Source organism: Hydrogenophilus hirschii (assembly GCF_054656675.1).
This window is the reverse complement of the sequence record NZ_BAAHXQ010000001.1, coordinates 62,521-285,461: the sequence shown is the minus strand read 5'-3', so window position 1 is coordinate 285,461 and position 222,941 is coordinate 62,521. Positions and strand designations below refer to the sequence as shown.

Annotated in this window: 233 protein-coding genes, 8 tRNA genes, 1 other RNA gene and 1 pseudogene (2 of these 243 only partly in view); 71 read left to right on the top strand and 172 right to left on the bottom strand. The window is 62.1% G+C overall.

Features of this window, described 5'->3' with window-relative positions; all coding sequences use genetic code 11:
• Together ACYQ4Z_RS01500 and rsgA are read left to right on the top strand one after the other, a co-directional pair.
• Nucleotides 1-142, top strand: the final stretch of a protein-coding gene (locus ACYQ4Z_RS01500) for a cytochrome c (protein WP_459859810.1). It extends 200 nt beyond the left edge of the window; 142 of the gene's 342 nt are visible here — the last part of the coding sequence; the start codon falls outside the window, past its left edge; the stop codon is at nt 140-142.
• Nucleotides 139-1,056: a ribosome small subunit-dependent GTPase A gene (gene rsgA / locus ACYQ4Z_RS01495; protein ID WP_219972232.1), complete on the top strand. Its 918-nt coding sequence runs from the start codon at nt 139-141 to the stop codon at nt 1,054-1,056. Before ACYQ4Z_RS01500 ends, rsgA begins: the two co-directional genes overlap by 4 nt.
• Here rsgA and ACYQ4Z_RS01490 read toward each other — a convergent pair.
• A complete protein-coding gene (locus tag ACYQ4Z_RS01490; RefSeq protein WP_119334567.1) occupies nt 1,031-2,212 on the bottom strand; it encodes an acetyl-CoA C-acyltransferase family protein in 1,182 nt (393 codons plus the stop codon). The two genes, rsgA and ACYQ4Z_RS01490, sit on opposite strands and share 26 nt — an antisense overlap.
• Before the next feature lie 33 nt (nt 2,213-2,245).
• Nucleotides 2,246-3,127 (bottom strand): IclR family transcriptional regulator, encoded by an 882-nt coding sequence (locus tag ACYQ4Z_RS01485; RefSeq protein WP_233467999.1) that lies wholly within the window; start codon nt 3,125-3,127, stop codon nt 2,246-2,248.
• A 109-nt stretch (nt 3,128-3,236) separates the two neighbouring features.
• Between ACYQ4Z_RS01485 and ACYQ4Z_RS01480 the strand changes: the two genes are divergently transcribed.
• The 6 genes from ACYQ4Z_RS01480 to maiA all read left to right on the top strand — a co-directional run bounded on the left by ACYQ4Z_RS01480 (nt 3,237) and on the right by maiA (nt 8,502).
• The gene (locus ACYQ4Z_RS01480; protein WP_219972234.1) at nt 3,237-4,205 is read left to right on the top strand and encodes an MBL fold metallo-hydrolase; all 969 of its coding nucleotides are present in this window, start codon (nt 3,237-3,239) and stop codon (nt 4,203-4,205) included.
• 76 nt (nt 4,206-4,281) lie between these two features.
• A complete protein-coding gene (locus ACYQ4Z_RS01475; protein WP_219972235.1) occupies nt 4,282-5,967 on the top strand; it encodes an FAD-dependent oxidoreductase in 1,686 nt (561 codons plus the stop codon).
• A gap of 30 nt (nt 5,968-5,997) precedes the next feature.
• A complete protein-coding gene (locus ACYQ4Z_RS01470; RefSeq protein WP_219972237.1) occupies nt 5,998-6,222 on the top strand; it encodes a DUF2783 domain-containing protein in 225 nt (74 codons plus the stop codon).
• A 28-nt stretch (nt 6,223-6,250) separates the two neighbouring features.
• Entirely contained in the window at nt 6,251-6,808 is a 558-nt protein-coding gene (locus ACYQ4Z_RS01465; RefSeq protein WP_219972238.1) for a VOC family protein, read from the top strand.
• A 15-nt stretch (nt 6,809-6,823) separates the two neighbouring features.
• The gene (locus ACYQ4Z_RS01460; protein WP_219972239.1) at nt 6,824-7,840 is read left to right on the top strand and encodes a fumarylacetoacetate hydrolase family protein; all 1,017 of its coding nucleotides are present in this window, start codon (nt 6,824-6,826) and stop codon (nt 7,838-7,840) included.
• A gap of 2 nt (nt 7,841-7,842) precedes the next feature.
• Complete coding sequence (gene maiA / locus ACYQ4Z_RS01455) at nt 7,843-8,502, top strand: maleylacetoacetate isomerase (protein WP_219972240.1); 660 nt, start codon at nt 7,843-7,845, stop codon at nt 8,500-8,502.
• Nucleotides 8,503-8,542: 40 nt separating this feature from the next.
• Here maiA and ACYQ4Z_RS01450 read toward each other — a convergent pair whose 3' ends face one another.
• From ACYQ4Z_RS01450 to paaN, 4 genes are all read right to left on the bottom strand, one after another.
• Complete coding sequence (locus ACYQ4Z_RS01450; RefSeq protein ID WP_459859809.1) at nt 8,543-9,466, bottom strand: cobalamin-binding protein; 924 nt, start codon at nt 9,464-9,466, stop codon at nt 8,543-8,545.
• Nucleotides 9,423-9,905 carry a c-type cytochrome gene (locus ACYQ4Z_RS01445; protein WP_459859808.1) on the bottom strand — a complete coding sequence of 161 codons (483 nt, stop codon included), beginning with the start codon at nt 9,903-9,905 and terminating at the stop codon, nt 9,423-9,425. The genes ACYQ4Z_RS01450 and ACYQ4Z_RS01445 overlap by 44 nt, the downstream gene beginning before the upstream one ends.
• Nucleotides 9,906-10,066: 161 nt before the next feature.
• Nucleotides 10,067-10,675: a phenylacetic acid degradation protein PaaY gene (paaY, locus tag ACYQ4Z_RS01440; protein ID WP_219972243.1), complete on the bottom strand. Its 609-nt coding sequence runs from the start codon at nt 10,673-10,675 to the stop codon at nt 10,067-10,069.
• Between the two features lie 4 nt (nt 10,676-10,679).
• Nucleotides 10,680-12,356 (bottom strand): phenylacetic acid degradation protein PaaN, encoded by a 1,677-nt coding sequence (gene paaN, locus ACYQ4Z_RS01435; RefSeq protein WP_459859807.1) that lies wholly within the window; start codon nt 12,354-12,356, stop codon nt 10,680-10,682.
• A gap of 165 nt (nt 12,357-12,521) precedes the next feature.
• Here paaN and paaG point away from each other — a divergent pair, with 165 nt between their 5' ends.
• From paaG to ACYQ4Z_RS01355, 16 genes are all read left to right on the top strand, one after another.
• Entirely contained in the window at nt 12,522-13,328 is an 807-nt protein-coding gene (gene paaG / locus ACYQ4Z_RS01430) for a 2-(1,2-epoxy-1,2-dihydrophenyl)acetyl-CoA isomerase PaaG (RefSeq protein ID WP_219972245.1), read from the top strand.
• Between the two features lie 24 nt (nt 13,329-13,352).
• Nucleotides 13,353-14,921 (top strand): 3-hydroxyacyl-CoA dehydrogenase, encoded by a 1,569-nt coding sequence (locus ACYQ4Z_RS01425; RefSeq protein ID WP_459859806.1) that lies wholly within the window; start codon nt 13,353-13,355, stop codon nt 14,919-14,921.
• A 6-nt stretch (nt 14,922-14,927) separates the two neighbouring features.
• Nucleotides 14,928-15,413 (top strand): hydroxyphenylacetyl-CoA thioesterase PaaI, encoded by a 486-nt coding sequence (paaI, locus tag ACYQ4Z_RS01420; RefSeq protein ID WP_217125786.1) that lies wholly within the window; start codon nt 14,928-14,930, stop codon nt 15,411-15,413.
• A gap of 13 nt (nt 15,414-15,426) precedes the next feature.
• The gene (paaK, locus tag ACYQ4Z_RS01415; protein WP_217125785.1) at nt 15,427-16,749 is read left to right on the top strand and encodes a phenylacetate--CoA ligase PaaK; all 1,323 of its coding nucleotides are present in this window, start codon (nt 15,427-15,429) and stop codon (nt 16,747-16,749) included.
• 70 nt (nt 16,750-16,819) lie between these two features.
• Nucleotides 16,820-17,836: a 1,2-phenylacetyl-CoA epoxidase subunit PaaA gene (paaA, locus tag ACYQ4Z_RS01410; protein ID WP_217125784.1), complete on the top strand. Its 1,017-nt coding sequence runs from the start codon at nt 16,820-16,822 to the stop codon at nt 17,834-17,836.
• A gap of 24 nt (nt 17,837-17,860) precedes the next feature.
• Nucleotides 17,861-18,172: a 1,2-phenylacetyl-CoA epoxidase subunit PaaB gene (gene paaB / locus ACYQ4Z_RS01405; RefSeq protein ID WP_119334552.1), complete on the top strand. Its 312-nt coding sequence runs from the start codon at nt 17,861-17,863 to the stop codon at nt 18,170-18,172.
• Nucleotides 18,173-18,182: 10 nt separating this feature from the next.
• A complete protein-coding gene (gene paaC / locus ACYQ4Z_RS01400; RefSeq protein WP_219972248.1) occupies nt 18,183-19,016 on the top strand; it encodes a 1,2-phenylacetyl-CoA epoxidase subunit PaaC in 834 nt (277 codons plus the stop codon).
• Nucleotides 19,010-19,519, top strand: a complete 510-nt coding sequence (paaD, locus tag ACYQ4Z_RS01395; protein ID WP_219972249.1) for a 1,2-phenylacetyl-CoA epoxidase subunit PaaD — start codon at nt 19,010-19,012, stop codon at nt 19,517-19,519. The genes paaC and paaD overlap by 7 nt, the downstream gene beginning before the upstream one ends.
• Nucleotides 19,520-19,526: 7 nt before the next feature.
• Nucleotides 19,527-20,594 carry a 1,2-phenylacetyl-CoA epoxidase subunit PaaE gene (gene paaE / locus ACYQ4Z_RS01390; protein ID WP_219972250.1) on the top strand — a complete coding sequence of 356 codons (1,068 nt, stop codon included), beginning with the start codon at nt 19,527-19,529 and terminating at the stop codon, nt 20,592-20,594.
• A 22-nt stretch (nt 20,595-20,616) separates the two neighbouring features.
• Nucleotides 20,617-21,321 carry a TetR/AcrR family transcriptional regulator gene (locus ACYQ4Z_RS01385; protein ID WP_219972251.1) on the top strand — a complete coding sequence of 235 codons (705 nt, stop codon included), beginning with the start codon at nt 20,617-20,619 and terminating at the stop codon, nt 21,319-21,321.
• Entirely contained in the window at nt 21,318-22,529 is a 1,212-nt protein-coding gene (gene pcaF, locus ACYQ4Z_RS01380; RefSeq protein WP_219972252.1) for a 3-oxoadipyl-CoA thiolase, read from the top strand. Before ACYQ4Z_RS01385 ends, pcaF begins: the two co-directional genes overlap by 4 nt.
• Before the next feature lie 99 nt (nt 22,530-22,628).
• The gene (locus ACYQ4Z_RS01375) at nt 22,629-23,783 is read left to right on the top strand and encodes an ABC transporter substrate-binding protein (protein WP_459859804.1); all 1,155 of its coding nucleotides are present in this window, start codon (nt 22,629-22,631) and stop codon (nt 23,781-23,783) included.
• A gap of 101 nt (nt 23,784-23,884) precedes the next feature.
• Nucleotides 23,885-24,916 carry a branched-chain amino acid ABC transporter permease gene (locus ACYQ4Z_RS01370; protein ID WP_459859803.1) on the top strand — a complete coding sequence of 344 codons (1,032 nt, stop codon included), beginning with the start codon at nt 23,885-23,887 and terminating at the stop codon, nt 24,914-24,916.
• Nucleotides 24,916-26,769: a branched-chain amino acid ABC transporter ATP-binding protein/permease gene (locus ACYQ4Z_RS01365; protein WP_119334544.1), complete on the top strand. Its 1,854-nt coding sequence runs from the start codon at nt 24,916-24,918 to the stop codon at nt 26,767-26,769. The genes ACYQ4Z_RS01370 and ACYQ4Z_RS01365 overlap by 1 nt, the downstream gene beginning before the upstream one ends.
• Before the next feature lie 12 nt (nt 26,770-26,781).
• Entirely contained in the window at nt 26,782-27,531 is a 750-nt protein-coding gene (locus tag ACYQ4Z_RS01360) for an ABC transporter ATP-binding protein (RefSeq protein ID WP_233467994.1), read from the top strand.
• A 16-nt stretch (nt 27,532-27,547) separates the two neighbouring features.
• A complete protein-coding gene (locus ACYQ4Z_RS01355; protein WP_459859802.1) occupies nt 27,548-28,201 on the top strand; it encodes a hemerythrin domain-containing protein in 654 nt (217 codons plus the stop codon).
• On the opposite strand, the gene ACYQ4Z_RS01350 is transcribed toward ACYQ4Z_RS01355, so the two are convergent.
• The gene (locus ACYQ4Z_RS01350) at nt 28,168-28,869 is read right to left on the bottom strand and encodes an NUDIX hydrolase (RefSeq protein WP_119334541.1); all 702 of its coding nucleotides are present in this window, start codon (nt 28,867-28,869) and stop codon (nt 28,168-28,170) included. The genes ACYQ4Z_RS01355 and ACYQ4Z_RS01350 overlap by 34 nt on opposite strands.
• Nucleotides 28,870-29,084: 215 nt before the next feature.
• On the opposite strand from ACYQ4Z_RS01350, the gene ACYQ4Z_RS01345 reads away from it, so the two are divergent.
• Together ACYQ4Z_RS01345 and ACYQ4Z_RS01340 are read left to right on the top strand one after the other, a co-directional pair.
• Nucleotides 29,085-30,110, top strand: coding sequence for a hypothetical protein (locus ACYQ4Z_RS01345; RefSeq protein WP_119334540.1), 1,026 nt, complete (start codon nt 29,085-29,087; stop codon nt 30,108-30,110).
• Between the two features lie 73 nt (nt 30,111-30,183).
• On the top strand, nt 30,184-31,239 hold the full coding sequence (locus ACYQ4Z_RS01340) for a 2Fe-2S iron-sulfur cluster-binding protein (RefSeq protein WP_219972255.1): 1,056 nt from the start codon (nt 30,184-30,186) through the stop codon (nt 31,237-31,239).
• A gap of 24 nt (nt 31,240-31,263) precedes the next feature.
• Here the strand turns inward: ACYQ4Z_RS01340 and ACYQ4Z_RS01335 are convergent, their stop codons facing one another.
• From ACYQ4Z_RS01335 to ACYQ4Z_RS01325, 3 genes are all read right to left on the bottom strand, one after another.
• Nucleotides 31,264-32,586: a diguanylate cyclase gene (locus ACYQ4Z_RS01335; RefSeq protein ID WP_459859800.1), complete on the bottom strand. Its 1,323-nt coding sequence runs from the start codon at nt 32,584-32,586 to the stop codon at nt 31,264-31,266.
• Nucleotides 32,568-32,792, bottom strand: a complete 225-nt coding sequence (locus ACYQ4Z_RS01330; RefSeq protein ID WP_119334537.1) for a DUF2788 domain-containing protein — start codon at nt 32,790-32,792, stop codon at nt 32,568-32,570. Before ACYQ4Z_RS01330 ends, ACYQ4Z_RS01335 begins: the two co-directional genes overlap by 19 nt.
• 63 nt (nt 32,793-32,855) lie before the next feature.
• On the bottom strand, nt 32,856-34,088 hold the full coding sequence (locus ACYQ4Z_RS01325; RefSeq protein WP_119334536.1) for an argininosuccinate synthase: 1,233 nt from the start codon (nt 34,086-34,088) through the stop codon (nt 32,856-32,858).
• A gap of 74 nt (nt 34,089-34,162) precedes the next feature.
• Between ACYQ4Z_RS01325 and ACYQ4Z_RS01320 the strand changes: the two genes are divergently transcribed.
• A complete protein-coding gene (locus tag ACYQ4Z_RS01320) occupies nt 34,163-34,552 on the top strand; it encodes a nucleotidyltransferase domain-containing protein (RefSeq protein WP_119334535.1) in 390 nt (129 codons plus the stop codon).
• Complete coding sequence (locus ACYQ4Z_RS01315) at nt 34,540-35,049, top strand: hypothetical protein (protein WP_459859798.1); 510 nt, start codon at nt 34,540-34,542, stop codon at nt 35,047-35,049. The genes ACYQ4Z_RS01320 and ACYQ4Z_RS01315 overlap by 13 nt, the downstream gene beginning before the upstream one ends.
• Before the next feature lie 2 nt (nt 35,050-35,051).
• On the opposite strand, the gene argF is transcribed toward ACYQ4Z_RS01315, so the two are convergent.
• The 7 genes from argF to purN form a co-directional block, all read right to left on the bottom strand.
• Complete coding sequence (argF, locus tag ACYQ4Z_RS01310) at nt 35,052-35,975, bottom strand: ornithine carbamoyltransferase (RefSeq protein WP_119334533.1); 924 nt, start codon at nt 35,973-35,975, stop codon at nt 35,052-35,054.
• A 3-nt stretch (nt 35,976-35,978) separates the two neighbouring features.
• Nucleotides 35,979-37,184 carry an aspartate aminotransferase family protein gene (locus ACYQ4Z_RS01305; RefSeq protein ID WP_459859797.1) on the bottom strand — a complete coding sequence of 402 codons (1,206 nt, stop codon included), beginning with the start codon at nt 37,182-37,184 and terminating at the stop codon, nt 35,979-35,981.
• A gap of 194 nt (nt 37,185-37,378) precedes the next feature.
• Nucleotides 37,379-39,274, bottom strand: coding sequence for a propionate--CoA ligase (locus ACYQ4Z_RS01300; protein WP_459859795.1), 1,896 nt, complete (start codon nt 39,272-39,274; stop codon nt 37,379-37,381).
• 46 nt (nt 39,275-39,320) lie between these two features.
• Nucleotides 39,321-40,322, bottom strand: coding sequence for an oxidoreductase (locus tag ACYQ4Z_RS01295; protein ID WP_459859793.1), 1,002 nt, complete (start codon nt 40,320-40,322; stop codon nt 39,321-39,323).
• Nucleotides 40,323-40,374: 52 nt separating this feature from the next.
• Entirely contained in the window at nt 40,375-41,688 is a 1,314-nt protein-coding gene (locus ACYQ4Z_RS01290) for an RsmB/NOP family class I SAM-dependent RNA methyltransferase (protein WP_219972260.1), read from the bottom strand.
• Nucleotides 41,672-42,403, bottom strand: coding sequence for a DUF3108 domain-containing protein (locus ACYQ4Z_RS01285; protein WP_219972261.1), 732 nt, complete (start codon nt 42,401-42,403; stop codon nt 41,672-41,674). Before ACYQ4Z_RS01285 ends, ACYQ4Z_RS01290 begins: the two co-directional genes overlap by 17 nt.
• On the bottom strand, nt 42,400-43,071 hold the full coding sequence (gene purN / locus ACYQ4Z_RS01280; protein ID WP_219972262.1) for a phosphoribosylglycinamide formyltransferase: 672 nt from the start codon (nt 43,069-43,071) through the stop codon (nt 42,400-42,402). Before purN ends, ACYQ4Z_RS01285 begins: the two co-directional genes overlap by 4 nt.
• 57 nt (nt 43,072-43,128) lie before the next feature.
• Between purN and mutL the strand changes: the two genes are divergently transcribed.
• Nucleotides 43,129-45,039 carry a DNA mismatch repair endonuclease MutL gene (gene mutL, locus ACYQ4Z_RS01275; RefSeq protein WP_219972263.1) on the top strand — a complete coding sequence of 637 codons (1,911 nt, stop codon included), beginning with the start codon at nt 43,129-43,131 and terminating at the stop codon, nt 45,037-45,039.
• Between the two features lie 85 nt (nt 45,040-45,124).
• Here mutL and ACYQ4Z_RS01270 read toward each other — a convergent pair whose 3' ends face one another.
• The 5 genes from ACYQ4Z_RS01270 to ACYQ4Z_RS01250 all read right to left on the bottom strand — a co-directional run bounded on the left by ACYQ4Z_RS01270 (nt 45,125) and on the right by ACYQ4Z_RS01250 (nt 47,611).
• Nucleotides 45,125-45,712: a YqaA family protein gene (locus tag ACYQ4Z_RS01270; protein WP_219972264.1), complete on the bottom strand. Its 588-nt coding sequence runs from the start codon at nt 45,710-45,712 to the stop codon at nt 45,125-45,127.
• Between the two features lie 44 nt (nt 45,713-45,756).
• The gene (locus ACYQ4Z_RS01265) at nt 45,757-45,957 is read right to left on the bottom strand and encodes a DUF2905 domain-containing protein (protein ID WP_119334524.1); all 201 of its coding nucleotides are present in this window, start codon (nt 45,955-45,957) and stop codon (nt 45,757-45,759) included.
• 29 nt (nt 45,958-45,986) lie between these two features.
• Nucleotides 45,987-46,079, bottom strand: a tRNA-Ser gene (locus ACYQ4Z_RS01260).
• Between the two features lie 20 nt (nt 46,080-46,099).
• A tRNA-Thr gene (locus ACYQ4Z_RS01255) sits at nt 46,100-46,175 on the bottom strand.
• Nucleotides 46,176-46,345: 170 nt separating this feature from the next.
• The gene (locus ACYQ4Z_RS01250; RefSeq protein ID WP_287683922.1) at nt 46,346-47,611 is read right to left on the bottom strand and encodes an IS256 family transposase; all 1,266 of its coding nucleotides are present in this window, start codon (nt 47,609-47,611) and stop codon (nt 46,346-46,348) included.
• A gap of 202 nt (nt 47,612-47,813) precedes the next feature.
• On the opposite strand from ACYQ4Z_RS01250, the gene ACYQ4Z_RS01245 reads away from it, so the two are divergent.
• Complete coding sequence (locus ACYQ4Z_RS01245; protein WP_219972265.1) at nt 47,814-49,766, top strand: aldehyde ferredoxin oxidoreductase C-terminal domain-containing protein; 1,953 nt, start codon at nt 47,814-47,816, stop codon at nt 49,764-49,766.
• A gap of 86 nt (nt 49,767-49,852) precedes the next feature.
• Here the strand turns inward: ACYQ4Z_RS01245 and ACYQ4Z_RS01240 are convergent, their stop codons facing one another.
• The 16 genes from ACYQ4Z_RS01240 to ACYQ4Z_RS01165 all read right to left on the bottom strand — a co-directional run bounded on the left by ACYQ4Z_RS01240 (nt 49,853) and on the right by ACYQ4Z_RS01165 (nt 65,917).
• Nucleotides 49,853-51,163, bottom strand: a complete 1,311-nt coding sequence (locus tag ACYQ4Z_RS01240) for an adenylosuccinate synthase (RefSeq protein WP_119334522.1) — start codon at nt 51,161-51,163, stop codon at nt 49,853-49,855.
• A gap of 29 nt (nt 51,164-51,192) precedes the next feature.
• Nucleotides 51,193-52,377 carry an ATP phosphoribosyltransferase regulatory subunit gene (locus ACYQ4Z_RS01235; RefSeq protein ID WP_438438643.1) on the bottom strand — a complete coding sequence of 395 codons (1,185 nt, stop codon included), beginning with the start codon at nt 52,375-52,377 and terminating at the stop codon, nt 51,193-51,195.
• Complete coding sequence (hflC, locus tag ACYQ4Z_RS01230) at nt 52,374-53,261, bottom strand: protease modulator HflC (RefSeq protein ID WP_459859789.1); 888 nt, start codon at nt 53,259-53,261, stop codon at nt 52,374-52,376. The genes ACYQ4Z_RS01235 and hflC overlap by 4 nt, the downstream gene beginning before the upstream one ends.
• Nucleotides 53,258-54,577, bottom strand: a complete 1,320-nt coding sequence (gene hflK, locus ACYQ4Z_RS01225; protein ID WP_119334519.1) for an FtsH protease activity modulator HflK — start codon at nt 54,575-54,577, stop codon at nt 53,258-53,260. The genes hflC and hflK overlap by 4 nt, the downstream gene beginning before the upstream one ends.
• Nucleotides 54,568-55,767: a GTPase HflX gene (hflX, locus tag ACYQ4Z_RS01220; RefSeq protein WP_459859788.1), complete on the bottom strand. Its 1,200-nt coding sequence runs from the start codon at nt 55,765-55,767 to the stop codon at nt 54,568-54,570. Before hflX ends, hflK begins: the two co-directional genes overlap by 10 nt.
• Nucleotides 55,767-56,012 (bottom strand): RNA chaperone Hfq, encoded by a 246-nt coding sequence (gene hfq / locus ACYQ4Z_RS01215; RefSeq protein WP_119334517.1) that lies wholly within the window; start codon nt 56,010-56,012, stop codon nt 55,767-55,769. Before hfq ends, hflX begins: the two co-directional genes overlap by 1 nt.
• 79 nt (nt 56,013-56,091) lie before the next feature.
• Nucleotides 56,092-57,456: a ribosome biogenesis GTPase Der gene (gene der / locus ACYQ4Z_RS01210; protein ID WP_232000004.1), complete on the bottom strand. Its 1,365-nt coding sequence runs from the start codon at nt 57,454-57,456 to the stop codon at nt 56,092-56,094.
• A complete protein-coding gene (bamB, locus tag ACYQ4Z_RS01205) occupies nt 57,453-58,619 on the bottom strand; it encodes an outer membrane protein assembly factor BamB (protein ID WP_459859786.1) in 1,167 nt (388 codons plus the stop codon). The genes der and bamB overlap by 4 nt, the downstream gene beginning before the upstream one ends.
• Nucleotides 58,616-59,287 carry a YfgM family protein gene (locus tag ACYQ4Z_RS01200; protein ID WP_219972271.1) on the bottom strand — a complete coding sequence of 224 codons (672 nt, stop codon included), beginning with the start codon at nt 59,285-59,287 and terminating at the stop codon, nt 58,616-58,618. The genes bamB and ACYQ4Z_RS01200 overlap by 4 nt, the downstream gene beginning before the upstream one ends.
• A complete protein-coding gene (hisS, locus tag ACYQ4Z_RS01195; protein WP_119334514.1) occupies nt 59,265-60,572 on the bottom strand; it encodes a histidine--tRNA ligase in 1,308 nt (435 codons plus the stop codon). Before hisS ends, ACYQ4Z_RS01200 begins: the two co-directional genes overlap by 23 nt.
• A gap of 1 nt (nt 60,573) precedes the next feature.
• Complete coding sequence (ispG, locus tag ACYQ4Z_RS01190) at nt 60,574-61,833, bottom strand: flavodoxin-dependent (E)-4-hydroxy-3-methylbut-2-enyl-diphosphate synthase (protein ID WP_459860454.1); 1,260 nt, start codon at nt 61,831-61,833, stop codon at nt 60,574-60,576.
• Nucleotides 61,834-61,841: 8 nt separating this feature from the next.
• Nucleotides 61,842-62,954 (bottom strand): helix-turn-helix domain-containing protein, encoded by a 1,113-nt coding sequence (locus ACYQ4Z_RS01185; protein WP_459859785.1) that lies wholly within the window; start codon nt 62,952-62,954, stop codon nt 61,842-61,844.
• Nucleotides 62,948-63,763, bottom strand: coding sequence for a tetratricopeptide repeat protein (locus ACYQ4Z_RS01180; protein ID WP_459859783.1), 816 nt, complete (start codon nt 63,761-63,763; stop codon nt 62,948-62,950). Before ACYQ4Z_RS01180 ends, ACYQ4Z_RS01185 begins: the two co-directional genes overlap by 7 nt.
• The gene (rlmN, locus tag ACYQ4Z_RS01175) at nt 63,764-64,912 is read right to left on the bottom strand and encodes a dual-specificity RNA methyltransferase RlmN (protein ID WP_119334510.1); all 1,149 of its coding nucleotides are present in this window, start codon (nt 64,910-64,912) and stop codon (nt 63,764-63,766) included.
• Between the two features lie 7 nt (nt 64,913-64,919).
• Entirely contained in the window at nt 64,920-65,345 is a 426-nt protein-coding gene (ndk, locus tag ACYQ4Z_RS01170; RefSeq protein WP_119334509.1) for a nucleoside-diphosphate kinase, read from the bottom strand.
• A gap of 119 nt (nt 65,346-65,464) precedes the next feature.
• The gene (locus ACYQ4Z_RS01165; RefSeq protein ID WP_219972277.1) at nt 65,465-65,917 is read right to left on the bottom strand and encodes a hypothetical protein; all 453 of its coding nucleotides are present in this window, start codon (nt 65,915-65,917) and stop codon (nt 65,465-65,467) included.
• Between the two features lie 78 nt (nt 65,918-65,995).
• Between ACYQ4Z_RS01165 and earP the strand changes: the two genes are divergently transcribed.
• Together earP and efp are read left to right on the top strand one after the other, a co-directional pair.
• Nucleotides 65,996-67,102, top strand: a complete 1,107-nt coding sequence (earP, locus tag ACYQ4Z_RS01160) for an elongation factor P maturation arginine rhamnosyltransferase EarP (protein ID WP_219972279.1) — start codon at nt 65,996-65,998, stop codon at nt 67,100-67,102.
• A gap of 41 nt (nt 67,103-67,143) precedes the next feature.
• Nucleotides 67,144-67,704 carry an elongation factor P gene (gene efp, locus ACYQ4Z_RS01155; RefSeq protein ID WP_119336031.1) on the top strand — a complete coding sequence of 187 codons (561 nt, stop codon included), beginning with the start codon at nt 67,144-67,146 and terminating at the stop codon, nt 67,702-67,704.
• Nucleotides 67,705-67,809: 105 nt separating this feature from the next.
• Here efp and ACYQ4Z_RS01150 read toward each other — a convergent pair.
• From ACYQ4Z_RS01150 to rpoE, 72 genes are all read right to left on the bottom strand, one after another.
• Nucleotides 67,810-67,886 (bottom strand) — tRNA-Pro (locus ACYQ4Z_RS01150).
• 4 nt (nt 67,887-67,890) lie between these two features.
• Nucleotides 67,891-68,862, bottom strand: a complete 972-nt coding sequence (locus ACYQ4Z_RS01145) for a polyprenyl synthetase family protein (protein ID WP_119334506.1) — start codon at nt 68,860-68,862, stop codon at nt 67,891-67,893.
• A gap of 9 nt (nt 68,863-68,871) precedes the next feature.
• Nucleotides 68,872-70,311 (bottom strand): FAD-binding oxidoreductase, encoded by a 1,440-nt coding sequence (locus tag ACYQ4Z_RS01140; protein ID WP_459859779.1) that lies wholly within the window; start codon nt 70,309-70,311, stop codon nt 68,872-68,874.
• The gene (gene rssA / locus ACYQ4Z_RS01135; RefSeq protein ID WP_119334504.1) at nt 70,301-71,218 is read right to left on the bottom strand and encodes a patatin-like phospholipase RssA; all 918 of its coding nucleotides are present in this window, start codon (nt 71,216-71,218) and stop codon (nt 70,301-70,303) included. Before rssA ends, ACYQ4Z_RS01140 begins: the two co-directional genes overlap by 11 nt.
• Before the next feature lie 91 nt (nt 71,219-71,309).
• Entirely contained in the window at nt 71,310-71,705 is a 396-nt protein-coding gene (gene rplQ / locus ACYQ4Z_RS01130; protein ID WP_119334503.1) for a 50S ribosomal protein L17, read from the bottom strand.
• A 2-nt stretch (nt 71,706-71,707) separates the two neighbouring features.
• Nucleotides 71,708-72,697 carry a DNA-directed RNA polymerase subunit alpha gene (locus ACYQ4Z_RS01125; RefSeq protein ID WP_119334502.1) on the bottom strand — a complete coding sequence of 330 codons (990 nt, stop codon included), beginning with the start codon at nt 72,695-72,697 and terminating at the stop codon, nt 71,708-71,710.
• 20 nt (nt 72,698-72,717) lie between these two features.
• A complete protein-coding gene (gene rpsD, locus ACYQ4Z_RS01120) occupies nt 72,718-73,347 on the bottom strand; it encodes a 30S ribosomal protein S4 (RefSeq protein ID WP_119334501.1) in 630 nt (209 codons plus the stop codon).
• 15 nt (nt 73,348-73,362) lie between these two features.
• Nucleotides 73,363-73,752, bottom strand: coding sequence for a 30S ribosomal protein S11 (rpsK, locus tag ACYQ4Z_RS01115; protein WP_119334500.1), 390 nt, complete (start codon nt 73,750-73,752; stop codon nt 73,363-73,365).
• Nucleotides 73,753-73,769: 17 nt separating this feature from the next.
• A complete protein-coding gene (gene rpsM, locus ACYQ4Z_RS01110; protein WP_119334499.1) occupies nt 73,770-74,135 on the bottom strand; it encodes a 30S ribosomal protein S13 in 366 nt (121 codons plus the stop codon).
• A gap of 53 nt (nt 74,136-74,188) precedes the next feature.
• Nucleotides 74,189-74,302: a 50S ribosomal protein L36 gene (rpmJ, locus tag ACYQ4Z_RS01105; RefSeq protein WP_119334498.1), complete on the bottom strand. Its 114-nt coding sequence runs from the start codon at nt 74,300-74,302 to the stop codon at nt 74,189-74,191.
• 15 nt (nt 74,303-74,317) lie between these two features.
• The gene (gene infA / locus ACYQ4Z_RS01100; protein ID WP_119334497.1) at nt 74,318-74,536 is read right to left on the bottom strand and encodes a translation initiation factor IF-1; all 219 of its coding nucleotides are present in this window, start codon (nt 74,534-74,536) and stop codon (nt 74,318-74,320) included.
• Between the two features lie 4 nt (nt 74,537-74,540).
• On the bottom strand, nt 74,541-75,854 hold the full coding sequence (secY, locus tag ACYQ4Z_RS01095; RefSeq protein WP_219972404.1) for a preprotein translocase subunit SecY: 1,314 nt from the start codon (nt 75,852-75,854) through the stop codon (nt 74,541-74,543).
• Between the two features lie 16 nt (nt 75,855-75,870).
• Nucleotides 75,871-76,308: a 50S ribosomal protein L15 gene (gene rplO, locus ACYQ4Z_RS01090; protein WP_219972283.1), complete on the bottom strand. Its 438-nt coding sequence runs from the start codon at nt 76,306-76,308 to the stop codon at nt 75,871-75,873.
• A gap of 3 nt (nt 76,309-76,311) precedes the next feature.
• Entirely contained in the window at nt 76,312-76,494 is a 183-nt protein-coding gene (gene rpmD / locus ACYQ4Z_RS01085; protein WP_119334495.1) for a 50S ribosomal protein L30, read from the bottom strand.
• 5 nt (nt 76,495-76,499) lie between these two features.
• Nucleotides 76,500-77,018, bottom strand: coding sequence for a 30S ribosomal protein S5 (gene rpsE / locus ACYQ4Z_RS01080; RefSeq protein WP_119334494.1), 519 nt, complete (start codon nt 77,016-77,018; stop codon nt 76,500-76,502).
• A gap of 12 nt (nt 77,019-77,030) precedes the next feature.
• Nucleotides 77,031-77,384: a 50S ribosomal protein L18 gene (gene rplR / locus ACYQ4Z_RS01075; protein WP_219972284.1), complete on the bottom strand. Its 354-nt coding sequence runs from the start codon at nt 77,382-77,384 to the stop codon at nt 77,031-77,033.
• A gap of 12 nt (nt 77,385-77,396) precedes the next feature.
• The gene (rplF, locus tag ACYQ4Z_RS01070) at nt 77,397-77,930 is read right to left on the bottom strand and encodes a 50S ribosomal protein L6 (RefSeq protein ID WP_219972285.1); all 534 of its coding nucleotides are present in this window, start codon (nt 77,928-77,930) and stop codon (nt 77,397-77,399) included.
• 14 nt (nt 77,931-77,944) lie between these two features.
• Nucleotides 77,945-78,340: a 30S ribosomal protein S8 gene (rpsH, locus tag ACYQ4Z_RS01065; protein ID WP_219972286.1), complete on the bottom strand. Its 396-nt coding sequence runs from the start codon at nt 78,338-78,340 to the stop codon at nt 77,945-77,947.
• A gap of 10 nt (nt 78,341-78,350) precedes the next feature.
• The gene (gene rpsN / locus ACYQ4Z_RS01060; RefSeq protein WP_119334490.1) at nt 78,351-78,656 is read right to left on the bottom strand and encodes a 30S ribosomal protein S14; all 306 of its coding nucleotides are present in this window, start codon (nt 78,654-78,656) and stop codon (nt 78,351-78,353) included.
• A gap of 10 nt (nt 78,657-78,666) precedes the next feature.
• Nucleotides 78,667-79,206 (bottom strand): 50S ribosomal protein L5, encoded by a 540-nt coding sequence (rplE, locus tag ACYQ4Z_RS01055; protein ID WP_119334489.1) that lies wholly within the window; start codon nt 79,204-79,206, stop codon nt 78,667-78,669.
• Between the two features lie 10 nt (nt 79,207-79,216).
• Nucleotides 79,217-79,534, bottom strand: a complete 318-nt coding sequence (gene rplX / locus ACYQ4Z_RS01050) for a 50S ribosomal protein L24 (RefSeq protein ID WP_119334488.1) — start codon at nt 79,532-79,534, stop codon at nt 79,217-79,219.
• An 8-nt stretch (nt 79,535-79,542) separates the two neighbouring features.
• Entirely contained in the window at nt 79,543-79,911 is a 369-nt protein-coding gene (rplN, locus tag ACYQ4Z_RS01045; protein WP_119334487.1) for a 50S ribosomal protein L14, read from the bottom strand.
• A gap of 122 nt (nt 79,912-80,033) precedes the next feature.
• Entirely contained in the window at nt 80,034-80,306 is a 273-nt protein-coding gene (rpsQ, locus tag ACYQ4Z_RS01040) for a 30S ribosomal protein S17 (protein WP_119334486.1), read from the bottom strand.
• Entirely contained in the window at nt 80,303-80,497 is a 195-nt protein-coding gene (gene rpmC, locus ACYQ4Z_RS01035; RefSeq protein WP_119334485.1) for a 50S ribosomal protein L29, read from the bottom strand. The genes rpsQ and rpmC overlap by 4 nt, the downstream gene beginning before the upstream one ends.
• 2 nt (nt 80,498-80,499) lie before the next feature.
• On the bottom strand, nt 80,500-80,916 hold the full coding sequence (gene rplP / locus ACYQ4Z_RS01030; RefSeq protein ID WP_119334484.1) for a 50S ribosomal protein L16: 417 nt from the start codon (nt 80,914-80,916) through the stop codon (nt 80,500-80,502).
• Nucleotides 80,894-81,661, bottom strand: a complete 768-nt coding sequence (rpsC, locus tag ACYQ4Z_RS01025; protein ID WP_119334483.1) for a 30S ribosomal protein S3 — start codon at nt 81,659-81,661, stop codon at nt 80,894-80,896. The genes rplP and rpsC overlap by 23 nt, the downstream gene beginning before the upstream one ends.
• Nucleotides 81,662-81,673: 12 nt before the next feature.
• A complete protein-coding gene (gene rplV, locus ACYQ4Z_RS01020; RefSeq protein ID WP_119334482.1) occupies nt 81,674-82,006 on the bottom strand; it encodes a 50S ribosomal protein L22 in 333 nt (110 codons plus the stop codon).
• Nucleotides 82,007-82,017: 11 nt separating this feature from the next.
• On the bottom strand, nt 82,018-82,293 hold the full coding sequence (rpsS, locus tag ACYQ4Z_RS01015) for a 30S ribosomal protein S19 (protein ID WP_217125723.1): 276 nt from the start codon (nt 82,291-82,293) through the stop codon (nt 82,018-82,020).
• Between the two features lie 10 nt (nt 82,294-82,303).
• Entirely contained in the window at nt 82,304-83,131 is an 828-nt protein-coding gene (gene rplB, locus ACYQ4Z_RS01010) for a 50S ribosomal protein L2 (protein WP_119334480.1), read from the bottom strand.
• Between the two features lie 2 nt (nt 83,132-83,133).
• Complete coding sequence (gene rplW, locus ACYQ4Z_RS01005) at nt 83,134-83,442, bottom strand: 50S ribosomal protein L23 (protein ID WP_119334479.1); 309 nt, start codon at nt 83,440-83,442, stop codon at nt 83,134-83,136.
• On the bottom strand, nt 83,439-84,065 hold the full coding sequence (gene rplD / locus ACYQ4Z_RS01000) for a 50S ribosomal protein L4 (protein ID WP_219972288.1): 627 nt from the start codon (nt 84,063-84,065) through the stop codon (nt 83,439-83,441). The genes rplW and rplD overlap by 4 nt, the downstream gene beginning before the upstream one ends.
• Nucleotides 84,066-84,076: 11 nt before the next feature.
• On the bottom strand, nt 84,077-84,721 hold the full coding sequence (gene rplC / locus ACYQ4Z_RS00995; RefSeq protein WP_119334477.1) for a 50S ribosomal protein L3: 645 nt from the start codon (nt 84,719-84,721) through the stop codon (nt 84,077-84,079).
• 97 nt (nt 84,722-84,818) lie between these two features.
• On the bottom strand, nt 84,819-85,130 hold the full coding sequence (gene rpsJ, locus ACYQ4Z_RS00990) for a 30S ribosomal protein S10 (RefSeq protein WP_119336029.1): 312 nt from the start codon (nt 85,128-85,130) through the stop codon (nt 84,819-84,821).
• Between the two features lie 69 nt (nt 85,131-85,199).
• Nucleotides 85,200-86,390, bottom strand: a complete 1,191-nt coding sequence (gene tuf / locus ACYQ4Z_RS00985) for an elongation factor Tu (protein ID WP_119334476.1) — start codon at nt 86,388-86,390, stop codon at nt 85,200-85,202.
• A gap of 35 nt (nt 86,391-86,425) precedes the next feature.
• Nucleotides 86,426-88,522, bottom strand: a complete 2,097-nt coding sequence (fusA, locus tag ACYQ4Z_RS00980) for an elongation factor G (protein WP_459859776.1) — start codon at nt 88,520-88,522, stop codon at nt 86,426-86,428.
• A gap of 67 nt (nt 88,523-88,589) precedes the next feature.
• Complete coding sequence (gene rpsG, locus ACYQ4Z_RS00975; RefSeq protein ID WP_219972293.1) at nt 88,590-89,060, bottom strand: 30S ribosomal protein S7; 471 nt, start codon at nt 89,058-89,060, stop codon at nt 88,590-88,592.
• Between the two features lie 22 nt (nt 89,061-89,082).
• Nucleotides 89,083-89,478 carry a 30S ribosomal protein S12 gene (gene rpsL, locus ACYQ4Z_RS00970; protein WP_119334473.1) on the bottom strand — a complete coding sequence of 132 codons (396 nt, stop codon included), beginning with the start codon at nt 89,476-89,478 and terminating at the stop codon, nt 89,083-89,085.
• Between the two features lie 103 nt (nt 89,479-89,581).
• Nucleotides 89,582-93,760, bottom strand: coding sequence for a DNA-directed RNA polymerase subunit beta' (gene rpoC, locus ACYQ4Z_RS00965; RefSeq protein ID WP_459859773.1), 4,179 nt, complete (start codon nt 93,758-93,760; stop codon nt 89,582-89,584).
• Between the two features lie 30 nt (nt 93,761-93,790).
• The gene (gene rpoB, locus ACYQ4Z_RS00960; RefSeq protein WP_459859771.1) at nt 93,791-97,930 is read right to left on the bottom strand and encodes a DNA-directed RNA polymerase subunit beta; all 4,140 of its coding nucleotides are present in this window, start codon (nt 97,928-97,930) and stop codon (nt 93,791-93,793) included.
• Between the two features lie 150 nt (nt 97,931-98,080).
• The gene (gene rplL / locus ACYQ4Z_RS00955) at nt 98,081-98,464 is read right to left on the bottom strand and encodes a 50S ribosomal protein L7/L12 (protein ID WP_119334470.1); all 384 of its coding nucleotides are present in this window, start codon (nt 98,462-98,464) and stop codon (nt 98,081-98,083) included.
• Nucleotides 98,465-98,503: 39 nt separating this feature from the next.
• Nucleotides 98,504-99,028, bottom strand: coding sequence for a 50S ribosomal protein L10 (rplJ, locus tag ACYQ4Z_RS00950; protein ID WP_219972296.1), 525 nt, complete (start codon nt 99,026-99,028; stop codon nt 98,504-98,506).
• 186 nt (nt 99,029-99,214) lie between these two features.
• Nucleotides 99,215-99,919, bottom strand: coding sequence for a 50S ribosomal protein L1 (rplA, locus tag ACYQ4Z_RS00945; protein WP_119334468.1), 705 nt, complete (start codon nt 99,917-99,919; stop codon nt 99,215-99,217).
• Between the two features lies 1 nt (nt 99,920).
• Nucleotides 99,921-100,352 carry a 50S ribosomal protein L11 gene (gene rplK, locus ACYQ4Z_RS00940; RefSeq protein WP_119334467.1) on the bottom strand — a complete coding sequence of 144 codons (432 nt, stop codon included), beginning with the start codon at nt 100,350-100,352 and terminating at the stop codon, nt 99,921-99,923.
• A 48-nt stretch (nt 100,353-100,400) separates the two neighbouring features.
• Nucleotides 100,401-100,934, bottom strand: a complete 534-nt coding sequence (gene nusG / locus ACYQ4Z_RS00935; RefSeq protein WP_119334466.1) for a transcription termination/antitermination protein NusG — start codon at nt 100,932-100,934, stop codon at nt 100,401-100,403.
• Nucleotides 100,934-101,278, bottom strand: a complete 345-nt coding sequence (gene secE / locus ACYQ4Z_RS00930) for a preprotein translocase subunit SecE (RefSeq protein ID WP_119334465.1) — start codon at nt 101,276-101,278, stop codon at nt 100,934-100,936. Before secE ends, nusG begins: the two co-directional genes overlap by 1 nt.
• A gap of 14 nt (nt 101,279-101,292) precedes the next feature.
• Nucleotides 101,293-101,368 (bottom strand) — tRNA-Trp (locus ACYQ4Z_RS00925).
• Nucleotides 101,369-101,416: 48 nt separating this feature from the next.
• Entirely contained in the window at nt 101,417-102,607 is a 1,191-nt protein-coding gene (tuf, locus tag ACYQ4Z_RS00920; RefSeq protein WP_119334476.1) for an elongation factor Tu, read from the bottom strand.
• A gap of 37 nt (nt 102,608-102,644) precedes the next feature.
• Nucleotides 102,645-102,719: transfer RNA gene (locus ACYQ4Z_RS00915), tRNA-Thr, on the bottom strand.
• Nucleotides 102,720-102,734: 15 nt separating this feature from the next.
• Nucleotides 102,735-102,808, bottom strand: a tRNA-Gly gene (locus ACYQ4Z_RS00910).
• Between the two features lie 30 nt (nt 102,809-102,838).
• Nucleotides 102,839-102,923, bottom strand: a tRNA-Tyr gene (locus ACYQ4Z_RS00905).
• Between the two features lie 107 nt (nt 102,924-103,030).
• Nucleotides 103,031-104,410 carry a replicative DNA helicase gene (dnaB, locus tag ACYQ4Z_RS00900; RefSeq protein ID WP_217126218.1) on the bottom strand — a complete coding sequence of 460 codons (1,380 nt, stop codon included), beginning with the start codon at nt 104,408-104,410 and terminating at the stop codon, nt 103,031-103,033.
• A 67-nt stretch (nt 104,411-104,477) separates the two neighbouring features.
• Nucleotides 104,478-104,924: a 50S ribosomal protein L9 gene (gene rplI / locus ACYQ4Z_RS00895; RefSeq protein ID WP_219972297.1), complete on the bottom strand. Its 447-nt coding sequence runs from the start codon at nt 104,922-104,924 to the stop codon at nt 104,478-104,480.
• A 14-nt stretch (nt 104,925-104,938) separates the two neighbouring features.
• Nucleotides 104,939-105,181 carry a 30S ribosomal protein S18 gene (gene rpsR, locus ACYQ4Z_RS00890; protein WP_119334461.1) on the bottom strand — a complete coding sequence of 81 codons (243 nt, stop codon included), beginning with the start codon at nt 105,179-105,181 and terminating at the stop codon, nt 104,939-104,941.
• Complete coding sequence (locus ACYQ4Z_RS00885; RefSeq protein ID WP_119334460.1) at nt 105,178-105,498, bottom strand: primosomal replication protein N; 321 nt, start codon at nt 105,496-105,498, stop codon at nt 105,178-105,180. The genes rpsR and ACYQ4Z_RS00885 overlap by 4 nt, the downstream gene beginning before the upstream one ends.
• 22 nt (nt 105,499-105,520) lie before the next feature.
• On the bottom strand, nt 105,521-105,946 hold the full coding sequence (gene rpsF / locus ACYQ4Z_RS00880) for a 30S ribosomal protein S6 (RefSeq protein WP_119334459.1): 426 nt from the start codon (nt 105,944-105,946) through the stop codon (nt 105,521-105,523).
• 74 nt (nt 105,947-106,020) lie between these two features.
• Nucleotides 106,021-106,587: a CDP-diacylglycerol--glycerol-3-phosphate 3-phosphatidyltransferase gene (gene pgsA / locus ACYQ4Z_RS00875; RefSeq protein WP_459859765.1), complete on the bottom strand. Its 567-nt coding sequence runs from the start codon at nt 106,585-106,587 to the stop codon at nt 106,021-106,023.
• 26 nt (nt 106,588-106,613) lie between these two features.
• Entirely contained in the window at nt 106,614-107,471 is an 858-nt protein-coding gene (locus ACYQ4Z_RS00870; protein WP_119334457.1) for an SPFH domain-containing protein, read from the bottom strand.
• A gap of 1 nt (nt 107,472) precedes the next feature.
• Nucleotides 107,473-107,949 (bottom strand): NfeD family protein, encoded by a 477-nt coding sequence (locus ACYQ4Z_RS00865; protein WP_119334456.1) that lies wholly within the window; start codon nt 107,947-107,949, stop codon nt 107,473-107,475.
• Entirely contained in the window at nt 107,946-109,820 is a 1,875-nt protein-coding gene (gene uvrC / locus ACYQ4Z_RS00860) for an excinuclease ABC subunit UvrC (RefSeq protein ID WP_233468002.1), read from the bottom strand. Before uvrC ends, ACYQ4Z_RS00865 begins: the two co-directional genes overlap by 4 nt.
• A gap of 2 nt (nt 109,821-109,822) precedes the next feature.
• Nucleotides 109,823-110,758, bottom strand: a complete 936-nt coding sequence (nagZ, locus tag ACYQ4Z_RS00855) for a beta-N-acetylhexosaminidase (RefSeq protein ID WP_219972301.1) — start codon at nt 110,756-110,758, stop codon at nt 109,823-109,825.
• Nucleotides 110,751-111,170: a holo-ACP synthase gene (acpS, locus tag ACYQ4Z_RS00850; protein WP_285614936.1), complete on the bottom strand. Its 420-nt coding sequence runs from the start codon at nt 111,168-111,170 to the stop codon at nt 110,751-110,753. The genes nagZ and acpS overlap by 8 nt, the downstream gene beginning before the upstream one ends.
• Before the next feature lie 25 nt (nt 111,171-111,195).
• Nucleotides 111,196-111,951, bottom strand: a complete 756-nt coding sequence (locus ACYQ4Z_RS00845; protein WP_219972303.1) for a pyridoxine 5'-phosphate synthase — start codon at nt 111,949-111,951, stop codon at nt 111,196-111,198.
• A 3-nt stretch (nt 111,952-111,954) separates the two neighbouring features.
• Nucleotides 111,955-112,605: a DNA repair protein RecO gene (gene recO / locus ACYQ4Z_RS00840; RefSeq protein ID WP_219972304.1), complete on the bottom strand. Its 651-nt coding sequence runs from the start codon at nt 112,603-112,605 to the stop codon at nt 111,955-111,957.
• A 15-nt stretch (nt 112,606-112,620) separates the two neighbouring features.
• Nucleotides 112,621-113,541 carry a GTPase Era gene (era, locus tag ACYQ4Z_RS00835; RefSeq protein ID WP_119334450.1) on the bottom strand — a complete coding sequence of 307 codons (921 nt, stop codon included), beginning with the start codon at nt 113,539-113,541 and terminating at the stop codon, nt 112,621-112,623.
• Nucleotides 113,541-114,248 carry a ribonuclease III gene (rnc, locus tag ACYQ4Z_RS00830; protein ID WP_119334449.1) on the bottom strand — a complete coding sequence of 236 codons (708 nt, stop codon included), beginning with the start codon at nt 114,246-114,248 and terminating at the stop codon, nt 113,541-113,543. The genes era and rnc overlap by 1 nt, the downstream gene beginning before the upstream one ends.
• Nucleotides 114,248-114,589 (bottom strand): DUF4845 domain-containing protein, encoded by a 342-nt coding sequence (locus tag ACYQ4Z_RS00825; RefSeq protein ID WP_197713739.1) that lies wholly within the window; start codon nt 114,587-114,589, stop codon nt 114,248-114,250. Before ACYQ4Z_RS00825 ends, rnc begins: the two co-directional genes overlap by 1 nt.
• A gap of 44 nt (nt 114,590-114,633) precedes the next feature.
• On the bottom strand, nt 114,634-115,422 hold the full coding sequence (gene lepB / locus ACYQ4Z_RS00820; protein WP_119334448.1) for a signal peptidase I: 789 nt from the start codon (nt 115,420-115,422) through the stop codon (nt 114,634-114,636).
• A 5-nt stretch (nt 115,423-115,427) separates the two neighbouring features.
• Entirely contained in the window at nt 115,428-117,221 is a 1,794-nt protein-coding gene (lepA, locus tag ACYQ4Z_RS00815) for a translation elongation factor 4 (RefSeq protein WP_219972405.1), read from the bottom strand.
• Nucleotides 117,222-117,289: 68 nt separating this feature from the next.
• Nucleotides 117,290-117,757: a SoxR reducing system RseC family protein gene (locus ACYQ4Z_RS00810; RefSeq protein ID WP_438438617.1), complete on the bottom strand. Its 468-nt coding sequence runs from the start codon at nt 117,755-117,757 to the stop codon at nt 117,290-117,292.
• On the bottom strand, nt 117,750-118,754 hold the full coding sequence (locus ACYQ4Z_RS00805) for a MucB/RseB C-terminal domain-containing protein (protein WP_219972307.1): 1,005 nt from the start codon (nt 118,752-118,754) through the stop codon (nt 117,750-117,752). Before ACYQ4Z_RS00805 ends, ACYQ4Z_RS00810 begins: the two co-directional genes overlap by 8 nt.
• Nucleotides 118,755-118,771: 17 nt before the next feature.
• Nucleotides 118,772-119,434: a sigma-E factor negative regulatory protein gene (locus ACYQ4Z_RS00800; protein ID WP_438438615.1), complete on the bottom strand. Its 663-nt coding sequence runs from the start codon at nt 119,432-119,434 to the stop codon at nt 118,772-118,774.
• 39 nt (nt 119,435-119,473) lie between these two features.
• Entirely contained in the window at nt 119,474-120,118 is a 645-nt protein-coding gene (rpoE, locus tag ACYQ4Z_RS00795) for an RNA polymerase sigma factor RpoE (protein WP_119334444.1), read from the bottom strand.
• A 106-nt stretch (nt 120,119-120,224) separates the two neighbouring features.
• Here rpoE and nadB point away from each other — a divergent pair, with 106 nt between their 5' ends.
• On the top strand, nt 120,225-121,808 hold the full coding sequence (gene nadB, locus ACYQ4Z_RS00790) for an L-aspartate oxidase (protein WP_219972308.1): 1,584 nt from the start codon (nt 120,225-120,227) through the stop codon (nt 121,806-121,808).
• A 38-nt stretch (nt 121,809-121,846) separates the two neighbouring features.
• Here nadB and ACYQ4Z_RS00785 read toward each other — a convergent pair whose 3' ends face one another.
• From ACYQ4Z_RS00785 to ACYQ4Z_RS00745, 9 genes are all read right to left on the bottom strand, one after another.
• A complete protein-coding gene (locus ACYQ4Z_RS00785) occupies nt 121,847-122,269 on the bottom strand; it encodes a hypothetical protein (protein ID WP_459859761.1) in 423 nt (140 codons plus the stop codon).
• A 100-nt stretch (nt 122,270-122,369) separates the two neighbouring features.
• A complete protein-coding gene (gene fabF, locus ACYQ4Z_RS00780) occupies nt 122,370-123,605 on the bottom strand; it encodes a beta-ketoacyl-ACP synthase II (RefSeq protein ID WP_219972311.1) in 1,236 nt (411 codons plus the stop codon).
• A 26-nt stretch (nt 123,606-123,631) separates the two neighbouring features.
• Nucleotides 123,632-123,871 (bottom strand): acyl carrier protein, encoded by a 240-nt coding sequence (gene acpP / locus ACYQ4Z_RS00775; RefSeq protein ID WP_119336026.1) that lies wholly within the window; start codon nt 123,869-123,871, stop codon nt 123,632-123,634.
• An 80-nt stretch (nt 123,872-123,951) separates the two neighbouring features.
• A complete protein-coding gene (gene fabG / locus ACYQ4Z_RS00770; protein WP_219972312.1) occupies nt 123,952-124,731 on the bottom strand; it encodes a 3-oxoacyl-ACP reductase FabG in 780 nt (259 codons plus the stop codon).
• A 1-nt stretch (nt 124,732) separates the two neighbouring features.
• Nucleotides 124,733-125,680 (bottom strand): ACP S-malonyltransferase, encoded by a 948-nt coding sequence (gene fabD / locus ACYQ4Z_RS00765; RefSeq protein ID WP_219972313.1) that lies wholly within the window; start codon nt 125,678-125,680, stop codon nt 124,733-124,735.
• Between the two features lie 25 nt (nt 125,681-125,705).
• Nucleotides 125,706-126,674 (bottom strand): beta-ketoacyl-ACP synthase III, encoded by a 969-nt coding sequence (locus tag ACYQ4Z_RS00760; protein ID WP_119334437.1) that lies wholly within the window; start codon nt 126,672-126,674, stop codon nt 125,706-125,708.
• A gap of 11 nt (nt 126,675-126,685) precedes the next feature.
• A complete protein-coding gene (plsX, locus tag ACYQ4Z_RS00755) occupies nt 126,686-127,732 on the bottom strand; it encodes a phosphate acyltransferase PlsX (protein ID WP_219972315.1) in 1,047 nt (348 codons plus the stop codon).
• On the bottom strand, nt 127,729-127,908 hold the full coding sequence (rpmF, locus tag ACYQ4Z_RS00750; protein ID WP_219972316.1) for a 50S ribosomal protein L32: 180 nt from the start codon (nt 127,906-127,908) through the stop codon (nt 127,729-127,731). The genes plsX and rpmF overlap by 4 nt, the downstream gene beginning before the upstream one ends.
• Nucleotides 127,909-127,911: 3 nt before the next feature.
• Nucleotides 127,912-128,412 (bottom strand): YceD family protein, encoded by a 501-nt coding sequence (locus ACYQ4Z_RS00745; protein ID WP_219972317.1) that lies wholly within the window; start codon nt 128,410-128,412, stop codon nt 127,912-127,914.
• Nucleotides 128,413-128,464: 52 nt separating this feature from the next.
• Here ACYQ4Z_RS00745 and ACYQ4Z_RS00740 point away from each other — a divergent pair, with 52 nt between their 5' ends.
• On the top strand, nt 128,465-129,064 hold the full coding sequence (locus ACYQ4Z_RS00740; protein WP_219972318.1) for a Maf family protein: 600 nt from the start codon (nt 128,465-128,467) through the stop codon (nt 129,062-129,064).
• On the opposite strand, the gene ACYQ4Z_RS00735 is transcribed toward ACYQ4Z_RS00740, so the two are convergent.
• Nucleotides 129,008-130,075, bottom strand: a complete 1,068-nt coding sequence (locus ACYQ4Z_RS00735; protein WP_219972319.1) for an RluA family pseudouridine synthase — start codon at nt 130,073-130,075, stop codon at nt 129,008-129,010. The two genes, ACYQ4Z_RS00740 and ACYQ4Z_RS00735, sit on opposite strands and share 57 nt — an antisense overlap.
• A gap of 394 nt (nt 130,076-130,469) precedes the next feature.
• On the opposite strand from ACYQ4Z_RS00735, the gene ACYQ4Z_RS00730 reads away from it, so the two are divergent.
• The gene (locus tag ACYQ4Z_RS00730; RefSeq protein ID WP_459859758.1) at nt 130,470-133,694 is read left to right on the top strand and encodes an Rne/Rng family ribonuclease; all 3,225 of its coding nucleotides are present in this window, start codon (nt 130,470-130,472) and stop codon (nt 133,692-133,694) included.
• On the opposite strand, the gene ACYQ4Z_RS00725 is transcribed toward ACYQ4Z_RS00730, so the two are convergent.
• Complete coding sequence (locus ACYQ4Z_RS00725; RefSeq protein WP_219972323.1) at nt 133,691-134,185, bottom strand: low molecular weight protein-tyrosine-phosphatase; 495 nt, start codon at nt 134,183-134,185, stop codon at nt 133,691-133,693. The two genes, ACYQ4Z_RS00730 and ACYQ4Z_RS00725, sit on opposite strands and share 4 nt — an antisense overlap.
• A gap of 30 nt (nt 134,186-134,215) precedes the next feature.
• Complete coding sequence (gene uvrB / locus ACYQ4Z_RS00720) at nt 134,216-136,315, bottom strand: excinuclease ABC subunit UvrB (protein WP_459860453.1); 2,100 nt, start codon at nt 136,313-136,315, stop codon at nt 134,216-134,218.
• Between the two features lie 83 nt (nt 136,316-136,398).
• Between uvrB and ACYQ4Z_RS00715 the strand changes: the two genes are divergently transcribed.
• From ACYQ4Z_RS00715 to ACYQ4Z_RS00680, 8 genes and pseudogenes are all read left to right on the top strand, one after another.
• Entirely contained in the window at nt 136,399-137,601 is a 1,203-nt protein-coding gene (locus ACYQ4Z_RS00715; RefSeq protein ID WP_459859756.1) for an amino acid aminotransferase, read from the top strand.
• Nucleotides 137,602-137,625: 24 nt separating this feature from the next.
• Nucleotides 137,626-137,934 (top strand): ATP-dependent Clp protease adapter ClpS, encoded by a 309-nt coding sequence (gene clpS, locus ACYQ4Z_RS00710; RefSeq protein WP_119334427.1) that lies wholly within the window; start codon nt 137,626-137,628, stop codon nt 137,932-137,934.
• A 2-nt stretch (nt 137,935-137,936) separates the two neighbouring features.
• Nucleotides 137,937-140,261, top strand: coding sequence for an ATP-dependent Clp protease ATP-binding subunit ClpA (gene clpA, locus ACYQ4Z_RS00705; protein ID WP_219972329.1), 2,325 nt, complete (start codon nt 137,937-137,939; stop codon nt 140,259-140,261).
• 7 nt (nt 140,262-140,268) lie between these two features.
• Nucleotides 140,269-140,748 carry a ribonuclease E activity regulator RraA gene (rraA, locus tag ACYQ4Z_RS00700; RefSeq protein WP_459859755.1) on the top strand — a complete coding sequence of 160 codons (480 nt, stop codon included), beginning with the start codon at nt 140,269-140,271 and terminating at the stop codon, nt 140,746-140,748.
• Nucleotides 140,749-140,775: 27 nt separating this feature from the next.
• Complete coding sequence (locus tag ACYQ4Z_RS00695; protein WP_459859754.1) at nt 140,776-142,395, top strand: Na/Pi cotransporter family protein; 1,620 nt, start codon at nt 140,776-140,778, stop codon at nt 142,393-142,395.
• A 135-nt stretch (nt 142,396-142,530) separates the two neighbouring features.
• Nucleotides 142,531-143,823 carry an isocitrate lyase gene (aceA, locus tag ACYQ4Z_RS00690; RefSeq protein ID WP_459859753.1) on the top strand — a complete coding sequence of 431 codons (1,293 nt, stop codon included), beginning with the start codon at nt 142,531-142,533 and terminating at the stop codon, nt 143,821-143,823.
• Between the two features lie 190 nt (nt 143,824-144,013).
• Entirely contained in the window at nt 144,014-144,379 is a 366-nt protein-coding gene (locus ACYQ4Z_RS00685) for a SpoIIAA family protein (RefSeq protein WP_285614968.1), read from the top strand.
• Between the two features lie 68 nt (nt 144,380-144,447).
• Nucleotides 144,448-144,579: pseudogene (locus ACYQ4Z_RS00680) on the top strand (sulfurtransferase); the annotation flags it as partial.
• Nucleotides 144,580-144,583: 4 nt separating this feature from the next.
• Here ACYQ4Z_RS00680 and murI read toward each other — a convergent pair.
• Complete coding sequence (gene murI / locus ACYQ4Z_RS00675) at nt 144,584-145,417, bottom strand: glutamate racemase (protein WP_217126259.1); 834 nt, start codon at nt 145,415-145,417, stop codon at nt 144,584-144,586.
• A gap of 12 nt (nt 145,418-145,429) precedes the next feature.
• A complete protein-coding gene (gene queG / locus ACYQ4Z_RS00670) occupies nt 145,430-146,521 on the bottom strand; it encodes a tRNA epoxyqueuosine(34) reductase QueG (protein WP_233468006.1) in 1,092 nt (363 codons plus the stop codon).
• 17 nt (nt 146,522-146,538) lie between these two features.
• On the opposite strand from queG, the gene tsaE reads away from it, so the two are divergent.
• From tsaE to folE2, 11 genes are all read left to right on the top strand, one after another.
• Nucleotides 146,539-147,018, top strand: a complete 480-nt coding sequence (tsaE, locus tag ACYQ4Z_RS00665; protein ID WP_119334421.1) for a tRNA (adenosine(37)-N6)-threonylcarbamoyltransferase complex ATPase subunit type 1 TsaE — start codon at nt 146,539-146,541, stop codon at nt 147,016-147,018.
• Nucleotides 147,000-148,373 carry an N-acetylmuramoyl-L-alanine amidase gene (locus ACYQ4Z_RS00660; RefSeq protein WP_170141218.1) on the top strand — a complete coding sequence of 458 codons (1,374 nt, stop codon included), beginning with the start codon at nt 147,000-147,002 and terminating at the stop codon, nt 148,371-148,373. The genes tsaE and ACYQ4Z_RS00660 overlap by 19 nt, the downstream gene beginning before the upstream one ends.
• Nucleotides 148,374-148,426: 53 nt before the next feature.
• Complete coding sequence (locus tag ACYQ4Z_RS00655) at nt 148,427-149,398, top strand: bifunctional riboflavin kinase/FAD synthetase (RefSeq protein ID WP_219972339.1); 972 nt, start codon at nt 148,427-148,429, stop codon at nt 149,396-149,398.
• A 10-nt stretch (nt 149,399-149,408) separates the two neighbouring features.
• Complete coding sequence (ileS, locus tag ACYQ4Z_RS00650) at nt 149,409-152,246, top strand: isoleucine--tRNA ligase (protein WP_219972406.1); 2,838 nt, start codon at nt 149,409-149,411, stop codon at nt 152,244-152,246.
• Complete coding sequence (lspA, locus tag ACYQ4Z_RS00645) at nt 152,243-152,752, top strand: signal peptidase II (protein WP_459860452.1); 510 nt, start codon at nt 152,243-152,245, stop codon at nt 152,750-152,752. The genes ileS and lspA overlap by 4 nt, the downstream gene beginning before the upstream one ends.
• Complete coding sequence (locus tag ACYQ4Z_RS00640) at nt 152,749-153,231, top strand: FKBP-type peptidyl-prolyl cis-trans isomerase (protein WP_219972341.1); 483 nt, start codon at nt 152,749-152,751, stop codon at nt 153,229-153,231. Before lspA ends, ACYQ4Z_RS00640 begins: the two co-directional genes overlap by 4 nt.
• A 1-nt stretch (nt 153,232) precedes the next feature.
• Entirely contained in the window at nt 153,233-154,180 is a 948-nt protein-coding gene (gene ispH, locus ACYQ4Z_RS00635; RefSeq protein WP_217126266.1) for a 4-hydroxy-3-methylbut-2-enyl diphosphate reductase, read from the top strand.
• The gene (gene xseB / locus ACYQ4Z_RS00630; protein ID WP_219972342.1) at nt 154,173-154,484 is read left to right on the top strand and encodes an exodeoxyribonuclease VII small subunit; all 312 of its coding nucleotides are present in this window, start codon (nt 154,173-154,175) and stop codon (nt 154,482-154,484) included. Before ispH ends, xseB begins: the two co-directional genes overlap by 8 nt.
• A complete protein-coding gene (locus ACYQ4Z_RS00625; protein ID WP_219972343.1) occupies nt 154,459-155,361 on the top strand; it encodes a polyprenyl synthetase family protein in 903 nt (300 codons plus the stop codon). The genes xseB and ACYQ4Z_RS00625 overlap by 26 nt, the downstream gene beginning before the upstream one ends.
• On the top strand, nt 155,358-157,265 hold the full coding sequence (dxs, locus tag ACYQ4Z_RS00620) for a 1-deoxy-D-xylulose-5-phosphate synthase (RefSeq protein WP_459859752.1): 1,908 nt from the start codon (nt 155,358-155,360) through the stop codon (nt 157,263-157,265). Before ACYQ4Z_RS00625 ends, dxs begins: the two co-directional genes overlap by 4 nt.
• Nucleotides 157,266-157,334: 69 nt before the next feature.
• Nucleotides 157,335-158,153: a GTP cyclohydrolase FolE2 gene (gene folE2 / locus ACYQ4Z_RS00615; protein ID WP_119334412.1), complete on the top strand. Its 819-nt coding sequence runs from the start codon at nt 157,335-157,337 to the stop codon at nt 158,151-158,153.
• A gap of 118 nt (nt 158,154-158,271) precedes the next feature.
• Here folE2 and ACYQ4Z_RS00610 read toward each other — a convergent pair whose 3' ends face one another.
• Nucleotides 158,272-159,036 (bottom strand): Bax inhibitor-1/YccA family protein, encoded by a 765-nt coding sequence (locus ACYQ4Z_RS00610; RefSeq protein WP_459859751.1) that lies wholly within the window; start codon nt 159,034-159,036, stop codon nt 158,272-158,274.
• 41 nt (nt 159,037-159,077) lie between these two features.
• Nucleotides 159,078-159,452, bottom strand: coding sequence for an HPF/RaiA family ribosome-associated protein (locus ACYQ4Z_RS00605; RefSeq protein ID WP_170141241.1), 375 nt, complete (start codon nt 159,450-159,452; stop codon nt 159,078-159,080).
• Between the two features lie 111 nt (nt 159,453-159,563).
• Here ACYQ4Z_RS00605 and ACYQ4Z_RS00600 point away from each other — a divergent pair, with 111 nt between their 5' ends.
• Both ACYQ4Z_RS00600 and ACYQ4Z_RS00595 read left to right on the top strand, forming a co-directional pair.
• Nucleotides 159,564-160,475, top strand: coding sequence for a LysR substrate-binding domain-containing protein (locus ACYQ4Z_RS00600; protein WP_219972348.1), 912 nt, complete (start codon nt 159,564-159,566; stop codon nt 160,473-160,475).
• Complete coding sequence (locus ACYQ4Z_RS00595; RefSeq protein WP_459859750.1) at nt 160,475-161,518, top strand: cation diffusion facilitator family transporter; 1,044 nt, start codon at nt 160,475-160,477, stop codon at nt 161,516-161,518. The genes ACYQ4Z_RS00600 and ACYQ4Z_RS00595 overlap by 1 nt, the downstream gene beginning before the upstream one ends.
• A gap of 72 nt (nt 161,519-161,590) precedes the next feature.
• Here the strand turns inward: ACYQ4Z_RS00595 and ACYQ4Z_RS00590 are convergent.
• A tRNA-Leu gene (locus ACYQ4Z_RS00590) sits at nt 161,591-161,677 on the bottom strand.
• Between the two features lie 26 nt (nt 161,678-161,703).
• Here ACYQ4Z_RS00590 and queA point away from each other — a divergent pair.
• Together queA and tgt are read left to right on the top strand one after the other, a co-directional pair.
• Complete coding sequence (gene queA, locus ACYQ4Z_RS00585; RefSeq protein WP_217126275.1) at nt 161,704-162,780, top strand: tRNA preQ1(34) S-adenosylmethionine ribosyltransferase-isomerase QueA; 1,077 nt, start codon at nt 161,704-161,706, stop codon at nt 162,778-162,780.
• A 75-nt stretch (nt 162,781-162,855) separates the two neighbouring features.
• The gene (gene tgt / locus ACYQ4Z_RS00580; RefSeq protein ID WP_219972351.1) at nt 162,856-164,118 is read left to right on the top strand and encodes a tRNA guanosine(34) transglycosylase Tgt; all 1,263 of its coding nucleotides are present in this window, start codon (nt 162,856-162,858) and stop codon (nt 164,116-164,118) included.
• Nucleotides 164,119-164,226: 108 nt separating this feature from the next.
• On the opposite strand, the gene ACYQ4Z_RS00575 is transcribed toward tgt, so the two are convergent.
• From ACYQ4Z_RS00575 to ACYQ4Z_RS00560, 4 genes are all read right to left on the bottom strand, one after another.
• The gene (locus ACYQ4Z_RS00575) at nt 164,227-164,415 is read right to left on the bottom strand and encodes a YjfB family protein (protein WP_219972352.1); all 189 of its coding nucleotides are present in this window, start codon (nt 164,413-164,415) and stop codon (nt 164,227-164,229) included.
• A gap of 159 nt (nt 164,416-164,574) precedes the next feature.
• Nucleotides 164,575-166,215 (bottom strand): chaperonin GroEL, encoded by a 1,641-nt coding sequence (gene groL, locus ACYQ4Z_RS00570; RefSeq protein WP_217126277.1) that lies wholly within the window; start codon nt 166,213-166,215, stop codon nt 164,575-164,577.
• Between the two features lie 57 nt (nt 166,216-166,272).
• A complete protein-coding gene (gene groES, locus ACYQ4Z_RS00565; protein WP_119334404.1) occupies nt 166,273-166,563 on the bottom strand; it encodes a co-chaperone GroES in 291 nt (96 codons plus the stop codon).
• 197 nt (nt 166,564-166,760) lie between these two features.
• On the bottom strand, nt 166,761-167,771 hold the full coding sequence (locus ACYQ4Z_RS00560; RefSeq protein ID WP_438438594.1) for a class 1 fructose-bisphosphatase: 1,011 nt from the start codon (nt 167,769-167,771) through the stop codon (nt 166,761-166,763).
• A gap of 51 nt (nt 167,772-167,822) precedes the next feature.
• Between ACYQ4Z_RS00560 and ACYQ4Z_RS00555 the strand changes: the two genes are divergently transcribed.
• Entirely contained in the window at nt 167,823-169,085 is a 1,263-nt protein-coding gene (locus tag ACYQ4Z_RS00555; RefSeq protein ID WP_459859749.1) for an FAD-dependent oxidoreductase, read from the top strand.
• Nucleotides 169,086-169,122: 37 nt separating this feature from the next.
• Here the strand turns inward: ACYQ4Z_RS00555 and ACYQ4Z_RS00550 are convergent, their stop codons facing one another.
• The 13 genes from ACYQ4Z_RS00550 to hemC all read right to left on the bottom strand — a co-directional run bounded on the left by ACYQ4Z_RS00550 (nt 169,123) and on the right by hemC (nt 180,249).
• Nucleotides 169,123-169,521 (bottom strand): stringent starvation protein B, encoded by a 399-nt coding sequence (locus ACYQ4Z_RS00550; RefSeq protein WP_219972360.1) that lies wholly within the window; start codon nt 169,519-169,521, stop codon nt 169,123-169,125.
• A gap of 4 nt (nt 169,522-169,525) precedes the next feature.
• Nucleotides 169,526-170,128 carry a glutathione S-transferase family protein gene (locus ACYQ4Z_RS00545; protein WP_119334400.1) on the bottom strand — a complete coding sequence of 201 codons (603 nt, stop codon included), beginning with the start codon at nt 170,126-170,128 and terminating at the stop codon, nt 169,526-169,528.
• A gap of 102 nt (nt 170,129-170,230) precedes the next feature.
• Complete coding sequence (locus ACYQ4Z_RS00540) at nt 170,231-170,986, bottom strand: cytochrome c1 (protein WP_219972362.1); 756 nt, start codon at nt 170,984-170,986, stop codon at nt 170,231-170,233.
• Nucleotides 170,983-172,248: a cytochrome b gene (locus tag ACYQ4Z_RS00535; RefSeq protein ID WP_119334398.1), complete on the bottom strand. Its 1,266-nt coding sequence runs from the start codon at nt 172,246-172,248 to the stop codon at nt 170,983-170,985. Before ACYQ4Z_RS00535 ends, ACYQ4Z_RS00540 begins: the two co-directional genes overlap by 4 nt.
• 14 nt (nt 172,249-172,262) lie before the next feature.
• Nucleotides 172,263-172,856 (bottom strand): ubiquinol-cytochrome c reductase iron-sulfur subunit, encoded by a 594-nt coding sequence (gene petA / locus ACYQ4Z_RS00530; protein WP_459859748.1) that lies wholly within the window; start codon nt 172,854-172,856, stop codon nt 172,263-172,265.
• Nucleotides 172,857-172,944: 88 nt separating this feature from the next.
• Nucleotides 172,945-173,556, bottom strand: coding sequence for a recombination mediator RecR (gene recR, locus ACYQ4Z_RS00525; protein WP_219972364.1), 612 nt, complete (start codon nt 173,554-173,556; stop codon nt 172,945-172,947).
• A gap of 29 nt (nt 173,557-173,585) precedes the next feature.
• The gene (locus ACYQ4Z_RS00520; RefSeq protein ID WP_459859747.1) at nt 173,586-173,912 is read right to left on the bottom strand and encodes a YbaB/EbfC family nucleoid-associated protein; all 327 of its coding nucleotides are present in this window, start codon (nt 173,910-173,912) and stop codon (nt 173,586-173,588) included.
• A gap of 30 nt (nt 173,913-173,942) precedes the next feature.
• Complete coding sequence (dnaX, locus tag ACYQ4Z_RS00515; protein WP_459859746.1) at nt 173,943-175,637, bottom strand: DNA polymerase III subunit gamma/tau; 1,695 nt, start codon at nt 175,635-175,637, stop codon at nt 173,943-173,945.
• A 17-nt stretch (nt 175,638-175,654) separates the two neighbouring features.
• Nucleotides 175,655-175,752, bottom strand: an RNA gene (gene ffs / locus ACYQ4Z_RS00510) — signal recognition particle sRNA small type.
• A gap of 15 nt (nt 175,753-175,767) precedes the next feature.
• Nucleotides 175,768-177,063 (bottom strand): heme biosynthesis protein HemY, encoded by a 1,296-nt coding sequence (locus ACYQ4Z_RS00505; RefSeq protein WP_219972366.1) that lies wholly within the window; start codon nt 177,061-177,063, stop codon nt 175,768-175,770.
• A gap of 5 nt (nt 177,064-177,068) precedes the next feature.
• Entirely contained in the window at nt 177,069-178,487 is a 1,419-nt protein-coding gene (locus tag ACYQ4Z_RS00500; RefSeq protein WP_459859745.1) for a uroporphyrinogen-III C-methyltransferase, read from the bottom strand.
• Nucleotides 178,484-179,290 carry a uroporphyrinogen-III synthase gene (locus ACYQ4Z_RS00495; protein WP_145981782.1) on the bottom strand — a complete coding sequence of 269 codons (807 nt, stop codon included), beginning with the start codon at nt 179,288-179,290 and terminating at the stop codon, nt 178,484-178,486. The genes ACYQ4Z_RS00500 and ACYQ4Z_RS00495 overlap by 4 nt, the downstream gene beginning before the upstream one ends.
• The gene (gene hemC / locus ACYQ4Z_RS00490) at nt 179,287-180,249 is read right to left on the bottom strand and encodes a hydroxymethylbilane synthase (protein ID WP_438438589.1); all 963 of its coding nucleotides are present in this window, start codon (nt 180,247-180,249) and stop codon (nt 179,287-179,289) included. The genes ACYQ4Z_RS00495 and hemC overlap by 4 nt, the downstream gene beginning before the upstream one ends.
• A 78-nt stretch (nt 180,250-180,327) precedes the next feature.
• Here hemC and ACYQ4Z_RS00485 point away from each other — a divergent pair, with 78 nt between their 5' ends.
• The 5 genes from ACYQ4Z_RS00485 (at nt 180,328) to ubiT (ending at nt 186,013) form a co-directional block, all read left to right on the top strand.
• Nucleotides 180,328-180,801: a thioredoxin fold domain-containing protein gene (locus ACYQ4Z_RS00485; protein WP_170141237.1), complete on the top strand. Its 474-nt coding sequence runs from the start codon at nt 180,328-180,330 to the stop codon at nt 180,799-180,801.
• Nucleotides 180,802-180,816: 15 nt separating this feature from the next.
• On the top strand, nt 180,817-183,564 hold the full coding sequence (gene ppc / locus ACYQ4Z_RS00480; RefSeq protein ID WP_459859744.1) for a phosphoenolpyruvate carboxylase: 2,748 nt from the start codon (nt 180,817-180,819) through the stop codon (nt 183,562-183,564).
• Between the two features lie 109 nt (nt 183,565-183,673).
• A complete protein-coding gene (gene ubiU / locus ACYQ4Z_RS00475; RefSeq protein WP_438438935.1) occupies nt 183,674-184,672 on the top strand; it encodes a ubiquinone anaerobic biosynthesis protein UbiU in 999 nt (332 codons plus the stop codon).
• The gene (locus tag ACYQ4Z_RS00470) at nt 184,669-185,559 is read left to right on the top strand and encodes a U32 family peptidase (RefSeq protein WP_219972372.1); all 891 of its coding nucleotides are present in this window, start codon (nt 184,669-184,671) and stop codon (nt 185,557-185,559) included. The genes ubiU and ACYQ4Z_RS00470 overlap by 4 nt, the downstream gene beginning before the upstream one ends.
• Nucleotides 185,552-186,013 carry a ubiquinone anaerobic biosynthesis accessory factor UbiT gene (gene ubiT / locus ACYQ4Z_RS00465; RefSeq protein WP_459859743.1) on the top strand — a complete coding sequence of 154 codons (462 nt, stop codon included), beginning with the start codon at nt 185,552-185,554 and terminating at the stop codon, nt 186,011-186,013. The genes ACYQ4Z_RS00470 and ubiT overlap by 8 nt, the downstream gene beginning before the upstream one ends.
• 4 nt (nt 186,014-186,017) lie before the next feature.
• On the opposite strand, the gene ACYQ4Z_RS00460 is transcribed toward ubiT, so the two are convergent.
• From ACYQ4Z_RS00460 to ACYQ4Z_RS00350, 23 genes are all read right to left on the bottom strand, one after another.
• Nucleotides 186,018-186,635 carry a nitrous oxide reductase accessory protein NosL gene (locus ACYQ4Z_RS00460; protein WP_119334384.1) on the bottom strand — a complete coding sequence of 206 codons (618 nt, stop codon included), beginning with the start codon at nt 186,633-186,635 and terminating at the stop codon, nt 186,018-186,020.
• A gap of 6 nt (nt 186,636-186,641) precedes the next feature.
• On the bottom strand, nt 186,642-187,286 hold the full coding sequence (locus ACYQ4Z_RS00455; RefSeq protein ID WP_119334383.1) for a hypothetical protein: 645 nt from the start codon (nt 187,284-187,286) through the stop codon (nt 186,642-186,644).
• Between the two features lie 9 nt (nt 187,287-187,295).
• Nucleotides 187,296-187,826, bottom strand: a complete 531-nt coding sequence (locus ACYQ4Z_RS00450) for a nitrous oxide reductase accessory protein NosL (protein ID WP_219972376.1) — start codon at nt 187,824-187,826, stop codon at nt 187,296-187,298.
• Nucleotides 187,826-188,656, bottom strand: coding sequence for an ABC transporter permease (locus ACYQ4Z_RS00445; RefSeq protein WP_219972377.1), 831 nt, complete (start codon nt 188,654-188,656; stop codon nt 187,826-187,828). Before ACYQ4Z_RS00445 ends, ACYQ4Z_RS00450 begins: the two co-directional genes overlap by 1 nt.
• Nucleotides 188,653-189,639: an ABC transporter ATP-binding protein gene (locus ACYQ4Z_RS00440; protein ID WP_219972378.1), complete on the bottom strand. Its 987-nt coding sequence runs from the start codon at nt 189,637-189,639 to the stop codon at nt 188,653-188,655. The genes ACYQ4Z_RS00445 and ACYQ4Z_RS00440 overlap by 4 nt, the downstream gene beginning before the upstream one ends.
• The gene (locus ACYQ4Z_RS00435) at nt 189,611-190,972 is read right to left on the bottom strand and encodes a nitrous oxide reductase family maturation protein NosD (RefSeq protein WP_219972379.1); all 1,362 of its coding nucleotides are present in this window, start codon (nt 190,970-190,972) and stop codon (nt 189,611-189,613) included. The genes ACYQ4Z_RS00440 and ACYQ4Z_RS00435 overlap by 29 nt, the downstream gene beginning before the upstream one ends.
• Complete coding sequence (locus ACYQ4Z_RS00430) at nt 190,969-191,412, bottom strand: hypothetical protein (protein ID WP_197713734.1); 444 nt, start codon at nt 191,410-191,412, stop codon at nt 190,969-190,971. Before ACYQ4Z_RS00430 ends, ACYQ4Z_RS00435 begins: the two co-directional genes overlap by 4 nt.
• A gap of 20 nt (nt 191,413-191,432) precedes the next feature.
• Nucleotides 191,433-193,676, bottom strand: a complete 2,244-nt coding sequence (locus tag ACYQ4Z_RS00425) for a 4Fe-4S binding protein (protein WP_459859742.1) — start codon at nt 193,674-193,676, stop codon at nt 191,433-191,435.
• Between the two features lie 69 nt (nt 193,677-193,745).
• Complete coding sequence (gene nosZ / locus ACYQ4Z_RS00420; RefSeq protein WP_459859741.1) at nt 193,746-195,662, bottom strand: TAT-dependent nitrous-oxide reductase; 1,917 nt, start codon at nt 195,660-195,662, stop codon at nt 193,746-193,748.
• A gap of 95 nt (nt 195,663-195,757) precedes the next feature.
• Nucleotides 195,758-197,080, bottom strand: coding sequence for a putative bifunctional diguanylate cyclase/phosphodiesterase (locus ACYQ4Z_RS00415; protein WP_459860451.1), 1,323 nt, complete (start codon nt 197,078-197,080; stop codon nt 195,758-195,760).
• A 509-nt stretch (nt 197,081-197,589) separates the two neighbouring features.
• Nucleotides 197,590-198,189: a hypothetical protein gene (locus tag ACYQ4Z_RS00410; protein WP_459859740.1), complete on the bottom strand. Its 600-nt coding sequence runs from the start codon at nt 198,187-198,189 to the stop codon at nt 197,590-197,592.
• A gap of 97 nt (nt 198,190-198,286) precedes the next feature.
• On the bottom strand, nt 198,287-199,330 hold the full coding sequence (locus ACYQ4Z_RS00405) for a substrate-binding domain-containing protein (RefSeq protein ID WP_119334377.1): 1,044 nt from the start codon (nt 199,328-199,330) through the stop codon (nt 198,287-198,289).
• Between the two features lie 68 nt (nt 199,331-199,398).
• Nucleotides 199,399-200,202, bottom strand: coding sequence for a hypothetical protein (locus ACYQ4Z_RS00400; protein WP_219972389.1), 804 nt, complete (start codon nt 200,200-200,202; stop codon nt 199,399-199,401).
• Between the two features lie 12 nt (nt 200,203-200,214).
• A complete protein-coding gene (locus ACYQ4Z_RS00395) occupies nt 200,215-201,171 on the bottom strand; it encodes a hydroxymethylglutaryl-CoA lyase (protein ID WP_219972391.1) in 957 nt (318 codons plus the stop codon).
• Nucleotides 201,168-203,237, bottom strand: coding sequence for an acetyl/propionyl/methylcrotonyl-CoA carboxylase subunit alpha (locus tag ACYQ4Z_RS00390; RefSeq protein ID WP_459859739.1), 2,070 nt, complete (start codon nt 203,235-203,237; stop codon nt 201,168-201,170). The genes ACYQ4Z_RS00395 and ACYQ4Z_RS00390 overlap by 4 nt, the downstream gene beginning before the upstream one ends.
• Nucleotides 203,238-203,256: 19 nt before the next feature.
• Nucleotides 203,257-204,060: an enoyl-CoA hydratase/isomerase family protein gene (locus ACYQ4Z_RS00385; protein ID WP_459859738.1), complete on the bottom strand. Its 804-nt coding sequence runs from the start codon at nt 204,058-204,060 to the stop codon at nt 203,257-203,259.
• Between the two features lie 15 nt (nt 204,061-204,075).
• On the bottom strand, nt 204,076-205,683 hold the full coding sequence (locus tag ACYQ4Z_RS00380) for a carboxyl transferase domain-containing protein (RefSeq protein ID WP_459859737.1): 1,608 nt from the start codon (nt 205,681-205,683) through the stop codon (nt 204,076-204,078).
• Nucleotides 205,684-205,706: 23 nt separating this feature from the next.
• The gene (locus ACYQ4Z_RS00375) at nt 205,707-206,303 is read right to left on the bottom strand and encodes a 2-hydroxychromene-2-carboxylate isomerase (RefSeq protein WP_219972397.1); all 597 of its coding nucleotides are present in this window, start codon (nt 206,301-206,303) and stop codon (nt 205,707-205,709) included.
• A gap of 34 nt (nt 206,304-206,337) precedes the next feature.
• Entirely contained in the window at nt 206,338-207,459 is a 1,122-nt protein-coding gene (locus tag ACYQ4Z_RS00370; RefSeq protein WP_459860450.1) for an acyl-CoA dehydrogenase family protein, read from the bottom strand.
• A 10-nt stretch (nt 207,460-207,469) separates the two neighbouring features.
• The gene (locus ACYQ4Z_RS00365) at nt 207,470-208,504 is read right to left on the bottom strand and encodes a DMT family transporter (protein WP_219972400.1); all 1,035 of its coding nucleotides are present in this window, start codon (nt 208,502-208,504) and stop codon (nt 207,470-207,472) included.
• Nucleotides 208,501-209,691 (bottom strand): acetyl-CoA C-acetyltransferase, encoded by a 1,191-nt coding sequence (locus ACYQ4Z_RS00360; protein WP_119334369.1) that lies wholly within the window; start codon nt 209,689-209,691, stop codon nt 208,501-208,503. The genes ACYQ4Z_RS00365 and ACYQ4Z_RS00360 overlap by 4 nt, the downstream gene beginning before the upstream one ends.
• 93 nt (nt 209,692-209,784) lie before the next feature.
• Nucleotides 209,785-210,957, bottom strand: coding sequence for an isovaleryl-CoA dehydrogenase (locus ACYQ4Z_RS00355; RefSeq protein ID WP_119334368.1), 1,173 nt, complete (start codon nt 210,955-210,957; stop codon nt 209,785-209,787).
• A gap of 88 nt (nt 210,958-211,045) precedes the next feature.
• Nucleotides 211,046-211,453: a MerR family transcriptional regulator gene (locus ACYQ4Z_RS00350; RefSeq protein ID WP_219972401.1), complete on the bottom strand. Its 408-nt coding sequence runs from the start codon at nt 211,451-211,453 to the stop codon at nt 211,046-211,048.
• A gap of 157 nt (nt 211,454-211,610) precedes the next feature.
• Between ACYQ4Z_RS00350 and ACYQ4Z_RS00345 the strand changes: the two genes are divergently transcribed.
• The 5 genes from ACYQ4Z_RS00345 to ACYQ4Z_RS00325 are packed head-to-tail and all read left to right on the top strand — an operon-like array spanning nt 211,611 to nt 215,530.
• Nucleotides 211,611-212,675: an MBL fold metallo-hydrolase gene (locus tag ACYQ4Z_RS00345; RefSeq protein WP_459859736.1), complete on the top strand. Its 1,065-nt coding sequence runs from the start codon at nt 211,611-211,613 to the stop codon at nt 212,673-212,675.
• Nucleotides 212,672-214,504: a PHA/PHB synthase family protein gene (locus tag ACYQ4Z_RS00340; RefSeq protein WP_459859735.1), complete on the top strand. Its 1,833-nt coding sequence runs from the start codon at nt 212,672-212,674 to the stop codon at nt 214,502-214,504. The genes ACYQ4Z_RS00345 and ACYQ4Z_RS00340 overlap by 4 nt, the downstream gene beginning before the upstream one ends.
• A 5-nt stretch (nt 214,505-214,509) precedes the next feature.
• Nucleotides 214,510-215,019, top strand: coding sequence for a PIN domain-containing protein (locus ACYQ4Z_RS00335; protein ID WP_119334365.1), 510 nt, complete (start codon nt 214,510-214,512; stop codon nt 215,017-215,019).
• 9 nt (nt 215,020-215,028) lie between these two features.
• Nucleotides 215,029-215,301 carry a BrnT family toxin gene (locus ACYQ4Z_RS00330; protein WP_285615078.1) on the top strand — a complete coding sequence of 91 codons (273 nt, stop codon included), beginning with the start codon at nt 215,029-215,031 and terminating at the stop codon, nt 215,299-215,301.
• The gene (locus ACYQ4Z_RS00325) at nt 215,261-215,530 is read left to right on the top strand and encodes a BrnA antitoxin family protein (protein WP_119334363.1); all 270 of its coding nucleotides are present in this window, start codon (nt 215,261-215,263) and stop codon (nt 215,528-215,530) included. The genes ACYQ4Z_RS00330 and ACYQ4Z_RS00325 overlap by 41 nt, the downstream gene beginning before the upstream one ends.
• 21 nt (nt 215,531-215,551) lie before the next feature.
• Here ACYQ4Z_RS00325 and galE read toward each other — a convergent pair whose 3' ends face one another.
• On the bottom strand, nt 215,552-216,586 hold the full coding sequence (gene galE, locus ACYQ4Z_RS00320) for a UDP-glucose 4-epimerase GalE (RefSeq protein WP_459859734.1): 1,035 nt from the start codon (nt 216,584-216,586) through the stop codon (nt 215,552-215,554).
• 137 nt (nt 216,587-216,723) lie between these two features.
• Between galE and ACYQ4Z_RS00315 the strand changes: the two genes are divergently transcribed.
• Complete coding sequence (locus tag ACYQ4Z_RS00315; protein WP_219973291.1) at nt 216,724-217,359, top strand: trimeric intracellular cation channel family protein; 636 nt, start codon at nt 216,724-216,726, stop codon at nt 217,357-217,359.
• A gap of 15 nt (nt 217,360-217,374) precedes the next feature.
• Nucleotides 217,375-217,602 carry a chemotaxis protein CheB gene (locus ACYQ4Z_RS00310; protein ID WP_219973290.1) on the top strand — a complete coding sequence of 76 codons (228 nt, stop codon included), beginning with the start codon at nt 217,375-217,377 and terminating at the stop codon, nt 217,600-217,602.
• On the opposite strand, the gene accC is transcribed toward ACYQ4Z_RS00310, so the two are convergent.
• The 4 genes in view from accC to scpA are tightly spaced (at most 19 nt apart) and all read right to left on the bottom strand, a layout consistent with a single transcriptional unit that may run on beyond the window.
• Nucleotides 217,583-219,691, bottom strand: coding sequence for an acetyl-CoA carboxylase biotin carboxylase subunit (gene accC / locus ACYQ4Z_RS00305; protein ID WP_459859733.1), 2,109 nt, complete (start codon nt 219,689-219,691; stop codon nt 217,583-217,585). The genes ACYQ4Z_RS00310 and accC overlap by 20 nt on opposite strands.
• A 19-nt stretch (nt 219,692-219,710) precedes the next feature.
• Nucleotides 219,711-221,243 carry an acyl-CoA carboxylase subunit beta gene (locus ACYQ4Z_RS00300; RefSeq protein ID WP_119334348.1) on the bottom strand — a complete coding sequence of 511 codons (1,533 nt, stop codon included), beginning with the start codon at nt 221,241-221,243 and terminating at the stop codon, nt 219,711-219,713.
• A gap of 6 nt (nt 221,244-221,249) precedes the next feature.
• A complete protein-coding gene (gene meaB, locus ACYQ4Z_RS00295; protein WP_459859732.1) occupies nt 221,250-222,308 on the bottom strand; it encodes a methylmalonyl Co-A mutase-associated GTPase MeaB in 1,059 nt (352 codons plus the stop codon).
• 5 nt (nt 222,309-222,313) lie between these two features.
• A protein-coding gene (gene scpA / locus ACYQ4Z_RS00290) for a methylmalonyl-CoA mutase (RefSeq protein WP_219973287.1) crosses the window boundary here: on the bottom strand, nt 222,314-222,941 show its final stretch. It continues 1,595 nt past the right edge of the window; only the last 628 of its 2,223 coding nucleotides appear in the window; the start codon falls outside the window, past its right edge; it ends in the stop codon at nt 222,314-222,316.

Sequence of the window (222,941 nt, the reverse complement as noted above, 5' to 3'; positions counted from 1 at the left end):
TCGCCGCGTGCATCGGCCAGAGGCGCTCACCCAAATGCTGACCGCCTGTACCACCAACCTGGGCCTTGATCTCTTTCCCGAGGACGAATACCACATCGCCGGGTACCTCAACCAACGTTTCTACCGTTTCGGTCTTGAATGACACCGCCCAAGCATCCAACGCCCCCGCTGGAATCGGGGCTCGTCGTGGCGGCGCACGGCCGCCATTTTTGCCTCCAAGAAACGCCCAATTTCACCGCGCCACTCATTCACGCGCTGACCCGAGGAAAACGCAACGACTACGCGTGCGGCGACCGCGTCGCGTTTCGCCGCATCGCTGCCGACGAGGCCGTGATCGAAGGACTCGAGCCGCGCACGACGCTCCTTTATCGCGCCGATACGGTACGGGAAAAGCTCATCGCCGCGAACGTCGATCTGACAGTGATCGTGACCGCACCCCAACCGCGCTTTTCTCCCGAAGTGCTCACCCGCTGTCTGGTGGCCGCCGAATCGCAAGGGATCGACGCCCTCATCGTACTCAACAAATGGGACCTGCCGGAGCGCGACGACGCCCTGGCGCGACTCATGCCGTTCGCGCGGGCCGGTTATCCGGTGATTACCTTGACCGCGCACGAATCGGTCGCTCCCCTTGCCGAACGTTTGACAGCACGCCATTCGGTGCTGGTTGGGCAATCGGGCATGGGCAAATCGACGATCGTGAACGCCCTGGTGCCCGAAGCGCAGGCGCGAACTGGGGCAATTTCCCGCGCTTTGAATTCCGGTCGCCACACCACCACCTTTACCCGCCTCTATCCGCTGCGCGACGGCTGGATCATCGACAGCCCAGGGTTACAGCGCTTTGGGTTGGCGCACGTTGCGGAAACGGCGCTCGCTACCTATTTCCCGGAATTTCGGCCCTTCCTGGGGCAATGCCGCTTTCGCGACTGCACGCACGACGAAAAAACGCCCGGCTGCGCGATCGCCGCGGCGGTAGCCGACGGAGCGATCGCTGCCGAGCGTTGGCAGCACTATCGAACGATCCGGTTGGAACTCAGAGCCGTTCGAAAATGGCGGTAATCCCTTGCCCACCACCGATACACATCGTCACCAGTCCATAGCGCCCCTGGATGCGATGGAGCTCATAGATGAGTTTGGTGGCGAGAATCGCGCCGGTCGCCCCCACCGGGTGACCCAACGCGATCGCGCCGCCATTCGGGTTGGTCTTCTCAGGGTCGAAGCCACACTGCTTGAGCACGGTCAGCGCCTGCACCGCGAACGCTTCGTTCGACTCGATCACGTCGATGTCGTCGAGCGTCAATCCCGCCTTCTTCAGCGCCACTTGGGTCGCCGGAATGGGGCCCTCCCCCATCACGTCGTTCGGCACCCCGGCCACCGCATAGGCGACAAGCCGAGCAAGCGGTTTGGCGCCCGCTTTCTCTGCCTGTTTGGCATCGGCCAACACCAGGAACGACGCCGCGTCGTTGATCCCAGAGGCGTTCCCAGCGGTCACCGTCCCGTCCTTCTTGAACACGGGCTTGAGTTTCGCCAAGCTTTCCATCGTCGTGTTCGGTTTGGGATGTTCGTCGGTATCGAAGACGATCTCCCCTTTGCGGCTCTTGATCGTCACCGGGACGATCTGATCCTTGAAGCGCCCTTCGGCGATCGCGCGGGCCGCGCGCCGTTGCGATTCGAGCGCAAACGCATCCTGCTCTTCGCGAGTGATGCCCCACTTCGCCGCAAGGTTTTCTGCGGTCACACCCATATGCCCCACGCCGAACGGGTCGGTGAGCACTGCCACCATCGCATCGATCGCTTGCGTGTCGCCCATCCGGGCGCCGTTCCGCAGCGCTGGCAACAGATACGCGCCGCGCGACATCACTTCGACCCCGCCGCCGATCGCCAGATCGACGTCACCCAGCAAGATCTGTTGCGCCGAGGTAACGATCGCTTGCAACCCGGAACCGCACAAACGGTTCACCTGCATCGCCACCGAATTCATCGAACAACCCGCTTGAATCGACGCAACCCGCGGCGTGTAGGCGTAGCGCGATTCGGTGGGAATGCAGTTGCCCACCGTGATGTACTCGATCGTCTGCGGATCGACCTGCGCGCGTTCGATCGCCGCTTTCATCACGATCCCGCCAAGGTCGGCTGGCTCCATCACCGAAAGCGTCCCACCGAACGTCCCAATCGCCGAACGTACCGCACTCAAAACCACGACTTCACGTGCCATTTTTCCCTCCCTGGGTCAAAAGATAGGGCCAATTTACCACGAAATGATCGGATCGGTCGACGACGGCTGCGCGCCGCCCTGCGTTGGCTCGAGCGCGTCAGGAACCGGATCCTTCTCTGCAGTGTCCGGCACGAGCTTCTTTGGGTCGCCCCCGACGCGCTCGGTGACCGTTTGCGCCGCACGACGCACCGCTTGCGCCATCGGTCCATCCCAATCCGGATCGAAACTGTCCTCCGGCCCCAGCACCGTGAGCGCCAAAGCCAAATGGCCGTTGTGGTCGAACACCGGAGCGGAAAAGGCGTTGATACCGGGAATCGGCTGCCCGACTACCCGCGCCATCGCGTGGCGCCGGACCTCTGATACCTGCTCCTCGACGAAACGGCGCGAAATGCGCAAACGCTGACTGCCCACCGCGAGCCGCTGCAACTCGCGTTCGATCAGCGGTTCGATGAGTCGTGGCGGCAAATACGCAGCGAATACCCGCCCCGTTGCGGTGGTCAAGAGCCCCATCACCGTACCGGGGCGCATATTGACGTGGATCGCGCGTTGGCACTCTTCGACATCGACGACCGTCGCTCCCAGGTTCCCCCACACCGCGATCGCGACGTTTTGCCCCACTTCGTCGGCAAGCTGCGCCGCCACTTCGTTGGCGACCCGTACCGGATTGAGCGCGTGCAACGCCGCTAGGCCCATGCGCAACGCAAACGCGCCCAACTTGTAGCGGCCGGTCAACGGGTCTTGCTCGACCAACCCCAACTTCCCAAAGCTGACCAGATAGGGGTGCGCTTTCGCCGGCGTCATTCCTGCTGCGGCCGCCAGCTCTTTCAACATCATCGGCACGCCCGCATCGGCAAGCGCTCGCAGCAGTTGCCCACCCACTTCAACCGATTGAATGCCCCGCCGTTCTCCTGACATGGTCACCTCGACGTTCGTTGCGGCGATAATTCGATAATAACAAATCTATTGACAATAGTTGAATCGCGCGCTAAGCTCTTTGCCATCATATGCGTGAAAGGAACGAATCATGACACAAAAAGCCTTTGCCTCCGTTGCCGATCTGGAAGAGAAAGCGGTCTCGTTCGTGCAACTCTCGGAACACGCCTGGGCCTTCACTGCGGAAGGGGACCCCAACACCGGCGTGGTGATCGGTGACGACGCCGTGATGATCATCGACGCCACCGCAACCCCCGTGATGGCGCAGCAGGTGATCGGCAAGGTGCGCGAAGTGACCAATAAGCCCATCAAATACGTCACCCTCACCCACTACCACGCCGTTCGGGTCCTTGGCGCGTCGGGCTACAAAGGGGAAGGACTCGAGCAGATCATCGCCAGCTACCCCACCTACGAATTGATCTGCGAACGTGGGGAAGCCGACATGAAATCGGAGATCGGCCGCTTTCCGCGTCTCTTTCGTGCGGTCGACAGCATTCCCGGTCTCACCTGGCCAACGCTGACCTTCAAAGAGGAGATCACCCTGTGGATGGGCGATCTCGAAGTCCGCATTTGGCACCCCGGACGCGGCCACACCAAAGGCGACACGGTGGTCTGGCTCCCGCAAGAAAAAGTGCTCTTTGCCGGTGACCTGCTCGAAGCCGAGGCGGCGTGCTATACCGGCGACGCCTACCTCAGCGACTGGCCGGAGACCCTCGCGCGACTCGAAGCGCTGGGCGCGGAGAAAGTGATTCCGGGGCGCGGACCGGCGCTGACCACACCGGAATCGATCCGCAACGCCTTTGCCTATACGCACGATTTCGTCACCACGCTGTTCGATTCGGCGAAAGCGGCGGTGGCGCAAGGGCTCGACCTCAAAGGGGCGATGCGCATCGCCCGCGAACGGATGGACCCGAAATTCGGTCACGTCTTCATCTACGAACACTGCTTGCCGTTCGACGTCACGCGCGCGTACGACGAAGCGAGCGGCATTCGCGATCCCCGCATCTGGACCGCGGAACGCGACCAGGAGATGTGGCACGCCCTCCAAGAAGAAGCATAACTAACGCAGAGAGCAGAAGACCCAACCGCCTCCGCGCGCGCTGCATATCCTGACCCACCCAGAGGAGGTAATTCGTATGCTCAAAACGTACCAATATCCGAAATATCCCTTCGTCCGACCTGCCGAACTCGACCACCCCGAGCAGACGCGCCACGTCCCGGTGGTCGTCGTCGGTGCCGGGCCCGTGGGGATGTGTGCCGCGCTCGACCTGGCGCAAAAGGGGAAACCCGTGTTGCTCCTCGACGACGACGACACGGTTTCGATCGGTTCGCGCGGCGTCTGCTACGCCAAACGGGCGCTCGAAATCCTCGACCGCTTGGGCGTAGGCGAACGGGTCGTCCAAAAAGGGGTATCCTGGAACGTCGGTCGAACCTTCTACCGCAACGACGAAGTCTTTTCGTTCAACCTCGTCCCCGAACCCGACCACCACCGCCCCGGCATGGTCAACCTACAGCAATACTACTTGGAAGAGTACCTGGTCGACGCGTGTCGCGCCACCCCAGGGCTCGAGATGCGCTGGAAAAACAAGGTGATCGCGGTCACCCCGGGTGAGACAGTAGTCGCGTTGCGGGTCGAAACGCCGGAAGGGGCCTATTCGCTCACCTGTGATTGGCTGATCGTCGCCGACGGCGCAAGGAGCCCCATCCGCCACATGCTTGGCCTCGACATCGAAGGCAAGATCTTCATGGACCGGTTTTTGATCGCCGACGTGGTGATGAAGGCCGATTTCCCTGCTGAGCGCTGGTTCTGGTTCGACCCACCGTTTCATCCGGGCCAATCGGTCTTGCTGCACAAACAGGCCGACAACGTCTGGCGGATCGACTTTCAGCTCGGATGGGACGCCGACCCGGAACTGGAAAAACGTCCGGAACGGGTCATCCCCCGCATCCAGGCGATGCTGGGGGACGATCGCGAATTCGAACTCGAATGGGTGAGCGTCTACACCTTCCAATGCCGCCGGATGAACCGCTTCAACCATGGGCGCGTCCTCTTCGTCGGTGACGCGGCGCACCAGGTCTCCCCGTTTGGTGCCCGTGGCGCGAACTCCGGAATCCAGGATACCGACAACCTCATCTGGAAACTCAACCTGGTGCTGGAAGGGAAAGCCCCGGCGACGCTGCTGGATACCTACAGCGAAGAGCGCTGCTACGCGGCGGACGAAAACATCATGAATTCGACGCGCAGCACCGACTTCATCACCCCAAAAGGCAACGCGAGCAAAACGCTGCGTAAAGCCGTTTTGACGCTTGCGCGGCACCACCCCTTTGCGCGCAAACTCGTGAACTCCGGCCGCCTCTCGGTCCCCAGCTTCTACGTCGACTCGTCGCTCAACACGCCGGACTGCGACGCGTTCAACGGCCGCATGGTGCCGGGCGCCCCGATGGACGATGCGCCCGTCACCACACCGGCCGGCACGCCGGGTTGGCTACTCAACCACATGGGCAACCGCTTCCAACTCCTCTATTACACCGAGGATGCCAGCACGATCGACCCCGCCACTGCAGCAACGCTCACCCGCTGGGCGATTGCGCCGGTGCCAATCGAACCCCTCGTGATCGCAACTCAGGGCACCGCGCCGGACAACATCGCAACCCTGCACGACGGCAAAGGGCGCGTTCGTGAGCGCTACGACCTCACCCCCGGCACGGTCTATCTGCTGCGCCCGGATCAACACGTCGCGGCACGCTGGCGTACGCTCGACCCAGACGCAATCGACGCCGCGCTTGCCCGTGCCACCTATCGCGACCGTTGGGCGGACTGAACCCAAGCGCCGTTCGGAAAGGAGCCGATCATGTCACTCAACACCCAACCCAACTTCCACAACCCGGAAAAACACACTTTCTACGACTATTCCCCCGGTGACGACTTCTACGCGATGTTGATCGAAGCGCACCGTGACCTGAGCGACGAGCAAAGTGCGCTCCTCAACGCGCGGCTGGTACTGCTCCTGGCAAACCACATCGGGGATCTGCGCATCCTCGAAGAAGCGATCACCGCAGCAAAAGCCGACCTGTGACCACCCACCACCAAAGAGGAGACCCATCATGAGCCTCATCAAAAAGATCCACCACGTTGCGTATCGGTGCCACGACGCCTATGAGACGGCCAAATGGTACGAAAAGCACCTGGGGATGAAATTGATCTTGTCGATCGCCGAAGACGAGGTCCCGTCGACCAAAGAGCCAGACCCCTACATGCACATCTTTCTCGACGCCGGGAACGGCAACATCCTGGCGTTCTTCGAACTCCCCACCCGTCCGCCGATGGGGCGCGACCCCAACACCCCGGCGTGGACGCAGCACATCGCGTTCGAAGTGGAATCGATGGACGTGCTTCTCGAAACCAAAGCGCGACTCGAAGCCGAAGGGATCGAAGTGGTCGGCCCCACCGACCACGCGCTCTTCCAGTCGATCTACTTTTTCGACCCCAACGGACACCGCATCGAACTCGCTGCAAACACCCTTCGTCCCGGCATGCTCGAAGCACTGGACAAAGTGAAATGGGAGATGCTCGAAGCGTGGCGGCAGACGAAGCGGGCACCGCAACACGCCCGTTGGATGCACGACGGCCGTTACATAACGATGTTCCCAGAAAGCCAATAAAGGAGAGAACCGCCGATGAAGTTGGCCACCCTCAAAGCGAGTGGCCGGGATGGCTCGCTGGTCGTCGTTTCTCGCGACCTGACCCGCTGCCAACCGGTCCCCGAAATCGCTTCCACCCTACAAAAAGCGTTGGACGACTGGGCGAACGTCGCCCCGCAACTCGCCGCGGTCTATGAGGCCCTCAACGCAGGCGCTGCCCGCCACGCCCAACCGTTCGACCCGCGTGCCTGCGCCTCACCCCTACCCCGAGCGTACCAATGGGCGGACGGTTCCGCGTACCTCAACCACGTCGAATTGGTGCGCAAAGCGCGCGGCGCCGAAATGCCCCCCGCTTTTTACGACGACCCCCTGATGTACCAGGGTGGCTCGGACAGCTTCATCGCTCCGTGCGACCCCATCCGCGCCAAAGTGTCGTGGGGCATCGACTTCGAAGCGGAGGTCACCGTCGTCACCACCGACGTGCCGATGGGCATCGACCCCGTTGCCGCGCGCAACCACATCGCGCTGGTGATGCTGGTCAATGACGTCAGTCTTCGGAACCTGATCCCAAACGAACTCGCGAAAGGATTTGGCTTTTTCCAATCGAAACCGGCAAGCAGCTTCTCACCGGTTGCGGTGACCCCGGACGAACTGGGTGACGCGTGGCGGGACGGCAAAGTCCATCTGCCGCTGCGGGTGAACCTCAACGGCAAGCCCTTCGGTTTTCCCAACGCCGGGGTCGACATGCAGTTCGATTTTGGCCGCCTGATCGCCCACGCGGCGACGACGCGCGAACTCGAAGCCGGTTCGATCATCGGTTCCGGCACCGTCTCGAACAAACAAGGGGGCCTCTACGGCTCGAAGGTCGAAAATGGCGGCGTCGGCTACTGCTGTATCGCCGAAGTACGCATGCTCGAAATCATCGAGACCGGTAAACCGCAAACCCCCTTCATGCAAGATGGCGACACCGTCACCATCTGGATGACCGACGACGCCGGAAACGACATCTTTGGCCGAATCGAAAACCGGGTCGAAGCGCTGCCGGAGGGGTGACGATGTACCGCCTCTACAGCTATTTTCGCAGCTCCGCCGCGTACCGTGTCCGCATCGCACTCGAACTCAAAGGGATTCCCTACGAAATCGTGCCGGTGAACCTCCTTCAGGGCGAACAAAAACGCGAAACCCACAAAGCGCGCCACCCTGCGGGGCTTGTCCCGGTACTGGAAGTGACCACAGCGGATGGCCATACGCAGCGGCTCACCCAATCGCTCGCGATCATCGAATACCTGGACGAAATTCATCCCACCCCTCCGCTGCTTCCCGCAGATCCGTTCGCACGCGCCCAGGTTCGCGCGCTGGCACAGCTCGTCGCGTGCGAAATCCACCCAGTCAACAACCTGCGGGTTCTCAACTACCTCACCGGAACGCTTGGGGTCGACGAAGCGAACAAATTGGCGTGGTATCGCCACTGGATCGCCGAAGGGCTCGCAGCGCTCGAAGCGATGGTCACCGCAGCCGAAAACCCGGGCGGCCCCTTTGCTTGGGGCGATTCTCCCACGCTGGCCGACTGTTGCATCGTGCCGCAACTCTTCAACGCGCGGCGGTTCGAATGCGATCTCACGCCCTATCCACGACTCACCGCAATCGAAGCGGCTTGCCAGAAACTCCCAGCGTTTCAGAAAGCAGCACCTGCGACGCAGCCCGACGCGCGATAATAAGAGATCCTTCGCGTTGCTGACCAAGCGCTCTACCGCGCTAAACGGTCCGGTCGCAACCGGGTCGAGATTGCGCAGCTGCCTGCGCCGCCCGTTCAATCGCCTTCGCTAGCGCTTGCAGCCCATCGGTGAGCGCCGCTGGTCCCGGTTGCAGGATGAGCGGCGATTTGATCTCGACGAGCTGCCCGCGCGCCACCGCGGGGATCGCGCCCCACCCCGGGCGCGCCGCCACCTGCTCCGGGCGAAACTTCTTGCCACACCACGAACCGATGATCAGGTCGGGCGCGGCACGCACCACCTCCGCCGGGTCGGCGATGATCCGGTCACGCGCCAACGGCGCCTGCGCACGCTCTGGAAAGAGTGGCTCGCCACCCGCCAATGCGATCAGCTCATGCACCCAGAGGATGCCGCTGATCATCGGCTCGTCCCACTCTTCGAAATAGACCTTGGGCCGCACGGGTAAGCGGTTCGCGGCCTCGGCCACAGTGTGCAACCCCGCAGTCAGTTGCGCGACGAGCGCCTCCGCTCGTTCCGACGCACCAACCCACGCCCCCAAGCGCCGAATGTAGGCGAGGATCCCCGCCACCGACCGGTGGTTGCTCACCCAGACCTCGACCCCGGCGCGAATCAGGGTCGCAGCGATCTCCGCTTGCATGTCGGAAAAGCCGATCACCAGATCGGGTTCGAGCTTCAGGATTTCGTCGATCTTGGCACTCGTGAACGCCGAGACCTTTGGCTTTTCCTTCCGTGCTTGCGGCGGCCGCACGGTAAAACCCGAAATCCCGACGATACGCCGCTCCTCGCCCAAAAGGTAGAGTGTTTCGACGCTCTCCTCGGTCAAGCAGACGATCCGCTGCGGCCACGGGTCATGCGCGATCCGCTGCGCCCATGCGGCACGTTCCGAATCGGTTCGCGCGGGATCACTTTTTGCGGTAGTCACGGTGGCAATCTTGGCAGGTGTCATAGACGCGGTCGTACGCCGCTTTGAGTGCCGCACGCGCCTGTGTTTCGGCTTTGGCGCTTCCTTGCGGTGCGAGCGTGCCCAACTCCTTTTTCACCGCGGTGTTGAGCCCAGCGACCGCTCCCAGGAAAGCCTCTTTTCGGCGTTCGATCCCGGCGAGATCGGTACACGTCTGCGGTTTGACCTTTGCGGGCGGGTAGCAGGTGTCCTCGCGGAAATAGGGCCAGGGCTTTTCGGCCAAATCGAGGAAGCGACGGAAATGGCCTTCGAAGCGCGCGGCGTCGAACGGCCCTTCGCGCAACATCACCCCCATCGGCTCGAATTCGCGCAGCATCGCTTTGAACAGCTTCTGCCGCGTCGCGACGGGTTGCCCCGGTTTGGTGTCTTGCGGCTCTGGCTGACAGGCGGAAAGGAGCAACGCCGCGACCGCAGCGCAAAACATCCCCAAAACACGAGAAGGCGGTTGTCGGTTCATCATGAAAAAATTATAGCGTACGCCAACCGATCACCTAACCAGACACACGTATGCTGACCAACGCAACACGGCTGAGGCGTACCATCTCCCACGCCATAGTGCCCCCATGCGTGGTACAAACCCGCGCTTCAGCTCCCTTCCCGCCGCTTCGCCACCAACGGAACCACCCCCGGCATCTCGAAGCGCTTCCGCCCCGGTTCGGCTTGGGTCAGAGGTGAACACGGGCGCAGCGTCGCGAGGGAACGGCGCGTCAAATCTTGGTAGGTGCGCGTCCCCTCCTGCTTCCACGCCAATTCTTCATCGGTGACCTGGCGCACGATCTTCGCTGGCGCCCCGACGACGAGCGAACGGGGCGGTGCGACGAACCCGGCTTTGACGAACGCGTGCGCAGCGACGATCGACCCCGCACCGATTTCGGCCTCGTCCATCACCACCGCGTTCATGCCCACCAGGGCGTCTTCACCGATTCGGCAGCCGTGCAGAATCGCGCCGTGCCCGATGTGGCCATTGACCCCGACCACCGTGTCGCAGCCGGGAAAGCCGTGCAGCACGCAGCAATCCTGGACGTTACTCCCGGCTTCGAGGATGATGCGGCCGAAATCACCACGCAAACTCGCGAGCGGCGCCACGTAACACCCTTCGCCGATAAACACGTCCCCGATCACCACCGCGTCCGGATGGACGAACGCGGTGGGATGGACCACGGGCTTGAGCCCATCGATCTCGTAAAAGGGCACAGCGTTACTCCTTCACATGCCAACGGCGCTGCACGACAGCGAAACGGCGCGCGACGAACGCTGCGTCACAGTAGCTGGCGTTCGCCGCCGGGTTGAGACCGGTACCGTGGTAGTCGGAAAACGCTGCCGACTGGTTCACGTAGACGCCGTCGGTCAAATTGAACGAAAGCGCGACACCGGCACGCAGGCTCGCATCGACCATCCGCTCCTGGTACGCGGGATCGATCGAGTAGCACCCCAACGTCAATGCGCCGTGTTCGCGTACGATCCGCTCGGCGCGCGCCAGCGCCGCGTCGCGGTCGGCGCAACGCACGACGAACGCGATCGGCCCGAAACGCTCCTCCAGATAGGCCGCTTCGTCGTTTTCGTCACAGGTGATGAGCACCGGCGTTTGCACGCGGGCATTGGGATACTCGGGGTGGGTGAGCGCTTTGCTCGCCAGTGCCACGGCACCGAAATCGCCCCGGTTCGCCGCATCGATGCGCGCCATCGTCTCGTCGGACTGCACCGCCCCCAGCACCGCGAACGCCACCCGCGGATCGGACAAGAACGCGTCGATTGCCGCGGCCAGGTCGGCAACCACGGTCTCGTACGGCTTCACGCCGTCGGGTGTCTGTACCCCTTGCGCGGGAACCAAAATCGCCTGCGTCGTGGTGCACATCTGACCGGAATAGAGGGACAGCGTAAACGCCAGGTTTTTCAACAGGCCAGCGTAGTCGTCCGTCGATTCGATCACGACGGTATTGACCCCGGCCAGTTCTGCATAGACCTGCGCCTGGCGGCAGTTGTCGATGAGCCATTGCCCGAACGCGCAGCCGCCGGTGAAATCGATCGACTTCACCGCCGGGTGCTGGACGAGCTGCTGGGTAGCCTGGCGATCGTCGAACACCGCCAATTGCACCACGTTCGGGTCGCACCCGGCCTCGGTCAATACGTCGCGCAGCACCCGTACCGTGATCGCCGCAGGCAACACTGCGTTGCTGTGGGGTTTGACGATCACCGGGTTGCCAGTTGCCAACGCCGCAAAGAGCCCCGGATAGGTATTCCACGTGGGGAAGGTTCCGCAACCGATCACCACGCCGACGCCGCGGCCGACGATCTCATAGCGCTTCTCCATCTTGATCGGGGGATTTTTGCCCTGGGGTTTTTCCCAGACCGCCGCTTTGGGGATCCGGCTCATCTCGTCCCACGCATACGCAACCGCCTCGAGCCCACGGTCCTGCGCGTGCGGCCCCCCCGCTTGGAACGCCATCATCCACCCTTGGCCGGTGGTGAACATCACTGCGTGGGCCATCTCCATACTGCGCCGGTTCAAACGGACCAACGCTTCGAGCAGCACGCCCACCCGCCCTTCGGGCCCGAGACGCTGCCACGCGGGCATCGCGTTTTCTGCCTGGCGGACCAGGGTTTCGACCGCAAAGACCGGGTACTTCGGCGTCAATTCCACTCCGTAAGGCGACCGCTCGGTTGCGACCCACCGCTCGGGCGTACCTTGATCCTGCAAAGGGAATTCGCGGTCGTGGTAGGCAAGCGCTGCCGCTTTGCCTTCGGCCATCGCGTTTTCCCCATAGATTTTCGGGCTGGGCATTTCGGGGAACGGAGTCCAATAGCCACGCATGTGAATCGCACGCACCGCCTCTTCGAGCAGCGCTTGATGGCGCGTAAACCATTCTTGAGACACGGTATCTCCTCCTTCAGGATATGTGGCAACAAACTTTAACATAGACAAACCGGTTAGAAAATATCGAAAAAAGCGGTTGACTTTGATGCAGGTCAAGTATAGTATTTATCGAACGGTCGGTCAAACAAGTGCACAACCCACACGAAAGGACGGAGGAGACCTCAGATGGAGACGGCCTGGCGCACGATTCTGTATCGTGAAGCAAACGGCGTGGCGTGGCTAACCCTCAACCGCCCAGAGCGCCTCAACAGTTTCACGACCGAAATGCACGCCGAAGTGCGCGAAGCTCTGGCGCGCGTTGCGACACAGCGGGAAACCGGTACGGTGCGCGCGCTGGTACTCACGGGTGCGGGGCGCGGCTTTTGCGCGGGTCAAGACCTCAACGATCGCGCCGTTGCGCCGGGCGAAGCCGCACCCGACCTGGGTGAATCGATCGAAAAGAATTACAAACCGCTCATCCTCACGTTGCGCCAGCTCGAATTGCCCGTGATCGCCGCGGTCAATGGCGTTGCTGCGGGAGCGGGGGCCAATCTGGCGCTGGCGTGTGACCTGGTCTTTGCGGCACGCTCGGCGCGCTTCATTCAGTCGTTCGCGAAACTCGGTCTCGTTCCCGATACCGGCGGGAGCTGGACGCTGCCGCGGCTGGTGGGTCCGGCGCGGGCGCTCGGGCTGGCGCTGCTGGGTGAGAACCTCTCGGCGGAAGCGGCCGAACAGTGGGGACTGATCTGGCAATGCGTGGACGACGACGCGCTCATCCCCACGGTCACAGCGGTTGCCGAACAGCTTGCCGCGGGCCCCACGTACGGCTACGCCCAAACCAAAAAACTCATCTGGAGCAGTTTCGAATACGCCCTGACGCAGCAGCTCGACCGCGAACGCGACGCGATGCGCGCCTGCGGGCAGACGCACGACTATCAAGAGGGCGTTCGCGCCTTCTTGGAAAAACGCCCACCCCGTTACCTTGGTCGCTGAACGCACCGCGCAGGGAGTTGCCCGATGACCCAAGCCACCGAAACCCCGTCCCAAGCCCTTCCGCCCAACGCGTTGTTACTGATCATCGGCGCAGGCGCGATGGGCCGCGGCATCGCCCAGGTTGCCGCCACGGCGGGCCATCCCGTCACCCTCTACGACCTCAACGCCGCGCAACTCGACGCCGCGAAAGCGGCGATCGAGCGGGACCTCGCCAGCGGCGTCGCGAAAGGCAAGATCCCCGCTGAAGCAGCCGGAGCAACGCAGGCGCGACTGACGTACACCCAAGACTTTCGCGAAACGGCACCGCTGGCTGCGCTGGTAATCGAAGCGATCGTCGAAAACCTGGAGGTCAAGCAGACCCTTTTTCGCGACCTCGAAGCGCTCGTTGCGCCGCACACGATCCTGGCCAGCAACACGTCGTCGCTTTCGATCACTGCGATCGCCGCACCGCTCACCCACCCCGAACGGGTGGTTGGGATGCACTTCTTCAACCCCGCCACCCACATGAAATTGGTCGAAGTGGTGAGCGGCCTCCAAACCGACCCTGCGGTTGCGGAAACCGTCCAAGCCACCGCGCGCGCGTGGGGCAAGATTGCGGTGCGCGCGAAATCGACACCTGGCTTCATCGTCAATCGCGTCGCCCGCCCCTTCTACGGCGAGGCGCTGCGGCTACTCCTCGAGCAGGCGAGCGACACTGCCACCATCGACGCGATCCTGCGCGACGCCGGCAACTTCCGTATGGGGCCGTTCGAATTGATGGACCTCATCGGCCACGACGTCAATGCCGCGGTAACCCGCTCGGTCTGGGAAGCCTACGGTTACGACCCCCGTTTCCAACCCAGTCTCATCCAAGAGGAATTGGTGCGTGCGGGACACTTGGGCCGCAAAAGCGGGCGGGGTTTTTACGACTACCGTGAAGGGGCGCACAACCCGGCACCACAAGAAGCCGAACCGCACCCGCTCGCCGACCCGAACGCTTCGCTCATCGGCGACCATCCCGCGCTCGACGCCATGGCTACCCGGTTACACAACGTCGGCGTTGCGGTCAAACGGGCAACCGTCCCGTCCGAACCCTGCATCGAAACCCACGGCGTGCGGATCGTCCTGACCGACGGTCGCCCTGCAACGCTTCGCGCGCTGGCAGAACAAAACCCGTCGCTCGCCGTTCTCGATTGGGTTCGCGACTGGAAGAGCGCAACCCGCATCGCGGTGGCGTTTGCCGAAACCACACCGGACGCGGCGCGTGCGCAGGCGATCGCCCTCCTGCAAGCAGCCGGGTTGCGGGTCGCGGTAATCGCCGACACCGCAGGGCTCGTTTTTGCCCGCACGCAGGCGATGCTCGCCAACGAAGCAGCGGACGCCGTCCATCAAGGCGTAGCCAGTGCCGAAGAGATCGATCTGGCGATGCGCTACGGCACCAACTACCCCGAAGGGCCTCTGGCGTGGGCGGAACGAGTGGGCGTCATCCAAGTCACCCAACTGCTGCGCCATCTCCACCAGTTCACCGGGGACGCGCGCTACCGCGTCTCCCCCTACCTCCAGCTGCGCGCAGCAGAGGCGGCCCTCAACCGTGCTCCGCGCCACTTGGGATGAGCCACGATGAACACGAACACGCCTCACAGCTCGACCCCGTCCGCGCCCGACCCACAAACCGTCGCCAATGCGGTCGGGGAAGCGATGTACGCGCGCGACTATTGCGCCCAGCACCTGGGCATCACACTCGAGGCGATCGCCCCCAACTACGCGCGCATGACGATGACCGTGCGCCGCGAGATGTTGAACGGTTTTGCGATCCTGCATGGCGGCATCCTCACCACGCTGGCCGACACCGCGTTTGCTTACGCCTGCAACAGCGGCAACGAAATGACCGTTGCGGCAGGCATCGCCACCGAATTCTTGGCGCCCGCGCACGAAGGCGATCAGCTCACCGCCGAATGTCGCGTCGTTGGCGAAGCGGGACGTACCGGCGTTTATGATGTCACGGTCACCAATCAGCACGGCAAACTGATCGCGGTGATGCGCGGCAAATCGTACCGCCGCAAAGGTCACCCGATCTGTCCCGTCGAATCGAAACCACACCCATGAGGAGGAAACCACCATGCCCGTGAAAAAACCGCAACCCGGTGATCTCGAACCGATCGAAACCGCGAGCATCGATGAGCTGCGCGCGCTCCAACTCGAACGCCTCAAATGGAGCGTTCGCCACGCGTATGAGAACGTCGCCCCCTACCGTGCGAAATGTGAAGCGCAGGGCGTGCACCCCGACGACCTCAAGACGCTCGAAGATCTGGCCAAATTCCCGTTCACCACGAAACAAGACCTGCGCGACCATTACCCGTTCGGACTCTTTGCGGTCCCACGGGAAAAAATCGTGCGGATCCACGCTTCGAGCGGCACCACCGGCAAACCCACCGTCGTCGGCTATACCGCCAAAGACATCGACACCTGGGCGAATCTGGTGGCCCGTTCGATCCGCGCCGCGGGCGGCCGTCCCGGTGACATGGTCCACGTCGCGTACGGCTATGGTCTCTTCACCGGCGGGCTGGGCGCCCATTACGGTGCCGAACGGCTCGGGTGCACGGTCGTCCCAATGTCGGGCGGGCAAACCGAGAAACAGATCCAACTGATTCTCGACTTCAAACCCGACATCATCATGGTCACCCCCTCCTACTTCCTCACCCTGCTCGACGAAATGGCGCGCCAGGGAATCGACACCCATTCGATCTCTCTAAAAGTCGGGATTTTCGGTGCCGAACCCTGGACTGAGGCGATTCGCCGGAACATCGAATCGCGCACCAATATGGACGCGGTCGATATCTACGGCCTTTCGGAAATCATGGGGCCTGGCGTCGCGAACGAATGCATCGAAACGAAAGACGGCCCGACGATCTGGGAAGACCACTTCTACCCCGAAATCATCGACCCGATCACCGGCCAACCCCTCCCAGACGGCGAAGAGGGCGAACTGGTCTTCACCACCCTCACCAAAGAGGGGCTGCCGATGATCCGCTACCGCACCCGTGACCTCACGCGCCTCCTGCCGCCTACCGCCCGCAGCATGCGCCGCATGGCGAAGATCACCGGCCGCACCGATGATATGTTGATCATCCGCGGCGTCAACGTCTTCCCTACCCAGATCGAAGAGCTCATCCTGCGGGTGCCGCAACTGGCGCCGCACTACGTGCTGGTGGTCGAAAAAGAGGGGCACCTCGACAAACTCACCGTCAAAGTCGAACTCAACCCCGAAGCGGGCGTCGGTCGCAAGGAGCACCTCCGCGAAGAGGCGGCCAAAGCGCTTGCCCACCTCATCAAGACTTTTGTTGGCATCTCAGCGAAGGTCGAAGTGGGCGATCCGTTTGCGATCGAACGGGTCACCGTCGGGAAAGCGCGCCGGGTGATCGACAAGCGACCCAAAGAATAAACACGAGGATTACCAACGCTGGAACAGGCGAATCTCTGTTCGCCTAACCTGCAGAGACAAGGAGCCCACGATGTACACCCAAGCGATGGACCTGATCGCGAAAGAGGCGGGAAATACGACTCCCGCCACGGCAGAGCCGGAAGCCTACCAACGTGAATTCGACGCGAAGATCGACCGCGGCGACTTCATCGAACCGAAAGACTGGATGCCGGAAGGCTACCGTAAGACGCTCATTCGCCAGATCAGCCAACACGCACACTCCGAAGTAGTCGGCATGCTCCCCGAAGGGAACTGGATCACCCGCGCTCCGACGCTCAAACGCAAAGCGATCCTGCTTGCGAAAGTCCAAGACGAAGGGGGGCACGGTCTCTACCTCTACGCAGCGGCAGAGACCTTGGGGGTCAGCCGCACCGAACTCATCGAAGCGCTCCTATCTGGGAAAGCGAAGTACTCCTCGATCTTCAACTACCCAACGCTCACCTGGGCCGACGTCGGCGTGATCGGCTGGCTGGTAGACGGCGCAGCGATCATGAACCAGATTCCGCTCTGCAAATGTAGCTACGGCCCCTACGCGCGCGCGATGGTACGCATCTGCAAAGAGGAGTCGTTCCACCAACGCCAGGGATACGAATCGCTCCTGGTGATGATGCGCGAAGGGACGCCGGAACAGAAAGCGATGGTCCAAGACGCGGTGAACCGCTGGTGGTGGCCCGCTCTGATGATGTTCGGCCCCCCCGACAGCGAAAGCGTGCACAGCCCCCAATCGATGCGCTGGGGCATCAAACGGGTCTCGAACGACGAATTGCGACAGAAATTCGTCGATGCCACCGTGCCACAAGCGGAAGTGCTGGGGGTGACGCTTCCCGACCCCCACCTCAAATGGAACCCGGAGCGTGGCCATTACGACTTTGGCCCGATCAACTGGAAAGCGTTCTGGGACGTGATCAACGGCCACGGACCGTGCAACCGCGACCGAATGGCCGCACGCCGCCGCGCTTGGGAAGAAGGCGCATGGGTGCGTGAAGCCGCCGAAGCGTATGCCGAAAAAGCAAAGCGGCGGGCTACCACCCACCCCACCGCTGCCTGAACGATACAAAAAGGAGTCGTTCCGATGACACAAACTCCAACCGACACCCCACGTCGCGACGAATGGCCGCTGTGGGAAGTCTTCGTCCGCGCCAAGAACGGGCTCGAACACAAACACTGCGGCAGCGTCCATGCGGTCGACGCCCGCATGGCGCTCGAACTCGCACGGGACCTCTACACCCGACGGCAAGAGGGCGTCTCGATCTGGGTGGTGCGCTCCGACCAGATCGTCGCCTCCGACCCGGACGCCAAACCCGAACTCTTCGACCCAAGCGCCGACAAGATCTATCGCCACCCCACCTTCTATCGGCTCCCAGCCGAAGTCGACCACATGTGAGGGGTTAGCGATGCTCGTCACCGAACTGCTGCAAACCACACCAGATCCTGCCGCGGAAACCGCGCTCACGCTTCCGGACTATGATCCCGAAACGCAAGCGGCGCTCTTTCGCTACCTCCTTCGGCTCGGCGACAGCGTGTTGATCCTGGGGCAACGCACCAGCGAATGGTGCGGCCACGCGCCGGTACTCGAAGAAGAGATGGCGCTTGCCAATTTCGGACTCGACCTGATCGGCCAAGCGCGGATGCTGCTGACCTACGCCGGTGCGCTTGAAGGAAAAGGGCGCGACGAAGATACGCTCGCGTTCCTGCGCTATGAGCACGAATACCGCAACGTCACCATGACCGAACTTCCCAACGGCGACTTTGCCCGAACCATGGTGCGCCATTTCCTCTTCGCCAGCTGGATGGTGCTCCTCTGGGCGCGGCTCCAATCGAGCGCCGACCCGCACCTCGCGGCGATCGCTGGCAAAGCGGTCAAAGAGGCGCGTTACCACCAGCGCCACGCCGGCGGGTGGGTCGTACGTTTGGGCGACGGCACCGCGCTTTCCCACGACAAAACCGAGGCGGCACTCGACGACCTCTGGCCGTACACCGCCGAGTGGTTCGAAAGCGACGAAGACGACGCCCGCTTGGCGCAAGCTGGCATCGCCCCTCATCCGGGCGAATTCGCCGCGCCTTGGCGCGAAACGGTGACTCCGACCCTTGCCGAAGCGCAACTGCGCATGCCGCCAGAGAGCCCCTTTCGCAGCCACGGCCGTTGGGGGCGGCACAGCGAACACATGGGCCACCTGCTACCTGAAATGCAATACCTGCAGCGCGCCTATCCTGGAGGCAAATGGTGACCGCACCAGACGCGATCCACGCGGTGCTCGCCACCGTCCCCGATCCGGAAATCCCGAACCTGTCGATCGTCGACCTCGGGATGGTGCATCGCGTCACCGTTGCCGAAAACGGCGCACCGCTCGTCGAGCTGCTCCCCACCTATTCGGGCTGCCCCGCAACCGAAGCGATCGCGGCAGCAACCCGCCGCGCCCTCGCCCAAGCGGGGTATCCCGACGCGGTGGTCCGCTTCGTGCTCACCCCCGCCTGGTCGAGCGACCGCATCACCGCCGAAGGCCGCGCCAAACTCGAAGCGGCGGGCATCGCGCCGCCTTCATGCGGTGGCGCGGGATCAGACGACAAGCGCGCAACCGCGGCACCACTCACCTACCACCCTACGATCCCGTGTCCCCGCTGCGGCAGCCGCAACACGGAACCACTGAGCGAATTCAGCAGCACTGCCTGCAAAGCACTCCTGCGCTGCCGCGCCTGTGGCGAACCCTTCGAATACTTCAAACCGATTTGAGCCCACCATGGAATCCTTCGTCCCCCTCACCGTCAAACAGATCGAACGCCTGGCTCCTGACGCAGTAGCGGTCGAATTCGACGTACCGGAACCCCTACGGTCCGCGTTTGCCTTCACCGCCGGGCAACACCTGATCCTGCGCCACACCTTCGACGGCGAAGAAGTGCGGCGAAGCTACTCGCTGGCGAGCACCCCGGGCAGCGGTCGCTGGATCGTCGGGATCCGCAAAATCCCCAATGGCCGCTTCTCCACCTGGGCGAATCAGCAACTTGCCCCCGGCATGACCGTGGAAGCGCTGCCGCCGCAAGGGCGATTCCAGTTTCGACCTGACCCGGACGCAAAACGCCACCTCGTCGCGTTTGCCGCGGGAAGCGGTATCACCCCGATCCTCTCCATCGTCGCGACGGTGCTCGCGGAAGAGCCGCAGAGCCGCGTCACACTTTTTTACGGCAACCGCACCCGCGCGAGCGCGATGTTCCTGGAAACGATCGAAGACCTGAAAAACCGCTACCCAGACCGCTTTCTGCTCATTCCGCTCTTCTCCCGCGAGCCGCAAGAGTTTCCCCTGTTCGAAGGTCGGCTCGACGAAGCCAAAACCCGCACGCTCCTTTCCGCCTTTTTCCCGGAGCCCGAAGCGATCGACATCGTCTATCTCTGCGGCCCCAATGCGATGATCGACGGCGTCGAAGCGGCGCTCCTCGCGCACGGGGTCGCGCGGGATCGCATCCACCACGAGCGTTTTGGCGCGCCCGAAAGTGCGCCCCCCACCCACGCCGAACCGCAAGACGCCACCGCTGCGACCATCCGCGTGATCGTCGATGGCATCACACGCGAATTCCCCTACCCCGGCGGTGCCACCCCGATCCTCGACGCCGCGTTGGCCGCAGGCATCGCGCTCCCCTATTCGTGCAAAAATGGAGTCTGCTGCGCCTGTCGCGCCAAGGTGGTGGCGGGACGGGTCCGCATGGACAAAAACTACTCGCTCGAAAGCGAAGACCTCGAAGCAGGGTTCGTCCTCACCTGCCAGGCACACCCGCTCACCGAGCAGGTGACACTCAGCTTCGACGAACGCTAAACGAAGGAGTCATGCCGACACCATGGCCCGCACGCGCAGCCCCAACTTCGAAGAGCAGCGAGAAGCGATCCTCGAAAAAGCCGCGATGCTCTTTGCCCGCATGGGCTTTCACGCGGCTTCGATGGCGACGCTCGCCAAAGCGTGCGGGGTTTCCAAGGCGCTCCTCTACCACTATTACCGGGACAAAGAGCACATCCTTTTCGACGTTGCCGACGCCCACGTCGAACGGCTCTGCACGCTCGTGCGTGAGACGCTGGCCAACCGGTCGCTCTCCACACCCCAAGAAGCCGAAGCGGCACTCGCTGCCCTCATCACCGCGTTTCTCGACGAGTACGCTCATGCGCAGCACCGCCACATCGTGCTGGTGCAGGACGTGAAACACCTCCCCACGGAGCTTGCCGAAGTCATCCGCACCAAACAGCGTCAGGTGGTGCACGGCTTCGAACGGGTGATCGCAGCGCTCGTCCCGCACGATACCTCCCCTACCACCGTCTCGGCACTCACCATGACCCTCTTCGGGATGATCAACTGGACCTTCACCTGGCTGCGACCGGACGGGCCGCTCACCCATCGTGACCTTGCCCCGCTCGTCATCGAGCTTTTTTTGCGCGGCGTCCCCGCAGCCGCGCACGCCCACACGGCCAATTCTGCCGTTTCCGCTGCGTTGTCTTCGCAACATCCCCTTTCCCCTGATCCCGTGACCCATTTGGTTGGAGATCCACGATGAAAGAACCTGTCTATCTCGTCGACGGCGTACGAACCCCTTTCGGGCGCTACGGGGGGGCGCTCGCGCATGTCCGCCCCGACGACATGGCCGCGCACGTCATCCGGGCACTCGTTGCCCGTCACCCCCAAATCGATTGGGCCACGCTTGACGACGTCTCTTTCGGTTGCGCGAACCAAGCAGGTGAAGACAACCGCAACGTCGCCCGCATGGCGGCGCTCCTAGCGGGGTTGCCCGTCGAAGTGCCGGGCAGCACGATCAACCGCCTCTGCGGCTCGGGGCTCGATGCGATCGGCACCGCGGCACGCGCGATCGTCGCGGGCGATGCCGAGCTCATGATCGCGGGTGGCGTCGAAAGCATGACCCGCGCACCGTTCGTGATGGGGAAAGCCACGAGCGCGTTTTCCCGCAGCGCGAAAATCGAGGACACCACCATCGGCTGGCGGTTCATCAATCCGTTGATGGCAGAGCGCTACGGCACCGACTCGATGCCCGAAACCGCCGAGAACGTCGCAGCCGAATTCGGCATTGCCCGCGCCGACCAAGACGCGTTCGCCTACCGTAGCCAACAACGAACCGCTGCGGCGCAACAAGCGGGCTATTTCGCGGGTGAAATCGTTCCGATCGACGCCCCGACCGGCAAGAAAGACGAAACGCAGACCGTTGCGATCGACGAACATCCCCGCCCCGATACGACATTGGAAACGCTTGCCAAACTCAAAGGGGTGGTACGCCCCGACGGTACGGTGACCGCCGGGAACGCCTCCGGCGTCAATGACGGCGCGGTCGCATGCCTGATTGCCAGCGCCACTGCGGTGGAACGTTACGGCCTCACACCGCTTGCCCGCATCCACGCGATGGCCACAGCAGGTGTGCCGCCGCGGATCATGGGCATCGGTCCCGCGCCGGCCACGCAAAAGCTCCTTGCGCGTACCGGTAAGCGACTGAGTGAAATCGACGTGATCGAACTCAACGAAGCGTTCGCGGCGCAGGCACTTGCGGTGTTGCGCCAACTGGGACTACCGGACGACGCCGAACACGTCAACCCCCACGGTGGCGCGATCGCGCTCGGTCACCCGCTTGGCGCCTCGGGCGCGCGCCTCGCGCTCACTGCGGCGCGCGCCCTTCACGCCCGCGACGGCCGTTGGGCGGTGGCGACGATGTGCATCGGCGTCGGGCAAGGGATCGCGATGTTGCTCGAAAAAGCCTGAATTAGATATTGTCAAATTTATTTGATATGTGGTAATTTAGAGCCACCCCATCCCCGCCGGGTCAGAGCGGGCAACTTGGAGGCAATGAGGAGACGTGTCATGAAAAAACCTTTTCTCAAATCGCTGACCGTTGCATTGGGCGTTGCGTTCGCCGCAGGTGCTGCCTGGGCCGAAGTCAAAGTGGGCGTGAACGTTTCGGCCACTGGGCCCGCCGCGTCGCTCGGCATCCCGGAAAAAAACACCATCGAACTGATGCCCAAAGAGATCGCGGGTGAGCAAATCACCTACATCGTGCTCGACGACGCGTCGGACACCACCACCGCGGTGAAGAACACCCGCAAATTCATCACCGAAGACAACGTCGACCTGGTGATGGGTTCGACCATCACCCCCAACTCGCTCGCGATGATCGACGTCGTTGCCGAAGCGAAAGTGCCGATGATTTCGTTTGCTGCGAGTAACCGGATCGTCGAACCGGTCGACGCCAAACGCTACTGGGTCTTCAAAACGCCGCAAAACGACCACCAGATGTCGACGGCAATCGTCGAACACATGGTCGATTCCGGCGTGAAAACCGTCGGGTTCATCGGTTTTGCCGACGCCTACGGCGAAGGGTGGTTCCAAAATTTCAGCGAAGTGGCAGAAGCCCGTCGGCTCAAGATCATTGCCAACGAGCGGTACAACCGTACCGACACCTCGGTAACCGGTCAGGTGCTCAAGCTCGTTCAAGCCAACCCCGACGCGATCCTGATCGCTGGCTCCGGCACCCCCGCGGCGCTGCCGCAAAAAACGCTCAAGGAGCGCGGCTATCGCGGTAAGATCTACCAAACCCACGGGGTTGCGAACAACGCGTTCCTCCGTGTCTGCGGCAAAGATTGTGAAGGCATCTTCTTGCCTGCCGGGCCGGTGCTCGTTGCCGAGCAACTGCCTGCAGACCACCCGGTGAAAACTTCAGCAATGGAGTACGTCCAAGCCTACGAATCGAAGTACGGCAAAGGGTCGGTTTCGACCTTTGGCGGGCACGCCTGGGACGCGGGGAAACTCCTGGCCGCGGCGTTGCCGGAAGCGCTCAAGAAGGCCAAGCCGGGTACGCCGGAATTCCGCGTCGCGCTGCGTGACGCGCTCGAAAACGTCAAGAACGTTGCCGGCGCACACGGAATCTTCAATATGAGCAAAGACGACCACCTCGGGCTCGATCAGCGCGCGCGCGTCATGGTCCAGATCCAGAACGGCACCTGGAAATACGTCAAATAAAAGCGCGCATCAGCCGATCGGTAAATTGAACTGCGATCGCCGCGTCGCCCCACTAGGGCAACGCGGTGGTTGTCTGCGCCCGCTCAAGGAGAACCGCTGCGATGGACTGGTCAATCGCGCTCATCCTCACGCAAGACGGCGTCGTGAATGCGGCGATCTACGCCCTTTTGGCACTCGCCCTGGTGCTGGTCTTCGCCGTCACGCGCATCATCTTCATCCCGCAAGGCGAATACGTCTCATACGGGGCTTTGACACTCGCGATGCTCGAATTGGGCAAAACTCCTGCTACCGTCTGGCTCCTCGTCGCTGGCGGCGGCGTCGCGCTGGCACTGGAAGCCATTGCCCATTTTCGTGGCCGGAGCGTTCCGTGGCGTGAAGCGCTTTTCTGGTATGCCGCGCTGCCATTGGTCACCGTGGCATTCGCGTACGCGTTCGACTGGCAGACAAGCCCACAATGGGCCCGAATTCTTCTCACCGTCGCGCTGATTGCCGCGATGGGACCGATCACCTACCGGATCTTCTACCAGCCGGTTGCCGAAGCCCCCGTATTGGTACTGCTCATCGTTTCGGTTGCAGTGCATCTCGCGCTGGTCGGCTTGGGGCTTTTGATCTTCGGCGCCGAAGGGTATCGCACCGCGCCGCTTTGGGATTCCCGCTTTTCCGTCGGCCCGCTGCTGATCCCCGGCCAAGCCTTTTGGGTAATCGGCGCCTCGCTCGTTTTGATCGCGCTTCTGGCCTGGTTCTTCAGCCGCACGCTCTACGGTAAAGCGCTTCGCGCCACCGCGGTCAATCGCAACGGGGCGCGCCTGATGGGCATCTCCCCCAATTTAGCAGGACGGCTGACGCTCCTCCTTGCCGCGGCGATCGGCGCAATCTCCGGGGTGTTGGTGAGCCCCATCACTACCCTCTACTACGACTCCGGTTTTCTCATCGGACTCAAAGGGTTCGTCGCCGCGATCATCGGTGGGCTGGCGAGCTACCCGATCGCGGCGCTCGGTGCGCTTGCCGTCGGTCTCATCGAAGCCTTCAGCTCCTTCTGGGCCAGCGCCTATAAAGAGGTGATCGTGTTCACCTTGATCATCCCTGTGCTTTTCTGGCGCTCGCTCACCACCCACCACGTGGAGGAAGAGTGATGTCTGCGCCCAACTCGTTATCCGCTCACCATCCGGACAAGCCGTCGCTCGCGCCCCAAGGGGCGATCCCCGCGCGGGCGGTATTGATCGCGTTCCTAGTGCTCGTAGCCGCCGCGCCGTTCCTTTTGGGCACCTATCACGTCACTCTGATGAACTACATCGCGCTCTATGCGATGGTGGCACTTGGGCTCGTGTTGCTCACAGGCGTAGCGGGCCTCACGAGCTTCGGGCAAGCCGCTTTTGTCGGGCTGGGTGCCTACACCACCGCGGTGGTGAGCGCGGGGCAGCTCCCCGAATGGTTCGCGTGGCTCCCTCCTTCGCCCTGGACGGGGCTCGTCCTGGGCTTGCTCCTTACCGCTGCCGCGGCGCTGCTGATCGGCGCGATCACGCTGAAACTCTCCGGGCACTATCTGCCGCTGGGCACGATCGCTTGGGGTTTGAGCCTCTATTTCCTCTTCGGTAACTTGGAATTCCTGGGCGGTCACACCGGAATGCGCGGCATCCCGCCGATCACGGTGGGCCCATGGACGCTTGCCGAACCCGAAGCGATCTATCCCCTCATCTGGGCACTGCTCCTGCTGGCGATGTGGGCCACCGCAAACCTGCTCGATTCCCGCCCCGGGCGCGCGATCCGGGCGCTCAAAGGGGGCGTGGTGATGGCCGAAGCGATGGGGGTCGACACCGCCCATTACAAACGGACCGCATTCCTTCTTGCCGCTCTCCTTGCGGCGCTCTCGGGGTGGCTCTACGCCCACATGCAGCGCTTTGTCAACCCCACTCCGTTCGGGCTGCAGATCGGCATCGAATACCTCTTCATGGCGGTCGTCGGCGGTGCGGGCTACCTCTGGGGCGCGCTCTTGGGGGCGGTAATCATCACCCTGACCAAACAGTGGCTGCAGGACATTCTGCCGCAGCTCCTTGGGCAGAGCGGCAACTTCGAACTCATCGTCTTCGGCCTGGTGATGGTGGTAGTGCTGCAGCAAGCGCGTGACGGCATCTGGCCGATCCTGCGGCGCTACGCCCCCGTGAAAGCGACGCCGCGCTGGATGCCTGAAACGGCCGAGGCGCTTCCCAGCCAAGCCAAACCGCAACGCGGCGAGGTATTGCTGGTAGCGGACCAGGTCACCCGCCGTTTCGGAGGGCTGGTAGCGAACGACAAGATGTCGCTGACCATCCATGCGGGAGAGATCCTCGCGCTCATCGGCCCGAACGGCGCCGGCAAATCGACCTTCTTCAACCAGATTTCGGGCGTCGATACCCCAACGGAAGGAAAGATCACCTTCCGCGGCGTCGACATCACCGGCAAACCGTCGCGTGAAATCGCCGCGCTGGGAATGAGCCGCACCTTCCAGCACGTTCGGCTACTCCCCAACCTTTCGGTACTCGACAACGTCGCAATCGGCGCCCATCTGCGCACCCACGCGGGAGTCCTCCCCGCGATGCTCCATCTGGAACGGAGGGAAGAGGCGCGGATTCTCGCGGAAGCGCGGCGGCAGATCGAACGGGTCGGCTTAGGAGCGTACCTCCACACCGAAGCCGGCGCGTTGGCGCTTGGCCAACAGCGGATCGTCGAAATCGCCCGCGCGCTGATGAGCGATCCGTCGTTGCTGCTTCTCGACGAACCGGCCGCAGGGCTGCGCCATAAAGAAAAGGCCGCGCTCGCGGAGCTCCTCAAAGCGCTGCGTGCCGAAGGCATCGGCATTCTCTTGGTCGAACACGACATGGACTTCGTGATGAACCTGGCCGACCGTGTCGTCGTGATGGAGTTCGGACGCAAGATCGCCGAAGGGTTACCGGACGAAGTCCAGCAAGACCCCCGTGTGCTCGAAGCCTACCTGGGCGGCGTGCAGTAAGGAGTGCCTGCGATGAACGACACCATCCTCTCGGTCGAAAACCTCCACGTGCGCTACGGCAAGGTCGAAGCGCTGCACGGGGTCTCGATTACTGTTCCCGCCGGGTCGATCGTCACCGTGATTGGTCCCAACGGTGCCGGAAAAACGACCCTGCTCTCCGCGATCATGGGGCTACTGCCCAGCCAAGGAACGATCCATTTCGCGGGAGCAGCTGTCCCTGTGCCCGACGTCGAACACTTGGTGCAGCGCGGCATGGCACTCGTTCCCGAAAAGCGCGAACTCTTCGGTGAAATGAGCGTCGAAGACAACCTCATTCTGGGTGCGTTCCAGCGCTATCGTAAAGGGGATCGCTCGATCCCCGAAACGCTCGACGAAGTCTACCAACTCTTCCCCCGCCTCAAAGAGCGCCGGAATCAACTGGCGGCGACGCTTTCGGGGGGCGAACGGCAGATGCTGGCGGTGGGGCGTGCGTTGATGGCCAAACCGAAGCTCCTGATGCTCGACGAGCCCTCTCTGGGGCTCGCGCCGCTCATCATCCGCGAGATCTTCCGCACCATCGCGCGGCTGCGCGAACAAGGCGTATCGATCCTTCTGGTCGAACAGAATGCCCGCGCCGCGCTGCAAGTTGCCGACTACGGCTATGTGCTGGAAACCGGTGAAATGACCCTGGAAGGGCCTGCAGAGCGGCTGGCGAACGACCCGCAGGTGATCGAAACCTACCTGGGCATGAGCAAACGTCAAGAAAAACTGGCTGCGGTGTAAGCAAAAGGATCTGCCGATGAACGCGAAAAACGTGAACGCCGACGCTGCACAGCGCTTTCATGGCGCGTGGCGGCTCATCGAAGACGAACACCTGGCGCTTGCCGCGGTATTGCACGCGCTCCGTTTCCTGCTCGACGAAATCGGCGCTGGCCGGATCGAACCGGACTTTCGCCTCCTGCGCGCGATGCTTTATTACCTTACCGAATACCCCGAACGGCGCCACCACCCCAACGAAGATCGCTACCTCTTCGCCCGGCTCAAAGAAAAAACGAGCGAAGCGGACGCGGTGATCGCCCGTCTCGAAAAAGAGCACGCCGCAGCGGAACAGCGCATCGCCGAGCTCGAGGCGGCGCTGCACGCCTTCGCAAGCCGTGAACCGGGCGGTTTCGACCGTTTCCGTGACGTATTCGACCGCTACGCCCACTTCTACCGTCAGCACATGATGACCGAGGAGCGCGAGGTGTTACCGATTGCCGAACGCCACTTCACCCCTGAAGACTGGGCATGGGTCGCCGAAGGGTGGCGTCAAGGCGGCAGCGATCCTATGGTCGGAACCACGACGCGCGACGAGTGGCAAGCGATCTTCGACAAACTGGTCCGGCATGCCCCGCCCCCCATCGGTTTGGGTGCAGGACCTTATCCGGAAGAGGAACCCGAAGCGCGATCTTGAGAAAGGGAACCCGACGCGCCCGCCCGACAAGCAGCCAGCCGCAACGCCAACTGGCGCAACATGGCCGCGGTGGCGCCCCAGATGAAATAGTGGCGCCACGGCGCAGCCCAGTAGTAACGCGGTTGGCCGTCATAGATGAGACTCAGGCGCAGATAGCGGTTGGGGTCTGCGAAATGGGCAAGTGGCGTGAAAAAAACCTCCGCCACTTCGAACGGATCGGGTGCGAGCGGTCCCAGCGCATCGCTCCACGCGATCAAGGGCGTCACCCGGTAACCGGTTACGGTCACATAGTCTGGAAGCGCACCTAGGATTGTCACCCGTTCGGGGGCAAGCCCGACCTCCTCTTGCGCTTCGCGCAACGCGGCCTGTTCCGGTGACTCCCCCCTCTCCACTCGGCCCCCAGGAAAACTGATCTGCCCCGGGTGGTGGTAGAGATGGGGGGTGCGCCGCGTCAGCAGCACCGAAACGCCCTGCTCGGGGTGTGGGGTCAATACGGCCAATACCGCAGCGAGCCAACGCTCGGCCCGCGCCCCATCATCACCGTAGGGCCCCGGAAACGTGTGTGGCAGACGCAACGCGGATCGGATCGCTTCGGGTGTCCACCCGGCTCCACCCTGCTCCGTATCGCCAATTCCACCCTGCCCGGATTGCCGCTCTGGATCGCTCATTGCACCCTATTCGTCCCACTTTGCTTGGGTTTCCGCAGTATAGCATTCCCCCCACCGTCACCGCTTACGCTTATTTTTGACCGACCGGTCGGATTATTTGCATGTTTTTTGATTTAGATCAAAGAAAAATTGGGCGCATCGGCATAAAATTCAACACACGCAAATCAGTTTGCGATTTTTGAACCCGCACAACCCACACACAAGGAGGAAGTCCGATGGCACACAACGAAAAACTCGCGCTGAAAATGGAGTTTCCGCCGCAAACCCCACAACCCAACGTCTATCCGCTGTCGTGGCACGCCCAGACGATGAAGCTCGAAGAGATCTGGGACGCCGCGCAACGCGAAAACTGGGATCCGAAAAAATTGCCGTGGGATACCCTCGACGTCGACTCCTACAGCTGGGAAGAGCGCGAAGCGATCGGCTACTGGTGGACGCTCCTTTCGGTTTTCGACGCCTCGGCACCGCCCGTCTTTGCGTCGGCGCTCATCAAGACCTACGAAGAGCACGAAGAAGATCCGGTCCGCCGTTGCTTCTTCTCGATCACCCGTGACGAACAGAACCACGAGCAGATGTGCGGTCTGGCGATCAAGAAGTTCCTCGATCACCACGACCCGCTCACCTATCAACCCAAGACGGAACTCGGCAAACGGCTACAGAAAAACGCGAAATGGCTCTACTACAACGGTGGCCGCTACTGGAACGGGTACAAGAACGCGGTGCCGAAGTATTCGCTCGCGGTGCTCTTCTCTTCGTTCCTGATGGGCGAAATCGCTGCGGCGACTATCTTCAAGCAAATGCACGACAACAGCCGCGAACTGGTCTTCAAAGAGGCGTTCCGCAACATCGGGCGCGACGAAGGGCGCCACATGGCGATCTGCATGGCGTTGATGGAGCGTGACTATCCGAAACTCCCCGTCGAGGACAAAGCGCTCGTCACCAAACAGATCCGCGCTGGGTACCTCTTCCTCTCGGCGGTGCTCTTCGAACCGCCGATGGAGTTCTGGGATCTGCCCGAAGACTTCATCCCGACGCAGCGCGAAGCCGAAGAGGTCGCACGGCAAGCCGGTTTCGGCATTCCTACCTATGAGGCGAAGAAAGAGAACTGGCGCAACGCGATCCTCAACCTCAAAGGGGTGCTCGACCGCTACGGGATCCCCTTCCCCGCGATCCCGGAGGTCGGTATCTCGGGCGAAGAGGTGAGCGAGGTCGACATGGCGTCGATCATCCCGGTCTTCTGATCCTCCCCAATCACCACGAACAACCCATTGTCACGGGCGCCCTATGGCGCCCGTCGTCCCAGGAGAGCCCACGATGGAACCCACGGTCATTCGTCTCTACCCGTCCAACCGCGAGGTGGTCTGCGCACCGGGCGACACCGTCCTCACCGCGCTGGAAAAAGCGGGCTATGCGCTGCCCAACAACTGCCGCGCTGGCGCTTGCGGCGAATGCAAAGTCAAAGTGCGGGAAGGGCAGTTCGATCAAGGGGTCGTGCTCGACATGGCGCTTTCGCCAGACGAGCGCCGGGAAGGGTACGGCCTGATGTGTATGGCGAAACCGCTTTCCAAAGTCCTGGTGATCGAATGGGGCACCGCGGACGCCAAACCCAAACTCTTTCCCCCGCGGGAAAACCAACGCTTTGTCGTCGTCGACCGGATCGTGCGCACGCCCCGTGTCGTCGAACTGCGCCTCCGCCCCGTCGGTCAACCGATGCGGTACTGGCCTGGGCAGTACGTGATGCTCTCCGACCTGCGGGGCGAATACCCAGCGCGCTCGTATTCGATTGCGAATGCACCGCGCCCCGACGGGGAATTGGCATTGCAAATCGCAAAGATCGACGGGGGCGTCACCAGCGTCTGGGCTACAGAGCAGCTTCAAGTTGGCGAAATCGTCAAGATCGACGGCCCCTACGGCACCTTCATCGGCGACCCTTCTGCAGAAACGCCGGTCCTGTGTCTCACTGCGGGCACGGGGCTCGCGCCGGTGCTCGCGCTCACCGAAGCGGCGTTGCGACGCGGCTACCGCAAACCGGTGACGTTGATCCACTCCGGCCGCACGCGCGCCGATTGCTATGCACTGGGGATGATGGCGTATTGGGAAACGAAACACCGCAACTTCACCTACAAGGCAACACTCACCCGCGAAACCGCCGAAGGTTACTGGCACGGACGGATCCCTGCGCTCCTACCCCAGCACTTCCCCGACCTTTCCGCCTATTCGGTCTTCATCGCGGGAAGCCCCGAATTCGTTGCCGATTGCCGGGCAGCGGCGCTGGCGTTGGGCGCCCCCGAGGCACGCATCCACACCGAAGGCTTCTTCGGGCAAGCCCTACCCGCAACCGCACCCGCGGACGCGATGCTCTCCGCGTAGGCACCGCCACCGATACGCGCGCGATCAACGCGAGACCGGGGCGGCAACTTCGACGCGGTTGCGCCCCTGCACCTTTGCTGCATAGAGCGCGGCGTCAGCACGCGCAAACCCTTCGTCGAACGTTTCTTTTTGCGGCGCGAGTTCCGCTACGCCAATACTCACCGTAACGGATTCGCCCGTTTTGTCGCGCACGTGCTGCTCGATATCCCGCCGGATCCGTTCCGCTTTCTTCGCCGCATGGGCAAGATCGCAGTTGGGCAGCAAAACGACGAACTCCTCCCCGCCGAAACGGGCGAGGAAATCGCTTGCGCGCACCGATTTGGCAATGCGCTGTGCTACCTCAATAAGGATCTTGTCGCCGTAAGCATGTCCGAAGGTATCGTTGATCCGCTTGAAACGGTCGATATCGACGACCAGAAGCGTAAGCGGCTTGCCATCGCGCTTTGCGCGTTCGAAATAGCGGCGCGCCACGTCTTCGTACGCGTGACGGTTGGGAATACCGGTGAGTTTGTCGGTCACCGCCATCACCTGCAGTAGCCGTTCGCGTTCGCGCGCCTGGAGGTAGAGGCGGCGCATCAGGACCAAATTGTGGACCCGTGCCAAGAGCTCGACGTCGTGCGGGGGTTTGACCACGTAATCGTTCACCCCCAAGCGGTAGAGTTCGTTCTTGCGCGCGGTATCGTGAAAGCCCGTCAAAACGATGATTGGATTGAGGACGAAATCTTCCGGACGGCGACGCAGCTGCCGAATGAGGGACAAGCCGCTCTCGCCATCGGCGAGCACGAGGTCGATCACGAACAGTTCGTATTCGTTCTGCGTCATTGCCGCACGTGCGGCTGCGACACTGCCCACCGTTTCCACCCGATAGCGCCGCCGCTCAAGGATCGCCTGCAGGCTGCGCTGCTGCAACGGCGAATCTTCGACCAACAACAGCGACGCGCCCGCGAGCATATCGGTGCGGTGGGCGAGGAAATAGTTGAGGAAGTTTTCCAGTTGCGCCAAGTCGTCGCGCGTGAAGACGTCGGTGACCCCATTGCGAAAGGCGCGCTCCAGCAACGCCTGGTCATTCTCGGAGGTAACCATCACCACCGGCGCCGCTTCCTTGAGCCACGGGCGGAGTTTCGCCGCCAGCGAAATCCCATCGTCGTCGGGCAACACATAGGTGGTGAGCACCACATCAAACCGGATCTCACCGGCCATTCTGAGTGCGCTCGTACCGTCATAAGCGCGGTGGATTCGCAATCCGAATCGGTCCAGGGTGCGCGCAAGGAACTTTCCCGACGCCTCGCCTGGGTCCACCAAGAGCGCGTGGAGCGGTCCCTCGTCCGCTAATGGGTCATGAACCATTCGATGATCCCCTTGGCGATGAACCCGATGAACCCGACACCGAGCGCGACGAAGAGCCACAAGGTCCCGTATTTGCCGGCTTTCGACTTCCACGCCAGGTTACCGATGATGAAGATCATGTAGAGAATGAACGCTGGAATGAGGATGCGCAGCGCCCACTCCTCCCACTCTTCGAACGTCAGCCCCAGAATCAGGTCCTCACCCATCGCCGTTTCTCGCGCTTCATGACCTCATGTTGTCGCACCGGGGGCCGCTACTCGCGTTGGCAGTCAGCGACGCCGTTTTGCCGCCAATTTCGCTGCGATGCGCAACCGCAACGAGTTGAGCCGGATGAACCCTTCGGCGTCCTTCTGGTTGTACGCGCCGCGGTCGTCTTCGAAGGTCGCGATCGTCGGATCGAAGAGCGAATCGGTTGCGGAGTCGCGCGCCACCACCATCACGCTCCCTTTGTAGAGCTTCACCCGCACCCAACCATTCACCGTCTGCTGCGTGAAGTCGATGAGCGCCTGCAACGCTTGCCGCTCGGGGCTGAACCAGTAGCCGTTGTAGATAAGCGCGGCGTAGCGCGGCATCAGGTCGTCTTTGAGGTGCGCCACTTCGCGGTCGAGCGTGATCGACTCGATCGCGCGGTGGGCTTTCAGCAGGATCGTCCCGCCCGGAGTTTCGTAGCAGCCGCGGCTCTTCATCCCGACGTAGCGGTTCTCCACCAGATCGAGCCGCCCCACACCGTGTTTACCGCCCAATTCGTTGAGCTTCGCGAGCAGTTCGTGCGGTCGCATCCGTTCGCCGTCGATCGCGACCAGATCGCCCTTTTCGAAAGTCAGTTCGACGTACTCAGGCGTGTCCGGTGCCTCTTCAGGCGCGACCGTCCAACGCCACATCGACGCTTCCGGTTCCGCGGTCGGATCTTCGAGGTGGCGGCCTTCGTACGAGATATGGAGCAGGTTCGCGTCCATCGAATAAGGGGCACCGCCTTCGCGGTGTTTCTGTTCGATCGGGATCCCGTGCTTTTCGGCATACGCGAGCAATTTTTCCCGCGAGTTGAGATCCCACTCGCGCCACGGCGCGATCACTTTGATCTCGGGCATCAGCGCGTAGTACCCCAACTCGAAACGTACTTGGTCGTTCCCTTTGCCCGTCGCGCCATGCGCAACCGCGTCGGCTCCGGTCGCTCGCGCGATCTCGATCTGGCGCTTGGCGATCAGCGGACGGGCAATCGAGGTCCCCAACAGGTATTCGCCTTCATAAATGGCATTGGCGCGAAACATTGGGAAGACGAAATCGCGCACGAACGTTTCGCGCAGATCGTCGATGAAAATATTTTCCGGCTTGATCCCCAACGCCAACGCTTTTTGCCGCGCAGGTTCCAGCTCTTCACCCTGCCCAAGGTCGGCGGTGAATGTCACCACTTCACAGCGATAGGTATCCTGCAACCATTTGAGAATCACCGAGGTATCGAGCCCACCGGAGTAGGCGAGCACCACTTTGCGCACGTCGCTCATTTTTGGGTGTTTTCCTGTCGTTGCAACCAAAAGGGAAAATTGTCAAGTATGGGTAATTATTCTATCATTGGCGCATGACATTCGCTCAAACCACCCAATCTTCTGCGCGGGATGGCGCCCTACGGGCGCATCCTGCGAAACAGGATTTACCGCGCCTGAGTCCAGCCGAGCGGCGTGCGATTCTTACCGCAGCGGCACAACTCTTGCCGCCAGCAAGCCGTGTCATACTCTTCGGATCGCGCACCGACCCAGGGAGACGCGGCGGAGACATCGACCTTTGCTTGCACGTACCCGTGCGTCTGAGCCATTCGGAACGGGTAGCGCTTGCCAACCGCTTCTGGGCACGATTGGCAGCCATCCTTGACGAACAAAAAATCGATATCGTGATCGTTACCCCAGAGACCCCTTCGTCTCCAATACTGCGACGCATTGCCGAAGAAGGAATCGAGTTGTGTCGGTTATAAAGGACCCCTACGCGTTGCCCCAGCTGCGGTTAACCGCCGCATGGGCTGAAATCGATCGGCAGGCCGCAGTGCTCAAAGCAGCGCTCGCCGACTGGTCTGCGCTTCCCGCCTGTGAACGCCAACCCGAGGTCGTCGAAAGTGACGCGCAGCGGCTTCGCCTTCTTGATCAGATCCTTTTTCGATTCCTGAAACTCCAAGACGCAGTGGGCGAACGCTTGATCCCAGCCACGCTCGAGGTACTTGCGGAACCCATCGAGACGATGGCAATGCGCGACCGCCTCAACCGCTTAGAGAAGCTCGGGTTTCTGGAGGCCGATACCTGGCTGACCTGGCGCGCTTTGCGCAACCGCATCACCCACGAATACCCGGATCACCCCGAGGCGCGCTGGGCCGTGTGGGAAGCAACGGTCGCCGCCGCGGATGCGATGCTTGCGCTTCTGGCCCACTGGCGGGCGCAACTTCCCCCTTCGGCGGCGAAATCGGTAACACCGTGCTGACCCTACCCTTCCATCCGTCCCAGCACCAGGTACTCCATCAGCGCCTTCTGCACGTGCAGCCGGTTTTCCGCTTCGTCCCAGACCACCGACTGCGGGCCATCGATCACCTCGGCGGTGACCTCTTCGCCGCGGTGCGCGGGCAAGCAGTGCATGAAAAGCGCGTCGGGTTTGGCGACAGCCATCATTTCGGCGTCGACCTGCCAGTCGCGGAACGCCTGGAGCCGCGCTTCGGACTCCTCTTCGAACCCCATCGACGTCCAGACGTCGGTGGTAATCAGGTCGGCGTTACGCGCCGCGTCCATCGGATCGGCAAAACACTCATAGTGGCCGTTCGGAGTGACTTGCGCGACCGCCGGATCGACCGCATAGCCGGGCGGGGTCGAGACGTTCACTTTGAAGTCGAGCACTTCCGCCGCCTGTAACCAGGTGTTGCACATATTGTTCGCATCCCCGATCCACGCCACGGTCTTGCCTTGGATCGCACCGCGGTGCTCGATGAAAGTGAAGATATCGGCCATCACCTGGCACGGGTGGAATTCGTTGGTGAGCCCGTTGATCACCGGCACCCGCGAACGCGCCGCGAAGCGCTCGACGATCGCCTGCTCGAAGGTGCGAATCATCACCAGATCGCTCATCCGGGAGATCACCTCCGCCGCGTCCTCGACCGGTTCGCCGCGGCCAAGCTGTGAGTCACGGGTATTGAGATAGACGGCGAAGCCACCCAACTGCTGAATCCCCGCTTCGAACGAAAGGCGGGTGCGGGTGCTCGCTTTTTCGAAGATCATCACCAGCGTGCGATCGAAGAGCGGATGCCACGGTTCGTACTGCTTGAACTTACGCTTGATCCACGCTGCACGATCGAAGAGGTAACGATATTCGTCCGCGGAAAAATCGCGGAATTGCAAATAGTGTTGGACCGCTGGCATCGTCTATTCCCCTCCCCTCACGAATCGCCGCACCAACGGCACCAGCCGCGCGGCGATCTCCTCCGTCTCAGCTTCCGAAATGACGAGCGGCGGCAAAAGGCGTATCACCCGCTCGGCGGTCACGTTGATCAGTAACCGCGCCTCCTCGAGCGCGGTCCGCACCAAGGCACCACAGGGGCGGTCGAGCACCACTCCGATCATCAGTCCTTCCCCGCGCACCTCCTGAACCGCGGGAAGGTCAGCAAACGCCTGTTGCAGTGCGTTCTTGAGTTGCGCGCCGCGTGCCGCCGCGTTCGCGAGCAATCCCTCTTCCTCGATCACCGCGAGCGTGGTGAGCCCGGCGACGCACGCCAAGGGATTGCCGCCAAACGTCGATCCATGATTTCCCGGACCGAAAACCCCAGCGGCAGGCCCCCGTGCCAGGAGCGCACCTAGGGGTACGCCGGAACCGAGCCCTTTTGCGAGCGTCATCACGTCCGGTGCCAGCGCCTCCGGCGCCACCCCCAGCGCCGCAGCGGCCCACTGCCAACCGAACCAATGGCCAGTGCGCCCAACGCCACACTGCACCTCGTCGCACATCATCAACACGCCCCGCGCCGCGGTGATCTCCCGGATCGCCCGCACGACCTCGGGCGCGGCGAGGCGAATCCCGCCTTCTCCCTGGATCACTTCGAAGAGCACCGCGACGACGTCGGAATCGGCGAGTGCAGCCGTCAGCGCAGTGAGATCACCGAACGGGACCCGGACGAACCCTTCGACGAGCGGCTCGAAACCCTGCTGGGCTTTGACGTTACCGGTTGCCGAAAGCGCGGCGAGCGTCCGTCCGTGAAACGCCTGCTCCATCACGACGATCTTCGGCCGCGCAATGCCGCGCCGATGGCCATAAAGGCGGGCGAGTTTGATCGCCCCTTCGTTGGCTTCCGCGCCCGAATTGGCGAAGAAAACCTCCTCCATCGCACTCAACGCGCAGAGGCGTTCCGCCAAGGCCTCTTGCGCGGGAATGCGATAGAGGTTCGAGGTGTGGAGCACCTTTTTGGCTTGGGCGCAAATCGCTTCCGCAAGGCGCGGATGGGCGTGCCCTAAGGTCGAGACCGCGATACCCGCAAGGGCGTCGAGATAACGGTTCCCGACTTCGTCGGTGAGCCAGACCCCCGCCCCGTGCGCGAACGCCACCGGCAGGCGGGCGTAGGTGTTCATCAGATGGGTCATTGCCATTCCTTCCCCAACGAAAAGAGGGAACCCCAACTCTGGGTTCCCCAAAACGGGCATTTTAGCGCGGCAACCGCGAATACCCAACCGATCCGCTTATCGCCCCCTCGAAAAAGAACGCACCGCTTGTGGCTTCAGCCCCAAGCGGTGCGCGTTACCGCACGCGACTCAACGCGGCGCCGAGCGCGCGCCGCTCACTGCGTCTTGAGCGCTTCCGCAATCTGGTCGAGCGCGGAACGGTCTTCGATCGTCGTGAGGTCGCCGGTATCGCGCCCTTCGGCGAGCGCTTGGATCGAACGGCGCAACATCTTGCCGGAGCGGGTCTTGGGCAAACCGGAGACGAAATAGACGCGGTGCGGTCGAGCAATCGCGCCCAAGAGTTCGTCCACTTTTTGCTTCACTTCCGCTTCGAGCTTCTGTCGCGCTTGCGTGGTTTCCACCAGCGTCGGGTCTTTGACCACCGCAAATGCAACCGGCAGTTGTCCCTTCACTTCGTCATGTACGCCAACTACCGCCACTTCGGCAATCGCGGTATGTGATTGCACCGCCTCCTCGATTTCGCGCGTTCCCAAACGATGCCCCGCCACGTTGATCACGTCGTCGGTGCGCCCCAGGATGAAGTGGTAACCCGCTTCGTCCTTGATGCCCCAATCGGCCGACGAATAGACGAGCGGCTCTTTGAAGAGGCTGAAGTAGGAGCTGATGAAGCGCGCTTCGTCTCCCCACACCGAACTCAGACACCCCGGCGGCAGCGGTGGCAAGACACCGACAATTCCTTTCTCGTTTGGCCCACACTCGGTGCCGTCTTCGCGGAAGATCTTTAGGTTGTAGCCATAGACCGGAAACCCCGGCGAACCGTACTTGATGGGCTTTTCTTCGATCCCGCGGCAGATCGCGAGCATCGGCCAACCGGTTTCGGTTTGCCAGTAGTTGTCGATCACCGGCTTGCCCAGCGCTTCGTGGATCCACTGGTGTGTGGTTTCATCGAGCGGCTCGCCAGCGAGGAACAGATGCTTGAGGCTGGAGAGATCGGCACATTTCAAATACTTCGGATCCTGCTTTTTGAGCACCCGAATCGCGGTGGGGGCGGAGAACATCACAGTGACACGGTATTGCTCGACCATCCGCCACCAGATTCCCGGGTCTGGGCGCAACGGTGTCCCTTCGTACAGGATCGTCGCCATGCCCGCCAGAAGCGGCCCGTAGATGATGTAACTGTGACCGACCACCCAGCCGATGTCGGAAGTGGCGAACATCGTTTCGCCGGCTTTGCCGCAGAAGATGTAGTCCATCGACGCCGCGAGCGCCACCGCGTAACCGCCCGTGTCACGCTGCACCCCTTTGGGCTTACCGGTAGTGCCGGAGGTATAGAGAATGTAGCTGGGATGGGTCGATTCGACCCACGCCACCGGCACGGAAGCATCGAGATGCTGCGCGCGCAGGGTCGCGTAATCGAGGTCGCGCCCTTCGATCCGCGGAAACCCTTTGTCGAGCCCACGGTCGACGATCACCACCTTCTCGGGCGGCGTTTTGGCCAACGCACACGCCTCGTCCACCAGATGCTTATAGGGAACCGCTTTGCCATTGCGCATTCCGGCGTCGGCTGTGATCATGATCTTCGGTTGCGCGTCGTCGATGCGGGTGGCGAGCGACGCCGACGCAAAACCACCGAAGACCACCGAATGGATCGCACCGATGCGCACCGCCGCGAGCATCGCAAACGCCGCTTCGGGAATCATCGGCATGTAGATGAGCACCCGATCCCCTTTCCGAACGCCCAGGCTGAGGTAGATCGCAGCCATGCGCTCCACCTCGCGCTGCAGTTCCGCGAAGGTATAGCGCTTCTCTTCGTTCGTTTCCGTGGAAACGGTGATCAGCGCCGTGTCGTTCGGGCGCTCTGCGGCGTGGCGATCGACCGCGTTGTAGCAGAGGTTGGTCTCCCCCCCTTTGAACCATTTGACGAACGGCGGCCGCGAATAGTCGCAGATTACTTCCGGCGCTTTGTGCCAGTAGATCCGCTTCGCCTCCTCCGCCCAAAAAGCGTCGCGTTCCTCGATCGAACGGCGGTAAAACGCTTCGTATGCCCCCATGGCTTCCCTCCCTCGAACGCACAACAAGACTAGCCATAATTATGCATCATTCATCACTGATACGAACCACCGTGCGTCCTTTCGCCTTCCCGGAAATGAATTCGTCGAAAATCTTGGGTAGCGCCGTGAGCGGCACTTCGCGCGTGATCGCTTTGAGGTGTTTCGGTTTGAGGTCGGTCGCCAACCGCTCCCACACCTTACCGCGCAATGGGAAGTCGGTGTAGGCCGAATCGACCCCCAAGAGACTCACACCGCGCAAGATGAAGGGGAAGACCGTGGTTTCGAGCTTCGGCGACGCGGCGTTACCGATCGACGCCACCGTACCTGCCTGTTTCATCGTCGCCAACATCCAGTGGAGGATCGGGCCGCCGACGTTGTCGACCGCACCCGCCCAGCGGCTTTTTTCGAGCGGCCGCGTCGCCGCGAAATCGATCGTGTTGCGATCGAGCACCTCCGCTGCCCCCAGCGTTTTCAATTGCTCGGCCTCTTCGGGTTTACCCGTGAGCGCAACCACGTGATACCCCCGGCCCGCCAGCATCTGGATCACCAACATCCCGACACCACCCGACGCGCCGCTCACCACCACGGGTCCCGCATCCGGCTTCAAACCTTCGTGTTCCATCCGCTCGACCGCCAGTGCTGCGGTGTAGCCCGCGGTACCCAACGCCATCGCTTCGAAGAGATCGAGGCCTGCAGGCAACGGCACGATCCACTTCGCGGGAATCCGGGCATACTCGGCATAGCCCCCGTGGTGCGACACCCCGATGTCGTAGCTCGTCGCGATCACCGCATCACCGGGCCGAAAACGGTCGTCGCTCGACTCGACCACCGTTCCGGCGAGATCGATCCCGCCGATACAGGGAAAACGCCGAATGATCTTCCCTTTACCGGTTGCCGCCAACGCATCCTTGTAGTTGATGCTCGAATAGTGAACCCGAATGAGCACCTCACCGGGGTCGAGCATTGAAAACGGCACCGACTCCAACGCGGCGCGCACCCCCCCTTCCGGGTTTTCCCGAATCATCAATGCGGTAAAGGTCTCACTCATCACACTACTCCTCTGTGTGTCAACAAAAGAATGGCTCGAAACCTTGTCTATTCTAGACGGAACGGCGCTCGAGCACCACCGCGAAAAAGCCGTCACAACCATGAACATGGGGGAAAAGCCGTACCGCTTCGGGCACACCATCGGTTGGACACGGGCCATTGACGAACGCGGTGCCGTGCGTACCGTGCTGCCAATCCGCGGTCAATTCGTTCCATGGCAGCGGCGCGAACGCAGGGTGCGCCGCGAGAAAAGTCTGCACCACGCGGTCGTTCTCTTCGGGCAGGATGCTACAGGTGACATAGATCAGCCGCCCGCCTGGCTTCACCAACCGGGCCGCCGCCGCTAGGATGCTCGCTTGCTGCGCGGTGAGCGCCGCCACCGTGGCTTCCGTTTGGCGCCATTTGAAATCGGGATTACGGCGTAATGTTCCGATCCCGGAGCACGGCACATCGACCAAGACGCGGTCGGCTTTTCCCGCCAGCCGGGCAAGCTTTGGGTCGTGCTCATCGGCGATCGCCATCGGTTGGACGTTCGTTGCGCCTGCACGCGTCAAACGGGGATGCAAACCCGCGAGGCGCTTTGCGATCGCATCGCACGCGTAAATCTGGCCGCTATTGACCATCAGCGCGGCCAACACCAGCGTCTTGCCGCCGGCGCCCGCGCAGAAATCGACCACCGTCTGTCGCCGCTTGGGTGCGACCAACCGGGTGACCAACTGACTCCCTTCGTCCTGCACCTCGACGATACCGTCGCGGTACAACGGATGGCGTTGCAAGGCCACCTTTTCAGCCAGGCGCACGCCCCACGGCGACCAAGGCGTTTCGTGCGCCTCGAGCCCTTCGGCCATGAACGTAGCCATCACGTCGCTGCGCTTCGCTTTGAGGGTGTTGACCCGCAGATCGAGCGGCGCTGGCTGGAGCATACTCGACGCGATGCGCTGCGTTTCCTCCACCCCATACGCGGTCACGAGCCGTGCCCACAACCAATCGGGCATGCTCAGCCGTTCGGCGTCACGCCAGGCGTAGCCCGCAATCGCCGCTTTGCGCTGCGCCAACCACTCCCCCTCTTCTCGCCGGAGGAGCGGCGCCAGTTGCGCCACCGAAACGCCTCGTCCCACCACCAACCATGCCAGCAGGAGATGGCGCGGCGCGGTACTCTCGGCCCAGACGGTGAGGCGGCGATAGTGGCGAATCACGCCGTAATAGGTTTCGGCAACCCATGCGCGATCGCGCTGCCCCAACCGGGGCCAGGCGCGCAAAAACGCCGAAAGCACCTTGTCTGCCGGTGCCGCAAAGGTCAGCGCTTCCGATAGCGCCTGAACCACGGCCTGCACCCGTTGCGGATGCCATTCAGCGCGTAAGTTCATAGGCAAAATCACCCTCTTCCCCGTGAATGTTCAGGCGCACCAAACGGACGATCGGTGCGACCTGCCACTCGACGGTCACCTGCCAATCCTTATTTTCGGTTTCAGCTTGGAACGCCAACCCAGGAACCGTCCGCCCGTCCGGCAACGTCACCGATTGCGTTTCCGCGACGCGGTAGGTGATGGTTTTGGCGCGCTTGACCCCAAGCAGTACCGTCTTGCCGTGTGGTTTTCCCGCTGCGGCGCGCGCGGGTAACGACAAAAGAAGGCTCAAAAAATCCTGAGCCGTCGCTGGTGCTGCGTAGCGCAGCGTACGTCCTTTCCGGGTAACCACGACCGCGTCCCCGGCACGCGCGATCACCTCATCGTCCTTTCCTGGCCGCTCGCGCAAAGACCGCTCGGGCACCCACCACCCAGACACCACGCGCCCTTCGCTCACCCGGGTTTCCGAATAGTTGCTCAAGAGCGCAGCCAACCCGGTAGTCTGGGACGCGAGGACGATGCGATAGCGCCCATCCGACGCAACCTGCCATTCCAAGCGCGCGGTCCCCAGAGGCACCCCCCCTTTTTTGACCGTGTACTGGGCGCGCCCCTCACTGGGCAGATCGAACGCCGCGTGTGCCGCATTTCCGAATGCGACCACCGCACAGAGCAACATCACCAACCGCGCCACTAAACGCGCCACCCACCGGCCATGCCCACGCCACCCGATCGTCATATGTGTGCTTCCTCGCGTTCCGTCGTTGCTGGCACATGCAAGGCGGTGTCGGGAAAGCGCGCCTGCGCCACCACGACTCGTCCCTCCGGGGTCAGCGAGATCCGACCTTCGACGAACCAGCGGATCGCTTGCGGATAGATACGGTGCTCTTCGCGCAACACCCGTGCGGCGAGCGTCTCTGGCGTATCCTCGGGCAACACCGGCACCGCCGCTTGAACGATGATCGGCCCGTGGTCGAGCGCCGGCGTGACGAAATGGACCGTTGCGCCATGCACCCGACACCCTTCGGCAATCGCGCGCTCGTGGGTGTGCAAGCCGGGAAACGCTGGAAGGAGCGACGGGTGGATATTCATCATTCGCCCTTCGTAGCGGCGAACGAACGCTTCGCCCAAAATGCGCATGAACCCCGCGAGCACCACCAGATCGGGCCGATAGTGGTCGATGCGCTCGGCAAGCGCCGCATCGAACGCGTCGCGCGTCGGGAACGCCTTGTGATCGACCACCTCGGTGGCGATGCCATGCTGTTGTGCGAAGCGCAACCCCGCGGCGTCGGGCCGGTTGCTGATCACCGCAGCAACCGTCGCGCCGGGAATCTGCGCCCGCACGATCGCCTCCATGTTGCTCCCCCGCCCCGAAATCAAGATCACTAAGCGCTTCTCCGCAGCCATTGCCGCTCCTCATCGTCCGTGCTTCGCTCGATTGTACACCTGTCGTACAATCAGGCGATGCCGATCCAGCTTCTGCCCGACACCCTCATCAACCAGATCGCCGCAGGCGAAGTGGTCGAACGGCCGGCGTCGATCGTCAAAGAACTCGCAGAAAACAGCCTCGACGCCGGCGCCACCGAAATCGCGATCCACCTCGAAGCGGGCGGTATCGAACGGGTCTGCGTCCGTGACGACGGCTGTGGGATTCCCGCTTCGGAACTCCCGCTCGCGGTAGCTCGCCACGCTACGAGCAAGATCGATTCGCTCAAGGCGCTCCTCTCCGTCACCACCAAAGGGTTTCGCGGCGAAGCGCTTGCGGCGATCGCCGCGGTCACCCACCTCACGATCGCGTCCCGCCCCCGTGAAGCGCCGCACGGCATGAAGCTCGATGCCCGCAGTGGCGAGCTCACTCCATATGCGATGGCTCCTGGGACCGAGGTGGACTGCCGCGCCCTGTTCGATACGGTCCCCGCGCGGCGCAAATTTTTGAAAACGCCGCAGACCGAAGCGCACCACGCGATCGAAGCCGCGCGGCGGCTGGCGCTTGCGCACCCACAGGTGGCTTGGCAAGTCACCCACAACGACAAACTGGTGTGGCGGCTTGCGCCCCAATCTGCTGAAGCCCGCTTTTTGGCGCTTTTTCACACTGACCCCGCCGAATGGCGCTTGGCACACGCCGAAACCCCCGCCGCGCAACTCCTGGGTTGGGTGATCGAGCCCCGCTTCGCCCGGAAAAGCGCGCGCCAGGCGCTTCAATACCTCTTCGTGAATGGTCGAGCGGTTCGCGACCGGCTGCTCGCCCAAGCCGTGCGCCAAGCCTACCACGATGTCTTGCACGGCCACCGCCAACCGAGCTACGTGCTCTTTCTCACCGTCGCGCCCGAACTCGTCGACGTCAATGTCCATCCGGCAAAAAGCGAAGTGCGCTTTCGCGACCCCAACGCCATCTTCCGCTTGGTAAACGGTGCGATTGCGCAAGCGCTGGCACCAACGGTGGTATTCCCGCAGCCACTCGGCACCGAGGCCACCGAAGCTGCTGGTAAAACGCAACCTCCGCTTGCTACGGAGCGCGCAACAGCGCCCGCGACCCGCGCCATCGTTTCGTCCCCGGCCGCCCAGCAACGGCTGCCGTTTGGCACATCGACCGTGCGCGACAGCGCCAACGCCCGCTACCTGGCTTTTGCCGCGCACGCCTTTGTAGACGCAAACACCGCGCGATCGGAAACCGCCACCCCCGCACCCACGACCCCGCCCGGCGCGCTTCCCCCGCTCGCCCCTGCGCACGAGCACGCGGCGCCTGAGGTGGCAGCCCCCTCACCGCCCCCCGTCGAACCGTCTGCGACGGAGCCCCCGCTGGGTTACGCGCTTGCGCAACTGCATGGCATCTACATTTTGGCGCAAAACCGCCGCGGGCTCGTGCTCGTCGATATGCACGCCGCACACGAACGCATCCTCTACGAACGGCTGAAACGTCACTACGACGAAGCGGCGCTTCCCGCGCAACCGCTCCTGCACCCCGTCCCCGTTCGGCTGAACGGCGCGGCGCTCGCCACCTTCACCGAACACCGCGTCACGTTGGCACAGCTGGGGCTCGAAGCATCGCTGCTCGATACCGAGACGATCGCCGTGCGCACCCATCCGCCATTCGTCGCGCCGCGGGAAATCCCCGCGCTCGTTGCCGAACTCCTCGAAACCTTGCGCGATGCCCCCACCAGCAACGCGGTCACCGCGCGGCGGGACGCGCTCCTTGCTCGCGTAGCCTGTCATGGCGCAGTGCGAGCAAACCGCGCGCTCACTCATGACGAGATGAATGCGCTGTTGCGCGATCTGGAAGCGACCGAACGGGGCGGCCAGTGCAACCACGGGCGCCCCACTTGGATCGAACTGCCGCTCGCCGCACTGGACGCCCTCTTCTTACGAGGCCAATAGGTGGCAAAGATCCACCGCGCCGCAGTGTCACCCCCGCACACCAAGCCTCACCGGGAACGGAGGCAAGGCACCCTCCCGACCCAGGTCACCCCTTCGTCCAATACCACCACCCGAGACCGACGGCGACCAACCCGACCATTGCCCAGCCGATGCGGTCGACCCAACGGTGCAGCGTCGCCTCCAAACGGGGACCGCCCCACGCCATGAGCCCGGCAACGAGGAAAAAGCGCGCCCCGCGGCCCACGAACGACGCGATCGTGAACGGCATGAGCGCCATCTGCAGCACCCCGGCGGCGATCGTAAAAACTTTATAAGGAATCGGCGAAAACCCTGCGATGAAGACCGCCCAGACGCCCCACTCCGCGAACCAGCGGTGTGCCGTCTGATACGCCTCCCAATAGCGAGAGGTTTGCAGCCACGGCTCGATCAAGCCAAATGCCCCCCACCCGATCGCGTAGCCGAACAATCCGCCCAATACCGAGGTCACCGTTGTCAACAGTGCCAAGCGCCACGCCCGCTGCGGCTGCGCCATCGCCATCGGCGCGAGCATCACGTCCGGAGGGATGGGGAAGAAAGACGATTCGGCAAAGGAGAGCAAAGCGAGGAACCAAGGCGCACGGCGGTGGCGCACCCACTGCATCACGCGCGCGTACCAGGAAGAAAAGAGGCGCATCACAACCTTCCGTGACCCGAAACGCCCGCGATTCTAACCCGCATTTACTTGCGCCACCACCAGAAGAGGAGCGAAAGGAGGAGCGACACCACGATGCTCGTAGTGATCGGAAAGTAGAAGGTGAAATGCTCCTTCTCGACTACGATATCCCCCGGCAAACGCCCGAAGGGCAATTTACTCAGCCACGGATATAGGAGCGCAAGCAGAATGAGCGCAACACCCAGCCAGAATAGGAGCTTTTGCATTGCTCATCGCAATTGGCAAGCGGAAAGATTGGCGGAGAGGGCGGGATTCGAACCCGCGTGCCGGTTTTACCCGACCATCCGATTTCGAGTCGGCGCCGTTATGACCACTTCGGTACCTCTCCGCATCCCATAGGCTGTGCTATGGTGCCGTTGGGCGGACTCGAACCGCCGACCTACTGATTACGAATCAGTTGCTCTACCAGCTGAGCTACAACGGCGCAGAAAGAAATTATAACAAAAAACCGTTGGCAAAAACAACGCATGTGGAGACGCACGCGATCGCAGTGACATTGATCTGGCGCAAAGACAGAACAGCCAATTCAGCATAACATTATGGACGATGCAAGAAGAACCAGAGAGCTATAGTCAAATCTGGTGTATGACCTGATCAGGCGGCGTTCCTGCTTTCGTCGGTTTCGCGTTTGTCATTGACTTCCACTCCGTCCCTGAACTTTACTCCTTCGACAACCTTGGCAAGGTAGTTGAACCCTCGTATCCGCCGCCAGCGTTTCTGTGCGCTCATTCCCAGTTTGTACAACGTTGCCAGCAGGGTGTTTCGGCTCACGCAGCCTTTGGCCTGGTCACTCCGGTGGCGAATCGTGGCAAAGGCCGACTCAATGGGATTGGTCGTGCGAATATGCACCCAGTGTTCGGCCGGAAAGTCGTAGAAGGCCAGAAGGGCCTCCCGGTCCTTTTCCAGGCAGGTCACCGCCTTCGCGTATTTGGCTTGGTATGTCGCAACGAAATGGTCGAAGGCCTTGTGGGCTGATGCCCGGTCTTCGGCCATCCAGATCTCCTGCAAGGCTTTCTTGACCTTGGGCTGAACGGCTTTGGGCAGGTAGTTCAGTACGTTGGCCGTCTTGTGCACCCAGCAGCGCTGGTGACGGGTTTCGGGATACACTTCCTCGAGCGCCGCCCAGAAGCCCAAGGCGCCGTCGCCTACTGCCAGTTTCGGCGGCACATCAAGGCCGCGCTGCTTCAGCCCCAGCAGCACCTCCCGCCAGCTCTGGGTCGATTCCCGAATGCCATCCTCGATGGTCAGAAAATGTTTCTCGCCCCATTCGTTGACGCCGATGATCACCAGGGCGCACAGCTTCTGGCCCTCGGCCCTCAGGCCGCTGTAGATGGCGTCTGCCCACCAATAAACCCAGCGCACCCCTCTCATGTCCCGCTGGCACCATTCGGTATATTCCGCTTCCCACTCCCGTTTCAGGCGGCCAATCACCGAAGCAGACAGCCCTTTTGCCTCGGGGCCGACGAGCACCTCCAGGGCCTCTTTCATCTGGCCGGTCGAGATGCCCTTCAGGTAGAGCCACGGCAGAGCGGCCTCCACCCGACGGGCCTTGCGCACATACGGCGGCACCAGTGAGGAGCGAAATACCACCGATTCCTTCCCACGGCTGCGCACCTTCGGCACCTTCACCGTTACCGGTCCTACGCCGGTCAGAATTTCCCGCTCCGGCAGATAACCATTGCGAACCACCGCACGGCGCCCCTGTTCGTCTGTCTGCCCCTCATACTTTGCCAGCATCTCGGCCAGCTCCGCCTCGATCGCTTGCTGAATCAGTCGCCTGGCGCCATTGCGCAGCAACTCCGTCAACGAGTCCTCGATACCCCCTGGCATCAACAAAGAAACGATGTTATCTTTACTCATGGTGGCGTGCTCCTTTGCTGTTCATCAGTTCGGTAAAACCGATTTCAGCAGAGTACGCCGCCCTTTTCAATCACTCCGTACACCAGTTTCGAGCATAGCTCGACAAGGAAAAACTATGAACGCACCCCAACCCCTGCGATCGAATCAATCGTCATCCTGGCTTCCGGCACACAGCCTCACCATTGCGCTCAACGATAGCAGCGTGACCCGCACCGAGCACCCTTCTGATGCGATCACCGGACCGATCGAATACGGTTGGCGCGCCTACCAACAGCATGGGCGCAACGCCTTTACGTTCGGCATCGGGCGGCTTGCCGATTCGCCCCTTGCGGGCGCACGCCGTCTCTTCGTCTGCGGCTACAGCCACCAATGGGAAAGCTTTTATCTCTCCTCCGCGGGCGGCGTCGCGTACACCTTCAAACATTTCGGCATCCCCTGGGTGACGCTCGTCGGACGCGCGGCGCAACCGTCGGTGCTGATCTTGCGTCACGACGGCAACGCAGCCACCGTCACTCTGGAGCCGATCCCCGATCTCGAGTCACTTTGGCGCGACGGGTATCGGCGCGCCAGCGACGGCGCCCAGCTCACTGGCGCACTCGCCGTTCAGCAAGCGATGCTCGACCGCTTCGGCGTGGCATTTCCGCCGAAACAGGTGCGAGCGCTCGCGGTCGGTCCGGCTGCGGCAGTCACGTGGGAGGGAACGATCGTCTCGAACCCGGTCGAAAAAGGGGCGATCACCTGGGTCACCGAATTCTGTGGCCGCGGCGGGATGGGCTCGACTTTGTTCCGCGATTTCAACATCGCGGCGCTTCTCGTGGGCGGCGCATGGGAGCCTGCGAAAGAGTCGACGAAAGCATACGACCCCGATTTCGAAGCACGATTTGGCGATCGCTACGTCAAAGTCGAGCAGCGCACCACCGTAAAATACTCGTTCGACCCCAAGACGGGTACCGGCGGCACCTTCGGTTCGAACTACGCCGCAATGGGAGACAAGATCCTGTCGTTCCACTACCAGAGCGTCTTCGCACCCAAAGCGGAACGTCTGGCGCAGATGGAGCGCTTCGTGCTGGGCCACTATTGGAAACAGTTCCAAGAAGAGACCATCGCGAACAAGCAGTTCGAACACTGCGGCGAACCCTGCTCGGTCGCATGCAAAAAGATGAACGGACCGCACAAAAAGGATTACGAGCCGTACCATACGCTGGGCCCGCAGATCGGGATCTTCGACCAGCGCGCCGCTGAACGGGTCAATGACGTCGCCGACGCAATGGGATTCGACGCGATCCAGCTCGGCGGCACCCTGGGTTGGCTCTTCGAAGCGATCACCGCGGGTGATTTCGACCCCACTGAACTCGGGCTCCCCCCAGCACACCAACTGCGCTTTCGCGGCTTCACCGCCGACCCGGCGCAGTTCGACCTCGTCGCCGACAGCGCCGCGAACGCCGACTACGCCCTGCGCACGATCGACGCGATCCTCTGGGATGAGCGCGCCGCCCCGCTGCGCGAAGGGATCCGCGTTGCAGCGAAGACCCTCAACGCCCGCTACCCGCAGACACGGCCGGGCGACCGCGCGGTTTACCTCGCGCACGGCGAACGCGGCGCGCTCGTCCCCAACCAATATTTCGTTCCAGGGATGTTCAGCCCGATGCCGATCATGGGCAAATACTACGTCTTCTACGGCTACGATCTCCTTTCGCCGGAAGCGCTCGGGCAATGGAACGTCGCGCGGATGATCGGTGAGCTCATCTCCGACAACGCCGGGATGTGCCGCTTCCATCGCGCCTGGGGCGAACCGATGGCCGAACAACTCTTGGCGAACCACCGCGGGCTTCCCGCCGACTACAACGAACGGGTGAAGCGCCTCGCCCAAGAGCTCTTCGCTGCCGAAGAAGCAGCGAGTCGTTTTTGGGAGACCCCCCGCTTGATCGAACTCTTCGCCCACTACTGGCGCTGGCAGCGCGAAAACGGAGTGGACCTCTCACCAGTCGCCGCATTCTTCGCTCCTGAAGCGCAACCGGGTGAAACCACCGAGCAGACGATCGACCGTTTGCTCGCTGCAAACGACCGCACCACCTGGCAACGTTTGGCGCAACGCTATTGGAACACGGTGCGTGAAGCGCAGATCGCAGCGATGGCCCAGGCGCACCAACGTTGACCTGGGTCAAAGCCGCTTTCCCGCTCTTTTGCTACGATCGGCGGCCGCGCGCTTGCGCACCCGTGAGGTAAGCGCTCCCCGCTTACCTAGGCGCCGAACGGGTGCTGACGCAGGATCGTCTCGCTCCGTTCGGGGCCGGTGGAGATCACGTCGATCGGCACCTCACAGAACTCTTCGATGCGGTGCAGATAGGCGCGCGCCGCTGCGGGCAGCTCCTCCCACCGCTTCGCGCCGTAGGTGCTCGCCTGCCACCCCGACCAGGACTCGTAAATGGGTCGGCACCGGGCCACTTCGTCGGCCCCCATCGGCAGCAGATCGACGCGCTTGCCGTCGATTTCGTACCCGACACAGAGTTTGAGCTCCTTGAGCCCGTCGAGCACGTCGAGTTTCGTGATGCAGAGCCCCGTGACCCCGTTGATGATGAGCGAACGCTTGAGCGCCGCGAGGTCGAGCCAACCGCAGCGCCGTTTACGCCCGGTGACGGTGCCGAATTCACGCCCTTTGGTCGACATCTGCCAACCCGGCGTCCCTTCGGTTTCGATGTCGAGCTCGGTCGGGAATGGGCCACCCCCGACACGCGTACAGTAGGCTTTGGTGATTCCGAGCACATAGTGCAACCGCCCCGGACCGACCCCGGCGCCCGCTGCTGCGGCACCCGCGACACAGTTGCTCGACGTCACGAACGGATAGGTTCCGTGGTCGATATCGAGGAGCGTGCCTTGCGCCCCTTCGAAGAGCAGGTTTCCGCCCGCTTTGTTGATACGGTAGAGTTCCGCAGAGACGTCGGCGACCAACGGCTTGACCGTTTCGGCGTCGGCAAGGAGTTGCTCCCAGAACGATTCGAGCGTCACCGGTTCGGCGTCGAGCACCGTGGTGAGCAGATGGTTCACCAACGCCAGGTTGGCTTCGATTCGATCGCGCAGCCGCACCGGGTCGAAGAGGTCATAGACACGCACCGCGCGCCGCGCCACCTTGTCCTCATAAGCCGGGCCGATCCCTTTCCCAGTGGTGCCGATCTTACTGTTACCGGTGCGCGCCGCTTCCCGTGCGCGGTCGAGCGCCACGTGATAAGGCAGGATCAGCGGACAGCCGGGGCTCACCTTGAGGCGGGAACGCACCTCGATCCCCCCCGCTTCGAGCGTCGCAATCTCTTCGCAGAGGTGGTGGATGTCCAGCACCACGCCGTTGCCGATGAAACAGGCCACGTTGGGACGAACGATCCCGGAAGGAACCAGATTGAGCTTGAAGGTCTGGTCGCCGATCACCAACGTATGTCCGGCGTTGTGACCGCCTTGGAACCGAACGACCCCGTGTGCGGAATCGGTGAGCCAGTCGACGATTTTCCCTTTCCCTTCATCGCCCCACTGCGTTCCCACCACGACCACGTTTTTGGCCATCGCTACCGCTCCCTACTCCTCGACTCGATTCATTCCGCAAAAGGCACCACGTGCCAGGCGCCTCTTTCCCAAACCAGCTGGCGCGTGCACCCCGCCTCAAACCAACTTTCGCGGGGGTGTCCAGGCAATTCGTCGACCACCACCTCTCCCGCTGCGCGCAGCGCAGCGACCCGCTCCACAAGCGCGGTGCGCTGCTTTGCCGGGGCGTCCGCACCCAACGCGGGTGCAAGGATCGCGCCGGGGAGCGGAGAAAGCGGTAAGAGCGTCACCACCGCACGCAAGTCGATCGAAAAGCCGGTAGCAGGCCGCGCCCGTCCGAACGCAGCGCCCATGCCGTCGTAGCGCCCACCCAACGCCACCGCAGCGGCGCTTCCCGGTGCGAATGCAGCGAACATCACGCCCGTGTGGTAGTAGTAGCCGCGCAAATCGGCCAGATCGAACCCCACCGCAGCTCCTTCCGCTGCAAGCGCCTTAGCGAGCGCGGTGAGTTGCGTGAGCGCCGCGGCGATCTCGGGCCAATCGGGCAAGCGGCGGCGCGCCTCGGCTAAGACCTCCTCGCCACCGTAGGCGTGTGGCAGCCAGAGCAGTGCTGCCCGTACCTCGGCAGGCAGTTCCTGTCCCGCGAGGAAACGTTGCAGATCGGCGCGATCTTTCGCGCGCAACAGGGTGAAGAGCGTCTCCGCATCGGCTTCGCACCAACCCCGCGTGAGCGCCCGGAAGATCGCCATGTGCGCACACTCCAGACGAACGTGCCGCAGTCCGGCTTCCGCTAGGAGACGAAGCAGCAAACGCGCCACTTCGCAATCGGCTTCGACGCCAGCATGCCCGTAGAGTTCGGCACCCAACTGCCAAGGTTCGCGCACCGCGAGGAGATTGGCCGGGCGCGCGTGGGCAACCGGTCCGGCATAGCACAAGCGGGTCACCCCGCTGCGGTTCAACAAATGGGCGTCGATCCGCGCAATCTGCGGGGTCATGTCGGGACGCACCGCCACCGGCTTGCCGGTGAGCGGATCGACCACCTGAAAGGTCCGTTCCGCAAGGTCCCGCCCGGAACCGACGGTGAGCGCGTCCAGATACTCGATGAGGGGCGGCGCGACCAACTGATAACCGTGCCCCCGCAGCCGGTCGAGCCATTGCCGCCGCAACGTCTCGAGCCGCTCCGCCGCAGGCGGTAATTCGTCGCGGAAGTGGTCGGGCACCGTCCACAGCGTCATCGCGCCCCCTCGGTCGCTGCAGCGTCGCCGCGGAAATGGCGGAAGAATTCGCTCGTGGCATCGAGCACGAGCACGTCGTCGCGGCGGGCAAAGCTCGCGCGGTACGCTTCGAGGCTTCTGTAGAAGCGGAAGAATTCAGGGTCGCGTCCAAACGCCTCGTTGAAAATCCTTGCCGCTTCGGCGTCCCCCTCACCACGAATCTTCTGTGCTTCGCGGTACGCCTTTGCGATGATCACCTCACGTTCGCGGTCGGCTTCGGCGCGGATCCGTTCGGCATCCGCCGCCCCTTCGGAGCGCAGGTTGTTCGCCACCCGTTTGCGTTCGGCCTCCATGCGGCGATAGACCGATTCGGAAACCTCTACCGGCAAGTCGACGCGTTTGAGCCGGACATCGACGATTGCAACCCCAAAGGTGCGTGCGTCCTTGTCGGTTTTTTGCCGCACCTCCTCCATCACCCGGTACCGTTCTCCAGAGACGACGTCATGAACAGTGCGCAGACCGAACTCTTCACGCAACGTGGCGTTTACCGTTTGCATGATGCGGGTGCGCGCTCGTAGCTCATCACCCGCCAGCGAAATGAAATACTGCTTCGGATCGACGATCCGCCATTTGACGAAATGGTCGACCAACACGTTTTTCTTCTCCGAGGTGATAAAGCGCTCCGGATCGGGCGTATCGATCGTCAAAAGCCGCTTGTCGAAAAAACGGACATTTTGGATCAGCGGCATCTTGAAATGGAGCCCGGGTTGATCGATCACCTGCCGCACTTCACCGAATTGCGTCACGATCGCATAACGGCGCTCGTCGACCACGAAGAGGCTCATCGACGCCAATACCGCAACGATCAGCGTCACTCCAATCAAAAGCGTGGCTCTTGGGTTCATGGGCGGCTCTCCCGGTCACGCGTCAAGGTTCGGACCGCGTCTCGGGCGCGGTCGAGCAAACCCGTCGAGGGGGACGCGACGCCGCTGCTTTGGGGCGAAACCGCACCTGAGACGGCGTCACGCAACAGATCCTCAGGAGATTGACTGGCGTCGCTGGCGGGTGCGGCTCTGCCCGCACCGCGCTGCTGCCCCAGGATCTCCGCAAGCGGCAACATCAACAGGTTGTTGGACGATTCGACATCGACCAGCACTTTGCTCGTGTGGGTAAAGACCTGTTGCATCGTCTCGAGGTAGAGCCGCTCGCGGGTGAGCGCCGGTGCCTGCCGGTACTGCTCATAGAGGCTCAAGAAGCGCTGCGTGTCCCCTTCGGCTTGCGCGATCACGCGCGATTTATAGGCCTGCGCCTCTTCGATCATCCGCGACGCCGTCCCGCGGGCACGCGGAATCACGGCGTTGGCGTACGCTTCGCCTTCGTTGCGCAACCGTTCACGGTCTTGCCCCGCCTTCACCGCGTCGTCGAACGCGGCTTGCACCTGCTCGGGCGGTTGTGCGTTTTGCAACGTCACCCGCACGATTTGAATTCCGGTTTGATAGCGGTCGAGCATCTGTTGCATCAACGCTTGGGTGCGCACCGCGATCTCTTCCCGCCCTTCGTAGAGGACGAAGTCCATCTTGCTCTTCCCGACGATCTCGCGCATCGCGCTTTCAGCAACCTGTTTCACGGTCTCGTCCGGCGCCCGGTCGCGGAAGAGGTAGTCTTCAGGCGATTTCAAGCGGTACTGCACCGCGAAGAAGATCGTGACGATATTTTCGTCGTCGGTGAGCATCAACGCTTCGCGCAGATTTTTGTTGCGTTCACTTCCCCGATAACCGACTTCGACGGTGCGCACTCCGGTGAAATCGACCAGTTGGTGCGATTCGATCGGCCACGGCAACCGCCAGCGCAACCCAGGCTCGGTGGTTTCGACATATTTTCCGAAGCGCAATACTACGGCGCGCTCGTTCGCTTCCACTTTGTAAAAACCGGAAGCGAGCCACAGGGCAAGCGCTGCGACCGCCAGCAACCCGATGAACAGGGAGACGCGGCGCGGATCGCCGCCACTACCGCCAGCTAGGGGACCGCGCGGACGACGACCACCCCCTTTGCCTCCGAACAACGCGTTCAGCCGTTCGTTGAACTCGCGCCACACTTCGTCGAGGTCAGGCGGTCCATCATCGGGCCGTTGCCCAGACGGCCGCTGTTGCGGCCCGTGCGATGCGTCTTCGGGGCGTTGCCGCGGATCGTCATCGCCCCAACGCGGATCGTTCAAGGACATGGTGATACTTCCCTCTCAAGCGGTTCCCAGAATGGTTCGGTGTAATCCTGTGTTGATGCGCTGTTCGTCTCGGTGTTCTTTTCGCCGGACGAAGCGTTGGTAGCCGTATGCAACCGCTCGTCGATCGCGGCGCGCAGCAGCTCGAGCCCAGCGCCGGTTGCCGCACTCACGGTGACGCGCCGAATCGTACCACAGCCGTCACGGACCACCTCTGGGCTTTGATCGAGGAGATCGATTTTGTTCCCCACTTCCAAGACAGGAACCGACTCGGCACCGATCTGCCGCAGCGTTTCGGTCACCGCCTCGTGCTGCGCGTCGTTGTCGGGGCTGGCGAGATCGCTCACCACCAGCAGCAGATCGGCCTCTTTCACCTCTTCGAGCGTCGCATGAAACGCGGCAACGAGGTCGTGCGGCAGATCGCGGATGAAGCCCACGGTATCGGAGAGCACCACGTTACCCGTTTGCGGCAGCCAGATCCGCCGCGAGGTGGTGTCGAGTGTGGCAAAAAGTTGGTCTGCCGCGTACGTTTGCGCTTTGGTGAGCGCGTTGAAGAGGGTCGATTTGCCCGCGTTGGTGTAGCCGACGAGCGACACCTGTGGCACGCCGTATCGCTGCCGGCCGCGACGTCGGGTCGCCCGCTGTTTTTCCAGCCGTTGCAATCGCGCTTTGAGCCGATTCACCCGCGCGCCGATCAACCGCCGGTCGGTTTCGAGCTGCGTTTCGCCGGGGCCGCGCAAGCCGATCCCCCCACGTTGCCGCTCCAAGTGGGTCCAACCGCGGACCAACCGGGTGCTCAGGTATTCGAGCTGTGCGAGTTCGACTTGCAGCTTCCCTTCGGCGCTTTTGGCGCGCAACGCGAAAATGTCCAGGATCAAGGTATTGCGATCGACCACCCGGCACGCGAGCGCTTGCTCGAGATTGCGCTGTTGCGCCGGTGAGAGCGCATGGTTGAAGACGACGAGATCGGCCCCGTGTTCGCGCACCAGCGCAGCCAACTCGGTGACTTTACCCGAACCGAGGAAGGTGGCGGGATCGGGTTTGGCGCGACGCACGGTCAGTGCGCCGACGATTTCCGCGCCGGCACTCACGACGAGCTGGCGCAACTCTTCCAGCCGCTCGGCAACGCGCCCTTCGCCGAAATCGATTTGGACGAGCCAGGCCCGCTCGCCGAAACGCGGGCGTTCGAACATCAGGCTTCTTCGCTTTCCCCGTGAACTTCGCGCAAGGTCACCGGGCGCGACGGCACGACCGTGGAGATCGCGTGTTTATAGACCATTTGGGTCACGGTGTTCTTGAGGAGCACCACGTACTGATCGAACGACTCGATCTGACCTTGCAATTTGATCCCGTTGACGAGGTAAATGGAAACCGGCACGCGCTCACGGCGCAGCAGGTTGAGGAAAGGGTCTTGCAGTTGGAGGGCTTTGTTGCTCATCGTTCTCGACTCTGATGGTGTGTGATCGGAACCTGATATTGTACGCGAGTTGCGCAACGGGTGGTGCACCTTGGCGCGACTATCCCTTTTCGGCGTATGGGTTGTGACTCGTGCGCAGTTCGAGCCGCAACGGCGTACCCTTCAACCCGAACGCTTCGGTGAACCCATGCTCCAGGTAGCGGAGGTACGACTTCGGCAGGTGTTCGAGGGCATTGCCGTGGATCACGATGATCGGCGGATTGCTCCCGCCCTGGTGGGCATAGCGCGGTTTGGGGCGAAAGAGACCGTGGCGCGGCGGTGCCTGACGCTTCACCAGTTCTTGCAACACCCGCGTCAGTTGTGGCGTCGGCAGTTTTTTCATCGCTGCAGCGTATGCCTGGTCGACTGCGCGCATCAGCGCGTCGAGCCCTTTTCCAGTTTTCGCCGACAAAAAGACCACTGGCGCGAACGAGAGGAACGCGAGTTTGTGCGCAAGCTGCGTCTTGATCCGCTGCCGCTGGTAGGCGTCGGCAGCATCCCACTTGTTCACGGCGATCACCAGCGCCCGCCCAGTCTCCAAAATGAAACCGCCCAAATGGGCATCCTGCTCCCCCACCTCTTGCGTCGCATCCAGCGTCAGGATCGCGACGTTGGCGTTTTCTACCGCTTGCAACGCCTTGATCACCGAAAACTTCTCGATGGTGTCGGTCACCCGCCCCTTTTTGCGCACGCCCGCGGTGTCGACCAACGTGTAGGGGCGACCGTTGTGTTCGAACGGCACGTCGATCGCGTCGCGGGTGGTTCCCGGCATGTCGTACGCGATCAGGCGTTCTTCCCCGATCAGCGCATTGATGAGCGTCGATTTACCGACGTTCGGACGTCCGAGCACCGCAACGCGAATCCCTTCGCGTTCCGTCTCCTCAGTTTCCCTTTCGGCCAGCGGGTCTTTATTCGGCTTCGGCTTTGGGAAGGGTGCCAACACCTCGTGAATCATCTCACGCACGCCGTCACCGTGCGACGCCGAAATCGACAACGGTTCGCCAAACCCCAGCGCATAGAAATCGGCGCGCGCGATCGCGCGGTCCAACCCTTCGGTTTTGTTCACCAGCACGCGTACTGCTACCCCCAGCGCGCGCAGATAGTCCGCGATCGCTTCGTCGTGTGGCGTCAAGCCCGCGCGACCGTCGACGACGAAGAGCACGAGGTCGGCCTCGCGAATCGCAAGCTCCGCTTGCCGGACCATTTCGGCGGTCAGCCCCTCTTTCGCCGTTGGATCGAATCCCGCCGTATCGACGACCAGATAGGGGCGCCCCCCCACTTTGCCGCGGCCATAGCGACGGTCGCGCGTCAAACCGGGAACGTTCGCAACCAGTGCGTCACGCGACCGCGTCAATCGGTTGAAGAGGGTCGATTTGCCCACATTGGGACGACCGACCAAAACGAGTGTCGGCAGCCGCTCGCTCACCGTGCGCGCTCCACCACCGCTACCGTGCCGTCTTGATTCTGGACCACAACCGCACCATCGGCAAGGCGCTGCGGGGCCACGACGATCGCGCCACTGCCGATGCGGGTGCGAGCGCGGACCTGGCCGTCACTGAGATCGACGGCGTGGAGATACCCTTGCGCGTCCCCGACCAGCGCAACGTCGCCAAAGACCACCGGACGCGTCAGCTGTCGGTAGACGAGCGAATCGTTTTGCCAGCGCGGTTGTCCGTTGAACAGGTCGATCGCGACGATCCGGTCGACTTCGTCGACGGTGATCACGGAACGCAAATCGCGATCGATCCCGACTCGCGTCGCGATCGCACTCGTCACCACTTCCCGCCCGGTGTTCAGGTCGAAACAGGCGATACGGCTTTGGTAGGCTGCCGCGCAGAGTTCTTGGTTGTCCAGCACCACGGGCCCCACGATATCGGTCAACCGTTCGATTTCGGTCGTCCCTTTGGGTGGCGCGACCGTCAGCTCGAAGAAGGGCTGCCCCCGGTTGGGATCGAGCGCCGCGACGATTCCGCCGGGATAGCCGACGAAAATCGCGCCACCGGCGGCAACGAGCGGTGCACTCTGCCGCAACGAAAGCGGCGGCAGCGGCCGCTCGTACCGCCAGCGCGTTTTGCCATCGAACGCATCGAACGCCAGCAGCCGATGGTCCGCAGCACGAACGACCACCAACCCGTCGTGCACCAGCGGCGGCGTTACCGCTGGCAGCGCAGCGGCTTGACGCCACCGGATGGAGCCGTCACTGACGTTGATCGCGACCACGTCCCCCTGTTCGGTCACCACCGCTGCCAACCGACCATCGCTCCCCACCCCGGCCAGGATCGGCGCGCCTACCTCGGTTCGCCACTGCTCCTTGCCGTTGGCGTCGATCAAGACCACTTCCCCTTTACCTCCCGCGGCGACCACTCCGTCGGCAACAGGCGCCGGCGTGAGATAGCGGCGCTCGCCAGCGGAGAGCCGTTCGGTGTAACGCACCGGGAGGGAGAGCGCGTCACGAAGCTCCGGCAACGGTGCCGGCTTTGGGCCCGAAGCGGCAAACGGGTTGATCGCGTCGAGCGAGGCGCACCCCGAAATCCCAACCACCAGCGCAGCGCACACCAGCCAACGCCGTACAAGCGCGAAACGTTTCATTGGGTAGGCTCCTTGACGGGATCGGACGCGATCGCCGCTTGCTCGCGCTTTGCGCGCAACACCATCTGCCACGAGGGGTCGCCGCGCACCTCGGCAAGCGCTTTGTCATAATGGGAAACCGCCTGTTGCGCCTCACCTTGCGCGAGCGCGATATCGCCTTTGAGTGCCCACAATCGCGGCTGATAGGGTGCCGGCACCGCTTGCGGCAAGGCTTTCGCCGCCGCGTCGTATTCCCCTTGCGCCAGATGGAGTTCCGCCAACGTGAACGCCAGAAGCGGTTGCACCGCGTCGTCGTCGACCCCGAGCGTCCCCGCCTCACGCACCACGGGAATCGCCTCGGCGGCCGCATTCTTGGCTGCCGCCTGGTCCGCGATCGCAAGCGCCGCATAAGCCGCCTGCGCTTTCCCAACCCACGGAACAGCTTTGAGACGCTCCCACGCGGCGCGCGCTTCTGCCCAAGCCTGCTTTTCCAAGGCTTGATCGATCGCTTCGAACGCCTGCGCCGCCGCTTGGACCTGTTCGCTCCGCCACCACTGCCAACCGTTCCAACCGAGCGAAAAAACGAGCGCCGCGCTCACCGCGACGATGAGCAAACGGCCGTTTGCCCGCCACCATGCTTTGAGCGCGTCAAGCTGCTCCTGCTCTTCATGCGAGAGTACCAGCGCCATCGCTTTCCTCCGATCCCAATTGGATGTGCGCCACGACCTCCTCGAGCTGCGTCCACGGCACTTGCCGTTGTGCGCCTGGTCGCCGCAGCGGTTTCACCGTGGCCGTCTCACTGGCAAGCTCCGATTCGCCCAGGATCACCGCCACCTCGGCGCCGCTGGCGTCGGCACGCTTCATCTGGCTCTTGAAACTGCCTCCGCCAGCATGGACGATCACCGAAAAGCCGCTCGAGCGCAACGCTTCGGCGAGTCGAAACGCCGCGGGCGCGCTTCCTTCGCCCTGATGGACGAGATAGACGTCGAGTTCCGGTTGCGGCGGCTCCCCCCCACACGCCTCCCAGAGCGCCAGCACCCGCTCGACTCCGAGCGCAAACCCGGCTGCGGGAGCCGGTTTCCCCCCCAGCTGGGCGAAAAGCCCGTCGTAACGCCCTCCGGCACAGATCGTTCCCTGGGCGCCGAGTTTCGGCGTCACCCACTCGAATACGGTACGGTTATAGTAGTCGAGGCCACGAACCAGCCGCGGGTTGATCCGGTAGGGAATACCCGCCGCTTCGATCAGCGCCAACACCGCGTCGAAATGGGCGCGCGTCTCGGCCCCCAGATAGTCCAACAACCGCGGCGCCTCTTCGATGAGGGGCTGCATCGCGGGGTTTTTACTGTCCAGAATGCGCAGCGGGTTGCGAGAGAGCCGACGACGGGAATCCTCGTCCAATTCGTCCTGGTGCGCGGTGAAATAGGCGACCAGCGCTTCGCGGTGCGCCGCGCGCTCTTCCGGATCCCCTAGCGAGTTGATTTCGAGCCGAACGTCGGTGATTCCCAAATCGTCCCAAAGCCGCGCCCCCATCACGATCAATTCCGCATCGATCTCGGGGTCGGCAAAGCCCAACGCTTCGACGCCGATCTGGTGAAACTGCCGGTAGCGCCCTTTCTGCGGCCGTTCATGGCGAAACATCGGGCCCCAGTAGTACAGGCGCTGCGGCCCCTGGTGCAACAGATTGTGTTCGATCGCGGCGCGCACGCACCCCGCGGTTCCCTCCGGCCGTAACGTGAGGTGCTCGCCGTTGAGTGCATCCTCGAAGGCGTACATCTCTTTTTCGACGATATCGGTCACCTCGCCGATCGCCCGCTTGAAGAGTGCCGTCTGCTCGACGATCGGCGTGCGCAGCGGCCGATAGCCGTAGGCTGCCGCCCATGAGTGCACCAGCGCCTCGAATTCGTTCCAAAGCAACGATTCGGGCGGCAGGATGTCGTTCATGCCGCGAACACCGCGGATCCCTTTCTGGCTCATCTCATCCTTTCTTCACAAAACGGGTGGTCACGTAGTGCTCGATCAGCGCCAAAAATTCTTCGGCGATCCGGTCGCCGCGCAACGTGGCCACCTTCTCTCCGTCCATGAAAACGGGCGCTGCTGGGGCCTCACCGGTGCCGGGCAGCGAAATGCCGATATGGGCGTGCCGCGACTCTCCCGGACCATTGACGACGCACCCCATCACCGCAACGCTCAGTTGTTCCACCCCGTCGAACTGCTGTCGCCATTCGGGCATGCGCTCGCACAAAAACGCTTCGGTACGCTGCGCCAACTCTTGGAAAAAGGTCGACGTCGTGCGGCCGCACCCCGGACACGCCGTCACCGTCGGGGCAAACGCCCGCAGACCCAAGGACTGCACGATCTGTTGCGCAACCACCACCTCTTGCGTGCGCGGTTCCCCAGGCGCGGGGGTGAGCGAGACGCGAATCGTATCGCCGATCCCCTCTTGCAGCAATACCGCCAACGCCGCGGTACTCGCGACGATCCCTTTGTTGCCCATTCCCGCTTCGGTCAAACCAAGATGGAGCGGATAACGGCAGCGTGCAGCCAACGCACGATAGACCGCGATCAAGTCTTGCACACTCGAGACCTTCGCCGACAAAACGATCCGGTCCGGCGCCAACCCCAGGCGCTCCGCTTCCGCCGCAGACTCCAATGCCGAGGTGACGAGCGCTTCCCGCATCACCGCGTCTGCAGGCCAGGGTTCGCTACGGCGGGCGTTTTCGTCCATCAGCCGCGCCAAGACCGACTGGTCGAGACTGCCCCAATTGACCCCGATCCGCAGAGGTTTGTCGAAACGGCACGCCAGTTCGACGATCGCAGCGAATTGCGCGTCGCGTTTCGCTCCAAACCCGACATTACCGGGATTGACTCGCCATTTCGCCAACGCCTCGGCACAGGCTGGCGTGTCACGCAACAGACGGTGGCCGTTGTAGTGAAAGTCGCCGACCAGCGGAACGTCGACACCCCATGCCAGCAGACGATCGACGATTTCCGGGACGGCTTTCGCTGCGGCTGCGCTGTTCACCGTAACGCGAACGATTTCAGAACCCGCATGCGCCAACGCCGCGACTTGCCGGGCCGTCGCGGCCACGTCGGCGGTGTCGGTATTGGTCATCGACTGGATCACCACCGGCGCACTCGAACCGATCGTCACCCGGCCAACTCGGACCTGATGGGTGGGGCGGCGCGCTGCCGGTCCAAACGGCATCGGCGCAACGAACGGCTCCGGTCTGAGCATCGCGTCGCTCATGGTTGTGCCGGGACTTGCAAGCGAACCACCCCGCGGCTGGGGGGTTCGACGGTGGTGCCATTCCATTCGATCACCAGCGCCTGGGCGTTCCCCAGGTGAAGCGCATACGGTGCGCCGTCGGTTGGAAAGGTGCGGCTATCGCCTTGCCGGAGGATGCCGTCATAGACTTTCGTTCCATCCTTGGCGGTGATCCGCATCCAAGAGTCCCCTTTTTCCGCACGGATTGCTAACCCCGAAGCCTGCTGCGGCGACGGGGTTGGCTTCGGCTGAGCCGCTTCCTCAGGCGCTACATTGGCTGCGCTTGCCGCCCCCTGGTTGCTCGCTGCACGCGGCGTCTCCACTGCCGTCGCGGTTTGCTGAGCCGGCACCGGATTGGCTTGGCCATGCGCCGCAGTTGGTTCGTTCATTTTGGCGCTGTCTGCGGAACCCCCGGTTGCCGTTTCGCGTGCGCGCGCATTGGCATTGGCCGTGTCAGGCTTGCTGGCTGCCTCGGCTCCGTCTGCGTCGGATCGCGATGCGACGCCGGACGAGACCGCTTTTTCGGTGCCGGAGTCGGGCGGGGTCTCGGCCGTGGGCGCATGCGTGCCGCCCGGTGTCGTGGTAGGCGGCAGGACCACGACTGCCGAGTTGGTCTCGCCGTTGGGTGTAACGAGCGGCGTGCGTAACGATACGCCGTCGGTCATCGACAAATCCGATTCCCAAACCCCGAACCACTGCAGATATCCGACGAGCAGCAGACCAACCACGACGACACCGCCTGCGAAGCGCACGACCGGATGACGCCAAAAAGGGCGACGCACGACGATTTCGCCCTCAGCGTTGCTGGGCGGCGTCAGGCGAACGGTCGATTCGGCGAAACAGGCTTGCGCCACCTCCAACCAGGGCTGCGGATCGCGATTCCCCCAGCGCGCGATCCCTTTGAGCACGCCGCGCACGAAAATCGCGTTGGGGAGTTCGCGCCACTGACCCGCTTCCAGCGCGGCCAATTGCCGGACAGCGATCTTCAGCTCGGCGGCAAGCGCTTCACGCGACCAACCAGAAGCCTCCCGGAGCTGACGAATCGCTTCGCCAACCGCCTCTGGTGAAGCGCCGCGTTCTTCTGTCACCATGACTCCCACTCTCCTCGCTCCAATTTGCGCGTCTCCAAGCGGTTGGGCGCCTCTTGGCGCAACCGTTCGGCCCAGCGCGTTTCGTTCAGACGATCGCCTTTGGCGTGCGCAAGATTGGCCGCGAGCCACCAGACCATCGGGTCGTCGGGCGCGCGCTGGACGAGCCGTTCCAAATGGCGATCCGCAATAGCCCACTGCCGGTTACGCGCCGCCCATTGCAATGCGCGGACTTGGACGAGGAAATCGTCGGGCTGCAGCGCGAGCGCCATGTCGATCTCGTTCTGAACCGAAGATTCATCGCCGGCACGCCAAGCACACCACGCATGGTTCGCGAGCGAACGCGCGCGCCGCGGATAGTAGGGATTCATCGCCGCCTGGCGCAGCAACGCCAACCCCTCCTCGAAACGGCCTGCGGAACAACGGAGCGAGCCGAGCGCATGCAGAATGTCCGGATCGTTGGGCGCGAGTCGCTGCGCTTCTTCTAGGCTCTTTTCTGCGGTTGCACGATCCCCCAACGCCAGATGGGCCAACCCCCACGCATAAGGCACCAGCGGGTCAGAGGCGTCGAGCGCGCGCGCTTTTGCGATTTCGTCGAGTGCGACATCGACTCGCCCCAGTTCGAGATAAGCAAGCGCGAGATCGATGCGGGCTTTGCGCTCCTTATCCTGAGGGCGCTCTGCCGTTTGGTCCAAGAGGGGGGCGGGATAAGCCCCCTCTGCGATTCCCGCGCGCGGTGGCGTCGCAACGGAAGCGCACCCCGCAAGCGCGAACGCTGCTGCGACCCCACAAACGACCTGTCTCCACTTCATTCACCCCTCCGCGGCAACCAGGCGCAGCGAACGACGGGTCCGATCTTGGACTTGTCCCGCCAATTGGCCGCACGCCGCTGCGACGTCGTCACCGCGGGTGCGACGGATCGTCGTCAGGCGCCCTGCAGCCATCAGCCGCTCGGCAAACGCACGGACACGCTCAGGCGCCGGGCGTCGGAACGGACTTCCCGGGAAGGGGTTGAACGGGATCAAGTTGAATTTGCACGAAAGGCCGCGGGTCAGCTCGACCAACTCCTGCGCATCGCGCGGGTTGTCGTTCACCCCGTCGAGCAACACATATTCGAACATGATGAAATCGCGGGGCGACGCGGTGAGATACCGTTCGCACGCCGCGATCAGTTCTTTGAGCGGATACTTTTTGTTGATCGGAACCAATTCGTCGCGCAAACGGTCGTTGGGCGCGTGCAGCGAAACGGCCAATGCCACGGGACATTCAACGCGCAACCGATCCATCGCCGGCACCAACCCTGAGGTCGATACCGTCACCCGGCGCCGTGACAGTCCATAGCCGAAATCGTCGAGCATCACTTTGAGCGCGCGCACCACCGCATCGTAATTGGCAAGCGGCTCCCCCATCCCCATCATCACGACGTTGGTCACCACGCGCCCGTTGTCGGTCCAATCGCCGTCGTCGAGCCGAGCGTGCTCGTACGCTGGCCCCAACACATGGTTGGCCAGCCACAATTGCCCTAGGATTTCGCCGGTCGTCAAATTGCGGTTGAAACCCTGCTTGCCGGTGGCGCAGAACGCGCACTCGAGCGCGCAGCCTGCTTGGGTCGAGATGCAGAGCGTTCCCCGGCTGCGTTCCGGGATGAAGACGGTCTCCACCGCATTGCCCTGACCGACGTCCAAGAGCCATTTCCGCGTCCCGTCGCTCGAGACGCGGTCCGAAATCACCCGAGGCGGCGTGATCGACGCGGTTTCCGCCAGCTGCGCCCGCAAGGTTTTCGCGACATCGGTCATCGCGGCAAACTCTGCAACGCCCATGCGGTGAATCCAGCGATAGACCTGGCGCGCGCGAAAGGGCTTCTCTCCTTGCGCGACGAACCAGGCTTCGAGCTCCTCACGCGTCAGCTCCAAGAGATTGGTCGGCACCGCGTCAGCCACGGCAGCTTCGGTCTCTTTCATTCGGCGGTCAGCGCGAATAGATCGCCATTTCCGGGAAGAAGAAAGCGATTTCGGTACGTGCCGTATCGGGACCGTCGGAACCATGGACGGCATTCGCATCGATCGATTCGGCGAAATCGGCACGAATCGTCCCTGGCGCAGCCTTCTTCGGATCCGTTGCCCCCATCAATTCGCGGTTCTTCGCGATCGCGTTTTCCCCTTCCAGCACCTGGACCATCACCGGCCCGGAGGTCATGAAGCGAACCAGGTCATTGAAGAAAGGGCGTTCTTTGTGAACGGCGTAGAAGGCCGCCGCTTCTTTCTCCGAAAGCCACACCATTTTCGCCGCAACGATTTTCAACCCGGCGTCTTCGAAACGCTGGTAGATTTTGCCAATCACATTCTTCGCGACGGCGTCGGGTTTGATGATCGAGAGCGTGCGTTCGATTGCCATGCTTCCTTCTCCACAAAAAAGTGCGATTATAACGTACCCGTACGCCAGGAGGTAAAAGAGAACCCGCTGTCTCCCTGCCCGCCGCTCGGGCGCTTTTCGCAGCAACGCCAAAAGGAGAATCAGTGTTTTTTCGCAACCTTCTTGACGCGCTTCTCTTGATGCAAACGCTCTGCCGCACCCCTCTTATCGAGTTGCGCTAGGGCCAGCTCCGGTGCAAAGGTACAGTCGTTGGCAATGGGGCGCTCGTTCTTGAGATTCAAAAGCACACTCTTCCACGGCAAATCGATCCACAAAAGTCCAGCCGTTTCATCGGAAAAGCGTGGCAGCCCCGACTTCGAGATCTCCCGCCGCAGCTCATGCACCCGCCCTTGATAGTGAACTTTGACGGTCCCGTTGGTTTCGGTGCCACGCTCGATCCCCACCAAAGGTTCCCCGTAAGCGCAGCGATAGACCCCTGTGGGTAAGCGCAAATCGAGTTGCGTAATCTCGCTCGACTCGTTCTGAGCCGCCCCGTAAGCCCACTGCGCCGCGATGAGCCAGATGGCGCACCCAATCCCCACTTTTCGAACCATTGAAACCACTCCTGCTCCGTTGCACCCAATTTTTTATAATACACCCATTCCCAGCCGGCACAACCGATCGACACCCTTTTGATTTCCGGAAAGAAAATCGCTATTTTTTGCGCCCGCATCGACAACTGGGGCGACATCGGCGTCACCTGGCGTTTGGCCAGATATTGCGCACACACAGGACACGAGGTCGTCTGGTGGGTTGACGACTGGCAGGCGGCACAATCTTTCGTAGCGCGAACCTCCTGTCCGCCCACGCTCACCGTGCGCCGTTGGCACCGTTCGGCGCCAACGGCAGAAGATCGCGACCAGGTGTCCCAAGTCGACGCGGTGATCGAAGCGTTTGCGTGCGGTTTCAGCGACCCGTGGCTAGCGGCATTCGCAGCACGCCGCCCGCACCCCCCACGATGGATCGTCCTCGACCATCTGGTTACCGAGCCCTGGGCTGGCAGCGTCCACGGGCTCAGCAGTCCCCACCCGAGACTGCCGCTCGACGCCCAATGGTGCATTCCCGGATTCGAACCGAGATGCGGAGGGCTTTTGCGCGAACCCGATCTCCTATCCCGTTTTGCCGAATGGTCCGACACAGAGGCAGCCGTATTTTTCACGCGCCTCACCCCGCTGTCTGCCCTGAGCTATCGTCGCGTCTCGCTCTTTTGTTACGCCGATGCGCCGCTCTCGGGGCTACTTGCTGCACTTGCTGCGGACCCAACACCGACGCTCCTCTTCGTTCCACCTGGTGCGCCACGGCAGGCGCTTGCCGCCGCCGGAATCGCGCTCGACGAATCACCGCAAGCCTGGCCGGGTACCCCACACGTCTGGCAACCCATCCCCTTCCTGGCCCCAGACGACTACGATCGACTCCTCACGCTGTGCCATCTCAACTGGGTACGCGGAGAAGATTCGTTCGTACGCGCGCAATGGGCCGCACGTCCGTTCGTCTGGAGTCCCTACCGGCGTGCCGACGGCGCACACGTACAATTCGCCGAAGCATTTCGCACCCGCTTTGGCGGCCACTGGCCACTGACCGATACCGAAACGCGGATTACCGACGCGCACGACTGGCGTCTTGCGCTCACCGAATGGGAGGCTTGGGCGAACCATGCGGCCGCATGGCGCGAAACGCTGCTGCAGTTACCAGAGCTTGGACAAACCGTACTTGGAATGATTTCACCGACCGTGCGATAATAGCGTTTTGTTTTTGCTTGGAAAGAGGCGAAATCCCTATGATGAAGCAAGCGCAAGAACTGCGTCACGGTAACGTCGTCCTGATCAAGGACGAACCCTACATCGTGCTCAAAGGCGAATACAACAAATCGGGGCGCAACGCTGCGGTGATGAAGCTCAAGCTCAAAAACCTCTTCACCGGCAACGTCTCCGAAACCGTCTATAAGGCGGACGAGAAGTTCGAAACGGTGATTCTCGAGCGTAAAGAATGCACCTATAGCTACTTTGCCGACCCGATGTACGTCTTCATGGACGAAGAGTTCAACCAATACGAGGTGGAAAAAGAGAACATGGAGAACGTCTTGCCGTTCCTCGAGGACGGCATGACCGCCGAGCTGGTCTTCTTCCAAGGTAAGCCCATCGGCGTCGAACTCCCCGCCTCGGTCGTTCGGGAAGTGGAATACACCGAACCGGCGGTGCGCGGCGACACGTCAGGAAAAGTGATGAAACCGGCGCGTATCAAACCGACCGGCTTCGAAATCCAAGTGCCGGCGTTCGTCGAGATCGGCGACAAGATCGAAATCGACACCAACACGTTCGAATACAAACGCCGGGTTTCGTAATCGGTTTCGCCGCTGGCCGTGCTCGGCCAGCGGTGGCACGGCACTCAAAACCCAACAAAAAACCCACCGAGAATCCGGTGGGTTTTTTGTTACGTCGATTTCGATTGGTCGGGGAAAGAGGATTCGAACCTCCGACCCCTGCGTCCCGAACGCAGTGCTCTACCAGGCTGAGCTATTCCCCGATCGTCAAAACGTTCGCTCAACGGCGAAGTCCGCTAATTGTAGCAAACTTTCCCGGCAAGGGGAAGAGGGAAGCGCTGTCAACGCCTTCTTGGCCGTTTCGGCATGGCAACGTGCTGCGTCGTAACTGGCCGCGATCGCCCCGCACGCCTCTACCGCAGCCACCACCGCATCGAGTCGCTCACGCGCCCCTGTCTCGATCACCTCGCGAACGAGTCTTTTTTGCGCATCATTCCCCTGTTCGAGCACGTAGAGCAATGGGTAAGTGGGCTTCCCTTCGGCCAAATCGTCGCCCAGGTGTTTCCCCAATTGCGCTTCGTCCGCAGTGTAATCGAGCACATCGTCCGCGATCTGGAATGCGATCCCCAAATGGCGGCCATAGGTCGCCAAAGCCGATTCCACCGCAGGCGGGGCATCGGCCACCACCGCCCCGAGCTGCGCCGACGCTTCGAACAGTTTTGCCGTCTTGTAGTCGATCACCCGGAAGTAATCGTCCCAGGTCACCTCGGGGTTCCCGCAGTTCATCAACTGCAGCACCTCCCCTTCGGCGATCGCATTCGTGGTCTTCGCCAAAATCTCCATCACCCGCATCCGCCCAACGGAAACCATCAGCTCGAACGAACGGGAGTAGAGAAAATCCCCCACCAATACCGACGCAGCATTACCGAACACCGCGTTTGCGGTCCGCCGACCGCGGCGCAAATCGGACTCATCGACGACGTCGTCGTGCAAAAGCGTTGCCGAATGGATGAACTCGATCACCGCGGCCAACGTGACCCGATCCTGCCCTTCATAGCCGCACGCCCCCGCCGCCAAGAGATGGACCGCTGGCCGCAACCGTTTGCCACCCGCGGCGATCAGATAATCGGCGATCGTGCGCACCAACGCCACATCGGAGTGGAGTTGCTCGCGGATCGTTTCGTCGAGCGCACGAAACGCCTCGCGCACCGGGGTCAAGAACGGCAGAGCAGCAGCCATCTTTTCTCCTTACCCTACTTCGGGAAGCACTTTTCCTGGGTTGAACAGACCGTCGGGATCGAGCGCCGCTTTGATCCGTCGCATCAAAGCCAATTCGGCATCCGACTTGTACCGCGCCATCTCCTTGACCTTGAGCAGACCGATGCCATGTTCGGCAGAAAATGAACCGCCACGGCGCACCACCTCATCGTGAATCCAGCGCGTCACCTCCGCTGCGGCGGCCGCACGGTCCGCACGATCCAACCCAGACGGCAAAAAGCAATTGTAATGGAGATTGCCGTCGCCAAAATGGCCAAAGCAGGCGATGCGCACACCGGGAAAACGGGCAGGTAAATGGGCTTCACCAGCGCGAATGAACGGCACGATCTGCGCAAGCGGCAACGCGATGTCGTGCTTGATGCTCACCCCTTCACGCTGCTGCGCTTCCGAAGCCGACTCGCGCAACTGCCAGAAGCGCACCCGCTGCTGTTCGCTCAGTGCGACCGCCGCGTCACGCACCCACCCGTTCGCAAACGTTTCGCCCCAGAACGATTCGGTCAGCGCATCGAGCCCCGAAGCGGGTGCCGTATCGCTCAATTCCACGAGCGCCGCCCACTCCGGCACGCCTTCTGCTTGCCACGGAGCACGCGCGTCGGGAATATGGCGCAGCACCAATTCGAACACCGTCCGCCCCATCAATTCGAACGCGGTCAACTTGTCCCCAAAGGTCTCGTGCAACGCGACGAAGAGTGCCGCAGCTGCGTCGAGATCGGTAAGCGCCACCCAAACCGTTTGCTGCCACCGCGGCCGCGGGAAGAGTCGCACCGCGGCCGCAGTGATGATCCCGAGCGTTCCTTCTGCGCCGATCAACAGATCCCGCCAATCGTAGCCCGTATTGTCCTTGCGCAGCCCCGAGAGGTTCGCCACCACCGAACCATCCGCCAACACGGCCTCGACGCCCAATACTTGCGCGCGCATCGTCCCATACCGCACCACGTGGACGCCGCCCGCGTTGGTGCTCAATACGCCCCCCAACGTCGCACTCCCTTCGGAAGCCAACGAGAGCGCGAAAAGGCGATTCGCCTCGGCGGCCGCTGCTTGCAGTGCGGCAACGGTCACGCCGGCTTCTGCGACCAGAAAACCGCCCAACGGGTCGAGCGAACGGATGCGGTCGAGACGCTGAAGATTGAGGAGTAGCCGCGGCCGCTCCCCACCCAAAGGAGTTGCGCCGCCACACAAACCGGTGTTACCCCCTTGTGGCGTGATCGTTACCTGATGCGCACGACACCAGGCGACCACAGCAGCCACTTCAGCAGTCGTGCGCGGAAAAACGACCGCGATCGCGTCACCCTGATAGCGGCCGCGCCAATCGGTCAGAAGCGCAGACTGTTCGTCCGGCGCCACCACACGACCCTCAGGCAGTTCTGCCAGCAGCGCGGCGACGAGCTCCTTTTTCTGTTCAGAAACCATCGAGCACCGCCTCGATTTGCGCCCGGACTCGGCGGGTAGCCGCGACTCCCTCTTCGATCGCCTCTTTGCCGCGATGGAAGTCGAGAATCGAAAATTCGGTCAATCGCGGCTGAATGAGGACGTCGGGGGGGTCACCCGCCAAGCGCGCCCGCGCAATCCGCGTCTGCATGATATTGATCGACGTTGCCAAGACGGCACCCAGCGTGGGGATCTCGTCGGCGGCTTCGCGCGCGTCGACCCAATCGAAGAGTGACGAGGCGCCAACCCAAGAGAGAAAACGCTCCTTCATCTGCTCGGTCCAACCACTGCGCTCGGGTTCGACCGGCTTTTCCCGAAAGGGTGGCGCTTTGCGCATGTGGCGCGTCGCTCTCCCCGCTCCGAGCTCGACCGCGATCACCACGTCCGCGCCAAGCGCGCGACAGAGCGAGACTGGCACCGGGTTCACCAATCCGCCATCGACCAACCAATGACCCCCCAAGCGTTGCGGCTGAAACATTCCCGGCAACGCGATCGACGCGCGCAACGCCGGCGCGAGCAGCCCTTCGCGCAACCAGACCTCACGCCCGCTACTCAATTCGGTCGCAACGCAGGCAAACGGCAGTTGGAGCGCCTCGAAACGGTCGGCGAAAAAGTGTTCCGCACAATACTCGACCACCTTGTCGCCCTGCAACGCACCGCCGCGCAACGACACATCCATCAGCGCGACGACATCGGTCCAACCCAGGCGCGCCACCCATTCCGCCATCGCTTCTTCGTTTCCGGAAGCGAGCGCAGCGCCGACCAGCGCACCCACCGACGTTCCGCAGACGATATCGATCGACACACCCAACGCGCGCAATTCGCGGATGACCCCAAAATGGGCCCATCCCCGTGCGGAACCCGATCCCAACGCCAAACCGACTTTCATCGCTAACCCCCTCTCTTGTGACGGCAAAAGAAAAGAGCCGGTGGCACAGGCTACCGGCTCTTTCACGATCGCCCAAGCGACGCATCGGCGCTTATTGCGCGGCGGTTGCCTCGCCGCTTTCGGTTGCCGTTTGACGATCGACCAGTTCGATGATCGCCATCGGCGCGTTGTCGCCATCCCGATAGCCGAACTTCAGCACGCGCGTATATCCGCCCGGGCGGTTCAGGGACCGCTGTCCCAAATCGTCGAAGAGCTTGACCACTGCGGCGCGGTCACGAAGCCGCGCAAAAGCAAGACGACGATTCGCCACCGTGGGTTTCTTCGCGAGGGTGATGAGTGGCTCGACATAGCGACGCAACTCTTTCGCTTTCGGCAACGTCGTAACGATCTGCTCTTCGCGGATCAACGCGCTGGCGAGGTTACGCAACAGCGCCTGACGGTGGCTCGAGGTTCGGTTGAGTTTACGGTAACCCTTTTTGTGTCGCATGATCACACTTCCTTCTGTTTGTCGGCATCCGCACGCACAAGCCCAGCAGGCGGCCAATTGTCCAGCTTCATCCCCAAGGAGAGCCCGTGCGCCGCAAGTACCGATTTGATTTCGTTGAGCGACTTCCGACCCAAATTGGGGGTCTTGAGCAGCTCTTGCTCCGTCTTCTGGATCAAGTCACCCACATAGTAGATGTTTTCGGCTTTGAGGCAATTGGCAGAACGCACGGTCAGTTCGAGCTCGTCGATCGGACGGAGCAAAATCGGATCGATCGTCGCTTCCGCTTCCGCTGCTGCCGCTTCTTCTTGTCCCTCGAGGTTGGCAAAAACCTGGAATTGCTCGATCAATACCTTCGCGGCTTGACGCACCAACTCGACCCCATCGACCGCACCGTTGGTTTCGACCTCCAGCACCAGGCGATCCAGGTCGGTGCGCTGCTCGACACGGGCACTTTCCACCGCGTACGCGACACGGCGCACCGGCGAAAAGGAAGCATCCATCGCAATACCGCCGATCACCTTACTGTCACGGCTGCTTGACGGTACGTACCCACGGCCCGCCTCGACGACCACTTCCATTTCCAGGCGCCCCCCTTCTTCGACGTGGGCGATCACATGCTCTTCATTGATCACCTCGACGCCATGGGGCAACGCAAAGTCGCCTGCTTTCACCACTGCGGGGCCAACCACTTCCAAACGGACGATCGCTTCGTCCCGGTCGTGAAGGCAAAAAACCACCCCTTTGAGGTTGAGCAACAGATCGACGACGTCCTCACGCACACCTTCGAGCGCGCTGTACTCATGGAGGACACCCGTGATGCGCACCTCGGTCGGCGCAAAACCGCGCAGAGAAGAGAGCAGAACACGGCGCAGCGCATTTCCCAGCGTATGGCCAAAACCGCGCTCGAACGGTTCCAACGTGATGCGTGTCGTCACCGGCGACAGCATCTCGATCTGAACCGAACGCGGGGTCAAATAAGATTCAAACGGCATTGCGCTGTCCTCTCGTCAGGTTAACGCGAATAGAGCTCGACCACCACCTGCTCGTTGAGCGTCGGCGAAAGTTCCGAACGCATCGGATAGGCCTTGAAGACCCCTTTGCCTTCCTCGACGTTGACCTCGACCCACTCAGGGAAACCGCGCTCTTGCGCGCTTTTGAGCGCCGCTTGCACGCGCAGCTGCTTGCGGGCACGCTCGGTGAGTTCGATCACGTCACCGGGGCGTACGAGATAGGAGGGGATATTCACGCGTTTGCCGTTGACCAATACCCCATTGTGACGCACCAGTTGCCGCGCTTCGGCGCGAGAGGCACCGAACCCCATGCGGTAGGCGACCGAATCAAGGCGACCTTCGAGCAGTTGCAACAGGTTTTCACCGGTTTGCCCTTTGCGCCGTTCGGCTTCTGCATAAATCCGCCGGAATTGGTTTTCCAGTACGCCATAGATCCGACGGATTTTTTGCTTCGCGCGCAACTGCTGACCGTAACCCGAGAGACGACGCCCCGAGTTCTGCCCGTGTTGACCAGGCGCATAGGAACGGCGCTCGAACGCACATTTGTCGGTGAAACACTTCTCCCCTTTCAGGAAGAGTTTTTCACCTTCACGCCGACACTGACGGCATTTTGGATCACGATTACGTGCCACTGATCATTCTCCTCATCAAACCCGACGTTTCTTGGGCGGACGGCATCCATTGTGCGGAATCGGCGTCACGTCGGCGATCCCGGTGATTTTGATACCCAACGCAGCAAGGGCACGAATGGTCGATTCGCGCCCCGGTCCCGGCCCTTGCACGCGGACTTCCAGATTTTTGATACCACACTCCATCGCAGCTTTTCCGGCAGCGTCGGCAGCAACCTGCGCTGCGAAAGGCGTGCTCTTGCGCGACCCCTTGAACCCAGAGGAGCCTGCGGAAGCCCACGCCAGCGCGTTCCCTTGCCGGTCGGTGATGGTTACGATGGTATTGTTGAAGGTTGCCTGAATATGGGCAATCCCGTCGGAAACGTTCTTTTTGACGCGACGACGCGCCTTGACTCCACTCTTCGCCATGCTACTTGACCCTCACATTACTTCTTCTTGCCCGCGATCGTCTTGCGCGGCCCCTTACGCGTCCTGGCATTGGTCCGCGTCCGTTGACCACGAACCGGCAGACCGCGACGATGGCGCATCCCACGGTAGCACCCGAGGTCCATCAGCCGCTTGATGTTCATCGTGATTTCGCGGCGCAGATCCCCTTCGACCTTATACTTAGCCACCTCTTCGCGCAAGCGCTCGATTTCGGCGTCCGTGAGATCTTTGATCTTCGCTTGCCGTGAGACTCCCGCCGCGTCGCAAATTTTGCGCGCGCGTGAACGACCGATCCCGAAGATGTGGGTCAGCGCAATCTCGGCGTGTTTATGGTTGGGTACGTTTACCCCAGCAATTCGGGCCATATCCACTCATCCCAATGAAAAACATGCAATTCTAGCGGAAAGATGCACCAGGATCAACCTTGGCGCTGTTTGTGCCGTGCCTCTTTACAGATCACCCGCACGACCCCGTGACGGCGGATGATCCGGCAGTGGCGACAAATCCGCTTGACAGAAGGTTGTACTCGCATCGTTTCTCTCCAAAATTATTTGCTGCGAAAGACGATCCGCCCGCGCGTGAGATCGTAGGGCGTCAATTGCACCGTCACCTTGTCCCCGGGCAAAATCCGGATGTAGTTCATCCGCATCTTGCCGGAGATATAACCCAAAATTTCGTGACCGTTCTCCAACCGAACCCGAAACGTCGTGTTCGGCAGATTCTCGATCACTTCTCCTTGCATCTCGATCACATCTTCTTTGGCCATCGCGTCAACCCCTTGTCCGACCGCTGCGCAAGTTCGCTTTTTTCAGGAGGCTCTCGTACTGATGAGACATGATGTGCGATTGCACCTGATTCATCAGATCCATCGTCACGACGACGATGATCAGGAGCGACGTGCCACCGAAATAGAAGGGAACGTTCCATTCCAAAATGAGGAACTCAGGGATCAGACAGACCAATGTCACGTAAAGCGCACCAGCCAGCGTCAATCGCGTCAGTACCCGATCGAGATACCGTGCGGTCTGATCACCGGGGCGAATCCCGGGAACGAACGCACCGCTCTTCTTGAGGTTTTCCGCAGTCTCTTTCGCGTTGAAGACCAACGCGGTATAGAAGAAAGCAAAGAAAATGATCGCGAGCGCATAGAGCAAGATATAGATGGGCTGCCCAGGCGAAAGCGCCGCGGCCATATTGCGCAGCCATTCGAGAGATTCTGATGCGCCGAACCATTGCGCCGCAGTCGCAGGAAAAAGAATGATCGACGACGCAAAGATCGGCGGAATCACCCCAGCCATGTTGAGCTTCAATGGCAAATGCGAGCTTTGACCGCCATAGAGACGATTGCCCACTTGCCGCTTCGCGTAGGTAATGGGGATCTTGCGCAGCGCTTTCTCGACGAAGACCACGAACGCCGTGACGCCGATCACGAGCATTACGATAAGCAGTGCTGCCAAGGGATGCAGCGACCCCGTCGAGACAAGCTCGAACGTACCCGCAAGCGCAGTCGGCAAGCCCGCCACGATACCGGCAAAAATGATCAGCGAAATCCCGTTACCGATACCACGCTCGGTAATTTGCTCACCCAGCCACATCAGGAACATCGTACCCGTGACCAGGGTGACCACCGTGGTCATCCGGAAGATGAACCCTGGCTCGAGGACCAATCCGGGCTGGTTCTCCAGCGCCACCGCGATCCCCAGCGACTGGACAAAGGCCAAAGCGACGGTACCGTACCGCGTATATTGCGCGATTTTGCGCCGCCCCGCTTCACCCTCTTTGCGCAGTTGCTCGAGGGGCGGGAATGCATAAGTCATCAACTGCATTACGATCGACGCCGAAATGTACGGCATCACACCAAGGGCAAAGATCGTGAAACGCGAGAGTGCCCCACCAGAAAAGAGGTTCAGCACCCCCAAGATCCCGCCTTGTTGCGTTTCGAAGAGCTTCGCGAGCTGCACCGGGTCGATCCCCGGAACGGGAATATGCGCGCCGATCCGGTATACGATCAACGCGCCGACGAGAAACCACAGGCGCCGTTTCAAGTCGGCGAATTTACCGAGCGCGAAGCCAGGGGCGGTCATCGTCGCCACAGCGGGATCACTCCGTTTCGACCGAACCGCCCGCAGCCTCGATCGCTGCGCGCGCACCACGCGTCGCCTTGATCCCGCGCAGCACGACACGGCGGGAAAGCGAACCCGATGCGATCACCTTGGCGCCGATCGCGTTGTTTGGCAAGAGGCCGGCCTGTTTCAGGACGATCAAATCGATCTCATCGACAGGCAGGCGCTCGAGATCGCTCAAACGCAGCTCGTGGACGAGCCCTTTGTTGGGAGACGTGAAGCCTCGCTTGGGCAAGCGCCGCTGCAATGGCATTTGCCCGCCTTCGAAACCGACTTTATGAAAACCGCCAGCCCGAGACTTTTGCCCTTTGTGACCGCGGCCACAGGTTTTCCCCAAACCGGAACCGATACCGCGACCAACGCGACGGCGCGGTTTTTTGGCCCCTTCTGCGGGTTGAAGTTGATTCAAGCGCATCACTTACCCCTCGACTTTCAATAGATAGCCTACTTTGCGGATCATGCCCCGCACCTGCGGCGTATCGGGTAACTCAACAGTATGGTTCAGGCGGCGCAACCCCAAACCCCGGACGGTTGCCCGGTGGTCCTGGCGCGTGCCAATCAAGGAGCGGACCAGTGTCACGCGGATCGTTTGTGCGCTCATTTTGCTTACTCCAGGATCTCTTCGACCGACTTCCCGCGTTTCGCGGCGATTTCGGCCGGTGTTTGCATCCGGGTGAGCCCCTTCATCGCGGCGCGCAGCACGTTGTGCGGATTGCGCGAGCCCAAGGACTTACAAATGACGTCTTTGACACCAAGGGCTTCGAACAACAGACGCATCGCACCCCCCGCAATGATCCCGGTACCGGCAGGCGCCGGCTTCATGATCACGCGGCTCGCGCCATGCTTTCCGATGATTTCGTGCTGAAGGGTACCATTGCGCAGCGGAATCTCGACCAGGTTGCGGCGCGCGTACTGCATGGCTTTCTGGACCGCCACCGGAACTTCGCGCGCTTTACCTTTGCCGATCGCAACACGGCCATCGCCATCCCCGACGACCGTGAGTGCGGCAAAGCTCAAAATCCGCCCACCTTTCACGGTCTTACTGACGCGATTGACCGCGACCAACTTTTCGATCAACTCTTCCTGCGCTTCGTAATCGCGCCCTTTGTTCGCTTTTCTGCTCATCGCTTCACCCCGTCAGAATTTCAGGCCGGCCTCGCGGGCGGCTTCGGCCAGCGCTTTGACACGCCCATGGTACAAATACCCGGAACGGTCGAAAGCCACCTCTTCGATACCGAGCGCCTTGGCTTTTTCAGCAATCGCTTTACCGACCAACGCGGCAGCCGCTGCGTTTCCGCCGTTCTTCACCTGGTCACGCAGCGCTTTCGAGAGCGTCGAAGCGGCAGCGAGCACCTTCGCTCCATCCGGCGTAGTGATCTGGGCATACATGTGCGCGTTGGAGCGATAGACTACCAGACGAATTTTCTTCAGTTGCGCAATTTTGGCCCGGGTTTTGCGGGCGCGGCGCAAACGTGCAAGTCTCTTGTTCATGGTCTAACCACCTTATTTCTTCTTCGTCTCTTTCAGGATCACCTGTTCGCCAGCATAGCGAACCCCTTTGCCCTTATAGGGCTCTGGCGGACGGTAAGCACGGATTTTGGCCGCTTCCTGACCCACCAACTGCTTGTCGATCCCTTTGAGGACGATTTCCGTTTGTGAAGGCGTCTCAGCCTTGACCCCGTCGGGCAAAGCGTGGATCACAGGATGAGAAAACCCGAGCGACAATTGGATCTGTTTGCCTTGCGCTTGTGCCCGGTACCCAACCCCGACGAGTTGCAAACGGCGTTCGAAGCCTTCAGAAACCCCTTTGACCATATTGGCCAGAAGCGCACGCATCGTCCCTGCGTACATGGCGCTGCGAACGACATCGGTTTTCGGCTGCACCCGCGCAACCCTGTCGGCGACTTCGATCGCCACCGCAGGATGCACTTTCATCTCCAGTTGCCCCAAAGGACCTTTGGCCCGCACCACGTCGCCGCTCACGGTGACTTCCACACCTTTGGGCAATACGACCGGTTGTTTCGCGATTCGAGACATCTTCTCTTCTCCCGTTAAGCGACGATGCAGAGCACTTCACCGCCAACGCGCGCTTTGCGTGCTTCACGGTCGCTCATCACGCCCTTGGGCGTCGAAACGATCGCGATACCCAAGCCATTCTGTACCTTCGGCAATTCATCGGCGCCGCGATAGATCCGCAAACCGGGGCGGGAAACGCGCTCGATGCGATCGATCACCGGGCGGCCTGCATAGTACTTCAGCGCCACTTTCAAGGTTGCTTTCGGGCCGTTGCGCAGGACTTCGTATCCGGCAATATAGCCTTCATCGTGCAACACCTTCACCACCGCCTCTTTCAATTTGGAATGCGGCACTTCGACATGACTTTTTTGCACCATTTGCGCATTGCGGATACGCGTCAGCATATCGGCGATGGGATCAGTCATACTCATCGCGCTCTCCTTACCAGCTCGACTTGGTCATGCCCGGAATCTGACCCGTGAACGCCAGTTCACGCAACTGATTACGGCACAACCCGAATTTACGGAACGTCCCGCGCGGACGACCCGTCAACGCACAACGATTGCGCAAACGTACCGGACTGGCGTTACGCGGCAACTGCTGCAACTTCAGACGCGCAGCCATACGCTCCTCGAGGGGCAATGACTGATCGTTAATGATCGCCAACAATTCCGCGCGCTTCTTCGCGTATTTCGCCACCAGCGCTTCCCGCTTCTTTTCGCGGTTGATCATCGATTTCTTAGCCATACTCGTACCCTTACGTCCGGAACGGGAAACGGAACGCTTCCAAAAGCGCCCGGCCCTCTTCATCGGTCTTTGCGGTCGTCGTGATCGTGATGTTCAGACCACGAACGGCGTCCACCTTGTCGTATTCGATTTCAGGGAAAATGATCTGCTCACGAACCCCAAGGTTGAAATTGCCACGACCGTCGAACCCTTTGCCGCCGACTCCGCGGAAGTCGCGTACGCGCGGGAGCGCGATCGTAATCAGCCGATCCAGGAATTCGTACGCGCGCACACCGCGCAAGGTGACCTTACAGCCAATGGGATAGCCTTCGCGAATCTTGAAGCCAGCCACGGACTTCCGCGCCCGCGTGATCACCGGCTTTTGCCCGGCAATCTTCGCCAGATCGTTCATCGCGTTTTCGAGCACTTTCTTGTCGGCAACCGCTTCACCTACCCCCATATTGAGGGTGATCTTCACGATGCGCGGCACCTCCATCACCGAGCGATAGCCAAAGCGGGCCATCAGCGCGGGAACCACCTCTTCTTGATATTGCTTCAACAACCGTGCCATCGTCGTGTCCTCACGCTTCTACCAGGTCACCGGTGCTCTTGAAAAACCGCACCTTACGACCATCTTCCAGAATCTTGATGCCAACCCGATCCCCTTTCTGAGTTTTGGGATTGAACAGCATCACGTTCGAGATATGGATGGGCATCTCTTTCGGTACGATCCCGCCCGGCTCCCCTTTCAACGGATTAGGGCGCACATGTTTTTTAACGACATTGATGCCTGCGACGACGACACGGTCTGCACCGACGCGCTTCTGGACCACGCCACGGCGTCCCTTGTCTTTTCCTGCGATGACGATGACTTCGTCACCTTTCCGAATCTTCTGCATGGCACACCTCAGATCACTTCGGGAGCCAACGAAACGATTTTCATGAACTGCTCGGTACGCAATTCACGCGTCACCGGGCCGAAGATACGCGTTCCGATCGGCTCCAATTTATTGTTCAGGAGCACAGCTGCGTTTTCGTCGAACTTGACGAGCGAACCGTCCGGACGGCGAACCCCTTTTGCCGTGCGCACGACCACAGCGTTATACACGTCGCCTTTTTTCACACGACCACGTGGCGCAGCGTCTTTGACCGAGACTTTGATAATGTCGCCCACGTTGGCATAGCGGCGCTTCGAACCACCCAAAACCTTGATGCACATCACCTTGCGCGCGCCACTGTTGTCGGCGACCTCGAGAAGGGTCTGCATTTGAATCATCTTTGACTCCAACTTATACCGCAATGCGGACAGTATTGGACTGGGAACAAGACGCCCCGCTCACGCGGGGCGCACAACCAGAATCATCAATTATACTGTCGCTGCGGAATTTTGCCAAGACCTTACACCAAACCCGCTTTCGTGACGATTCGCGAAACAACCCAACTCTTGGTTTTGGAGATTGGGCGCGATTCGACGATTTCGACGACATCGTTCAGCGCCACGTTGGGATCTTCACAATGGGCGTGAAACTTGCGCGATTTGGTCACATATTTGCCATAGAGCGGGTGCGCTTCACGGCGTTCGACCAACACCGTCACCGTCTTCTGCCTGGCCGTGGAAATCACCTTCCCTTGCAACCGGCGACGGTTTTTTTCCCCTTGATTCCCGGTCATGTCCGTACCCCTTTCTCTGCCAGCACGGTTTTGACGCGCGCGATATCCCGTTTCACTGCGCGCATCTGCGCCGTATTGCTGAGCTGCTGTGTTGCAAGCTGCATCCGCAAAGAGAATTGCGCTTTACGCAACGACAGCAACTCCTCTTTCAATTCGGCTACCGATTTCTCTCTCAAATCCTTTGCTTTCATGTTTAGCTCCCCAACCGTCGGGTTACGACGATCGTCCGGAACGGCAACTTCGCTGCGGCAAGGCGAAACGCTTCACGCGCCAACTCTTCACTGACCCCGGCCATCTCATAGAGGACTTTGCCCGGTTGGATCTCCGCAACCCAATACTCGGGGTTCCCTTTACCGCTACCCATCCGAACCTCTGCCGGTTTTTGCGTGATTGGCTTGTCCGGAAAGACTCGGATCCAGATGCGACCACCCCGTTTGATGTGGCGGGTCATCGCGCGACGTGCCGCTTCGATCTGACGTGCCGTAAGGCGACCACGCCCAACGGCTTTCAAACCGAACTCTCCGAACGAGACCTCGGTCCCGCGCGTAGCGATCCCTTTGTTGCGCCCTTTCTGGACCTTACGATACTTAGTTCGTTTCGGTTGCAGCATGGTTCACTCCCGATTTTGCCGACGCGCGGCCAGCCCGAGCACGACGCGTGTTTTCCCGTGTGGCACGGCGCGATTTGCGCGGTTCTTCAGAGGACGCCGCAACGGGCGACTGGTTACGATTGAGCACGTCCCCTTTGTAAATCCATACCTTGACGCCAATCACCCCATAGGTGGTACGCGCTTCCGCAAATCCGTAATCGATGTCGGCGCGCAACGTGTGCAGCGGCACACGACCCTCGCGATACCATTCCGAACGGGCAATCTCCGCCCCGTTCAGTCGCCCCGAGGTCATCACCTTGATCCCCTTGGCGCCCAAGCGCATCGCGCTTTGCATCGCGCGCTTCATCGCTCGGCGGAACTGGATCCTCTTTTCGAGCTGATTGGCGATCGACTCGGCGACCAATTGCGCGTCGAGTTCCGGCTTGCGCACCTCTTCGATCGAGACCTGGGCAGGAATACCCAAGCGTTCGGAAACCTCTTGACGCAGCTTTTCGATGTCCTCGCCTTTCTTGCCGATCACAACCCCTGGGCGAGCGGTATGAATCGTGATTTTTGCCGCTTTGGCCGGGCGTTCGATCACGATCCGGCTCACTGCCGCATGCTTGAGACGCTCTTTGAGATAGCGGCGCAGCGCGACGTCGGCTTGGAGCGTCGGTGCAAACGCTTTACTCGGCGCATACCAACGCGAGACCCAATCGCGCGTGACCGCGAGGCGAAAGCCGGTTGGATGAATCTTCTGTCCCATCGATGCTTCTCCTTACTCGCCCACGGTCACATAGATATGCGACGTCGGCTTCAAGATCCGAGTCCCGCGCCCTTTGGCGCGCGCAGCGAAGCGCTTCAGCACAAAGCCTTTCTCGACGTGGATGCGGACCACTTTGAGGGCGTCGATGTCGGCGCCATCGTTGTGCTCGGCGTTGGCAATCGCCGAAAGCAACGCTTTTTTGATGATCTTCGCCCCTTTCTGAGGCATGAACTCGAGGATGTTGAGCGCCTCAGCAACGGGCTTGCCGCGAATCACGTCGGCAACCAGGCGGCCTTTTTGTGGCGAAAGGCGCACGCCGCGAATCACTGCTCGTGTGGTTTTCATCGCTTCGCTCCTTACCGTTTCGCCTTCTTACCGGCTGCGTGCCCTTTGAAGGTACGGGTGAAGGAGAATTCACCCAACTTGTGGCCGACCATCGCTTCGGTGACGAAAACCGGAACGTGTTGCCGACCGTTATGCACCGCAAAGGTCAACCCGATGAATTCCGGCAAGATCGTCGAGCGACGCGACCAGGTTTTGATCGGCCGCTTGTCGTTTTTCGCGCGCGCCGCCTCGACCTTTTTGAGGAGGTGGGCGTCGACGAAAGGCCCTTTCTTCACTGAACGTGCCATTGCTTACCCCTTACCGTTTATGACGGCTTTGAATGATCATGCCGTCCGTACGCTTGTTCTTACGCGTCCGATACCCTTTGGTCTGCCAACCCCATGGGCTGACGGGAGGCCCACCCGTACCCGTACGGCCTTCACCACCACCATGCGGGTGATCGATCGGGTTCATCGCAACACCACGGACGGTCGGACGGATCCCGCGCCAGCGCGAGGCCCCGGCTTTGCCCAGTTTCTCCAGGTTGTGCTCACTGTTGGAGACCTCGCCGATCGTGGCACGGCACTCCATCGGGACGCGACGCACTTCACCGGAACGGAGGCGGATCTGAGCATAGCCACCGTCGCGACCGACCAGCATCGCGGAAGCGCCCGCAGCGCGGGCCAACTGCCCACCCTTACCGGGCTGAAGTTCGATGTTGTGAATCGTGGTCCCAACTGGGATCGAACGCAACGGGAGCGCATTTCCGACACGAATCGGGGCCTGCGGGCCACTTTCGACCACCATCCCCGCTTCGAGTCCCTTGGGGGCGAGAATGTAGCGACGTTCGCCGTCGGTGTAACAAATCAGTGCAATGTGCGCCGTACGGTTGGGATCGTATTCGATCCGTTCGACTTTGGCAGGAATGCCGTCTTTATTGCGACGGAAATCGATGATCCGATAATGGCGTTTGTGACCACCCCCTTTGTGCCGGGTGGTGATGCGACCGACATTGTTGCGGCCCGCTTTGCGTGTTTGTGCTTCGACGAGCGGTGCGTACGGCTCACCTTTGTGCAGATGCGGATGGACCACTTTGACGACGTGGCGCCGACCCGGAGAGGTTGGTTTCAGCTTGACGATCGGCATGATTACGCACTCCCACCCATGACGAAATCGAGCTCTTGACCGGGCTCGAGCGTCACGTAAGCCTTACGAACATTGGCGCGGCGACCAGCAAAACGGCCGAAACGCTTCACCTTGCCTTTCACATTGACGACGCGCACCCCTTGCACCCGAACGTTGAAGAGGCCTTCCACAGCCGCTTTGATTTCGTGCTTTTCTGCATCAGGCGCTACCCGAAAGACGACGGTATTGCGCGTCTCAGCCAGCATCGTCGATTTTTCGGAAATCACCGGTGCCAGCAGTACCTGATAATGGCGTTCCTTGAGCGCACTCATTGCCACATCTCCTGGAATTTTTCGATGGCGCCCTTGGTCACCAACACCAAGTCGAAATGAACCAGCGCGACCGGATCGACCTCGTGCGCTTCCAGCGCCAACACGTTCTTCAAATTACGGCTACCCAACAGCAGGTTTTCGCTGAGCTGTTCAGTGACAAGGAGGACATTGCGATCATAGACCCCCATCGCCCTGAGCTTTTCGACGACCAGCTTGGTCTTCGGAGCCGAGACATCGAAACCATCGACAACCGCAAGCCGCCCCTGGCGCGCCAATTCCGACAAAATCGACGCCATCGCAGCGCGGTACATCTTCCGGTTGACTTTATGAGAAAAATTTTCGTCTGGCGTACTCGGGAAAACCTTCCCACCTCCACGCCACAACGGGCTCGAGGTCATCCCGGCACGCGCACGGCCGGTACCCTTTTGCCGCCAGGGCTTGCGTGTGGAGTGTTTCACTTGCGAACGGTCTTTTTGCGCCCGCGTGCCCCGACGCGCATTGGCCATGTACGCCACCACGACCTGATGGACGAGCGGCTCGTTGAATTCGCGACCAAAAAGCTGGTCCGAGACGGTCACTGCGCCTGCCTCTTGACCATTCGTATCGAGTAGTTTCAATTCCATCGTCGCCTCGCTTAGCCTTTGGCCTTCACTGCGGGACGAACGATCACCTCGCGACCTTTCGCGCCAGGGACCGCCCCCTTGACCCAGATGAGTTGACGCTCGGCATCGACCCGCACCACTTCCAGGTTTTGAACCGTGACAGTTTCGTCACCCAGATGCCCCGCCATTCGCTTACCCGGGAAGACGCGACCCGGGTCTTGCGCCATACCGATCGAACCCGGTGCATTGGTGGTGATCGAGTTGCCGTGCGACGCGCGGTTCGAACTGAAGTTGTGCCGCTTGATCGCACCCGCAAAGCCTTTACCGATCGAGCGCCCAGTGACATCGACCTTTTGCCCAACCTGGAAGCGTTCGACCGAAAGGGTGTCCCCTGGCTTGAACTGCTCGAGTTCAGCCGGGTCGACACGAAATTCGCGGAGTACCTTAGCCGGGGTAACACCCGCCTTGGCAAAATGACCTGCGAGCGGTTTCGTGACCCGAATGGGGCGACGCTCCCCGAAACCCACTTGAACGGCTGCATAACCGTCGGTTTCGGGAGACTTGATCTGAACAACGCGATTGCCGGCAGCCGCCAATACCGTTACGGGAATACTCTGCCCGTCTTCGGTAAAAATGCGGGTCATGCCGACCTTGCGTGCAACAAGGCCAAGACTCATTTTTATCTCCTATTCCGGTTACGATTGACCGGAGGTCACCAAAACACAAAATCTGCGTCGGATGAACGCAGCATTATAACACAAGAAAAGGTTGCGCTTAGAGCAATTTGATATCGACGTCAACCCCGGCAGGAAGGTCGAGCTTCGAAAGCGCGTCGACGGTCTTGTCCGTTGGGTCTACGATATCGAGCAAGCGATGGTGGGTACGAATCTCGAACTGATCCATCGACTTTTTATTGACGTGCGGAGAGCGCAACACGTTGTAGCGTTCGATTTTGGTTGGCAGCGGAACGGGACCACGAACGACCGCGCCCGTGCGCTTGACCGCATCGACGATTTGCGCCGCGGAAAGGTCGATCAACCGGTAGTCGAACGCCTTGAGGCGAATCCGGATCTTTTGCGTTTTCATCTCGATATCCTCAAAGAACAAAAGAAAGGCCCTCGCAGATGCGAGGGCACGAATCATATCACAAATCGATCACTCGATGATTTTGGAGACGACGCCGGCACCCACGGTACGGCCGCCTTCGCGGATCGCAAAGCGCAGACCTTCTTCCATCGCGATCGGTGCAATGAGTTTCACCGTGAGTTTGACGTTGTCACCCGGCATCACCATTTCCACCCCTTCCGGCAGTTCGATCGACCCCGTGACGTCGGTGGTACGGAAGTAGAACTGCGGACGGTAGTTGGAGAAGAACGGGGTGTGACGGCCCCCTTCTTCTTTGGTGAGCACGTACACTTCGCATTCGAAGTGGGTGTGCGGGGTGATGGTACCCGGTTTGGCGAGCACTTGACCCCGTTCGACTTCTTCGCGTTTGGTTCCGCGAAGCAGCACCCCGACGTTGTCACCCGCACGCCCTTCGTCGAGCAGTTTGCGGAACATTTCCACGCCCGTGACGGTGGTCTTTTGCGTCGGACGCAGGCCGACGATTTCGACTTCGTCGCCGACTTTCACGGTACCACGCTCAACGCGGCCGGTCACGACGGTTCCGCGACCCGAGATCGAGAAGACGTCTTCGATCGGGAGCAGGAACGGTTTGTCGATGTCGCGCTCCGGCGTGGGGATGTAGCTGTCGAGCGTCTCAGCCAGTTTGAGGATCGCCGGCTCGCCGATTTCGCTCTGGTCGCCTTCGAGCGCTTTGAGCGCCGAGCCTTTGATGATCGGGGTGTCGTCACCCGGAAAGCCGTACTGATTGAGCAGGTCCCGAACTTCCATTTCGACGAGTTCGAGAAGTTCCGGGTCGTCCACCATGTCGCATTTGTTGAGGAAGACGATGATATAGGGAACACCGACCTGGCGCGCCAACAGGATGTGTTCGCGCGTTTGCGGCATCGGGCCGTCTGCAGCCGAGACCACGAGAATCGCGCCGTCCATCTGCGCGGCACCCGTGATCATGTTCTTGACGTAGTCGGCGTGCCCCGGGCAGTCGACGTGCGCGTAGTGACGGTTCGCGGTTTCGTATTCGACGTGCGCGGTGTTGATCGTGATCCCACGCGCTTTTTCTTCCGGCGCCGCGTCGATGTCGTCGTATTTCTTCGCTTCACCACCAAAGTGCTTCGCCAGCACCGTGGTGATCGCCGCCGTCAGCGTCGTCTTGCCGTGGTCCACGTGCCCAATCGTCCCCACATTGACGTGCGGCTTCGTCCGCTCGAATTTTGCCTTGGCCATTTCGTTTCACTCCTTCAAAAGATGGTCACCATCGATCATTTGCGCGCGTTGATCACCGCTTCGGCAACGTTACGCGGCGCTTCAGCGTAATGCTTGAACTCCATCGAGTAGGTGGCACGACCTTGGGTGAGCGACCGCAGTTGCGTTGCGTAGCCGAACATTTCGGCAAGCGGCACCTCGGCGCGGATCACCTTCATCCCACCCGGCAAATCGTCCATCCCTTGGACGATGCCCCGGCGCGCAGAAAGGTCGCCCATCACGTTACCCATGAACTCTTCCGGTGTTTCGACTTCGACCGCCATCATCGGCTCGAGCAACACCGGATCGGCCTTTTTCATCGCCTCTTTGAATGCGATGGACGCTGCCATCCGGAACGCGTTTTCGTTCGAGTCCACCTCGTGGTACGACCCGTCGAAGAGGGTCACTTTGAAGTCGACGACGGGGTAGCCTGCAAGTACCCCAGATTGCGCCGCCTCCTGGATCCCTTTGTCGACCGCCGGGATGTATTCACGCGGCACCACGCCACCTTTGATCGCGTCGATGAACTCGTACCCTTTGCCGGGCTCGTTCGGCTCGAGTCGAATCCAAACGTGGCCGTACTGACCGCGACCCCCGGTCTGCTTGACGAATTTTCCTTCTTGCTCGACCGTTTTGCGGATTGCTTCGCGATACGCCACTTGCGGCGCACCCACATTCGCTTCGACGTTGAACTCACGGCGCATCCGGTCGACGATGATCTCGAGGTGCAGCTCACCCATTCCAGAGATGATCGTCTGTCCCGACTCTTCGTCGGTACGCACACGGAACGATGGGTCCTCCATCGCGAGGCGCTGCAGCGCGATCCCCATTTTCTCTTGGTCGGCCTTCGATTTGGGCTCGACCGCGACGTGAATCACCGGTTCGGGGAACTGCATCGACTCGAGCTTGATCGGCGCGGCCGGATCGCACAGGGTTTCCCCAGTGATCACCTCTTTGAGCCCGACTGCGGCCGCAATGTCGCCCGCACGCACCTCTTTGATCTCATTTCGGTTGTTCGCGTGCATTTGCAAGAGGCGACCGATGCGCTCTTTTTTGTTTTTGTTCGAGTTGAGGACCGTATCGCCGGAGCTCAAAACCCCCGAATAGACGCGCAAGAAGGTGAGTTGCCCGACGTAGGGGTCGGTCATCAATTTGAATGCGAGCGCACAGAATTTCTCATCGTCACTGGCGCGACGCTCAGCCGGATTGCCGTCCATGTCTGTCCCTTGCACCGGCGGGATATCGACCGGAGAGGGGAGAAATTCGACCACGGCGTCGAGCATGCGCTGAACGCCTTTGTTCTTGAACGCAGAGCCGCAGAGCATCGGTTGGATTTCGCACGCAATGGTCCGCTGACGCAACCCAGCGACGATCTGCTCCTCACTCAGCGTCCCGTTTTCGAGGTACGCGTTCATCAACTCTTCGTTCGCTTCGGCGGCGGCTTCGATCATCTTTTCCCGCCACTCTTCGGCTTGGTCGCGCAACTCAGCTGGGATATCGTAATACTCGAACTTCGTCCCTTGCGACGCCTCATCCCAGTGAATTGCTTTCATCTTGATGAGGTCGACGACCCCGACGAAGTTCTCTTCGGCACCGATCGGAATGACGATAGGTATCGGGTTGGCTTTGAGCCGCTCCCGCATCTGCTCATAGACACGGAAGAAGTTGGCTCCTTGCCGGTCCATCTTGTTGACGAACGCGAGACGAGGCACACGGTATTTTTCCGCCTGCCGCCACACCGTTTCCGACTGCGGCTGCACGCCACCGACCGCACAGTAAACCATACACGCACCGTCGAGCACGCGCATCGAGCGCTCGACTTCGATCGTGAAATCGACGTGCCCCGGGGTATCGATGATGTTGAACCGGTATTCCGGGAATTGCATGTCCATCCCGCGCCAGAAGCAGGTCGTTGCCGCGGAAGTGATCGTGATCCCGCGCTCTTGTTCCTGCTCCATCCAGTCCATCGTTGCAGCACCGTCGTGAACCTCACCGATCTTGTGGTTCACGCCGGTATAAAAGAGAATTCGCTCGGTCGTCGTGGTTTTCCCGGCGTCGATGTGCGCCGAGATCCCGATATTCCGGTAGCGTTCGATGGGCGTTTTCCGTGCCACGGTTCTATCCTTTGAACGAACAACAACTCAAGCCCTCACCCGAGGGCTTACGTAATCTTATCGACAATCAGAAGCGGAAATGGGCAAACGCCTTGTTGGCCTCGGCCATACGATGCACTTCGTCGCGCTTCTTCATCGCGCCGCCGCGCCCTTCCGCCGCTTCCATCAATTCGGCCGCCAAACGCTGCGCCATCGTCTTTTCCGACCGCTTGCGCGCCGCTTCCCGCAACCAACGCATCGACAATGCCAGCTGGCGCGACGGGCGCACTTCGACGGGAACTTGATAGTTCGCCCCGCCAACCCGGCGCGACTTCACTTCGACAAGCGGCTTGACGTTTTCGATCGCCGCCGAAAAGACTTCGAGCGGATCTTTGTTGGTCTTGCTGGCGATGATCTCGAAAGCGCCATAGACGATACGCTCGGCCACCGACTTCTTGCCGGAGACCATGATCACATTGACGAATTTCGAGACATTGACGTTGCCGAACTTCGGATCCGGCAAAATCTCACGCTTGGGTACTTCGCGACGACGCGGCATATCCGTTTCCCTTCAAAAATGGTTATTTCTTGCCAGCAGCGGCGCCCGGCTTCGGACGCTTCGCCCCGTACTTGGAACGCCCTTGCTTACGGTCCTTGACCCCTTGCAAGTCGAGCGAACCGCGCACGATGTGGTAACGCACACCCGGCAGGTCTTTCACCCGGCCGCCACGAATCAGCACCACCGAGTGTTCTTGCAGATTGTGCCCTTCGCCGCCGATGTACGAAATCACCTCGTAACCGTTGGTCAAACGCACTTTCGCGACCTTACGAAGGGCCGAGTTCGGCTTTTTCGGCGTCGTGGTATAGACGCGCGTACACACGCCTCGTTTTTGCGGACATCCCTGCAACGCCGGCACTTTGCTCTTTTCGGGCGCCGTTTTCCGCGGACGACGCACCAACTGGTTGATGGTTGGCATCTTCTGTTCTCCAATAGATCCGAGTCAGACTACGATTGGCCCGACAATAAAACGCGCAATCATACCTTGTAAAGTCCTGCGCGTCAAGCGCAGGACGTTTCCCTTACGACGCATCGGAGGTGATTGCATTCCAAGTCTCTTCCGCTTGCTCGATGCGACTGCGGCGCCGTCGCGCGCGGTGATGCGCCAACCCCGTCCCCGCCGGGATGAGGCGACCAACGATCACGTTCTCTTTGAGGCCACGCAACTCGTCGCGCTTGCCCATGATCGCCGCTTCGGTGAGCACCCGGGTGGTCTCCTGGAACGATGCCGCGGAGATGAAGGAGTCGGTGGAGAGCGACGCCTTGGTGATCCCAAGCAGCAGGTTCTCGTATTTCGCCGGGACTTTCCCCTCTTTCTCGAGGCGCGCATTCTCGATCAACACCTCGGCACGCTCGACCTGCTCCTCGGGAAGGAAACGCGAGTCACCGGGGTCGGTAATCACCACGCGACGCAGCATCTGCCGTACGACCACTTCGATATGCTTGTCGTTGATCCGAACCCCTTGGAGACGATAGACGTCCTGTACCTCGTCGATGATGTAGCGCGCCAATGCTTCGATTCCTTGCAAGCGCAAGATGTCGTGTGGGTTCACCGGCCCATCAACGATCAGCTCGCCGCGGTTCACGACCTGCCCGTCGTGCACCAAGAGATGCTTCTCTTTCGGGATCAGGAATTCGTGCGTCGTCCCGTCGGGTTCGGTCAGGATCAAGCGGTGCTTGCCTTTGGTCTCTTTACCGAACGAAACCGTCCCGGTGACCTCCGCAAGCATACCGGCATCTTTGGGTTCGCGCGCTTCGAAGAGCTCGGCAACCCGAGGCAGCCCCCCCGTGATGTCGCGGGTCTTCGCCGATTCTTGCGGTATCCGTGCCAGGACGTCGCCTGCTGCCACCTCTTGCCCTTCGCGCACAGTAATGATTGCGCCAACCGGGAAGGTGATGAGGAACGGCGTTTCGGTCCCGGGAATCTTCACCGAGTCGCCGTCTGGACCGATCAGATGGACCGACGGACGCCCCACCTTCGACGCGCCGCGCTGCTTCGCGTCGATCACCACGAGCGTGGAGAGCCCGGTGATTTCGTCGACCTGCTTCGCGACGGTCACCCCCTCGACGACGTTGTCGAAGCGCACGGTACCGCCATATTCGCTGATGATCGGACGGGTATGCGGATCCCAGCTGGCCAATTTGACCCCCGCTGCGACCTGCTGCCCTTCGTCGACGTGCAGAATCGCACCATAGGGAACTTTGTGCCGTTCGCGTTCGCGCCCCGACTCGTCGACCACTTGGACCTCAGCAGCCCGCGCGGTGACGATCTTCTCGCCGTCCGACCGGGTGATGAAACGCATGTTGGGGGAGAAGCGGATCGTACCGCCAACCTTCGCTTCGATCCCGCTCTGCGCGACCGCCCGCGATGCAGCACCCCCAACGTGGAAGGTCCGCATGGTGAGCTGCGTCCCCGGCTCACCGATCGACTGCGCGGCGATCACCCCGATCGCCTCGCCGACGTTCACGAGGCCGCCGCGCGCCAGGTCGCGACCGTAGCACTTCGCACAGACGCCATAGTGCGTTTCACAGGTCAAGGGGCTGCGCACCTTGACTTCGTCCACCCCTTTCTCGTCGATGAGTTCGACCAGGGGTTCATCGAGCAGCGTTCCCGCCGGGATGAGTGTTTCCCGCGTATCGGGGTCGACGACATCTTCGGCGACCACGCGACCGAGGATCCGGTCACGCAGCGCTTCGATCACCTCACCGCCCTCGATGAGCGCTTTCATATAGAAGCCGTTACTGGTGCCGCAGTCGCTTTCGGTGATCACCAGGTCTTGTGTGACGTCAACCAAACGGCGGGTCAGGTAACCCGAGTTTGCGGTCTTCAACGCGGTGTCGGCAAGCCCTTTCCGCGCCCCGTGGGTCGAAATGAAGTACTGCAGGACATTCAGCCCTTCGCGGAAGTTGGTGGTAATCGGCGTCTCGATGATCGAGCCATCGGGCTTCGCCATCAACCCCCGCATCCCGGCGAGCTGGCGAATCTGCGCCGCCGAACCCCGTGCGCCAGAGTCCGCCATCATGTAGATCGAGTTGAACGACTCTTGCTCGACCACTTCGCCGTTGGGCAGCGTGACGCGCTCTTTGGACAATTGGTCCATCAGCGCTTTCGCCACTTGGTCCGATGCCCGTCCCCAGATATCGACCACCTTGTTGTAGCGCTCGGTGGCGGTGACGAGACCGGAGGCGTACTGTTGCGCGATCTCTTTGACCTCTTCTTCCGCTTGGGCGATGATCGCCTCTTTCTGCGGTGGGATCAACATGTCCTTGATCGCGATCGAAAGTCCGCCGCGCGTGGAGAGCTTGTAACCCCAGTTCATCAACTGGTCGGCGAAGATCACGGTGGCTTTGAGCCCACACTTGGGGTAGGACTGGTTGATGAGCTGCGAGATCGCTTTTTTCTTCAGCGGCCGGTCGATCAGTTCGAACGGCAAGCCTTTCGGCAAGATCTCCGAGAGGATCGCCCGCCCGACGGTCGTTTCCCGTCGTGTGGTCTTCGCGATGGTCGGTTCGCCTTTTTCGTCGAATTCGTATTCGGTGATGCGCACCGTGACGCGAGCATGGAGGCTTGCAATGCCCTGCTCCCAGGCGCGCCGTGCTTCGGCGACGTCGGCAAAGATCATCCCTTCGCCCTTGGCGCCGACCGCTTCGCGAGTAGCGTAGTAGAGCCCCAAGACGATGTCCTGCGACGGCACGATGATCGGGTCCCCGTTCGCGGGCGAGAGGATGTTGTTCGAGCTCATCATCAACGTGCGCGCTTCGACCTGCGCTTCGAGCGAAAGCGGCACGTGCACCGCCATCTGGTCACCGTCGAAGTCGGCGTTGAACGCGGTACAGACGAGCGGGTGGAGCTGAATCGCTTTGCCTTCGATCAGGACCGGTTCGAACGCCTGGATCCCCAAGCGGTGCAACGTCGGTGCGCGGTTGAGAAGCACCGGATGTTCGTGGATCACCTCTTCGAGGATGTCCCACACCACCGGCTCTTGGTTTTCCACCATCTTCTTCGCTTGCTTGATGGTGGTGCAGTAACCGAGCGTTTCGAGTTTGTGGTAGATGAACGGCTTGAAGAGTTCGAGCGCCATCAGTTTCGGCAATCCGCACTGATGGAGCTTCAATTGCGGCCCCACCACGATCACCGAACGGCCCGAGTAGTCGACCCGCTTTCCAAGGAGATTTTGACGGAATCGACCGCCTTTCCCTTTGATCATGTCAGCGAGCGATTTCAGCGGCCGCTTGTTGGGACCGGTCATCGCCTTGCCGCGGCGCCCGTTGTCAAAGAGCGAATCGACCGCCTCTTGCAACATCCGTTTTTCGTTACGGACGATGATTTCCGGCGCTTTGAGCTCAAGCAGCCGCCGCAAACGGTTGTTGCGGTTGATCACCCGACGGTAGAGGTCGTTGAGGTCGGAGGTAGCGAAGCGCCCTCCGTCGAGCGGTACGAGCGGACGCAGATCGGGCGGCAGCACCGGGATCACGTCCATGATCATCCACTCCGGCTTCATTCCGGAGCGGTAGAAGGCTTCGAGCACTTTCAGGCGCTTGCTGATCTTCTTGATCTTGGCGTCCGACCCGGTGGTTTCGAGTTCGCCCCGCAGTTTTTCGATTTCGCGCTTGAGGTCGAGGGTGCGCAGGAGTTCGCGGATCCCTTCGGCCCCCATCATCGCGTGGAAGTCCCCCGCGTACTCTTCGAACGCCTGGTGGTAACTCTCCTCCGACATGATCTGCCCGCGCTGAAGCGGGGTAAGCCCTGGGTCGATCACGACGTAGGCTTCGTAGTAGAGCACCCGCTCGATGTCACGCAGCGTCATGTCGAGCACGAGCCCAAGCCGGCTCGGCAAGCTCTTCAAGAACCAGATGTGCGATACCGGCGCTGCGAGCTCGATGTGCCCCATCCGTTCGCGGCGAACACGGGAGACGGTCACCTCGACGCCGCACTTTTCGCAGATCACGCCCCGATATTTCAGCCGCTTGTATTTGCCGCAGAGGCACTCGTAGTCTTTGACCGGGCCGAAGATCTTGGCACAAAAAAGACCATCGCGCTCCGGTTTGAACGTCCGATAGTTGATCGTCTCCGGTTTTTTCACTTCGCCGTAAGACCAGCTGCGGATCTTCTCCGGCGACGCAAGACCGATCGTGATCGCGTCGAACTCCGTGGGGTTGTCGACGCTTTGCCGAAAGAGGTTGGCGAGTAAATTGTTCATAGCAACTCCATGCGCATGATTCGCGATCGGTTAGTCCCGCTCGAGGTCGATGTCGATCGCCAGCGACCGGATCTCTTTCAAGAGGACGTTGAACGATTCGGGCATACCCGCGACGAAACGGTAGTCGCCACGCACGATGCTCTCGTACATCTTGGTCCGCCCCGTGACGTCGTCGGACTTGACCGTGAGCATCTCTTGCAGCGTATAGGCCGCGCCGTACGCCTCGAGCGCCCAAACCTCCATCTCACCAAAACGCTGACCACCGAACTGTGCCTTCCCACCGAGCGGCTGCTGCGTCACGAGCGAGTAGGGGCCGGTGGAGCGCGCGTGCATCTTGTCGACGACCAGGTGGTGGAGCTTGAGCATATGCTTGTACCCCACCGTCACCGGACGATCGAACGGCTCACCCGTCTGACCGTCGTAGAGCGTCACCTGCTCGGTGCCTTCGATACCCGCGAGGCGGAACATTTCGGCGATGTCGTCTTCGCTTGCTCCTTCGAACGCAGGCGACGCAAACGGCACCCCTTTGGTGAGGTTCTGCGCCATTTCCCGGATCTCGTCGTCCGAGAGCGCCGCCAGATCTTCTTTCTGTCCGCGCTGGTTGTAGATCTTCTCGAGGAATTCCCGCAATTCCGCGATGTTCGCTTGCCGCCGCAACATCTCGGCAATGCGGTCCCCCAACGCACGCGCGGCGCGCCCGAGGTGGGTTTCGAGAATTTGCCCGATATTCATCCGTGACGGTACGCCCAACGGGTTCAAGACGATATCGACCGGGGTGCCATCGGCCATGAAGGGCATGTCTTCCACCGGCGCGATCTTCGAAACCACCCCTTTGTTCCCGTGGCGCCCCGCCATTTTGTCCCCGGGCTGCAGCCGCCGCTTCACCGCGAGGTAGACTTTGACCATTTTGAGCACGCCCGGCGGGAGCTCGTCCCCTTGGGTGAGCTTCTTGCGCTTGTGTTCGAACGCCTCATCGAACGCTTTGCGCGTCTTTTCCAATCCATCACGGACCGCTTCGAGTTGCTGCGCCACCGCGTCGTTCTCGACACGAATATCGAACCATTGGTACGGTTCGAGGGAATCGAGGTACGCCTCGGTGATTTCCGAACCTTTCGCGAGCCGCTTCGGTCCGCCGGCAGCGGTTTGCCCGACGAGAAGGCGGCGCAAGCGTTCGAACGCATCCCGTTCGAAAATGCGCAACTGGTCGTTGAGGTCCTTGCGGTAGCCACGCAACTGTTCGTCGATGATCGACTGCGCCCGCTTGTCCCGCTCGATTCCCTCACGGGTAAACACCAGCACGTCGATCACGGTACCGCTCATTCCGGTGGGCACGCGCAACGACGTGTCTTTGACGTCGGACGCTTTTTCCCCGAAGATCGCGCGCAACAGTTTCTCCTCTGGGGTAAGCTGCGTTTCGCCCTTAGGGGTTACCTTACCGACCAGAACGTCACCGGCTTTGACCTCGGCGCCGATGTGGATGATCCCACACTCGTCGAGACGCGCCAGTTGCGCTTCACCCAGCGACGCGATGTCGCGCGTGATCTCTTCGGGCCCCAGTTTGGTGTCGCGCGCAACGACCGTAAGCTCTTCGATGTGGATCGAGGTGTAGCGGTCCTCGGCGACCAGCCGTTCCGAAATGAGGATCGAGTCTTCGAAGTTGTACCCGTTCCACGGCATGAACGCCACGAGGACGTTCTGCCCGAGCGCCAACTCCCCAAGGTCGGTCGATGCGCCGTCGGCGATCACGTCACCCGCGGTGATCACATCCCCTTTCTTGACGATCGGCCGCTGGCTGATGTTGGTGTTTTGGTTGGAGCGCTGGAATTTCACCAGATTGTAGATATCGACGCCAACTTCGCCGGGCTGGGTTTCGTCGTCGTTGACCTTCACGACGATGCGCTTCGCGTCGACGTAGTCGACGACGCCGCCGCGCTTCGCGACGACCACCGTTCCCGAGTCCTTAGCAGCGATGCGCTCCATTCCGGTACCGACGAGCGGCTTTTCCGGGCGCAGGCAGGGCACCGCCTGGCGCTGCATGTTCGCTCCCATGAGCGCGCGGTTGGCGTCGTCGTGCTCCAAGAACGGAATGAGAGAGGCCGCGACCGAAATGATCTGCTGCGGCGCCACGTCCATATATTGCACCGCTTCGGGCGGAACGAGGACGAATTCCCCTTTTTGACGGCACGAAATGAGCGAACCCAGAAGTTTGCCGTCCGGCCCCACTTCGGAGTTCGCCTGCGCGATCACGTATTTGGCTTCTTCGATTGCCGACATGTAGACCACTTCGTCGGTCACACGACCGTCGACCACCTTGCGATACGGCGTTTCGATGAAGCCGTAGCGGTTGGTACGCGCATAGACGGCAAGCGAATTGATCAACCCGATGTTCGGCCCTTCCGGCGTTTCGATCGGACAGACGCGACCGTAGTGGGTGGGGTGGACGTCGCGCACCTCGAAACCCGCGCGGTCGCGCGTCAACCCGCCGGGACCCAGCGCAGAGACCCGCCGCTTGTGGGTGATTTCCGAGAGCGGGTTGGTTTGGTCCATGAACTGCGACAACTGGCTCGAGCCGAAGAATTCCTTGATCGCCGCCGAAATCGGTTTGGCGTTGATCAGGTCGTGCGGCATGAGGTTTTCGCTTTCGGCATGGACCAAGCGCTCTTTGACCGCACGCTCGACCCGCGCCAACCCCGCACGGAATTGGTTTTCGGTGAGTTCCCCGACGCTGCGTACCCGACGGTTGCCCAAATGGTCGATGTCGTCGACTTCACCGTGGCCGTTGCGCAATTCGATGAGGATCGCGATCACCGCGAGCAGATCCTCGTCGGTGAGCGTCATCGGCCCCTCTTCCCCTTTCGGCCCCACTTGCGCGAAAAAGCGCTTGATCCATTCGGGGGACGCCGGGTCGAGCGATTCAAGCGGCGGATAGGCGCGGCTGTTGAACTTCATCCGCCCCACCGCAGAGAGATCGTAGCGATCCGGCGAACGGAAAAGTCCCTCCCAAAGTTGCTCGACCGCCTGTTCCGTAGGCGGCTCACCCGGGCGCATCATGCGATAGATCGCGACCTTGGCTTGCCAGGCATCTTGCGTGTCATCGAGTCGCAGCGTCTGCGAGAGGTATGCACCACGGTCGAGTTCGTTCACGAACAGGGTTTCGAATCGAGTAATCGCCGATTCACGCAGACGCTCCAATACCGTTTCGGTGATCTCGTCGTTTGCTTTGGCGATCACCTCTCCAGTTTCGGGATCGATGAGGTCACGCGCGATGATCCGCCCGAGCAGAAACTCATCGTCGACGACCACATGGTCGATCCCCGCCTGCTTGAGCTCGCGCACGTGGCGTGCGGTGATCCGCTTCTCTTTCGCAACGATGACTTTGCCTGCGGCATCGCGAATTTCCAGCCGCGAGACCTCCCCTTTCAGGCGCTCGGGGTCGAAGCGGAAGACGAACTGACCGTCCCGTTTCTCGAACGTTTCGAGATCGTGGAAGAAGGTCAGCATCTCTTCGTTGCTCATCCCAAGCGCACGCAACAGGATCGTCACCGGCATCTTGCGCCGCCGGTCGATCCGGAAGAAGAGGCAATCCTTCGGGTCGAATTCGAAGTCGATCCACGAACCGCGGTACGGAATGATCCGCGCCGAGAAGAGCAGTTTTCCTGAGGAGTGGGTCTTGCCTTTGTCGTGCTCGAAGAAGACACCGGGAGAACGGTGCAACTGCGAAACGATCACCCGCTCCGTTCCGTTGATGATGAACGAGCCTTTTTCGGTCATCAAGGGGATCTCCCCCATGAAGACCTCTTGCTCCCGAACCTCTTTGACCGTCTGATATCCGGTGGCTTTGTCGAGGATCACCAAGCGGACACGCGCCCGCACCGGTGCACAGTAGGTGAGCCCGCGCAACTGGCATTCACGCACGTCGAATTGCGGCTCACCGACGGTATAGTAGAGAAATTCGAGCCGCGCGTTGTTATTGACAGAGACGATGGGGAAAATCGCGTTGAACGCCGCTTGCAACCCGACATTTTTCCGCTCCATCGGTGGCGTGTCGAGTTGAAGGAATTCGCGGTAGGAGTCTAGCTGCGTGGCAAGGAGGAAAGGAACGTCGAGAACGGGTTTGCGCTTGGCAAAGTTCTTGCGCAAGCGCTTGCGTTCAGTGTATGAGTACGCCATGTGTGCTCCAGGCTAATGTCGCGCGAAAGGAATCAAGACGCAAAAGCTTGTGGGTTCTCGCAAGCCTTTGGGTGTTGACCCCCTGCCTACTACCAATGGCGAAAGGCCGGCGCCATAAGCACCAGCCTCCCGCCACATTCCGCAAGGAAATTATTTGAGCTCGACCTTCGCGCCAGCCGCTTCGAGGTCTTTCTTGAGCTTCTCGGCTTCGTCTTTGGAGACGCCCTCTTTGATCGTCTTGGGCGCACCGTCGACGAGATCCTTGGCCTCCTTGAGGCCGAGACCCGTAGCAGCACGGACCACCTTGATCACTTCGACCTTCTTCGCACCGGCTTCGACCAGCACGACGTCGAATTCGGTCTTCTCTTCCGCCGCCGGTGCCGCCGCACCGCCAGCTGCCGGAGCTGCCGCTACTGCAACCGCTGCCGCAGCAGAAACCCCGAATTTCTCTTCCATCGCCTTGATGAGCTCAGAGAGCTCGAGCACGGTCATATTGGCGATTGCGTCCAGAATTTGCTCTTTGGTCATCGACATGTTTGACTCCTGAATGAATGCCTGTGAAACGGAAATAAATTACGCAGCCTCTTTCGCGTCGCGAACGGCAGCAAGCGTGCGGACGAATTTGCCCGGCACCTCGTTGAGGGTGCGCACGAACTTGGCGATCGGGGCCTGCAACGTCCCCACCAAAGTGGCCAACAGTTCGTCGCGGCTTGGCATGCTCGCCAGCGCCTTGACGCCTTCGACGTCAAGGAGCGAACCGGGCATTGCCCCCCCTTTGACGACCAATTTTTCGGCGCTTTTTGCAAAGTCGACAAGCACCTTGGCTGGTGCCACCGGATCGGCGGCAATCGCGAAGATCAGCGGGCCCACGAGTTGCGACTGGATGCACGCAAACGGGGTCCCATCGACTGCGCGATGGACCAAGGTGTTCTTGATGACATGCAAATAGACGCCGGCTTCGCGCGCCTTGCGGCGCAGCTCGGTCATCTCCGCGACGGTGAGACCACGGTACTCGGCAAAAACGATCGCCCCTGCCTCAGCCACTTGAGCGGAGACTTCGGCGACGATTGCCTGCTTGCTTTCAAGCTTGAGTGCCAAGGTTCACCTCCAATTAGGACACCCTGTTTCCAGGGCAGCTTTGGCGGCCTTCAATCAGGAGCGTGCTCCTGCTTCGGGTGACGCCATCTACGTTGGGCGCGGTTTTACCGCATTTAAGGTTGCCCCCCAACGGTCTTTGATAACCCGCCGCGCCGTTCGATAACGGGCGCGACGGCCCAAAGTTCGTTACGCCTGCTGCGGCAGCGCACTTTGTGGATCGACCTTGATTCCGACCCCCATCGTGCTGGAAACCGCGATCTTTTTGAAATAGGTTCCCTTCGCAGCCTGCGGCTTCGCGCGTTGCAGCGCCTCGATGAGCGCCTGCGCATTCTGCTTCAACGCTTCGACGGGGAACGACGCGCGACCGATCGACGCGTGGATGATCCCGTTCTTGTCGGTGCGGTACTGGACCTGCCCCGCCTTTGCGTTCTTCACCGCCGTAGCGACGTCCATCGTCACCGTTCCCACCTTGGGGTTGGGCATGAGGCCACGCGGCCCCAGGATTTGCCCCAACTGCCCCACGAGACGCATCGCGTCGGGTGTGGCGATGAGCACGTCGAAATCGATATTCCCCGCTTTGATCGTTTCGGCCAGATCTTCGAAACCGACGATATCGGCACCGGCCTCACGGGCTTCGTCCGCTTTCGCCCCTTGCGCAAAGACAGCGACCCGGACCTTTTTCCCAGTCCCGGCCGGCAACACGACTGCGCCACGAACGACTTGATCCGACTTCCGCGGATCGACCCCAAGATTCACGGCGATATCGATCGACTCGTCGAATTTGGCTTGCGCAGTCTCTTTCGCGAGCGCCAGCGCCTCATCCAAGGAATAGACGCGGTTGCGGTCGACTTTTTGCCGCAACGCTTGCATCCGTTTGCTCAGTTTTGCCATCTTACACCCCCTCGACATCCACGCCCATCGACCGCGCGGAACCGGCGATCGTCCGCACCGCTGCGTCCATATCGGCCGCGGTGAGGTCCGGCATCTTGATCTTGGCGATCTCCTCGAGCTGCGCGCGTGTGATCTTGCCCACTTTGTCGAGGTGGGGTTTGGAAGAGCCTTTCTCGATCTTCAACGCCTTCTTGATGAGGACGGTTGCCGGCGGCGTCTTCAACTCGAAGGTAAACGACTTGTCAGAATAGGCGGTGATGATCACCGGAATCGGCAAGCCGGGCTCCATATTTTGCGTCTTGGCGTTGAACTCCTTGCAGAACTGCATGATGTTCAAGCCGCGCTGACCGAGCGCCGGACCGACCGGAGGGCTCGGGTTTGCTTTCCCTGCAGGAATCTGCAGTTTGATGTAGCCGACGATTTTCTTGGCCATGACTGCTCCTAGTGAGTGCTAACGCGGCAAATGCCGCTCCTCGATTGCTCAGACCTTTTCGACCTGTGAAAACTCCAATTGCACCGGTGTCGAGCGGCCAAAAATCGAAACCGCGACCGACAACCGGCTCTTTTCGTAATCGACCGCCTCTACCGTCCCCATGAAGTCGGCAAACGGCCCCTCTTTGACCCGGACCGTCTCTCCGATCTCATAGACCACGCGCGGTTTCGGCTTCTCGCCCCCTTCCTGAATCTGCGCCAACAACGCCTGCACTTCCCGCTCCGAAAGCGGAGCCGGCTTCGTGGGACTTCCGCCGACGAAACCAGAGACACGCGGCAACGAATTGACCAGGTGCCACGTATCGTCGTTCATCTCCATCTCGACGAGGAGGTAGCCCGGAAAAAACTTACGCTCGGTCTCTTTTTTCGCACCGCCGCGCAGCTCGATCACTTTTTCGACCGGAACGAGAATCTGACCGAATTGGTCTTCCATCCCGGCCAATTTGATCCGCTCTTGCAGTGCTTTTTGCACCTGCTTTTCGAACCCGGAGTGCGCTTGCACGACATACCAACGCTTGGCCATCACTTCCACCCCAGCAACAATCCGTACAACACCCACTCCAATGTCTTGTCGACCAGCCACATGAAAATGGCCAGCGTCACCACGAACGCAAAGACGACCAAAGTTGCCTGAGTCGTCTCTTTGCGGTTCGGCCAAACGACTTTGCGCACTTCGGCAACAGCAGCGCGAACGAACGCAACGAAAGCCTTTCCTGGCTCAGAGAGGAGCAGCACACCCCCTGCGGCAACGACCCCCAGCACGACGAGCGCAGCGCGCGCCAGACCTGGCCAGTCCGCAAAATAATAAAAGCCAGCGATCCCGCCAGCCAACAACAGTGCAGAGAGCAGATAGAAAAGGATGTTCATTGGCGTCTTATGGTTGGCAGGGGCAGAGGGAATCGAACCCCCAACCTTCGGTTTTGGAGACCGACGCTCTGCCAGTTGAGCTATGCCCCTACGGCGCCAGCAACGCTGGCGCCACTTCAAACTGAGATTACCGCACCATCACTCGATGATTTTGGAGACGACGCCGGCACCCACGGTACGGCCGCCTTCGCGGATCGCAAAGCGCAGACCTTCTTCCATCGCGATCGGTGCAATGAGTTTCACCGTGAGTTTGACGTTGTCACCCGGCATCACCATTTCCACCCCTTCCGGCAGTTCGATCGACCCCGTGACGTCGGTGGTACGGAAGTAGAACTGCGGACGGTAGTTGGAGAAGAACGGGGTGTGACGGCCCCCTTCTTCTTTGGTGAGCACGTACACTTCGCATTCGAAGTGGGTGTGCGGGGTGATGGTACCCGGTTTGGCGAGCACTTGACCCCGTTCGACTTCTTCGCGTTTGGTTCCGCGAAGCAGCACCCCGACGTTGTCACCCGCACGCCCTTCGTCGAGCAGTTTGCGGAACATTTCCACGCCCGTGACGGTGGTCTTTTGCGTCGGACGCAGGCCGACGATTTCGACTTCGTCGCCGACTTTCACGGTACCACGCTCAACGCGGCCGGTCACGACGGTTCCGCGACCCGAGATCGAGAAGACGTCTTCGATCGGGAGCAGGAACGGTTTGTCGATGTCGCGCTCCGGCGTGGGGATGTAGCTGTCGAGCGTCTCAGCCAGTTTGAGGATCGCCGGCTCGCCGATTTCGCTCTGGTCGCCTTCGAGCGCTTTGAGCGCCGAGCCTTTGATGATCGGGGTGTCGTCACCCGGAAAGCCGTACTGATTGAGCAGGTCCCGAACTTCCATTTCGACGAGTTCGAGAAGTTCCGGGTCGTCCACCATGTCGCATTTGTTGAGGAAGACGATGATATAGGGAACACCGACCTGGCGCGCCAACAGGATGTGTTCGCGCGTTTGCGGCATCGGGCCGTCTGCAGCCGAGACCACGAGAATCGCGCCGTCCATCTGCGCGGCACCCGTGATCATGTTCTTGACGTAGTCGGCGTGCCCCGGGCAGTCGACGTGCGCGTAGTGACGGTTCGCGGTTTCGTATTCGACGTGCGCGGTGTTGATCGTGATCCCACGCGCTTTTTCTTCCGGCGCCGCGTCGATGTCGTCGTATTTCTTCGCTTCACCACCAAAGTGCTTCGCCAGCACCGTGGTGATCGCCGCCGTCAGCGTCGTCTTGCCGTGGTCCACGTGCCCAATCGTCCCCACATTGACGTGCGGCTTCGTCCGCTCGAATTTTGCCTTGGCCATCTGCTTCCCCTTTTTCGTTGCCGCGTACGAGAGAACATGGTGCCCATGACGTGGATCGAACACGTGACCTCTCCCTTACCAAGGGAGTGCTCTACCACTGAGCTACATGGGCACTTTACCCTTCGACTGGAGCGGGTGAGGGGAATCGAACCCCCGTCTTAAGCTTGGAAGGCTTCTGCTCTACCATTGAGCTACACCCGCTCAAACCCGCAACCTGTCCAGCCTGAAACCTGGTGGAGGGGGTAGGATTCGAACCTACGAAGGCTGAGCCGGCAGATTTACAGTCTGCTCCCGTTGACCGCTTGGGTACCCCTCCGAGAGAATCGGCATTATGCCGGATTTCACAGACACGGTCAACACCTTTACTCCCTTTCTACCGCTCTGCGTTCCTGCCGTCCATTTTTTCGATCACGCACAATCGCGCTAAAAGTCACCGCCCGCACTATAGTTTTCGAAGCGCGTGTATTCACCAAAGAATGCAAGCCGGATCGTTCCGGTGGGGCCGTTACGGTGCTTCGCGATGATGATCTCGGCGGTCCCCTTGTCGGGGCTGTCCGGGTGATAGACCTCGTCGCGGTAGATGAACATGATGATGTCGGCATCTTGTTCGATCGCGCCCGATTCCCGCAGGTCGGACATGACGGGTCGCTTGTTCGGTCGCTGTTCAAGACTGCGGTTGAGCTGCGATAGCGCGATGATCGGGGTGTTGAGCTCCTTAGCAAGCGTCTTCACCGAGCGCGAGATCTCCGAAAGCTCATTCGCGCGGTTGTCGCTCTCCTTGGCGCCGACCATCAACTGGAGGTAGTCGATCACGACGAGTCCCAAACGACCCCCGAACTGCCGCGCCAGACGCCGCGCACGGGCGCGCAGATCGATCGGGTTGAGCCCGCCGGTCTCATCGATGAAGATCGGCGCATCGTAGAGTTTGCCCATCGCGGCCGAGAGCCGCGCCCAGTCGTCGTCGGTCAGTTTGCCGCGACGCAGTTTCTGCAAATCGATGCGCCCCACTGAGGCAAGGAAACGCATCGCCAGCTGAGTGGCTGGCATCTCCATCGAAAAGATCGCCACCGGAAGTTTTTGATGGAGTGCCACATGCTCGGCGATATTGAGGGCAAAGGTAGTCTTACCCATCGCGGGACGCCCCGCGACGATGATGAGGTCACTGGGTTGCAACCCTGCCGTCTTTTCGTCCAAATCGAGGTAACCGGTCGGCACACCGGTAACATCGTTGCTTGCATTGCGATCATAGAGTTCCTGAACGCGGTCGACGACCTGTTTCAATGCGGTACCGATCGAGACGAAGCCCGTAACGGCGCGTGCGCCTGCTTCGGCGATTTCGAAAATTTTCGCCTCGGCTTCGTCGAGGATCGTTTTGGCGTCCCTACCCATCGGCGCGAGCGCGCTTGCGGCGATCTCGTCGGCGACACTGATCAATTTGCGCAGGATCGCCCGCTCGCGAATGATCTCCGCGTAACGGCGCACGTTCGCAGCGGAAGGGGTCTGGTTCGCAAGCTCCGCAAGATAGGCGATCCCACCCGCCGCTTCGTCTTCCCCACTCTTTTGCAAAGATTCATGAACGGTGACGATGTCCGCCGGTTTTCCTTGCTGGATGAGCGCGGTGATGTGGCGAAAGATCCTGCGGTGGTCGTCTCGATAGAAATCTTCCGCAGCGACGATGTCTGCGACACGCTCCCACGCGTCGTTGTCGAGCAAAAGCCCCCCGATCAACGACTGTTCGGCTTCGATCGAGTGGGGCGGCAGGCGTAGCGCCGCAGTCTCATACCCGAGCGCTTCCGACGTCATCTTTTACCTCCCGAAACGAAAAAGGCAGCCGAAGCTGCCTTCTTCGCGACCGATTCGCAAACGGCGCTTACTCACCCAAGACTGCGACATGGATTTTCGGCCGCACGTCGGCGTGCAGGTAAATTTCGATTTCGACTTCGCCGATCGCTTTGATCGGCCCTTCGGGCATGAGCACTTGTCCTTTGGATACGGCAAAACCCATCCGGTTGAGCTCGTCGGCGATGTCGATATGGGTGACCGACCCGAAGAGACGGCCATCGACACCGGCTTTGCGCACGATCTGAAGGGTAATCCCTTCGATCTGACTACCAAGCGCCTGCGCTTGCGCCAAGCGCTCCGCAGCCTGCCGTTCGAGCTCGGCGCGACGGGTTTCGAACTCGGCGATGTTTTCCGGAGTTGCCCGCTTTGCCTTCCCTTGCGGGATCAGATAGTTGCGCGCGTACCCATCCTTGACGGTGACGACATCGCCCAGATTCCCCAGATTTGGCACTTTGTCCAGCAGAATGACTTGCATGGTTGGGCTCCCGATTATTTGTGCTGATCGGTGTAGGGCAGCAGCGCCAAGAATCGCGCGCGCTTGATCGCCAATGCCAACTGGCGCTGAAAGCGCGACGAAGTCCCGGTGATCCGCGCCGGCATGATTTTGCCCGTTTCCATGATGTATTCTTTCAGGGTATCGATATCTTTGTAGTCGATGGTCTCGACCCCTTCCGCCGTGAAGCGGCAGAACTTACGACGCCGCGCGTTGCGGCCACCTTTAGCGAAACTCATTGTGCTTTCCTTTCTTCATCCTGATGCCATTGCACTGCGGTGAGGTGGAGCTGCAACTGCCGACCGCCTTTGCGTCGTGCCGCGAAAAAACCTTCCCCGGTCACTTCCGCACCCATCGGCAGCGCATCCATCACGGTTGCCACTTCCCCCATCGCAACCCAATGGAATCGAAAATCGACTTCGCGTGTACGTCCAACTTCGCACTGCATCGAGCGGTGCCACCCTTCCCCTTCGCTCACTGCCAACCCCGCAGGGGTATAACGCAACGCATCACGCGCAGTGACATCAAAAGTGAGGCGACAGCGATTGGCGCCCATCGCGATGCAGTCGATCCCGCGCTTACGCGTCGGTTGCGGTCTCAGCGGAAGCTGCAGGTTCGGCTGCCGCTGGCGCAACGATCTGATCAGCCCCCGCGGTGGTGCTGGGGTCGAGCAGCGAGCGCGCCTTTTCCCCTTTCATCATCGGAGAGGGTTCGGTCACCGGCCCTTCCATGCGAATCGTCAAATGACGCAGGATCGCATCATTGAAGCGGAACGCCGTTTCGAGCTCTTGCAAGGTTTCCAAGTCGCACTCGATGTTCATCAAAATGTAGTGCGCCTTGTGAATCTTTTGGATCTGGTACGCCAGGTGTTTACGCCCCCAGTCTTCCAACCGATAAATTTTGCCGCCGCGTTCGGTGATCAATTTCCGATAACGCTCGACCATCACCGGCACGTTTTCCGACTGGTCGGGATGGACCATGAAGACGATTTCATAATGACGCATGAAGACTCCTTCTGGATGTGTTGACCACAGCCTTCCCGAGCTGGGTAAGGCAAGGAACCTAACATTTTATCGAATCAACCATTTTTGCGCAACACCGGCCACGCCGCGCGCAGGTAGTGAATCATCGAAACGATCGTCAACACCGCCGCGAGCCACAGCAGCCACCGCCCCCATAGGAGGGGTTCGAAAGTACCCGGGTCGGCATAGAGGAGGAAGGGGATCGCGACCATTTGCGTGGCCGTTTTGAGTTTGCCGACGAACGCAACGGCAACGGTTTGCGCCTCACCAACCAATGCCATCCACTCCCGGAGCGCCGAAACGGTAATCTCGCGCCCGATGATGATGAGTGCGGCGACGGCATCCGCGCGCCCGAGATCGACCAACACGACGAGCGCGGCGGCGACCATCAGTTTGTCCGCCACCGGGTCGAGAAACGCCCCGAATGCCGACTGCTGCTGGAGCTTGCGTGCCAGGTAACCATCGAGCCAGTCGGTCACACTGGCGGCGACGAAGAGCACGGTTGCCGCCAGATTGACGAAATGGCCCGTGACCCAGGCAGTGGGCAGGTAGAACAAGAGGACGAGGAGCGGGATCGCCGCGATCCTCAGCCAGGTCAGTAGGTTGGGCCAGTTCCAGCGCATCGCGCCCGCGCTCCGCCTGTTTTTCGCTAACGCCCTTGCCGACCGAAGAGACCGCGAACCGCCTCTTGGAGATCGCCCGGAAGGACGACCGTTTTGGCGCTCTGCGATTCGGCAAGGGTTGCGAGCGCGGTGACATATTTTTCGCCCAGCAGGTAGCGAATCGCGATGTCGTTGGCTGCAGCCGCCTCGGCAACCCGCCGGATCGCTTCTGCGGAAGCCGCGGCGAGCGTCACTTGGGCCTGCGCGTCGCGTTTCGCCGCTTCGAGCCGCGCTTCCGCCTCCAAGATCGCTGCTTGCTTCGCCCCTTCGGCGCGGGTCACCGTCGCCTTGCGTTCCCGTTCCGCCGCTGCTTGCATCTCCATCGCTTGTTGCATCGACGGGGACGGGTTGATGTCCTGGATTTCGACCGTCTTCACCGTGACCCCCCAGTCGACCGCTTCGTCGGCGATTGACTCCCTGAGGCGCACCTTGATCTTTTCCCGGTTGGAGAGTGCCTCGTCGAGCGACATCTCGCCGATGATCGAGCGCAACGTAGTCATCACCAAATTGCGGATCGCCACGGCGAAATCGACCACGCCATACGCGGCCCGAACGGGATCGGTCACTTTGACGAACGCCACCGCGTTGGTACGGATCACCGCGTTGTCGCGGGTGATCACCTCCTGCTCCTGGACGTCGAGGATGATGTCCTTGGTGACCAAGCGGTACGCCACGTCGTCGAGATAGGGAATGATGAAATTGAGACCGGGCGTCAGCGTCTTGTGGTACTTACCCAGACGCTCGACGACCCACTCCTCCCCTTGCGGTACGGTCCGGATCCCTTTGGCGAGCGTGATGACGACGAAGACGATGGCGACGATAAGCACGATGAGTTGCGGATCCATCTCACTTCCTCCCAGGTTGGGCTTTTGCCGGGGCAACCGTAAATTCAGCGCCGTCGAACGCGACGACGACAACCCGCTCTCCGACCGCGATCGCGCTTTCCGAGCGACACGGCCAGCGATCACTCCCCAGTACCGGTTTTTGCAGCAACACTTCCCCGCGTTGAAACGGCGCGACCGCCCGAGTAAGGATGCCGACCTCTCCCACGACACTCTGCGCATCGGTGACGGAATCGGCTGCGGTGCGGCGATCATGCGGCCGCCACACCGCGAACCACAGCACCAAGAGTGCGATCGCCACCGCCAACCAGAGCCCGAGTTGCGCAAAGAGGGTCATCGGCACGATCGCTTCGGCGATGCCAACCACCACGCCCGCAATACCGAACCAGATCACGACGAACGATGGAATCACGAGCTCGAGCGCCATCAAGACGATCCCGATCACCACCCAATGCCACCACAGCAACGGCGCCCACGTCATCGCGCACCCCCTTCCCCGTCCGGGTTTTCCCCGTGCAATGCATTATAGAGGATCGTGGCGATCTTGCGGTCGATTCCTGGCACCCGCAACAGGGCTTCGAGCGGCGCGGCGCGCACGCCTTCGAGGCTACCAAAAGCGGCCAACAGCGCCCGCCGCCGTTTCGGTCCAATGCCGGGGATCTCTTCGAGCCGGGTACGGGCACGCGCTGCCGCACGACGCACTCGATTCCCGGTCACCGCAAAGCGATGCGCCTCGTCCCGAATCTCTTGAATGAGATGCAGCGCCGCGCTCGTCGCGCCCAGCACCCGCTCGGCCCCGTCGGGCCGCACCAACCGCTCCTCCCCGGGGCGGCGTTCGGGGCCTTTCGCCACCCCAAGCAACCGTTCGCACCCCATACCCAGATCAGCGAGCGCTTCGGCAGCCGCGCGCACCTGGCCGAGGCCGCCGTCGATCAAGATCAGATCGGGAAGCGGTTCGCCCTCTTGCGACAAACGCGTGTAGCGGCGGCGGACCGCTTGTCCGATCGCGGCGGTGTCGTCGCCCGGTTTCACGTCGCGGATTGCGAAGCGGCGGTAGCGCTTGGGTTGCAGCGCACCATTCGCCCAGACGACACAGCTCGCGACCGTGGCTTCACCGCCCAGGTGGCTCACGTCGAACGCTTCGATCCATTCGGGGGGTCGCTCGAGGGGAAGCCAATCGCGCAGCGCTTCATGGAGGGCCTTGGCACGTGCCGCCTGACGCAAGGTATCGTTTTGCCGCGCCGCCAACGCCAAACGGGCATTTTTTTCTGCGATCTCGACCCATGCCCGCTCGATTTCGCTTTTGGGCGCCGCAACCACCACGCGCGGCACCTCAGCAACCGCTTCGAGGCTCTCCCGCAACCACTGAAGCGACGCGGGCGATGCGGGCGCGATGAGGATGCGGTCGGGTACCGGCTGTTCGGCGTAATGGCGCTCGAGGCAAGCTGCGAGCAGATCCTCGGCCGCAGCGCGTTCGTCGCTCGTCGTCGCCGTCCGCTCGAGAAAGAGGGTGCGATCGCCCAGATGGCGTCCGCCGCGCACCGCGGCCCAACTCACCGCGGCGTCGGTGCCCGTGACCACCGCGACGAAGATATCGACGTTCTCTTCGCGGCGGCTGTCGATCGCTTGCGTCGTGCGCAATTCCTGAAGCTGACGGATCTGATCGCGCAACTGCGCGGCGCGTTCGAACTGCCACGCGTCGCTCGCTGCTTGCATCGCTTCGGTCAGTTCCGAAATCAGTTCCGAGCTTTTGCCCGAGAGGAACTGCACGGCCGCCCGCACCTGAGCCTGGTAGTCGGCAACCGAAACCGCTCCGACGCACGGCGCGGTACAGCGGTGGATCTGGTGCAGCAGACAGGGGCGCGTGCGGTGGGCAAAGACCGTGTCTTCGCAGGTGCGAAGCTGAAAGATTTTCTGGATCCACTGGATGCTTTCCCGCGCCGCGAGCGCGTTGGGGTAAGGGCCAAAATAGCGGTCACTGTTCTTCAACGGGCCGCGGTAGTAGTAGATGCCGGGAAAGTCGCCTCCGCTGATCCGAAGGTAGGGGTAGGTTTTGTCGTCGCGAAAGAGGATGTTGTACTTCGGCTGCAGCGTTTTGATCAGGTGGTTTTCGAGGATGAGCGCTTCGGCTTCGCTGCGCACGACGGTGACTTCGATCGCGGCGATCTGTGCGACCATCCGCGCGATGCGTGGGCTCGGCAGTTGCGTGCGAAAGTAGCTCGCGAGCCGTTTTTTGAGGTTTTTCGCCTTGCCTACATAGAGCACTTGCCCCTCTGCACCGAGCATGCGATAAACACCCGGCGCTTCTGGTGCGGTAGCGAGGAACCGTTTGGCGTCAAACGCGGCCGACATCGTCACCAGGCGTCCAACATGCGATCGATCGCAGCAAAGTCGTTACACGCCAACGCCACGTCGCCCCCTGCGGCGAAAAAGGCGCGCCCCCGTTCGGCGAGCGTGGCGCCCGCCCAGTTCGCCGCGGCCATGCCTAAGTCGTCGGACGCGATCCAGCCGGCGAACTGCAGCCGTTCACGCAGCACGGTCTGCAACCAAAACGGGGAAAACGCAGCGGGCGCATCGTCACAATGGGGAAAACGAACGAGCGCCGCCATCACGCCACAGCCCGACAACAACGCGCCGTCCGTTGCCACTGCCCGCACCAACTGCCGATAAGGAACCAAATCGGCAGCCCAGAGGGCATCCCAAGATCGGGAGTCCGTGGGCAGTTCGAGGTGGGAATCTTCGACCACACCACCGTGCCCAGGGAAATGTTTGAACACTGGGCACACGCCAGCACGGGCGAGCCCATCGGCAAAGGCCAACGCCAACGTCGCTGTGATGTGGGGGTCGGCGGAAAAGGCGCGATCACCGATCACCCGTGACCGGCCGTCGTCGAGATCGACCACCGGCGCAAAATCGACGTCGATCCCATGTGCGGCGAGCTCCCTACCGGCGAGCGCCCCCCAACGCCGCGCCGTCTGCACGGCCGTCTCTGGATCGGTCGTCCACTGGGCGCCTAAATGGCGCATCGGCGGGAGCTGCGTAAAACCTTCGCCTTGGAAACGCTGTACACGTCCGCCTTCGTGGTCGACCGCGATCCGAAGGTCGTCGCGCACGCTGCGAATCGCTTCGGTCAAACGGCGCAGTTGCGCGCTCGTCTGCCAATTGCGGGCAAAGAGGATCACGCCACCCACCGCCGGATGGACGAGGCGCGTCCGATCGCGCGCCGTAAGCGCAGGACCCTCGACGCCGATCCACCACCGGGGCGCTGCGATCGTAAACCGCTCAGACACGGGTTCCTCCTTCGATCACGACGAAGGCGACGACGTGCGTCTCTTCGTCACTCAGAGAGAGATGGGCTGCCGTTGCGCCGCGATCGGCAAAGCGCTGCGCGAACGACGCGGAAAAACGCCACACCGGTTGCCCGCTGGGTTGGTGGGTGATTGCGATGTCGTGAAACCTCACCTCGGCGCCGATGCCACTTCCCCACGCTTTCGCGAACGCCTCTTTCGCAGCGAACCGTTTGGCGAGGAACCGCGCCGCAAAGCGGTCTCGCTCCAGAGGCGCACGCGCCGCGAGCCGGGTAAAGAACACCTCCTGTTCGGTTGGCTGCAAAATGCGACACGCCAAGCGATCGCGATGTCGGCCCCAGACTTGTTCGACCCGAGCCACCGCCACCAAGTCGACGCCGATCCCCAAAATCATCGCACGTAGAGATGTAACCGGAGCGCTAACCGTTGCGTTGCGCTGCATCCGCGATCAACGCCTTCATTTCCCGAACCGCTTGTTCGAGCCCGACGAAGAGCGCCCGACTGATGATCGCGTGACCGATGTGCAGTTCCGCAATGCCCGGCAGCGCCGCGATCGGTGCAACGTTGGCGTAGTTGAGCGCGTGCCCGGCGTTGAACTGCATCCCCGCGGCACGGATCGCCTCCCCGGCCTGGCGCACCGCCGCGATCGCCGCACGGGTTTCGGGATGGTCGGCACGGCGACCATGCGTCCAAAAGGCGTGCGCGTACGAACCGGTATGGACTTCGCACACCGTTGCACCCACTTCGGCGGCGGCTTCGATCTGCTTCAGATCGGGATCGACGAAGAGGCTGACCCGAATACCGGCTTCAGAAAGTTTTGCGACTACGGTTTTGAGCCGCGCCCGCTCCGCGACGACGTCAAGCCCCCCTTCGGTGGTGATCTCCTGCCGTCCTTCGGGAACGAGCGTCACCATTTCGGGCCGCAGCTGGCACGCGATCGCGACCATCTCGTCGGTAGCCGCCATCTCCAAATTGAGGCGCACTTGAACCGATTCCCGCAACAGCCAGACGTCGCGATCCTGAATATGGCGACGGTCTTCGCGCAGATGAACCGTGATGATCTCTGCGCCGGCAAGCTGCGCCACGGTTGCAGCCCAGACGGGATCGGGCTCATAGGTCTGGCGCGCCTGCCGAACGGTCGCCACATGGTCGATATTGACACCCAATTCGCACATCGTTCATCCCTTCCCGTTCGTAACCCACTCTTTCATGAACGCGCGGGTGCGCAGCGGCCGCCCCTCCAGGCAATGGTCGATGAGCGCACGCAACCACGGTTTGACCTCATGTGCGACGATCGGCGCTGACCAGGCTCCTTGCGTGATCGCCGCATACGCTTCGGCCGAAAGCGGCACCGCAACCGGTCCGGTCTCCGGCCACTGCGGCGCATGACCGGTTGCCTGAAGCGACGCCCATTCGAACGCGCGCAATACCGGCGCAACCGGCTCGCCCGATGCGAGCGCGCGCACTGCAGTTTCGTACGCGCCGAACCACTCCGGATGGGGGACTTCACGCGGCGCAAGCCGCAGGATCAATTCGTTGAGATAATACCCGCACCAGAGCGCTTCGCCCGAAAGCAGCGGCATTCCGCCCAACCATTCGGCCCCGGTCAGGGTCAGCCGTTCGCCTTTCCCGGACCAGCGCAGATGGAGCGGTTGGAACGGCAGCAGCACCGAACGCAACGCCGAGTGCGGCCGCTTCGCCCCTTTGGCCACCAACCACAGCCGCCCATGCGCTCGGGTCCAGGCATCGACCAAAAGGCTGGTTTCGCGCCACGGTTCCGCGTGGAGGAGAAACCCGCGATCGCTGCCGCCACGCCGCGTCTCACTCATTGCCAGCGCAACGAATCACCCGTCGAGCCCCAGTTCGCGCAACGCGCGCGGATCGTCGGCCCAACCGCCACGGACCTTGACCCAGACGTCGAGATAGACCGTGGCGTCAAGCAGCGCCTCCAATTCTTTGCGCGCTTCCGACGCGATCCGTTTGATCCGCTCCCCCCCTTCGCCGATCACGATCGGTTTGTGCGCGTCGCGCTCGACGATGATCTCGGCCCAGATCCGCCGCAGTCGCCCCTCCTCCTCGTAGCGGCGGATTTCGACCGCAGTGCCGTAGGGGAGCTCGTCGCCCAAGAACCGAAACACCTTTTCTCGTAGGTACTCGGCCGCGAGAAACCGCTCGCTGCGGTCAGTGATCGTATCCGGATCGAAGATCGGTTCCGATTCGGGCAGATAGCGCACAATCGTCTGGATCAGATCGTCGAGATTGCGTTTTTTTTCCGCGGAGATCGGGACGATTTCCGCGTAGGGAAAGTCGTTGGCGCGTTCGGCGATGAACGGCAAGAGGAGATCCTTGCGCGGCAAACGATCGACTTTGTTGATCACGAGAAAAACCGGAACCCCTTGCGGTAAGAGGCGCATCACTTTCTGATCGTCCGCGGTCCATTTTCCGGCTTCGATCACGAAGAGGACCAGATCAACATCGGCGAGGGCTTGGGTCACGACCCGGTTCATCGCTTGGTTGAGCAGCCGCTTGTGGCGGGTTTGGAACCCCGGGGTATCGACAAGTACGATCTGCCCGTCGTCGGTGGTGACGATGCCGTGGACGCGATGGCGCGTCGTCTGCTGTTTTTTCGAGACGATACTCACCTTCGCGCCGACGAGCGCGTTCGTAAGTGTCGATTTGCCGACGTTCGGTCGCCCGACGACGGCGACGTACCCGGCGCGGAAAGACGGTTTTGTGCTATCGACTTGCGATTCGCTCGTGTGCATCAGCCTCCCCCTTCGTTTGCTTGGCGCAACCCCGCAAGCAGAACGGAGGCTGCGGCTTGTTCCGCACGGCGGCGGCTCGCCCCTTCCCCTTCGGCAGTCGCGTTCAACGCTTCGCTCACCACCCGGACGCGAAAATGTTGCGCATGCGCAGGCCCTTTCGCTTCGATCAAATCGTAGCGCGGTGGCGGCAGGTGGCGCGCCTGCAACCACTCTTGCAAAGCGGTTTTCGGGTCTTTGAGGGTTGTCAGGTCGCCGATTCTGTCCAGTTCCGGGGCGAACCACGCTTCGACACAAGCCGCCGCGGTAGTAAAACCAGCGTCGAGAAAGAGCGCACCGATGAGCGCCTCCAGCGCGTCGGAAAGGATCGACGGGCGGCGATGCCCGGCACCCCGACGCTCACCTTCGCCCAGGATCAACCAATCGGGAACGCCCAAGCGTTCCGCGAGTGCCGCCAACGTCTCTTGCCGCACCAACCGGGCACGTGCCCGCGAGAGGTCCCCTTCGCTCGCATCCGGGAACCGACGGTAGAGAAGCGACGCCACCGCACAACCCAACACCGCGTCCCCCAAGAACTCCAGCCGCTCGTTGTGCTGCTCTCCAGCGGAACGGTGCGTGAGCGCTTGGCGCACCAACGCGGGTTGCGTAAAGCGGTGCCCAAGCACCGATTCCACCTGCGACAAGATCGCTGCAAAACCGTTCGGACGCATCAGGGGGCGCTGGCCTCGAAGGTAAAGAGGAGACTGACGTTCGCGACCAAGGGCAACACCTTCTCGTAAGCGACGCGGACGACGTACCCGTGCTCCCCATCTTTGCGAATTTCGAGATCCCGCGCCGAAACCGAGGTGATGTAGTCGGCGCTCGCCCGGCGGTCGAACGCTTGCCGAATCGCTTGCGGTTCCCCTTCGGCCGCGGCTGCAACCAGCGCCCGCTTGACCGCAGCGAATTCGGTGTAAAACGGAACGACGCGCATCGCCAGAATGATCGCGATCCCAGCAATTGCCCCCCAAAAGAGTACCCCCAGAAGTGAAAAGCCTGCGATTGCCCGCACCTGCTGCCTCTTGCTGCCGTTTGTACCCATTTTCGCCACCCCGCTTACTCGAATCCGCCGATGCGCGACAGATCGTCGAAATTGAACCAGATCAAGAAGGCTTTACCCACCAAGTTTTCGTCCGGGACGAACCCCCAAACGCGCGAATCACTGCTGCCGTCGCGGTTGTCGCCCAGCACCAGATAGTGTCCCTCGGGAACGGAGCAGCTGAAGCCGCGGCGGTGGTAGGTACAGAGCTCACGATACGGAAAATCCATGCGGTGGCTGACGTACGGCGGTGCGCTTTCGTCCCAGATGATCGCATGAGTGTGTTTCCCCAGCTGCTCGCGCCACTGAATTCGGTACGCACGCCGATCTGGCATCACGTAATCCGGCAAGCGTTCGAGCGGTACGGTCACGCCGTTGATACGCAGCCGTTTGTCGATGTATTCGACGTAGTCACCCGGCAACCCCACCACCCGCTTGATATAGTCGAGCGACGGATCGACCGGGTAGCGGAAGACCACGACGTCGCCACGCTGAGGTTTCCCCAAATCGATGACTTTGGTCTTCACGACCGGCAAGCGAATGCCGTACGCAAATTTATTCACCAAAATGAAGTCACCGGGCAACAACGTGGGAATCATCGACCCCGACGGAATCTTGAACGGCTCGACCAGAAACGACCGCAAGAGAAAAACCGCAGCGAACACACCGAAAAAGCTTGCGCCGTATTCGACCCACCACGGGTCGGGCGCCCCCGCAGGCCGCCGACGGCGCGCGTACCAGCGGTCAAACCCCCAAAGCATTCCGGTGACCAGCGTCAAGAGAAACAAGAACAACTCGAAATCCATCGCCGTCACCCTTCGTCGGTACGCAACACGGCAAGGAACGCCTCTTGCGGGATCTCGACGCTCCCCACCTGCTTCATCCGCTTTTTCCCCGCCTTCTGTTTCTCGAGCAATTTTTTCTTGCGGGTGATGTCACCCCCGTAACACTTCGCCAACACATTCTTGCGCAGCGCTTTGATCGTTTCCCGTGCGATGATGTGCGAACCGATCGCCGCTTGAATCGGCACGTCAAACATCTGCCGCGGAATCAACTGCCGCAGTTTCACCGCGAGCTCACGTCCACGCTGCTGCGCCGAACTGCGATGGACGATCAACGACAACGCATCGACCCGCTCGCCATTGACCAAGATGTCCAATTTGACGAGATCGGCGGTGCGGTACTCTTTGAATTCGTAGTCGAGCGACGCGTAGCCGCGGGAGACCGACTTGAGCTTATCGAAGAAGTCGAGCACCACCTCGTTGAGCGGCAGATCGAAACGCACCTCCACTTGCCGTCCGTGGTAACGCATGTCCTGTTGCACGCCACGCTTCTGATTGCAGAGCGTCAAGACCGGCCCCAAGTAGTCCTGCGGCACGAAAATGGTCGCGGTGATGATCGGCTCGCGAATTGCTTCGATCTGCCCCGGATCGGGAAGCTTGGCAGGGTTTTCGATTCGCAACACCTCCCCTTTCTTCGTGACCACCTCATAGACCACCGAGGGTGCGGTGGTGATAAGCTCTTGGTCGAATTCGCGCTCGAGCCGCTCCTGGACGATCTCCATGTGGAGCAGTCCCAGGAATCCGCAACGGAAACCAAAGCCGAGCGCCTGCGACGTCTCCGGTTCGAACTGCAGCGCCGCGTCGTTGAGCTTGAGCTTTTCGAGCGCCTCGCGCAACTGATCGTATTCACTCGATTCCACCGGGTAAAGTCCAGCGAACACCTGCGGCTTAATTTCACGAAAACCGGGCAACGGCTCCGCCGCCGGACGAGCGGCGAGCGTAACCGTATCGCCCACTTTGGCTTCGGAAAGGAGCTTGATGCCAGCGATCACGAACCCCACTTCACCGCACTCGAGCGATTCCCGCTCGACCCCTTTCGGCGTAAAAACCCCCACCTTGTCGATTTCGTGCTCGGCGCCTGTGGCCATCAAGCGGATCGTGTCGCCCCGCGCCAAACGGCCGTCGACGACGCGCACCAGCATCACCACGCCGACGTAATTGTCGAACCACGAGTCGATCACGAGCGCCCGGGTCGGCGCTTCCGGATTGCCCCGCGGCGGAGGCACGCGCGCGACCACCGCCTCCAGGATCGCTTCGATTCCGATCCCGTTTTTCGCGGACGCGGCGATCGCATCGGACGCCGGGATGCCGATCACCTCTTCGATCTCTTCTTTCACCCGTTCCGGCTCAGCCTGCGGCAAATCGATCTTGTTGAGCACCGGAACCACCTCGACGCCAAGATCGATCGCCAGGTAACAGTTCGCGACCGTCTGCGCTTCGACCCCCTGCGACGCATCGACGACCAACAGCGCCCCTTCGCACGCCGAAAGCGACCGGCTCACCTCGTAGGAAAAATCGACGTGCCCCGGAGTATCGATCAGGTTGAGCTCATAGACCTTGCCATCTTTGGCTCGGTACTGCAACGTAGCGGTTTGCGCCTTGATCGTAATGCCGCGTTCGCGCTCGATATCCATCGAATCGAGCACCCGATCCTGCATCTCGCGGTCTTGAAGCCCGCCGCAAAGTTGGATCAGGCGGTCTGCGAGCGTCGATTTCCCGTGGTCGATATGGGCGATGATCGAAAAGTTACGGATGTGGTCCATGGTCACCAAAGAAAAAAGCCCCACAGGGGGATCCGCGAAAAGGGCTATTGTACCGAAACCGCAACGGTTTAGCGTGCCACGATGCGCACGACCGGTCGAATGCGCCGCGCCGCTCGCCGCCAAACGAAAATGAGCGTGCCGACGAGCAACGTAACCGCACCCCCATCGGCAGCGAGCGGAGAAAGGTCGGCAAGGAGCGCGTGACCGGCTGCGGCAAGCGTCACACCAATGAGTAACGGTTGACCATAGACCCGCCATGCGGCTTCGAGCGGCGCCCCAGAAGCCGTGACGACCCAAACCGGTTGCCCAGCTTCCAATGGGGTTTCCCACTGTGCGCGGGGGAACCAAAACCGTTTCGTGCCCTGCCAATTGACGAGCGAAACCCCACCGCAACCCCCAGACTCATGACAGCGCCCACAGCCGCCACGCGGTTCGACGATCGTGATCCACGCCCCCGCTGCATCGACGGCTTCGACCACCGCCGCGACGCGATCCGATACGGGGCACGGCGAAGAAGCCACGTGTACCTTACTCATCGACATACCGCATTCCATCCAACAAACGGTGGAGGGTCGCCGCGGGAACCTCACCGACAGCGGTCTGCAGCCACCCGTTGCGGTTTCGCCGCACGATCAAGGTTGCGCCCCAACGCTGCGCAGAGCCACGTTCTGCAGACTCCGCGATCGCTGCGCCCGGACGCTCCGTTTCTGTTTCCGTGTCCCTCGCGTGCTGCGACGGCGCCTGTTCGACAAACAGGGAGACCGACGCAGCGCCGTCACTCAGAGCCCATTGCCATACGCGGGAGCCGGAGGGGCCTTGCCGCCACCCTGAAGCGCGCAACGCAAACCCCGGCGGGAGATCATCGAGACGCCACGGCATCGCGTCCGGGGCGACGGTATGGAGACGGAAATCGACCCTATCGCTCTGCCCCAAACTGCTCCACGCTTGGCGCACTTCGGTGAGATCGGCTTGGGCGTGCCGTTCGAATCGAACGAACGCAAACCGTTCGAGCGGGGTCATCGCGTCGTCGAATATCGTCCGTTCCAGTGTCACCCCGGTAGCGGCGTCCAGCCACCAGCGCTGCGGGTAGCGCCAGGCATCTCGCGGCTGCAAGAGCCAACCGTTAGCCGGGTGGCCTTGCCAGCTTTGCTCGGGAAGCGGGGTCACTTCGTACCACTGCGCCAATTCGCGGAGCGAACGGCTCAGGGCGGGAACGCTCTGATGGCGCACGTCCCAATCGGCTTCCAACACGACCTGTTCGGCAGCCAATTCGGTTCGGCAGCGATTGCGCCAGCACAACGTAACCCGCTCGTTCGGTCCTTCGACCGTCGTCCAATAATAGGCTCCAAGCGGCGTTTGCCCCGAATCGATCCGAACGACGACGGGCGTTTCGTCACGCACCCACACCGCGACCCCGGAGAAAGTGGTCGTCGGTACGGTTTGCGCTGCTTCGTTCGCCTCGCTAGCGCCCCCCCATGACGACGAAACGAAAACGAGGAGAAGACCCGCAAGCAGCCGCTGCGTGCGCCCCATCGCCCCCTTTCCTCCCCTCATCGGGCATTCGTCGAAACGCGCGGCGGCGTGGCAAGGGCGCGCACAGTCACGCCGCCCATGGGCTGCGCCGGGTTGTGCGCCAACATGTAAAACGGGGCTGAAGTGAATCGTACCGGTTGTACCCCCGCGTCTGCTGCCACGACGACCGAACGCACGCCCATCGGCAGCGTCGGCAAGCGCCGCTGCCCGCCCATTGCCGCAGGGGCGAAAGCCACCGACTCGGCGCGAAGCGCCATTTCCCGTTCTGCAACGCGCACGCCCGCTTCACGGGGCGACTGCAACGCCAAAACGCCCGTTACCACCACCGCAACGAGCGTGGCAGCCACCGCGCTCCAGCGCCACCACGCGTCGTTTGCTGCGGTAACGGGCGTCGTTCCGTCCCCTCCTGCAGCGTCTGCCAAGCGAGCCAGTTCCCTTTGCGGGGGTGCTTCGGAGCCGGGCTCTGCGATGCGCTGCAGCACCGCAGCGACGAAACCGTCCGACAGTGTTGCGAGCGGTTCGCCACGCAGCGCTGCACCGATCAGCGCGTAGGTTCCCCAGGTGCTTCGTGTGTTGGGGTCGCGCAGGATCGCTTCGAGATCGAGATCCGTTGCCGGTTCCGCGTACTCGTCGTCGAACCACGCGGAGAGCACTTCCTCGTTGCCATTCAACCGATCCATCTTCGCCTCGTCTGCCTTGTCGTTATCGCAATCCCCGAACTACCAGCGTCGATCGGGTGGTGTTTCCAGAAGGGGGCGCAATCGGCGAGCAATCGCTTCCCGCGCCCGAAAAATGCGGGACCGCACCGTTCCGATCGGGCACCCCATCGCCTCTGCGATCGCTTCGTAACTCAACCCTTCAAGCTCCCGTAATTGGATTGCCGTGCGCAATTCTTCCGGGAGCTCGGCCATCGCTGCCTCCACCGTCCGCGCGATCTCCTGCGAAAGCAGCAACCGTTCCGGCGTCTCGTCCGTTCCCTGTCCATCCAGAAGGTCGAACGACTCTCCTTCGTCGTTGGCCTGGGTCGTGCTTGCCGTAGTCACCTCGCGTTTCGCGCTCACCAGATGGTTCTTCGCGGTATTGAGCGCAATCCGGTAGAGCCAGGTATAAAACGCGCTTTCGCCGCGAAACGCATTGATGGCGCGGTACGCTTTGATAAATGCTTCCTGCGCCAAATCTTCTACCTCAGCGGGATCGTGCACCAACCGCGAGATCAAACGCTCCACCCGGCGGCGGTATTTTTCCACCAACAACCCAAACGCTGCCTGGTCGCCCGCCTGCACGCGTGCCACCAACGCTGCATCGGTAAGCGCCCGAGGCGTATCCTGCACGCCGCGATCCGTTTTCGAAGTATTTGCCGCCATGCGCGCATTATACGCGGCGCGCCGTGCTCTGATACTGACCATGGATCGCAGGAAATGTTCCGGAATATGCTAGGATTGGTGCGCGCAATTCGCTAGGGGAAAGGCTGTGACCGCGCATTGCTTCGAAGTCTTGGTGATTGGCTCAGGTCTTGCCGGACAATCGGTAGCACTTCGTCTTGCCGACCAGCGCCGCGTCTTGCTTGTTGCGAAACGGTCACTCACCGACACGGCCACCCAATGGGCACAAGGCGGCATCGCCGCTGCGCTCGACACCCCCGAAGGAATCGCGTCGCACATTCAAGACACGCTGATCGCCGGCGCCGGGCTTTGTAACGTCGAAACGGTTCGTTTCGTCGTCGAACACGGCCACCGCGCGATCGAATGGTTGATCGCGCAAGGTGTGCCCTTTACGCGCGACGCCGACGGCAGTTACCACCTGACGCGCGAAGGGGGCCATTCCGAGCGGCGCATCTACCATTCGGCCGACGCCACCGGCGCTGCGGTCCAAGAGACCCTCACTGCGAAAGTGCGTGCCCACCCCAACATCACCATTTGGGAGAATCACCTCGCGCTCGATCTCATCACCGGCGCGCGGGCGGGAATGCCGGAGCGGGGGTGCGTGGGCGCGTACCTCTTCGACCGCACCACCGGCTGGGTGAAAACGGTCGCAGCGTCGCACACTGTGCTTGCCACTGGTGGCGCCGGGAAGGTCTACCTCTACTCGACCAACCCCGATATCGCAACGGGTGACGGGATCGCGATGGCGTGGCGCGCCGGCTGTCGCGTCGCGAACATGGAGTTCATCCAGTTCCATCCCACCTGCCTCTACCATCCCCACGCCAAATCTTTCTTGATCAGCGAAGCGGTGCGCGGCGAAGGAGGTATCCTCAAACTCCCGAACGGCGAGCGGTTCATGCCGCGCCACGATCCGCGTGCGGAGCTTGCGCCACGCGACATCGTCGCGCGGGCGATCGACTTCGAGATGAAGAAACACGGGCTCGATTGCGTCTATCTCGACATCAGCCACAAACCGGCCGAATGGATTCGCAGCCATTTCCCCACCATCACGCAGCGCTGTCTCGAGCTCGGGATCGACATCACGCGCGAGCCGATCCCCGTGGTACCGGCGGCCCATTACACCTGCGGCGGCGTCGTGGTCGATCTCCGCGCTCGCACCGACCTTCCCAACCTCTATGCAGTAGGCGAAACCTCATGTACGGGGCTGCACGGCGCCAATCGCTTGGCCAGCAATTCCCTTTTGGAATGCGTGGTATTTGGCGAAGCGGCTGCGAACGACATCCTCGCGCAGCCGGTCTTTCCTGCCTGTGTCCTCCCCGAATGGGATGAGAGCCAGGTTACCGATCCGGACGAAGAGGTGGTGATCTCCCACAACTGGGATGAGCTGCGCCGCTTCATGTGGGACTACGTCGGTATCGTGCGCAGCGACAAACGGTTGTTGCGCGCGATGCACCGCATCCGTCTCTTGAAACGGGAAATCGACGAGTTCTATGCCCACTTTCGCGTGAACAACGACCTCATCGAGTTACGCAACCTCGTGCTCGTCGCCGAACTGATCGTCCGTTCGGCGATGCGCCGCAAGGAGAGCCGAGGGCTGCACTATTCACGTGACTACTCCGAACCGTTACCGAAAGCGCGCAATACGGTGCTTCGCCCACGGCGGCCCCGCTGAAAACGATCCTTTGATCCCGTTTTCGGCGCATCGTCCCGTCAAGCCAGCGGTTGCGCAGCGTCCCCGATCCAACCGTGCGCGCGAACCGCAAGACGCCAGTCATCGGCAGCGGAGAGCCGCCACCATTCGATCCAAATGGTGAAATGGGCTCCCTTGACCGTACGGGCGGTGAGTCGCCACCACAACCCCACGCGCTGAAGCGCAACGAGCCGTGCGGTGTTGTCTGCGAACTGGGTGGTCAGGATTGCGCCATGCGGTCCCGTCGGACGCCGAACCCTCCGCAACCGGTCCCCTTCGAGCAGGTACCCCGCGCCACGGTGTTGCTGCCAGCGCCACGCCGTCCCGGAGAGCGACAAAGCAAGCGAAACGACCGCCAGTACGAGCGCTTTGCCGGCGAGGAAAGGGAACACAACCCCCGCACAGAGCCCGTGCACACCCACAAGCAATACAAACGTCTGCATTGGGGGCGGCAGAAAGATCGCATCGGAAGCGGCGCGCGTGCTATCTGCCCCCTTTCTGGGCGCTGCACCCGTTTCGGTTGCCGCGCAACCGCGTGCTGCTTCAGATCCGCTTGAAGACGAGCGTTGCGTTGGTGCCACCGAATCCGAACGAATTAGAGAGCGCGGCGCGAATCTTCGTCGCCCGCGCCGTGTGCGGACAGTAATCGAGATCGCACCCTTCGCCCGGTTCGTCGAGGTTGATGGTGGGCGGTGCAATCTGATGGTGTAGCGCAAGGATCGTAAAGATCGCCTCCACGCCGCCTGCGGCCCCCAGCAGATGCCCCGTCATCGACTTGGTCGAACTCATGATCAGCCGCTTCGCATGGTCGCCGAACGCGCGCTTCACTGCCAACGTTTCGGCGACGTCACCCAACGGCGTCGAGGTACCATGCGCGTTGATGTAATCGATTTCGTCTGGGTCGAGGCGCGCATCCCGCAGCGCATTCCGCATGCACCGCATCGCCCCGTTGCCATCCTCACACGGCGCGGTCATGTGGAAGGCGTCCGCGCTCATGCCGTACCCGGCCAGCTCCGCGTAGATCTTCGCGCCCCGGCGCTTCGCATGTTCGTACTCTTCCAAGACGACCACGCCGGCACCTTCACCCAGCACGAACCCGTCGCGCGCTTTGTCCCACGGACGGGACGCCTTTTCGGGTTCGTCATTACGGGTCGAGAGCGCCTTCGCAGAGGCAAAGCCACCGATCGCTAGCGGCGTCACGGTCGATTCGGCACCCCCGGCGATCATCACGTCGGCATCGCCGTACTGGATCAGACGCGCCGATTCACCGATCGAGTGGGTTCCGGTGGCACACGCGGAAACGACGGAGAGGTTGGGGCCTTTCGCGCCGAGCAAGATCGAGAGGTTGCCCGAGATCATGTTGATGATCGAACTGGGGATGAAGAAGGGCGAAATCTTACGCGCCCCGCCGTTGAGGAAATCGTGGTGCGTGGACTCGATCATCGGCAGACCGCCGATTCCTGAGCCGATATTGACCCCCACCCGTTCGGCGTTGGCTTCGGTGATTTCCAATCCGGCGTCGCGAACTGCCTGAATGCCTGCCGCCATGCCGTAATGGATGAAGAGATCCATTCGGCGCGCCTCTTTCTTCGGCAGGTACGCTGTAACGTCGAACTCCTTGACTTCCCCAGCGATGCGCACCGGAAACGTGCTTGCGTCGAAACGCGTGATGGGACCAATGCCAGAGCGCCCCTCGACGATGTTTTTCCACGCCTCTTCGACACCATTGCCTACGGGAGAAACGATCCCTAGGCCGGTCACGACCACGCGCCGACGCATGCCGTACTCCTTCGGATAAACGGATATTATTTGTTGAGGTGCGCGACGATGTAATCGATCGCCTGTTGCACCGTGGTGATCTTTTCAGCCTCCTCGTCCGGGATTTCGCACTCGAACTCCTCCTCGAGCGCCATGACGAGCTCAACCGTATCGAGCGAATCGGCCCCCAGATCCTCGACGAAAGACGACTCGTTCTTGATGTCGGCCTCATTCACGCCGAGTTGTTCGGCCACAACCTTTTTCACACGCTGCTCGATTTGCTCGATGTTTTCCATTTCGGATGACTCCTTGAACGGGATGAAAAGCGGAGTTATTCTACCAAAGCAAAAAGCAATTCAAGCCTTTTTCACGCCATGTACATACCCCCATTGACGTGGAGTGTGGCGCCGGTGACATAGGATGCCGCGGGTGACGCCAAGAAGAGCACACACCCGGCAACTTCCGCCACCGACCCCAGGCGTCCCAATGCGATCTGGTTTGCGAGCACCTCGCGTTGGGCTTCGGGCAACGCTTCGGTCATATTGGTTTCGATGAAACCCGGCGCAACGCAGTTCACGGTGATGTTGCGGCTGCCCAATTCGCGCGCGAGCGCCCGGCTCATCCCCGCAACGCCCGCTTTCGCCGCAGCGTAGTTGGCCTGCCCGGCGTTCCCCATGCTGCCGACCACCGAGGTGATATTGATGATCCGCCCGTACCGCGCTTTCATCATCCCTTTGAGCACGAGCCGCGACAGACGAAAGACCGCGGTGAGGTTGGTGTCGATCACCGCCTGCCATTCGTCGTCCTTCATCCGCATCGCCAGGTTGTCTTTGGTAATGCCCGCGTTATTGACCAAAATAGCGATCGCACCGCGCTCTTTCTCGATCGCGCGAACCAAGCGCTCGGCCGCAGCGCCGTCGGTGACATCGAGCACATGCCCTTCGCCATCAAGCCCTGCCGCAGCAAAACGGGCACGAATCGCCGCCGCGCCCTGTTCGCTCGTTGCCGTTCCGATCACATAGGCGCCCGCCGCAGCCAGCCAGTCAGCCACCGCCGAGCCGATCCCTCGCGACGCACCGGTAACGAGCGCCGTTTGCCCATCCAACCGAAACGCGCGCGCAACCGTTTCCTGCACCGTCGTTTCCATCTCAATCCTTTCCGTCATGGCGTTCTGTCTCGAGCAGCGACTGCACGGCTTGCGCGTCGCTCAACGCGACGCTTTCGAGTGACTTGACGATCCGCTTCGTGAGTGCTGCGAGCACTTTCCCAGGACCACACTCGACCACGCGCGTGACACCCGAAGCCGCTGCGTGCTCGATCGTTTCGATCCAGCGAACAGGGGAATAGGCTTGCGCAACGAGCGCGGCACGAATCGCTTCCGGCTCGGCGTGGGTCGCCACGTCGACGTTGTGGATCACCGGAATGCGGGGCGAATGCACCTCGACCTCGGCGAGCGCTGCCGCGAGCCGCTCCGCAGCGGGGCGCATCAGCGCACAGTGAAAAGGCGCACTCACGGGCAAGAGCACCGCGCGTTTGGCACCGCGCGCTTTCGCGAGCTCCGCAGCCCGCAAGACCGCGTCCCGATGCCCCGCAACCACGATCTGTCCGGGGGCGTTGAGGTTCGCGGGCGCAACGATCTCCTCTGCTGATGCGGCCTGAGCACACACGTCGGAGACCGCCGCAGCGTCGAGCCCCAGGATCGCGGCCATCGCACCCACGCCCTCCGGCACCGCTTCTTGCATCGCCTCCCCACGCAAGCGAACCAACCGGACGGCATCGGAAAAAGCGAGCGCTTCGGCAGCAACCAGCGCACTGTATTCGCCCAGGCTGTGTCCTGCGACGAACGCAGGATCATGGCCACCGAGCGCTTTCCATGCCCGCCAGACCGCGACGCCAGCGGTGAGCATCACCGGCTGGGTATTGCGCGTACGCGTCAGTTCCGCCTCCGGCCCCTGATCGACCAGACGCCACAGATCGATCCCCAGGGCGTCGCTCGCCTCCCGAAAGGTTTCCCGAATTTCCGGCAATCCTTCGTAGGCGCGCATCATGCCGACACTCTGTGACCCCTGACCGGGAAAGACAAACATCGTCGTCATGCGTCTCCTCGCTTTTTGGTTCAGGTCACCAACGCAACAGCGCAGCGCCCCAGGTAAAACCGCCACCGATCCCTTCGAGCAGCACCATTTGACCGGGCAGAATCTGCCCCGCCTGCACCGCATCGCACAACGCAAGCGGTATCGACGCCGCCGAGGTATTACCGTGCTGCTGCACGGAAGTTAGTACCCGCGAAAAAGGAACCCCCAAACGCTTGGCCGTCGCATCCAAAATGCGTATGTTGGCTTGATGCGGCACCAACCAGTCGAGTTGATCTGGGGTCATCTGCGCCACCTCGAGCACTTCTCGTGCAACGTCGGCAAGCGACTGCACGGCAAATTTGAATACCGCTTGACCCTGCATCCGGACGAACGGATCTCCGGTCACCTGGCCATTCGCAGTCTGGCCCGGAACACAGAGAAGATGCCGGTGGCGTCCGTCGGCGTGCAATTTCGTCGCCAAAATACCGGGCGCGTCGCTCGCTTCGAGCAGCACCGCACCCGCCCCATCGCCGAAGAGCACGCATGTGGTGCGGTCGCGCCAATCCAGGATGCGGGAGAAGATTTCGGCACCGATCACCAGCGCCCGCTGCGCGGCGCCCAACCGTATGAATTGGTCGGCCAGCGTCAACGCATAGACGAAACCGGTGCACACGGCTTGGACGTCGAACGCCGGCGAACCGTTGGTGATCCCCAGTTTGTCCTGCACGATCGTCGCAGTGCTGGGAAAAATCATGTCGGGCGTCGACGTGGCCAGAACGATCAGATCCACGTCGTTCGGCTGCCAACCTGCGCTTGCGAGCGCCTGCTGCGCCGCAGCGACCGCAAGATCACTCGTCTGTTCGTCGTCGGCGGCAAAGTGGCGTGTCGCGATACCGGAACGCGTGCGGATCCACTCATCCGAAGTATCAACCCCGCGCGCGACGAGATCTTCGTTGGTAACGGGGCGCCCTGGAAGGTACCCACCTACCGCGACGAGCCGAGAATAGCGGGCCATCGTCTCCCCTTTCATCCCGCAGAAGGCCTCGAGTCAGCCGTGTTTTCCGCGGCGCAAACCCCGTTGAGTGCCGCCAACTGCTCTGCGACGCGATCGACCAAGCGATGGGTGCCGGCCTCCCAAGCCCGCTCGAGCGCCCAACCAAATGCATACGCATCGACCCCGCCATGACTCTTCACGACGGCGCCGCGCAAGCCGACCAAAACCGCCCCGTTGTACCGCCGCGGATCGACACGATCCTTGAAGCGGCGCAACACCGGCAATGCGACCATCGCGGCCAGTTTCGTCCACCACGCACGGGAAAACTCTTCCCGCAGGAACGTGGCCAACATCTGCGCAAGCCCCTCGGTCGTCTTCAACGCCACGTTGCCGACGAACCCGTCGCACACCACCACGTCGGCAGTGCCCGCATAGATATCTTCCACGTTGCCGACGAAATTGAGCGGTGACGCAGCAAGAAATTCCGCGGCTTCGCGAACGACCTGGTTGCCTTTGATCGCCTCTTCGCCGATATTGAGCAACCCCACCCGCGGTTCAGAGACCCCTTCGACCGCGCGCACCAAGGCTGCCCCCATCACACCGAATTGGAGGAGGTGTTCTGCGGTGCAGTCGACGTTCGCACCCAGATCGAGCACCCAAACCCGACCCGTGCGCGCCGGCAACACCGTCGCGATCGCCGGGCGATCGATCCCAGGCAAGGTTTTGAGGACGAAACGGGCAATCGCCATCAGCGCACCGGTATTGCCGGCAGAGACGGCTGCCACCGCCCGACCATCTCGCACCAACTCGATCGCACGGCGCATCGACGAGTCGCGCTTGGTGCGCAACGCCGACTGAGGCAACTCGTCCATCGCGACGACCTGAGACGCCGGCTCTAAGGTGATTCGGTCCGGAAAACGGCGCGCAAGACGCTCGACTTCGGGCGCCAACCGATCCGGCATACCCACCGCAATGACGCGTGCGACGGTGTTGTTGGTCAAAAACGTTTCGATCGCGGGAATCGTGACGGAGACCCCACGGTCTCCGCCCATACAATCGACAGCGAGCGCGCTGTTCATTCGCCAGCGGTATCGATCACTTTACGACCGCGATAAAAACCGCTCGGCGTCACATGGTGACGAAGATGGACTTCACCCCTAGTGGCATCGACCGCGATTGGCGGATTCTTCAAACGGTCGTGCGACCGATGCATGCCACGCTTCGACGGTGATTTTTTGTTCTGCTGAACAGCCATGATTTAGCGCTCCATTTGAAGTAACACGGAAAAAGGGGAAAGCGGTTCGCCCACTTGCGTCGGCCCCGGCAACGCGCACGCATCATGCACCGCACCTTGAGGCCACGCCAACAACAGCTCCTCTTCCAACAGCTCGAGTAGCGTGATCGGTTCGTCCATCACGCGCGCATCCCAGTTCTCCTCCTCGAGCTCCTCTTCCGGAATCGCCGCCGCAGACCGGTACCAAACGACCAGACGTTCGATCGCCACCGTCCAAGGCGCCACCGCGAGACAATGCGGGCAGACCACGGGCAGCACGCCTTCGAGGCGCAGCCGACTCGCGGCACGCCCTTCCGGCGTTCGTTCGGGCTCGACCCGCCAATCGAGCGTCGCGGCAAGGTCACCGATCTGCTCCGCTGCACGCGCAAACCGTGCTGCGGCCACTTTTCCGGACCACGGCGCGTCGCCTCGAACGAAAGCAACCGGATCGAATACCTGAGCGAGGAGATCAGGATGTTCGGACATAAGAGCGGAATGATAAAATGTTCGCCACTTTTTGTCAAAGCCTTGCGTCCCGATGAACAGACCCGATTCTGCGCTTTTGGTGCTCGCATCTACCTCCCCTTACCGCCGTGCGTTGCTGGCACGACTCAACCTCGATTTCGTCACCGCAAACCCCGAAACCGACGAAACCCCGCAACCCAACGAATCGCCGCGCGACCTTGCCTTGCGTCTTGCCAAAGCCAAGGCGCGCGCTGCGGCCCGTCAATTCGCGCAACCTGCCCTCATCATCGGCAGCGACCAAGTGGCCGCGCTGGGCAACGAACGCTTCGGCAAACCGGGCACGCCGGAGCGCGCGATCGCGCAACTCAAGCGCATGCGCGGGGAAACCGTCTATTTTTATACGGCAGTCGCCGTTTTCGACACCGTGACGCAACAGAGCCGGGTAACCGAGGTTCCCACCGCGGTGACTTTTCGCGCCGACCTCAGTGACGACGCGATCGAACGGTACGTACGCACCGAACACCCGCTCGATTGCGCTGGCGCCGCCAAAATCGAAGCACTCGGCATCGCGCTGGTCGAAAAAGTGGTCAGCGACGACCCAACGGCGCTCATTGGACTACCGTTGATCGCCACCGTTCGGCTGCTGCGCCATTTCGGCTGGCAAATCCCGTAACACACTGTCCAGTGCCCGCTGGGGCACCCCACCTTCGGTCGGCCGCCCCAGCCGTTTGACGCACTGCGCAAGCGCCCCAGGTAGCGGCGCATCGCACACGACACGCCGACCTGATTCGGGATGACGAAACGCTAGGCGGCTGGCGTGAAGAAACAACCGCGGCAGATCGAGTCGACGCGCTACCACCTTATTGAGCGAAAAATCGCCGTACTTTTCGTCTCCGGCGATCGGGTGCCCGACGTGCGCCAAATGGGCGCGAATTTGATGGGTCCTTCCCGTATGGATCCGCACTTCGACCAGCGAAAATCCCGGCGCGGGCGCGCCCCACGCCGCAAGACGAACCACCTCCGAATCCGAAGGTTTGCCCGTCTCGGCAATGCGAACCCGTCGCTCACCCGCCGCGGTCAAATAGCGCTCAAGTGGCGCGCGAATGCGCAGACGCGATTCTGTGAGCATCCCGACTGTCAGAGCGAGGTAGGTTTTCGCCACCTCGCCAGCACGCCAAGCCGCTTGCAGCCCTTTCAAAGCGCGGCGCGTTTTTGCGATCACGAGCAACCCGGACGTATCCCGGTCGAGCCGATGGACGAGCTCCCAACGCTGCGCTCCTGGCCAATGGGCACGCACCCACTCGATCAATCCCCAGGAGAGACCCGACCCGCCATGGACCGCGACTCCAGAGGGTTTGTCGACGACGAGCAGCGCCTCATCCTCATAAACCACCGAAAGCGAAGCGAGCGCCCGCGCGGGCGGCACCACCGCACTGGCGGGTTCAGGCAAACGCAGCGGCGGCACCCGCACCGTCTGGCCCGCGTGCAACCGACTGTCGGGTTGCGCACGGCAACCATCGACCCGCACTTCACCGCTACGGATGATGCGATAGATCAACGCTTTCGGCGCCCCCTTCAGATGGCGACGCAAGAAATTGTCCAACCGCTGCGGCCCCTCGGTCACCTGCAAAAAACGCACCGCGGTCTTGACCGGCGCGGTTTCGAGATCTTGCGCTTTTCCCATAATCAGTACTATACTTCACCCTTGACCAAGACCCGATCTTACTCCTTTGGTCGAGCCATTTATCACCGCTCCCAAAAGGGTCTTGACCGGTTTTTTCGTTACGCACTGAACCCGACCAACCTACCCCGGCGGTGCCTGACGTAAGGAAAGCAAGTGAAGCGCTCATTGGGTTTCGAGCGCTCCATCGAGGAATCCGTGAACACGATTTTTTTGGCCTTCTTCCCGCTTCTTCTCATTGCGCTCGCCTGTACCTTTAGGCGTAAGAGCGTTGTGCTGGCTGCTTTTCGGTCTAAGCCAACCCTCTGTGCGCATCGCGAAGCGGTGCGGTCCGCACGGCTCATCCCTCCCCTTTCCCGTCGGGTCCCGCCCATCGACTCGTGGAGACCCGAATCCGATGAAACGCATGCTCTTCAATGCCACGCAAGCCGAAGAATTGCGCGTGGCGATCGTAGATGGCCAGAAACTGATCGATATCGACATCGAATCCGCCCACCGCGAACAACGTAAGGGCAACATCTATAAAGCGGTCATCACCCGCATCGAACCCAGTCTGGAAGCGGTCTTCGTCGACTACGGCGAAGAGCGGCATGGTTTCCTTCCCTTCAAGGAGGTTGCGCGCAGCTACTGGCGGAGCACCGAACAGAACGGTCGCACCCGTGTCCAAGACGCGCTCGAAGTCGGTCAAGAGCTGATCGTTCAAGTCGAAAAAGAGGAGCGCGGCAACAAAGGCGCGGCACTCACCACGTATGTTTCGCTCGCAGGGCGTTATCTGGTCCTGATGCCCAACAACCCGCGCGGCGGCGGCGTTTCTCGCCGCATCGACGGTGAAGAGCGCGCCGAACTCAAACAGATGCTGGAGCTGCTCAACGTCCCGGAGGGCATGAGCCTGATCGCACGCACCGCAGCGATCGGCCATTCGCTCGAAGAACTCCAATGGGACCTCGACTACCTGTTGAAGCTCTGGCGCGCGATCGAAGAAGCGGCAAACGCCCAAAAAGCCCCTTTCCTCATCTATCAAGAGAGCGCGCTCGTCATCCGCGCGATCCGCGACTACTTCCAGCCCGACATCAGCGAAATCCTCTGCGACACCGACGAAATTTACGAGCAGGCGCGCCAGTTCATGCAGCACGTGATGCCCGACTGTGTGCGCCGTGTCAAACGGTACGCCGATGATGTCCCGCTTTTTTCCCGCTTTCAGATCGAACATCAGATCGAAACCGCGTACGCGCGCCAAGTAACCCTGCCCTCTGGCGGCGCGATCGTAATCGACCACACCGAAGCGCTTGTCGCGATCGACGTCAACTCCGGCAAAGCGACCAAAGGTGCCGACATCGAAGAGACCGCGCTCAAGACCAACCTCGAAGCGGCGGAAGAGATCGCGCGACAGCTGCGGCTACGCGACCTAGGCGGCCTGATCGTGATCGACTTCATCGACATGGAAAACCCGAAAAACCAGCGGGAAGTCGAACAGAAACTCAAAGAGGCGCTGCACTTCGACCGGGCGCGGGTCCAGATGGGGCGCATCAGCAAATTTGGGCTCCTCGAGCTCTCACGGCAACGGCTCCGCCCGGCGCTCGCCGAAGGCACCTATGTCCCCTGCCCGCGCTGCAGTGGCACCGGTCATATCCGCAGCACCGAATCGGCCGCGCTGCATATCCTGCGCATCATCGAAGAAGAAGCGATCAAAGAGCATACCGCCGCGGTTTATGTTCAAGTTCCGGTCGACGTCGGCACCTTTTTGCTCAACGAAAAACGGTTCGACGTCGCCCGTATCGAGGCGCGCCACCAGGTCCGCGTCGTGATCATCCCCAACCGGCACATGGAAACGCCAGCGCACGAAGTGGTGCGGCTGCGCCACGACCAAATCGACAACCTGGACGTGCGCTTGGTGAGCTACGAACTGGTCACGCCGCCAGCGCCGGAAACCGCGCCGACGAACCTCCTGTCCGAGCGCAAAGCGCCCAAGCAAGAAGCCGCGGTGAAAGGGATCGCCCCCGACGCCCCGCCCCCGGTCACGCGAGCAACGGACGCACCGGAAGACGCGACGGCAGACACGGCGCCGACGGCCCAAACCACCGAGGCACCCCAGCAAGCTCCGCTGCTTCAGCGCCTTTTCGCGTGGCTCAAAAGCTTGATGGGACCGGGCGACACCAGCGCTACCTCATCGGAAACCGAAACCGCGAGCCCGTCCGCGCCACCGGTGCGAAATGGCAACGGTCGCCGCAACGGCAACAGACGTCGCCCACCGCGCCGCAAACGGAGCGACGAATCGCCGCGCGACGCGTTGACCAGCGAAACGAGAACCCCACAGCCGCAAACCTTAAGCGCCTTGGCCGAATCTGCCGACTCCTCCCTCGCGTCATCGGCTGAATCGGAAACGAGCGCCGAACCGTTGGAACTCGTACTCACGCCGGAGAGCGGCAGCGAATCGCCGGCCAAACGGCGTCGCCGCCGCAGCCGGGGGCGGCGCAAAGAGTCGGCTGCCGAAAGCGAGACCACTGCTCCGACCGAAACCTACGACGCAGCAACCACCGAAACCACTTCGGCGGTAGCGGACACAACCGAGGAGCTTCCGGCTGAAGAACCGACCCCGACCGCACCGTCAGCAGCATCGGCACAACCGGCCGAAACCGCGCGCGAAGCGGCCAAAGGGGCTGAAACCGCACAACCCGAGGCCACCGAACCTGCCGTGACGGCATCCACCGATGCGGCAGAAGAAATAGCAACGCCAGCACCCGAGCACGCCGAGAAGGAGCGCGTACCTGACGACGGCATCCTTCCAGAACGGCAGCTCCCGGTACCGGTTACGCCAGCAGTCACGGAAGTAGAGGCAGTAAGCGCTGCTGGCGAAACGACAGATACTCCAACTGCAGCGGGCGAAACGGCTCTTGACACCACCCAACGTCCGGAGGCAGAGCCTGGCGCAACCGCGGCAGTCGTGCCGCAAGACGGCGAAACAGCCGAGCAGACACCCGCTGACGAAAAGCCCGGTGCCGAATCGCAACCGGCTGCACCAGAAGCCACGGCACCCGAAGCAGCCGAACCCCAATCCGGTGCGTCGCCTGCGAATGCCGAAGGCTCCGAAGAAGTGCCAGTACTGCTTGCGCCGCTTCCAGTCCCGGAACGGCTCGACGGTTCGCTGGCCGCCATCCCCCCGGGGCGTCCAGCGGTTTCGCAAAACCTGAGTGAAGGCGACCCGCGTGACGGCAACACGGCAACGGAAGCCGCGCTTGGCACCCCTGCGTCGACAACGGACCTACCAGCGGGCGCGGTAGAGGACGCGCCCCACGAAACCCCGCCGACAATGTCCGAACCGGGCGTGCCGCCCGCCAACGCGGCGCCTTCTGCAACCGCTGCGCCATCGTCCCGCAACGCAGAGACGCCGAAGGGCAACGAGTCGCACGAGGTTACGGACGAGCCTGCCCCGCGCCGCGAAACCGATACCGCGGCGCTGCGGGAAATGGTCGCGCAAGCGGGCCTCGTCTGGATCGAAACCGACCCCAGCCGCGTCACTTATCGACCGGTTTTCCCGCAGCCTGAAGGCTTGGGGCGCGTGATCCCGCGCGCCCCAAAGCGCGACGAAGGGCCGCTCATCCAGGTGGAGACGCGGCGCAACTAACCGCTTTGCGTGGCTCGATTGGTCTCTTCCAGCCAATCGAGCCACGCCATCGCCCCATCTTCGATGAGGTCGAGCACCTGCTCGAACCCTTCTCGCCCACCATAGTAAGGGTCTGGCACTTCGTAATTCGGAAACACGCGGCTTTGCGCCATGAAAAGCGCCAACTGCGCGTGTGCCTCGAGCGGACGCATCCGTTCGAGCAGCGCCAGGTGGCCGCGATCCATTGCCAGAATCCAATCGAAGCGCCTAAAATCGTCGCGGCAGATTTGCCGCGCACGCAGCGTCGACAAATCATAGCCACGGGCGCGCGCGGCCCGAAGCGTCCGCGGGTCCGGTGGTTCGCCCACATGATAGTCGTGCGTGCCTGCCGAATCGACCGTAACCCATGTCCATCCGCGCTGCTGCGCCAGATGGCGCAATACCCCTTCCGCGGTCGGCGACCGGCAGATATTGCCCGTGCACACACACAACAAACGAATCGGCGTCGTCATACTCCCTCCTGAAGCGGAATCGGCAAGGCGTCACGCCACCGTCTCGAACCCGAACACCGACTGCCGCAACGCCAGCAATTGATCGCGCACCGCCGCCGCCTTTTCGAATTCGAGCGCCTCGGCGTGGCGTTTCATCTCGCGCTCCAGCTTCTGAATCGCTTTCGCGACCGCGTGCGGATCACTGCGGTCGAGCTGCGCCAACCAATCCCCGTCCGCACGCGACGCCGCGCGACCGCTTGTACGGGCCGCCGCGCCCTCACCGCTTGCAGGCAGCCCATCGATCAACTCTTTGACCGCTTTGACCACCGAACGGGGGGTAATTCCGTGCGCCGTGTTGTAAGCGATCTGTTTGGCCCGCCGCCGCTCGGTCTCCTCGATCGCGCGGCGCATCGAATCGGTGACCGTATCCGCGTAAAGGATCGCAGTTCCATGAACGTGGCGCGCCGCGCGACCAATCGTCTGAATCAACGACCGCTCGGAACGTAAAAACCCCTCTTTGTCGGCGTCGAAGATCGCCACCAACGAAACCTCGGGAATATCGAGCCCTTCGCGCAACAGGTTGATCCCGACCAGAAGGTCGAACGCCCCCAAGCGTAGGTCGCGGATGATCTCGGCGCGCTCCACCGTGTCGATGTCGGAATGGAGGTGCCGCGCCCGGACGCCGTTTTCGTTGAGAAACTCGGTGAGGTCTTCGGCCATCCGCTTGGTGAGCACCGTCACCAATACCCGCTCACCGCGCGCGATGCGCTGTTTTGCTTCATGGAGCAGATCATCGACCTGCTGCGACGCGGGACGCACCCACACCTCCGGATCGACGAGACCGGTGGGGCGCACCACCAGTTCGACCACCGCGTCGCTCGTTTCCCGTTCATAATCCCCTGGCGTTGCCGAAACGAAAACCGTCTGCGGCATCCGTGCTTCGAACTCCGCCCAAGTGAGCGGCCGATTGTCCATCGCACTCGGCAGGCGAAAGCCGTACTCGACCAGATTGGCCTTGCGCGCGCGATCGCCGCGGTACATTCCCCCGATCTGTCCCACCGTGACGTGCGACTCGTCGATGAACAACACCGCGTCGGGAGGCAAATAGTCCATCAACGTCGGCGGCGGCTCCCCGGGCGCACGGCCCGAAAGGTGGCGCGAATAGTTTTCGATCCCTTTGCAAAACCCCACCTCTTCGAGCATTTCCAGATCGAAGAGTGTGCGCTGCTCGAGCCGCTGCGCTTCGACCACCTTCCCCGCAGCAAGCAGCGCTTCGCGCCGCTCCCGCAGCTCGGCCTTGATCGCGTCGATCGCGCGCAACACGGTTGCGCGCGGTGTGACGAAGTGGCTCGACGGATAGACCGTGAACCGGGAAAGCTGCTGCACCACCGCACCGGTGAGCGGATCGAAGAGCTTCAACGCCTCGATCTCGTCGTCGAACCACGCCACCCGCAGCGCCCATTCGGCGTGTTCGGCCGGAAAGATATCGATCGCCTCACCGCGCACCCGGAACGTCCCGCGCACGAAATCGGTCTCGGTGCGCTCGTACTGCATCGCCACCAGACGCTCGATCGCCGCCCGGCGCGAAAGCTGCTCCCCCACCCGCAAGTGGAGGATCATCGCGTGGTAGTCCACCGGATCCCCGATCCCGTAGATGCACGAGACGGTGGCAACAATCACCACGTCACGCCGTTCCAACAGGCTCTTCGTCGCCGACAAGCGCATCTGCTCGATGTGCGCGTTGATGCTCGAATCCTTTTCGATGTAGAGATCACGGCTCGGCACGTAGGCTTCGGGTTGGTAGTAGTCGTAATACGAAACGAAGTATTCAACCGCGTTCTTGGGAAAAAATTCGCGAAACTCGCTGTAGAGCTGCGCCGCCAAGGTCTTGTTCGGCGCAATCACCAACGCCGGGCGCCCAAGGCGCGCGATGACGTTGGCCATCGTGAACGTCTTGCCGGAACCGGTCACCCCCAACAACACCTGGCGTGCCAGACCAGCCTCGAACCCATCGACCAACTGCGCAATCGCCTGCGGCTGATCCCCTGCTGGCGGATAAGGGGCGTAGAGCACGAAAGGGCTACCGGGGAAACGGTGCCACGTCCCGTGATCCGCGCCGTTTGGGTCCGTTGCGACCCCAGGATTCGGCACCGAATCGCCCTGAGGTGCCGTGGTAGAATCGTTCGTCGTCACACGCTTCATTCCCTCATTATCGCAAAAGTTGGAGAACCGCGATGTCACTCTTTGCCAATGTCCCGCTTGCGCCGCGCGACCCGATCCTGGGTCTCAACGAAGCCTACGCTGCCGACCCGCGCTCGAACAAAGTGAACTTGGGCGTTGGGGTCTACTACGACGACAACGGGAAAATTCCGTTGTTGGCGTGCGTGCGCGAAGCGGAAACCGCGATGGCGGCAAACCCGAAACCACGCGGCTACCAGCCGATCGAAGGGCCAGCGCACTACACCACTGCGGTGCAGCACCTGCTCTTCGGCCCCCAATCCCCCCTCTTGGCAGAAAAACGGGTCGTCACCGCGCAAGGGCTTGGCGGCACCGGGGCGCTGCGTATCGGCGCCGACCTTCTCAAGCGGATCGTCCCCGACGCTTCGGTCTATATCTCCGCCCCGTCGTGGGAAAACCACCGCGGCATCTTCGAAGCAGCGGGTTTCTCTGTTCGTGAGTACCGCTATTTCGATGCCCAAACAGGCGGCGTCGATTTCGCGGGCATGATTGCCGATCTCGAAGTCGCACCGGCCCACAGCATCATCGTGCTCCATGCCTGCTGCCACAACCCCACCGGCGCCGATCTCACCGAAGCGCAATGGCAAACGGTCGTCGAAGTCTGTCGAGCCAAAGCGCTCGTTCCCTTCCTCGACATGGCCTACCAAGGCTTCGCCGAAGGGATCGACGCCGACGCGGTTGCCGTGCGCCGCTTCTGCGATGCCGGGATTCCTGTCTTGATTTCGAGCTCGTTTTCGAAGAACTTCTCGCTCTACGGCGAACGGGTGGGCGCCCTTTCGATCGTCACCACCACCGCCGACGAAGCCGCGCGGGTCCTTTCGCAACTCAAACGGGTGATCCGCACCAACTACTCCAACCCGCCGACCCATGGGGCCGCGTTGGTCGCCACGGTGCTCGCCGACTCTGCGCTGCGCCAGCAGTGGGAGACGGAACTCGCGGGCATGCGCGACCGCATCCGAGCGATGCGGCAAGGGCTGCGCGCGCGCCTCGAAGCCGCGGTTCCTGGGCGCGACTTCACCTTCGTCACCGCGCAGCGCGGGATGTTCTCCTACACCGGCCTCACGCCGGAACAGGTCGAACGGCTCCAGCGCGACTTCGGCATCTATGCGGTGCGCTCAGGACGGATCTGTGTCGCTGCGCTCAACAGCCGCAACCTCGACACCGTTGCCGACGCGATCGCCGCAGTATTGCGCGGCTGACCGCGACTCGCTAGAATGACCTCCATGAGCGTGCAACCGGTCGAGCACATTGAACCGCAGGCGGCGGAAACCGAACTCAAGCCGCCGCCGCTCTTCAAGGTGCTGCTGCTCAACGACGATTTCACGCCAATGGACTTCGTGGTGGAAGTGCTGCAGCGTTTTTTTCACATGAACACGGAACGCGCAGTCGCAATCATGCTCAAAGTCCACCATGAAGGGATGGCCGTCTGCGGGGTCTACCCGAAAGACATCGCCGCCACCAAAGTGGCGCAAGTCACCGAGTTCGCCCGCAAGAACGGACATCCATTGGCCTGCACCATGGAGGAAGCCTAGCGATGATCGCCCCGGAGCTCGAAGTCACTCTGCACATGATCTTTGCCCAAGCGCGGCAGATGCGCCACGAATATGTGACTGTAGAGCACCTGTTGCTTGGGCTGCTCGACAACCCCTCGGCTTCGGACGCGCTGCGCGCGGTCGGCGCCAACATCGACGGGCTGCGCCGCGATCTGCAGCAATTCATCGACACCCACGTCCCGCGCGTTCCCGGTGAGGGCGATTTCGACACCCAACCCACCCTGGGTTTCCAACGCGTCGTCCAGCGGGCGATCCTCAGCGTCCAGTCGGCCGGAAAATCGGACGTCACCGGCGCGGCAGTGCTCGTCGCGATCTTCGGCGAAAAAGATTCGCACGCGCTCTTCTTGTTGCAGCGGCACAAAATCACCCGCCTCGACATCACCAATTACCTCGCGCATGGCGTCGTCCCCGAACGGGTCGCGCAACAGCAGAACCTCCGCAACAAAGCGGGTGCGCAAAGGAACAACCCGGCCACGAGCGACGACGACGACGAACAGCGTCCCGCAAATGGTGCCGCGGCGCTCGAACAATTCACCCTCAACCTCAACCAACTCGCAAAAGAGGGCAAGATCGACCCCCTCATCGGTCGCGACGCGGAACTCGAACGGGTGGTGCAAACCCTCTGCCGCCGCCGCAAGAACAACCCGCTGCTCGTGGGCGAAGCGGGCGTTGGCAAGACCGCGATCGCCGAAGGGCTCGCGAAACGGATCGTCGACGGCGAAGTCCCCGAAGTGCTCGCGAACGCCACCGTCTATGCGCTCGACCTCGGAACCCTGCTTGCGGGGACCAAATACCGCGGCGACTTCGAACAGCGGCTGAAAAACGTCCTCAAAGCATTGCAGGAACAAGAGGGGGCAATCCTCTTCATCGACGAGATCCATACGCTGATCGGTGCCGGTGCCGCATCGGGCGGCAACCTCGACGCGTCGAACCTCTTGAAACCGGCGCTTGCGAAGGGGCAACTGCGCTGTATCGGCGCTACCACCTACAACGAATACCGTCAGATCTTCGCCAAAGACCATGCGCTCTCGCGCCGCTTCCAAAAAATCGACGTCACCGAACCGTCGGTTGCCGACACGGTCGCGATCCTCAAAGGGCTCAAAGAGCGCTTCGAAGCGCACCACGGTGTGAAATACACCGTTGCTGCGCTGCAAGCCGCTGCGGAACTTTCCGCGCGCTACATCACCGACCGGCAACTCCCCGACAAAGCGATCGACGTGATCGACGAAGCAGGTGCCGCGCAAAAAGTGCTCCCCAAAGGCAAACAGAAAAAGACGATCGGTAAAGCGGAAATCGAAGCGGTGGTCGCCAAACTCGCGCGCATCGCACCCCGCGCCGTGGCGCGCGACGACCGGCAAAAGCTCGCCACCCTCGAACGCGACCTCAAACAGGTGGTGTTCGGGCAGGACGAAGCGATCGAACAGCTCGTACGCGCGATCAAACTCAACCGCGCCGGACTCGGCAACCCCAACAAACCCATCGGCTCGTTCCTCTTCTCCGGGCCAACGGGTGTCGGCAAAACCGAAGTGGCGCGCCAGCTCGCCTTTACCCTCGGGATCGACCTCGTGCGCTTCGACATGTCCGAATACATGGAGCGCCACACCGTAAGCCGCCTCATCGGTGCGCCACCGGGTTACGTCGGCTACGAAGAAGGGGGGCTTTTGACCGAAGCGGTGATGAAAAAACCCCACTGCGTCCTCTTGCTCGACGAAATCGAAAAAGCGCACCCGGACGTCTTCAACCTCCTTTTGCAGGTGATGGACCACGGAACGCTCACCGACGCCAACGGCCGTAGCACCGATTTCCGCCACACGATCCTCATCATGACCACCAACGCGGGCGCGGAAACGATGCAAAGAAGCGCGATTGGCTTCACCGCGAAGCGCGAAGCGGGCGACGAGATGGCCGAACTCAAGCGCGTCTTCACCCCTGAGTTCCGCAACCGGCTCGATGCGATCGTCTCGTTCAAACCGCTCACACCCGACGTGATCGCGCGCGTCGTCGACAAATTCCTCCTGCAGCTCGAAGCGCAACTCCAAGAAAAACGGGTCGAAGCCCACTTCACCGACGAACTCAAAGCGTGGCTCGCTGCGAAAGGGTTCGATCCGGTGATGGGCGCCCGTCCGATGGCGCGCCTCATTCAAGAGACGATCCGCGCAGCGCTCGCAGACGAACTCCTCTTCGGCCGTCTGGCCCACGGTGGCGAAGTGACGATCGACATCGACGACCACGAAAAGGTGGTGCTTCGCTTCCCGGAAGACGGCGAAACTTCCGATCACCTCCCTGTCGTCGAAGCCGAAGGATGACGCAGCGATGACCTTTCAAACCACCGACCTCTGTGACGCCTTCGAAAGCGAACTCCAGGTACTTGCGCCAATCCTGCGCTCCTACGGCGGCGCGCACTGCGCGGGCGGCCCAATCCGCACCCTCAAAATCTTCGAAGACAACGCGCTCGTGCGGGAAACGCTGGCAACCCCGGGCGAAGGGGCAGTGCTCGTGATCGACGGCGGCGGCAGCCTGCGCCGCGCGCTCCTGGGCGATCAGCTCGCGGAACTGGCGGTCCAAAATGGCTGGGCGGGCGTGATCGTTTATGGCGCGATCCGCGACTCCCGCGCCATCGCGCAGCTGCCGCTTGGCGTCTGGGCCATGGGCACGATTCCCCTCAAAACCGTGAAGCGGGGCGAAGGGCAACGCGACATTCCCGTCACCTTTGGCGGGGTCACCTTCACGCCCGGACACTTTGTCTATGCCGACGAAGACGGCGTGATCGTCGCGCCGCGCCCGCTCCTCTGATCCCAGGAAAACGGGGCACAGCCGCCCTTGACCGAACTGGCAACCCCCTCCGCCCCTTGGCTCGCGCTTGCTGGCGGGTTGGGCTTTTTCTTGCTGGGTCTCGAGCTCCTCACCGACGGCCTTCGCCTGGCCGCAGGTCCCAACCTCCAGCGCCTGCTCAGTCGTGCAACCGATACCCGGTGGCGTGGACTCGGTACCGGCATCCTCATCACCGCGCTCGTCCAATCGTCGTCGCTCGTCACGTTTGCCACGATCGGTTTCGTCAATGCTGGCCTGCTCACCCTCCACCAATCCCTGTGGGTCATCTTTGGCGCCAACATCGGAACGACCGTCACCGGCTGGCTCGTCACCTTGGTCGGCTTCGAGTGGGCGCTCGAATCGTGGGCACTGCCGCTCGTCGCGGTAGGTGCGTTTTCCCACCTGACCGGCAAGAACACCCGCCGCGGCGCGCTTGGGTTGGCATTGGCCGGCTTCGGTCTGCTGATCACCGCGATCGATCTTCTCAAGAGCGGTTTGGGGGGTGCCGCTGCGCACATGACCCTTCCCATCGGCGACGGGCCGCTCCTGCTGTTGGCGCAAACCGGCGCTGGGTTTCTGCTCACCGTCCTGCTCTTCTCCTCGAGCGCTGCTACGGCGCTCATCCTCACTGCAATCCACAGCGGCCTCATCGACCTCTCGAGCGCAGCGGCGATGGTGATCGGCGCGAACCTCGGCACCAGCGTCAAAGCCTTCCTGGCCGCAATCGGCGCAACGGCGAACGCCAAACGCGCCGCAGCCGCCCACATCCTCTTCAACACCCTTACCGCAGTAGTCGCATTCCTCATCCTCCCTGCCCTGGTTACCGTGACCACCGCGCTCACTGCGTGGAGCGGAGCCGAACGCGACCCTGCGATCGCGATCGCGCTATTCCACACCCTGTTCAACGTCCTGGGTGTCGTTCTGATCTGGCCACTCGCCAACCCGATGGCCGCTTGGCTGCAACGTCACTTCCGTACGCGCGAAGAAGACGAAGCGCAACCCCGCTACCTCGACCACACGCTCGTCACCATCCCTGACCTGGCACTCTCTGCGCTCCAACACGAACTGGTGCGTCTGCGCGACATGGCCTCAGCGATCCTCGAACGGGCGATCGTCGGAACCGTACCCGACCCAACCGCGGTCCATGCGGTGCGAACCCTCACCCACGCAATCGCCCGCTTCATCGCCGCAATGAACCAAGGAACGCTCACACCGCAATTGATCGACACCAGCGAACGGCTCTTGCGTGTGGCTCGCTACTATGAAAGCGCGGCGCGGTTTGCCGAAGAGGGTGCGCACGCTTGGGGCGAATACGACGAACGCGACCCGTCCGTGATGGCCGCATGGGAACGCTTTCGCACCGCGGCGCTGGCGCTGCTCCCCACCGCCCGCAATGCCCCCCACGATGCAGCCACTGTGGGGAAATCCGACGACGACACGATGGAAGCGGCCTACCAAGACCTCAAAGCGGCGCTCCTTGCCGCCGGAAGCCGTGGTGCACTCTCCATCGCCGCAATGGACGCGCAACTGCGCGCAGTAAGCGCGATCCACCGTGGTCTGCAACAACTACGCAAAGGCATCACGCGCACACCCCCACCCCTCACACCGCAAAAAACGCCACATACCTGACCCAGCCGCACACGTTCTCGACTTCGCGCGTTTTTGTCTCTTATGTCTTATATAAGATACTTGACGCGGCGCAACAAGCACGGTATCATCAATCCCGTCGCCACTTGGCACATTCGTAACCGAAAGGACGCAATCATGGACCGTCAACAGCAGATCGAAGCGATCAAAAAAGATTGGGCCGAAAACCCGCGCTGGAAAGGGATCACCCGCACCTACACCGCCGAAGACGTCGTGCGTCTGCGCGGTTCGGTGACACCGGAATACACCTTCGCGCGCATGGGCGCAGAAAAACTCTGGAAACTGCTCCACACTGAGCCCTACATCAACGCGCTCGGGGCGCTCACCGGCGGCCAAGCTATGCAACAGGTCAAAGCCGGGATCAAAGCGATTTACCTCTCCGGCTGGCAAGTTGCCGCGGACAACAACGAATACCGCGCGATGTACCCCGACCAGTCGCTCTACCCGGTGAACTCGGTGCCGGTGGTCGTCGAACGCATCAACAACGCGTTCAAACGTGCCGACGAGATCCAATGGGCCAAAGGGCTCAACCCAGGTGACGAAGGGTGGATCGACTATTTTGCCCCGATCGTCGCCGACGCCGAAGCGGGTTTCGGAGGCGTACTCAACGCCTTCGAACTGATGAAGGCCATGATCCGTGCGGGCGCCGCTGGGGTGCACTTCGAAGACCAGCTCGCAAGCGTCAAGAAGTGCGGCCACATGGGCGGGAAAGTACTCGTTCCCACCTCTGAAGCGGTGCAGAAACTGATCGCCGCGCGGCTGGCTGCGGACGTCTGCGGCGTGCCCACGCTGGTGATCGCGCGTACCGACGCCGAAGCCGCCGATCTGCTCACCTCGGACCACGACGAATACGACAAACCGTTCCTCACCGGCGAGCGCACCGCCGAAGGGTTCTACCGTACCAAGAAGGGTCTCGAGCAAGCGGTGGCGCGCGCACTCGCTTACGCGCCGTACGCCGACCTCGTCTGGTGTGAAACCGGTACGCCCGACCTCGAATTCGCGAAAAAATTCGCCGAAGCGGTCCATGCCAAGTTCCCCGGCAAGATGCTCGCGTACAACTGCTCGCCGTCGTTCAACTGGAAGAAGAACCTCGACGACGCAACGATCGCCAAATTCCAGCGCGAACTCGGCGCGATGGGGTACAAGTTCCAGTTCATCACGCTCGCCGGCGTCCACAGCATGTGGTACAACATGTTCGACCTGGCGTACGACTACGCCCGTCGCGGCATGAGCGCTTACGTCGAAAAAGTGCAAGAACCCGAATTCGCTGCCCGCGAGCGCGGTTACACCTTCGTCGCCCACCAAGCCGAAGTGGGTACCGGTTACTTCGACGACGTCACCACGGTCATCCAAGGGGGTCAGTCGAGCGTCACCGCGCTCACCGGTTCCACCGAAGAAGAGCAGTTCTGATCAGCCCGTGAGAGGCACGGCATGGCGCGATCCGTGCATCGCCCATGCCAGAGGGAGACAAAAACGGTTGGGTAGCCCCAGGGGCTACCCTTTTTCGTGTCCGAGCGAAATGCACGCCGCAGATGGACAAATCGGCACGAACTCAGTATCCTTCCACCAAGTACGGCCACACCAAGGAGACCTTACCCCAATGATCACCCTCGAAACCCACGACGATCGCGTCGAAGCCACCGTCTTTGGCGAATTTACCCTTGCCGACTTTCGCGCATTCGAAGAGCAGATCGAATACGCGAACCGCTTTCACGGTCCGGTGCGGCTCCTTCTCGACTTACGCCAGATGATCTCTTACACCATCGACGTGGCGTGGGAAGAGCTCAAATTCACCCGCGCACACCCCGACGCGTTCGACCGCATCGCGATTCTCACCGACGACGATTGGCTCACGTGGATCGCCTGGATCGAGCGCTTTTTCGTCCATGCCGAAATCCGCACCTTCACCGACGAAGACGCTGCACGCGCCTGGCTCGACGAACCTGCGACGAACGCTGCGGATTGACCGAAACGCACATGACCGCGATGAGCCTTTTTCCCGCTACCGTGATCGATAGCGGCTAGCGCGCTTGCTCAGGCGTCACCGCATGCCACAACCTGCTGGCAATGGCGCATGCCGGGATGCCATTCGGCCAGTTGTACGCCGGTTCGTGGAGCGAATGGTGCGCCGACCCCACGCGCCCCGTCGCCCGCACCCCATCCTGATCCCTCACCCTTCCAACACCACCCGCTCTACCTCGGGCAGCGACCGCGCCAAGAAGCGCTCGGCCAGGGTGTGAAACCGCGGGGGTTTGTCCGAAACGTAGAAGTGATGCTGGGGCGCAGCCGCTTCACGGCGCAGGAGCGCCTGTTCCGCCAGCACCTGCGCGGCGGCTTCGGCAACGGCAACCGCCGAATCGACCAACGCCACCTCCGGCCCCGCGACGCGGCGCAACAGCGGTTTGAGCAACGGATAGTGCGTGCACCCCAAAACCAGGGTATCCACCGCCTCCGAGGTGAGCGGCGCCAAATATTCCCGTGCCACCTGTTCGGTCACCGGATGATCGACCCACCCCTCCTCGACCAACGGAACGAAGAGCGGGCACGCCCACGCATGCACCCGCACGTCGGGTGCGTACGCATGGATCCGTCGCGCGTACGCGCCGCTATCCACAGTCGCCATCGTGCCGATCACCGCAACAGCCCGGCGCCGCGTCATCTCCGCAGCCGCCCGTGCCCCGGCGTCGATCACGTCGAGCACCGGCACGCCGGCCGCCAAACCCGCTACTGTGTCCGCAGCGACCGCGGCCATCGAATTGCACGCGATGATGAGGAGCTTCACCTCTTGCTGCAACAAAAAGCGGGTGATTTCCGCAGCATACCGCCGGATGGTCTGCGCCGACTTCACCCCATAGGGCACGCGCGCGGTGTCACCGAAATAGACGATCGCTTCATTAGGCAGCCGCTCCATCACCGCCCGCGCCACCGTTAGCCCCCCAACCCCCGAATCGAAGATACCGATCGGTGCATTGCTCACCGGTTGCCTGCCCATCGTCTGCGCCATCGCCCCGCGTCACTAAGCAAATGGAACGGATTGTACCGTACCACCCTGGCCGCGATGGCGCGCCAGCGCCCACTGGACGTGTTCGCGCACCAGCGGCGACGGGTCGTCGGCGCGCTGCCTGAGCGCCGCCACCACATCTGGGGTCGTCGGGGCGTTACCCAACGCCACGGCCAAATTGCGCAACCAACGCGGATAGCCGATGCGCCGAATCGGAGAACCCGCGAAACGATCCAGGAATTCGTGTTCGCGCCAAGCAAACAGTTCGACCAACCGCGGCGCATCGAGTCCATGCCGCGGCTGAAAGTCGGAGCATTGTGACGGCGTCGCGAAACGATTCCACGGACAGACCAATTGGCAATCGTCGCAGCCATAGATTCGGTTGCCAACGAGCGGCCGCAGTGACTCCGGAATCGATCCAGGATGTTCGATCGTCAGGTACGAAATGCAGCGCCGCGCATCCACCGTGTAGGGTGCGACGATCGCCTGCGTTGGACACGCGGTGAGACAACGCACGCATCGCCCACAATGCGCACGTTGCGGCGCATCGACCGGCAACGGCAGGTTGGTGACCAGTTCGCCCAGAAAAAAGTAGGACCCTTCGCGTGTCAGCAACAGCGTATGCTTTCCGCGCCACCCCAAACCCGCGCGCGCGGCGAGCGCCACCTCCCATATCGGCGCCGAATCGACGAAGACCCGCCCTTGGTGTTCTGGCGCCAACGTTTTCAGGACGTTTTCCAGTTTCGCCAAGCGGGCGCGCATCACCTTGTGGTAATCTCGGCCCAGCGCATACCGCGAAATATAGGCGCGCGACGGGTCGGAGAGCACCGCTTCGGCCGGCGCCGCCTGCTCGGGCCAGTAGGGAAAACGCAACGAGACGACGCGCTGCGCGCCTGGAACGAGCGCGGCGGGGCGCGCGCGCAGCGTCCCCCACTTTGCCATATAATCCATCTCGCCGTGGTACCCTTCGCGCAACCACGCAAGGAGTTTCGGCTCTTCCGCGGAGAGGTCGACGTCGCTCACCGCCATCGCGGCAAACCCGAGCGACTCCGCCGCGCGCCACAACGCTGCTTTGATCTGTGCCCAATCGCGAACCGTTCCTGCCATCGACACCCATCGCCCCCATGAATACCGACGCCTCTTTTACCACAACCGCGCACCTCGAAAACGAAGCCGAAACCGGCGCGTTCGCGCGACGCGTTGCCCCCTGCTTCGTCGCGACCCGCGGCATCGTCACGCTGACCGGGCCGCTGGGTGCCGGCAAGACCACCTTCGTACGGGCACTCCTCAACGCGCTCGGCCATCACGGACCGGTCAAAAGTCCCACCTATACCTTGGTCGAACCCTACCCAGATCTCGCTGTTCCAGTTTATCATTTCGACTACTACCGGTTCGCCGACCCCGAAGAGTTCCGCTGGGGCGGCTTCGACGAATACTTTCAACCGGAAAACCTCTGCTTGGTGGAATGGCCCGAAAAAGCGCACCCCTACCTACCGAGCCCCGACTGGCAGGTTCGGATCGCGATCGAAGCGACGGGCAGTCGGCTGCTGACCCTGGGCGCCTGCTCGACTGCGGCGAAGCGGCAGTGGCCAGCGCTCGGCTAGCCACCCCCGCAGCCGCGTTGTCCCGCGTCCAAGCGGCACGCCGCGCCTTTCTCTCCCGCGCCACGCTCCTTGCGGCATTCACTTGGCTGCCGACACGCCTCATCGCCGCGTCGCCACCCCGTATCGTCGCCGTTCGCGCTTGGCCCGCAGAGGAATACACACGCGTCACGCTCGAAGCCAGCGCCGCACTCGAACACGAAGCATTCTTACTAGAAAATCCACTGCGCCTCGTGATCGACCTCAAAGGGGTGGTCGTCCAAACGATTTTGCGTGCCCTTGCAGAACATATCGCACCCGACGACCCCTATATCGCCGCGGTCCGCGTCGGGCAGTTCACCCCAGAGACCACCCGCATCGTCTTCGACCTGAAGCAAGCAGTCGTCCCGCAGATCTTCCTTCTCGACCCCATCGATCCCTATCAATACCGCCTGGTGATCGACCTCTATCCCGAAAAACCGCAAGACCCCGTCGCGCGGCTCTTGGCCGAACTCGACAAACGGCAGCGGACGGAAAGTGACACGCCGGTCCTCAGCGAAACGCCCCCGCGGCGACCCGCCGAAACCCAAGCGAACCGGGCAACCAACCCGCGTAAGCCACAACCGAAACCACCGGAACAGGACGCCCCATACGTGATCGTCCTCGACCCCGGGCACGGCGGCGAAGACCCCGGCGCGATCGGTCGTCACGGTACCCGGGAAAAGGACGTGGTGTTGGCGGTGGCGCGGCGCGCCAAGAAGCGGTTCGACGACGACCCGAAAACGCGCGCGGTGCTCACGCGCAGCGGTGACTACTTCATCGCGTTGGGGGAAAGGGTGAACCGCGCCCGGCGCGCCCAAGCCGACCTCTTCGTCTCGATCCACGCCGACGCCTTCGTGCGCCCCGACGTCGCCGGGAGCTCGGTCTATGCCCTCAGCGACCGCGGTGCCTCGAGCACCGCAGCGAAGTGGCTCGCGCAAAAAGAGAACCAATCCGACCTCATCGGCGGCGTCCAATTGGCAGCGCGCAGCGACCATGTCGCCGCTACGCTCCTCGACCTCTCGATCACCGCAACCCGCACTGACTCGTTGCGCCTCGCGCAAGCGGTGCTCGCCGAGCTCGCGCGCGTAAGCCCCCCCCACCGCCCCGAGGTCGAAACCGCGAATTTCGCAGTCCTGCGTAACCCCGACGTCCCGTCGGTACTCGTCGAGCTGGCGTTCATCTCCAATCCCACCGAAGAACGGCGACTAAAGAGTGCAGACTACCAAGAACAGCTCGCTGAAGCGATCTACCGCGGCGTGAAGCGCTACCTCGAACGCCACGCGCCGCGTCCTCGTGCGTTGATGCTCGCCGCCAAGAGCCGCGACCCCGCAAGTTGATCCGCGGAATACCGGTATAATTGGGCGTTTTCCGAAAGCAGACTCAGAGGACGATGCGCATCCTGCGGGGCCATGCGCCCAGCCTTGCACCGACCGCGCTCACCGTCGGCAATTTCGATGGCGTCCATCGCGGACACCAGGCGTTGTTGCGCCTGGTCTGCGACCGTGCGGTAGCACGACAACTCACCCCTGCGGTGCTCACCTTCGAACCCCACCCGCGCGAGCGGTTGGCACCGACCAGTGCCCCCCCGCGTCTCACCCCGCTGCGCGACAAAGCAGCGCTGCTTGCGCGGGAAGGGATCGCGCAGCTGCACATCCTCCCCTTTACCCGCCGTATCGCACAGTGGTCGCCAGAGGCGTTCATCGCGTTCATGGTCGAACGTCTCATGGTTCGCCACTTGATCGTGGGCGACGATTTTCGCTTCGGCGCCCATCGCGCCGGCACGTTGGAAACCTTGCTCGACGCTGGCGATCGCTTCGGCTTTACCGTGGAAGCGATGTCGACCCTTACGTTAGGCCCCGAACGCATCAGCTCGAGCGCCGTGCGCTCTGCGCTCGATGCGGGCAACGTCGAACACGCCGCGCTGCTGCTTGGGCGTTGGTACGCGGTCACCGGACGCGTCCACCCGGGCGCCCAACTCGGCCGCCAAATCGGTGTTCCGACGATGAACCTACGGATCGCACCACGGCAAGCGCTTCCTTCGGGCGTTTTCGTCGGCTGGGTCACCGGTCTGGGCAATCGGCCTGAACCGGCGGTGATCAACGTCGGCGTACGCCCGACCGTCACGCAGCGCCACCCAGCCGATCGCGCATCCTGCCCTCTGCTCTCCCCCACACTGGAGGCGCACCTCCTCGATTGGCACGGTGACGCATACGGCAAGCGGATCACCGTCCATTTCGCCGCCAAACTGCGGAACGAACAGCGCTTCCCGTCGCTTGCTGCGCTCACGGCACAAATCCACGACGACATCGCCGCGGCGCGACGCTGGCACGCAACGCACCCCACGCAATACCCATTGGATTAGGAGTCGATCGATGGCTAACGGAAAGGGCTACCGCCAAACCCTCAACCTCCCCGACACGCCGTTCCCCATGCGCGGCGACCTCGCGAAACGTGAACCGGGTTGGGTCGCGGCGTGGCAAAAGCAAAAACGCTACGAGCAGATCCGCGAACGGTGTCGCAGCCGCACGAAAAAGTTCGTCCTTCACGACGGGCCGCCGTACGCAAACGGGGATATCCATATCGGCCACGCGGTCAACAAAATCCTCAAAGACATCATCGTCCGCTCGAAAACGCTTGCTGGATACGACGCCCCCTACGTTCCCGGGTGGGACTGCCACGGGCTGCCCATCGAACACCAGATCGAAAAACGGTACGGGCGCGGTCTACCCGGCAGCGAAGTGCGCCGGCTGTGCCGCGAATTCGCTGCAGAACAGGTCGAACGGCAAAAGCGCGACTTCATCCGCTTGGGGGTGCTCGGGGACTGGGACAACCCCTACCTCACCATGAACTACGCCAACGAAGCGAACGAAATTCGCGCGCTCGCCCGCCTGGTCGCCGCCGGTTTCGTCGTCCGCGGTCTCAAACCGGTGCATTGGTGCTTCGACTGCGGGTCGGCGCTCGCGGAAGCGGAGATCGAGTACGAAGAGCGCACCTCACCGGCGATCGACGTCGCGTTTTCCCTCGACCCGGCGGAAAGGGCACGCGTTGCGCAAGCGTTTGGCCTTGCCGAAGCACCGCAGCAACCGGTCTTTGCCGTGATCTGGACTACCACCCCCTGGACGATCCCGGCGAACCAGGCACTCAACGTCCATCCCGAATACCGGTACGAACTCGTCGCCACCCCAAAAGGGTGCCTGATCCTGGCCGCCGAACTGAAGGATGCGGCATTGGCGCGCTACGGCTTTTCCGCCTCAGAAGTCGAAACGCTCGGCGCGTGTCAGGGGGCGGCGCTTGCGCGCGTCACGTTCCGCCATCCGCTCTATGATCGCGCTTCACCCGTCCTGCCCGACACCTACGTCGAGCTCGCCACCGGCACCGGCATCGTCCATTCGGCCCCCGCCTATGGGGAAGACGACTTCCGCGTCTGGATCGCCGCGGGTTTCCCCCAAGAGGCGATCCTCACTCCGGTTCAAGGTGACGGGCGCTTCGCCCCTGATCTGCCGGAATTCGGCGGCCTTTCCGTCTGGGAAGCGAACCCGAAGATCGTCGCCGCGCTCGAAGCTGCCGGGGCGCTGCTTGCGCACGCGCCGATCCGCCACAGTTACCCACACTGTTGGCGCCACAAAACGCCGACGATCTTCCGTGCCACCAACCAGTGGTTCGTCGCGATGGACCTGCCTCGCCCCGATCCCCTGCGCGACAACCACCCCACCACGTTGCGCGACCGGGCGCTTGCCGGCGTCGATGCCACCCGCTTCTACCCCGCTTGGGGTAAACAACGGCTGCACGCGATGATCGCGAACCGTCCCGACTGGTGCATCTCACGACAGCGCCACTGGGGCGTCCCGATCCCCTTCTTCGTCCACAAGCAGACCGGGGCGCTTCACCCGCGCACCGTCGAACTCATGGAAGCGGTTGCGCAACGCGTGGAACAGGAGGGCATCGAAGCGTGGTTTGCACTCGACCCTGCAGAGCTTCTGGGAGACGAAGCGCGCGACTACGAAAAAGTCACCGACACCCTCGACGTCTGGTTCGACTCCGGCACCACGCACCTGCACGTCTTGCGTGGCTCCCATCCCGAGCTCGGCCACCCTGCGGCGATGTACCTCGAAGGGTCCGACCAGCACCGCGGGTGGTTCCACTCGTCGCTCCTCACCGGTTGTGCGATCGACGGTCGCCCCCCTTACGACGCGCTCCTCACCCACGGCTTCGTCGTCGACGGGCAAGGACGCAAGATGAGCAAATCGCGCGGCAACGTCGTCGCGCCGCAAGAGGTGTGTGACACCCTCGGCGCCGACATCCTGCGCCTCTGGGTCGCCAGCACCGACTATTCCGGTGAGCTCACCATCTCGAAAGAGATCCTGCAACGGGTCGTCGAAGTCTACCGCCGGTTGCGCAACACTTTGCGCTTCATGCTCGCGAACATCGCCGACTTCGACCCGACGCGCGAAGCGGTCGCGCCAGAGGCGCTCGTCGACCTCGACCGCTGGGCGATCCTGGCAACCGCAACGGCGCAACAGCAGATCACCGACGCGTACGAGGCGATGGAGTTTCACCGCGTCGTCCAGACGATGATGCACTTTGCCTCGGAAACGCTTGGGGCGTTCTACCTCGACGTCCTCAAAGACCGCCTCTACACCACCCCCGCAAACGGCCATCCGCGCAAAAGCGCCCAGACCGCGATCACCCACATCCTGCATGCGTTCGTCCGCTGGATGGCGCCAATTTTGCCATTCACCGCGGAAGAGGTCTGGGAACACCTCACCGGCAACCCCGAAGAGAGTGTGATGTTCCACACCTGGTACGAACTGCCCGCAATCCCCGACGCCGACGCAGTGCGCGAACGCTGGCACTGGGTGCTCGATACCCGCGAACGGGTCACCAAAGCGATCGAAGCAAAACGCGAAGCGGGCGAAATCGGCGCAAACCTCGAAGCGGAGATCACCCTCTTTGCCGCCGGGGCGCGGTACCAAGCCTTGGCAGCGCTTGGGCGCGAACTCCACTTCCCGTACATCGTCTCGCGCGCCGAAGTGGTCGAAGTGGCGACCGCGGAGGAAGAGCGGGTCGAAGCACGCAAATCGCCGCACGGAAAATGCGCACGCTGCTGGCACTACGAACCCGACGTCGGCAGCGACCCGGCGCACCCCGACCTCTGCGGCCGCTGCCAAACCAACCTCACGGGTTCTGGAGAAACCCGGCTGTGGGCATAAACCCCGCGTTTCCCGAACCCGCACCCTCCGTGCCATCGGGGACGGCGGCAACGCGCCGCCTTCGGGTCGTAGGCATCGCGGCGCTGGTTTTCGCGCTCGACCAACTGAGCAAATGGATCATCGCGGCAACCATACCCACGGGCGAAGCGCTTGTTGTCACCCCCTTCTTCCAACTCGTCTCCGTCTACAACCCGGGCGCGGCGTTCAGCTTCCTTGCCGGCGCCGCGGGCTGGCAGCGGTGGTTCTTTTTAGCGATCGCCCTTGCCGTCACGCTTTGGCTGCTGTGGGAAGCGGGCACCGCCACCCGCAAAACCCTCTTGACCGCGTACGGTATGATCGTGGGTGGCGCACTCGGCAATGCTTGGGATCGCGTCGCCCACGGCGCCGTCCACGACTTCCTGCTCTTTCACTACCGCGCGTGGCACTGGCCCGCCTTCAACCTTGCCGACAGCGCGATTACCCTTGGCGTGGCGTTGCTCCTCTGGCATCTCAGGAAAGACCGATGAACGAACCCCTTACCCCGGCGAACGCGCCGTACCCAAAACCCGACACCGACGCCCCGGCATGTGTCGCACCGCACCATCTGGTGACGCTCCACTACCGCATCACGTTAGAGAACGGCGTCCCGATGGTGAGTACCTTCGAAGCGACGCCGGCAACGTTGCAACTGGGCGACGGCACCCTGGCCCCGCAATTCGAACGACTCCTCGTCGGCCTGCCCGTTGGCAGCCGCCACATCTTCACCCTACCGCCGGAAGCGGCGTTCGGGCCGCGCCGCGACGACCTGATCGAACGGGTTCGTCGCGCCGATTTTCCCGACGACACCGCCGAAGTGGGTACGATCCTCTCGTTCGCGGCACCCGACGGTTCCCGTTACGCGGGTGTCGTCGTGGAACTCGACGACGAATGGGGGGTCGTCGATTTCAACCACCCGCTGGCGGGCAAGACCATTCGCTTCGAAGTCGAAATCATCGGAGTCTGCTGACGTGACCGCACCGACCCATCGACCCACCATTGCGCTCCTTGCCAATCCACGCGGCTTCTGTGCCGGTGTCGACCGGGCGATCGCGATCGTCGAAGAAGCACTGAAGCGTTTCGGCCCCCCGGTTTATGTCCGCCACGAAGTCGTGCACAACCGTCACGTCGTCGACGGGCTCAAAGCCCGCGGCGCGGTCTTCGTCGAAACCCTTGCCGACGTTCCGGACGATGCGGTGGTGATCTTCAGCGCCCACGGCGTCTCGCAAGCGGTGCGCGAAGAGGCAGCGGCGCGCGGGCTCAAGGTTCTCGATGCCACCTGTCCGCTCGTCACCAAAGTCCACCTCGAAGTCCAGCGCCTTTACCGCGCCGGTTACCAGATCGTGATGATCGGCCATGCCGGTCACCCCGAAGTCGAAGGGACGATGGGGCAAGTCCCAGACCGCGTCTGGCTGGTCGAAAACGAACGTGATGTCGCCAACCTCCCGGAATTGGGCGACCGGGTCGCCTTCGTCACCCAAACCACCCTTTCGGTCGACGACGCCCGCCGCATCGTCGCGGCCCTCACCGCACGCTTTCCCCACATCGTCGGCCCCAAGAAAGACGACATCTGCTACGCGACGCAAAACCGGCAAGACGCCGTGCGCACGCTCGCAACCGCAACCGACCTCGTGCTCGTGATCGGCTCGAAGAACAGTTCCAACTCCAACCGTCTGCGCGAAGTCGCCGCAAGCTGTGGCGTCCCCGCCTACCTGATCGACGGCCCAGACGACATCGACCCGACGTGGCTAAACGGCGCAACACGCATCGGCATCACCGCGGGCGCCTCGGCGCCTGAGGCGCTCGTCACCGCCGTGACCGACCGTCTGCGCGCGTTGGGCATCACTGCGATCCAAGAAAGCGACGGCATTCGCGAAACGGTCCATTTTCCCTTACCGAAGGAGCTCGTCGATGCGTGACGACACCGCCGCGCGCACCCCTGAAGCGATCGACCGACTCGATTTCGAAACCGCACTCAAACAGCTGGAAGGCATCGTCGCCGCATTGGAAAGCGGCCATCTGCCGCTCGAGCAGGCGCTCACCCAATATGAGACGGGCGTGCGCCTCGTGCACCACGCCCGAACGCTGCTGCAAGCCGCCGAAGAGCGGTTGGTGCGCATCGAATCGCTCCACCGCCAAACGGCAGCCGCTGAGAACGGCGCGACGCGTCTCGCGAACGAATCCACCCCCGCTAGCGATGACCCCGACGACATCCCTTTTTGACCCAGCCCGCTTCGAAGCTGCGCTCGAGCACGCAATCACAGCCAGCGCAAGCCTCAGCCCGCGGCTACTCGCCGCGATGCGCCATGCGCTCCTTGCGCCGGGCAAACGGTTGCGGCCCCAACTCGTCTTCGCCGCTGGCGCGCTCACCCAGGCATCCGCCGAAGCGCTCACCCCCTTTGCTGTTGCGGTCGAACTCATCCACACCTACTCGCTCATTCACGACGACCTCCCCGCGATGGACGACGACGCGCTGCGCCGCGGCCGCCCCACCGTTCACGTCGCGTTCGACGAAGCCACTGCGATCCTTGCCGGGGACGCGCTGCAAGCGCTCGCGTTCGAAACGCTCGCCATCACACCGGAACTCACGCTCGAACAGCGGATGCGGCTCGTCGGGCTCCTTGCGCACGCCGCCGGCGCGGGCGGCATGGTCGGCGGACAAGCACTCGATATCGAAGCGGAGCGCTTCCCGTCCACAGCTGCGCCCGAAAGCGACGCGTTGACTGCGCTCGAGCGACTCCACCGCGGCAAAACCGGCGCGCTCATCGAAGCGGCGGTGATCGGCGGGGCGCTCTGCGGCCCCAAAGTCAAACGTACCCTACTGGAAACCCTGGCGCCGCTCGCCGCGCAACTGGGGTTGGCGTTCCAAATCGTGGACGACCTGCTCGACGCCACGAGCGACGCGACCACGCTCGGCAAAACGCCCGGCAAAGACGCACGACAGGGCAAACAGACCTTCGTCACCCTGCTCGGTGAACGCGCGGCGCGCGAACGACTCCGCACCCTCCAACGACAGATCGACGCAGCGATTGCCGCGCTCGGCCGTGATGCGGCGCCGCTCGCCACAGTCGCACGGCAGGTGATCGAACGCAACCGATGAGGCCACCCCCTATGGAACCTGCAGCGCTTGCGATCCGCTTCCCGCTTCTTGCCCGTATCGACACGCCGGAGGATTTGCGCAGAGTGCCCAAAGAGCGACTGCCGGAATTGGCCGCGGAATTGCGCACCTTCATTTTGGAATCGGTCGCAAAGACCGGTGGGCACCTCGCCTCCAACCTCGGCGCGGTCGAACTCACCATCGCGCTCCATTACGTCTATGACACCCCGTTCGACCGCCTGGTCTGGGACGTCGGCCACCAATGCTACCCGCACAAGATCCTCACAGGACGGCGCGACCGTTTTCACACCCTGCGCCAATGGGGGGGGATCGCCGGCTTTCCCAAGCGGGACGAAAGCCCGTACGACACCTTCGGTGTTGGCCACTCCTCGACCTCGATCTCCGCAGCGCTCGGCATGGCGGTCGCTGCGAAAGCGCGCGGTGAATCGCGTCACGTAGTCGCGGTGATCGGTGACGGCGCGATGTCGGCGGGCATGGCATTCGAAGCGCTCAACAACGCCGGGGATATGGAAGGCATCGACCTCACCGTGATCCTCAACGACAACGAGATGTCGATCTCGCCGCCGGTCGGTGCACTCACCAAGATCCTGGCGCGGCTCCTCACGGGCGAACCGTACCGCACCGCACGCGAGATCGGTTCGTCGCTCCTTGCGGCGGCGCCGCCCCTCAAAGCGTTCGCGCGGCGGGTCGAAGAGCACATGATCGGTATGCTCACCCCGGGCACCCTGTTCGAAGAGTTCGGCTTTCGTTACATCGGGCCGATCGACGGCCACGATCTCACCACGCTCGTCCCTACGCTGGAAAATTTACGGGAAACGGGGGGACTACAGTTCGTCCACGTCGTCACCAAAAAGGGACACGGCTACAAACTGGCCGAAGCCGACCCGATCCGCTACCACGGCGTCAGCCGCTTCGACCCGAAAGCGGGGCTTCCCGAACCTGCCCCCCTACCGGCACCCGCGAAGCCGTCCACCTACACCGAAGTCTTCGGCAAGTGGCTCTGCGCGATGGCCGAACGCGATCCCCTTCTCATCGGCATCACCCCCGCGATGCGCGAGGGCTCCGGGCTGGTCGCGTTCTCCGAGCGCTTTCCCGACCGTTATTTCGACGTCGGCATCGCCGAACAGCATGCGGTCACCTTCGCCGCGGGGCTCGCCTGCGAAGGCTTCCACCCCGTGGTCGCGATCTACTCCACCTTCCTGCAACGCGCCTACGACCAACTCATCCACGACGTCGCGTTACAAAACCTCAACGTCACCTTCGCGATCGACCGTGGCGGTCTGGTGGGTGCCGACGGCCCCACCCACCACGGCGCGTTCGACCTCTCCTACCTCTCCTGCATCCCCAACCTGATCGTGATGGCCCCCTCCGACGAAGCGGAGTGTTGGCGCCTGCTCACCACCGCCTACACCTACGAGGGCCCCGCAGCGGTGCGTTACCCCCGCGGTACCGGCCCTGGCGCGCCGCTACCGACCGCACTCGAACCGCTGCCCATCGGCAAAGCGCGGGTGGTCCGCGAAGGCAAGCGCCTGGCGATCCTCGCGTTCGGCGCCCCGCTCACCGCAGCGCGGCCCGTTGCGGAAGCACTCGACGCGACGCTCGTCGATATGCGCTTCGTCAAACCGCTCGACGCGGAACTGCTCGATGCGCTCTGCGAAACCCACGATCTGTTCGTCACCGTCGAAGAGAACGCGGTGATCGGGGGTGCTGGCAGCGAAGTGGCGCGCCTGCTCGAATCGCGCCCCACCCCCCCGCGCCTCTTGCGCTTGGGACTTGCCGACCGATTCTACCCCCACGGCGACCCGCAGAAACTGCTGGCATGCGCAGGACTCGATAGCGAAAGCCTGCACCGGGCGATTGACGATTTCTATCGAACTTCGCCTTGACTTCGCGGTCGGAAACAGGTAAAAAATCCTACGAAAACAGTCAACAAATCAACCCACAAGGAACGGCCCATGACAGAGATCGCCCAACCGCCACTTGCCGACGTCGCCCACGAAATGCCGGACGTTCAAGGTTCGGCCGACCACCGCAACCTCGACATCGACCGGGTTGGCATCAAAAGCATCCGCCACCCGATACGCGTCTCCGACCGCAGCGGCGGCGTGCAACACACCGTGGCCACCTTCAACATGTATGTCGGGTTGCCGCGCCACTTCAAAGGCACCCACATGTCGCGCTTCGTCGAGATCCTCAACCAGCAAGAGCGCGAACTGTCGGTGGAATCGTTCGAGCCGATGCTCCGCCACATGGTCGAACGGCTCGAAGCCGCCACCGGGCGCGTCGAGATGACCTTCCCCTACTTCGTCCTCAAAAAAGCGCCGGTCTCCGGCGTCGAAAGTCTGATGGACTACGACGTCACCTTCATCGGCGAGATCGACGAAAGCAACCGGTACCGCTTCACCCTGACGGTGGTCGTACCGGTCACCTCACTCTGCCCCTGCTCGAAGCGAATCTCAGAGCGCGGCGCCCACAACCAGCGCAGCCACATCACGATCACCGCAACGCTCGCGGATCATGTCTGGATCGAAGAACTGATCGACATCGCCGAAACCGAAGCCAGCTGCCAGCTCTACGGACTCCTCAAACGGCCCGACGAAAAATATGTCACCGAGTACGCGTACGACCACCCCAAATTCGTCGAAGATCTGGTGCGCGACGTCGCTGCGCGCCTCAATCGTGATCCGCGAATCGTCCGCTACGTGGTCGAATCGGAAAACTTCGAATCGATCCACAACCACTCGGCCTACGCGCTCATCGAAGGGCCGAAATAACGCACCGCGGGGCAAAGACCAGCCACACCCGCCGTGGCAGGTTTTTCTGAATGAATCGATGAAAAAGGCCACCGCCAACCGGTGGCCTTTCGCGCTTTGGCAATCAGGATACGCTCCTTTACTCGTCGCTATTCAGCACCCCCAACAAGTGCAGCAGGCTCGTAAAGAGATTATAGATGCTGACGAAGAGGGCGACCGTGGCCAAGATATAGTTCGTCTCTCCTCCGCGGACGATCTGATTCACCTCGAAGAGGATGAATCCCGCCATCAACAGGACGAACGCGGCCGAAACGGTGAGCGACAGCGCCGGGATTTCGAAGAAGATCGCCGCCAAACCGGCCAGGAACGCGACCAGGATCCCGACGAAGAGAAAGCCGCCCAGGAACGAAAGGTCCCGCTTCGTCGTCGACGCATAGGCCGCTAGCGCCAGGAAGATCACCGCCGTTCCCGCAAACGCCTGGAAGATGATCTCCGGACCATTGGGCAATTTCAAGTAGGCCGAAAGGATCGGACCCAGGGTGTACCCCATGAAGCCCGTGAGCGCAAAGACCGCAGCAATCCCGGCCGGGCGGTTTGCCAGTTTATGGACCAGGAAGAGCAACCCGAAATAACCGATCAGCGTCACGAGGATCCCGGGATGGGGCAACCCCAGCACCATCGCCGCGCCGGCGGTCAGCGCAGAAAAGCCCAGCGTCAGCGCCAGCAACATGAAGGTGTTGCGCAATACCTTCTGTGCCCGCACAGTATCGACTGTCGGCGCCTCCGACGAAAACGTCGGTTCGCTCGGCGTCGCCCCGTCGCGTGCTTGACGCAGCGCTTCCAACTCTTCCCACGTCAGCGTCCGGCCCGTTGCCGAACGGTTTTGCTCAGAAGGAACGTTCATCATACCTCCTTTCATTGGTCAAACCCAAAACCCACTATGGTTCAGACACCCACCGGGACACTCTGTTGCAATCGGCGCGCCAGCACCCGCTCGAGTCGCGCAGAGGCTTCGGCAAGCGCCTCACGTGCCGAATGGGCGGTGACCGCGAACACCACTTGCGGCGAATGGCGCAACCGCATCTGCACGACGCACCGTTTCATCAACACTCCGGTTTCGTCGCGCACATCGAGGAGCTTGATCCGCGTCCACGCCACGCGCCCTTTCACCTGCGCGATCAAACGGCGAAAACGCCCCTCGACCTCCGGCTGCAATGGCGCGTTGCTCTCAGAGCACACGACTTCTATCGGAAGCCGTTTCAGCGCACTTTTCGTCCGCCGCAGACCAAACCACCCTTTTTTCTCTTTGGGTTGTTCCATTACGCGTATCTCCTTCCGTCCTGCCACGGCTCTGTGGCACATTACTTTTATAGCATCACTCAAAACCCGATACAATCAGATTTTATTAGACCTTTTGTTCGAAAAAATCGGATGATCAGTCTCAAACAACTCCACCACTTCTGGCTCACCGCGCACCGCGGTGGCATCCAACGCGCGGCCGAAGCAAGTGGCCTGGCGCCACAGACCATCAGCGCGCAGATCGCTGCGCTGGAAAACCATTTAGGACGACCGCTCTTCGAGCGCCAAGGACGCCGCCTCGTCCTCACCCCCGCAGGAGAACTCACGCTGCAATACGCCGACGAAATCTTGCGCCTCACCGAGGCACTCGAACAGGCGCTTGCCAGCGACCGTCCTACCCTGCGGCTCAAAGTGGGCCTACTCGACAGTGTGCCCAAGGCCATCGCCGCCCACCTGTTGGCGCCACTTCGCGCACTCGAACAGCCGGTCACCCTACACGTGAGCGAAGAACGCTTTGCGCAACTCCTGGGGGCGTTGGCAACAGGAGCGCTCGACCTGATCTTGAGCGACATCCCGCCCGCGGCCGATCCGGCATTGCCGCTCTTCAGTCAGTGTCTGCTCGATACCCCGGTCGCGTGGTACGGCGCCCCGCGTTGGGGCCCTGGCCCGATTACGTGGTCGGACCTCACGCACATCCCGCTGCTGCTGCCCGCCGCGCCGACGCATGCGCGCGTCACCCTACTTGCGCAACTCCAGGCACATGGCGTCACCCCGACGATCGCGGGCGAATTCGCCGATACGGCACTTCTCGTCGAAATGGCCCGGTTGGGCGATGGCATCTTCACCGCGCCGGAACTCCTGAGCGACGCACTCTGTCAAGATGGGCGGCTGGTGCCGCTCGGCAACATCGCCGAACTGCACGAGCGCTACTGGCTGATCAGCCACCGCCGCAAACGCCACCATCCGGCCGTCGTACAATTGAGCCAGACGTTTCGCGCCGCATCCGTGCCGTCATCCGCCCAGCCGACAAAGGAAACCCCCTGATGAATCGGACGACACAACAACGGCTCACCCTTGCGGTCACCGTCACCTTCGGTTTCGCCCTCATCGAAGCGCTCGGCGGCTGGTTCGCCGGATCGCTCGCGCTCCTTGCCGACGCGAGCCACATGGTGACCGACGGGGCGGCACTTGCGCTCGCGCTCTTTGCCGCGTGGCTTGCCAACCGTCCCGCCAGCCCGCGCTTTTCGTACGGATGGGGCCGTGCCGAACTCCTCACCGCGCTCGTCAATGCCGCCGCGATGCTGGTGATCGTTGCCGGAATCGTCTGGGAAGCGTGGCAGCGCTGGCGCAACCCAACGCCGATCGACGGACCGTTGGTAGTGGGTGTTGCGGTGATTGGGCTCGCCGTCAATGGTCTGGTCGTCTGGCTACTGGGCGGGCACGCACATAGCCACGCCCATTCCCGTGATCACGATCATGATCATGATCACGGTCACGACCTCAGTCACGCACCGGGACACCAGCACAAACCTGAACCGGCACGCAAAACCGACCACGAACCCGAGCACTCCGCCGCACTCGGCGAAGCAAACCTCAACCTCAAAGGAGCGCTGTTGCACGTGATCGGCGATCTGCTCGGCTCGGTTGCTGCGATTCTCTCAGGAATCGTCGTTTGGGCCACCGGCTGGACCCCGATCGACCCGCTGCTGTCGCTCCTCATTGCGGCGCTGGTTGCGCACGCCAGCTTGCGCCTGCTCAAAGAGGCGCTGACCCGGCTACTCGACGGCGTACCGCCGACGGTGGCGCTCACCACCTTGGGGCAGTCGCTTGCCGAAACCCCCAACGTGCGCGAAATCCACGACCTGCACGTCTGGTCCCTTTCGGGGGAACGGTTTGCGCTGACCGCGCACGTCACGGTCGAGACACTCACCGCGTGGCCGGAAACGCTGGCGCAACTCGAAGCGAAAGCCCGTTCGGCAGGAATCCACCACACCACTTTCCAACCGGAACGCGACCCATGCGCGGCAGACGCTACCCGCAACACATGCGTTACCCAGAGCTATCGCACGGAAACGGCGCAGAAATGAGGAAGATACCGTGAAGGGAAACGAGCGCGCGGCTCTCTCAAGCGGTTTGCGCTGCTAAAATAGCGCTTCTGTTGGTGCCGAGAGAGGGAGTCGAACCCTCACGGTGTCACCACCGGCGGATTTTGAGTCCGCTGCGTCTACCAATTCCGCCATCTCGGCTTGAGAGCAACTATTATAGGAAAGAAATGAGACTTTGCCAAGAGCTCGATCGGCTCGATGCCTACGATTTTCCGCTTCCGCCCGAGCGGATTGCCCGGTACCCACAACCCGAACGTGACGCGAGCCGTCTGCTCGTCGTCGGCGAAGAACGTTTCGACGACCGAACGTTCCGCGATCTTCCTGCGCTGCTCGTACCCGGCGACCTCCTGGTGCTCAACGACAGCCGCGTGATCCATGCCCGCCTCTTTGGCCACAAAGCGACGGGGGGCGAAGTCGAAGTGCTCTTCGAGCGGCTGATCGGGGAAAAAGAGGCGCTCGCGCTGGTGCGCGCCAGCAAGTCGCCGAAACCCGGAACGACGTTACACCTGGCGAAGGCTTTTACCGTCGAAGTGGTCGATCGCCATGGCGACCTCTTTCACGTGCGACTGCGCGACGACGGCACCTTGTTCGACTGGATCGAACGCTTCGGGCAACTGCCGATCCCCCCCTATCTCGAGCGTCAGCCGGAAGAGACCGACGAAACCCGCTACCAAACCGTCTTTGCGCGCCATCCGGGGTCGGTCGCTGCGCCCACCGCGGGGCTCCATTTCACCGAGCCACTTCTTGCGCAATTGCAAAACCAGGGGGTGGGGCTGGCGTGGGTCACCTTGCACGTCGGTGCAGGCACTTTTCAACCGGTTCGCACCGAGCGGGTGAGCGAACACCGCATGCATGCCGAACGCTTCGTCATACCCGAAGCCACGGTCGAAGCGATCGCGCGCACGAAAGCTGCCGGCAAACGGGTGATCGCGGTAGGCACCACCGCGATGCGCACGCTTGAAGGGGCCGCACACCACTGGGGCAGGCTGCGCGCTGGACAGGGCGAAACCGACCTCTTCATCCGACCGGGCTTCCGCTTTCAGGTGGTCGACGCCCTCATCACCAACTTTCACCTCCCGCGTTCGACCCTCATCATGCTGGTCGCAGCGTTTGCCGGCTACCAGCGAACGATGGCCGCGTACCGGCACGCACTCGCAGGCGACTACCGCTTCTTCAGCTACGGCGACGCGATGTTCCTGCCGCAACGCTACGACACGGATTGGGCGCCGCATGAAACCCATTGACCCCAGAAGCAAACAGCAGAAGCACGGTCCGATCGCTGGCGTTCCCTGCCACGAGACACACTGGAAAGCGCACCGATGAACGATCGACCCCCTTACCCTGACGTTGGCACACCATGCGAACCGGTGCCCTTGCAACGCGTACCCACCCTCCCAAACGCTGCGCAACCCCAAGACCTACCGGATGCGCCAGACGCAACGGACGCGCCAACTCCGCCACCGCGCGCCGCTTTCACGCTGCTTGCCCGCTCGGGGGCGGCGCGGCGCGGACGGTTACGCCTACGCCGCGGAACCGTCGAAACCCCCGCGTTCATGCCGGTGGGCACCTACGGCACCGTCAAAGCGATGACCCCAGCGATGCTCGAAGCGATCGGTGCGCAGATCATCCTGGGCAATACTTTCCACCTCTGGTTGCGCCCGGGTCTGGAGGTGATCCAGCGCTTTCAGGGACTCCACCGTTTCATCGGTTGGAACCGCCCCATCCTCACCGATTCGGGCGGCTTTCAGGTTTTTTCTTTGGGCGCGCTGCGTAAAATCAGCGAAGAAGGGGTTCGTTTCGCCTCCCCGATCGACGGCAGCAAGCGGTTCCTCACCCCCGAAGGCGCGATCGAAATTCAGACGGTGCTTGATTCGGACATCGCGATGGTCTTCGACGAATGCACGCCCTACCCCGCGACCTTCGACGAAGCGGCGGCATCGATGCGCCTTTCGTTGCGGTGGGCCCGGCGCTGCCGAACCGCATTCGACCAGCAGGAAAACCCCAATGCGCTTTTCGGGATCGTGCAAGGGGGCATGTACGAGCCGTTACGCGACGCGTCACTGGCCGGATTGCTGGAGATTGGCTTTCACGGCTACGCCATTGGCGGTCTTTCGGTGGGCGAACCCAAAGCGGAGATGGTCCGCATCCTGGCCCATACGGCACCGCAGCTACCGGAAAACCAGGCGCGCTATCTGATGGGCGTGGGCACGCCCGAAGACCTCATCGTGGGCGTACAGCATGGGATCGACCTCTTCGACTGCGTGATGCCCACCCGCAACGCGCGCAACGGCCACCTCTTTACCCGATACGGGGACATCAAGATCAAACAGGCGCGCTACCGCCACGACACCGAACCCCTCGACCCGACCTGTGACTGCTATACCTGCCGCCATTTCAGCCGCGCCTACCTGCACCACCTCTTCCGCGCCGGCGAAATCCTGGGGAGCATCCTCAACACCGTGCACAACCTACGCTACTACCACAACCTCATGGCGGAATTGCGCACGGCGATCGAACACGACACCTTTGCCGAAACCGCTGCGCGTTTGCTGCGTGACCGGCAGGAGGGAAACCGCGCTTGAACCTACCACTGCCGGTTGTACTACCGATTGCACCGCTTACCGCTGCCCGCTTCGGTTTGCAGGCGGGAGCGCACGAACGCAGACCGTTACCGCGCCGAAACGCACCGATTACGCTTTCACGTCGACGGTGTTGCCCAAATGGGGCGGGTTGCTCGGTTGCGGCAACGCGGCCAAAAGCGATAGCGCCGTCTGCTCTTGCACGTCGTTGATTTTCTTCAAGACGGCGGTTTGAATCGCAGTGGTCACTTGATTTTGCTGCATCACGCTCGCGATCTGGGTCACGTCCATGGTATCCATCGTCTGCTCCTGCGCCCTGGGCGCTTTTCATTCTATTGGGTTAACGGCAGAAATGCCAATTACTTGAGCTATTTGAAGACACGCTCGCGAAAACAAAAAAAATCCCACCCCCAATGGGAGTGGGATCGTGATGAGGTTCGGTACAGGACCTCAGACCGATCAGAAGTCCATGTCACCCATGCCGGCACCCGCAGCCGGCGCAGCGGCTTTCTCATCCTTCGGCGCTTCGGCGATCATGCACTCGGTAGTGAGCATGAGGCCAGCGACCGACGCGGCGTTTTGCAGCGCCGAGCGGGTGACTTTGGTCGGGTCGAGCACACCCATTTCGATCATGTCACCGAATTCGCCGGTTGCGGCGTTGTAGCCATAGTTGCCCTTGCCTTCGAGCACCTTCGCGACGATCACGCTCGGCTCTTCACCCGCGTTCGCGACGATCTCGCGCAGCGGCTGCTCGACCGCGCGAAGCACGATCTTGATCCCGGCTTCCTGGTCGGGGTTGTCGCCCTTGAGCCCTTTCGCGACCGCCGCTTCACGGGCACGCAGAAGCGCCACGCCACCACCCGGCACGATCCCTTCTTCGACCGCGGCGCGGGTTGCATGCAGCGCGTCTTCGACGCGCGCTTTTTTCTCTTTCATTTCGACTTCGGTCGCGGCACCGACTTTGATCACCGCAACGCCACCCGCGAGCTTCGCGACACGCTCTTGCAGTTTTTCGCGGTCGTAGTCGCTCGTGGCTTCTTCGATCTGCACGCGGATCTCTTTGACGCGCGCTTGGATCTTCGCCGGGTCGCCCGCACCGTCGATGATCGTGGTGTGCTCTTTCGCCACTTCGACACGCTTGGCTTGACCCAGATCTTCGAGGGTCGCCTTTTCGAGCGAAAGACCGACCTCTTCGGAGATCACGGTACCGCCGGTGAGGATCGCGATGTCTTGCAGCATCGCTTTGCGACGATCACCGAAGCCCGGCGCTTTGACCGCGCAGGTCTTGAGGATGCCGCGCAGGTTGTTCACCACGAGCGTGGCAAGGGCTTCGCCTTCGACGTCTTCCGCGATGATCAGGAGCGGCCGGCCCGCTTTCGCCACTTGTTCGAGCACCGGCAAGAGGTCGCGGATGTTGCTGATCTTCTTGTCGTGCAAGAGGATGTAGGGGTTGTCGAGCACCGCGACTTGCTTGTCGGGGTTGTTGATGAAGTAGGGCGAGAGGTAGCCGCGGTCGAACTGCATCCCTTCGACCACTTCGAGCTCGTTTTCGAGACTCTTGCCGTCTTCGACGGTGATCACCCCCTCTTTGCCCACTTTGTCCATCGCTTGTGCGATGATCTCGCCGATCGAGCTGTCGGCGTTCGCCGAGATCGTACCCACTTGCGCGATCTCTTTGGTGGTCGAGCAGGGTTTGGAGATCGCTTTCAGCTCTTCGACGATCGCGGTCACCGCCTTGTCGATCCCGCGCTTGAGGTCCATCGGGTTCATCCCGGCGGCGACGTACTTCATCCCTTCGCGCACGATCGCTTGTGCAAGCACGGTAGCGGTGGTCGTCCCGTCACCGGCGACGTCAGCGGTCTTCGAGGCCACCTCTTTGACCATCTGCGCGCCCATGTTTTCGAACTTGTCTTTGAGTTCGATCTCTTTGGCAACGGTGACGCCGTCCTTGGTGACGATCGGCGCGCCGAAGCTGCGCTCGATCACGACGTTACGCCCTTTCGGCCCCAACGTGGTTTTCACCGCATTGGCAAGGAGGTTGACCCCTGCAACCAGGCGTTCACGCGCACTGTCGTGGAATTTGACTTCTTTGGCTGCCATTGTTTCTGCTCCTTCGTGATTGGGTTGGTTTCGCGTTTTGATGCGTTGCCCAACGGATTACGCTTCGATCACTGCCATGATGTCGTCTTCACGCAACACCAGGAGCTCTTCGCCCTCGACCTTCACGGTCTGGCCCGCGTATTTGCCGAAGAGCACTTTGTCGCCCACTTTCACCGCCATCGGGCGTTTGCTGCCATCGTCGAGAATCTTGCCGTCCCCCACGGCGAGCACTTCGCCCTGATCCGGTTTCTCCCCAGCGGTATCGGGGATCACGATCCCACTGGCGGTTTTGCGTTCAGCTTCGATACGTTTGACGACGACACGGTCATGCAACGGACGCAGTTTCATGACAGACCTCTCCTTTTTCCTTGTGACACAGTTTTCCCAGCGGGTGGAGTGTTGTTAGCACTCGCACCTAACGAGTGCTAATGATAGGGTAGGCGCACAAAAAAATCAAGGGGGCAATCGCCCCCTTTGCGTATCGATCGGGATCGGCTGGCGCAACGCCTGGCTCTAGCGGGCTCGTCAGCCGCATGCGGCGGCTTTCAGGAACGCATTTCGCGATGGTATTGCGCGACGCGTTCGACCTCGGCTTTGGAACCGAGCACGACACCGACCCGTTGATGGAGTCGTTCGGGCACGATCTCGAGCAACCGCCGTTCGCCGTCGGTACCCATACCCCCTGCCTGCTCGACCAGAAACGCCATGGGGTTGGCCTCATAGAGCAGCCGCAATTTTCCCCCCTTCGCCTGGGTCTTGCGATCCACCGGGTAGAGGAAGATGCCACCGCGCGTGAGGATGCGGTGCATGTCGGCCACCATCGAACCCACCCAGCGCATGTTGAAGTCGCGCCCCCGCGGCCCCTCTTTACCCGCGAGGAGTTCGTCGATATAGCGGGTTACCGGCGGAAACCAGTGACGGCGGTTGCTGGCGTTGATCGCGAATTCGGCCGTCTCTTCGGGGATCGTGATCGTTGGTTTGCTCAAAAACCACGCGCCAAACTCGCGATCCAGGGTGAATTCGTGCACCCCGTGCCCAAAAGAGAGCACCAGTTGCGCCGTCGGCCCGTAGATCGCGTACCCGGCCGCTACCTGTTGCTTGCCAGGCTGAAGGAAATCGGCTTCGGTGGGGCACCCTTCTGGCCGTGGATTGCGCAACACGCTGAAGATGGTTCCCACCGAGATATTGACGTCGATATTGGACGACCCATCCAGAGGGTCGAAGAGCAGGAGATAGCCACCGCGCGGGTAACGCTCCGGTATCAGGCAGATGGTCTCCTCTTCCTCAGAGGCCATCGCCGCAAGGTGACCGCCCCAGGCATTGGCCTGAAGCAGCAGCTCGTTCGCGATCACATCGAGCTTTTTCTGCGCTTCGCCTTGGACGTTGTGACTTCCTGCTTCGCCGTGGATTCCCGCAAAGCTCCCTTTGCCGATCGTTACCGCGAGCGCTTTCGCGGCGCGTGCGACCACTTCGATCAACAGGCGCAAGTTCGCGTCGAGCTTGCCTTCCCGTTGCGCTTCGATCAGGAACTGCGATAGACTGATGCGCTCTAACATTTTGCCCCCTTCGTGGGTAAAACGTTATTATCCGTCAGAGGACGCCAAACCATGCACCTCGTCATCATCGGCGGCGGCGTGATCGGGATCACGACCGCATGGGCGTGTCGCCTGCGCGGCTGGGACGTCACCGTGATCGAAGCCAACGAGACGCTGGCGCGCGGCGCCTGTTACGCGAACGGGGCGCAGATCTCGGTGAGCCACCCCCACCCGTGGTCGAGCCCGCAAGCACCGCGCATCGCAATGGAATCCCTCTTCAACCCGGACGCTCCGTTTCACTGGAAACCCAAATGGGATTGTGTCGAGGCACGGTGGCTCGCGCTCTTTTTGCGCGAGTGTCTCCCCGAGCGGCACCGGCGCAATACGCGTGCGATCGCCGCGCTGGGCACATTCAGTCTGTCGGTACTGCGCCGCTGGCGCTCCGAGTTGGCGTTGCAGTACGACGCGGTGACCCGCGGAATCCTCCACCTCTTTTTCGACGAAAAAGCGTGGCAGCACGGCCAAGCGCACGCCGCCGAGTTGGCCGAACTTGGTATTCGCGCGGTGCCCTGCACGCCAGACGAAGCGATCGCAATCGAACCGGCACTCGCGCCCCATCGGGATCGACTGTACGGAGCGCTCCACGCCCCAGACGACGAGAGCGGTGACGCGCACGCCTTTACCCTCGCTCTCGCGGAACGGTGCGCGGCGGCGGGCGTCACGATCCGCACCCACACCCCCGCGATCGGCTGGCAGTTTCGTGCCGACGGTCAAGCGCGCTTGCGCATCCATGCGCGGGAGCCCCACGCGGCAACGGAAACGACCCTTGAAGCGGACGGCTACGTTTTGTGTGCAGGGGTCGGAAGCCGCGCCCTGGCCCGTCCACTGCTTGGCGACGTTCCGATCCACCCCGTGAAAGGGTATTCGCTGACCCTTCCGATCCGCGACCCGGAGCGCATCCCAACGGTTTCACTTACCGATGAGTCCCATCGCATCGTCGCGTCGCGCCTGGGGAATCGTTGGCGCATCGCGGGGACTGCCGAATTGGCGGGAATGGACGACCGTCCCGATCCGGCGCGGCTTGTTTCCCTCTACCGTTGGGGACGACAGTGGGGCGGCGATGCCGTCGATTGGTCGCAAGCCGAAGAATGGGCTGGGTTACGGCCGATGACGCCCAGCGGTGTGCCGCTGATCGGTAAGACGCGTTACCGCAACGTCTGGATCAACAGCGGCCACGGGTCGCTTGGGTGGACGCTCGCCTGCGGTTCCGCCGAAGCGATTGCCGGGTTGATTGCGGGCGACCCACCCAGCGTCGCCTTTCCTTTCCTCACCTGACCTCGGCATGTTCAGGCGTGTCACTCTCAGTTGATGGTCATTTGACCCGTTTGAAACCGGGGCTGCCCCCTTTTCCGGGCGATTCGGGCGGCGTGTGTTTCTCGCCACCCGGCTCGTCGGCGGTAAACATTTCGTTGGGCAGCGCGATCCCGTGCCCCGTCTCTTTGGCAAAGAGCGCGACGATGTTTTCCGCCGGAATCCAGACGTCGAAGACCTGACCCGAAAAACGGGCCTGAAAACCGATCCCTTCGGGTTCGAACGTGAGGCCGTTGATCGCCTCCGGGCTGAGGTTCAGGACGATTTCACCGTCTCGGTCGTACCCTTTGGGAACGGTTGCACCGGCCACTTTGGCACTGAGGTACGGGGTGAGACCGTGGTCGACACACCACGACCACATCCCTTTGGCCAGATAGGGCTTACTGGAGGGCGGCAGCATCGGCTCAACTCCGCATCAATTTTTCGGCTGGCGAGAGCGCGTCGATGAATCCCTGGCGACTGAAAATCCGCTCCGCGTACTTGTGGATCACTGCAGCCCCTTTGGGCAGGCTGATCTGGTAATGTTCGAGTCGCCACAAGAGTGGCGCCATCGCGACGTCGATCATCGAATACTCTTCACCGAAAAGGAACTTTTGCCGCTCGAGGAGCGGCGCGAGCTGTTCGAGCTGCTCCGCCAGGTATTTGCGCACCCGCTCTTTTTCGCTTTCGTCTTCGCTCTCCTCCAGCACCCGCATATGGCGGAACATTTCGTGTTCCAGCGTCGCCAACAATTGCCGCGCGCGCGCGCGACCAACGGGGTCTGCGGGCATCAATTGCGGGTGCGGAAAACGCTCGTCGATGTATTCGTTGATGATATTGGGCTCGAACAGGATCAATTCACGGTCGACCAGGACTGGGACGCGACCGTAGGGGTTGATGCGCTGCACCTCTTCGCGTTTGTCGAGCAGATCGACATCGGTTACCTCGAAGTCCATGCCTTTTTCGAAGAGCACGATGCGGCAACGATGGCTGAAGGGATCGGTTGCGCTCGAATAGAGGTTCATCATCGTCAGCTTTCCTCCAATAGAAAACGCACCGCCGAAACGGTTCGGCGGTGCGACCAACACTTGGCGAGGAAGTTCCGCAGGGAACGTTCCCCGGCATGGAAATCAGTGGACGTCTTTCCAGTACGCCTTCTTCAGGAGATAGGTGAGGACGAAGAAGACCACCAGGTAGAGCATCACCCAGATGCCGATCGTTTTGCGTTTCTCGGCAACCGGTTCGCCCATCCACTGCAAGAACGAGACGAGATCGGCAACGGCCTTGTCGTATTCCGCGGGCGAAAGCAATCCGGGTTTGGCGAGCGACAGTTTGATGTGCTCGTTACCGTGTTCGTCCTTGCTCCTCTCCGCTACCTGGATACCTTGCAACTCCCAGAGCACGTGTGGCATCCCGACGTTGGGGAAGACGACGTTGTTCCATCCGATAGGACGGCTGTCGTCGCGGTAGAACGTGCGCAGGTAGGTGTAGAGCCAGTCGGCACCCGAATAGGAAAGCGTCTCCTTCTGACGCGCGATGAGGGTAAGGTCCGGCGGCGTCGCGCCAAACCACTTCTTCGCGTCTTTAGGACGCATCGCGATCGTCATCAGGTCCCCGACCTTCTCACCGGTAAAGAGCAGATAGTCCTTGATCTGCTGTTCGGTGAGCCCGATTTCGGTAAGGCGGTTGTACCGCATCATGCTCGCCGCATGGCAGTTGAGACAGTAATTGACGAAGAGCTTCGCCCCATGTTGCAGGTCGACCGGATTGGTGGAAACCGGCGCCTTGTCGATGTGGACGTTTGCCTCGGCGGCAAAGAGCAACGTTGGCGCGGCAGCGAGCACTGCCGCCGTTTTTTTGAGCCATGAAATCCAGTTCGTCTTCATTTCCAGGTCACCCTTTCCGGTTCGGGTTTGCACGGGTCGATCTTGCTATACCACGGCATCAACAGGAAGAACGCGAAGTAGATCACCGCGCAGATCTGCGCGACCAGGGTCCGCGTCGGGTTCGGCGGCAACACGCCCAGATAGCCGAGGATGAGGAACGCGATCACGAAGAGGGTGAGCGCGATCTTGAAGATCGGGCCTTTGTAGCGGATCGACTTCACCGGTGACCGGTCGAGCCACGGCAAGAACGCGATGATCAGCACCGCGGCGAACATTGCGACCACGCCCCAAAACTTCGCGTCCAACCCAAAGAGCGGGTAGGTGACGGCGCGCAGGATCGAATAGAACGGCGTGAAATACCACACCGGCGCGATATGCGGCGGCGTCTTCAAGGGATCGGCCGGAATGAAGTTGTTCGCTTCGAGGAAGTAACCGCCCCCTTCCGGCGCGAAGAAGACCACTGCGAAGAAGACGATGAAGAAGCCCGCCACCCCGACCATGTCTTTGACCGTATAGTAGGGGTGGAACGGGATCCCGTCGAGCGGCTTGCCCGTAGCGTCCTTCTTCTTCTTGATCTCGATGCCGTCCGGGTTGTTCGAACCCACTTCATGAAGCGCGACGATGTGCGCCGCAACCAGAAGCAGCAGCACCAAGGGCACCGCGATCACATGGAGCGAGAAGAAGCGGTTGAGCGTCGCGTCCGAAATCACGTAGTCACCGCGAACGAAGACCGCCAGGTCTGGACCGATCACGGGAATCGCGGAGACCAGGTTGATGATCACCTGCGCGCCCCAGAAGGACATCTGACCCCACGGCAACAGGTAGCCCATGAACGCTTCGGCCATCAGCGCCAAGAAGATGAGTACGCCGATGATCCAGAGGAGCTCACGCGGTTTGCGGTACGAGCCGTAGAGCAGCCCGCGGAACATGTGGAGATAGACGACGATGAAAAACGCCGACGCGCCGGTGGAGTGCATGTAGCGGATGAACCAACCACCGGGCACTTCCCGCATGATGTATTCGACGCTGGCAAACGCCACCGGAACCCCAGCAGCGTTCAAGGTGCCGTCGGGCTTGTAGTTCATCACCAAGAAAATTCCGGTGACGATCTGGATCACGAACACCAGCAGCGCCAACGAACCGAAGAAATACCAGAAGTTGAGGTTTTTCGGGGCGTAATAACCAGTGAGGTGCCCCTCAATCGTGGACGAGAGCGGGAAACGCTCGTCGATCCACTGCAGCAAGCCGGATTTACTCGTCATGGTTCACTCCTGCCTCACGCTTTGTCTTCGCCGATCAGCACCTTCGTTTCCGTGAGGTACTTGTGGGGCGGCACGGGCAAGTTGGTGGGCGCCGGCATGTGCTTGAAAACACGACCGGCAAGATCGAATATCGAGCCGTGGCACGGACAGAGGTATCCGCCAACCCAGTCGGCGCTGATCCCGCTCGCCTCACCCACTTGGAATTTTGGCGACGGGGAACATCCGAGGTGGGTGCACACTCCTTCGACGATCAGGAATTCCGGTTTGATCGAGCGGTGCTCGTTCTTCGCATAAGGTGGCTGGATCGATTTTTCGGAGTCCGGATCCGCGAGCTTTTCGCGCACCGCTTTGAGCGACTCGAGCATTTCAGGGGTGCGGTGCAACACCCAGATGGGTTTCCCGCGCCACTCGACGACGATCATCTCGCCCGGCGGCACTTTCGAAATATCGACCTCGACCGGCGCTCCCGCCGCTTTCGCGCGCTCGGAAGGGGCAAAACTGGCGACGAACGGCGCTGCGAGCGCGACCGCGCCTACGCCTCCGACAACCGACGTTGCGACCAGCAGTTGCCGGCGATTGTCGTCCATCGGCTCGGCAGTATGTGTCATCGTTTTCTCCTCGGATGCCCAAATCTAAACGATTATAGCGCTGCTCGAAACGGAAACCAACCAGCGCCAAACGAAATGATGATATAGATCAACTCTGTTGATCGATGAGCGCGCGCCGATCGTGCCAAGCGTAGGCGATCGTTGCCGGATCGGCGTATTCCAGCTCGCCGCCGACGGGCACCCCGCGCGCCAAACGGGTGATTTTGCACGTGGGCACGGCCGCGGCGATTCGCTCGGCCAACCATTGTGCGGTTGCTTCTCCTTCGGCAGTGAAATTGGTCGCGAGCACCACCTCTTGGACTTCCGGTCGCGCAATGCGCGCCAGAAGTTTCTCGACACCCAACGCCTTCGGCCCGATGCCATCGAGCGGCGACAACCGCCCCATCAACACGTAATAGCACCCCTGAAACACGTGCGCCGCATCGAGCGCCTCGAGGTCCGCCGGGGTTTCGACCACGCAGACGACGCTGCGGTCGCGCGCGGGGTCTGCGCAACGCGCGCAGACCGGTGTTTCGGAAAAGGTGTTGCATTCGGCGCAGTGCACCAATACCTCTGCCGCGCGCGCCAACGCGCGCGCGAGGCGTTTTGCGGCAGCACGGTCGTGGTTGAGGAGATAGTGCGCGAGCCGCTGTGCGCTGCGCGGCCCTAAACCGGGCAGGTGCTTCAGCGCGTCGATCAATTCATTGAGTGCTTGGCTCATCCGCAACTGACCTCGACGGCGTTACGGTGTCAAAACGGTAGATTCATGCCCGGCGGCAGGGGCAGCCCAGCGGTGGCTTCCCCCATTTTCTCCTGCACCGTGGCTTCGGCACGGCGGACCGCGTCGTTGAACGCTGCCGCAATGAGGTCTTCGAGCATCTCGCGATCATCGAGCACCGAAGGGTCGATGGTGACGCGTCGCACGTCGTGCTTACAGGTCATCACCACCTTGACCAACCCAGCGCCCGACTGCCCTTCGACCTCGGTCTGCGCGAGCTCCTCTTGAATCTTTTGGATTTCTTCCTGCATCTTCTGCGCTTGGCGCATCAGACCCGAAATGGCCGCTTTGTTGAACATCGTCTTTTCCTCTCTTCACAACAACTGCGATTATCCCTCAGCGGAGCGTTCTGGCCAGTGCACCGCGTCGGGGTCGATTCTCAACCCCAGCCGTTCGCAGAGCACCTGAACGCCGGGGAGCTGGGATGCTTTGTCGAGTATCCGCCGTTTGCGTTCCGCCCAGTGCGCCGCTTCTTCTTTCGCCGGAGTGCCGGCGACGTCAGTAGCGGCCTCGAACCGCAAACGACGCTGCCATTTGCTGGGCGCTGCGGCAGCAACCGCAGATGCGACGCGCTGGGTCAATTCCGGCTTCGCCTTCAACCAGTGGTGTGCGAGTGCGTCGACCGCCATCGTCCAGGTTGTGCCGTCGTCGGCGACCACGGCACAATGCGACGCCAACGTTTGAGCCAACCCGTCCAGTTCGAGGCGCGGAAACAGGTCGAGCCACGCGCGGTTTGCCGCGCTGCTTGTCGCTGTCGGTTTGGCATCGTCACGTTGCCGCGGCGCCGTCTTCTGCGGTTGCGGCGCCGGGCGAAACGGCTTTGGGGGTTCGCTGCGCTCCTCGTTTTGAAGGGCCAGCGCAGGCGCTTCGACGGTTGTTGGCGTCGCTGGCTGTGGTTGCGCAAGGACCGGCTCTGGGGCCGGACCTGCGGGCACGGGCGGCGCATTGGGTTGCTGTTGCGGTGCGAACGCGAAGAGACGCAGCAGCACCATCTCGAGCCCCGTTCGTTCGTCTGGCGCAAGCGGCACGTCACGACGCCCATGCACGACGATCTGGTACGCCAACTGCACGAACTCCGGATCCCATTCGTGCGCGAGCGCTTCCAGACGCGCGTCTTCGAGGGGCGCGCCGCCGAATTGCCGACGGGCGACGCGGTGGATGAGTTGCGCCAGCGACGCCAGCACCGCATCCACCGCGACGCTTGTTTCCGCAAGCTGCGCTACGAGCGTGAGGTAGCGGTCGTTCGCGTGCGCGGACAACGCCGCAAGGAGTTCGATCAACACCGTTTCACTCACCAAGCCGAGCATTTCGCTCACCGCGGCTTCGCTCACGGTACCGGCGCCATAGGCGATCGCCTGGTCGAGCAGCGACAGCGCGTCGCGCATCGAACCGCGCGCCGCTTGGCCGATCCGTTGCAGCGCCGCCGGTTCGAACGGAATCGCCTCCTCGGTGAGGATGGTGGCCGCTCGGCTTGCGATCTGGGCCGCAGAAAGGGCACGCAAGTTGAACTGCAGACAGCGCGAGAGCACCGTGACTGGGATTTTCTGCGGGTCGGTGGTCGCCAACACGAACTTCACATGCTCGGGCGGCTCTTCGAGCGTTTTCAGCATCGCGTTGAACGCATGCCCCGTGAGCATGTGCACTTCGTCGATCATATAGACTTTGTACCGCCCGGCAACGGGTGCGTAGGTGGCTTGCTCAAGAAGTGCTGCCATTTCGTCGACGCCGCGGTTGGAGGCGGCGTCCATTTCGACGTAATCGGGAAAGCGGTCGGCGTCGATCGCTTGGCACGCCGCGCACGCGTTACACGGCTCGGCACCCACGCCGCGTTCACAGTTGAGCGCTTTGGCCAGGATCCGACTGATCGTGGTTTTCCCGACACCGCGCGTACCGGTAAAGAGATAGGCGTGGTGCAAACGTCCAGTGGTCAGCGCATGGGTGAGCGCACGTACGACGTGATCTTGACCGACAAGGGCGGAGAAATCACGAGGGCGCCATTTACGCGCCAGGGCCAATTGGGTCATAAGCGATCATCGAGTCAGACGGCGAGCCGGACCCCCGGCACTGGCAGGATGTGGTTAGGGCTGCTGCCTCCCGGCCCTGACCCGGTTCCCACGCTGCCATGCGGGGCGACCCGCCGCAGGGTGAATCATATCACGGCTTGCGCGCGGTTGGGTTCGGTTCGCTTTCGGTATCCGCCGCAGCTTCCGCGGCGGGAGGTTGGGATGCCGTCCGCTCTGCTTCGGACGCCGGGGCGTCCGCCCCCGCTGCGTTTTCCGTGCTGTGCGAAACGGGGAAGGTCGCGTTCGACGCACGATCCCACGGCAACGCCAGGCGTTCCGTCGGCAAGAGGGTTTCCGCGGCGACAACCCGCGCGCGCACCGGATCGAGTTGCAACAGCTGCGCATAGTGACCTTTGGCTTTGCCCCAGAGCTGCAGCCCCAAGGTCAAACGCAGCAGCGCCTCGTGCAGGACGGGATCGTTTTCGTTGTCACCAAGCCAGCGCTCCAGGCGGTCGAGCCAAGCCGGTTCCGCAGGAAGCAACGGCAAGAGCTCGGCAACGACTTCGGTGGCATAGCGCCGGCGCAGGAAGGTTTCGGCAAGCCGCAGCGCCTGTGCCACTTCCCCTTCGCTGCGCAACGTGCGGATCACCGCAGCAACGATCGCGGGCAATTGCCGTTCGTCTTTGGGTTGCGACTCCCACCACGCGTCAAAAGTGCGCTCGCGGCGCAACGCGTCTGTAAGCAGCGCCGGATAGGCTTTTACCGCCACCGCCAAGAATTCCGGCGCGGGCAACGCATCATGACGGCGCAGTTTGCGCGCGGCCTCAAGCGCCATCTCCCAGCGCTCGAGCTGTGTTCCCGCTTCCAAGCGCAACCGCTCGCGGACGGTGGGCGCAACTTTACCGCCCCGTTCGAGCGCCGTCAGCGCAGCCTCCAACCGATCGATGCGGCGAAAAACCAAACCGAAACGGGCTTCCAACACCTGCCGTACGGCCATCCAGTCGCCGACGTCCGGAATCCGCGCCAACGCATTTTCGGCGCGCGCTTCGTCACGTACGGCCAACGCCGCTTCGCACGCTGCCGCCGCTGCCGCCGCGGCGCCATGCTTGAGCCGGTACGCACGGTCGAGGGCTTTGAAGCTCATTTTGGGTTTGCCGAGTTCCCATCCCACGACCGCCATTTCCAGCGCATCGAGCGCACGCTGCAAGCGACGGCGCTCCCGCCAGTGGCGAACCGAAGCCGGGGTGCCAATGATCCGCGCCACCAGTCTGAGCACGCCGTATCCCACGAAGAGGAACAGCAGTGCCAGCAAGACAAGCAGCTGGCTCGAGAGCTGAAAACGGTAGGGCGGAAACACCGCGACGACGTAGCCATCCAACGTCTGGAACCAAAGTGCAAACGCCACCGCTGCAACCGCGGCGATCAAGACAGCAAGGACGGTTCGCATTGCAGTCACTCCTTGCCAATGGGTTGCATCTCAGGCGCTGCCAGGCGCGTCTCGATTTCCGAGAGCGCTTTGAGCGAACGCGCCAACGTGGGCCGTTCGGCATGGACGCGCTCGGCTTTGAGCGCGGCGATCGCCGCGTTTGCGGCCTGGGTGGCCGGCGCGTTCGGGTCGAAGTAACGCGCCAGGGTCTTTTCCAGTTTCGCCAACGCCGTTTGGTACGCCGTTTCGTCTCCCCTTTGCGCGGCAACGCGCGCTGCGGCGATCCAGGTGCTGATGTTGAGCTGCAGCGTAGTCGCCGCTTCGGGCGAAAGCAGTTCCGGCGCGGTGGCGTCCAGCCGTTCCAACCGCAGCCAGTCGGCCCACTCTTGGCCAACCGCGCGACCGAACGCGACCAATGCCGCCCACGCCCGCTGGTACCACGGCGCGGAGGCGTCTGCGGTATCCGCCACTTTGTGCTTGGGATCGACCTCGGCAAGATAGGCGAACGGAGCATTCGCGATCGCGTCGTCGAGCGCGTCGAGCTTGGCCAAAATGCCGTCGACATCGACGCGCGGCGCCGATTGAACGGCCAGGAGATCGGCTTCGACGGCTTTGCGCAGTTCACGCAAAAGCGGCCGGTCGGCCTCTTTGAGTCGGGCAGCGAGCGCCGCGAGCGCCGCTTGCGCGGCGTCGAGATTGCCATCCCACGCCAGTTGCCGTTGCGCGAAAGCCAGTGCCTCGCCCGCTTCGACGACCCAGCGCCGATCCCCGAGTTTCGCCAACGCCTCGGTCATTTCGGCCGCACTTTTCGCGATACCTTGCAGGCGATCGAGCGCCGCTTCGTTGCGTGCCAGCCGCTCGCGCGTCTCGATGAACGCCGTCTCCAGTTGGCTCAATTGCTCTTTGAGTGCGGTGATTTGGGCGTCGACACCGACGAGTCCGGCAACCTGCTGCTGGACGGTTTGCAAAACGGCCTGCTGGGTCTTGACTTGATCGGTGACCGCGGTGATTTGCGCCGCCCATTCGGCACGTTCGGCGAGCGCCTGATCGAGCGCCCGTTTGACGACATACTGGGTGTATCCATACCCACCCAACGCAACGAGGAGCGCCACCGCGCCGAGCCACACGCCTGCCCGAGACGCGTTGTTGGCCTGAGGCGAACGCGTTTCGGGTTGTACGGGTGTCTGCTCCGGTTGCACTGCGCCATCGGACGCCGCTGCACGCGCGGTGTCCGCGGGGGCAGACGGTTCCGTTTCCGCACCCGCCCCGGGTGACGCGGATTGTTCTTCGACAACCTCCGTGCGATTCGTCTCCGCGGCGTTTTCGCTGACGGACTCCTGCTGGCTGTCCTTACTGTCCTTGCTGTCCTTGTCTTTGAGCGTTTCCGCCTCGTCCGTCCTTGCGCGCTTATCGGAACGCGCGCGTGGGTTCCCTTTTTGCGTCATTGCACCTTCTCCCGCGAATAACATTCCTGTAGCGTCGCCACCAACGCGTCGTCTCCCGGACGCGGCGCCGTGACGACGTGCCGCCACCCCAACGTCTGCAGCGCCTCAGCGACGCGGGGATGGTTGGCGACCGCCAAGAGGCGTTCACGCACCTTTTCGAAGCGTTCCGCGCCCATCGCCTCGGGCAATCCCCGCGCTGCTTCACTGCTGGTGATAAGGAGCGCCGCAATCCGCCCTTGTGCGTACGGTTCCCAATGGTGCGGCAGCCAACGCGCGACGCGTCGGCGGTAACAGATCCATTCGTGCACCTCCGCGCCCCGGGCTCTGAGCGCTTCGGTCAGCAGACCGCGCCCCCCTTCTCCTTTGACGATGAGGAGCGACTGCCCGGCAACGCGCTCGGGTTGCGTCCACGACGCAGCCAACACGGCTTCGCTGTCGGCGCCATCCACAGGGTACCACACATCGGGGAAACCGAGCGCCCGCAATGCAGCAGCACTGCCCGCACCGACGGTGGCAACCGCTGGACCGGGCGGCCACGGGCGGTGGTCACGGATGGCTGGCACCGCGATCTGCGCCGCGTTGGCGCTGACGAAAAAGACCCAACGATAGCCGTCGAGCGTCTCGGACCACTGGCGAGCCGCTTCCTCGGTGACCGTCGGTTCGATAGCCAAGAGCGGCGCGACGATCGGTTCCCAGCCGTGCGCGCGCAGGAGTGCGCTCAGCCGCTCGGTTTGCGCAAGCGGCCGCGTGACCCAGACGGCGGGCTTTTCTGCCACAATCGCCATGTTTTGCGCTGTGGTCACGACCCCAATCCAGCTTGGGCGTTGCACGCGAGCCGCGCAACGAGCGCTTCTGCCCCTTCGGCGATCAACTGCTCCGCCAAGTGCAGTCCGAGCGTTTCGGCCTCGGCGAACGCGCCACGTATTTCGCCGCGAAAAATTTCGCTGCCATCGGGTTCGGCAACCAAACCGCGCAGCCAAATCTGCCCGTCTGACGGGGTTGCGTACGCTGCAATCGGCACCTCACAACTGCCCCCCAGCCGACGCGCGAACGCCCGCTCGGCGAGGACGCACGCCGCCGTTTCGGGGTCGTGCAGCGGCGCGAGCCATTCGGCGACATCGGGTCGATCGGTCAACACTTCGATACCCAACGCCCCCTGGCCCGCTGCCGGGAGCATCTCAGCCACCGGCAACACGCTGCGAATGCGCGCCCCGAGCCCCAACCGTTTCAACCCCGCGGAAGCCAAGATGATCGCGTCGTACCGCCCCTCGTCGAGCTTGCGCAGCCGCGTATCGAGGTTGCCCCGCAGCGGTTCGACGCTCAGATAGGGGTATTGCGCGATCAACTGCGCCTGGCGGCGCAACGACGAGGTGCCCACCGCTGCGCCGGGCGGTAAATCGTCGAGGCTGAAGTAGCGGTTCGAGACGAACGCATCCTGCGGCGTTTCGCGTTCGAGGATCGCCGCGAGCCGGAAAGCGCCATCGAGGAGCATCGGCACGTCTTTCATCGAATGGACCGCAAGGTCGGCACGACGCTCGAGGAGCGCCACCTCGAGCTCCTTGACGAAAAGCCCCTTTCCGCCGATTTTCGCAAGCGGACGGTCGAGAATCTGGTCACCGCGCGTTGTCATTCCCAAGAGTTCGACCGTACAATCGGGATACAATCGTTGCAACAGACTCTGGACATGGCGCGCTTGCCAGAGCGCCAAGCGGCTTTCCCGGGTTGCGATCACCAAACGGGACGGAGTACCATGATGCGGCATCGTTGTTCCTTTTTCGTGGCGCGTTGGCGTCAGGGCGCACCAGCGTTACGGCACCTCCTGTTCGGAACCCTGACGTCCTTGCTTTTTTTGATTGTATCACCCGCGTTCGCCGCGCCAACCGAACCCATCTCCAAGACGCACACGGAAATACCGCCCGCTACCGACCTTGCCGCGGACGGTGCCTGGTCGAAAACCACCCGCAAACCCATTCTGCTTTACTTCGAACGCCGCGAATGTCCTTATTGTGTCCGCGCACAACGCTATCTGGAAAGCGTCGCACAGAGCCGCCGCGACCGCGCTCGTTTTCGTCGCATCGAAGCCGACCGCGCCGACCTCCCGCTGATCGATTTTCAAGGCAACCCCACGCACCATGCCGCATTCGCGCGGGTGATGAAAGGGACGCTCACGCCAACGGTGATGGTGGTGGATGGCGACGGCAAGCCCTTGGCACCGCCGCTCATCGGGCTTCCGGATGAGTCGTTCTACAGCTACTATTTGGAACAATTGATCGAAGACGGCGAAGCGCAGCTCCAGCACGCTGCAAACCGCTGATTCAGGAAACCTCAAATGAACGACCTCCGTACCGAAAAAGACGCACCACTGCGCGCCGAAATCCGCGAGCTGGGAAAACGCCTGGGCGACACGATCCGCACCGAACACGGCGAAGCGATCTTTTCCTTGGTCGAAGCGATCCGTCAAGCGTCGGTAGCGATCCACCGTGGCGATACGGATCCCACTTCGCTCGAAACGCTCCTGCACGGGATGACACGGGACGAGGCGATCGTCGTGATCCGTGCGTTCACGCTCTTTTCCCATCTGGCGAACATCGCCGAAGACCAGCACCATCTGCGACGCGCCCGCGCGCACGCGATCGCCGGTTCGCCAGCGAAAGAAGGATCGTTGGCGCATGCCATCGCGGCGCTCGAACGTGCGGGGGTTTCCCGGACAGCGCTCACCCAGTTCCTGGCCACGGCGTGCGTGCGTCCCGTGCTGACTGCCCACCCTACCGAAGTCCAGCGCCAAGCGGTGCTCGCGCGCGAACAAGAGATCGCGCACTGGCTGGCCGAACGCGATCGCGTCGCGCTCACCCCGGAAGAGCGCGCCGAGGTCGACGCCGCGATCGAGCGGGCGATCCGCACCCTGTGGCTCACCCGCTTGATTCGTCCGACGCGCATTTCGGTGCTCGACGAAGCGAACAACGTCCTCAACTACTTCCGCAGCACCTTCTTGCCGCAATTGCCCAAACTCTACCGCCGGTTGGCGCGGCTCGTCGGCCGCTGGGCTGAGACCCCTTTCCTGCAGATCGGTTCGTGGGTGGGCGGCGATCGTGACGGGAATCCCTTTGTCACCGCCGAGGTGTTGCGCGCCGCGGTGATCCGCAACGCCGCGGCTGCGCTCGAATATTACCTCGACGCGGTCCACCGCCTCGGCGGAGCACTCCCGCTCGCCGCAGCGCTTTCGCCCGTCACGCCCGAACTCGACGCGCTGGCCGAACAAGCGGGTTCGCCCTCTCCGCACCGCGCCGACGAGCGCTACCGTCTGGCGTTGATCGCGATCTACGCACGCCTGGCCGCAACCTACCAGCAACTGGTTGGACATCTGCCGCGGCGCCTTCCGAGCGTCGAACTGCCGCCTTATCCGTCGGCAGAAGCCTTCGCCGCCGATTTGGAAACGATTCACGGTTCACTCACCGCCGCCGGGCTTAGCGAAATCGCCGACGGGGCACTGGCGGAGCTGCGCACCGCGGTTCGCGTCTTCGGGTTTCATTTGGCGCACCTCGACCTGCGGCAAAACAGCGCCGTGCACGAAGCGGTGATCGCCGAACTCATCGCGGCGGCGCACCCTGGTGTCGACTACCGGCGCCTACCCGAAACGGAGCGGGTGGCGCTGCTGCGCAGGGAACTCGCGACTGCACGGCCGCTCACCAACCCCGACTGGTCCTACAGCGCGACCACGCAGAGCGAACTCGACATTTTCCGCACCGCGCGCTGGGCGCACGACACCATCGGGCCGCGCGTGATCGAACAGTACGTGATCTCGAAGACCGACGCCGTCTCCGATATCCTGGAAGTGGCGGTGCTCCTCAAAGAAGTGGGGCTGCTGCAGCCGTGGCGCAACCATTTGGCCGTCGATATCGTCCCGCTCTTCGAAACGATCGCCGACCTGGAGGCGGCGCCGCAAATCCTGCGTGACCTCTACGCGCTTCCCGAATACCGTGCGTGGGTGGCCGCGCGCGGTAACCGGCAAGAGATCATGCTGGGCTATTCCGATTCGAACAAGGACGGCGGCTTCGTCACTGCGAACTGGGCGCTCTACCGCGCACAACAAACCCTGGTGGCAACGGCGGAGCAGATCGGGATCACGCTGCGCCTCTTCCACGGCCGCGGCGGATCGGTGGGGCGCGGCGGTGGCCCCAGCTACCAGGCGATCTTGGCACAACCCAAAGGGGCGGTAGCAGGGCAACTGAAATTGACCGAACAGGGAGAGGTGATCGCGGCGAAATATGCGAATCCGGAGCTCGGGCAGCGCAACCTGGAAGTCTTGGTCGCCGCAACCATCGAAGCGTCGCTCTTGGGTAAGGACGGCTCGGCGCCCGATCCCCGTTTCGAAACGGTGATGGCCGAACTCTCCGACCACGCGTTTCGCGCCTACCGTGCGCTTGTCTACGAGACCGAAGGGTTCGAAACCTTCTTCTGGGAAGCGACAGTGATCGAGGAGATCGCGCACCTCAACATCGGTTCGCGCCCCGCGTCGCGCACCAAGAGCCGGAACATCGAAGACCTGCGCGCGATTCCCTGGGTCTTCTCCTGGTCGCAAGCGCGGATCATGCTGCCTGGCTGGTACGGTTTTGGCAGCGCCGTCGAAACGTGGGTAAATGAAGCGGAACAGGCCGGCGAAACGGCAGCGGCGCGTATTGCGCTATTGCAGCGCATGGCGCGCGAATGGAGCTTCTTCACCGCGATGCTCCACAACATGGACATGGTGCTGGGCAAGAGCGACCTGGCGATTGCCGAGCGGTACGTGGCACTCGTGCGCGACCAAGCACTTGCCCAGTCGATCTTTGCGCGGATTCGCGACGAATGGAGCCGCACCGTCCGCTGGCTCCTCACCCTCACCGGGCAACGCGAACTGCTCGACAGCAACCCGCTCCTCAAACGCTCGGTCCAGAACCGCTTCCCCTATATCGACCCGCTGCACCTGGTGCAAGTGGAGCTGCTGCGCCGTCACCGCGCGGGCGAAGACGATCCGCGGCTGCGTCTTGGGATCCACCTCTCGATCAACGGGATTGCCGCGGGGCTCAGAAACAGCGGGTGACCTCTGCCCCGTTTTCTTGATGCCGATCAAGGCAAGAGCGGCGCAAACCTGCTACGCTTCTTTTATTGCATCCCACAGGCAGAGGCACTTTGCCGTGCAGTCAGGAACGTTGGAACTCGTCTGCCCTGCGGGCAACGCGGCGATGTTGCGCGCCGCAGTCGAAGCGGGCGCTGACGCGGTCTATTTAGGGCTGAAAAACGCAACGAACGCACGCCATTTCCCTGGGCTCAACTTTTCCCCCGACGAACTGGGAGCGAGTATTGCCTGGGCACAACAACGCGGTGTTCGCGTCTTTTTGGCGATCAACACCTACCCGAAAGAGCACAACTGCAGTGAATGGCATCGTGCGATCGATCACGCTGCCGCGCTCGGTGTCGACGCCCTCATTCTCGCTGACCTCGGCTTGATGGCCTATGCGCGGGAGCGTTTCCCAGAACTGCGCTTGCACGCCTCGGTTCAGGCTTCGGCCACTTCGGCGCCGGCATTGCAACTCTTGGCACGCCGCTTTGGCATCGTTCGAGCCGTCCTCCCAAGAGTCCTCAGTATCGATCAAGTCCAGCAGGTGGCACGAGACGCCGCACCGCTCGAAATCGAGGTCTTTGGTTTTGGCGGACTCTGCATCATGGTGGAAGGGCGTTGTTCGTTGTCGAGCTACGCAACCGGAGAGGCCCCCAATCATCAAGGCGCCTGCTCGCCGGCACGTTTCGTCTCGTGGGAAGAGAAAGAAAACGGGATGGAGGCTCGCCTCAACGGCTTTTTGATCGACCGTTACGCACCTGACGAACCCGCGGGTTATCCCACCTTGTGCAAAGGACGCTTTCGCGTCGACGGGGAAATCGGATACGCGCTTGAATCCCCAACGAGCCTCAACACGCTCGACCTGCTCCCGCAGTTGAAGCAGTGTGGTGTCCGCGCGATCAAAATCGAAGGGCGCCAACGAAGCGTCGCTTATGTCCGCACCGTCACCCAAGTCTGGCGGCGTGCGATCGATGCGCTGACCGCAAACCCGGAGCGTTACACGGTTCAAACCGAATGGCAGAACGAACTGGCACGCATCAGCGAAGGAAACCAGACAACGCTGGGCCCTTATAGCCGTCCGTGGAAATGACGATGGAAATCGCGCTTGCGCCCCTTCCCTATTTCTGGACCAAACAGGCGACATTCGAATTTTATGCGCGAATTGCCGAAACCGCAGTCGATCGCGTCTATCTGGGCGAAATCGTCTGTCCGCGGCGGCAAACGCTCAAAGTTGCCGATTGGCTCGCCATCGCCACCCTGTTGCGCGATGCCGGCAAAACAGTGGTTCTTTCGGGATACACCCTGATCGAATCGACCAGCCAGATCAAGTGGTTACGAAAACTGTGTGATGCCGGCTGGCCGCTGGAAGCCAACGATCTCACCATGGTTGCGCTCCTGGAAGCGGCCAATATCTCCGATTGGACGGCTGGCGCGCAGCTCAACATCTACCACGGAGACACCTTGCGTACCTTTGCTGCGATGGGTGCGAGCCGTTGGGTACCCCACCACGAATTGAGTCGCGAAGACCTATCGCACTTGGTACCACTTGCCCATTCACTGGGCATGACCACCGAAATTACCGTCTGGGGACCCTTAGCGCTCGCTCACTCATCGCGCTGCTTCACCGCACGCCGGTACGGGCGCCCCAAAGACGACTGCGGGTTCCTGTGTCAACAATGGCCCGAAGGGCTCCTGATCGAAACGCAGGAAGGGGATCACTTTCTTCGTATGAACGGTGTCCAGACCCAGTCGGCGCGTTGGTGGTCACTTCTTGACCGACTCGACGAAGTGTGCGCGCTGGCCGACGCCGTTCGGATCGTGCCCAACCTCAACGACACGATAGCGGCGATCGAAGCGGTTGCCGCATGGCGCGACGCCACTCCCACTCCAGACGCACAATGGATCGACCCGCAACGGTGCTGTAATGGTTACTGGTTTGGCAAAGCCGGACACGAATGGATCGCCGATCATGGCTGACCCGAATCGATCGCGCACCCCGTTTTTCGCGTTACTTGCCCAGCTTCCGCGTTATCCGGCAAATGCGCTTTTCTGCCATGCGCTCAACCGTCACTTGTTGCCCTTTCTCAACCCGGAAACGCGTCGTTCGCTCTGGGATCAACCGGTCCGCCTCATCTTCACCGATTTTCCCTGGCAATTCGATTTCGCTCTAGCGCCCTTCGGGTTTCGTCCCCTCACCGGAGAGATGCCCCCGCGCGTTACCTTTACCGCGCCGCTCGCGGTCTATTGCGCACTCATCGCGCAAGAAGAAGACAGCGATACGCTCTTTTTTCAGCGTCGACTTCGGGTCAGCGGTGACACGGCGTTGGGGCTCTTCATCAAGAACACCTTGGATGCATTGCCGCGCGAAGCAGTGCCCGCCCTCTTCTTTTCACTCTACCCCAAATGCAAACCGTGGTTGACGACCCCATAAGGGTCTACCACCGGAATCGCGTGTAGAGATCTGCGAAGCGCAACACCTCACCACCCTTGGCTTCAGCCAACGTCCGAGCCGCTTGCTCCGTCGCGCACGCGGCCGGCTCCGGACGCCCCATCGGACCGATGATTTTCGGTGACCAGACAAACCACGCGGCATCTGCAGCAACCCAGGACGGCGTTTCACTACAATAATCACGCACCCAAATGGCCGCGGCAACGCGACGATCTTCCGCCACTCCCTTTTCTTGTCGCAACCACTGGTCATGGATCACCAAATCACGCGGCGCGTCGTAAAAATCGACCCGTCCCCCGCTGTCGATTCGCTGCGCCGCCCACCGTGGGTAACGCGCCGGGTACATTCCGCAGATCGGGCAACGCGCCTCATCTGGAATCGAGCGGGGCGCCAGAGGATTTGGACCGTCCCGCGCAGGATCGTAGGGACGGGGCGGGGTTCGCGCCTCGAGGTCGGTTTCACAATGCGCCCCCTCCTCCGCTTTCTGCGCTGCGCGTTCGGCCTGAAAGTGGTACGCCCACAATCCCGCAGCTGCAGCGCTCACCAACGACGCGAACGTGAGCACCACCTCACGCCGTCTATGGGCCGCTTCTTTCCCCGCCACCGCGAATCACTCCGGCGAATACACGGCGTTCACGACCCGGACGAAATTGGCTTCCGGCAACGCGGAAACCGAAGTGAGCGTATCGGCGACAACCGAACCATCAGCACCATGACGGTGCGGGTTTCCTCCACCTTGCGCATGTGGGGCGGTATCGATACGCCCTTGCACGTCAGAATCGGTCTGCCATACGAAACTGTACGCATCGGGCGCCGCGTAACGCACCCACAGTGTCGTACCGTTACGAAGCGTGCAGCGGAGGCAATCGAGCATCCGCTCCCATTCGACTATGCCGAGTTCGTCCCGATCCGCCTCCGCCAGGTAAGCCGCGATCGCATCCAACGGCAAAATTGCCGCACCGGTAGGCTCAACCATTTCGCCTTGCGCTGCACGCAATTTTTCCGCCAATTGCCGCCGCGCCTGCTCCCACTGCGTCGTCAGGACAGCCGCGCTGAGGTAACGTTCCCATCCCTCATGCGCCAAAGCAGGTTCGAGCTGGGGAAAGCGCGCATACCATTCGGCAAGTTCGACAACCCCTTCGGCTTCCAACAACGCTTTGGCTGCAGTGCGACAACGGTAGACGAGTAGCGACAACGCGTCGATCTCTTGCGCCAGTGGAGCGGGAATGCCCCGATAAAAATCGTCGAACGCCATACGGCCTCCTTACATTTTGTCGTCGTGCAGCGCCGCGCCGTCGAGACGGACATCCTCGGCCGTCACCTCGGCAAATGTCTTCACCGTCCCACCGTAGTTGCGGGCAAATGCCTCCGCATCGGCGCGGTGGGCGAAACTGACTGCGGTAGGTCCCATCGAACCCAAGCGCGAAGAGCCGAAGACATAGAACGCGCTGCGCGCGTCGATCCAATGACCGCGCGGTCGCTCCCAATCGGCCTTCGCCATGTCCTGAACGAATGCACCCGTGATCGATTCCACCGACTCCGGCGCCAGCAAGGTATGGAGTAGCTCAACCGTGTCGCAGAACCAATCGACTCGGCCATCGGCATAGCGCAACTGACCTTTGGGGCCGGGGAAATCGGCAAGATACATGCCGTCGAGCACACAGGCATCGCCCTCCGAAAAATCCTTCGGTGCCGCATTGCTGGCACTATCGGAAGAGCATGCAGTTAGCAAGCCAACCGAGAACAATACGGTTCCCCAGAAGCCCCACCACTGCCTTGCATTTCGAATACGCATCACAACTCCTTACCATCATGGCGAAAACGGCGAATCGCCAACGCGAGAGGGGCAACCGTCCAACCCAACAGCGCCACCGCCAACCAAAAGGGCTGCTGCGCCACCACCGAGGGAAAAAGTTCGGATACCCCTCGTAACGCTTGAACGTTCCCGATCGACGCTAACCCCCAGACACGGAAAAGATCCGCGGGGTTGAGCAGCATGACCCAGGGCAACCAACGTCCGGCAGGGTGGGCGCCCAACCCCACCATCGCTGCGAGCAAGATCAGATCGAAGACCAAAATGAGCGCAAACCACACCGCAATCGCAGCTCCGGACGCGCGACTGCGATCGCGCGCCCAAGTCGACAACCAGATCGCAATCGCCAGAAAGTCGAGACCGAGCAGGATGCATCCGAGCGCGAACTGGGCCCATATGCTCCACACCGACCATCCCACGCGCAAAGCCAAAACGATCCCCGCTGCGCCCAATCCCACCCCGGTTGCCGCCGCCAGCGCCGCCCCCAACCCGAGAAATTTGCCGACGACGATCGCCCTTTTCGGAATGGGCAACGACAACAACAGGTCGAGCGTACCCCGCTCGCGCTCCCCCACCACCGCGTCATACCCCAACACCAATGCGATCAGCGGCACCAGAAAGATGGCCAAACTGGTCAGGCTCGCAATCGCTGCCTCGACACTGCGTATTCCCACCGCACCCTGCGCAGCCCCGCCCAAGAAGGCGATTGCCAAAGAAAACAGCGCGAAAACGATCGCCACCACCCATACCCAGCGGCTGCGGACGCGGTCACGGAACTCTTTCCGAGCGATCGCCAAAAACGCCCCGTTCATGCCACCTCCGCTTCTGCTTGTCTCGTCTGCTCTTTCAGCGCCAACGCAAAGAAGACCTCTTCGAGCGTCGCATCGCGCCATGCCCAATCGAGCCAATGTTCGCGCTGCTCGAGTAGCCACGCCAGCGCGCGCTCTTTCTTCTCGCTCGGCCACAAGAACCAGACACCCATTTCCGTTCGTTCGTCAACCGTCACCCCGAGTCGCTCCGCTGACGCGATCAGCGTCGCGACAGCGCTTGCATCGCGCGCTTGGACCCATAGGCGGGCGGGCAACGCTGCTTGCTGTCGAAGTTCGAACACCGAACCAACGGAAACCAAACGCCCTTGCGCAAGGATCGCGATACGATCGGCGCGTAATTCGATCTCGGCAAGGATATGGGAGGAAACGACCACGGTCGTCCCACGGGCTTGCCAGCGATCGACCAGTTGATAAAAATCCCGAATTCCCATCGGGTCCAGACCGCTGGTGGGTTCGTCGAGGAAGAGTAACTTCGGTTCGCCAAGCAGCGCTTGTGCCAACCCCAGCCGTTGTCGCATTCCTTTGGAAAATCCCCGCACCGGCTGTTTCGCAACCCGCAACAACCCCACTTCGTCTAGCCGCTCCGCGATTTCGTGCGCGTCGACAACCACCCCTTTGAGTTCGGCGAAATAGCGTAACGTTTCTTCCGCCGTGAGATTGTCGTAGAGCACCACCTGTTCGGGCAAATAGCCGATCATTCGCCGCACTGCGCGTTGGTTGGCATCGTCCCTGCCCGTCACCGGTTCGCCAAAGAGCGTGATCGTTCCTGCGCTCGGTGGCAACAGGCTCAACATCATGCGAAAGAGCGTGCTCTTCCCTGCGCCGTTGTGGCCGATGAGTGCGAAACGCTCTTGGCGGTTCACCGTAAAAGAGACGTCGGCCACCGCCACTTTCGTACCGAAACGGCGCACGACGTGTTCGGCACGGACGACGACGTCATCGCAGTTGGTGGAATCGGTGGCCATACCACGCTGCTCCTTGCTGATGGATCGGTTTGAGGTGCGGTTTGGGATCGATCACCGTTGGGGTTTTCAAAATCGGGAATTGCGCGCTGACGTAGCGAATCAATTCCAACGCAGGCGAAGAGAAAAGCACCTGCGCCAACGGGTAGCGCCACAGCAGACGATCCACGACGCCTACCGCTTCGTAAGGCACGTCCCCGATGCCATCGCCGTCCCGATCCCATCCCACATATTGACTCCAATGGTTGCCCGCTTTCTCACCCCACACCAGGTTGCGCGTTCCGGCGTAGCGGATGTTTTGCGCGTTGCCGATGAAGTCGTTGTGCTCGACCTGGTTGAACGTAAACCCCGCAGAAACGTGTGCCCCTACCTGGTTGTCCACGACGACGTTGTCCCGGATCACCGAATAGTTGGTGTTGTAAATGAAAAAGCCACGACCGTTACCCGCAGTAACGTTCCCCTCGACTACCCCGTTTTGCAAGGTGCGCAACATGATGCCAATATCGGAATTCCCCCAGACACGGTTGTTGCGCACTACCTGATCGCGTACCTCCATCAACGCGAGCCCGGTTCGCGTGAAGAACACCTCGTTCTCTTCCCACACGTTGCGGTAGGAGTTCATATAATGGGTGCCGTAACGCAAATGGTGCAGCCGGTTGCGGCGAAAGCGCGCGTCGTGCGAGACATCGACGTAGATTCCGTCGCGAACGAACGAGATGTCGTTGCCGACGACCTGCGCATGTTGCGCGTTGTAGAGCTGGATCCCGTTGCCGCGTTTCGGGGAGAGGAAATCGCGTTTACCGGTGATGACGTTCCCTTCGATCCGAACGTAATCGGCCTTCTCGACATAGACGCCGAAGGTAACGTAACTGAACACGTTGTTGCGAATCACCGCACGGTGCGCACCTGGTTGCACCCGGATGCCCGAATGTTCCGCCTGGACGTCACCGCCCGAATTGCGAATGATGAACCCCTCGACCGTGACATCCGGGGCAATGATTTCGATCACATGCCCCTCAAGACCGCCGTCGATAACTGTCCGGCGACCAGCGGCACGCAACTCCAGCGGTTTGGCGATACGCAATGGCCCCCGATAGACGCCAGGTGCCACACGGATCACGCTTCCCGCAGGGGCCTCTTCCAGTGCCTGTTGTAATGCGGCGTCATCCGCGACGAAACGTTCGGTTGGGGAAGACTCCGCAGGTGGCGTTTCCGGCGGTGCTGAGCGTGCTTCCACCGACCATCCCCCCGCGACGACCGCACACCCGAAAAGCACCAGGAACACCCCCCAGCGGGCGTGTGGTCGCGACTCGAAACGGGACGAATGTGCGATCAACCCGTTCCCCCCAACCAACGCACTGCCCAAAAGAGCACCGCGCCGATCAAGAGATTCTTGAAGCCCACGTACGCCAAGAGATCGAGCCAGTCCGCACGCCGAAAACGGCTTCCCCACCACGGCCCGTCCTTCACGTAGGGTTTGCTCCGTAGCCGCACCAGAAGTTCGACCGCACTCCACGCAACCCACCACGCGATGAGCCACGGCGACGCGATTCGGCCCACTGCCCCCATCAACCACGCCAATGTCACCCAGAGCGCAAAGAGCATCGTCGCCCACCGCCACATCTGGGGCAGCGCGTCTCGGCGCCACGGCCAGAGGTGATCCCACGCCTCGGCAATCCACCGCTGCCATCCCGTCCGCGCCAGGAACGGCGGCATCACCGGTTCCGTCAAACAGTTCGGATCGAGCGTCTGTTTTGCGTGCGTTGTTGCCATCATCGTTGCCCCCTTCTGCGCGCTCACCCTTCTTGCTTCACCGCAACGGATTGGATGGGAATGAAATAACCATCTTTCCCAACCGGCGTCAGCGGCAACCCGAGTTTTTCCCGCCGCTTCCGTTCTGCGGCCAACGGCGGGCAAGCATGGGGATCATGGTACAGTACCATGCAATCCAGGCAAAGCATGCATTCACGGTGGTCGATTCGGCCAACCGCATCGATCGCCAACGACCCACAACCACGCGCGCACGCCGTGCATTGCGTGCATTCCGCTTTCCGGCGCAATCCAAACCACCGGAACGTGGTTGGCAACGCCAGCGCGGCGCCCAGCGGACAGAGATATTTGCAAAAGGGGCGCTCCATGAAGAGGGAAAGCCCAAGGAGTACCGAGGCATAGGCAGCGAAGAGTCCCCCCCGCTCCAGGATTCCCACCAAGAACGTCGTTTTGAACGGCTCCACTTCCGCCAACTTCTCGGCGAGCGGCATCGAGAACGCGGAAACGGCGAGCAAGAACAGGAAAATGCCGTATTTCAGATTTTTCAACCGCAGGTGCCAACGCATCGGCAGTTGAAACTGGAACCGTTTCAGCCCAACCCATTGCGCCACTTTGAACAGCAGTTCGGAAAGCGAACCGAACGGGCATGCCCAGCCGCAGAAGAGGCCGCGCCCCCAAACGAAAACTGTGACGACGATGAAAATCCAGAACAGGAAAATGAAGGGATCGGTGAGAAACAGCTCCCAGCGCCACTCGGTCAGCAAACTATGGAACCACGTCAATACCTGGGTAATCGACGGTTGCGCCAGTAGGTGCCAACCGAAGAAGAAGACGCTGATCAGCCAAAAGGCGTACTTGAACCCGTCGACAGGCCATTTCCGTTTGCGGGTCGCCCGTGCAGTCAGACGATCACGCGCCGCATAAACTCCTGCCATTGCCAGCAATGTCGCGACGAACAGACCGATCTCCGCCGTCCGGGTCTTCCAGAAACGCATCCAGCTCGCCTCGGGTTTGGGCAACTCCGGCCGCCCCCCCTCCAGCATCGATTCCGGCAACCAATAGCTCTGCCCAAAACTCACGTACTCACGATGACCGGTCAGTTTGTCGACGATTCGGTTCCCAAGAAACACGAACTCCCACGGATAGGCCGCCGAAAAAGCCGGATCGCGAACGATGAAAATCCCCGATTCGTCGAAAGCCGGCGTTCCCTCTGCGACCAGATCGTAGAGTGGCACGTAGTCGAGATCGCGGAACGTAAACACATCACCCAATTGGCGCAACTGGATCCGATCGAATACACCGCCGCGAACGAATCCCGATCCTTTGAACGATTCGCTTCCTGCGGTACGAATGACGAAAATCGCATTTTCACCCGGCTTGAGCCGTGCCTTCAGGCTTTCCCAACCCGCTTCCCCCAACAGGCTTTTCCCGACGTCGGGATGGTCGAGCAACCCGAACCGCACTTCGAGTGCGGGCGCTTCACCGGTTTTCGTGTCACCTGGTCCCCCTGCGGCGGGATTCTGTCCCGATTGCGCGGCAGGCGTCTCCCAACCGAGGTCAGAAGGATAGACCCGCAACGTGCGTACCAACCCCAGCTGCTCGAGTTCCTGCCACGAATAGCGTCTCCCGGTGGTCACGAAACGCGCTTCCGGACGTTCCACCTGGGTGATCAACCCAACCTGCCGCCCCACCGCACGCGCCACCGCGCGCACGATCTGGTTTTGCACCACCACCGTGACCGTGGCCCCCGAGAGGCCATCGATCCCGATCGCGTTACCGCTTTCGTCCTCAACCTTACCGATTTCGATACGCGTGGTGATCGGTTTCCCGGTGTATTGTTCGTTGAACGCGATCAATTTCTCTTCCGGGATGCCCAAAAGCAGGATCGGTTCCGAGTGATTGAGTAGCGCCACGCGGGCAAAGTGTCCGTCGCGCGTGATCCCGATCAGCGAAATCAGTGTCTTACCGGAATAGGCAGGGATCTTGGTGACATCGGTGGAAAGCGCGAGGTAGCCGAGCAATTGCTTTTTGCCCCCTTCGTCACGCCACGCTTCGACATAAGGGGGATTTCCCTTGCGTTGCGAAAAACGATTCGCTTCTGGAAAAACCGCGTTGCAGGGAGCGTACGCGCAGAGGTCGGGAGCGGAAAAGAGCGCGAGGGGCAATTGCGCTTGGTAGAGCTCGGCGTTCGGCGCTGCAACCACCGTGGCAGCGACCAGCCAGGTGAGCAGCGCCCCCAACCAATGCAAAAATCGATGGCAACCGACCACGATTGTCTCCTGTTGGGGGAAACGCGCGCTGCCCCTCGAAAGGGCAGCGCATTTATCAATGCAGAACCGTCATGCCGGACGGACGATCATCCGCGAACGCATCTCCAAGTGGAGCGCATGGCAGAAGTGTGTGCAATAGCACCAGAAGACGCCCGGTTTATCCGCGATGAACGTGACCGACCGGGTTTCTTGCGGGTTGACGATGAAGTTGATGTCGTACTCGGGGATCCCGAACCCATGCGTCAGGTCTTCGACGATATCCATGTTGGTGACAATGATCGTCACTTCGTCGCCAACCTTCACTTCGAACTCGCGCAATTGGTACTGCGGCGCGTATGTGGCGACTTTTACCGTCACCTTGTTGCCCTCGCGGAACACGCCCGAATCCTCGACCCGTTTCAACGCCAGCGGGTGTTCGTCGAGCTTGCCCACTTGTTGCGTCCGAATGCGATCGCGGCGCACGATGATGAAATCGTGCGGTTCGGGATAGGTGGGATGATCGGCCAGAAGCTTCATCTTCTCGCCGCGAATATCGATGAGCTGCTCGTTCTCCGGATGGAGGGGCCCCACCGGCAAGAAACGGTCTTTGGAGAACTTGCACCCCGTGACGAGGAACTGACCGTCGGCCTCTTTCGTTTCCCCCATCGATGCGTTGAGGTGTCCCGGTTGGTAGTGGACGTCGACGCGGTCGATCACGTACTGTACCGACTTGTCACCTTGGTAGTAGCGGATCGCTTTGTCGATGTTCCACTTGACGATCTGGCTGTCGAGGAAGAGCGTGGTAAAGGCATTCCCCCGCCCGTCGAAAGTGGTGTGCAACGGCCCCAACCCCACTTCCACTTCGGCAACCACTGCCTTGCGGATATCGTCGAGTTTGCCGTCAAACCAATCGGCGACTTTCGCCACTTCGATCACAGTGACCGTCGGCGAAAGCTTCCCGGAGCAGACCATGTACTTGCCGTCCGGACTCGCGTTGACCCCGTGCGGGTTCTTCGGAACCGGCACATAAGCGGTCAGCGCCGTCTTCGGATCCTGGTTCGCCGCGCGGGTTCCGTCGACCACCGGTACTTTGGAATCGCCGATCGTGAAATATTTCCCTTCTTTGATCGCCTTTTCGATCCGGGCAATGTCGAAGAAGACGCAGGCGTCGACCTCCCGCGCCATCATGTCTTCATAATGGATGCCGTTTTCGGTGTTGTACTGGTTCGAACACGCGAAACGGCCGTCGAACGAGGTGGCGACCAGGTCCATGTTGCCGTCGACTTTGCACTGCCAACGCACCTCCATCGTCTCGGCGTCGACGCACGTAAACACGGCGTAATATTTCGACGGATCATCGAGATCGCGACCGTCGTTCGGTTGCGGAATATGGAACTCACACCCACAGAAGACGCGCGTGGTGTAGTTGATCTTCGGGTCGACCGGGTCCCGTTTGTCCGGGAAGATGCCGTGGAACCCTTGAATGTTCGGGATCTTGGTGATCTTGTCGACTTCGAAGCGGTCGCCGCGAATGCGGGCAATCCGCCCATGGATCTTGTCGTTCACCCAGAAATATTTCCCGTCGTAGGTACCGTCTTTGTAAGAACCATGGACGTGGTGGGTGTCACCGGTCTTGAAGCGCGGAGAACCGTCGGGTTTGGTACCGATGATCGCTTTGCTCTCGTTGGTGATGCCCCAGCCGCTCATACAGTCGATGTTGAAGACCGGGATACGTTTGATTTCACGCCCACTGGGCAGCCCCAAAATGCGCACTTCCCCGGAGTGACCGCCTGACCAGATCCCATAGTAGGTATCGAGCTCACCGGGTTTCATGTGGATCTTGAGCTCACCCCCTTCGCTTGCGGCCGCGACCGCTTCCCGGCTGGTCGCAGTCGTTGCAACCACGCCCGCCGACAAGCCAGCACCCGCCAACCCTGCAAGTGCCGCCGCCCCCAGAAAACCACGCCGCCGTTCGTCAACGATTTCTTTACGCTCTTCGGGTCTCATCGCTTCGCTCCTAGTAGAAAACAGCGAAGTCATCATAGAGAAAACCCCGATTCCCCGCCTTGATTTCCGTCAATTTTTTTACGACGATCTTTGATCTAGCGCAAATGATCCCCCATCCAGGCAATAAAGACGTCGGCCGGCATCGGCTTGGCGAAGTAGTATCCTTGGAATTCGTCACACCCCAGTTCAGACAAGCGGGTGACGAACCGCGCTTCCTCCACCCCTTCCGCGACCACTTTGACGTCGAACGCGTGCGCGATGCGAATGATCGAGGCAACCAGCGCTTCGTCTCGGGGCGAGTCGAAAAGGCGAACCACGAACGAGCGGTCGATCTTCAGTTTGGCAAACGGCAGTTCGCGCAACCGACCCAACGACGAGTGGCCGGTGCCGAAGTCGTCGATCGCAAACGGCACCTCCGCGCGCGCCAAATATTCGAACTTCACTTTGAGCTGTTCGAAGCGTTCCATTGCGGCGGATTCGGTGAGTTCGAGGGTCAGCGGGAAAGGGGCCCCTTCGGCCACAGCGCGCCAATGTTCCAGCGCGCGATGGACTTGTTGTACGAAACCGTCGTCTTCCAATTGCAGCGGCGAGACATTCACCGCGATCTGGGGCGTCCCCCATCCGGTTTGCCGCAGCCGCTCGGCAAGGCGCAACGCCTCTTCGAACACCCAGCCGCCCAAACGGCGGATGAAGCCACTCTCTTCCGCCAGCGGGATGAATTCCGCAGGCGAAATCGGGGTTTGCTCGGGCGGAAGCCAGCGGATCAGCGCTTCGGCTGCAACCAACGCGCCATCGGAGCGCACCACCGGTTGCAGGAAGAGCGCAAACTCGTTTGCCGCGAGCGCACGCTCCATGCGGAGCACCAACGCGGTCCGCGCTCGGACCCGTTCCCCCCATTGGGGGTCGTAAAACGCGATCTGCCCCCCGCCACGCCCTTTCACGGAACGGGCCGCATATTCGGCCGCTTGCAGCAACGCCTCTGGCGTTTTGCCGTCCTTGGGCGCCACCGCCACACCCAGCGAAAGGGTGACGGAGCACACCTCCCCATCAGAAGTAGCGATTTCGAGCGCGGCCACCTCCGTTTGCAACGCGGTCAGGAGATCAAGGTAGCGGTCCGGATCCCCCAGCCAAGCCAGCGCGAAACTGTCCCCCTCGAGGTGCGCCACCAAAAGCTGCGCAGACCCTTCGTGCATTTTTTGCAATGTCTGAAGCCGCGCGCCGAATTCGCGCAACAGGCGATCCCCTGCGGTCAACCCACAGCGCGCATTCACTGCGGCGAAATGGTCGATATCAAGGAGGACCAAGGTCACCGTCTGCTGCGTCATCAGCCAACCACGTACCCGTTCGAGGATCGCCAGCCGATTCGGCAGCCCCGTGAGCGGGTCGGTAAATCGCGCCGTTTTGAGCGCTGCGATCATCTTCTGCGCTTCGGCGACTTCATGGAAGGTCGCGACGTAGCCGATCAGCCGCCCCGCTTCGTCTTTGACCGGCGCGATCGTCTCTTCGAGATCGATCTCCTGTCCCCACCGCGTCCGGTTGTGAAACGTGGCGAAGAACTTCTCCCCACGGGCGAGCGTCTCACGCATCACGTTGTAGAGCTTTTTCGGCGTTCGCTGACTGGCCCACAATTCGCCGGGCCGTTGCGCCCTTTCCCAATGGTGCACCAACGCGTCCCGAACCGCGGCAATTTCCGTTGGCCACGCGTGCGCGGGCAGATTGCGCAGCGCCTCTGCCCCCGCATTTCCCTCCGTGGCGAGCCGTTCCACCCCGCGTTTCAAAGCGCGCAATGGCCGGGTCACGCTTCGGGCGAGGCCGCGGCGCAGCACCACGCCAGCCGCGATCGCCACCAACACCACCGCCGGGATGCCAACCGCCAACGCGAACCAGAATGGGCCCCAGCGCCACATGAGGTTGGTGAGAACGAGAATCAGAGTCGGCCCAGACGCCTGCAGCAGCCGTAACGTATGGGCTTCCCCCACCACAAGGAGCGGCTCCGCGGTAGCGTTCGGCGAACGCGCCGTTTCCCGCACCGATTCCAGCGCCCAGCCGCTGCGCACCAGGACCGATTCCAGCGAGGTTCGCGGCAATGGCCACACCACCCGGATTCGGAGTGCGTGTTGCGAATCGACCTTCGCCGTTTCGAAACTTTGGCAGCGAAGACGGCGCCAGAAGCCTGGTGGCGCCACCACACCTGTTCCTCCGCGAGAAACAGCGCAGCGCCCGGCAGATCGACCCGCAGCGTCCCGCCAGGAGGAAGCAGATGGGCCAAGGTAAGGAGCGCACCGCTCATCTCTTGCGCCACAGGAAGGAAAAAGGGCAATTCAGCGATCGCCTCTGGGTATCGTGTGAACACCGCAACGCCATTGCGCACGGTGGGTTCGCGAGAAAGCTGCTCCATCAGTTCGTGCGCGGCATTGCGTTCCGCGATCAGTAACGCCTGCACCTGCGCCGCTGCGTCGTTGATGCGCCGTGCGTTTTCCCGGGTGACGAACCAACTGCCCGTCCCCACCACCAAGACGGCGAGCACCAGACTGGTAACCGCGATTGCCCGCCAATAGGTTCAGGTCACGACTTGCGTCACGCTGTTCGAACGGGATTCGTTCATTTTGGCCATCAAACCCCTTTCACGAAAAAATCGGCTCTTTTTCTGCTGCGTCGCGGCCAACGATCACCGGTGTGGCCACCTCGTTCCATAACGGGAGCGGTTCGCCCGCCAACGCCCTGCGCACCAGTTCGCCCGCCTCTGCAACCATCAAGGGGTAACAGACGCTCGCAGTCTGCGTTCCAGCTAGCAGGGCACTGCGCGCTTCGGCAATGTAATCGACGCCGATGGTGATCAACGACGCGGGATCGATCCCGAGCCGCCGCCACGCCCAACGGGCGCCTGCCAACATGCTGTCGCTGTGCGCGAAGAGCGCATCGTACCGCACCCCTTCGCGATGCCACGCCTCGACGACCAACGCCGCCCGATGCCGCAGGTAATCGGCAGGCGCCGTGGCCACGAGCCGCCATTGCGGCAGTGCCTTGAGTGCCATTCGGAACCCTTCACTGCGCTGCCGCGCGGTCGAGGAACCAGGCAGTCCTTCGAGCATCGCGACGCGCCCCCCTTCTGGACGACTTTGCGCCAGGAGATGCGCCGCCGCAGCACCGACTGCGAAATTGTTGCCGGTCACGAGCGCATCGAAGACGAAGGTCGGCACCAGACGGCTGATCCCGATGAGCACCGCTCCGTTCGCACGGGCCTCCTGCAGCGCAGGCGCCAAAGGATAGCCACCCGCGGCGCCCAATAGAATCACCGCGGCTCCTGCATCGCTGGCCCAGGTGATATCGCGGATCTGTTGCACGACACTGCCACCGGCATCGCGAACGACAAAGCGGCATTCCGGCAGGTTCTCGCCAAACCACGCGATCGCCGCGCGTACTTGCGCGGCGCGATAGTCGTTCGCGGTGGTGTCTTGGCAGAAAACGACGAGCGGTTTATGGGGTAGCGCGTGCTGGGCCAGGCGCGACAAGGCCGTAGGCTTCATCGGCGCTACTGCGTGCAGCGAAAATGGCGCCGCGCCTGCCAGCGCCGCCAATCCCGCTGTACCGAGCAACCGCAGCGCGTCGCGGCGCCCGGCACGGCACTCCCCCTTGAGCTGCGCGCGTTCGTCTCGCGCTCGACGCAATTGCGCTCTCCCTCTTCCCTTTTACGCATCCAACCGTTTCGCACGGGTGCGCTTTTTAGTGTATTTTTTTATGGTGCGAACACCCCGACATGTAAGCGCCGTTCCCATGCGGGCGACACTTCGCCGCACGGCGCGATCGTCCAGACCCACGTCCGCACGGGCGCGTGCGGCAGCGCAAAACCAAAGAGCGTCGACTGGACCATTTCCGCTGGTGTGGCTTGCGTCGGGGTTCGCTGTAGGGTGCGATTATGGCATGGGCGCGCTTCCGCAGCAAAATCGGTGATGAGGAGCGCCGGGATACCGAGCCTCGCCAATTGCCGCCAATGCGCCGCGACCACCTGTTGCGCCCAGACGTCACACGCCGCATCCGGCACGCCGTGTGCCGCCAACCAGGCAAGCGGCACCACGGGGAGTTGCGCCATCACGTTGAGCGAGACAACCGCGTCGGTATCCGCCGGCAACGGCCATTGCGGCACGGGTTCGGGCAAATGGTCCGGGCGGGCGAGCAGCGTCGCCGCAACCCCAGCGATGTCCCACGTGGCGAACGCAACCTGAGGCAGCCGCGCGGCACGCCTGCGAATCGCCCACGGATGGACGAGATCGACGAGGACGATGCGCTGCCATTGGGGGGCGAGCGCTTCCAAAGGAAGATCCAACCCGGCGCCAGAGCCGAGGACGACGAGGGTACGGCGGCGCGGTTGCTGCGCCGAAAAGGCGAGAATGGCGTCGCGACTCTGCTCGAGATGGGGCGCCCACGCGGCGCGGCAGCGGCGGTACCGCGCGGTGATCGCCACCGCTTCCTTGAGGTAGCCGAGCCGCCGCGCGGCCCACGGCGCTGGGGTAATCAGCCAGGTGAGCGCTTCGGCGAGCATCGCGCGGCAATGCTACCCGGCCGATTTCCCCCCGCACCCGGCGTCGCGGTTCGTCTTCTCCTTGCGCGCAAGCGCGAGCGCCACCCGTGAGTTGGGGGTGCGTCCCAGTTGCGCGCTGATCCACCACGCGGTGTCCACGAGCGGTTCGAGCGCTACCCCCGTTGCGACGCCCATGCGCTCGAAGAGGTAGACGAGCGCTTCGGTGGCGACGTTGCCCGCCGCGCCAGGCGCGTAGGGGCAGCCACCCAAACCGCCCACCGAAGCGTCGAAGGTTGCCACGCCCATTTGCCACGCCGCAACGACGTTTGCGACCGCCATTCCGTAGGTGTCGTGGAAGTGACCAGCCAGGCGATCCATCGGCACCTCCGCTGCGACCGCGGCAAGCATGCGTTCGATGGTATCCGGCGTACTGACACCGATGGTGTCGCCCAGCGAAATCTCGCGGCACCCCAGTTCCCACAGCGCTTTCGCCACCCGCGCGACCGCCTGCGGCGCGATTGCGCCTTCGTATGGGCAACCGACCACGCACGAGACGTAGCCCCGCACCGCGACACCCGCCGCACGGGCGCGCTCGATCACCGGGGCGAAGCGTTCGAGCGATTCCTGGATCGAGCAGTTGATGTTTTTCCGGCAAAAGGACTCGGACGCTGCGGTGAAGACAGCGATTTCCCGCGCACCCGCCGCGAGTGCCGCGTCCAGCCCTTTGAGGTTGGGGACGAGCACGGGATAGCGTGGCGCCGCGGCGTCGGCGTCGCGCATCAGTGTCGCCAGGAGTTCGGCGTGATCGGCCATCTGCGGCACCCATTTGGGCGAGACGAACGCGGTGACTTCGATCACCGGTAGCCCGGCTGCGCGCAGACGCGCGATCAGTTCGAGTTTAGTCGCGGTGGCGATCGGCGTGGCTTCGTTCTGCAGCCCGTCGCGCGGCCCGACTTCGACGATCGTCACCCGCTCTGGCCCGCGCTTCATCGTTCTTCCTCCTTGCTGGGCGCCGATGCGGCGTTCGCCTGCTCCGACGCTTCTGCCGCTTGGATCTCCACCAGTACCGCGCCGTCGCTCACTTGATCACCGGCGGCACAGTGCACCGCCGCGACGACGCCTGCGGCGGGCGCGGTCAGGGTGTGTTCCATCTTCATCGCTTCGAGCGTCAGGAGCGGTTGCCCGATTGCGACTTTGTCTCCCGTCTGGACGGAGACTGCGATCACCCGCCCGGGCATCGGCGCGGTCACCTGCCCTTCCGTCGCTGCGGCTTCACCACCGCGCCACTCCTCGGCCACTGCTTCGAAACGGAATGCACCGTCAGTGAGGAAGAGGTGGCGCTGTTCACCATGGACCATCACTTCGACGCGCGTGCGGAGTCCGTCGACCTCGAGCAGCAACGCGCCGTCGGGTTCGACCTGGTAGCGCACTTCGGCCCAGCTTTCCGCCGGTTGCGATTCGGTCGCGACGAACGCAAACGACCAGGTGCGCGCCTGCCGCCGCGCGCAGACGGTGCGCGTCTCGCCGCGGTACCGGAAGCGCCACCGCCGCTCTGCCGGCGCGTTCAACCGCCAACCATCGACCGCGGCCCACGGCGAATGGGGCTCCCCGCGTGCAACCGCCTGCGCACGCGCCGCTTGCGCTTCCCGTTCGAGCTCGGCACACGCGAGCGCCCACCACGCCCATTCCGGCGGGTTCCGGGTGGCGAAGAGCCAGTTTTGCTCGTGTTCGATGAGCGCGGTGGTGAGCCGCGCGTCACGAAACGAGGGGGCGGCGACCAGACGCAACAAAAACTCGACGTTGTTCGCGACGCCGACGATGCGCGTCGCGTTGAGCGCCGCTTCGAGTTTGCGCCGCGCCGCTTCGCGCGTTTCGCCCCAGACGATCAATTTGGCGATCATCGGGTCGTAATAGGGGGTGATCGTGTCCCCTGCAGTGACACCGGTATCGACGCGGAGATCGGGCGCTTCGGGCGGAAATTCGAGCACTGCGAGTTTCCCCGTAGCAGGGAGAAACCCCTTCTCCGGATCTTCGGCGTAGAGGCGCGCTTCGATCGCGTGACCGTGGCACGGGATCTGCTCTTGCGCGAGCGGGAGCGGTTCGCCCGCGGCGACCCGTAACTGCCATTCGACGAGGTCGAGTCCGGTTATCATCTCGGTGACCGGATGCTCGACCTGGAGCCGGGTATTCATCTCCATGAAGTAGAACGCACCATCTGGGGCGCGGATGAATTCGACCGTCCCGGCGCCTTCGTACCCCACGGCGCGCGCCGCCGCCACCGCGGCTTCCCCCATCGCCCGCCGTTCGGCGTCGCTCAACCCCGGCGCAGGCGCCTCTTCGAGCACCTTCTGATGGCGCCGCTGCACGGAACAGTCGCGCTCGAAGAGATAGACGGCGTTGCCGTGGCGGTCGGCGAAAACCTGGATTTCGACGTGCCGCGGCTCGAGCACGTAGCGTTCGACGAGCACCCGATCGTCACCGAACGCCGCCGCGGCTTCGCGGCGACAGGCGGTGAGCGCGGCCAGAAAATCTTCGCGGCGATCGACACGGCGCATCCCTTTGCCGCCGCCCCCTGCCGTCGCTTTGATGAGCACGGGGAAGCCGATGCGCTCTGCTTCGGCAAGGAGCCGCTCGTCGCGCTGATCGTCCCCGTGGTAACCGGGGGTAAGCGGCACGCCTGCTATGGCCATCAGCGCTTTGGCGTGCGCCTTGTCCCCCATCGCACGGATCGCCTCCGGGGGTGGGCCGATGAAGACGATCCCGGCTGCGCGGCACGCCTCGGCGAACTGCTCGTTTTCGGAGAGAAAGCCGTAACCGGGGTGGATCGCCTCGGCACCGGTTCGTTTCGCCGCGGCCAGGATCGCGTCGCTGCGCAAGTAAGAGTCCCGCGCAGGCGCGGCGCCGATATGCACCGCTTCGTCGGCAAGGCGCACGTGCCGCGCGGTCCGGTCGGCATCGGAATAGACCGCCACCGTGCGAATCCCCAGCCGCCGCGCGGTCTGGATCACGCGGCAGGCGATTTCGCCCCGGTTGGCAATGAGGATTTTTTGGAACATCACGCCTCCTTTCGCCGCGTCACAATTCGGCAATCCAACGCGCTGGCCGTTTTTCGAGGAACGCCGCAAGCCCTTCACGCGCTTCGGGGGTCGCGCGCACCCGCGCGATCCGCGCCGCGGTTTCCGCGCGCAGCGCCGCGTCGATCGGTTGGTGGGCGACAGCCGCGACGAGCGACTTCGCCTCCCAGAGTGCGTTCGGCCCCCCTTTGACGAGTTCGGCGATGAGGCCGTCGATCACGGAGTCGAGTTCGGTTTCGGGTGCCACCTCGTGGGCGATGCCCAACGCCAGCGCCCGCGCCGCCGGGATCCGTTCGCCGGTCTGAAAATAGCGCAGCGCTTGACGCGGCCCGATCGCACGCAACACGTAGGGGCTGATCGCCGACGGGATGATGCCGAAGCGGACCTCGGTGGTGCCAAATTGCGCCCGTTCGCTCGCGACACAGATGTCGCACGCGCACGCCAGCCCCATCCCGCCGCCCAGCGCCGCGCCATGCACCCGCGCGATGGTCGGTTTGCGGCAAGTGGCGATCGCGGCGAGCATTTCGGCTAGCCGCATCGCGTCTTCACGGTTTTCCGCTTCCGATGCCGCCCCCGCCGCTTTCATCCAGTCGAGATCCGCCCCAGCGGAAAAGCTCTTGCCGCGCCCCGCAAGGATCACCACCCGCACCCGTTCGGTTTGCGATAGGGCCTGAAACGCTTCGGTCAGCTCGGCGATCACTTGCGCGTTGAAAGCGTTGTGCACCTCGGGGCGATTCATCCAAACCCAAGTCGCGACACCCCCCGTCACGGGCCGCTCTTCGATCGTCAGTGTGGTGTAGCTCATTTCGTCTCTCCTGCGTCACATCCGAAAGACGCCAAAGCGCGTCGGTTGGATCGGGGCGTTGAGCGCAGCCGAGAGCGACAGACCCAGCACGCGGCGCGTTTCGGCCGGGTCGATCACGCCGTCGTCCCACAGCCGCGCGCTTGCGTAGTAGGGGTGCCCTTGCCGCTCATATTGCGCGCGTATCGGCGCTTTGAACGCTTCTTCGTCTTCCACAGACCACGTTCCGCCTTTGGCTTCGATCGCGTCGCGCCGCACCTGCGCGAGCACACTCGCGGCTTGTTCGCCCCCCATCACCGAGATGCGGCTATTGGGCCAGGTCCAGAGAAAACGGGGCGAGTAAGCGCGGCCGCACATCCCGTAATTTCCGGCACCGAACGATCCACCGATGATCGTGGTGATTTTCGGTACTTCGGCACACGCCACCGCGGTGACCATCTTCGCCCCGTCTTTGGCGATGCCGCCGTGTTCGTACTTCTTCCCGACCATGAACCCGGTGATGTTCTGCAAAAAGAGGAGCGGGATACCGCGCTGTGCGCACAGTTCGATGAAGTGCGCCCCTTTGAGCGCCGACTCCGAAAAGAGGATGCCGTTGTTCGCGACGATCCCGACCGGGTAGCCAAACAGCTCAGCGAATCCGGTGACGAGCGTCGTGCCGTAGCGCGCTTTGAATTCGTCGAAGCGCGAACCGTCGACAAGCCGCGCGATCACCTCACGCACGTCGAAGGGTTTGCGCAGATCGACGGGGACAACGCCGTAGAGCTCTTCCGGGTCGTACGCTGGCGGTTCGGCGTTGCCGAGCGCGAGCTGCACCGGTTTGCGCCAGTTGAGGTGCGAAACGATGCGCCGCGCCAGCGTCAGCGCATGGTGGTCGTTCTCCGCCAAGTGGTCGGCAACGCCAGAGATCCGGGTATGCACGTCGCCACCGCCCAGCTCTTCGGCGGTGACCACCTCCCCGGTTGCCGCTTTCACGAGTGGCGGACCGCCCAGGAAGATCGTCCCCTGGTTTTTGACGATCACCGTTTCGTCGCTCATCGCCGGGACATAGGCGCCGCCTGCGGTGCAAGAGCCCAGCACCACCGCGATTTGCGGGATGCCCTGCGCGCTCATGCGCGCCTGATTGTAGAAAATGCGGCCGAAGTGGTCGCGATCGGGGAACACTTCGTCTTGGAGCGGCAAAAATGCGCCGCCCGAATCGACCAGATAGACGCATGGCAAGCGGTTCTGTTCCGCAATCTCTTGCGCCCGCAGGTGTTTCTTCACCGTGAGCGGGTAGTAGGTCCCTCCTTTGACGGTCGCGTCGTTCGCGACGATCATGCATTCGACGCCGGCAATCCGACCAACCCCCGCAACCATCCCGGCGGATGGGGCTTCGTCGTCGTAGCAGCCGTATGCAGCGAGCTGCCCGATCTCCAAAAACGGCGAACCGGGGTCGAGCAGCACGTCGATGCGTTCGCGCGGCAACAATTTGCCGCGTGCGACATGTTTCGAACGCGCGGCCGCGCCACCGCCTTCGCGAATCCGCGCGGAGAGCGCGCGCAGATCGTCTACCAATTCGCGCATCGCGCGCGCGTTGGTCCGGAACGTTTCCGATTTGACGTCGATCCGGGTTTCGATTCGTTTCATCTCACGAAGCTCCTTGCGCGTCGCTAGAACGGCCCTTCTGCCAACCAACGCTCGATCTGCGGCAAGCGATCGACGCCCCAGAATGGCTCATCGTTGATCCACACCATCGGCGACCCAAAAACGCCACGTTCGATTGCTGCGTCACATTCGGCGCGCAGCCGCGCTTTTTCTTCGGGTGACTGCATCGCGGCGCCGAGCGCGTCGGCGTCGAGCCCGAGTTCGTGCGCAATCGCCGTCAGCGTCTCGGCGTCGGCAATGTTGCGCCCATCCCGGAAGTAGGCGCGATAGACCGCGATCGCCCACCGTTTTGCCGTTTCGCTCGACCCGTCGTTGAGCGCGTAGAAAGCGCGCGCGGCCAGGTGGGTGGAGACCGGGAAGGGGTCGGGCAATCGGAAAGGAATGCCGTAAAAACGGGCGGAGCGCGCGAAATCGCGCTGCATGTACGGGCCTTTCAACGGATGCGCCGGCAACGGTTTGTCGCCGGTCTTTTGGTAGACCGCACCCAACAGAAACGGACGCCACACGACGGTTGCGTGGTGCCGTTGCGCCACCTCCTCGATCATTTCGGCCATCAAGTAGCCGTAGGGCGAGGAAAAGTCGAAATAAAAATCGAGCACCATGCCACCTCCTCTTTTTGTGGGTATTGACTCGTGGTCATGCGACCCCGTTCGCGACGAGCTCGCGCGCGATCACGAGTTTTTGGATTTCGCTCGTCCCTTCGTAAATCTGGCAGACGCGCACGTCGCGGTAGATCCGTTCTACCGGGAAATCGCGCACGTAGCCGTATCCGCCCAGCACTTGGATCGCCGCCGACGCCACCCGCTCTGCCATTTCGGAAGCGAAGAGCTTAGCCATCGACGCCTCTTTGAGGCACGGTTCGCCCGCGTCGCGCTTCACCGCGGCATGCCAGACGAGTTGCCGCGCCGCTTCGATTTGGGTGGCCATCTCCGCCAGTTTGAACCCGACCGCCTGATAGTGCACGATCGGTTGGCCAAACGCTTCGCGCTCTTTCGCGTATTGCAGCGCCGCAGCAAGTGCCGCGCGCGCCATCCCGACGCTTTGCGCCGCAATCCCGATGCGCCCCCCTTCCAGGTTGGAGAGCGCGATCTTGTACCCTTGCCCTTCGGCACCGATCAGCGCGTCGGCGGGCACGCGACAATCCTCGAGCGTGATCTGTGCCGTGTCGCTTGCGTTTTGCCCCAATTTTTCCTCGATCCGACTCACCACGTAACCGGGTGTGGCGGTGGGCACGAGGAAACAGGAGATGCCGCGCTTACCGGCAGTGGGGTCGGTCACCGCGAGGACGATCGCAACATCGGCGTTTTTTCCCGTGGTGATGAATTGCTTCACGCCGTTCAATACCCAGCCGTCGGCGGTGCGTTCGGCACGTGTGCGGATTGCAGCGGCGTCAGAACCCACGTGCGGTTCCGTGAGGCAAAAACACCCGAGCGCTTCGCCGGTTGCCAGTCGGGGCAGCCACGCCGACTTCTGCGCGTCCGAGCCGTATTTGAGCAGGATCGAATTGACCAACGAATTCTGCACCGAAACGATCGTCGAGGTGGCGCCGTCGCCCGCCGCCACCTCTTCGATCACGAGCGCGGCGGCCAGCGTGTCGAGCCCCGCGCCGCCCCATTCGGCGGGTACGGTGATCCCCAACGCGCCCAATGCCCCCAGACCCTGCAACGCGTCGCGGGGGAAGGTATGGTCGCGATCCCACTGCGCCGCGAACGGGACGATGCGTTCGCGCACGTAGTCCCGGATCGCGTGTTGAATCATCCGATGCTCTTCACTCAGTAACACGACCTCGCTCCTTTGGTTTTTGGGTTGTCAATGTCACGCCGGTGAGCACCAGGAGGCCACCTACGAGCACCGGCCACGAAAGCGGTTCGTCCAACAACAGCCAACCGGTGACGACACCGGCAACCGGCACCAAGTTGATGAAGAGCGCCGCCCGCGCCGCACCCAAACGGTGGACCGCTTCCGAATACCAAGTGTAGCCGAGCGCGGTAGCCAGCACCCCCATGAAGCAGACCGCCAACCACACCGTCTGTGGCCAAGCCCGCCAACCGAGCGCTTCGCCTTGTGCTGCCGCGACACCCCAAAGCAGCGTTGCGCCGATCAGCGCCGCCCAAAAGGTCACCGCAAGCGGGGAGAAAGTCTGGGTGGCCTTTTTGCCCAGGAAGGTATAGATCGTCCAGGTGGCGACGCAGCCCAGGATCAGCCAGTCCCCCACACCAACTGCGCCCGTAAGCAGCGCAAAGGGGTCTCCTTTGCCGATCACGGTGAGGCACCCTACCAGCGCCACAACCGCACCGAGGTGTTGCCGCCAACCGTGCGGTTCGCCTGCGAGCCACCACGCCGTGACCGCGACCACAACGGGGTTGAGCGCGACCACCAGCGCGCCTCGGCCCGCGGTGACATGCTGCAACCCGTAGAGAAAAAAGAGGTTGTAGAGAAAAATGCCGAAAAAGCCCATTGCCGCGAGGCGCACCGCCGCAGACAAGGGATGGGACCGCGCCCCGCCCCCAAAGGGTGCCGTCAGGGGTACCGTTTGCCGCGTCGCCGACGGCGCAGCCGCCGCATCCGGCGGGGCACCCCTCGCACCAGCCTCTGGCAGCACGACAACCGGACGCCGCGGGGTGAGCGGCACGCCACGCAGCCGCGCGATCCCCCACAAAACCAGCGCTGCGAGCGTGAATCGCATCGCAGCGGCGGAAGCCGGAGCATCGAGCGCTTGCGCCACGATCCGGCCCGCTGGCCACGTTGCGCCCCACATCACCATCGCGGCAATGAGCTGAGCGTAGAGACGAAACGGGCTCACTCGAGTTCGATCGCCATCGCGGTGGCTTCACCCCCACCGATGCAGAGGCTCGCAACACCACGCTTGCCCCCGGTGTGGCGCAACGCCCCGATCAGGGTCACCACGATCCGCGCCCCCGAAGCGCCGATCGGGTGGCCCAGCGCACACGCCCCCCCGTGGATATTGACCTTTTCGTGCGGCAGGTTCAGCTCTTTCATCGCCGCCATCGTCACCACCGCAAACGCTTCGTTGATCTCGAAGAGATCGACCGCATCCGCGGTCCACCCCGCTTTCGCGAGCACCTTTTCGATTGCGCCAACCGGTGCGGTGGTAAACCACGCCGGCTCGTGCGCGTGGGTCGCATGTGCGACGATCCGTGCGAGCGGCGTGCACCCGAGCTGCTCTGCCGTTTCCCGGCGCATCAACACCAAAGCCGCAGCACCGTCGGAGATCGACGACGCGTTGGCCGCGGTCACCGTTCCGTCCTTGCGAAACGCCGGCTTCAACAAGGGAATTTTGTCCAATTTCGCCTTGAGGGGCTGTTCGTCGATCTTCACGACCCGCTCACCCCCACGGTCGGTGATCGTGACCGGTTCGATCTCCCATTCGAACGCGCCGCTTTGAATCGCGCGGATCGCACGCTGGGTCGATTCGATCGCGTAGGCGTCCTGCTGTTCGCGGGTAAATCCGTAGTGCTGTGCGGTATCCTCGGCAAAGGTGCCCATCAAGCGCCCTTTGTCGTAGGCGTCCTCGAGCCCGTCGTAGAACATGTGGTCGAGCACCTGACCGTGCCCCAAACGCATACCACTGCGCGCTTTGGGCAACAGATAGGGGGCGTTACTCATCGACTCCATCCCCCCCGCGACGACGACGTCGTAGCTTTCCGCTTTGAGTGCGTCGAACGCGAGCATCTGCGCTTTCATCCCCGAACCGCACACCTTATGGACGGTGGTGCACCCCACTGACTTGGGCAGCCCTGCACCCAATGCGGCTTGCCGCGCGGGCGCTTGCCCTTCCCCCGCTTGCAGGACGTTTCCCATCAGCACCTCATCGACCTGTTCGGGCGCAAGGTTCGCGCGCGCCACCGCCGCGCGGATCGCTGCCGCACCCAATTGCGGCCCGGTGAGTGCGGCCAGATCGCCCTGAAAAGCCCCCATGGGCGTGCGTGCCGCCGCAACGATCACGATATCGTTGGCGTTTTTGCTCATCGTTCTCTCCTCGTCTCTTTCCGTTCCAATAGGGTCAAACCACAATCCTTCGTCCTGCGCCTGCCGTATTGCGCAACACAGCGCCGCATTCGATCACGCCGTCTCGGCCATCAACTCACGGCCGATCAGCCAGCGGCGAATCTCCGAGGTTCCGGCGCCGATCTCGTAGAGCTTCGCGTCGCGCCACAGGCGCCCCGTCGGGTATTCGTTGATATAGCCGTTGCCTCCCAGACACTGGATCGCTTCGCCTGCCATCCAAGTGGCCTTTTCCGCAGCGTAGAGGATCGCCGCCGCGCAATCTTTGCGCAGATGGCGGCTGTGGTCGTGCGCATCGAGCGCGCGCCCCACGGTATAGACGAACGCCCGCGTTGCGCTCCAGGTGGCGTACAGATCGGCGAGTTTGCCCTGCATCAACTGGAATTCCCCGATCGACTGCCCGAACTGTTTGCGTTCGTGCAGATAGGGCACTACCACCTCCATGCACGCATCCATGATCCCGAGTGGACCGCCGGCGAGCACCGCGCGTTCGTAGTCGAGCCCGCTCATCAAAACCTTCACCCCGCCCCCGACTTCGCCGAGCACGTTCTCTTCCGGCACTTCGCAGTCATCGAAAAAGAGCGGGTAGGTGTTCGAACCGCGCATCCCCAGTTTGTCGAGTTTCGTGCCTGCCGAAAATCCCTTCATCCCCTTTTCGACGAGAAACGCGGTGATGCCCCGCGGCCCGGCTGCCGGGTCGGTCTTTGCATAGACCACCAGAACGTCGGCATCGCCCCCGTTGGTGATCCACATCTTGCTGCCGTTCAACACCCAGCGATCGCCCCGTTTCTCGGCGCGCAACTGCATCGAGACCACATCCGAACCGGCGTTCGGTTCGCTCATCGCCAGCGCCCCGACCCATTCGCCGGCGACGAGCTTGGGGAGATATTTCGCTTTCTGTTCCGGCGTGCCGTTGCGATGGATTTGATTGATGCAGAGGTTGGAATGAGCCCCGTAGGAGAGCCCCACCGCAGCAGAGGCGCGGCTGATCTCTTCCATCACGATGATGTGCGCCAGGTACCCCATATTGACGCCGCCGTACGCTTCGGAGACCGTCATTCCATGCACACCCAGATCACCGAGCTTTTTCCACAGGTCGGTCGGAAATTGATTCTCTTGGTCGATCTGTGCCGCGCGCGGTGCGATCTCTTTGTCACAGAAGGCGCGCACCGAATCGCGCAGCGCGACCAGCGTCTCATCCAACCCCATGTCGAGCGAAGGAATGGCCATCGTCCTCTCCTTTGGTATTACGTTTACGTCAACGTAACATTACCGAAATCCCCCCCCGATGTCCAGAGGCAGGACGTGTCACGCGCCCTCAAGGTACCGCAACCGCTTGCGCCCCGGCTTCGGCCAACGCCGCGTGGCATTGCGCCTCGAGTTGATCGATTTCGGCCAACACCGCCTCGATATCGCGCCGTTGCTGCTCCAAAGCAGCGCGCCGTTCCGCCAGCACCCGCAAAAACTCCCGGATCTGCGCGGGGGAGTTGTGCATCCCGTCGTACATGTCCAAGAGCTCTTTGATTTGCGCCAGCGACAACCCCAACCGTTTGCCGCGCAGCGTCAATTTGAGACGGGTGCGGTCGGCACGGGTATAGATCCGTTGCCGCCCTTCCCGGCGGGGATTGAGGATCCCATGCTCTTCGTAGTAGCGGATGGTACGCGGCGTGATCCGAAACTCCCGCGCCAAATCGCCGATGGTATAGTACGTTTTCTCCTGTTCCATCGCTGCCCTCCCCGTAGGGCCTTGGTTTCCGTTGACGTTAACGGCACAATAGCACAGTGACTGTCGCTTTGCCAATGACGCCGACAGAGAATAACGGGCAGCGATGTCCCAACCATCGAGAACCCAACGCACACGATACTCGCCAATGGATGACGCCATGACGCCCCAACAGAAAGACCCGAAACCACTGGTCTATCCATTTCCCGAACCCCCGGCACTCGCCACCACGATCGAGGTCGCACCGGGGATCCGCTGGCTGCGCATGCCACTTCCGTTCGCGCTCGACCACATCAACCTGTGGTTGATCGAAGCGCACGACGGCTGGACGATCGTCGACACCGGGTACGCGCTTCCCGCCGCGAAAGAGGCGTGGCGCATCCAGCTGCAGCACTACCGACCCAATCGGGTCGTCGTCACCCATTTCCACCCCGACCACATCGGGTTGGCTGCGTGGCTGATGGCCGAATACGACCTGCCGCTCTTCATGAGCCACGGAGAGCTCCTCTCTGCGTTCGCGGCGTGGCTGCAAGCACCAGGACACGGTTATCGCGACATGGTCGCCTTTTTCGCCCGCCACGGTTTGGGCACGAGCGAACAAGAGGCGTTGCTCGCGCGCGGCGCTGCGTACCCCAAAGGGGTTCCAGAACTGCCCGCCACCTATGAACGGCTGCGTGCGGGTGACACGCTCACGCTGGGCGAGACGACGTGGCGCGTGATCGTCGGCTACGGCCATTCGCCCGAACACGTGAGCCTCTATTGCCCCGAACGCAAAGTACTCATCTCTGGCGATATGTTGCTACCCAAGATCTCGACCAACGTCGGCGTCTGGGCCGTTGCGCCCCATGACGACCCGTTGGGCGATTTTCTGGCGTCGCTCGACGCGTTCACCGCCCTGCCCGACGAGACCCTGGTGCTCCCTTCCCACGGCCTCCCGTTTCAGGGGATCGCCGCGCGGGTGGCCGCGCTCAAGGCGCACCACGACGCCCGCTTTGCCGAACTCCTTGCCGCGTGCGCCAAAGACCCTTGCACCGCAGCCGAGCTCGTCCCCATTCTCTTTCCGCGGGCGCTCGACCTGCACCAGCTGGTCTTCGCGTTGGGCGAAACGATTGCGCATCTCAACCATGCGTGGCGATGCGGGTGGCTCCAGCGCACTGTCGACCGGAACGGTATGATACGATTTGCCCACAATCCGACAACCGACAACGAGGAAGACCCCAAATGAGCGAAAAACGCACCGCAACACACGACACGGAAAAATCGACCCCCTATGCGCAACTGCCCGATCCGCAAGAGCTGGCGAAGGTCTATGCCGAAGTCGCGGAACGGGCCGCGAAGGTTCTCGCGGAATACACCAAGAACCAGCTGAAAAAGGGAATCACCCCGCCGTCGGACGAACTGGGGATCGCCCAAACCTACATGCAGATGATGGCGCGCTTGCTTGCCAACCCCTACAAGCTTGCGCAGGCGCAAATGAACCTGATGTGGGACTATTTCAACCTGTGGCAACATTCGATGCTCAAAATGATGGGCATCCACACCCCGCCCGTGGCGCAACCGGAAAAAGGGGACAAGCGGTTCAAAGCGAAAGAGTGGGAAGAGCACTTCCTCTTCGACTTCATCAAACAGTCGTACTTGATTGCTGCGCGCCGCATTCATGAAACGGTCTGCTGCCTGGACGGCATCGACGAGACCACGCAGAAAAAGATCAACTTTTTCACCCGCAACTTCATCGAAGCGCTCTCCCCCACCAACTTCGCGCTCACCAACCCGGAAGTCTTCCAAGAGACGTTGCGCACCAACGGCCAGAACCTCATCAACGGCCTCAAAAACTTGCTGCGCGACCTGGAAGAGGGCGGCGGGCAACTGCGTATTCGCATGACCGACACCGAAGCGTTCGAACTGGGCAAAAACATCGCCACCACCCCGGGGAAAGTGATCTTCCAAACGGAGCTCGCACAGCTGATCCAGTACACGCCGACCACCAAAGAGGGGTACAAGCGGCCGCTCCTGATCGTGCCGCCGTGGATCAACAAGTACTACATCCTCGACCTGCGGGAGAAAAATTCGCTGGTCAAATGGTTGGTCGACCAGGGCCATACCGTCTTCATCCTCTCTTGGGTAAACCCCGACGCGCGGCTCGCCCAAAAAACCTTTGCCGATTACGTCACCGAAGGGGTCTTGGCGGCGCTCGACGCGATCGAAGAACAGACGGACGAACGGGTGGTCAATGCGGCCGGATACTGCCTGGGCGGGACGCTCTTGGCCACCACCGCCGCGTACCTCGCGGCAAAACGGCAGAAGCGCTTTGCCGCGACCACCTTCTTCACCACACTCACCGACTTTTCCGAACCGGGCGAACTGGGTGTTTTCACCACACCGGAAACCGTTGCCGAGCTCGAACGCAAAATGGCCGAACGGGGCTACCTCGAAGGCACCGAGATGGCCAGCACTTTCAACATGATGCGCGCCAACGACCTCATCTGGTCGTTCGTCGTGAACAACTACCTTTTGGGGCGCGAGCCGTTCCCGTTCGATTTGCTCTACTGGAACTCCGACTCCACCCGGATGCCCGCGGCGATGCACTCCTTCTACCTGCGCAAGATGTACCTGGAAAACAAACTCGTCGAACCGAACGGCATCGAGATCGACGGCGTGGGCATCGACCTTGGCAAAATCAAACATCCGTGCTACTTCATCTCGACGGTGGAAGACCACATCGCGCCGTGGAAAACCACCTACAAAGGAGCGCGCCACTTCACCGGCGCCGACGTCACCTTCGTCCTTGGTGGGTCTGGCCATATCGCCGGAATCGTCAACCCGCCTGCCGCGAACAAATACGGCTACTGGACCAACCCAGTAAAACCGTTGCCGGAAGACCCTGAAGAATGGCTCCAAGGCGCAACCCACCACCCCGGCTCGTGGTGGCCGCACTGGCACGCGTGGCTGGCGCAACGCAACGGCGACGAAAAAGTCCCCGCCCGCGATCCCGCCAAAGGGAAATTGCCGGTAATCGAAGACGCGCCGGGTAGCTACGTCACAGTGCGGATCTGACCCCTATGCGCGCGGTGCTCGACACCAACACCGCGCTCGCGCTCTGGTGGTTCGAAGATCCGCAATTGGCGCCGCTCGCCGCCGCAATCGCCGCGCAGCGGCTGCGCCCCATCGCAAGCCCGCCCCTCGTTGCCGAGTGGCGGGCGATTTTACTTCGTCTGAACGCTCACGGCACCACCGCAGCCGAATCGGCAACGGCGCCCGAGTACGCTCGCGCACCGACCGTTTCACAAGCACCACTCAGCCTCCGTGGCCAACAGGCGCAGGCGCAATTTGCGCAGTGGGTTCGCCTGGTCGACCACCCCGACGCACGGTGGCTTGCCACCGCCGATCTTCCCTGCTGCCGTGACCCCGAAGACCAGAAATTTCTCGAATGTGCGGGGTTTCACCAAGTCACCTGGTTGATCACCCGCGACAAGGCGCTGCTGCGCCTTGCGCGCCGACTCAAACCTGGCACCGCACCACTGACGATCGTCACGCCGGAGGCGTGGTGTCGGGGTGACCGGAATCGCTAAAATCTGCCCATGCGTATTGAGTTCGATCCTGTCAAGCGTGCCAAAACGCTCATCGAGCGCGGTCTTGATTTTGCCCGCGCTGCCGAAGTGTTTGCCGGACACCATTTCACAGCGGAAGACCTGCGGGAAAACTATGGGGAAAGGCGCTATATTACCGTTGGGAAACTCGATGGAAGAATGGTTGTCATGGTATGGACGCCTCGTGGCGAAGCACGTCGCATCATCAGCATGAGGAAAGCCAATGAGCGAGAACAAAAACGCTATGCAGCCCGTTTGGGTTGACCCTGACGATGCACCAGAACTCACCGACGCGTTTTTTGAACGCGCTGACGAATATATCGGTGACAGGCTGATTCATCGCGGTCGGGATCGATCGGAATCACAACAAGTAGCCGTCACGGTCCTTTTTGATGCCGAAGTGGTGCGTGCATTCCAAACCACCGGCAAAGACTGGCAAGCACGAATGAATGCCGCGCTCAAGGATTGGTTGAAAACGCACTCTCCTGCCTGAGAGGGAGCCTCGTACCAACCGTTACGAAACCTGAGCGCGATACCCCTCCGGATTCTGCATCTGCCACCGCCAGGCGTCGCAGCACATCTCGGTAAGCGACCGTTTCGCTGTCCACCCCAACTCGGCGCGCGCTTTACTGGGGTCGGCCCAACACGCGGCGACATCACCGGAACGACGATCGACGATTTCGTACGGCACCGCGCGACCGCTCGCCGCCTCGAACGCGTGCACCAACTCCAACACCGAAACGCCGCGTCCGGTGCCCAAATTGAACGCCGCACACTGCGGTGGTGCTTCGGGTTCGAGCAGCCAGCGCAGCGCCGCCAAATGGCCTTCCGCCAGATCCATCACGTGGAGATAGTCGCGCACGCCGGTGCCGTCCGAAGTGGGATAGTCGTTGCCAAAGACCCGCAATTTCGGTAATTTGCCGACCGCCACCTGGGTGATGTACGGCATCAGGTTGTTGGGAATATCGGCGGGATCCTCACCGATCAGACCCGACGGATGCGCGCCAACCGGATTGAAGTAGCGCAGAATCGCGATGTGCCACGTGGGGTCGGCACGAAAAGCGTCGCGCAACATCTCTTCGATGATGAGCTTGGTCCGCCCGTAGGGGTTGGTGGCCGAAAGCGGATGGTCTTCGGTGAGCGGCAACCGTTGCGGTTCACCATAGACGGTTGCCGACGAGCTGAACACAAGGCGCGAAACCCGCGCTGCCTGCATCGCTTCCAACAGCCGCAGCGTCCCGACCACGTTGTGGTCGTAGTAGACAAGCGGCTTCGCGACCGACTCACCCACCGCTTTTTTGCCGGCAAAGTGGATCACCGCGTCGGGCGCATAGTGCGCAAACGCGGCATCCAACGCGGCACGGTCGCGCACGTCGCCTTCCACCACGGGCACCGCTTTACCGGTGATGCGCGCCACGCGCCGCAGCGCCTCGGGATGGCTGTTGCTGAAATTGTCATAGACGACCACCTCGAACCCGGCTTCCAGCAACACCACTGCCGTATGTGACCCGATGTAGCCGGCTCCACCGGTGACCAAGATTACTGGCATCTCCGCTTCCTTTCTTCCCCTTTCATTCGGCCAGAATACCAGAATTGATCGGTGCGCAATCCCTCTCTTCACCAACCAATGCTGATGCCTCTTTTTTCCGCTACACTACGCGCCGTCTTTCGATGCGACGAACGGCAATGCAGATCCCTTCCCTACTGCTTTGGCTCGACTATTTCGGCGTCGTGGTGTTCGCTACTTCCGGCGCGATCGTCGCCGCGCACAAACGGCTCGACCCCGTTGGCCTGATGCTTGCTGCAACCGTTACCGGCATCGGCGGCGGAACGCTACGCGATCTCTTGCTCGACCGCCCCGTCTTCTGGTTGGCGGCTTGGCAATACGTGGCACTCACCGCGGGCACGGCACTCTTCCTCTATGCGCTGGGCTGGTTCGCCCCCCGCTTTTCGCGCTGGCTCACCGCGAATCGTGCGCTCGACTGGTTAGACGCGATCGGCCTTTCAGTCTTCTGTTTGATCGGTGCGCAGGCAGCGCTCGACGCAGGCGCAAACGGTTTCATCGCGGTGATCATGGGCGTCATGACCGCGAGCTTTGGCGGCCTCATCCGCGACATCATCTGCAACGAAATCCCGATGATCCTCCACCGCGAAATCTACGCCACTGCAGCCGCCGCCGGAGCGGCGGCGTTCGTGCTCACCGAAGGGTGGCTGACGCACGAAATGGCGCTCATGATCGGTGCGGCGGTCGCATTTTCGTTGCGCGCGATGGGGATCGTGCGGGGCTGGCACCTGCCGGCGTATCCAACGCTGCCTGAGTAACCCGCGGACGAATCGATGAAGTACGCCCCTCAGGTCGTCGTGATCGGCTCCTCGACTTGGATGGGCACAGACGGCGCCGCTGGGCTCAAAGCAATGCACGACGCCGGAGCCCACACGATCGTCCAAGACGAAGCAAGTTGCGTCGTTTTCGGCATGCCCAAAGCGGCGATCGCGTTGGGCGGCGTCGACGAGGTTCTGCCACCCGCAGCGATCGCGCAGCGGATCATTCGAACTCGAGAATGATCTCATCGACCGCGAGGCTCGCGCCCGGCGCAGCGTGGATCGCTTTGACGATCCCGTCGCGTTCGGCGCGCAGGATGTTCTCCATTTTCATCGCTTCGATCACCACGAGCCGTTCGCCCGCCTTCACCGCCTGCCCGACCGCAACGGCCACTTCGCGCAGCAGCCCCGGCATCGGCGAGAGGAGGTATTTGCTCAGGTCGGGAGCCTCTTTCACCGGCATGTGGGCGTAGAGCGGTGCGGCGTGCGCCGGCAGGACCAGCGCGCGCAATTGGCTGCCGCGGTGGTGCACCCGGTACCAGACCCCCTCCCGCTCGACCTGAAGCACCAGCTTTTCGTCCGCGACGGTGACGGTCAGGCGAATCGAGCCGAAACGCCAATTCGGGTCGAAGTCGATCTCGACGCTGCGTTCGCCGGAACGGACCGCGTAGCGGTTGGGCGTGAGCGCTTCGACCTCGGCCGACGTTCCAAAAGTCAACGCGCGGGGATCCTCACCCGCCTTCACCGTTTCGGCGCGGCGCGCTTCGTCGCGTTCGTCGAACACCACATATTGGCGTGGCGCAGCATACGGGCGGAGGGTACCGCGCGCCGCAGCGTTTTGGTTTGCCGCGACCTCGTACCACGCACCAGCCGGACGCCCGGGCCGCATCTCACCGGCGCGCGCTTCTTCGCGGTAGGTGAGCGCCGCACAGATGAGCTTGAGGAGCAGCGGGTCTTCGTGCGGGACTGCGTCGGCAGAGAAGCCGTCCGGGAACTCCTCCGCAATGAACGCGGTGGTGAGCCGCCCGGCGCGAAAACGAGGGTGCTGCATGAGCGCTGCCTGAAACGGAATGTTGGACGCAATGCCGCGGATCACGAAACCATCGAGGGCCTCTTGCATCCGGGCGATCGCTTCGTCCCGTGTCGCGCCGTGGGTGATGAGCTTGGCGATCATCGAGTCGTAGTGCATCGAGATCTCGCCCCCCTCATAGACGCCGGTGTCGACGCGAACCGCGCCGGGCACCTCTTCCGGTGGCTGGAACGTCACCAGCCGGCCGGTAGAGGGGAGAAAGCCGCGGAAGGGGTCTTCGGCGTTGATCCGGCACTCGATCGCCCAGCCGCGAATCGCCAAATCCTCTTGCCGAATCGAGAGCGGTTCGCCCGCCGCAACCCGGATCATCTGTTCGACGAGGTCGAGGCCGGTGATCATTTCGGTAACCGGGTGCTCCACCTGCAACCGGGTGTTCATCTCCAAGAAGTAGAACGAGCGATCCTTGCCGACCACGAATTCGACGGTACCCGCCGACTGGTACCCGACGGCGCGAGCGAGCGCCACTGCCTGTTCGCCCATCGCCCGGCGCATCTCCGGGGTGACGAAGGGGCTTGGGGCCTCTTCGACCACCTTCTGGTGGCGGCGCTGGATCGAGCATTCGCGTTCGAAGAGATAGACGATGTTCCCGTGCGCATCGCCCAGCACCTGGATTTCGATGTGGCGCGGCTCTTCGACGAACTTTTCGATGAAGACGCGGTCGTCGCCAAACGCGTTGCGCGCTTCGTTGCGGCACGATTCGAACCCTTCGCGGCATTCGTCGTCGTTCCTGGCCACCCGCAGCCCTTTGCCACCGCCACCGGCTGACGCCTTGATCATCACCGGGTAGCCGATCTCGCGCGCGATCGCAACCGCCGCGTTTGCCGATTCCACCGGGTCGGTATAGCCCGGAATGGTATTGACACCGGCCTGTTGCGCCAGTTTTTTCGACGCGATCTTGTCCCCCATCGCGGCAATCGCCGCCGGTTTCGGCCCGATGAAGACGATGCCGTTGGCTTCCAGCATTTCGGCAAAGGCTTCGTTTTCCGAGAGAAACCCATACCCCGGATGCACCGCTTCAGCACCGGTTTGGCGGCACGCATCGAGAATCTTTTCCGCACGCAGGTAGGAATCTCGTGCGGGTGCGGGTCCGATGCAGACCGCTTCGTCGGCCATTTCCACATGCAGGGCGCGCGCGTCGGCTTCGGAATAGACCGCGACGGTCTGGATGCCCATCTTGCGGGCGGTTTTGATCACGCGGCAAGCGATCTCGCCACGGTTGGCAATGAGGATTTTGCGAAACATCGTCTTCCCCCGAATTCGGTTAGAGCGGCATCGTGTTGTGTTTGCGCCACGGGTTTTCGAGCACTTTTGTCTCGAGCATCGCCAGCGCCCGGCTGATGCGGGCGCGCGTGGCGTGTGGCATGATCACGTCGTCGATGAAGCCGCGGTGCGCCGCAACGAACGGATTGGCGAATTTCGCTTTGTATTCCGCTTCGCGCGCCGCGATCCGTTCCGGATCGTTTTTCTCGGAACGGAAGATGATCTCCACCGCCCCTTTCGGCCCCATCACCGCGATCTCCGCAGTGGGCCAAGCCAGGTTCACGTCGCCTCTCAGGTGCTTCGACGCCATCACGTCGTACGCCCCACCGTAGGCTTTGCGGGTGATCACGGTCACCTTGGGCACCGTCGCTTCGGCATAGGCGAAAAGAAGTTTCGCGCCGTGCTTGATGATGCCGCCATACTCCTGCGCGGTCCCGGGCAGGAACCCGGGTACGTCGACGAAGGTGACGATCGGAATATGGAATGCGTCGCAGAAACGGACAAACCGCGCCGCCTTGATCGAACTCTTGATGTCGAGGCACCCCGCGAGCACCATCGGCTGATTCGCCACTACGCCAACCGTCTGCCCATTGATGCGGCCAAAGCCGATGATGATGTTTTTCGCATAATCGGGCTGCAGCTCGAAGAAGTCCCCCTCGTCGACCACCTTGACGATGAGCTCTTTCATGTCGTAGGGCTGGTTGGGGTTTTCCGGCACCAAGGTGTCGAGCGAATCGTCGCGCCGTTCCGGATCGTCCTGCGTTGTCCGTACCGGCGCTTTTTCGCGGTTGTTGAGCGGAAGGAAATCGAAAAAGCGGCGCAGTTGCAACAGCGCTTCGATGTCGTTTTCGAACGCCGCGTCGGCAACGCCCGATTTGGTGGTGTGGGTCACCGCGCCACCGAGCTCTTCTGCGGTTACCTCTTCATGGGTCACCGTCTTGACGACGTCAGGGCCGGTAACGAACATATAGGAAGTATCCTTGACCATGAAGATGAAATCGGTCATCGCCGGGCTATAGACCGCCCCTCCCGCACAGGGCCCCATGATGAGGGAAATCTGCGGGATGACGCCAGACGCAAGCACGTTGCGCTGGAAGACCTCGGCATAGCCGCCCAACGAGGCGACCCCCTCCTGAATGCGCGCCCCGCCCGAATCGTTGAGGCCGATCACCGGCGCGCCCACTTTCATCGCCTGATCCATGATTTTGCAGATCTTTTCGGCGTGCGCCTCCGAAAGCGAACCGCCGTACACGGTGAAATCTTGGCTGAAGACAAACACGAGCCGCCCGTGGATCGTGCCGTAACCGGTGACCACGCCGTCGCCTGGGACATGTTCGGCATCCATGCCGAAATCGGTGCACCGGTGCTCTTTGAACATATCCCACTCTTCGAAGCTGCCAGGATCGAGCAGCAGCGTAAGGCGCTCGCGCGCGGTCAATTTGCCTTTCTTATGTTGCGCGGCGATCCGTTTTTCGCCACCACCCAGAAGCGCCTGTTGGCGCTTCGCTTCCAGTTGTTCCAGAATCGCTTGCATGAAGCGTCACTCCTTGTGTTGTCTCATTCGATCGACACCGGCTGCCGCCAACAATTGGCGCGCCGCCCAAATCGGCGCGCTCCTGCCCGCGGCCACCGCTACTTCCACATCGGGAAGCGCTGCGCGCACGTTGGGATGCGCCCGAAACCACCGTTTGAGTTCGGCGTCGATCGCCTCCCACAACCAGGCCTGCGCTTGCCGCTGCCGTTTTGCCGCTAACCGCCCGTCGTCGGCGAGCATTTGCCACAACCGCATCACGGTCTCCCAAAATTCCGCTACCCCTTCTCCGGTGCGTGCCGACGTGAGCAACACGGGTACCCGCCAATCGGGGTAAGTGGGGCGCATCAGGTGCAGCGCCACTTCGAGCTGGCTTTTCGCGCGCGCTGCCGCTTTCGCATCGACGTCGGCCTTGTTCACGGCGATCACGTCGGCGAGCTCCATGATCCCCTTCTTGATCCCCTGCAATTCGTCGCCCGCATTGGGCAATTGCAGGAGCGCAAAGACGTCGGTCATGTTGGCAACGGCGGTCTCGCTCTGACCGACGCCGACGGTTTCGACGATCACCACGTCGTAGCCGGCCGCTTCGACCACCAGGATCGCTTCACGGGTGCGTTCCGCGACCCCCCCCAGCGACTGCCCGGCGGGACTCGGGCGGATGAACGCCCGCGGGTCTTGGCTCAACCGCTCCATCCGGGTTTTGTCGCCCAAGATCGACCCACCCGAAACGCTGGAGCTGGGGTCAACCGCCAGCACCGCTACGCGATGCCCAGCCTCGATGAGGTGCAAACCCAGCGCTTCGATGAAGGTCGACTTCCCCACCCCCGGGACGCCCGAAATGCCCAACCGCACGGCATGGCCCGCGTGCGGGAGCAAGACCTGAATGAGCTGCTCCGCGCGTGCCCGATGGTCCGGGCGCTGCGATTCGATCAACGTGATCGTTTTCGCCAGCGCGCGCAATTCCCCACGCAGCACACCGTCGTAGAGCCGCTGGTCGGCATCGGAGCGAAGCGCTTGCGCAACTGAGACGGGCTGCGCCGCCACTGCTGCCGTTTCCGAAAGCATCATGACGATCACGCGTCGCGGCTGCGGTCCAACGCACGCGCTGCGCGAATTTCCGCGAGCACCCGCTTTGCCGCTTCCGGAATGGGCGTACCTGGGCCAAAGATCGCTTTCGCCCCGGCCTCATAGAGGAAGGGGTAATCGGGCTCCGGAATCACGCCGCCCACGAAGACGACGATATCGTCGGCACCCAGCGCCTTGAGCGCTTCGATGAGCGCCGGCACGAGCGTTTTGTGGCCCGCTGCCAAGGTACTGACCCCGATTGCGTGGACATCGTTCTCCACCGCGTGACGCGCCGCCTCTTCCGGGGTTTGGAACATCGGGCCGATGTCGATGTCGAACCCCAGGTCGGCAAACGCAGACGCCACCACTTTGGCGCCGCGGTCGTGGCCGTCTTGCCCCAGTTTGGCGATCATCACGCGCGGCCGCCGCCCCTCTTCGGCAACGAACGCTTCGATCTCCCGCTGCAACGCCTGCCACTCCGGCATCTGCTCCGCCACTTGACTGTAGACTCCCGAAACCGCTTGTGGGTTGGCATGATACCGCCCCCACACCGCTTCCAGCGCATCCGAAACCTCTCCGACGGTGGCGCGGGCGCGAATCGCTTCGACCGCAAGCGCCAAGAGGTTTCCTTCGCCC

Excerpts from the sequence above, each read along its gene's own strand:
- rsgA (WP_219972232.1), top strand. The coding sequence starts at position 139 with ATGACACCGCCCAAGCATCCAACGCCCCCGCTGGAATCGGGGCTCGTC.
- ACYQ4Z_RS01490 (WP_119334567.1), bottom strand. The coding sequence starts at position 2,212 with ATGGCACGTGAAGTCGTGGTTTTGAGTGCGGTACGTTCGGCGATTGGG.
- ACYQ4Z_RS01485 (WP_233467999.1), bottom strand. The coding sequence starts at position 3,127 with ATGTCAGGAGAACGGCGGGGCATTCAATCGGTTGAAGTGGGTGGGCAA.
- ACYQ4Z_RS01480 (WP_219972234.1), top strand. The coding sequence starts at position 3,237 with ATGACACAAAAAGCCTTTGCCTCCGTTGCCGATCTGGAAGAGAAAGCG.
- ACYQ4Z_RS01475 (WP_219972235.1), top strand. The coding sequence starts at position 4,282 with ATGCTCAAAACGTACCAATATCCGAAATATCCCTTCGTCCGACCTGCC.
- ACYQ4Z_RS01470 (WP_219972237.1), top strand. The coding sequence starts at position 5,998 with ATGTCACTCAACACCCAACCCAACTTCCACAACCCGGAAAAACACACT.
- ACYQ4Z_RS01465 (WP_219972238.1), top strand. The coding sequence starts at position 6,251 with ATGAGCCTCATCAAAAAGATCCACCACGTTGCGTATCGGTGCCACGAC.
- ACYQ4Z_RS01460 (WP_219972239.1), top strand. The coding sequence starts at position 6,824 with ATGAAGTTGGCCACCCTCAAAGCGAGTGGCCGGGATGGCTCGCTGGTC.
- maiA (WP_219972240.1), top strand. The coding sequence starts at position 7,843 with ATGTACCGCCTCTACAGCTATTTTCGCAGCTCCGCCGCGTACCGTGTC.
- ACYQ4Z_RS01450 (WP_459859809.1), bottom strand. The coding sequence starts at position 9,466 with ATGACACCTGCCAAGATTGCCACCGTGACTACCGCAAAAAGTGATCCC.
- ACYQ4Z_RS01445 (WP_459859808.1), bottom strand. The coding sequence starts at position 9,905 with ATGTTTTGCGCTGCGGTCGCGGCGTTGCTCCTTTCCGCCTGTCAGCCA.
- paaG (WP_219972245.1), top strand. The coding sequence starts at position 12,522 with ATGGAGACGGCCTGGCGCACGATTCTGTATCGTGAAGCAAACGGCGTG.
- ACYQ4Z_RS01425 (WP_459859806.1), top strand. The coding sequence starts at position 13,353 with ATGACCCAAGCCACCGAAACCCCGTCCCAAGCCCTTCCGCCCAACGCG.
- paaI (WP_217125786.1), top strand. The coding sequence starts at position 14,928 with ATGAACACGAACACGCCTCACAGCTCGACCCCGTCCGCGCCCGACCCA.
- paaK (WP_217125785.1), top strand. The coding sequence starts at position 15,427 with ATGCCCGTGAAAAAACCGCAACCCGGTGATCTCGAACCGATCGAAACC.
- paaA (WP_217125784.1), top strand. The coding sequence starts at position 16,820 with ATGTACACCCAAGCGATGGACCTGATCGCGAAAGAGGCGGGAAATACG.
- paaB (WP_119334552.1), top strand. The coding sequence starts at position 17,861 with ATGACACAAACTCCAACCGACACCCCACGTCGCGACGAATGGCCGCTG.
- paaC (WP_219972248.1), top strand. The coding sequence starts at position 18,183 with ATGCTCGTCACCGAACTGCTGCAAACCACACCAGATCCTGCCGCGGAA.
- paaD (WP_219972249.1), top strand. The coding sequence starts at position 19,010 with ATGGTGACCGCACCAGACGCGATCCACGCGGTGCTCGCCACCGTCCCC.
- paaE (WP_219972250.1), top strand. The coding sequence starts at position 19,527 with ATGGAATCCTTCGTCCCCCTCACCGTCAAACAGATCGAACGCCTGGCT.
- ACYQ4Z_RS01385 (WP_219972251.1), top strand. The coding sequence starts at position 20,617 with ATGGCCCGCACGCGCAGCCCCAACTTCGAAGAGCAGCGAGAAGCGATC.
- pcaF (WP_219972252.1), top strand. The coding sequence starts at position 21,318 with ATGAAAGAACCTGTCTATCTCGTCGACGGCGTACGAACCCCTTTCGGG.
- ACYQ4Z_RS01375 (WP_459859804.1), top strand. The coding sequence starts at position 22,629 with ATGAAAAAACCTTTTCTCAAATCGCTGACCGTTGCATTGGGCGTTGCG.
- ACYQ4Z_RS01370 (WP_459859803.1), top strand. The coding sequence starts at position 23,885 with ATGGACTGGTCAATCGCGCTCATCCTCACGCAAGACGGCGTCGTGAAT.
- ACYQ4Z_RS01365 (WP_119334544.1), top strand. The coding sequence starts at position 24,916 with ATGTCTGCGCCCAACTCGTTATCCGCTCACCATCCGGACAAGCCGTCG.
- ACYQ4Z_RS01360 (WP_233467994.1), top strand. The coding sequence starts at position 26,782 with ATGAACGACACCATCCTCTCGGTCGAAAACCTCCACGTGCGCTACGGC.
- ACYQ4Z_RS01355 (WP_459859802.1), top strand. The coding sequence starts at position 27,548 with ATGAACGCGAAAAACGTGAACGCCGACGCTGCACAGCGCTTTCATGGC.
- ACYQ4Z_RS01350 (WP_119334541.1), bottom strand. The coding sequence starts at position 28,869 with ATGAGCGATCCAGAGCGGCAATCCGGGCAGGGTGGAATTGGCGATACG.
- ACYQ4Z_RS01345 (WP_119334540.1), top strand. The coding sequence starts at position 29,085 with ATGGCACACAACGAAAAACTCGCGCTGAAAATGGAGTTTCCGCCGCAA.
- ACYQ4Z_RS01340 (WP_219972255.1), top strand. The coding sequence starts at position 30,184 with ATGGAACCCACGGTCATTCGTCTCTACCCGTCCAACCGCGAGGTGGTC.
- ACYQ4Z_RS01335 (WP_459859800.1), bottom strand. The coding sequence starts at position 32,586 with ATGGTTCATGACCCATTAGCGGACGAGGGACCGCTCCACGCGCTCTTG.
- ACYQ4Z_RS01330 (WP_119334537.1), bottom strand. The coding sequence starts at position 32,792 with ATGGGTGAGGACCTGATTCTGGGGCTGACGTTCGAAGAGTGGGAGGAG.
- ACYQ4Z_RS01325 (WP_119334536.1), bottom strand. The coding sequence starts at position 34,088 with ATGAGCGACGTGCGCAAAGTGGTGCTCGCCTACTCCGGTGGGCTCGAT.
- ACYQ4Z_RS01320 (WP_119334535.1), top strand. The coding sequence starts at position 34,163 with ATGACATTCGCTCAAACCACCCAATCTTCTGCGCGGGATGGCGCCCTA.
- argF (WP_119334533.1), bottom strand. The coding sequence starts at position 35,975 with ATGCCAGCGGTCCAACACTATTTGCAATTCCGCGATTTTTCCGCGGAC.
- ACYQ4Z_RS01305 (WP_459859797.1), bottom strand. The coding sequence starts at position 37,184 with ATGACCCATCTGATGAACACCTACGCCCGCCTGCCGGTGGCGTTCGCG.
- ACYQ4Z_RS01300 (WP_459859795.1), bottom strand. The coding sequence starts at position 39,274 with ATGGGGGCATACGAAGCGTTTTACCGCCGTTCGATCGAGGAACGCGAC.
- ACYQ4Z_RS01295 (WP_459859793.1), bottom strand. The coding sequence starts at position 40,322 with ATGAGTGAGACCTTTACCGCATTGATGATTCGGGAAAACCCGGAAGGG.
- ACYQ4Z_RS01290 (WP_219972260.1), bottom strand. The coding sequence starts at position 41,688 with ATGAACTTACGCGCTGAATGGCATCCGCAACGGGTGCAGGCCGTGGTT.
- ACYQ4Z_RS01285 (WP_219972261.1), bottom strand. The coding sequence starts at position 42,403 with ATGACGATCGGGTGGCGTGGGCATGGCCGGTGGGTGGCGCGTTTAGTG.
- purN (WP_219972262.1), bottom strand. The coding sequence starts at position 43,071 with ATGGCTGCGGAGAAGCGCTTAGTGATCTTGATTTCGGGGCGGGGGAGC.
- mutL (WP_219972263.1), top strand. The coding sequence starts at position 43,129 with ATGCCGATCCAGCTTCTGCCCGACACCCTCATCAACCAGATCGCCGCA.
- ACYQ4Z_RS01270 (WP_219972264.1), bottom strand. The coding sequence starts at position 45,712 with ATGCGCCTCTTTTCTTCCTGGTACGCGCGCGTGATGCAGTGGGTGCGC.
- ACYQ4Z_RS01265 (WP_119334524.1), bottom strand. The coding sequence starts at position 45,957 with ATGCAAAAGCTCCTATTCTGGCTGGGTGTTGCGCTCATTCTGCTTGCG.
- ACYQ4Z_RS01250 (WP_287683922.1), bottom strand. The coding sequence starts at position 47,611 with ATGAGTAAAGATAACATCGTTTCTTTGTTGATGCCAGGGGGTATCGAG.
- ACYQ4Z_RS01240 (WP_119334522.1), bottom strand. The coding sequence starts at position 51,163 with ATGGCCAAAAACGTGGTCGTGGTGGGAACGCAGTGGGGCGATGAAGGG.
- ACYQ4Z_RS01235 (WP_438438643.1), bottom strand. The coding sequence starts at position 52,377 with ATGACGCTGTGGACGGTGCCCGACCACTTCCGCGACGAATTACCGCCT.
- hflC (WP_459859789.1), bottom strand. The coding sequence starts at position 53,261 with ATGAACCCAAGAGCCACGCTTTTGATTGGAGTGACGCTGATCGTTGCG.
- hflK (WP_119334519.1), bottom strand. The coding sequence starts at position 54,577 with ATGTCCTTGAACGATCCGCGTTGGGGCGATGACGATCCGCGGCAACGC.
- hflX (WP_459859788.1), bottom strand. The coding sequence starts at position 55,767 with ATGTTCGAACGCCCGCGTTTCGGCGAGCGGGCCTGGCTCGTCCAAATC.
- hfq (WP_119334517.1), bottom strand. The coding sequence starts at position 56,012 with ATGAGCAACAAAGCCCTCCAACTGCAAGACCCTTTCCTCAACCTGCTG.
- bamB (WP_459859786.1), bottom strand. The coding sequence starts at position 58,619 with ATGAAACGTTTCGCGCTTGTACGGCGTTGGCTGGTGTGCGCTGCGCTG.
- ACYQ4Z_RS01200 (WP_219972271.1), bottom strand. The coding sequence starts at position 59,287 with ATGGCGCTGGTACTCTCGCATGAAGAGCAGGAGCAGCTTGACGCGCTC.
- hisS (WP_119334514.1), bottom strand. The coding sequence starts at position 60,572 with ATGAGCCAGAAAGGGATCCGCGGTGTTCGCGGCATGAACGACATCCTG.
- ispG (WP_459860454.1), bottom strand. The coding sequence starts at position 61,833 with ATGCTCAGACCGGAGCCGTTCGTTGCGCCGATGCCGTTTGGACCGGCA.
- ACYQ4Z_RS01185 (WP_459859785.1), bottom strand. The coding sequence starts at position 62,954 with ATGGTGACAGAAGAACGCGGCGCTTCACCAGAGGCGGTTGGCGAAGCG.
- ACYQ4Z_RS01180 (WP_459859783.1), bottom strand. The coding sequence starts at position 63,763 with ATGAAGTGGAGACAGGTCGTTTGTGGGGTCGCAGCAGCGTTCGCGCTT.
- rlmN (WP_119334510.1), bottom strand. The coding sequence starts at position 64,912 with ATGAAAGAGACCGAAGCTGCCGTGGCTGACGCGGTGCCGACCAATCTC.
- ndk (WP_119334509.1), bottom strand. The coding sequence starts at position 65,345 with ATGGCAATCGAACGCACGCTCTCGATCATCAAACCCGACGCCGTCGCG.
- ACYQ4Z_RS01165 (WP_219972277.1), bottom strand. The coding sequence starts at position 65,917 with ATGGTTCGAAAAGTGGGGATTGGGTGCGCCATCTGGCTCATCGCGGCG.
- efp (WP_119336031.1), top strand. The coding sequence starts at position 67,144 with ATGAAGCAAGCGCAAGAACTGCGTCACGGTAACGTCGTCCTGATCAAG.
- ACYQ4Z_RS01145 (WP_119334506.1), bottom strand. The coding sequence starts at position 68,862 with ATGGCTGCTGCTCTGCCGTTCTTGACCCCGGTGCGCGAGGCGTTTCGT.
- ACYQ4Z_RS01140 (WP_459859779.1), bottom strand. The coding sequence starts at position 70,311 with ATGGTTTCTGAACAGAAAAAGGAGCTCGTCGCCGCGCTGCTGGCAGAA.
- rssA (WP_119334504.1), bottom strand. The coding sequence starts at position 71,218 with ATGAAAGTCGGTTTGGCGTTGGGATCGGGTTCCGCACGGGGATGGGCC.
- rplQ (WP_119334503.1), bottom strand. The coding sequence starts at position 71,705 with ATGCGACACAAAAAGGGTTACCGTAAACTCAACCGAACCTCGAGCCAC.
- ACYQ4Z_RS01125 (WP_119334502.1), bottom strand. The coding sequence starts at position 72,697 with ATGCCGTTTGAATCTTATTTGACCCCGCGTTCGGTTCAGATCGAGATG.
- rpsK (WP_119334500.1), bottom strand. The coding sequence starts at position 73,752 with ATGGCGAAGAGTGGAGTCAAGGCGCGTCGTCGCGTCAAAAAGAACGTT.
- rpsM (WP_119334499.1), bottom strand. The coding sequence starts at position 74,135 with ATGGCCCGAATTGCTGGGGTAAACGTACCCAACCATAAACACGCCGAG.
- rpmJ (WP_119334498.1), bottom strand. The coding sequence starts at position 74,302 with ATGCGAGTACAACCTTCTGTCAAGCGGATTTGTCGCCACTGCCGGATC.
- infA (WP_119334497.1), bottom strand. The coding sequence starts at position 74,536 with ATGGCCAAAGAAGATGTGATCGAGATGCAAGGAGAAGTGATCGAGAAT.
- secY (WP_219972404.1), bottom strand. The coding sequence starts at position 75,854 with ATGACCGCCCCTGGCTTCGCGCTCGGTAAATTCGCCGACTTGAAACGG.
- rplO (WP_219972283.1), bottom strand. The coding sequence starts at position 76,308 with ATGCGCTTGAATCAACTTCAACCCGCAGAAGGGGCCAAAAAACCGCGC.
- rpmD (WP_119334495.1), bottom strand. The coding sequence starts at position 76,494 with ATGAGCGCACAAACGATCCGCGTGACACTGGTCCGCTCCTTGATTGGC.
- rpsE (WP_119334494.1), bottom strand. The coding sequence starts at position 77,018 with ATGAGCAGAAAAGCGAACAAAGGGCGCGATTACGAAGCGCAGGAAGAG.
- rplR (WP_219972284.1), bottom strand. The coding sequence starts at position 77,384 with ATGAACAAGAGACTTGCACGTTTGCGCCGCGCCCGCAAAACCCGGGCC.
- rplF (WP_219972285.1), bottom strand. The coding sequence starts at position 77,930 with ATGTCTCGAATCGCGAAACAACCGGTCGTATTGCCCAAAGGTGTGGAA.
- rpsH (WP_219972286.1), bottom strand. The coding sequence starts at position 78,340 with ATGAGTATGACTGATCCCATCGCCGATATGCTGACGCGTATCCGCAAT.
- rpsN (WP_119334490.1), bottom strand. The coding sequence starts at position 78,656 with ATGGCTAAGAAATCGATGATCAACCGCGAAAAGAAGCGGGAAGCGCTG.
- rplE (WP_119334489.1), bottom strand. The coding sequence starts at position 79,206 with ATGGCACGGTTGTTGAAGCAATATCAAGAAGAGGTGGTTCCCGCGCTG.
- rplX (WP_119334488.1), bottom strand. The coding sequence starts at position 79,534 with ATGCAGAAGATTCGGAAAGGTGACGAAGTCATCGTCATCGCAGGAAAA.
- rplN (WP_119334487.1), bottom strand. The coding sequence starts at position 79,911 with ATGATTCAAATGCAGACCCTTCTCGAGGTCGCCGACAACAGTGGCGCG.
- rpsQ (WP_119334486.1), bottom strand. The coding sequence starts at position 80,306 with ATGACCGGGAATCAAGGGGAAAAAAACCGTCGCCGGTTGCAAGGGAAG.
- rpmC (WP_119334485.1), bottom strand. The coding sequence starts at position 80,497 with ATGAAAGCAAAGGATTTGAGAGAGAAATCGGTAGCCGAATTGAAAGAG.
- rplP (WP_119334484.1), bottom strand. The coding sequence starts at position 80,916 with ATGCTGCAACCGAAACGAACTAAGTATCGTAAGGTCCAGAAAGGGCGC.
- rpsC (WP_119334483.1), bottom strand. The coding sequence starts at position 81,661 with ATGGGACAGAAGATTCATCCAACCGGCTTTCGCCTCGCGGTCACGCGC.
- rplV (WP_119334482.1), bottom strand. The coding sequence starts at position 82,006 with ATGAAAACCACACGAGCAGTGATTCGCGGCGTGCGCCTTTCGCCACAA.
- rpsS (WP_217125723.1), bottom strand. The coding sequence starts at position 82,293 with ATGGCACGTTCAGTGAAGAAAGGGCCTTTCGTCGACGCCCACCTCCTC.
- rplB (WP_119334480.1), bottom strand. The coding sequence starts at position 83,131 with ATGCCGATCGTCAAGCTGAAACCAACCTCTCCGGGTCGGCGCCACGTC.
- rplW (WP_119334479.1), bottom strand. The coding sequence starts at position 83,442 with ATGAGTGCGCTCAAGGAACGCCATTATCAGGTACTGCTGGCACCGGTG.
- rplD (WP_219972288.1), bottom strand. The coding sequence starts at position 84,065 with ATGGAATTGAAACTACTCGATACGAATGGTCAAGAGGCAGGCGCAGTG.
- rplC (WP_119334477.1), bottom strand. The coding sequence starts at position 84,721 with ATGAGTCTTGGCCTTGTTGCACGCAAGGTCGGCATGACCCGCATTTTT.
- rpsJ (WP_119336029.1), bottom strand. The coding sequence starts at position 85,130 with ATGAAAACGCAAAAGATCCGGATTCGCCTCAAGGCGTTCGACTACCGG.
- tuf (WP_119334476.1), bottom strand. The coding sequence starts at position 86,390 with ATGGCCAAGGCAAAATTCGAGCGGACGAAGCCGCACGTCAATGTGGGG.
- rpsG (WP_219972293.1), bottom strand. The coding sequence starts at position 89,060 with ATGCCGCGTCGTCGCGAAGTACCCAAGCGTGAGATTTTGCCGGATCCG.
- rpsL (WP_119334473.1), bottom strand. The coding sequence starts at position 89,478 with ATGCCAACCATCAACCAGTTGGTGCGTCGTCCGCGGAAAACGGCGCCC.
- rpoC (WP_459859773.1), bottom strand. The coding sequence starts at position 93,760 with ATGAACAATTTACTCGCCAACCTCTTTCGGCAAAGCGTCGACAACCCC.
- rpoB (WP_459859771.1), bottom strand. The coding sequence starts at position 97,930 with ATGGCGTACTCATACACTGAACGCAAGCGCTTGCGCAAGAACTTTGCC.
- rplL (WP_119334470.1), bottom strand. The coding sequence starts at position 98,464 with ATGTCGATGACCAAAGAGCAAATTCTGGACGCAATCGCCAATATGACC.
- rplA (WP_119334468.1), bottom strand. The coding sequence starts at position 99,919 with ATGGCAAAACTGAGCAAACGGATGCAAGCGTTGCGGCAAAAAGTCGAC.
- rplK (WP_119334467.1), bottom strand. The coding sequence starts at position 100,352 with ATGGCCAAGAAAATCGTCGGCTACATCAAACTGCAGATTCCTGCAGGG.
- nusG (WP_119334466.1), bottom strand. The coding sequence starts at position 100,934 with ATGGCCAAGCGTTGGTATGTCGTGCAAGCGCACTCCGGGTTCGAAAAG.
- secE (WP_119334465.1), bottom strand. The coding sequence starts at position 101,278 with ATGAACATCCTTTTCTATCTGCTCTCTGCACTGTTGTTGGCTGGCGGG.
- tuf (WP_119334476.1), bottom strand. The coding sequence starts at position 102,607 with ATGGCCAAGGCAAAATTCGAGCGGACGAAGCCGCACGTCAATGTGGGG.
- dnaB (WP_217126218.1), bottom strand. The coding sequence starts at position 104,410 with ATGACGTCGGAAGCGCTCGGGTATGAGACTGCGGCGCTACGCCTGCCG.
- rplI (WP_219972297.1), bottom strand. The coding sequence starts at position 104,924 with ATGCAAGTCATTCTGCTGGACAAAGTGCCAAATCTGGGGAATCTGGGC.
- rpsR (WP_119334461.1), bottom strand. The coding sequence starts at position 105,181 with ATGAGTTTCGCTAAAGGTGGCCGCAACGCGCGGCGTCGTAAGTTCTGC.
- ACYQ4Z_RS00885 (WP_119334460.1), bottom strand. The coding sequence starts at position 105,498 with ATGGGCGCCAATCGCTGTCGCCTCACTTTTGATGTCACTGCGCGTGAT.
- rpsF (WP_119334459.1), bottom strand. The coding sequence starts at position 105,946 with ATGCGTCATTATGAAATCGTCTTCATGGTCCATCCCGACCAGTCGGAA.
- pgsA (WP_459859765.1), bottom strand. The coding sequence starts at position 106,587 with ATGCGCTGGAACTGGCCCAACCTACTGACCTGGCTGAGGATCGCGGCG.
- ACYQ4Z_RS00870 (WP_119334457.1), bottom strand. The coding sequence starts at position 107,471 with ATGGATCCGCAACTCATCGTGCTTATCGTCGCCATCGTCTTCGTCGTC.
- ACYQ4Z_RS00865 (WP_119334456.1), bottom strand. The coding sequence starts at position 107,949 with ATGACGTGGGCGCCGTTGCTGTGGTGGCATTGGGTGGTGATCGGGATC.
- uvrC (WP_233468002.1), bottom strand. The coding sequence starts at position 109,820 with ATGTCGGCCGCGTTTGACGCCAAACGGTTCCTCGCTACCGCACCAGAA.
- acpS (WP_285614936.1), bottom strand. The coding sequence starts at position 111,170 with ATGATTTTGGGGATCGGCGTCGACTTGGTGGCGGTGGCTCGGGTCGAA.
- ACYQ4Z_RS00845 (WP_219972303.1), bottom strand. The coding sequence starts at position 111,951 with ATGTGCGAATTGGGTGTCAATATCGACCATGTGGCGACCGTTCGGCAG.
- recO (WP_219972304.1), bottom strand. The coding sequence starts at position 112,605 with ATGAGTGAGACGCGGCGTGGCGGCAGCGATCGCGGGTTTCTCCTCCAC.
- era (WP_119334450.1), bottom strand. The coding sequence starts at position 113,541 with ATGCACACGAGCGAATCGCAAGTCGATAGCACAAAACCGTCTTTCCGC.
- rnc (WP_119334449.1), bottom strand. The coding sequence starts at position 114,248 with ATGCGTCCGAACGGTTTTGCAGCGATCTTGTCGCAGGTGGAATCGGTG.
- lepB (WP_119334448.1), bottom strand. The coding sequence starts at position 115,422 with ATGGATTTCGAGTTGTTCTTGTTTCTCTTGACGCTGGTCACCGGAATG.
- lepA (WP_219972405.1), bottom strand. The coding sequence starts at position 117,221 with ATGGACCACATCCGTAACTTTTCGATCATCGCCCATATCGACCACGGG.
- ACYQ4Z_RS00810 (WP_438438617.1), bottom strand. The coding sequence starts at position 117,757 with ATGAGTAAGGTACACGTGGCTTCTTCGCCGTGCCCCGTATCGGATCGC.
- ACYQ4Z_RS00805 (WP_219972307.1), bottom strand. The coding sequence starts at position 118,754 with ATGGGGCGCACGCAGCGGCTGCTTGCGGGTCTTCTCCTCGTTTTCGTT.
- ACYQ4Z_RS00800 (WP_438438615.1), bottom strand. The coding sequence starts at position 119,434 with ATGGATCGGTTGAATGGCAACGAGGAAGTGCTCTCCGCGTGGTTCGAC.
- rpoE (WP_119334444.1), bottom strand. The coding sequence starts at position 120,118 with ATGGCGGCAAATACTTCGAAAACGGATCGCGGCGTGCAGGATACGCCT.
- ACYQ4Z_RS00785 (WP_459859761.1), bottom strand. The coding sequence starts at position 122,269 with ATGCAGACGTTTGTATTGCTTGTGGGTGTGCACGGGCTCTGTGCGGGG.
- fabF (WP_219972311.1), bottom strand. The coding sequence starts at position 123,605 with ATGCGTCGGCGCGTGGTCGTGACCGGCCTAGGGATCGTTTCTCCCGTA.
- fabG (WP_219972312.1), bottom strand. The coding sequence starts at position 124,731 with ATGGAAACGACGGTGCAGGAAACGGTTGCGCGCGCGTTTCGGTTGGAT.
- fabD (WP_219972313.1), bottom strand. The coding sequence starts at position 125,680 with ATGACGACGATGTTTGTCTTTCCCGGTCAGGGGTCACAGAGTGTCGGC.
- ACYQ4Z_RS00760 (WP_119334437.1), bottom strand. The coding sequence starts at position 126,674 with ATGGCCCGCTATTCTCGGCTCGTCGCGGTAGGTGGGTACCTTCCAGGG.
- plsX (WP_219972315.1), bottom strand. The coding sequence starts at position 127,732 with ATGAACAGCGCGCTCGCTGTCGATTGTATGGGCGGAGACCGTGGGGTC.
- rpmF (WP_219972316.1), bottom strand. The coding sequence starts at position 127,908 with ATGGCTGTTCAGCAGAACAAAAAATCACCGTCGAAGCGTGGCATGCAT.
- ACYQ4Z_RS00745 (WP_219972317.1), bottom strand. The coding sequence starts at position 128,412 with ATGTCCGAACATCCTGATCTCCTCGCTCAGGTATTCGATCCGGTTGCT.
- ACYQ4Z_RS00740 (WP_219972318.1), top strand. The coding sequence starts at position 128,465 with ATGAACAGACCCGATTCTGCGCTTTTGGTGCTCGCATCTACCTCCCCT.
- ACYQ4Z_RS00735 (WP_219972319.1), bottom strand. The coding sequence starts at position 130,075 with ATGGGAAAAGCGCAAGATCTCGAAACCGCGCCGGTCAAGACCGCGGTG.
- ACYQ4Z_RS00730 (WP_459859758.1), top strand. The coding sequence starts at position 130,470 with ATGAAACGCATGCTCTTCAATGCCACGCAAGCCGAAGAATTGCGCGTG.
- ACYQ4Z_RS00725 (WP_219972323.1), bottom strand. The coding sequence starts at position 134,185 with ATGACGACGCCGATTCGTTTGTTGTGTGTGTGCACGGGCAATATCTGC.
- ACYQ4Z_RS00715 (WP_459859756.1), top strand. The coding sequence starts at position 136,399 with ATGTCACTCTTTGCCAATGTCCCGCTTGCGCCGCGCGACCCGATCCTG.
- clpS (WP_119334427.1), top strand. The coding sequence starts at position 137,626 with ATGAGCGTGCAACCGGTCGAGCACATTGAACCGCAGGCGGCGGAAACC.
- clpA (WP_219972329.1), top strand. The coding sequence starts at position 137,937 with ATGATCGCCCCGGAGCTCGAAGTCACTCTGCACATGATCTTTGCCCAA.
- rraA (WP_459859755.1), top strand. The coding sequence starts at position 140,269 with ATGACCTTTCAAACCACCGACCTCTGTGACGCCTTCGAAAGCGAACTC.
- aceA (WP_459859753.1), top strand. The coding sequence starts at position 142,531 with ATGGACCGTCAACAGCAGATCGAAGCGATCAAAAAAGATTGGGCCGAA.
- ACYQ4Z_RS00685 (WP_285614968.1), top strand. The coding sequence starts at position 144,014 with ATGATCACCCTCGAAACCCACGACGATCGCGTCGAAGCCACCGTCTTT.
- murI (WP_217126259.1), bottom strand. The coding sequence starts at position 145,417 with ATGGCGCAGACGATGGGCAGGCAACCGGTGAGCAATGCACCGATCGGT.
- queG (WP_233468006.1), bottom strand. The coding sequence starts at position 146,521 with ATGGCAGGAACGGTTCGCGATTGGGCACAGATCAAAGCAGCGTTGTGG.
- tsaE (WP_119334421.1), top strand. The coding sequence starts at position 146,539 with ATGAATACCGACGCCTCTTTTACCACAACCGCGCACCTCGAAAACGAA.
- ACYQ4Z_RS00655 (WP_219972339.1), top strand. The coding sequence starts at position 148,427 with ATGCGCATCCTGCGGGGCCATGCGCCCAGCCTTGCACCGACCGCGCTC.
- ileS (WP_219972406.1), top strand. The coding sequence starts at position 149,409 with ATGGCTAACGGAAAGGGCTACCGCCAAACCCTCAACCTCCCCGACACG.
- ACYQ4Z_RS00640 (WP_219972341.1), top strand. The coding sequence starts at position 152,749 with ATGAACGAACCCCTTACCCCGGCGAACGCGCCGTACCCAAAACCCGAC.
- xseB (WP_219972342.1), top strand. The coding sequence starts at position 154,173 with ATGCGTGACGACACCGCCGCGCGCACCCCTGAAGCGATCGACCGACTC.
- ACYQ4Z_RS00625 (WP_219972343.1), top strand. The coding sequence starts at position 154,459 with ATGACCCCGACGACATCCCTTTTTGACCCAGCCCGCTTCGAAGCTGCG.
- dxs (WP_459859752.1), top strand. The coding sequence starts at position 155,358 with ATGAGGCCACCCCCTATGGAACCTGCAGCGCTTGCGATCCGCTTCCCG.
- folE2 (WP_119334412.1), top strand. The coding sequence starts at position 157,335 with ATGACAGAGATCGCCCAACCGCCACTTGCCGACGTCGCCCACGAAATG.
- ACYQ4Z_RS00610 (WP_459859751.1), bottom strand. The coding sequence starts at position 159,036 with ATGAACGTTCCTTCTGAGCAAAACCGTTCGGCAACGGGCCGGACGCTG.
- ACYQ4Z_RS00605 (WP_170141241.1), bottom strand. The coding sequence starts at position 159,452 with ATGGAACAACCCAAAGAGAAAAAAGGGTGGTTTGGTCTGCGGCGGACG.
- ACYQ4Z_RS00600 (WP_219972348.1), top strand. The coding sequence starts at position 159,564 with ATGATCAGTCTCAAACAACTCCACCACTTCTGGCTCACCGCGCACCGC.
- ACYQ4Z_RS00595 (WP_459859750.1), top strand. The coding sequence starts at position 160,475 with ATGAATCGGACGACACAACAACGGCTCACCCTTGCGGTCACCGTCACC.
- queA (WP_217126275.1), top strand. The coding sequence starts at position 161,704 with ATGAGACTTTGCCAAGAGCTCGATCGGCTCGATGCCTACGATTTTCCG.
- tgt (WP_219972351.1), top strand. The coding sequence starts at position 162,856 with ATGAACGATCGACCCCCTTACCCTGACGTTGGCACACCATGCGAACCG.
- ACYQ4Z_RS00575 (WP_219972352.1), bottom strand. The coding sequence starts at position 164,415 with ATGGATACCATGGACGTGACCCAGATCGCGAGCGTGATGCAGCAAAAT.
- groL (WP_217126277.1), bottom strand. The coding sequence starts at position 166,215 with ATGGCAGCCAAAGAAGTCAAATTCCACGACAGTGCGCGTGAACGCCTG.
- groES (WP_119334404.1), bottom strand. The coding sequence starts at position 166,563 with ATGAAACTGCGTCCGTTGCATGACCGTGTCGTCGTCAAACGTATCGAA.
- ACYQ4Z_RS00560 (WP_438438594.1), bottom strand. The coding sequence starts at position 167,771 with ATGTTAGAGCGCATCAGTCTATCGCAGTTCCTGATCGAAGCGCAACGG.
- ACYQ4Z_RS00555 (WP_459859749.1), top strand. The coding sequence starts at position 167,823 with ATGCACCTCGTCATCATCGGCGGCGGCGTGATCGGGATCACGACCGCA.
- ACYQ4Z_RS00550 (WP_219972360.1), bottom strand. The coding sequence starts at position 169,521 with ATGCTGCCGCCCTCCAGTAAGCCCTATCTGGCCAAAGGGATGTGGTCG.
- ACYQ4Z_RS00545 (WP_119334400.1), bottom strand. The coding sequence starts at position 170,128 with ATGATGAACCTCTATTCGAGCGCAACCGATCCCTTCAGCCATCGTTGC.
- ACYQ4Z_RS00540 (WP_219972362.1), bottom strand. The coding sequence starts at position 170,986 with ATGAAGACGAACTGGATTTCATGGCTCAAAAAAACGGCGGCAGTGCTC.
- ACYQ4Z_RS00535 (WP_119334398.1), bottom strand. The coding sequence starts at position 172,248 with ATGACGAGTAAATCCGGCTTGCTGCAGTGGATCGACGAGCGTTTCCCG.
- petA (WP_459859748.1), bottom strand. The coding sequence starts at position 172,856 with ATGACACATACTGCCGAGCCGATGGACGACAATCGCCGGCAACTGCTG.
- recR (WP_219972364.1), bottom strand. The coding sequence starts at position 173,556 with ATGAGCCAAGCACTCAATGAATTGATCGACGCGCTGAAGCACCTGCCC.
- ACYQ4Z_RS00520 (WP_459859747.1), bottom strand. The coding sequence starts at position 173,912 with ATGTTCAACAAAGCGGCCATTTCGGGTCTGATGCGCCAAGCGCAGAAG.
- dnaX (WP_459859746.1), bottom strand. The coding sequence starts at position 175,637 with ATGACCCAATTGGCCCTGGCGCGTAAATGGCGCCCTCGTGATTTCTCC.
- ACYQ4Z_RS00505 (WP_219972366.1), bottom strand. The coding sequence starts at position 177,063 with ATGCGAACCGTCCTTGCTGTCTTGATCGCCGCGGTTGCAGCGGTGGCG.
- ACYQ4Z_RS00500 (WP_459859745.1), bottom strand. The coding sequence starts at position 178,487 with ATGACGCAAAAAGGGAACCCACGCGCGCGTTCCGATAAGCGCGCAAGG.
- hemC (WP_438438589.1), bottom strand. The coding sequence starts at position 180,249 with ATGCCGCATCATGGTACTCCGTCCCGTTTGGTGATCGCAACCCGGGAA.
- ppc (WP_459859744.1), top strand. The coding sequence starts at position 180,817 with ATGAACGACCTCCGTACCGAAAAAGACGCACCACTGCGCGCCGAAATC.
- ACYQ4Z_RS00470 (WP_219972372.1), top strand. The coding sequence starts at position 184,669 with ATGACGATGGAAATCGCGCTTGCGCCCCTTCCCTATTTCTGGACCAAA.
- ubiT (WP_459859743.1), top strand. The coding sequence starts at position 185,552 with ATGGCTGACCCGAATCGATCGCGCACCCCGTTTTTCGCGTTACTTGCC.
- ACYQ4Z_RS00455 (WP_119334383.1), bottom strand. The coding sequence starts at position 187,286 with ATGGCGTTCGACGATTTTTATCGGGGCATTCCCGCTCCACTGGCGCAA.
- ACYQ4Z_RS00450 (WP_219972376.1), bottom strand. The coding sequence starts at position 187,826 with ATGCGTATTCGAAATGCAAGGCAGTGGTGGGGCTTCTGGGGAACCGTA.
- ACYQ4Z_RS00445 (WP_219972377.1), bottom strand. The coding sequence starts at position 188,656 with ATGAACGGGGCGTTTTTGGCGATCGCTCGGAAAGAGTTCCGTGACCGC.
- ACYQ4Z_RS00440 (WP_219972378.1), bottom strand. The coding sequence starts at position 189,639 with ATGGCCACCGATTCCACCAACTGCGATGACGTCGTCGTCCGTGCCGAA.
- ACYQ4Z_RS00430 (WP_197713734.1), bottom strand. The coding sequence starts at position 191,412 with ATGATGGCAACAACGCACGCAAAACAGACGCTCGATCCGAACTGTTTG.
- nosZ (WP_459859741.1), bottom strand. The coding sequence starts at position 195,662 with ATGAGACCCGAAGAGCGTAAAGAAATCGTTGACGAACGGCGGCGTGGT.
- ACYQ4Z_RS00415 (WP_459860451.1), bottom strand. The coding sequence starts at position 197,080 with ATGATCGCAGCGCTCAAAACGGCGCGATTTACCGACCCGCTCACGGGG.
- ACYQ4Z_RS00400 (WP_219972389.1), bottom strand. The coding sequence starts at position 200,202 with ATGCTCGCCGAAGCGCTCACCTGGCTGATTACCCCAGCGCCGTGGGCC.
- ACYQ4Z_RS00395 (WP_219972391.1), bottom strand. The coding sequence starts at position 201,171 with ATGAAGCGCGGGCCAGAGCGGGTGACGATCGTCGAAGTCGGGCCGCGC.
- ACYQ4Z_RS00390 (WP_459859739.1), bottom strand. The coding sequence starts at position 203,237 with ATGTTCCAAAAAATCCTCATTGCCAACCGGGGCGAAATCGCCTGCCGC.
- ACYQ4Z_RS00385 (WP_459859738.1), bottom strand. The coding sequence starts at position 204,060 with ATGAGCTACACCACACTGACGATCGAAGAGCGGCCCGTGACGGGGGGT.
- ACYQ4Z_RS00380 (WP_459859737.1), bottom strand. The coding sequence starts at position 205,683 with ATGAAACGAATCGAAACCCGGATCGACGTCAAATCGGAAACGTTCCGG.
- ACYQ4Z_RS00375 (WP_219972397.1), bottom strand. The coding sequence starts at position 206,303 with ATGGTGCTCGATTTTTATTTCGACTTTTCCTCGCCCTACGGCTACTTG.
- ACYQ4Z_RS00370 (WP_459860450.1), bottom strand. The coding sequence starts at position 207,459 with ATGATTCAACACGCGATCCGGGACTACGTGCGCGAACGCATCGTCCCG.
- ACYQ4Z_RS00360 (WP_119334369.1), bottom strand. The coding sequence starts at position 209,691 with ATGAGCAAAAACGCCAACGATATCGTGATCGTTGCGGCGGCACGCACG.
- ACYQ4Z_RS00355 (WP_119334368.1), bottom strand. The coding sequence starts at position 210,957 with ATGGCCATTCCTTCGCTCGACATGGGGTTGGATGAGACGCTGGTCGCG.
- ACYQ4Z_RS00350 (WP_219972401.1), bottom strand. The coding sequence starts at position 211,453 with ATGGAACAGGAGAAAACGTACTATACCATCGGCGATTTGGCGCGGGAG.
- ACYQ4Z_RS00345 (WP_459859736.1), top strand. The coding sequence starts at position 211,611 with ATGACGCCCCAACAGAAAGACCCGAAACCACTGGTCTATCCATTTCCC.
- ACYQ4Z_RS00340 (WP_459859735.1), top strand. The coding sequence starts at position 212,672 with ATGAGCGAAAAACGCACCGCAACACACGACACGGAAAAATCGACCCCC.
- ACYQ4Z_RS00335 (WP_119334365.1), top strand. The coding sequence starts at position 214,510 with ATGCGCGCGGTGCTCGACACCAACACCGCGCTCGCGCTCTGGTGGTTC.
- ACYQ4Z_RS00330 (WP_285615078.1), top strand. The coding sequence starts at position 215,029 with ATGCGTATTGAGTTCGATCCTGTCAAGCGTGCCAAAACGCTCATCGAG.
- ACYQ4Z_RS00325 (WP_119334363.1), top strand. The coding sequence starts at position 215,261 with ATGAGCGAGAACAAAAACGCTATGCAGCCCGTTTGGGTTGACCCTGAC.
- galE (WP_459859734.1), bottom strand. The coding sequence starts at position 216,586 with ATGCCAGTAATCTTGGTCACCGGTGGAGCCGGCTACATCGGGTCACAT.
- ACYQ4Z_RS00315 (WP_219973291.1), top strand. The coding sequence starts at position 216,724 with ATGCAGATCCCTTCCCTACTGCTTTGGCTCGACTATTTCGGCGTCGTG.
- ACYQ4Z_RS00310 (WP_219973290.1), top strand. The coding sequence starts at position 217,375 with ATGAAGTACGCCCCTCAGGTCGTCGTGATCGGCTCCTCGACTTGGATG.
- accC (WP_459859733.1), bottom strand. The coding sequence starts at position 219,691 with ATGTTTCGCAAAATCCTCATTGCCAACCGTGGCGAGATCGCTTGCCGC.
- ACYQ4Z_RS00300 (WP_119334348.1), bottom strand. The coding sequence starts at position 221,243 with ATGCAAGCGATTCTGGAACAACTGGAAGCGAAGCGCCAACAGGCGCTT.
- meaB (WP_459859732.1), bottom strand. The coding sequence starts at position 222,308 with ATGATGCTTTCGGAAACGGCAGCAGTGGCGGCGCAGCCCGTCTCAGTT.